Annotated in this window: 176 protein-coding genes (2 of these 176 only partly in view); 75 read left to right on the plus strand and 101 right to left on the minus strand. The window is 37.2% G+C overall.

Annotated features, from left to right (window positions below; genetic code table 11):
* The 11 genes from KFE94_06550 to KFE94_06600 all read left to right on the plus strand — a co-directional run.
* Positions 1-6868 carry the 3' portion of a BspA family leucine-rich repeat surface protein gene (locus tag KFE94_06550; GenBank protein ID UTW67766.1) on the plus strand. Its footprint begins 2912 nt before the window's first position, so 6868 of the gene's 9780 nt are visible here — the last part of the coding sequence; its start codon lies off the left edge, out of view; it ends in the stop codon at positions 6866-6868.
* An 8-nt stretch (positions 6869-6876) separates the two neighbouring features.
* Positions 6877-7848, plus strand: a complete 972-nt coding sequence (locus tag KFE94_06555) for a PorP/SprF family type IX secretion system membrane protein (GenBank protein ID UTW67767.1) — start codon at positions 6877-6879, stop codon at positions 7846-7848.
* 7 nt (positions 7849-7855) lie between these two features.
* Positions 7856-9217, plus strand: a complete 1362-nt coding sequence (locus tag KFE94_06560; protein ID UTW67768.1) for an OmpA family protein — start codon at positions 7856-7858, stop codon at positions 9215-9217.
* Between the two features lie 271 nt (positions 9218-9488).
* Positions 9489-10064, plus strand: coding sequence for a phage tail protein (locus KFE94_06565; GenBank protein UTW67769.1), 576 nt, complete (start codon positions 9489-9491; stop codon positions 10062-10064).
* 77 nt (positions 10065-10141) lie between these two features.
* Positions 10142-10720, plus strand: a complete 579-nt coding sequence (locus KFE94_06570) for a phage tail protein (protein UTW68227.1) — start codon at positions 10142-10144, stop codon at positions 10718-10720.
* A 270-nt stretch (positions 10721-10990) separates the two neighbouring features.
* Positions 10991-18475 carry an HYR domain-containing protein gene (locus tag KFE94_06575; protein UTW67770.1) on the plus strand — a complete coding sequence of 2495 codons (7485 nt, stop codon included), beginning with the start codon at positions 10991-10993 and terminating at the stop codon, positions 18473-18475.
* Positions 18476-18688: 213 nt separating this feature from the next.
* The gene (locus KFE94_06580) at positions 18689-20626 is read left to right on the plus strand and encodes a sensor histidine kinase (GenBank protein UTW67771.1); all 1938 of its coding nucleotides are present in this window, start codon (positions 18689-18691) and stop codon (positions 20624-20626) included.
* A gap of 12 nt (positions 20627-20638) precedes the next feature.
* Positions 20639-21364: a response regulator gene (locus tag KFE94_06585; GenBank protein ID UTW67772.1), complete on the plus strand. Its 726-nt coding sequence runs from the start codon at positions 20639-20641 to the stop codon at positions 21362-21364.
* Between the two features lie 134 nt (positions 21365-21498).
* On the plus strand, positions 21499-26427 hold the full coding sequence (locus KFE94_06590; protein ID UTW67773.1) for a T9SS type A sorting domain-containing protein: 4929 nt from the start codon (positions 21499-21501) through the stop codon (positions 26425-26427).
* Positions 26428-26527: 100 nt separating this feature from the next.
* The gene (locus KFE94_06595; protein UTW67774.1) at positions 26528-29842 is read left to right on the plus strand and encodes a VCBS repeat-containing protein; all 3315 of its coding nucleotides are present in this window, start codon (positions 26528-26530) and stop codon (positions 29840-29842) included.
* A gap of 160 nt (positions 29843-30002) precedes the next feature.
* Positions 30003-34412, plus strand: a complete 4410-nt coding sequence (locus tag KFE94_06600) for a T9SS type A sorting domain-containing protein (GenBank protein UTW67775.1) — start codon at positions 30003-30005, stop codon at positions 34410-34412.
* A gap of 54 nt (positions 34413-34466) precedes the next feature.
* Here the strand turns inward: KFE94_06600 and KFE94_06605 are convergent, their stop codons facing one another.
* The 4 genes from KFE94_06605 to KFE94_06620 all read right to left on the minus strand — a co-directional run bounded on the left by KFE94_06605 (position 34467) and on the right by KFE94_06620 (position 39516).
* A complete protein-coding gene (locus KFE94_06605) occupies positions 34467-36422 on the minus strand; it encodes a tetratricopeptide repeat protein (protein ID UTW67776.1) in 1956 nt (651 codons plus the stop codon).
* A 3-nt stretch (positions 36423-36425) separates the two neighbouring features.
* The gene (locus KFE94_06610; GenBank protein ID UTW67777.1) at positions 36426-38270 is read right to left on the minus strand and encodes a tetratricopeptide repeat protein; all 1845 of its coding nucleotides are present in this window, start codon (positions 38268-38270) and stop codon (positions 36426-36428) included.
* A gap of 150 nt (positions 38271-38420) precedes the next feature.
* Positions 38421-39074, minus strand: coding sequence for a hypothetical protein (locus tag KFE94_06615; protein UTW67778.1), 654 nt, complete (start codon positions 39072-39074; stop codon positions 38421-38423).
* Between the two features lie 10 nt (positions 39075-39084).
* Positions 39085-39516 (minus strand): DUF2147 domain-containing protein, encoded by a 432-nt coding sequence (locus KFE94_06620; GenBank protein UTW67779.1) that lies wholly within the window; start codon positions 39514-39516, stop codon positions 39085-39087.
* 149 nt (positions 39517-39665) lie between these two features.
* On the opposite strand from KFE94_06620, the gene KFE94_06625 reads away from it, so the two are divergent.
* The 3 genes from KFE94_06625 to KFE94_06635 all read left to right on the plus strand — a co-directional run bounded on the left by KFE94_06625 (position 39666) and on the right by KFE94_06635 (position 42431).
* A complete protein-coding gene (locus KFE94_06625; GenBank protein UTW67780.1) occupies positions 39666-40028 on the plus strand; it encodes a hypothetical protein in 363 nt (120 codons plus the stop codon).
* A gap of 109 nt (positions 40029-40137) precedes the next feature.
* A complete protein-coding gene (locus KFE94_06630) occupies positions 40138-40752 on the plus strand; it encodes a gluconate 2-dehydrogenase subunit 3 family protein (GenBank protein UTW67781.1) in 615 nt (204 codons plus the stop codon).
* The gene (locus KFE94_06635) at positions 40752-42431 is read left to right on the plus strand and encodes a GMC family oxidoreductase (GenBank protein UTW67782.1); all 1680 of its coding nucleotides are present in this window, start codon (positions 40752-40754) and stop codon (positions 42429-42431) included. The genes KFE94_06630 and KFE94_06635 overlap by 1 nt, the downstream gene beginning before the upstream one ends.
* Before the next feature lie 11 nt (positions 42432-42442).
* Here the strand turns inward: KFE94_06635 and KFE94_06640 are convergent, their stop codons facing one another.
* The 4 genes from KFE94_06640 to KFE94_06655 form a co-directional block, all read right to left on the minus strand.
* Complete coding sequence (locus KFE94_06640) at positions 42443-43723, minus strand: APC family permease (GenBank protein ID UTW67783.1); 1281 nt, start codon at positions 43721-43723, stop codon at positions 42443-42445.
* Positions 43724-43806: 83 nt separating this feature from the next.
* Positions 43807-44961, minus strand: coding sequence for a cystathionine gamma-synthase (locus tag KFE94_06645; GenBank protein ID UTW67784.1), 1155 nt, complete (start codon positions 44959-44961; stop codon positions 43807-43809).
* 103 nt (positions 44962-45064) lie between these two features.
* Positions 45065-46405, minus strand: a complete 1341-nt coding sequence (locus tag KFE94_06650; protein ID UTW67785.1) for an SUMF1/EgtB/PvdO family nonheme iron enzyme — start codon at positions 46403-46405, stop codon at positions 45065-45067.
* A complete protein-coding gene (locus KFE94_06655; protein ID UTW67786.1) occupies positions 46392-46925 on the minus strand; it encodes an RNA polymerase sigma factor in 534 nt (177 codons plus the stop codon). Before KFE94_06655 ends, KFE94_06650 begins: the two co-directional genes overlap by 14 nt.
* A 173-nt stretch (positions 46926-47098) precedes the next feature.
* On the opposite strand from KFE94_06655, the gene KFE94_06660 reads away from it, so the two are divergent.
* The 3 genes from KFE94_06660 to KFE94_06670 all read left to right on the plus strand — a co-directional run bounded on the left by KFE94_06660 (position 47099) and on the right by KFE94_06670 (position 51828).
* On the plus strand, positions 47099-48784 hold the full coding sequence (locus KFE94_06660) for a hypothetical protein (protein ID UTW67787.1): 1686 nt from the start codon (positions 47099-47101) through the stop codon (positions 48782-48784).
* Positions 48785-48908: 124 nt separating this feature from the next.
* Entirely contained in the window at positions 48909-51242 is a 2334-nt protein-coding gene (locus KFE94_06665) for an Omp28-related outer membrane protein (protein UTW67788.1), read from the plus strand.
* 163 nt (positions 51243-51405) lie between these two features.
* Positions 51406-51828, plus strand: a complete 423-nt coding sequence (locus KFE94_06670; GenBank protein ID UTW67789.1) for a DoxX family protein — start codon at positions 51406-51408, stop codon at positions 51826-51828.
* 7 nt (positions 51829-51835) lie between these two features.
* Here KFE94_06670 and KFE94_06675 read toward each other — a convergent pair whose 3' ends face one another.
* The 15 genes from KFE94_06675 to KFE94_06745 all read right to left on the minus strand — a co-directional run bounded on the left by KFE94_06675 (position 51836) and on the right by KFE94_06745 (position 66947).
* Positions 51836-52264, minus strand: a complete 429-nt coding sequence (locus KFE94_06675; GenBank protein ID UTW67790.1) for a c-type cytochrome — start codon at positions 52262-52264, stop codon at positions 51836-51838.
* Between the two features lie 4 nt (positions 52265-52268).
* Complete coding sequence (locus KFE94_06680) at positions 52269-52505, minus strand: hypothetical protein (protein UTW67791.1); 237 nt, start codon at positions 52503-52505, stop codon at positions 52269-52271.
* Positions 52502-53089: a cytochrome c oxidase subunit 3 gene (locus KFE94_06685; protein ID UTW67792.1), complete on the minus strand. Its 588-nt coding sequence runs from the start codon at positions 53087-53089 to the stop codon at positions 52502-52504. The genes KFE94_06680 and KFE94_06685 overlap by 4 nt, the downstream gene beginning before the upstream one ends.
* A 6-nt stretch (positions 53090-53095) precedes the next feature.
* Positions 53096-54067: an HmuY family protein gene (locus KFE94_06690; GenBank protein ID UTW67793.1), complete on the minus strand. Its 972-nt coding sequence runs from the start codon at positions 54065-54067 to the stop codon at positions 53096-53098.
* Position 54068: 1 nt separating this feature from the next.
* Complete coding sequence (locus tag KFE94_06695) at positions 54069-56303, minus strand: TonB-dependent receptor (GenBank protein UTW67794.1); 2235 nt, start codon at positions 56301-56303, stop codon at positions 54069-54071.
* 37 nt (positions 56304-56340) lie between these two features.
* Complete coding sequence (locus KFE94_06700) at positions 56341-57603, minus strand: T9SS type A sorting domain-containing protein (GenBank protein UTW67795.1); 1263 nt, start codon at positions 57601-57603, stop codon at positions 56341-56343.
* 234 nt (positions 57604-57837) lie between these two features.
* A complete protein-coding gene (locus KFE94_06705) occupies positions 57838-59496 on the minus strand; it encodes a c-type cytochrome (GenBank protein UTW67796.1) in 1659 nt (552 codons plus the stop codon).
* A gap of 294 nt (positions 59497-59790) precedes the next feature.
* The gene (locus tag KFE94_06710) at positions 59791-59958 is read right to left on the minus strand and encodes a hypothetical protein (protein ID UTW67797.1); all 168 of its coding nucleotides are present in this window, start codon (positions 59956-59958) and stop codon (positions 59791-59793) included.
* Between the two features lie 16 nt (positions 59959-59974).
* Positions 59975-61738 (minus strand): VWA domain-containing protein, encoded by a 1764-nt coding sequence (locus KFE94_06715; protein ID UTW67798.1) that lies wholly within the window; start codon positions 61736-61738, stop codon positions 59975-59977.
* A gap of 3 nt (positions 61739-61741) precedes the next feature.
* Complete coding sequence (locus KFE94_06720; protein ID UTW67799.1) at positions 61742-62518, minus strand: CbbQ/NirQ/NorQ/GpvN family protein; 777 nt, start codon at positions 62516-62518, stop codon at positions 61742-61744.
* Positions 62519-62622: 104 nt separating this feature from the next.
* Positions 62623-63957: a cbb3-type cytochrome c oxidase subunit I gene (locus KFE94_06725; GenBank protein UTW67800.1), complete on the minus strand. Its 1335-nt coding sequence runs from the start codon at positions 63955-63957 to the stop codon at positions 62623-62625.
* A gap of 12 nt (positions 63958-63969) precedes the next feature.
* Positions 63970-64410, minus strand: a complete 441-nt coding sequence (locus tag KFE94_06730; GenBank protein UTW67801.1) for a cytochrome c — start codon at positions 64408-64410, stop codon at positions 63970-63972.
* 147 nt (positions 64411-64557) lie between these two features.
* Entirely contained in the window at positions 64558-65007 is a 450-nt protein-coding gene (locus KFE94_06735) for an Rrf2 family transcriptional regulator (GenBank protein UTW67802.1), read from the minus strand.
* A 65-nt stretch (positions 65008-65072) separates the two neighbouring features.
* Positions 65073-65792 (minus strand): iron-sulfur cluster repair di-iron protein, encoded by a 720-nt coding sequence (gene ric, locus KFE94_06740; protein UTW67803.1) that lies wholly within the window; start codon positions 65790-65792, stop codon positions 65073-65075.
* Between the two features lie 60 nt (positions 65793-65852).
* The gene (locus KFE94_06745) at positions 65853-66947 is read right to left on the minus strand and encodes a flippase-like domain-containing protein (protein UTW67804.1); all 1095 of its coding nucleotides are present in this window, start codon (positions 66945-66947) and stop codon (positions 65853-65855) included.
* Between the two features lie 15 nt (positions 66948-66962).
* Here KFE94_06745 and KFE94_06750 point away from each other — a divergent pair, with 15 nt between their 5' ends.
* Complete coding sequence (locus tag KFE94_06750; GenBank protein ID UTW67805.1) at positions 66963-67316, plus strand: hypothetical protein; 354 nt, start codon at positions 66963-66965, stop codon at positions 67314-67316.
* A 10-nt stretch (positions 67317-67326) separates the two neighbouring features.
* Here the strand turns inward: KFE94_06750 and KFE94_06755 are convergent, their stop codons facing one another.
* Positions 67327-67752: a hypothetical protein gene (locus KFE94_06755; protein UTW67806.1), complete on the minus strand. Its 426-nt coding sequence runs from the start codon at positions 67750-67752 to the stop codon at positions 67327-67329.
* Between the two features lie 346 nt (positions 67753-68098).
* Here KFE94_06755 and lysS point away from each other — a divergent pair, with 346 nt between their 5' ends.
* Positions 68099-69814, plus strand: coding sequence for a lysine--tRNA ligase (lysS, locus tag KFE94_06760; GenBank protein ID UTW67807.1), 1716 nt, complete (start codon positions 68099-68101; stop codon positions 69812-69814).
* Between the two features lie 55 nt (positions 69815-69869).
* On the opposite strand, the gene KFE94_06765 is transcribed toward lysS, so the two are convergent.
* The 3 genes from KFE94_06765 to bcp all read right to left on the minus strand — a co-directional run bounded on the left by KFE94_06765 (position 69870) and on the right by bcp (position 72582).
* A complete protein-coding gene (locus tag KFE94_06765) occupies positions 69870-70883 on the minus strand; it encodes a tetratricopeptide repeat protein (GenBank protein UTW67808.1) in 1014 nt (337 codons plus the stop codon).
* A 130-nt stretch (positions 70884-71013) separates the two neighbouring features.
* Complete coding sequence (gene recA, locus KFE94_06770) at positions 71014-72015, minus strand: recombinase RecA (protein ID UTW67809.1); 1002 nt, start codon at positions 72013-72015, stop codon at positions 71014-71016.
* Between the two features lie 102 nt (positions 72016-72117).
* Positions 72118-72582, minus strand: a complete 465-nt coding sequence (gene bcp / locus KFE94_06775; GenBank protein UTW67810.1) for a thioredoxin-dependent thiol peroxidase — start codon at positions 72580-72582, stop codon at positions 72118-72120.
* Positions 72583-72771: 189 nt separating this feature from the next.
* On the opposite strand from bcp, the gene KFE94_06780 reads away from it, so the two are divergent.
* Positions 72772-73158 carry a DUF302 domain-containing protein gene (locus KFE94_06780; protein ID UTW67811.1) on the plus strand — a complete coding sequence of 129 codons (387 nt, stop codon included), beginning with the start codon at positions 72772-72774 and terminating at the stop codon, positions 73156-73158.
* Positions 73159-73189: 31 nt separating this feature from the next.
* On the opposite strand, the gene KFE94_06785 is transcribed toward KFE94_06780, so the two are convergent.
* Entirely contained in the window at positions 73190-73612 is a 423-nt protein-coding gene (locus KFE94_06785) for a YiaA/YiaB family protein (GenBank protein UTW67812.1), read from the minus strand.
* Between the two features lie 214 nt (positions 73613-73826).
* Here KFE94_06785 and KFE94_06790 point away from each other — a divergent pair, with 214 nt between their 5' ends.
* From KFE94_06790 to KFE94_06820, 7 genes are all read left to right on the plus strand, one after another.
* Positions 73827-74621 (plus strand): hypothetical protein, encoded by a 795-nt coding sequence (locus KFE94_06790; protein UTW67813.1) that lies wholly within the window; start codon positions 73827-73829, stop codon positions 74619-74621.
* Positions 74622-74777: 156 nt separating this feature from the next.
* On the plus strand, positions 74778-75341 hold the full coding sequence (locus KFE94_06795; GenBank protein ID UTW67814.1) for an SRPBCC family protein: 564 nt from the start codon (positions 74778-74780) through the stop codon (positions 75339-75341).
* Positions 75342-75397: 56 nt separating this feature from the next.
* Positions 75398-76258, plus strand: a complete 861-nt coding sequence (locus KFE94_06800) for a helix-turn-helix transcriptional regulator (GenBank protein UTW67815.1) — start codon at positions 75398-75400, stop codon at positions 76256-76258.
* A gap of 98 nt (positions 76259-76356) precedes the next feature.
* Complete coding sequence (locus tag KFE94_06805; GenBank protein ID UTW67816.1) at positions 76357-77322, plus strand: SDR family NAD(P)-dependent oxidoreductase; 966 nt, start codon at positions 76357-76359, stop codon at positions 77320-77322.
* Positions 77323-77399: 77 nt separating this feature from the next.
* Positions 77400-77927, plus strand: a complete 528-nt coding sequence (locus tag KFE94_06810; protein UTW67817.1) for a hypothetical protein — start codon at positions 77400-77402, stop codon at positions 77925-77927.
* 11 nt (positions 77928-77938) lie between these two features.
* Positions 77939-78442: a hypothetical protein gene (locus tag KFE94_06815; GenBank protein ID UTW67818.1), complete on the plus strand. Its 504-nt coding sequence runs from the start codon at positions 77939-77941 to the stop codon at positions 78440-78442.
* Between the two features lie 195 nt (positions 78443-78637).
* The gene (locus KFE94_06820) at positions 78638-79207 is read left to right on the plus strand and encodes a hypothetical protein (GenBank protein ID UTW67819.1); all 570 of its coding nucleotides are present in this window, start codon (positions 78638-78640) and stop codon (positions 79205-79207) included.
* A 30-nt stretch (positions 79208-79237) separates the two neighbouring features.
* Here KFE94_06820 and KFE94_06825 read toward each other — a convergent pair whose 3' ends face one another.
* The 3 genes from KFE94_06825 to KFE94_06835 all read right to left on the minus strand — a co-directional run bounded on the left by KFE94_06825 (position 79238) and on the right by KFE94_06835 (position 86025).
* A complete protein-coding gene (locus KFE94_06825) occupies positions 79238-82474 on the minus strand; it encodes a PD40 domain-containing protein (GenBank protein ID UTW67820.1) in 3237 nt (1078 codons plus the stop codon).
* 120 nt (positions 82475-82594) lie between these two features.
* Complete coding sequence (locus tag KFE94_06830; GenBank protein ID UTW67821.1) at positions 82595-84790, minus strand: hypothetical protein; 2196 nt, start codon at positions 84788-84790, stop codon at positions 82595-82597.
* Positions 84791-84846: 56 nt separating this feature from the next.
* On the minus strand, positions 84847-86025 hold the full coding sequence (locus KFE94_06835) for a BamA/TamA family outer membrane protein (GenBank protein ID UTW67822.1): 1179 nt from the start codon (positions 86023-86025) through the stop codon (positions 84847-84849).
* 383 nt (positions 86026-86408) lie between these two features.
* On the opposite strand from KFE94_06835, the gene KFE94_06840 reads away from it, so the two are divergent.
* Both KFE94_06840 and KFE94_06845 read left to right on the plus strand, forming a co-directional pair.
* Complete coding sequence (locus KFE94_06840) at positions 86409-88241, plus strand: DUF839 domain-containing protein (GenBank protein ID UTW67823.1); 1833 nt, start codon at positions 86409-86411, stop codon at positions 88239-88241.
* Between the two features lie 64 nt (positions 88242-88305).
* Positions 88306-90204, plus strand: a complete 1899-nt coding sequence (locus KFE94_06845; GenBank protein UTW67824.1) for a hypothetical protein — start codon at positions 88306-88308, stop codon at positions 90202-90204.
* Positions 90205-90283: 79 nt separating this feature from the next.
* Here KFE94_06845 and KFE94_06850 read toward each other — a convergent pair whose 3' ends face one another.
* The 18 genes from KFE94_06850 to KFE94_06935 all read right to left on the minus strand — a co-directional run bounded on the left by KFE94_06850 (position 90284) and on the right by KFE94_06935 (position 111860).
* Positions 90284-92716, minus strand: a complete 2433-nt coding sequence (locus tag KFE94_06850; GenBank protein UTW67825.1) for an arylsulfatase — start codon at positions 92714-92716, stop codon at positions 90284-90286.
* A 69-nt stretch (positions 92717-92785) separates the two neighbouring features.
* Positions 92786-93367 (minus strand): Crp/Fnr family transcriptional regulator, encoded by a 582-nt coding sequence (locus KFE94_06855; protein ID UTW67826.1) that lies wholly within the window; start codon positions 93365-93367, stop codon positions 92786-92788.
* 6 nt (positions 93368-93373) lie between these two features.
* Positions 93374-95464 carry a hypothetical protein gene (locus KFE94_06860; protein UTW67827.1) on the minus strand — a complete coding sequence of 697 codons (2091 nt, stop codon included), beginning with the start codon at positions 95462-95464 and terminating at the stop codon, positions 93374-93376.
* 62 nt (positions 95465-95526) lie between these two features.
* Positions 95527-95949, minus strand: coding sequence for a (4Fe-4S)-binding protein (locus KFE94_06865; GenBank protein UTW67828.1), 423 nt, complete (start codon positions 95947-95949; stop codon positions 95527-95529).
* A gap of 29 nt (positions 95950-95978) precedes the next feature.
* The gene (locus KFE94_06870; GenBank protein UTW67829.1) at positions 95979-96419 is read right to left on the minus strand and encodes a PaaI family thioesterase; all 441 of its coding nucleotides are present in this window, start codon (positions 96417-96419) and stop codon (positions 95979-95981) included.
* A gap of 65 nt (positions 96420-96484) precedes the next feature.
* A complete protein-coding gene (locus KFE94_06875) occupies positions 96485-97777 on the minus strand; it encodes a BatD family protein (protein ID UTW67830.1) in 1293 nt (430 codons plus the stop codon).
* Entirely contained in the window at positions 97771-99495 is a 1725-nt protein-coding gene (locus KFE94_06880) for a VWA domain-containing protein (GenBank protein UTW67831.1), read from the minus strand. Before KFE94_06880 ends, KFE94_06875 begins: the two co-directional genes overlap by 7 nt.
* Positions 99495-100493 carry a VWA domain-containing protein gene (locus KFE94_06885; GenBank protein ID UTW67832.1) on the minus strand — a complete coding sequence of 333 codons (999 nt, stop codon included), beginning with the start codon at positions 100491-100493 and terminating at the stop codon, positions 99495-99497. The genes KFE94_06880 and KFE94_06885 overlap by 1 nt, the downstream gene beginning before the upstream one ends.
* On the minus strand, positions 100486-100968 hold the full coding sequence (locus KFE94_06890) for a DUF4381 domain-containing protein (GenBank protein ID UTW67833.1): 483 nt from the start codon (positions 100966-100968) through the stop codon (positions 100486-100488). Before KFE94_06890 ends, KFE94_06885 begins: the two co-directional genes overlap by 8 nt.
* A complete protein-coding gene (locus KFE94_06895; GenBank protein UTW67834.1) occupies positions 100961-101887 on the minus strand; it encodes a DUF58 domain-containing protein in 927 nt (308 codons plus the stop codon). The genes KFE94_06890 and KFE94_06895 overlap by 8 nt, the downstream gene beginning before the upstream one ends.
* Before the next feature lie 3 nt (positions 101888-101890).
* Positions 101891-102856, minus strand: coding sequence for a MoxR family ATPase (locus KFE94_06900; protein UTW67835.1), 966 nt, complete (start codon positions 102854-102856; stop codon positions 101891-101893).
* Between the two features lie 6 nt (positions 102857-102862).
* The gene (locus tag KFE94_06905) at positions 102863-103870 is read right to left on the minus strand and encodes a haloacid dehalogenase-like hydrolase (protein UTW67836.1); all 1008 of its coding nucleotides are present in this window, start codon (positions 103868-103870) and stop codon (positions 102863-102865) included.
* A gap of 63 nt (positions 103871-103933) precedes the next feature.
* A complete protein-coding gene (locus tag KFE94_06910; GenBank protein UTW67837.1) occupies positions 103934-105445 on the minus strand; it encodes an arylsulfatase in 1512 nt (503 codons plus the stop codon).
* Positions 105446-105551: 106 nt separating this feature from the next.
* Positions 105552-106532 carry a helix-turn-helix transcriptional regulator gene (locus tag KFE94_06915; GenBank protein UTW67838.1) on the minus strand — a complete coding sequence of 327 codons (981 nt, stop codon included), beginning with the start codon at positions 106530-106532 and terminating at the stop codon, positions 105552-105554.
* An 83-nt stretch (positions 106533-106615) separates the two neighbouring features.
* Complete coding sequence (locus KFE94_06920; protein ID UTW67839.1) at positions 106616-108187, minus strand: arylsulfatase; 1572 nt, start codon at positions 108185-108187, stop codon at positions 106616-106618.
* 69 nt (positions 108188-108256) lie between these two features.
* Complete coding sequence (locus KFE94_06925) at positions 108257-108772, minus strand: hypothetical protein (protein ID UTW67840.1); 516 nt, start codon at positions 108770-108772, stop codon at positions 108257-108259.
* A 66-nt stretch (positions 108773-108838) separates the two neighbouring features.
* Positions 108839-109369 (minus strand): methylated-DNA--[protein]-cysteine S-methyltransferase, encoded by a 531-nt coding sequence (locus KFE94_06930; GenBank protein ID UTW68228.1) that lies wholly within the window; start codon positions 109367-109369, stop codon positions 108839-108841.
* Between the two features lies 1 nt (position 109370).
* The gene (locus tag KFE94_06935; GenBank protein UTW67841.1) at positions 109371-111860 is read right to left on the minus strand and encodes a mechanosensitive ion channel; all 2490 of its coding nucleotides are present in this window, start codon (positions 111858-111860) and stop codon (positions 109371-109373) included.
* A 178-nt stretch (positions 111861-112038) separates the two neighbouring features.
* Here KFE94_06935 and KFE94_06940 point away from each other — a divergent pair, with 178 nt between their 5' ends.
* The 3 genes from KFE94_06940 (at position 112039) to KFE94_06950 (ending at position 118487) form a co-directional block, all read left to right on the plus strand.
* A complete protein-coding gene (locus tag KFE94_06940) occupies positions 112039-112746 on the plus strand; it encodes a response regulator transcription factor (protein UTW67842.1) in 708 nt (235 codons plus the stop codon).
* Between the two features lie 210 nt (positions 112747-112956).
* A complete protein-coding gene (locus tag KFE94_06945; GenBank protein ID UTW67843.1) occupies positions 112957-116493 on the plus strand; it encodes a T9SS type A sorting domain-containing protein in 3537 nt (1178 codons plus the stop codon).
* Positions 116494-116678: 185 nt separating this feature from the next.
* Entirely contained in the window at positions 116679-118487 is a 1809-nt protein-coding gene (locus KFE94_06950) for a lysophospholipid acyltransferase family protein (protein ID UTW67844.1), read from the plus strand.
* A gap of 55 nt (positions 118488-118542) precedes the next feature.
* Here KFE94_06950 and acs read toward each other — a convergent pair whose 3' ends face one another.
* From acs to KFE94_06985, 7 genes are all read right to left on the minus strand, one after another.
* Complete coding sequence (gene acs / locus KFE94_06955; protein ID UTW67845.1) at positions 118543-120450, minus strand: acetate--CoA ligase; 1908 nt, start codon at positions 120448-120450, stop codon at positions 118543-118545.
* Between the two features lie 93 nt (positions 120451-120543).
* Positions 120544-121557 (minus strand): pirin family protein, encoded by a 1014-nt coding sequence (locus KFE94_06960; GenBank protein UTW67846.1) that lies wholly within the window; start codon positions 121555-121557, stop codon positions 120544-120546.
* A gap of 4 nt (positions 121558-121561) precedes the next feature.
* On the minus strand, positions 121562-121750 hold the full coding sequence (locus KFE94_06965) for a hypothetical protein (GenBank protein ID UTW67847.1): 189 nt from the start codon (positions 121748-121750) through the stop codon (positions 121562-121564).
* 90 nt (positions 121751-121840) lie between these two features.
* On the minus strand, positions 121841-122674 hold the full coding sequence (locus KFE94_06970) for a hypothetical protein (GenBank protein ID UTW67848.1): 834 nt from the start codon (positions 122672-122674) through the stop codon (positions 121841-121843).
* A 78-nt stretch (positions 122675-122752) separates the two neighbouring features.
* Positions 122753-123385 carry a flavin reductase gene (locus KFE94_06975; protein ID UTW67849.1) on the minus strand — a complete coding sequence of 211 codons (633 nt, stop codon included), beginning with the start codon at positions 123383-123385 and terminating at the stop codon, positions 122753-122755.
* A 2-nt stretch (positions 123386-123387) separates the two neighbouring features.
* Entirely contained in the window at positions 123388-123861 is a 474-nt protein-coding gene (locus KFE94_06980) for an SRPBCC family protein (protein ID UTW68229.1), read from the minus strand.
* Positions 123862-123941: 80 nt separating this feature from the next.
* On the minus strand, positions 123942-124451 hold the full coding sequence (locus tag KFE94_06985; protein UTW67850.1) for a cupin domain-containing protein: 510 nt from the start codon (positions 124449-124451) through the stop codon (positions 123942-123944).
* 178 nt (positions 124452-124629) lie between these two features.
* Here KFE94_06985 and KFE94_06990 point away from each other — a divergent pair, with 178 nt between their 5' ends.
* Positions 124630-125040 carry a BrxA/BrxB family bacilliredoxin gene (locus KFE94_06990; GenBank protein ID UTW67851.1) on the plus strand — a complete coding sequence of 137 codons (411 nt, stop codon included), beginning with the start codon at positions 124630-124632 and terminating at the stop codon, positions 125038-125040.
* Between the two features lie 59 nt (positions 125041-125099).
* Here KFE94_06990 and KFE94_06995 read toward each other — a convergent pair whose 3' ends face one another.
* The 7 genes from KFE94_06995 to KFE94_07025 form a co-directional block, all read right to left on the minus strand.
* Positions 125100-125672 (minus strand): T9SS type A sorting domain-containing protein, encoded by a 573-nt coding sequence (locus KFE94_06995; protein UTW67852.1) that lies wholly within the window; start codon positions 125670-125672, stop codon positions 125100-125102.
* Between the two features lie 10 nt (positions 125673-125682).
* A complete protein-coding gene (locus KFE94_07000; GenBank protein ID UTW67853.1) occupies positions 125683-126054 on the minus strand; it encodes a hypothetical protein in 372 nt (123 codons plus the stop codon).
* Between the two features lie 43 nt (positions 126055-126097).
* Complete coding sequence (locus tag KFE94_07005; protein UTW67854.1) at positions 126098-126610, minus strand: T9SS type A sorting domain-containing protein; 513 nt, start codon at positions 126608-126610, stop codon at positions 126098-126100.
* A gap of 95 nt (positions 126611-126705) precedes the next feature.
* Complete coding sequence (locus KFE94_07010) at positions 126706-127119, minus strand: hypothetical protein (GenBank protein UTW67855.1); 414 nt, start codon at positions 127117-127119, stop codon at positions 126706-126708.
* Complete coding sequence (locus tag KFE94_07015; protein ID UTW67856.1) at positions 127120-129582, minus strand: T9SS type A sorting domain-containing protein; 2463 nt, start codon at positions 129580-129582, stop codon at positions 127120-127122.
* A gap of 240 nt (positions 129583-129822) precedes the next feature.
* Positions 129823-130401 (minus strand): CvpA family protein, encoded by a 579-nt coding sequence (locus tag KFE94_07020; protein ID UTW67857.1) that lies wholly within the window; start codon positions 130399-130401, stop codon positions 129823-129825.
* A gap of 10 nt (positions 130402-130411) precedes the next feature.
* Positions 130412-130933 (minus strand): ferritin, encoded by a 522-nt coding sequence (locus tag KFE94_07025; GenBank protein ID UTW67858.1) that lies wholly within the window; start codon positions 130931-130933, stop codon positions 130412-130414.
* A gap of 177 nt (positions 130934-131110) precedes the next feature.
* Here KFE94_07025 and rnr point away from each other — a divergent pair, with 177 nt between their 5' ends.
* Positions 131111-133252 carry a ribonuclease R gene (rnr, locus tag KFE94_07030; protein ID UTW67859.1) on the plus strand — a complete coding sequence of 714 codons (2142 nt, stop codon included), beginning with the start codon at positions 131111-131113 and terminating at the stop codon, positions 133250-133252.
* A 34-nt stretch (positions 133253-133286) separates the two neighbouring features.
* Here the strand turns inward: rnr and KFE94_07035 are convergent, their stop codons facing one another.
* The 4 genes from KFE94_07035 to KFE94_07050 all read right to left on the minus strand — a co-directional run bounded on the left by KFE94_07035 (position 133287) and on the right by KFE94_07050 (position 136482).
* Positions 133287-133775, minus strand: coding sequence for a hypothetical protein (locus KFE94_07035; GenBank protein ID UTW67860.1), 489 nt, complete (start codon positions 133773-133775; stop codon positions 133287-133289).
* A gap of 3 nt (positions 133776-133778) precedes the next feature.
* Entirely contained in the window at positions 133779-134318 is a 540-nt protein-coding gene (locus KFE94_07040) for a peroxiredoxin (protein ID UTW67861.1), read from the minus strand.
* 65 nt (positions 134319-134383) lie between these two features.
* Positions 134384-135061 (minus strand): response regulator transcription factor, encoded by a 678-nt coding sequence (locus KFE94_07045; GenBank protein ID UTW67862.1) that lies wholly within the window; start codon positions 135059-135061, stop codon positions 134384-134386.
* Positions 135058-136482, minus strand: a complete 1425-nt coding sequence (locus tag KFE94_07050) for a HAMP domain-containing histidine kinase (GenBank protein UTW67863.1) — start codon at positions 136480-136482, stop codon at positions 135058-135060. The genes KFE94_07045 and KFE94_07050 overlap by 4 nt, the downstream gene beginning before the upstream one ends.
* A 114-nt stretch (positions 136483-136596) precedes the next feature.
* Here KFE94_07050 and KFE94_07055 point away from each other — a divergent pair, with 114 nt between their 5' ends.
* Entirely contained in the window at positions 136597-137427 is an 831-nt protein-coding gene (locus tag KFE94_07055; protein UTW67864.1) for a GLPGLI family protein, read from the plus strand.
* A 13-nt stretch (positions 137428-137440) separates the two neighbouring features.
* Complete coding sequence (locus tag KFE94_07060; GenBank protein ID UTW67865.1) at positions 137441-140113, plus strand: TonB-dependent receptor; 2673 nt, start codon at positions 137441-137443, stop codon at positions 140111-140113.
* A gap of 5 nt (positions 140114-140118) precedes the next feature.
* Here KFE94_07060 and hflX read toward each other — a convergent pair whose 3' ends face one another.
* The 3 genes from hflX to KFE94_07075 all read right to left on the minus strand — a co-directional run bounded on the left by hflX (position 140119) and on the right by KFE94_07075 (position 143027).
* Positions 140119-141306 carry a GTPase HflX gene (gene hflX / locus KFE94_07065; protein UTW67866.1) on the minus strand — a complete coding sequence of 396 codons (1188 nt, stop codon included), beginning with the start codon at positions 141304-141306 and terminating at the stop codon, positions 140119-140121.
* A gap of 1 nt (position 141307) precedes the next feature.
* Entirely contained in the window at positions 141308-141751 is a 444-nt protein-coding gene (locus KFE94_07070) for a hypothetical protein (protein ID UTW67867.1), read from the minus strand.
* Between the two features lie 97 nt (positions 141752-141848).
* Positions 141849-143027 carry a ribonuclease D gene (locus tag KFE94_07075; protein ID UTW67868.1) on the minus strand — a complete coding sequence of 393 codons (1179 nt, stop codon included), beginning with the start codon at positions 143025-143027 and terminating at the stop codon, positions 141849-141851.
* Between the two features lie 166 nt (positions 143028-143193).
* On the opposite strand from KFE94_07075, the gene KFE94_07080 reads away from it, so the two are divergent.
* Entirely contained in the window at positions 143194-144531 is a 1338-nt protein-coding gene (locus KFE94_07080) for a PhoH family protein (protein UTW67869.1), read from the plus strand.
* Between the two features lie 49 nt (positions 144532-144580).
* On the opposite strand, the gene KFE94_07085 is transcribed toward KFE94_07080, so the two are convergent.
* Complete coding sequence (locus KFE94_07085) at positions 144581-145630, minus strand: hypothetical protein (GenBank protein ID UTW67870.1); 1050 nt, start codon at positions 145628-145630, stop codon at positions 144581-144583.
* A gap of 88 nt (positions 145631-145718) precedes the next feature.
* On the opposite strand from KFE94_07085, the gene KFE94_07090 reads away from it, so the two are divergent.
* The gene (locus tag KFE94_07090; protein ID UTW67871.1) at positions 145719-145955 is read left to right on the plus strand and encodes a DUF2132 domain-containing protein; all 237 of its coding nucleotides are present in this window, start codon (positions 145719-145721) and stop codon (positions 145953-145955) included.
* Between the two features lie 8 nt (positions 145956-145963).
* Here the strand turns inward: KFE94_07090 and KFE94_07095 are convergent, their stop codons facing one another.
* Positions 145964-147685 (minus strand): T9SS type A sorting domain-containing protein, encoded by a 1722-nt coding sequence (locus KFE94_07095; GenBank protein UTW67872.1) that lies wholly within the window; start codon positions 147683-147685, stop codon positions 145964-145966.
* 224 nt (positions 147686-147909) lie between these two features.
* Here KFE94_07095 and KFE94_07100 point away from each other — a divergent pair, with 224 nt between their 5' ends.
* The 4 genes from KFE94_07100 to KFE94_07115 all read left to right on the plus strand — a co-directional run bounded on the left by KFE94_07100 (position 147910) and on the right by KFE94_07115 (position 152701).
* A complete protein-coding gene (locus KFE94_07100; protein UTW67873.1) occupies positions 147910-151308 on the plus strand; it encodes an isoleucine--tRNA ligase in 3399 nt (1132 codons plus the stop codon).
* A 21-nt stretch (positions 151309-151329) separates the two neighbouring features.
* Positions 151330-151704, plus strand: coding sequence for a TraR/DksA family transcriptional regulator (locus tag KFE94_07105; GenBank protein UTW67874.1), 375 nt, complete (start codon positions 151330-151332; stop codon positions 151702-151704).
* A 41-nt stretch (positions 151705-151745) separates the two neighbouring features.
* A complete protein-coding gene (locus KFE94_07110; GenBank protein ID UTW68230.1) occupies positions 151746-152369 on the plus strand; it encodes a lipoprotein signal peptidase in 624 nt (207 codons plus the stop codon).
* 143 nt (positions 152370-152512) lie between these two features.
* On the plus strand, positions 152513-152701 hold the full coding sequence (locus tag KFE94_07115) for a hypothetical protein (GenBank protein ID UTW67875.1): 189 nt from the start codon (positions 152513-152515) through the stop codon (positions 152699-152701).
* Positions 152702-152720: 19 nt separating this feature from the next.
* Here the strand turns inward: KFE94_07115 and queG are convergent, their stop codons facing one another.
* The 9 genes from queG to KFE94_07160 form a co-directional block, all read right to left on the minus strand.
* Positions 152721-153653, minus strand: a complete 933-nt coding sequence (gene queG, locus KFE94_07120) for a tRNA epoxyqueuosine(34) reductase QueG (protein ID UTW67876.1) — start codon at positions 153651-153653, stop codon at positions 152721-152723.
* Complete coding sequence (ruvB, locus tag KFE94_07125) at positions 153650-154672, minus strand: Holliday junction branch migration DNA helicase RuvB (GenBank protein UTW67877.1); 1023 nt, start codon at positions 154670-154672, stop codon at positions 153650-153652. Before ruvB ends, queG begins: the two co-directional genes overlap by 4 nt.
* A gap of 85 nt (positions 154673-154757) precedes the next feature.
* A complete protein-coding gene (locus tag KFE94_07130) occupies positions 154758-155408 on the minus strand; it encodes a methyltransferase (GenBank protein ID UTW67878.1) in 651 nt (216 codons plus the stop codon).
* The gene (locus KFE94_07135; protein UTW67879.1) at positions 155408-156931 is read right to left on the minus strand and encodes a B12-binding domain-containing radical SAM protein; all 1524 of its coding nucleotides are present in this window, start codon (positions 156929-156931) and stop codon (positions 155408-155410) included. The genes KFE94_07130 and KFE94_07135 overlap by 1 nt, the downstream gene beginning before the upstream one ends.
* 85 nt (positions 156932-157016) lie before the next feature.
* Entirely contained in the window at positions 157017-158135 is a 1119-nt protein-coding gene (locus tag KFE94_07140; protein ID UTW67880.1) for a hypothetical protein, read from the minus strand.
* A complete protein-coding gene (locus tag KFE94_07145) occupies positions 158132-159514 on the minus strand; it encodes a B12-binding domain-containing radical SAM protein (protein ID UTW67881.1) in 1383 nt (460 codons plus the stop codon). Before KFE94_07145 ends, KFE94_07140 begins: the two co-directional genes overlap by 4 nt.
* A complete protein-coding gene (locus tag KFE94_07150) occupies positions 159515-160300 on the minus strand; it encodes a class I SAM-dependent methyltransferase (GenBank protein ID UTW67882.1) in 786 nt (261 codons plus the stop codon).
* Positions 160300-161745: a B12-binding domain-containing radical SAM protein gene (locus KFE94_07155; GenBank protein ID UTW67883.1), complete on the minus strand. Its 1446-nt coding sequence runs from the start codon at positions 161743-161745 to the stop codon at positions 160300-160302. The genes KFE94_07150 and KFE94_07155 overlap by 1 nt, the downstream gene beginning before the upstream one ends.
* 4 nt (positions 161746-161749) lie before the next feature.
* Positions 161750-162652, minus strand: a complete 903-nt coding sequence (locus KFE94_07160; GenBank protein UTW67884.1) for a nucleotidyltransferase domain-containing protein — start codon at positions 162650-162652, stop codon at positions 161750-161752.
* 262 nt (positions 162653-162914) lie between these two features.
* Between KFE94_07160 and KFE94_07165 the strand changes: the two genes are divergently transcribed.
* Genes KFE94_07165 through KFE94_07175 form a run of 3 tightly spaced genes read left to right on the plus strand, consistent with a single transcriptional unit; the run spans position 162915 to position 165981 of the window.
* Positions 162915-164414 carry an aminotransferase class V-fold PLP-dependent enzyme gene (locus tag KFE94_07165; protein UTW67885.1) on the plus strand — a complete coding sequence of 500 codons (1500 nt, stop codon included), beginning with the start codon at positions 162915-162917 and terminating at the stop codon, positions 164412-164414.
* Positions 164414-164809 carry a hypothetical protein gene (locus KFE94_07170; protein ID UTW67886.1) on the plus strand — a complete coding sequence of 132 codons (396 nt, stop codon included), beginning with the start codon at positions 164414-164416 and terminating at the stop codon, positions 164807-164809. Before KFE94_07165 ends, KFE94_07170 begins: the two co-directional genes overlap by 1 nt.
* Before the next feature lie 8 nt (positions 164810-164817).
* On the plus strand, positions 164818-165981 hold the full coding sequence (locus KFE94_07175; GenBank protein UTW67887.1) for a DUF2029 domain-containing protein: 1164 nt from the start codon (positions 164818-164820) through the stop codon (positions 165979-165981).
* Between the two features lie 147 nt (positions 165982-166128).
* Here the strand turns inward: KFE94_07175 and KFE94_07180 are convergent, their stop codons facing one another.
* The 5 genes from KFE94_07180 to KFE94_07200 form a co-directional block, all read right to left on the minus strand.
* Positions 166129-166362, minus strand: a complete 234-nt coding sequence (locus KFE94_07180; protein UTW67888.1) for a hypothetical protein — start codon at positions 166360-166362, stop codon at positions 166129-166131.
* 108 nt (positions 166363-166470) lie between these two features.
* A complete protein-coding gene (locus KFE94_07185; protein ID UTW67889.1) occupies positions 166471-166893 on the minus strand; it encodes a hypothetical protein in 423 nt (140 codons plus the stop codon).
* A complete protein-coding gene (locus KFE94_07190; GenBank protein UTW67890.1) occupies positions 166883-167137 on the minus strand; it encodes a hypothetical protein in 255 nt (84 codons plus the stop codon). The genes KFE94_07185 and KFE94_07190 overlap by 11 nt, the downstream gene beginning before the upstream one ends.
* Before the next feature lie 292 nt (positions 167138-167429).
* A complete protein-coding gene (locus KFE94_07195) occupies positions 167430-167876 on the minus strand; it encodes a hypothetical protein (protein UTW67891.1) in 447 nt (148 codons plus the stop codon).
* 54 nt (positions 167877-167930) lie between these two features.
* Complete coding sequence (locus KFE94_07200; protein ID UTW67892.1) at positions 167931-168851, minus strand: hypothetical protein; 921 nt, start codon at positions 168849-168851, stop codon at positions 167931-167933.
* 236 nt (positions 168852-169087) lie between these two features.
* Between KFE94_07200 and KFE94_07205 the strand changes: the two genes are divergently transcribed.
* Complete coding sequence (locus KFE94_07205) at positions 169088-169591, plus strand: T9SS type A sorting domain-containing protein (protein ID UTW67893.1); 504 nt, start codon at positions 169088-169090, stop codon at positions 169589-169591.
* Between the two features lie 173 nt (positions 169592-169764).
* Here the strand turns inward: KFE94_07205 and KFE94_07210 are convergent, their stop codons facing one another.
* The 12 genes from KFE94_07210 to KFE94_07265 all read right to left on the minus strand — a co-directional run bounded on the left by KFE94_07210 (position 169765) and on the right by KFE94_07265 (position 192382).
* Entirely contained in the window at positions 169765-170097 is a 333-nt protein-coding gene (locus KFE94_07210; GenBank protein ID UTW67894.1) for a hypothetical protein, read from the minus strand.
* A gap of 11 nt (positions 170098-170108) precedes the next feature.
* A complete protein-coding gene (locus KFE94_07215; GenBank protein UTW67895.1) occupies positions 170109-171035 on the minus strand; it encodes an RHS repeat-associated core domain-containing protein in 927 nt (308 codons plus the stop codon).
* A 236-nt stretch (positions 171036-171271) separates the two neighbouring features.
* On the minus strand, positions 171272-171889 hold the full coding sequence (locus tag KFE94_07220) for a hypothetical protein (GenBank protein UTW67896.1): 618 nt from the start codon (positions 171887-171889) through the stop codon (positions 171272-171274).
* A 425-nt stretch (positions 171890-172314) separates the two neighbouring features.
* Positions 172315-172620 (minus strand): hypothetical protein, encoded by a 306-nt coding sequence (locus KFE94_07225; GenBank protein UTW67897.1) that lies wholly within the window; start codon positions 172618-172620, stop codon positions 172315-172317.
* A gap of 134 nt (positions 172621-172754) precedes the next feature.
* Complete coding sequence (locus KFE94_07230; protein UTW67898.1) at positions 172755-173252, minus strand: hypothetical protein; 498 nt, start codon at positions 173250-173252, stop codon at positions 172755-172757.
* 487 nt (positions 173253-173739) lie between these two features.
* Positions 173740-174111, minus strand: coding sequence for a hypothetical protein (locus KFE94_07235; GenBank protein UTW67899.1), 372 nt, complete (start codon positions 174109-174111; stop codon positions 173740-173742).
* Entirely contained in the window at positions 174111-183626 is a 9516-nt protein-coding gene (locus KFE94_07240) for a hypothetical protein (GenBank protein ID UTW67900.1), read from the minus strand. The genes KFE94_07235 and KFE94_07240 overlap by 1 nt, the downstream gene beginning before the upstream one ends.
* Positions 183627-183628: 2 nt before the next feature.
* On the minus strand, positions 183629-184333 hold the full coding sequence (locus KFE94_07245; protein UTW67901.1) for a hypothetical protein: 705 nt from the start codon (positions 184331-184333) through the stop codon (positions 183629-183631).
* Positions 184334-184336: 3 nt separating this feature from the next.
* Positions 184337-185962, minus strand: coding sequence for a hypothetical protein (locus KFE94_07250; protein ID UTW67902.1), 1626 nt, complete (start codon positions 185960-185962; stop codon positions 184337-184339).
* A 10-nt stretch (positions 185963-185972) separates the two neighbouring features.
* Positions 185973-191288, minus strand: a complete 5316-nt coding sequence (locus KFE94_07255) for a hypothetical protein (protein UTW67903.1) — start codon at positions 191286-191288, stop codon at positions 185973-185975.
* A 1-nt stretch (position 191289) separates the two neighbouring features.
* On the minus strand, positions 191290-191802 hold the full coding sequence (locus tag KFE94_07260; GenBank protein ID UTW67904.1) for a hypothetical protein: 513 nt from the start codon (positions 191800-191802) through the stop codon (positions 191290-191292).
* Positions 191803-191845: 43 nt separating this feature from the next.
* The gene (locus KFE94_07265; protein ID UTW67905.1) at positions 191846-192382 is read right to left on the minus strand and encodes an OmpH family outer membrane protein; all 537 of its coding nucleotides are present in this window, start codon (positions 192380-192382) and stop codon (positions 191846-191848) included.
* A 404-nt stretch (positions 192383-192786) separates the two neighbouring features.
* On the opposite strand from KFE94_07265, the gene KFE94_07270 reads away from it, so the two are divergent.
* The 13 genes from KFE94_07270 to KFE94_07330 all read left to right on the plus strand — a co-directional run bounded on the left by KFE94_07270 (position 192787) and on the right by KFE94_07330 (position 204149).
* On the plus strand, positions 192787-193392 hold the full coding sequence (locus KFE94_07270; GenBank protein UTW67906.1) for a response regulator transcription factor: 606 nt from the start codon (positions 192787-192789) through the stop codon (positions 193390-193392).
* Positions 193373-193795: a type II secretion system protein gene (locus KFE94_07275; protein ID UTW67907.1), complete on the plus strand. Its 423-nt coding sequence runs from the start codon at positions 193373-193375 to the stop codon at positions 193793-193795. The genes KFE94_07270 and KFE94_07275 overlap by 20 nt, the downstream gene beginning before the upstream one ends.
* A 469-nt stretch (positions 193796-194264) precedes the next feature.
* Complete coding sequence (locus KFE94_07280) at positions 194265-195650, plus strand: type II/IV secretion system protein (protein UTW67908.1); 1386 nt, start codon at positions 194265-194267, stop codon at positions 195648-195650.
* Positions 195651-197570, plus strand: coding sequence for a hypothetical protein (locus KFE94_07285; GenBank protein ID UTW67909.1), 1920 nt, complete (start codon positions 195651-195653; stop codon positions 197568-197570).
* Positions 197571-198578: a PilN domain-containing protein gene (locus KFE94_07290; protein UTW67910.1), complete on the plus strand. Its 1008-nt coding sequence runs from the start codon at positions 197571-197573 to the stop codon at positions 198576-198578. It abuts the gene before it with no gap.
* A complete protein-coding gene (locus tag KFE94_07295; GenBank protein ID UTW67911.1) occupies positions 198575-199081 on the plus strand; it encodes a hypothetical protein in 507 nt (168 codons plus the stop codon). The genes KFE94_07290 and KFE94_07295 overlap by 4 nt, the downstream gene beginning before the upstream one ends.
* A 2-nt stretch (positions 199082-199083) precedes the next feature.
* The gene (locus KFE94_07300; protein UTW67912.1) at positions 199084-200019 is read left to right on the plus strand and encodes a hypothetical protein; all 936 of its coding nucleotides are present in this window, start codon (positions 199084-199086) and stop codon (positions 200017-200019) included.
* 4 nt (positions 200020-200023) lie between these two features.
* Complete coding sequence (locus KFE94_07305; protein UTW67913.1) at positions 200024-200515, plus strand: hypothetical protein; 492 nt, start codon at positions 200024-200026, stop codon at positions 200513-200515.
* Entirely contained in the window at positions 200499-201173 is a 675-nt protein-coding gene (locus tag KFE94_07310; protein UTW67914.1) for a hypothetical protein, read from the plus strand. Before KFE94_07305 ends, KFE94_07310 begins: the two co-directional genes overlap by 17 nt.
* Complete coding sequence (locus tag KFE94_07315) at positions 201163-202344, plus strand: hypothetical protein (GenBank protein ID UTW67915.1); 1182 nt, start codon at positions 201163-201165, stop codon at positions 202342-202344. Before KFE94_07310 ends, KFE94_07315 begins: the two co-directional genes overlap by 11 nt.
* A complete protein-coding gene (locus KFE94_07320; GenBank protein ID UTW67916.1) occupies positions 202332-202664 on the plus strand; it encodes a type II secretion system protein in 333 nt (110 codons plus the stop codon). The genes KFE94_07315 and KFE94_07320 overlap by 13 nt, the downstream gene beginning before the upstream one ends.
* Positions 202654-203109, plus strand: a complete 456-nt coding sequence (locus KFE94_07325; protein UTW67917.1) for a hypothetical protein — start codon at positions 202654-202656, stop codon at positions 203107-203109. Before KFE94_07320 ends, KFE94_07325 begins: the two co-directional genes overlap by 11 nt.
* Positions 203110-203117: 8 nt before the next feature.
* On the plus strand, positions 203118-204149 hold the full coding sequence (locus KFE94_07330) for a type II secretion system F family protein (protein ID UTW67918.1): 1032 nt from the start codon (positions 203118-203120) through the stop codon (positions 204147-204149).
* Between the two features lie 384 nt (positions 204150-204533).
* On the opposite strand, the gene KFE94_07335 is transcribed toward KFE94_07330, so the two are convergent.
* Together KFE94_07335 and KFE94_07340 are read right to left on the minus strand one after the other, a co-directional pair.
* Positions 204534-205217, minus strand: coding sequence for a helix-turn-helix transcriptional regulator (locus KFE94_07335; protein UTW67919.1), 684 nt, complete (start codon positions 205215-205217; stop codon positions 204534-204536).
* 92 nt (positions 205218-205309) lie between these two features.
* The gene (locus KFE94_07340; GenBank protein UTW67920.1) at positions 205310-205951 is read right to left on the minus strand and encodes a hypothetical protein; all 642 of its coding nucleotides are present in this window, start codon (positions 205949-205951) and stop codon (positions 205310-205312) included.
* 172 nt (positions 205952-206123) lie between these two features.
* Here KFE94_07340 and KFE94_07345 point away from each other — a divergent pair, with 172 nt between their 5' ends.
* The 4 genes from KFE94_07345 to KFE94_07360 are packed head-to-tail and all read left to right on the plus strand — an operon-like array spanning position 206124 to position 210391.
* Positions 206124-206801: an ABC transporter ATP-binding protein gene (locus KFE94_07345; protein ID UTW67921.1), complete on the plus strand. Its 678-nt coding sequence runs from the start codon at positions 206124-206126 to the stop codon at positions 206799-206801.
* The gene (locus KFE94_07350; GenBank protein ID UTW67922.1) at positions 206794-208023 is read left to right on the plus strand and encodes an ABC transporter permease; all 1230 of its coding nucleotides are present in this window, start codon (positions 206794-206796) and stop codon (positions 208021-208023) included. The genes KFE94_07345 and KFE94_07350 overlap by 8 nt, the downstream gene beginning before the upstream one ends.
* Positions 208024-209265, plus strand: a complete 1242-nt coding sequence (locus KFE94_07355; GenBank protein ID UTW67923.1) for an ABC transporter permease — start codon at positions 208024-208026, stop codon at positions 209263-209265. It abuts the gene before it with no gap.
* A 10-nt stretch (positions 209266-209275) separates the two neighbouring features.
* A complete protein-coding gene (locus tag KFE94_07360) occupies positions 209276-210391 on the plus strand; it encodes an efflux RND transporter periplasmic adaptor subunit (protein UTW67924.1) in 1116 nt (371 codons plus the stop codon).
* A gap of 1 nt (position 210392) precedes the next feature.
* Here the strand turns inward: KFE94_07360 and KFE94_07365 are convergent, their stop codons facing one another.
* Positions 210393-211406 (minus strand): NAD-dependent epimerase/dehydratase family protein, encoded by a 1014-nt coding sequence (locus tag KFE94_07365; protein UTW67925.1) that lies wholly within the window; start codon positions 211404-211406, stop codon positions 210393-210395.
* Between the two features lie 164 nt (positions 211407-211570).
* Here KFE94_07365 and KFE94_07370 point away from each other — a divergent pair, with 164 nt between their 5' ends.
* The 12 genes from KFE94_07370 to KFE94_07425 form a co-directional block, all read left to right on the plus strand.
* Positions 211571-212272 (plus strand): TrkA family potassium uptake protein, encoded by a 702-nt coding sequence (locus tag KFE94_07370; GenBank protein ID UTW67926.1) that lies wholly within the window; start codon positions 211571-211573, stop codon positions 212270-212272.
* 66 nt (positions 212273-212338) lie between these two features.
* Complete coding sequence (locus KFE94_07375) at positions 212339-212935, plus strand: RNA polymerase sigma-70 factor (protein UTW67927.1); 597 nt, start codon at positions 212339-212341, stop codon at positions 212933-212935.
* Positions 212932-213930, plus strand: a complete 999-nt coding sequence (locus tag KFE94_07380; GenBank protein UTW67928.1) for a FecR domain-containing protein — start codon at positions 212932-212934, stop codon at positions 213928-213930. The genes KFE94_07375 and KFE94_07380 overlap by 4 nt, the downstream gene beginning before the upstream one ends.
* Positions 213917-215797 (plus strand): hypothetical protein, encoded by a 1881-nt coding sequence (locus KFE94_07385; GenBank protein UTW67929.1) that lies wholly within the window; start codon positions 213917-213919, stop codon positions 215795-215797. Before KFE94_07380 ends, KFE94_07385 begins: the two co-directional genes overlap by 14 nt.
* A gap of 70 nt (positions 215798-215867) precedes the next feature.
* Positions 215868-216986 (plus strand): hypothetical protein, encoded by a 1119-nt coding sequence (locus KFE94_07390; GenBank protein UTW67930.1) that lies wholly within the window; start codon positions 215868-215870, stop codon positions 216984-216986.
* Positions 216987-217015: 29 nt separating this feature from the next.
* Complete coding sequence (locus KFE94_07395; protein ID UTW67931.1) at positions 217016-219358, plus strand: TonB-dependent receptor; 2343 nt, start codon at positions 217016-217018, stop codon at positions 219356-219358.
* A 63-nt stretch (positions 219359-219421) separates the two neighbouring features.
* The gene (locus KFE94_07400) at positions 219422-220138 is read left to right on the plus strand and encodes an SDR family NAD(P)-dependent oxidoreductase (GenBank protein UTW67932.1); all 717 of its coding nucleotides are present in this window, start codon (positions 219422-219424) and stop codon (positions 220136-220138) included.
* 76 nt (positions 220139-220214) lie between these two features.
* Positions 220215-221570 (plus strand): sigma-54-dependent Fis family transcriptional regulator, encoded by a 1356-nt coding sequence (locus tag KFE94_07405; protein UTW67933.1) that lies wholly within the window; start codon positions 220215-220217, stop codon positions 221568-221570.
* Between the two features lie 251 nt (positions 221571-221821).
* Entirely contained in the window at positions 221822-228298 is a 6477-nt protein-coding gene (locus tag KFE94_07410) for a VCBS repeat-containing protein (protein ID UTW67934.1), read from the plus strand.
* Between the two features lie 358 nt (positions 228299-228656).
* The gene (locus tag KFE94_07415) at positions 228657-229082 is read left to right on the plus strand and encodes a response regulator (GenBank protein ID UTW67935.1); all 426 of its coding nucleotides are present in this window, start codon (positions 228657-228659) and stop codon (positions 229080-229082) included.
* 2 nt (positions 229083-229084) lie between these two features.
* A complete protein-coding gene (locus KFE94_07420; protein UTW67936.1) occupies positions 229085-229828 on the plus strand; it encodes a polysaccharide export protein in 744 nt (247 codons plus the stop codon).
* Positions 229829-229838: 10 nt separating this feature from the next.
* Positions 229839-230686, plus strand: the start of a protein-coding gene (locus KFE94_07425; GenBank protein ID UTW67937.1) for a hypothetical protein. 1333 nt of this gene lie beyond the right edge of the window; the window shows 848 of its 2181 coding nt (coding positions 1-848); it begins with the start codon at positions 229839-229841; its stop codon lies beyond the right edge, outside the window.

Here is a 230686-nt window from a genome sequence, read left to right on the forward strand (position 1 = left end):
CGCACCTTTATATAGTAAATCATGGATTAGAAATGGCTCACAAATCTCCACATCTGATTCTCTATTCTTGACTAATGCTATCCAGGGCGGCACATATGGTTTAAACCTTTCACTGGATTACTTTAACGTGTCAGATTCTTGGGTCACTACAGTGAATCCGGCTTGTCAGGGACTTTTTGCATCGGTAGTTGTAGATGCTCATGTAAGCTGTAATGGTTTGTCTGATGGAGGAGCAACCATTACAGGAATCAATGGAACAGCGCCTTATACATTTGCCTGGAGCAATGGCGCAACCTCAGCAAGCATCACTAGTCTTTCAGCTGGAACATATACAGTAACCGTTACAGATGGATTAGGAGACACGAGTTCTACTTCGATTTCAATTACAGAACCTACTGTTCTGAATGCAAATCCAATCATCACTTCAAACATTAGTACTTCGGGAGCATCAGATGGCGTGGCATCAGCAACACCTCAAGGGGGAACAGCACCTTTTACTTATTTATGGAGCAATGGTGCTACAACAGCAAGCATCTCCAGTCTTTCGGCTGGCACTTATACTGTGACCGTAACAGACGCTAATGGCTGTGTAAACAGTGGATCTGTCAACTTTATTGCTCCGGTTGCTCCTGCACCAGGGGTTATTGTTATTACAGAGATTAACTACAATCCACCTGAGTCAGGTAGCGATTCAACGGAATATATAGAAATACACAATACCAGTTCGGCACCAGTGAATCTTCTAGGATGTAAATTTACGAGTGGCGTAGTTTATACCTTCCCTAATATTTCGATCAATGCCGGAGGATATCTGGTTATTGCTACAGATTCGGTAGCATTAAACAATAGATTTGGAATACATGCCTACCAATGGAGTTCCGGAGGTTTAAGCAATGGGGGAGAACCTATTGCCATCAAAGATCCTTCTAATAACTTAATTGACTCCTTAAGATATGATGATGTTGCTCCATGGCCTACGAGTCCAGATGGAAACGGAACAACATTAGTGCTATGTAACCCAAGCGCTGATAATACAGATGGAACAAATTGGAGTGCATCGACAACTATTCTTTCTGGAGTCATTGTTAATAGTAAACAAGTATATGGATCTCCTGGTATAGCTGATGATGTTTGCTCAGGAATTATTGCTTCCGCAACAGCAAATTCCAACGTTAGTTGTAACGGTTTATCTAATGGTGCTGCTATGGCTTCCGCAACCGGAGGAACAACACCTTACACGTATTCCTGGAATACCGGAGCAACCACAGCTTCAATTACTGGAATTTCTGCAGGAACATATTCTGTTACTGTTACCGATAATATGGGCTCTACTGACTCCACTTCTATAACTATTACCGAACCATCTGCACTTATATCTTCGGCAACTATTACAAGTGCTATTGATTGTAATGGTGCTACAAATGGACAAACTACCGCATCAGCCACAGGGGGAACAGCACCTTATACTTATACATGGAATACTGGCACTTCGACAAGCTCAGTGACCAGTTTGGGAGCAGGTACTTATTCTGTTACTGTTTCAGATCAAAATGGATGTACCGACTCTTCATCCATATCTTTAACGCAACCATCAGGATTATCAATTTCAGCGACTAGTGGAACCGATAGTATTGATATTTCAATAGCTGGAGGAACTACCCCATACAACTTTATCTGGAGTAATGGAGCTACAATAGAAGATTTAAACAATATACCAAGCGGTACCTATACTGTAACCATAACTGATGGAAATGGATGTACAGATACGCATACTGAAAATGTTGTAAATCCAGCAGAGTATTTTGTTACCACATGGAAAACAGATAATCCAGGTGTGTCTGATAGCACTTCCATCAATATATACACCCAAAGTGGCTTTTCTTACAACTACGATGTGGACTGGAATGGTGATGGAGTATTTGACGAATTCGGTATAACGGGAGATGTGACTCACGATTATGGAGTAGCCGGGACTTATACCGTAAAGATCAAAGGAGATTTTCCCTCGATCTACTTCTTTAATACTTCACGAGATAATGAAAAACTAATGTCCGTTGAACAGTGGGGAAACATTACATGGGCTAGCATGAATCGGGCACTACGTGGTTGTGTAAATGTAGTAATCAATGCCACTGATGCACCGGATTTATCTAACGTACAAGACATGAGTTACATGTTCCTGGAAGCATCAAGCGTATCCTCCGATATGGACCATTGGGATGTAAGTAATGTAACCAACATGACTGGAATGTTCCAAAAGGCCACAGCTTTTAACGGAAACATCACCACTTGGGCAGTAGACTCTGTGACTAACATGAATTCGATGTTCAAGAATGCTTCCGCTTTCAATGGCAACATCAGCACCTGGACAGTAGATTCTGTAACAGATATGCGTAGTATGTTCCGTGAGGCAACTGCGTTTAACCAAAACATTGGTGGATGGAATGTGGGTTCCGTTGTTAACATGGAATTCATGTTTTACAATGCTGATGCCTTCACACAGGACATCAGCAGCTGGGATGTTTCTGCTGTGACCAATATGCGATTCATGTTCGCTTTGACAAATAATTTCAACCAGAACATTAACAGTTGGAATGTGGGTGCAGTTAGTAATTTGAGCGCTATGTTTCGAGATGCCACTGCCTTTAATCAGCCACTTAACTCATGGGATGTTAGTTCGGCTACTAATATGCAGTCGATGTTTCAGGGCAGTGCTTTTAATCAGAATATCTCGAACTGGGATGTAGACTCCGTTGAAAACATGTCGTTCATGTTTTACAATAACACCGCGTTTAACCAACCGCTAGATACGTGGAATACAAGTTCAGTGACGAACATGAAAAGCATGTTCCATAATTCGGAATCCTTCAACCAAGATCTAAACTCGTGGGATGTTAGTTCGGTCACCAACATGGAGCAAATGTTTGATCGCTGTGATGTTTTTAATGGGAACATAAGTAATTGGGATGTTAGTTCGGTCACCAATATGAGCTCCATGTTCCGATCATGTTATGTTTTCAATAGCAACATCAGCGGATGGGACGTAGGTTCAGTGACCAATATGATTGCGATGTTTAATCAAGCTAATAACTTTGATCAAAACCTAGGAAGCTGGGATGTTGATTCGCTAGCTACTCCTAATCTGATGTTCCTTGGCGCAGAATTATCTATAGACAACTACGACAGTTTATTGATAGGATGGGTTTCACAGAACGTGCAATTTGGCAAACATTTCCACGGAGGTTATTCCAAATACTGCGCAGGTGATTCTGCACGACAGGAACTGATTAACACATTTGGATGGACTATCACTGACGGTGGTAAATCCTGTCCACCATCTGTATCCATTTCTGCAACCAACACATCATGTAATAATGTTTCTGACGGTACCGCCTCTGCCTCTGCCTCAGGAGGAACCGCGCCATATAATTACTTGTGGAATACCGGAGCAACCAACGCAACCATTAATGGATTAGCTGCCGGAATCTATTCTGTAACAATCACAGATAATAGTGGGATCACCGATTCAGCTTCTGTTACGATCACACAGCCTACCGCTCTGGTATCAATTGTAGTGGTGGATTCTAATACTACTTGTAACGGATTATCTGATGGTGGTGCTACAGCTGCTGCCACCGGAGGAACTGGACCATACACTTATACATGGAGTAATGGAGCCACTAATGCTTCTATCACTGGTGTAACTGCTGACACTTATTCTGTGACTCTTACAGATGCAAACGGATGTACAGATTCAACTTCTGTTACCATATCTGAACCTGCTTTATTAGTAACTACAGCCGTAGTTGATTCCAACATTACTTGCAATGGATTATCAAATGGCGGAGCTACTGCTGCTGCAAATGGTGGAAGCAATCCATATGCATATACATGGTCTAACGGAGCTACAAATGCTTCCATTACCGGTGTCATTGCAGGAACATATTCTATTACTATTACAGACAATAAAGGCTGTACGGATTCAACCTCTATTTCTATTACCGAACCAGCCTTATTAGTGGCTACAACTGCAGTGGATTCGAATATCTCATGTCATGGACTAACCGATGGTGGCACCACAGTTTCTGCAACCGGAGGAACTGGCCCATATACATATACCTGGTCAAATGGTGCGACAAATGCATCAATTAACGGAGTACCAATGGGTACATATTCAGTAACCGTTACAGATCACAATGGCTGTACGGATTCTTCCTCTGTAAATATCACAGAACCTGCTCTTTTGGTTTCAACCTCAGTGGTTGACTCTAATATTTCTTGTAATGGATCATCAGATGGTGGTGCTACAGCTACTGCTAATGGGGGATCTTCTTCTTACACGTATTCCTGGTCAAATGCAACTCACAACACATCAATAACCGGAGTACCAACAGGCACCTATTCTGTTACAGTTACTGATCTCAACGGTTGTATGGATTCAAGTTCTGTAATCATTACCGAACCTACACCATTGGTCACTACAACTGTTGTTGATAGTAATACCACGTGTAGTAGCAATATGGACGGTGGAGCCACGGCTTCCGCTACTGGAGGAACCAGTGCGTATTCATATAGCTGGAATAATTCTGCAATTACCGCTTCCATTACAGGAGTAGCTGCAAGTACCTATACCGTAACCATTACAGATGCGAATGGATGTTCCGATGTAAATACTATTCACATTATTGTTGAAGACACCATTCGCCCTGTCGTGCTAACGCAAAACATTGATGCTTATTTAGATATGAATGGAAATTCAACCATTTCGACAGCTGATATTGACAACGGATCGAGTGATGCATGTGGTATCCAATCTATGCAACTAGATATTACTTCATTTGATTGTAGCAATCTAGGCTCAAACACCGTTGAATTATTGGTGACAGATGTCAATGGAAATAGTGATTCTACAACGGCAATTGTCACAGTAATTGATTCTTTGGCTCCAACAATAAACGGACAAAATATCAACGCATACCTCAACTCAAGCGGACAAGTATCAATTACCGCCTCAGACATCGACAACGGGTCCGTAGATAACTGTGGAATCGCTTCAACAACCATTTCAACATCTAACTTCACATGTGCAGAAATCGGCTCTAATAATGTGGACCTCATTGTTGAGGATGTAAATGGAAACATAGATACTGCGACTTACGTAGTCACTGTTTTAGACACTGTAAGTCCAGTAGTCAACACTTCGAATACAACAGTTTATTTAGATGCCTTGGGACAAGCTTCTATTACCGTTGCTGATATTAACAACAACTCCACCGATAACTGCGGTATTCAAACAATGACCTTAGACAGCGTCAACTTTGATTGTTCAGAAGTTGGTATTAATACAGTTGTTTTGACGGTATCTGATGTGAATGGGAATTCATCCACTCAATCTGCAACCGTGACTGTGGCAGATACCAATAGTCCAACTGCAATTGCACAAGACTACACCGCGTATTTGGATGCCAATGGATCTATTACCATTAGCGTAAATGATATCGATAACGGCTCTTCTGACAACTGTGGTATTCTGTCTATGACACTAGATCAATACACATTTACATGTGCAGACACAGGTACAAACACAGTTATTCTGGAAGTAAATGATGTCAATGGAAATAGTTACACCGCTTCTGCTGTGGTTACCGTAATCGATACTTTAAAACCAACCGTAACTTCACAAGATATCAATGTCTATCTGGATGCGAATGGTCAGGTATCCATATCCACCTCTGATATTGATAATGGATCAACGGATAATTGCACGATTCAAAACATGACACTTGACAATTCATCATTCGATTGTAGCGCTGTTGGTGTGAATACTGTTATTTTATCTGTAACAGATGTAAATGGAAATACGGATACAGCATCTGCAACTGTAACCGTGATTGATTCTATTTCCCCGGCTGTTTCGACACAAGACATTACTGTTTATCTCGATGCCACCGGAATTTCTAATATTTCTACTTCAGATATTGATAACGGATCAACGGATAATTGCGCGATTCAATCTCAATCGTTAGACATCAGCACATTTAATTGTAGTGATCTGGGTACAAATACCGTGACTTTATCTGTTACAGACGTAAACGGAAATACTAATACACAAACTGCAGTGGTAACCGTAATGGATTCTATCACTCCTAAAATCACATGTCCGACAGACTTTTCTAATTGTGGTCCTGAAATCACCGTAGATGATCCTGTTGTTAGTGACAATTGTAATATCACTTTACAACTTGTTTCAGGTATTCCTTCTGGTGAAACATTCCCAGTAGGAAAAACAACAAACACTTATGAAGTAATAGATGTTTCTGGAAACAAAGCAACGTGTAGTGTAGATATAACTCGATTCCCACAACCTGTGGTAACTGTAAGAGCAGATTCTACTGTATACTACGAGCAGAGTCTAACACTTTATTCTCAATCTGAGTTTGTAGTGGAATACCAATGGAGCCCGAGTATTTATCTGAACAGTTCAACAAGTCAGCAACCAATTTGTACTCCTCAAGAAACGACCGAGTATACACTGATCGGAAAAAGTGCGGATGGCTGCTATAGTGAACCAAAATCAGTATATATCACAGTATATCCGGGAGGAGAACTTCTCATTCCAAATACCTTCTCACCAAATGGTGATGGTTACAACGATTATTTTGAAATCCCTGGAATCGCATTCTTACCGGAAATGAGAATGACCATTTTCAACAGAAATGGAGAAATTCTGTATCAGAAAAAAGGTTATCAAAATGACTGGGATGGAACATCAAACGGGAAAGTACTTCCAGTAGCTACATACTACTATGTCATCGACTTAGGTAACAATCAAGAACCTATTAAGGGGGACATCACCATTATTAAATAGTGTAGAACATGAAAACATTAAACGATATGAAAATCCAGGTTTTATTTTTAAGTCTTGTTCTGGCAACGCTAACAGGCTTTGGACAACAAAGATCTAATTCCAACTTATACTTGGAAAATCGGGTTCTGATCAACCAAGCATATAGTGGTGTTGATCCGGATAAAGAGCTTTCTCTAAGCTACCGAAATCAATGGACAGGAATCAGCAATGCTCCTGTAACTACCCAGCTCAATTTTAGAGGTTCAATAAACCGACCAAATTTTGAAGCTGGCAGAAATATTCCGACCACATCAAAAACCATTTCTCAACCTATTGTGACACCTAAGAGTTTTTGGGCTTACAACGGAATGATGGTTTATGATAATGCCGGGTTATTAAATAGGTTGCAATTTTCTGCTGCAGGAGCATATCACCTTCCTGTAACCAGAAAATTGATGGTGGCATTTGCGCCTACATTAACTTACACCAATTTAAAGGTTGATGTAGATCAAATGAAACTGATTCGACCAAATGACCCGGCATATAATCAATATTTAGCTACTGGAGGTTCGAGTAACTTTCTGGGTATTGATGCCGCTTTTGTTCTTTACTCCAGAAGATTTTCTCTTGGTGTGACGGCAGAACAATTGGCATGGCTCACACTTTCCAATAATGATTTAGAGGAAGATATTGTCAATCATTTTTTTGCGACAGCTGATTACAACTTTAGAGTTTCAGACGACTGGGAAGTGCGTCCAACAATCAACGCAAAAATTGGCAAAGGTTTCCCAACCACATACGACTTTTATGCACGTGCAGATTATCGAGATACATTTTGGTTTGGAGCAGGTTATCGCACTTCTAAAATGTGGATTGCTATGCTAGGTGTTCACTTAAAAGACTCCATTCGATTTGGGTATTCTTATGACACCGGAGTCATTGATGTAAACAACATCACTAAAGGAAGCCATGAAATCTATTTATCATACACTTTTAAATAAGCCAGGCATGATCAAGTATATTACATTATTTTCAGCCGTATTATCCAGTCAGGTAGGATTCTCAAGCGGAGACAGCACATTAACTCCATTCGATACGATCTCAGAACAAAACGTGGTACAACTCCTTCAATCTAAAACTGATTCGGGAGACTATATCATGCCAGTTTCCGTAAGCCCCAAAACAGCTTACTTTACTAAAATTCAAACTTCAAAAAGTGACCGGGATGCCGATGTTACAATGGAACCATACTCCATGGAAATTTCCGAATCACTTTCTCAAGCCATCAATGAGAATAAACCACCTTATTGGAGTTCAAAAAACACCAAAACAATTATTGGAGCTTCACAAAACAATGACACCATTTATGTAATGGGCTCCAATGATGAACGCCTAAACTTCCAACAAGGACTTCTAAGAATTCATAAAGAATCAGTAGGATGGTCAAAACCTGAAAAGTTAAAAATCAAATGGTTCAAACCCACCTCATGGAATTATGGGATGTCTATGCATTCATCGGGTGATATTCTGTTGATATATCAAAAATCAGTGATCTCAGATGACTTTGAAATTTTTGTTTCGTTTAGAGAAGCTCCTAAAGTATATGGGAAACCAATTAAGTTAGAATGCATCTGTACCACAAATGATGAAATTACGCCCTATCTAAGTGAAGACAAAAAAAGATTGTATTTCGCTTCGAATGGACATGCTGCAGATTCAACTTCGAATAACTATGACCTTTTCGTTTCTCAGGTTTTAAATGATGACTTTTCATTACTTTCTAAACCGGAAAGATTACCGGAACATATCAATCTAGAAAAGTCTTTTGAAGCATACATTTCTGAAATCGATTCAAATCATATCATCTTTTCATCCGATCGTGATGGCAAAGGAATGCGCTTGTACACCACAAGAATCACACGCGGATATGTAAAACCGGCTCCAATAATTGAAGAAGTCATTCCTGAGCCGGAACCAGTTGTTGTGGAAGAAATCATTCCAGAACCCATTCCGGAAGAACCTAAAAAAATCGTTTTAAGTAGTGAAGAACTCAATTTTGGTTCTAATCAAGCCAATGTTTCGCAAGAGGCTATAAAACAATTAAACGCTAATTTCCCTTTTACTCCTGAAACAGATGCCAGCACAGAATCCATTACGATTACCGGATATACAGATTCTATGGGTTCAGAAAATTACAACCTTTCCTTATCCAAAAAAAGAGCTGAAGCCATGAAAAAAGCTCTGGTAGAACTGGGTTGGAGTCCGGATAAAATCATCACTATCGGAAAAGGGGAAGCTGATCCAATTGCCGATAATGGTACGCCAGAAGGACGCGCCCAAAACAGACGAGTCGAGTTTTTAGTAAAATAAATTCATTCAACATACCCACACATAAATTGGAGATTCCACATCTCAAAAGCACCATAAATTTATGGTGCTTTTTTTATGCTTAACCCAATACGTAAAATTACCCAATTCATGATTCAGGTAATTTCACTCTAAGATTCATAGTATCAATCTTCCATATTTGTAAGGATGATTATCTCACTTTCGTCAAATTGCCACACACAGGAATATCCTACTACGAGCCTGAATATCATCACAACATGTAATTAATTATAAACCTTATAAATTTTATTCTATGGAAGGAACCATTGGAGAAATCAGAGCGTTTGGTGGCAACTTTGCTCCAAGAAATTGGGCCTTTTGCGAAGGCCAACTTCTATCCATTGCACAAAACACTGCCTTGTTTTCAATTGTAGGAACTACCTACGGAGGTGATGGAAGAACCACATTTGCTTTACCCGATTTACGGGGAAGGACCGCTATTGGACCTGGTAGAGGGCCAGGCTTATCAACCCGAAAGCTAGGGCAACGTTCGGGTCTGGAAGAATCAAGTATGAACATCTTACAGATGCCATCGCACAGTCACTTCACTAGCCCCAACTTGTCTGGGGTTGTTAAACCTAATGCTAATTCTGACACAGGAAATGATGGTATTCCTGGGCCTACATCTTATTGGGCTGAACCCAACCCGGCTACCAATATCTACAATAATGGAACGCCAGATACAACTTTAGGACCATCATCGGTAACCATTGGAGGGTCGGTCACTCTAGCAAATACTGGATCAGGGCAATCCTGGAATAATATGGAACCGTTTTTAGGTCTTTATTTTATCATCTGCATGCAGGGGGTTTTCCCATCACGTAGCTAAATCACAGTCTATTTTATTTACATTGAGGAGTTTATCCTCACAATTTCAATTAACATTAACAATTTTAAATTATATCAATCATGGAAGGAACTATTGGAGAAGTAAGAATGTTCGGAGGGAACTTTGCCCCAAGAGCATGGGCGTTTTGCGAAGGCCAACTATTATCTATTGCTCAAAATCAAGCTTTGTTTTCAATTTTGGGAACCACGTATGGTGGAGACGGACGAACCACATTTGCTTTACCGGACTTAAGAGGTAGATCACCGATTGGTCCAGGTACTGGACCAGGTCTAACCACCAGAAAACTCGGACAAAGATCTGGAACGGAAACCAATCAGTTGACACAAAACCAACTGCCTGCTCATTCACATGGAACTACTGTGAATCTTACTGGTGTTGTGGCACCGTTAGCTAATTCTGATACAGGAAATGATGGTATTCCAGGGCCTACATCTTATCCAGCTGAACCCAACCCAGGTACCAATATCTACAATACCGGAACGCCAGATACAACTTTAGGACAGTCACCTGTATCAATAACAGGAACTGTAGTAGTAGGAAATACGGGTGCGAATCAACCGATAAATAATATGCAACCGTTTCTGGGATTATATTACATTATTTGTTTACAAGGAGTTTTCCCGTCACGCAGCTAATTATATACATCATAAAAACAATTCATACCACCTGAAGCCATCATAGTATGGCTTCGGGTTCTTTATTTTATAACATATTGATAGTTCATCAGCTTTACAAAAGACCTGAAAAGAGCAAAAAAAGGGTTTAACAATAGGTAAAATCTACTGATTCAAATTGTTACACAATAGCGTCACATTGATTTTATTAGGCACATTTTTTATACTTTGCGCACGAAACCACATTCTAAAACTCAATGATGAATCATATCCTAAAACTCAATAATAGTTATGCAAACTACTAGTCAGAACAGTACAAAACAGCTAATCAATTATTTTATTGTTAGCTTGATTATCTTATTCAGCTCATTGGTCAGTTATGGGCAGACCACTTTTAACTTTGAAGGAGCCGGAGAAACGAAAACTTCGTATTCCGTGGGAACCGTTAATATAAGCGGAATCTCCTGGGAGCTGGAACATGCATTGATCGGGACCACTTCAGGCTTTGATCGATTTAATGGCGCCAGATCATTACGGATCAGACACAGAACCACACCTCCAGCAGGTAGAGCCGAAATGCAATCTGATATTGCCGGTGGTATTGGAACCATTTCTTTGGTTTATGCACAATATACTGCGGATCCAAATCCTCCGGTTATTCAAGTGCAATACAGTACTAATGGAGGTACTTCCTGGACGCAAGCAGGAACAAACATCGTAACAAGTGGAGTAAATACACTTACTGCATGGAGTGCAGCGATTAATACAACCACAGCAACACGTGTTCGGTTCATAACAATTTCAGGAGATAACAGTCGAAGAGCTAATATTGATGACATCACATTTTCGGTTCCAGTTGTTGCTACACCTCCATCCGTTTCCATCACAGCAAATAACAGCGTAAGTTGTCCGGGAGGATCAGACGGATCATTAACTGCGACAATAACAGGTGGAACTGCTAATTTTGATTATGTATGGAGTAACGCTAGTTCGACCACTAACACTTCATCTACAACAAATACAATCTCAAGCCTTGCTGCTACTACTTACACGGTCACAATAACAGATAACAACGGTTCAACTGCTACAGCAAGCGCCACAGTTTCAACGGCTGCGGATAATACGGCACCAACTATTACGGTATGTGCGTCTACTCCGGCTAATATTTCAGCAAACGGGTCTTGTCAAGGTACTGCTCCGAATTTAACAGGTTCGGTAACTGCTACTGATAATTGTACAGCTTCGCCTACTATTACACAGTCGCCTGCTTCTGGGGCTACGCTTGGTTTAGGTACTACTACAATTACTTTAACAGCTACAGATGGATCAGGTAATACGGCAACCTGTACCGTAAACCAAACCGTTGTTGACAATACAGCACCTACGATTACTGTTTGTGCTTCTACTCCTTCTAATATTTCAGCTAACGGATCTTGTCAAGGTACTGCACCAAACTTAACCGGTTCGGTAACTGCGACTGATAATTGTACAGCTTCGCCTACCATTACGCAATCTCCAGCTTCTGGGGCTACGCTTGGTTTAGGTACTACTACAATTACTTTAACAGCTACAGATGGATCAGGTAATACTGCAACCTGTACTGTAAACCAAACTGTAGTTGACAATACGGCACCTACAATCACTGTTTGTGCGTCTACTCCTTCAAATATTTCAGCTAACGGATCTTGTCAAGGTACTGCACCAAACTTAACCGGGTCTGTAACTGCGACCGATAATTGTACAGCTTCACCTACCATTACGCAATCTCCTGCTTCTGGGGCTACGCTTGGTTTAGGTACGACTACAATTACTTTAACAGCTACAGACGGGTCAGGTAATACTGCAACCTGTACTGTAAACCAAACTGTAGTTGACAATACAGCTCCTACCATTACGGTTTGTGCTTCTACTCCTTCGAACATTTCGGCTAACGGATCTTGTCAGGGTACTGCTCCGGATTTAACTGGCTCAGTAACTGCTACTGATAATTGTTCTGCTTCACCTACCATTACACAATCTCCAGCCTCTGGAGCAACACTTGGTTTAGGTACGACTACAATTACTCTGACTGCTACAGATGGATCAGGTAATACAGCAACCTGTACAGTGAACCAAACCGTTGTTGACAATACAGCTCCTACAATCACTGTTTGTGCTTCTACACCTTCTAACATTTCGGCTAACGGATCTTGTCAGGGTACTGCTCCGGATTTAACTGGCTCAGTGACTGCGACCGATAATTGTACAGCTTCGCCTACCATTACACAATCTCCAGCCTCTGGAGCAACACTTGGTTTAGGTACGACTACAATTACTCTGACAGCTACGGATGGGTCAGGTAACACTGCAACCTGTACAGTAAACCAAACCGTAGTTGACAATACAGCTCCTACGATTACTGTATGTGCATCTACACCTTCTAACATTTCGGCTAACGGGTCTTGTCAGGGTACTGCTCCGGATTTAACTGGCTCAGTAACTGCTACTGATAATTGTACAGCTTCGCCTACCATTACACAATCTCCAGCCTCTGGAGCAACACTTGGTTTAGGTACTACTACAATTACTCTGACAGCTACGGATGGGTCAGGTAACACTGCAACCTGTACAGTAAACCAAACCGTAGTTGACAATACAGCTCCTACAATCACTGTTTGTGCATCTACACCTTCTAACATTTCGGCTAACGGGTCTTGTCAGGGTACTGCTCCAGATTTAACTGGCTCAGTGACTGCGACCGATAATTGTACAGCTTCGCCTACCATTACACAATCTCCAGCTTCTGGGGCAACACTTGGTTTAGGTACGACTACAATTACTCTGACTGCTACAGATGGATCAGGTAACACTGCAACCTGTACAGTAAACCAAACCGTAGTTGACAATACAGCTCCTACGATTACGGTGTGTGCTTCTACTCCTTCAAACATTTCGGCTAACGGATCTTGTCAGGGTTCTGCTCCGGATTTAACTGGCTCAGTGACTGCGACCGATAATTGTACAGCTTCACCTACCATTACGCAATCTCCAGCTTCTGGGGCAACACTTGGTTTAGGTACGACTACAATTACTCTGACTGCTACAGATGGATCAGGTAATACAGCAACTTGTACAGTAAACCAAACCGTTGTTGACAATACAGCACCTACCATTACGGTTTGTGCTTCTACTCCTTCTAACATTTCAGCTAACGGATCTTGTCAGGGTACTGCACCGGATTTAACTGGCTCAGTGACTGCGACCGATAATTGTACCGGGTCACCTACCATTACACAATCTCCAACTTCTGGAGCAACTCTTGGTTTAGGTACTACTACGATTACTTTAACGGCTACAGATGGATCGGGTAATACGGCAACTTGTACGGTTAACCAAACCGTTGTTGACAATACGGCACCTACGATTACTATTTGTGCTTCTACACCAAGTAACCTAATTGGAAATAGTTCAGATCAAGCACCTGCTCCGGATTTAACCGGTTCAGTAACCGCTACTGATAATTGTACTGGTTCACCTACCATTACACAATCTCCAACTTCTGGAGCTACGCTTGGCTTAGGTACAACGACAATTACTTTAACAGCTACAGATGGATCGGGTAATACAGCAACCTGTACCGTAAACCAAACTGTAGTGAGTGGATATAGTGCAACAATTTCTGCACAAACAAACGTTTCTTGTAATGGTTTAGCTGATGGTTCTGCAACGGCTGCTCCGTCTGGAGGAACAACGCCATATACATATGCATGGAGTAATGGTGCCAATACAGCCACTACAACGGGACTTGCAGCTGGAACTTATACCGTAACAATTACTGAAGGAGGTACCAATACTGCAACGACCACTGTGACCATAACACAGCCTAATGCTTTAGTTGCAACAATAAGCATCGATTCAAATGTATCTTGTAATGGATTTAGCAATGGTGGAGCTACAGCTTCTGCTACGGGTGGAACTCCAACATATTCTTATGCATGGAACAACGCTGCAACTAATGCTTCTATTACCGGAGTGGTTGCAGATGCATATACCGTAACAATTACGGATGCGAACGGATGTACTGCTACAAATAGCAATACTATTACCGAACCTGCAGTTTTAGTGGCTTCAGTAGTCATCGACTCAAATGCTTCTTGTAACGGATATTCTGATGGTGGGGCTACGGCTTCTGCTACGGGTGGTACCTCTGCATATAGCTATGCCTGGTCTAATGCCGCTACTAATGCTTCAATTACCGGAGTAGTTGCTGGCACTTATACCGTAACTATTACGGATGCAAATGGATGTACCGCAACGAATAGTAATGCTGTTACTGAACCTGCAGCTTTAGTAGCTGCTACGGTTGTAGATTCCAACGCTTCTTGTAATGGATATTCAAATGGTGGAGCTACAGCTTCCGCAACAGGTGGTACCACAGCCTATAACTATTTATGGTCTAATGCTGCAACAAATGCTTCAATTACTGGAGTAGTTGCTGGTACTTATACTGTTACCATTACGGATGCAAACGGTTGTACATCAACAAGCTCATCAACCGTTACTGAACCTGCTGCTCTTGTGGCTGCCGTAGTTATTGATTCAAATGTAACCTGTAATGGTTTCTCTAATGGAGGCGCAACGTCTTCTGCTACTGGTGGTACAATGCCTTACAGCTACTTCTGGAACAACACATCTACAAATGCTTCAATCACTGGAGTTACCGCAGCGACATATACGATCACAATCACTGATGCCAAAGGGTGTACGGCTTCCAGTAATGGTACCATTACTGAACCAACTATCCTTATTGCTGCTACAGTTGTAGATTCTAATATTTCATGTAACGGCTATTCTGATGGAGGGGCGACTGCATCCGCTACGGGTGGCACAGGAGCTTACTCTTATGCATGGAACAATGGAGCGACCAACGCTTCTATTACTGGTGTGGTTGCGGGTACTTATACAGTAACTATCACCGATGCAAACGGTTGTACATCAACAAGCGCTGTTAGTATTACTGAACCTGCTGCTCTTGTGGCTGCAACAATTGTGGATTCTAACATTTCTTGTAATGGTCTTGCAGACGGTGGGGCTTCAGCATCTGCAACTGGTGGAACAATGCCTTATTCTTATGCATGGTCAAATGGTGCTAATGTGGCTTCAATTTCATCTCTTGCTGCTGGTACGTATACTATAACTGTAACCGATGCGAATGGATGTACTGCTACAAGTGCATCTACAGTTACCGAGCCTGCTGCTCTGGTAGCAGCATCAGTTGTTGATTCTAATGTATCATGTAACGGATTCGCTGATGGTGGAGCTACGGCTTCAGCTGCTGGCGGAACAATGCCTTATTCTTATGCGTGGTCAAATGGTGCTACCACAGCTTCAATTACTGGAGTTGTAGCTGGTACTTATACGGTAACTATTACGGATGCAAATGGATGTATGGACATCACTTTATCCACTGTAACTGAGCCAACTTTGTTGGTTGCCGGAACAGTAGTTGATTCTAATGTGACTTGTCACTCCGGAACAAATGGTGGTGTAACTGCCTCTGCTACGGGTGGAACCGGTGCATATTCTTACGCTTGGAGCAATGGCGCAACTACCGCTTCAATTACTGGTGTTGCTGCCGGAAACTATACCGTAACTGTAACGGATGCGAATGGATGTACTTCTTCTGCATCTACTCCGGTGACTCAACCTACAGCACTTATCGCTGCAACTGTAGTGGATTCAAATATTACTTGTAACGGTCTTTCAGACGGTGGCGCAACAGCTTCTGCTACAGGAGGTACTGGTGCATATTCTTATATGTGGAATAACGCTGCTACTACAGCATCCATTACTGGTGTGATCGCAGGAACTTATTCTGTAACTGTTACAGATGCAAATGGGTGTACCGATTCTACTTCTGTCATCATCACTGAACCTGCTGCTCTTGTCGCTAGTACAGTTGTCGATAATAATGTTTCTTGTAATGGTCTTGCAGACGGTGCGGCTACAGCTTCTGCTACTGGTGGTACTGGGGCTTATACATATACCTGGTCAACCGGTGCTACTACAGCAACTGTAACTGGTCTCGCTGCTGGTACTTATTCTGTCACTATCGTTGATGCTAACGGTTGTTCTGCAAATACTTCAATTACCATTACAGAGCCTGCAGCTCTTGTCGTTACTACAACCGTAGTTTCTAATGTATCTTGTAATGGCGTTTGTGATGGAGAAATCTCTGCCAATATCACCGGTGGATCTGCTCCATATTCATATATCTGGTCAAATGGTTCTACGGTTAATCCAATCACTAATTTATGTGCAGGTACTTATACCGTAACTGTAACAGATGCCAACGGTTGTACTGCAACAAGCACTGCTATCGTTACGGAGCCACCTGTATTAACAGTTACTACTACTTTAGATGCAAACGTTTCTTGTAATGGTCTTGCAGACGGTGCAGCTACGGCTATCGCTACCGGTGGTACTCCTTCTCATACTTTCTTATGGAATACCGGAGCGGCTACTGCTTCTGTGACTGGCCTTGCTGCTGGTACTTATACCGTAACTGTAACTGACAATAATGGTTGTACGGCTACTGCTGCACTTGTCATCACTGAACCTGCGCTTTTAGTCGCTTCTACCGTGGTAGATTCTAATGTTACTTGTTTCGGTGGAGCTGATGGTGGTTTAACTGCTTCTGCTACGGGTGGTACTACTGCTTATGTTTACGCATGGAACACTGGTGCTGCTTCTGCATCTATTACCGGACTCATGGCTGGGACGTATACCGTGACTATAACTGATGCAAATGGGTGTACAGATACCAGCTCTGCTATGGTCACTGAACCACCTCTTCTATCTGTTGATTTAGGTAACGATACTTCTGTTTGTTTTGGTGGATCATTAACTCTTGATCCTGGAGCTGGGTTTGCTTCTTACTTATGGCAAGACAACTCTACGAATCAAACTTATAATGTGGATACCTCTACTCCTGGTGTGGCAGATTACTCTGTTACTGTTACAAATAATAACGGTTGTATTGGATTCGATACCATTAATGTAACCGTATTCCAGGCTACTGGGGTCGCTATATCTGGTGCAAATGATCTTTGTGCTTATGAAATCGATACTCTAATCGCTTCTTCCGGATTTGTATCTTACATCTGGAATACCAGTGCAACGACTTCGCAAATCATCGTAGATGCGAATAGTTTGTCTCCTGGTTCACAGAATTATTCTGTAACTGCTACGGATAGCAATGGTTGTGTATCTGATGATGCTGTTTCATTCAATGTTCATAATCCTGTGGTAGTGGACTTAGGTCCGGATACTTCTATCGTTTGGGTTGATGGTGGAAATAACACTTATACATTAGATGCTGGTGCGGGTTTCAACTCTTACTTATGGAGTGATTTAACCACAAACCAAACGCTTGATGTGACATTAGCTAACATGGGAACTATTTCTGTTGTAGTCACTGATGGAAACGGATGTTACGGAGCGGATACTGTTTTTGTAGATTTCATCTTAGATGTTCCTACACTTGACAAAGCCTCTGTAAACATTTATCCGAATCCAGCTGCTGATTATTTAAACATTGACATGAAAGGTTTCAATGGTCAGGAAGTTCAGGTAATCATCACCGATATGGGTGGAAAACATGTGATCAACAACATCTTAAAAGTAAATGGAAATCAAACTTCTACTTTAGATGTTTCAAATCTTCCTACGGGTACTTATTTCATCCAAATCCAGGCTGAAAACCAAAAAGTGGTAAAACACATCGTAATCAGATAGATTTAAATTTTAAATATCTTCATAAAAAGGCGGCCTTTGGGTCGCCTTTTTTATTTCCCAACAACAACTTGCAAAACACTAATAACAAACTATTTAAAAATCAAAATGATTTTATTTATGTACTTCTCCACATTAAATAGTAATAAATCGTTTTAATTTGTAGTCGCTATACAACATACGTAATTACGAAATCTCCACACAATCACGTAGTTTATGAATACTAGAAATCTTATTGTATTTGTTTTTACCTTTTTCTTTATTACAAATACATATTCCCAGGAAACCACATTCAGCTTATCAGACATAGAAGATTCCATCCTACTGGAAAAATTTGATGTCGCTCAAAAAATGATTCAGGGTAATGACACCTCTGAATACATGCAGGTGCTAAATAGAATCAGTAAACAAAACGCATCTAATTTAGACTACGTTAAGTATATCGCCAAGATGCAAAACAAGGTCAACAGCAACTTTGACGGAATTGTCGCTTTTATTGATCGTAATGTTACGGTTCCACAAAATGATTCTGTGGACTATAATTATGTGAAGTTAATTTGGGTAAAGCTCACTACGTTGACAAACACCAACAAGTTAGAACAAGCAAATACAGAACACCAAAAACTAGAACAATACATTGCACAATTTGATCCGAATCAAAGAAATACAAAACGTGCGCAAATTCTAGCAAGTACTTACCCGATTACTCTGTATATCATTCAAGAAAACATCGAAGAGGGCAAAAAACTGTGCCTGGAAAATCAAAAAACAGCAACCGAGATTAAGGATACCAACCTAATCATCAACTCCCTGTATTATCTGAGCGAATTTTTGATCTTCGAAAGAAATCTGGATGAATATATCCGAGTAAGCGAATATGCCTACGAACTAGATCAATTGCAATATGAAAAAAGTGCTTTTTATATTGGTAACATGATGCATTTGGCGGATGCCTATATCTTTAAAGGAGTTTCGGGGTCTAAAATATTACCACTACTAAATGAACTTTATCAGATACCAAATAGCCGTTTAGGAACTTATTCCTATTTCATTAAATATCTGGGAACAATAGAAATTCCTTCACCAGAAAGTGATTCTATCTTTAATGCTTTCCAAAGTGAAAACCTCATTCAATTTTGTGAGCATGCGGCTCAACAATCAGAAGGTAAACTGGACAATGTAGAGTTTTATCATTTATTGAATGAAATCTCTAACACACTCGCTAGATTTGGCCATTATCAAGCTGCATTGGATTTCAAAGACCAGTGTATTTACATCACCAAACAGAATTACTCTCAGGATTTATCGAAGTCATTGGCACAATATGAGACCAATCTCTTAAAACAAAAACAGGAACTGGAATTAGAAAACGAAAAACAAAAAACAGAAATGTATTTTGTGATCACACTTCTGGTTGGAGTTTTATTTGCTATCGCCATCATTGCTATTGTTATGATGCGCAAAAAGGAACGTCTGCTCAAAACTAAAAACGAAGAAATCACCAGACAAAGAGACGATATTCAAAAGAAAGAAGAAGAAAAAGCCACTCTTCTTAAAGAAATTCACCATCGGGTTAAAAATAACTTCCAGGTCATTTCTAGTCTATTGGAACTTCAATCCTCAGGAATCGAGGACAAAAAAGCCTTAGAATTGGCACAGGAAGGAAAAAACAGAATTAACTCTATGGCGTTGATTCACAAAAAACTATATGAAAACGATGATCTCATCATGTTCTTTGATGAGTATCTGGTGAAACTCGTGAATGATCTAACTGAGATGTATGGCAAAAAAGATCAACTCAAAATTCAAACCGATATCCCGCATATTGCTTTCGACATTGATACCGCTATCCCTCTTGGACTTATTGTAAATGAGCTGGTCACTAATGCATTAAAATACGGAACCGGAAATAACACACCCGAATTATCCGTATCCATTGAAAAAGATCAAAACGAAACATATACTTTACATGTTCAGGATAATGGTGCTGGAATTCCGGATCATTTAAACATCAAACAATTAAGAAGTTTAGGTTTGCAATTGGTTCAGGGTCTATCCAAACAACTTCAGGGAAGTTTTGAGTTTATCAATCAAAATGGCGCACACTTTATTGTAACGTTTAAAGATACATATACCAGATCTCTAACCGATTAAAAGCTTATAGTTATGGGGAAAATAAAAGTTTTGATTGTTGAAGATGAAATGATTATTTCAAACAATATTAAATTTTCTTTAATGGATAATGGTTACGAAATCTCAGAACAGGCCATTAACTATACCGAAGCCATCGCGGCTATTGAAAATGAAGTTCCGGATATCGCACTTTTAGACATCCAACTATCTGGAAAAAAGAGTGGCATCGAACTCGGAGCTGAAATCAATAAACGCTTTAAATTCCCTTTTATCTTTTTGACATCAAATGCAGATAGCCAAACAGTAAATAAAGCCAAAAGCGTAGAGCCTGCCGCTTATCTGATCAAGCCTTTTAGTAGTGTAGAATTGTCTACCTCTATTGAAATTGCGTTATACAATTTCTCTAAGCGGAATGAAAAAGCACTGAATCAGGAAAATCTGGTCATTAAAGATTCTCTGTTTATCAAAAAGAACAAAAACTTTATTCGAATTGACTTTAAAGATATCCTCTTTATCAAAAGTGATCATATTTATATCGAGATTGAAATGGTTGATGGAACGCAACACGTCATTCGTGGAAGCCTGAACGAATATATCAACAAACTATCCGGGAACTTCTTTAGATGTCATCGAAGTTATATTGTAAACCTGGATTACATGCAAACTGTAACTCATAATGAACTCATTATTTTAGAAAAAACGATTCCATTAGGAAAACGTCATAGAGAAGAACTCTTAACGGTAATTAATAAATCCTAACTGTTTCTTTCGATTTTCTCACATCACTTTTTTACAGCCCTACAACACGAATCCGCAACCTGAGAACATTTATTTTGCCCACTTTGGAGGTGTCATTTCTTTGCATTTAAAACCATACTAATACTGTATAAGAAATGAAACTTTTTAGATTTCGAACCGCATTTTTAATAGGGGCCTTGATTGCGTTATCTGGCAATCTGGCGTTTTCACAAATAACCGTAACATCCCAATACTGGACTGCCGGTTGGGGGCCTGCTGGAATTGGAGGACCTGAACCAGCTGGTTTAGACACCGCTAAACTGCCTTTAGTTCCAGAACGTTTCGGTAGTGTCGCCATCGGAGATTTGGATGGAGATGGTGATATGGACTTTGTATCCGGGAGTAACAGAGGTCGGTTCTTCTATTTTCAAAATCAGGGTACTGTTAGTAACCCTGTATTTATAAGAACATCCGGTGCTATTCCTTCGTTAGATACCATAAAAATTGGGGTAGTTCAAAACACCAATGAAGTTAGACCCCATTTGGTTGATATTGATTCCGATGGAGATTTAGATCTTATGGTAGGATCCAGATGGAATCAAGCAGGTTTACTCAAATTAGATGATATCCATTTCTATAGAAATACCGGAACAGCTACCAGTCCTTTCTTTGCAAAAGACACGATCCCAGGACTTCAAGGACAACAAATTGGTGAATTTTCATCATTTGGATTTGGTGATTTAGACAATGATGGAGATTTAGATTTTACGGCTGGAGGTTCAGACTCTTGCACCTATTTTGAAAATGTCGGAACACCAACATCACCAAGTTTTGTAAGAGAGTTTGGTAGTTCTTCTCTTTTCCCTCCAACCCTATGGGTAGAAACAAGTTTCTTAGCTCCTACTCCTGACATGGAAGATTTTGACGGTGATGGTGATCTGGATATGTACTTTATGAACGAAGCCGGTTTTATCCGTTACATTCCTAATAATGGTACTGCTACTTCTCCAGACTTCGCTCCATACATTAGTTATCCTGCGCATTCATTTGATACTGTTGATTTTGGCGCATTTGGCGCCATGTGTTTTGAAGATATAACCGGTGATGGAATCAAGGATGTCATTGCCACGCATTGGAACCCTACCCGTTGGTATTGGTACAAGGGTGTTTCAAATGGTCCCAATCCAACGGTCACCATTGATTCTGCTATTTCTTGTAACGGACTTACAGATGCCGGGGTAACCATCACAAGCACGACCGGAGGAACTCCTCCATATACTTATTTATGGTCAACAGGCTCAACAGACACCACACTTACCGGATTAGCTCCTGGAACTTATACCGTAACAGTGACCGATAGTCTCTCAGCCACTGCTACAAAATCTATTGTCATCACTGAGCCTGCCTCATTAATTGCAGCAACGGTTATAGACTCCAATGTGACTTGTAACGGTTTCTCAAATGGTGGTGCAACAGCATCAGCCGTTGGGGGAACTACTCCTTACAACTTTGCCTGGTCAAATTCGGCAACTACAGTTTCTATTACTGGGGTTCTAGCAGGAACTTATTCGGTGACCATAACCGATGCAAATGGATGTACTGCTACAAATAGCAATACTATTACCGAACCTGCTGTTTTAATTGCATCAACCACGGTAGATTCAAATTCTACCGGAGGTTTAGCCAACGGTGGAACAACAGCTTCTGTAACCGGAGGAACCACACCTTACAATTATGCCTGGTCAAATGCAGCAACAACCGCAAGTATTACAGGTTTAGCCATGGGAACTTATACGGTAACCGTGACAGACAACAATAGTTGTACGGCTACAAGTTCTGCAACCATTAGTAGTATGTCTGCAAATACCGTTGTGGACTCCAATGTGACTTGTAACGGTTTTTCTGATGGAGGCGCCACAGCTTCTCCGTCCGGAGGAACAGCACCTTATAACTACGCCTGGTCTAACGGAGCAACAACCGCAAGCATTACAGGTGTTACAGCAAATACATATATGGTAACCATTACCGATAACAACGGCATAACTGCAACGAGCTCTGTAAACATTACAGAACCCTCTGGACTGTTGGTACAAGCAATTGTTGATTCAAATGTGACTTGTAACGGTTTCTCAAATGGTGGTGCATCTGCGGGTGCTTTATTAGGTACATTTCCTCACACTTATACATGGTCAAATGGCGCAACAACTCCTTCTATTACAGGAGTAACTGCAAATACGTATACGGTAACAGCAACAGACAACAATGGATGTACTGCAACAAATTCAGTCACCATTACGGAACCTGCTGGATTGATCTTACAGGCAATTGTTGATTCAAATGTAACATGTAATGGTTTTTCAGATGGTGGTGCATCTGCGGGGGCTTTATTAGGTACATTTCCTCACACCTACGCATGGTCAAATGGTGCGACAACCCCTTCTATTACAGGAGTAACTGCAAATACATATTCAGTAACCACAACAGACAATAACGGATGTACTGCTACAAATTCAGTCACCATTACGGAACCTGCAGGATTGATCTTACAGGCAATTGTTGATTCAAATGTAACGTGTAATGGTTTTTCAGATGGTGGTGCATCTGCAGGGGCTTTATTAGGTACATTTCCTCACACCTACACATGGTCAAATGGTGCGACAACCCCTTCTATTACAGGAGTAACCGCAAATACATATTCAGTAACCACAACAGACAACAATGGATGTACCGCTACAAATTCAGTCACCATTACAGAACCCACAGCTTTAATGGCTGCCACAGTTGTGGATAGCAATACAAGCTGTAATGGATTCTCTGATGGCGGAGCCTCTGCATCTGCTTCTGGTGGAACCACAACTTATAACTACCTATGGTCGAATGCGGCAACTAATGCGAGTATTACAGGTGTGATTGCTGGAACTTATACCATAACCGTTACTGATGCCAATGGTTGTACTTCAACCAGCTCTGCAACTATTACTGAACCTGCTGTACTTGTAGCCACTTCTATTGTAGACTCCAATGCTACATGTAATGGATTCGCAAATGGTGGTGCTACAGCTTCTGCTACTGGGGGAACTGCGCCATATAGCTATGAATGGAATAATACGGCAACTACAGCAAGTATTACAGGTATTTCTGCAGGCACCTATACCGTAACCATTACAGATGCGAATGGATGCACTTCTACAAGTTCAGCGACCGTTACCGAGCCATTAGATTTAGCATTCAACCTGACTATTAATTCACCGATCAGTTGTAATGGGGCAAATGATGCGATTGTTTCTTATGTAATTACCGGAGGAACTGCGCCATATTACAATATTTTCTCAGGAACAGATACCATGGCTACCATGGATACTGATACTGTTGGTCCTATAAATTTACCACAATATGTGATTTATGATGCCAATGGATGTTATGATACCACATCTGTACTTATTACAGAACCTACAGCTTTAGTCGCTGCAACTGTAGTTGATTCAAATGTAACTTGTAATGGATTCGCAAATGGCGGAATTACCGCTTCTGCTACTGGTGGAACCGGAGCATATACTTATGCCTGGTCGAATGCTGCGACTACTGTTTCTATCACTGGTGTGATCGCCAACACATATACCGTAACAGTCTCTGATGCAAATGGCTGCACCGATACCAGTTCTGCAACTATTACAGAACCTACAGTTTTAATGGCGACTTCTATAGTGGATTCTAACATAACTTGTAACGGATTATCTAACGGTGGTGCAAGTGCCTCAGCTACGGGTGGAACAACACCATATTCTTATGCATGGTCAAATACGGCCACCACTCCATCAATTACCGGAGTAAGTGCAGGTACTTACACAGTAACGGTAACCGATGCAAATGGGTGTACCGATTCTACTTCTGTCATCATCACTGAACCTGCGCTATTAGTCGCTTCTACCGTGGCAGATTCTAATGTCACTTGTTTCGGTGGCGCTGATGGTGGTGTAACTGCTTCTGCTTCTGGAGGTACTACAACTTATTCTTACTTGTGGAACACCGGTGCTGCTGCTGCATCTATTACCGGACTCATGGCAGGGACGTATACCGTGACTGTAACTGATGCAAATGGGTGTACAGATACCAGTTCTGCTATGGTCACTGAACCACCTCTTCTATCTGTTGATTTAGGTAACGATACTTCTGTTTGTTTTGGTGGATCATTAACTCTTGATCCTGGAGCTGGATTTGCTTCTTACTTATGGCAAGACAACTCTACTAATCAAACTTATAATGTGGATACCTCTACTCCTGGTGTGGCAGATTACTCTGTTACTGTTACAAATAATAACGGTTGTATTGGTATCGATACCATTAATGTAACCGTATTCCAGGCTACTGGGGTCGCTATATCTGGTGCAAATGATCTTTGTGCTTATGAAATCGATACTCTAATCGCTTCTTCCGGATTTGTATCTTACATCTGGAATACCAGTGCAACGACTTCGCAAATCATTGTGGATGCAAATAGTTTGTCTCCTGGTTCACAGAATTATTCTGTAACTGCTACGGATAGCAATGGTTGTGTATCTGATGATGCTGTTTCGTTCAATGTTCATAATCCTGTGGTGGTGGACTTAGGTCCGGATACTTCTATCGTTTGGGTTGATGGTGGAAATAACACTTATACTCTGGATGCTGGTGCGGGTTTCAACTCTTACTTATGGAGTGATTTAACCACAAACCAAACGCTTGATGTGACATTGACTAACATGGGAACTATTTCTGTTGTAGTCACTGATGGAAACGGATGTTACGGAGCGGATACTGTTTTTGTAGATTTCATCTTAGATGTTCCTACACTTGACAAAGCCTCTGTAAACATTTATCCGAATCCAGCTGCTGATTATTTAAACATTGACATGAAAGGTTTCAATGGTCAGGAAGTTCAGGTAATCATCACCGATATGGGTGGAAAACATGTGATCAACAACATCTTAAAAGTAAATGGAAATCAAACTTCTACTTTAGATGTTTCAAATCTCCCTACGGGTACTTATTTCATCCAAATCCAGGCTGAAAACCAAAAAGTAGTGAAACATATCGTGATTAGATAGGCATCGCATTATTTATAATCAAACAAGAAAAAGGTATCTATATAGATACCTTTTTCTGTTTCTAGATAATTTGAATCATTCACTTACATTTGAAATTCCTATGCACACATTCATTACATATTTCTCCGCAGTTATTTTGCTATTCTCTTTCGTAGGATGCAATGAAAGCACTCAAAAAAAACAAATTCAAGCACCTTCTACGCCTCAGATAAAACCGAAATTTCAGGCTTTATCTTCTGAAAAAACAAACATCCATTTCACCAATACCATTGTGAAAGAAACGGAGGAAATGAATTGCTTCAACTTCTTCAATATGTATAATGGCGGAGGGGTTGCAATTGGGGATATCAATAATGATGGGATGGCTGATATCTATTTTACCGGGAATCAGGTCGACAATAAACTTTATCTGAATATGGGTAATCTGACGTTCAAAGACATCACCTCAAAAGCACAGGTATCAGGTAAAAAAGAATGGACCACAGGAGTTACTATGGCCGATGTCAATGGTGATGGATGGTTGGATATTTATGTATGTCAATCCGGAGGGCAAAACTCTTCGGATATGAAAAACTTACTTTTCATCAATAATCAGGATCTTACATTTACGGAATCTGCTGAAAAATATGGTTTAGCAGATGCGGCAAGATCCAACCATGCCGCTTTTTTTGATTATGACCATGATGGAGATCTGGATATCTACATTTTAAATCACCCTATAGGGTTTGGAGATTACATTTCTACACGACTTCAAAAAGCAAAAAATCCATCTGATCTGGAAACCGATAAATTATTCAGAAATGACGGTAACCATTTTACAGAAGTGACCAATCAGGCAGGAATTCGAAACTACGGATTTGGCTTAAGTATTAGCCCTGCGGATTACAATAATGATGGGTGGATAGATTTGTTTATTGCCAACGATTATTCCGAACCTGATCATCTGTATATCAATAATGGAAACGGAACTTTTACGGATAGCATTCACCAGCAAATGAAACATATTTCCCAGTTTTCTATGGGAAGCAGTGCCAATGACATCAACAATGATGGCTTAACCGATCTTCTGGTTCTGGACATGATGGCCGAAGACAATAAACGGAAAAAGACCAATATGCAGGGGATGGATATTCAGGCCTTTTATACCAACTATGCTTTGGGCAGACACCTCCAATACATGCAAAATGTTTTACAACTCAACAGAGGAAATGGTCAATTTAGTGATATCGGGGAACTTGCTGGAGTTTCAAATACGGATTGGTCCTGGTCTCCATTAATTTGCGATTTGGATAATGACGGTTGGAAAGACATTTACATTACCAACGGAATCAAACGCGATTTAAGAAACAATGATTTCCAAAAATCAATCTCAAAGTATTCTTCCAAAGATATCATCCAACAATTTAAAGAACTTCAATCCCAAATGCCATCCGTACCTATTGACAACTATGTATATCAAAATAATCAGGACCTAACTTTTACGAAAAAAGAATCAAATTGGGGACTGAACTATAAAGGGTTTTCGAACGGTGCTGCCTACGCAGACTTCGATAACGATGGCGATTTGGATTTAGTAGTTAACAACATGGATACCGAAGCTTTGATTTTCGAAAACACTACAAAATCAACCAATTTCTTAAGAGTAAAACTTGAGGGGGCAGATTTAAATAAATGGGGTATCGGAGCAAAAATCACATTGATCACCGGTGACCACATGCAACATAATATATTGACCACCAATCACGGTTTTCTATCTTCTTCTGAACCTATTGCACACTTCGGACTGGGAAAAATTTCCAAAGTGGATTCTTTAATCATTGATTGGCCCAATTCAAAACAAAGCGTTTATGTAAATCCTAAAATCAATGGACTGCTCACCATTAAATATGAAGACATTCAAAATCCCAAAACACATTCGAATTCTGAGTTAAATTTTAGTTTCCAGGACATCATCTCAAAAAGTCAAATTGATTTTGTACATCAAGAAGAGTTTTACGAAGATTATGATCGTGAAATTCTTTTACCACATAGGTATTCTCAAAATGGTCCATTCATAACCGTGGGTGATGTGAACGGTGATGGACTAGAAGATTTCTTTGTGGGAGGAGCTTCCAAACAATCAGGTAAGCTCTTTATTCAAAAAGTCAATGGCTCATTTGTACAGGCTTCAAGTCAACCTTGGCAGCAACACAAAGATCAGGAAGATATGGGCGTCTCATTTATAGACATTGACAACGATCAGGATTTAGACCTATATGTAGCGAGCGGCAGTAATGAATGGCCTGAAAATAGTCCGATGTATCAAGATCGGATTTATGTGAATGACGGTCAGGGGAATTACCAACACGATCCAACCCTCCTTCCGGAAAACTTCACAAGTACTTCAGCCATTGCGGTCGCTGACTTTGATCAGGATGGAGATCAGGATATTTTTATAGGAGGTCGAATCACTCCCGGAAAGTATCCGTATACACCTAAAAGTTATTTACTCATTAATCAGAATGGAAAATTTACGGACCAAACGCAATCACTAGCACCCGAATTAAGTAATCTGGGAATGGTCACCGAAGCCATTTGGGCCGATTACGATCAGGATCAGGACTTAGACCTTGTGTTATCTGGTGAATGGATGCCGATTACTATCATGAAAAATGAATCCGGTAAACTTTCTAACATAACTCCAACAACTTCATTAAACAACTATACAGGTTGGTGGTACTCTATTGCAGTAGGTGATTTTGATAACGATGGCGACATGGACTTTATTGGAGGTAATTTAGGATTAAATTCCAAATATCAAACTCAGGATGGGCCGCTAGAAGTTTACGCTGGTGATTTGGACCACAACAACTCTCATGACATCATTTTAGGATATTACTCGGAAAATCAATGTTATCCTTTAAGAGGACGAACTTGTTCGTCACAACAAATGCCATCTATCTCCAAACGAATCCCTACATATGATGCATTTGGGAACTCCAGTTTATCAGATGTTTATGGAAAAGAATTAGATAATGCTTTCCATAAAAAAGTCAATTGGCTCGCGACTTCATATTTTGAAAATATGGGAAATGATTCGTTTGCAATTCATCAATTACCATCATTAGTGCAACTATCTGTCACTAACAAAATCATTCCATATGATTTAAATCGCGATGGAAATTTAGATCTCATCATAGGTGGAAATATGTATAGTGCAGAGATTGAAACTGCCAGACATGATGCTTCATATGGTTTGGTTCTTATAGGATCTGGTAATGGACAATTTATTCCAATTGAAAACTATGATTCTCATTTGAACTTAGATGGTGATATCAAAGACATTGATTTTATCCACGATCAAAACCAAAATATTCAAATAATCGCCACCAGAAATAACGCACCACTGCTACTGCAAAAAATATTGACAGAATAAAAGTTTAAAACACTCACATCTATTTAAAAGGGTTTTACAACAGTATTTCGATCAGTGAGAACATTTTTTTTGCTTCCAACAGGGTTCTGTTTAATCTTGTTTTAAAGTGTCAAAAAATCTCCTATCGGAATCATTTATATTTGATTTTAAATCTATGCTAATGAAAACAAATCTACTCCGATTATTTCTATTCATTTCTTTTATTGTTTTTGGAGCGCAACTGCACGCACAATGTCCTGTTCCCAACAATAACTTTCAAAAATTTGGTGAATTTGATTTAACGCCTTCTGGTGTTGGAGATACAATGACCAGTACTACTACATGGGGAGGAGACTTCCATCGTGTTCAGGTTGATTCAGGAAAAACATATTGGATTTCTATGTGCGAAACACAATATTTTGCTGATAGTGCATACTATATTGGTGCTCCTGGGATTTACTATGATCCGATCATCACTCTTTACCATGATACGCAATCAGTTGCCGGAGCGTTCAATCAACTTTCTGGTCCTATTGTAGGATTTAATGATGATTATTGTGGCGTGCTACCACAAATCATTTATACTGCAACGTTTACGGGAAATTTAGCCGTTGCTGTTGATCCTGCAGTTGACTGTGACAGTTTTGCTATAGATAGCGCCATTGTTCAGGTAACTGAGATTTTAATTGGGATTTCAGGAAACATATCTGTAAATAATCATGTTTCTTGTAATGGACTTTCTGATGGCTCAGCTACCGTGGGTGTGACCGGAAATATTGGCCCGATATCCTATTTATGGTCTACTGGAGGCACAACAAATTCTATTACCGGACTTACTGCTGGAACATATTCTGTTATCGTTTCTGATTCGGCCGGAAATGCGGATACCGTTTATACTGCTATAACAGAGCCCCCCACACTGGTCTCATCAGGCGTAGTTGACAATAATGTCTCCTGTAGCGGACTTTCGGATGGTGGTGCCACAGCATCCGCAACGGGCGGTACAGCAGCCTATACATACTTATGGTCAAATGGTGCAACCACGGCCTCTACGACCGGGGCGGTCGCTGGAACTTACAGCGTAACCGTAACTGATGCTAATGGATGTACAGACTCTTCATCTGTCATTGTTACCGAACCCGCTAATTTAGTCTCCTCCGCTACGGTTAGCTCCAACGCAAGTTGTAATTCATGTTCAGATGGAGGAGCTACCGCTTCCGCGACTGGTGGAACTACGACATATAATTATCAGTGGAATACGGGTGGAACTACAGCTTCAATCACAAATCTCCCTGTTGGAACGTATAGTGTTACGATCACCGATGCCAATGGATGTACCGATTCTGCATCAACAGTGATCAATTCGGGTCCACAGTTATCAACTGTGGTAAACAACAATGTTTCATGTAATGGATTAACCGATGGTGAAGCTATGGCTTCAGCTACAGGAGGCACCTCTCCATACACCTATGCATGGAGCAACGGAGCCACAAGTGCAACCATGTCAAGTGTTGCTGCTGGAAATTATTCTGTTACTGTTACGGATAATGGAGGTTTAACTTCAACTTCATCTGTGACAATTACAGAACCTGCTGTATTAGTCGCTGCTACTGTAGTCGATTCTAATATTTCTTGTAATGGATTTAGTGACGGAGGAGCTACTGCTGCCGCAACAGGTGGTACAAGTGCTTATACTTATGCCTGGAATAATGGCGCGACTAATGCTTCGATTACTGGTGTAGTTGCTACAACTTATTCTGTGACCATCACAGATGCCAATGGATGTACAGATTCTGCTTCTGTCACAATTACAGAGCCTGCAACCATGGTTCCTGTAACACTTGTGAACAATCATGTTTCTTGTAATGGACTTTCGGATGGTGATGTGACCGCTTCCGGAACTTATGGAACCTCACCATATACATATGCCTGGTCAAATGGTACAACTGCAAACATTGCACATGATGTTCCTGCGGGAACCTACACCGTGACCATTACAGATGCCAATGGATGTTCGGACACAGCCTCGGCCGTGGTTACTGAACCAGCTGTTTTCATCTCTACTGCTGTTGTAGACTCGAATATTTCTTGTAATGGACTTACAGACGGTGGGGCGACAGCTTCTGCAACTGGTGGTACAACAGCTTACACTTATACATGGTCTAATGGAGCAACTATAGCTTCAATCACCGGTATCGCGGTTGGGACCTATTCTGTAACAGTAACCGATGCCAACGGGTGTACCGACTCCAGTTCTATAAATATTACTCAACCTACAACTTTAACTGCAGCATCCGTTGTAGATTCCAACGTAACTTGTAACGGGTTCTCCAATGGTGGGTCTACAGTTTCAGCTACCGGAGGTACCACTCCTTATTCTTACAATTGGTCTAATACAGCTTCCACAGCTTCAATTACAGGAGTAGTGGCTAATACATATTCTGTAACAGTTACTGATGCCAATGGATGTACTTCGACAAGCTCAGCGACAATTACAGAACCTGCAGCTTTAGTAGCAGCTAGCGTGGCAGATTCAAATGCAACATGTAATGGCCTTTCTAATGGTGGCGCTACGGCTTCTGCTACAGGAGGTACTGGTGCATATTCTTATATGTGGAATAACGCTGCTACTACAGCATCCATTACTGGTGTGATCGCAGGAACTTATTCTGTAACTGTTACAGATGCAAATGGGTGTACCGATTCTACTTCTGTTATCATCACTGAACCTGCTGCTCTTGTCGCTAGTACAGTTGTCGATAATAATGTTTCTTGTAATGGTCTTGCAGACGGTGCGGCTACAGCTTCTGCAACTGGTGGTACTGGGACTTATACGTATACCTGGTCAACCGGTGCTACTACAGCAACTGTAACTGGTCTCGCTGCTGGTACTTATTCTGTCACTATCGTTGATGCTAACGGTTGTTCTGCAAATACTTCAATTACCATTACAGAGCCTGCAGCTCTTGTCGTTACTACAACCGTAGTTTCTAATGTATCTTGTAATGGCGTTTGTGATGGAGAAATCTCTGCCAATATCACCGGTGGATCTGCTCCATATTCGTATATCTGGTCAAATGGTTCTGCGGTTAATCCAATCACTAATTTATGTGCAGGTACTTATACCGTAACTGTAACAGATGCTAATGGTTGTACTGCAACAAGCACTGCTATCGTTACCGAACCAACTGTTTTAGTTGTGTCAACAACTTTAGATGCTAACGTTTCTTGTAACGGTCTTGCAGACGGTGCGGCTACAGCTATCGCTACCGGTGGGACTCCTTCTCATACTTTCTTATGGAATACCGGAGCGGCTACTGCTTCTGTGACTGGCCTTGCTGCTGGTACTTATACCGTAACTGTAACTGACAATAATGGTTGTACGGCTACTGCTGCACTTGTCATCACTGAACCTGCGCTTTTAGTCGCTTCTACCGTGGTAGATTCTAACGTTACTTGTTTCGGTGGAGCTGATGGTGGTGTAACTGCTTCTGCTACGGGTGGTACTACTGCTTATGTTTACGCATGGAACACTGGTGCGGCTACAGCTTCTATTACAGGACTCATGGCAGGGACGTATACCGTGACTATAACTGATGCAAATGGGTGTACAGATACCAGTTCTGCTATGGTCACTGAACCGCCTCTTCTATCTGTTGATTTAGGTAACGATACTTCTGTTTGTTTTGGTGGATCATTAACTCTTGATCCTGGAGCTGGATTTGCTTCTTACTTGTGGCAAGACAACTCTACGAATCAAACTTATAATGTGGATACCTCTACTCCTGGTGTGGCAGATTACTCTGTTACTGTTACAAATAGTAACGGTTGTATTGGATTCGATACCATTAATGTAACCGTATTCCAGGCTACTGGGGTCGCTATATCTGGTGCAAATGATCTTTGCGCTTATGAAATCGATACTCTAATCGCTTCTTCCGGATTTGTATCTTACATCTGGAATACCAATGCAACGACTTCGCAAATCATTGTCGATGCAAATAGTTTGTCTCCTGGTTCACAGAATTATTCTGTAACTGCTACGGATAGCAATGGTTGTGTATCTGATGATGCTGTTTCATTCAATGTATTCAATCCTGTGGTGGTGGACTTAGGTCCGGATACTTCTATCGTTTGGGTTGATGGTGGAAATAACACTTATACATTGGATGCTGGTGCGGGTTTCAACTCTTACTTATGGAGTGATTTAACCACAAACCAAACGCTTGATGTGACATTGACTAACATGGGAACTATTTCTGTTGTAGTCACTGATGGAAACGGATGTTACGGAGCGGATACTGTTTTTGTAGATTTCATATTAGATATTCCTACACTTGACAAAGCTTCAGTAAATATCTATCCGAATCCAGCTGCTGATTATTTAAACATTGACATGAAAGGTTTCAATGGTCAGGAAGTTCAGGTAATCATCACTGATATGGGTGGAAAACATGTGATCAACAACATCTTAAAAGTAAATGGAAATCAAACTTCTACTCTAGATGTTTCAAATCTTCCTACGGGTACTTACTTCATCCAAATCCAGGCTGAAAACCAAAAAGTAGTAAAACATATTGTAATTAGATAGTATATTGAGATACCACACAAATTAGAAAAGCCGTCCTAACAGACGGCTTTTTTATTATCTAATATTAGATCGCAACTGATTTAGATAAGAGTCCGCCACCTGAGCTCCTTCTTTTTGCGCACTTAAAGCACTTTCTAAAGCGCCCCTATAATCTCCCAAACTATTTTTTACCACCGACAAATTCAACCACACACTTCCAGCATGTTCATTGATTTGTAAAGCCTGGGTAAAGGCCCATGATGCTCGTTCTAAATCATTCTTTTGATAATACAGGCTCCCTAAATTGTTGTAGGCATCAAAGTAACCTGGATTAATCGTCACTGCTTGTTCTAAATCTCTTTGAGCACTCTTCAAATCTGAATTTAGTAATGCAGTCCCTCTATTGTACCACGCATTGGCGTAATCAGGATTTATTTCGATCGATTTATTAAAATCTGCTACAGCCTCAGCTATATTTCCTACCATCAAATACAAATTCCCACGATTATTATAAGCCAAATAAGAATTTGGATTCAGCGCAATCGCCTGATTAAAATCTGCCAATGCGCTGGCCCCATCTTGCAATGCAATATAAAACTGTCCCCTATTGATATATGCCTGTTCGTAATCAGGTCGCTGTTCAATAGCTAAGGAATAGGTTGCAACTGCCTTTTTCACCTGAAGCATTTTGTATTGTAAGTCTCCCAAATTAAAATAATTATCAATCTGATCCGGAGCCACCTGTATCGCTTTTTCAAAATCAGCTAATGCTTTGGCTTCTTTACCTATTTCCTGATAATAATTCCCTCTTCCAATATATCCGTACCAATCCTGTGGGTTTTCTTGAATCGCTTTGCTCCAAAGCGTTTCACTATTCTCCCAAACTCTGACTTGTTTGATCGATATAAAGAAAAAAAGTCCTCCTACAATTATTCCCAATACATAAAATGAAGATTTATTCTCTTTGATTTTAGTGATCGAACTCAACAAAACTCCAAAAACCAAAAACAATCCCAGATACGATAAATAAGTATAGCGCTCTGCGACTATAGCTCTACCAATACTCACCAACTGTAACATCAACACAAGATTGAGGAGATAAAACAAAATGCCAAAACGCAGTTTTCGATCTTTTTTAAATCCCCAAGCAGCTAATAGTAACATAATTATTCCACCTAACATAGGAGCAATAAAACTTATGCTGGTCATTTCATCACCGGCCGGATATGGATGCATTGCAACAAGACCAGATGGCCATATACTCTGAATGGTATAATAGTATATCCCATATAAAGCGAAACCCATTCGCTCTACTACGGAATATGTTTCTAAATCGTTGATTGCATCATTACTCTGCAACTGTATTGTCAATAGCCCAATAATGATACTTCCCAAAAACAAAGGAGCTAATTCCAGAAGTTTCTTTGCCTGAATCGTTCCGGATTCCCAATAGTACAGTAATGCCAAAGCCACGGGAAGAGTGATTGCAGCCGGTTTAGACAATAACGATAATACACCTAAAACCAGAGTATAAACTAAAAACTGCTTTTGTTGCTTCATCAAGTATTGATTATAAACAATCAGCGCACTGAGATAAAAAAAAGTATACACTAAATCTTTACGACTGGAAATCCAGGCGACCGACTCAATATGCATGGGATGAATGGCAAATAATAACGCTACAAAAAATGGAACTCCTCTATGATTTGAAAGAATTCTCTGAACCAGAAAGAAAACCAATACCGTATTCAATAAATGCCAAAGTACATTGCTGACATGATACATTTGCGCACTTCCATTGCCCAAAGTATGATCCAACCACAAACTAATCATGGTTAACGGATGAAAATTGCCCGTGCCGGAACCATCCAATAAAGAATTCATCGTTGGCGATTGCACAAACGCATTCTCCAGGACATAGACCTGATCATCATAATTGACGAAATCAAATTGTGTAGATGGCCAATACAAAATCAGGGTGATCAGAACGATTCCCAACAATTCATATATGGATCTTCGATCTAAATTCATTTGTTAATTGATTGGCTGGTAATAACCAGGATCTACTTGTACTCCCAAAGTTGTCGCGTAGTCAAAGTCCGCATTTGCTGAAGTTTGATCTCCAAGTAATCGATAAGAAATTCCTCTATTGAAATAATAGATTCCTTCATTTGGTTCCAGTTGAATTGCAGTATTTAACACCGCAACCGAAGAATCAAAAGCACCTAAATACTGGTATTCTACGGCAATCGCATTCCAAATCCCATGATTATCCGGCTCCAATTCCACGCATTTTCGATAGTCGTTTTTAGCTTGTTCTCGTTGATTCAGCACACTATAAATGATCCCTCGATTCATATACGCATTTACAAAATCCGGATCTAAATCAATTGCTCTGGATAAATCCATAACCGCTTCATCATACTGCCCTCTTCGACCGAAAATGGCTCCTCTATTGGCAAAAGCATTTTCATCGGTTGAATCCAATCGAATACAATTGTTATAATCAAACAAAGCATTGTCATCTTGCCCTAAATCAAAGAATATATTCCCACGGTTACTATAAAACATAGCTTCATTCGGATTAAGAGCCACCGCCTGATTTAAATCTTTGAGTGCCTTGGTATATTTTTTCTCCATACGGTAATACACGCCTCTTCCGCCCCATGAGCCCGCAACTTCAGGGAATTTTTCAATCGCATCAGTCCAAAGTGTCTCGCCACTCTTCCAAACTTTCACTCTATTAAAAGACACTAAAGAAAATCCGATCAATACAACCATAAAAGCAATGCTTAAATTCTTTTCAGCTTTTAGTTTATTAAAGGCCACATCCTCCAGAATAAAGTAAATAGCCAAACTCAATCCTACATACGCCAAATAGGTATAACGTTCGGAAATAATTGTGCTTCCCACCGTGACTAACTGTACCAACAAAGCCAATGAAGACAGGAAAAATAAAACACCAAAGACCACATTTCTATTTTGACGCCATTTCCATAATACACCTCCCAAACCTGCCGCAAATATTATTGGGGCAATACTTACCAGCATTTCAAATGGTCTTGATGGATAAGGATAGAAAGAAGATAAATGCATTGGCGCAATAAATTTTGCGATATACATATTTAACGCATAACTCGCCAGTTGCAATCTTTCAATAACTGAATACGCATCTACATTCACCGCTCCGGCATCTGTTTGTACCAACACTGTCGCCAATCCGATCATCACGGAAACCAGGAAAAACGGCACTTTTTCTACGATTAGTTTTATGGATAATTCACGTGATTGTAAGTAATCTATTAAGAGTAAGTGTATCGGAAATATAACTGCCGTAGGTTTTGATAATGCGGAAAAAATGAAAAACAATAATGTTCCTATTAAATACTTCCGGGCACCCGATTTATGAAACTCCTGATAACTTAAAAGTCCTAAAAAATAGAAACAAAAGAACAAGACATCCTTTCTTGAAGAAATCCAGGCTACAGATTCCACATGCATAGGATGCAAGGCAAAAACTCCAGCAATGAACAAAGGCAAGTACTCCCGAGTCGGCCAAATTCTTTGGACCCAGACATAAAGCAAAACGGTATTAAAAACATGAAAAATCAAATTGAACAAATGATATCCAAAGGCATTCTCTCCTCCCAAAGCATAATTAAACGCTAAACTCAACATCGTTATAGGATGATAATTGGCTGTATTACCTTGAGTAAAAAATGAAAGCAGGTTCTCCATGGTCGGATTAGTGACTTCCAAATTGTTAATGACATAATAATCATCATCCCAATTCACAAAGTCAAAAGAAAGTGATTGTAAATACACGAATAGTGTCCCAATCAAAATACCGGCTAATAGCTTTTTATGTTTTTGGTTCAAGTTGTTTTTTTAAGTGTATACAAATCTATTATTCTCACATATTTACTTCGTGAAAAACCTGTTTTAATTTCAACAATCATTTTTGAAACTTGCATAAACAAAAAGCGCCTGTAGAAATCTACAGGCGCTAAGAATCCATCTTGTTTTTGTCTATTTGATTTTCACAAACTTCTGACCACTCTCATAAAAATCCGTATTTAGCAGTTCATCAAACTCTTTTCTGGAGGGTTGAATTTGGTAGGCAATGACTTTTCCTTCCTCATCGGTTTTTTCAGAAACTTCAGTGGTGTTACGAATTTCCTCCAGATCACTTACTCCCAGACTCAGGTCATTTAATGTTAAATACCCCTGATCATCAAATTTCAGAATCCGAACTTCCCAGGTTCCATCACTATTCTCATAATTCAAATAGCAAATTCGATCTTCATATTTCAAGATTCGATTATTACCTAGCCTAAAAACTTCCTTGGTAAAGTCTACAATATAGGAAGACGAATCATCATTTGGAGTAATTACCAAATCAGCCTCATCTGCATCCACGTTGATATTTCGTACCGCAGTTTCAATGTTCTCATTAGAATCCACTGTAACTTCAAAATTCCAATTTCGTAGAATCTCACGTTTTGAAACAATTAGGATAGAGCTATCTTCAATACATAAATACTTACCGGTGAATTTACGTTTGAATTTCTCTGCATTTTCCACATCGGTAGGTTGCGGTTCTGTAAACCCAACTTCAGGCTCACAAGAAACAATCGATAATCCTAATAAGGCTAAAAAAAATAATCTCTTCCCAATTTTCATTTTATAATAACTATTTAACCCGGGTCCACACAGTAGTACGCCCCATTAAACTGAATCCAATATAACCTCTTACGTTAATGGTATTCATATCTTCATATGTAATCTCACAACTATAGGTCTTGCCGCTCTCCGGATCATAAATCGTGCCTTCTTCATATTCTCCATCATCCCATTCAAATCCTTCCAATAAGTTTAAACCTAAAATTGGTCTTGTACGTAAATCTTCATCTGAATTATGCTTATCAACTTTTGGTTTTCCCTGTTCATTATTGGGATCTCTTAACCACACAATTGAACCATAATATTTACCATCTTTTTTCGTGATTTCAATCTTGGATTTTCCTCCTTCGGTTAACCAAACTCCGATTAAGTCATCCGCTTTTTGGGCATACATCACTGAAGACAAAGCGAACAATACACATAAACTCAATAATTTTTTCATACTTGTTGTTATTTATTTTATCCCTCAAATTTAAGCATTGATTTCTTCCATCATGCGTTAAAAAAAATGAAATTGTAAATCCTGCGACAATTAATCTTGATCCTGACTTATACATTCGTAGCATAAAAAAACCATTAAATCATTTAGTTATGAAAGAATCAAAGAACATTTTTAAGGCAGGTGCAGTTATATTAGGCGCTATTGTATTAAGCGCATTTGCTGTATTCACCACCACTGAAATCCAGGCCGATGAGATTTCCGCACAAGCAAACCAATCAACTGAACTTCTAGCATTAAATACCGTTGATTTTGATGGTAAATGTGGCGAGGGAAAATGTGGAGAAGGTAAAAAATCTGAGAAAAAAGAAGAGAAAGCTAAAAAGTCTGAAAAGAAAGAAGGCAAATGTGGCGAGGGAAAATGCGGAGAAGGTAAGTGTGGCGAAGGAAAATCTGAGAAAAAAGAAGAAAAGAAAGAGCATAAATGTGGCGAAGGAAAATGTGGCGGCCAATAGTATAGTTTATAATCACACAGATAAAATGTACCCGAGCGAATGCTTGGGTATTTTTTTGTCCGCATTTTCGAATAGATTAGAATACTTTTGATACTCTGAAGCAATCCATATGGGAAACAAAAATGTAGCATCCGATTCGATCAAGATGTTTTCGGAAAAACCGCATCGTACCAAATTAAACAGACGTCACTTCCTTTTGGGAATGGCTGCTATTTCTGCTACCGCTATGATTCCCTCTGTAATTGCCTGCTCAGCTACTCCCATTCACGACATTCACAATCAACTTTCGGATAAGGATTTTAATACGCTGATTGCGGTACAAAATCATTTATTTCCAACCAGTAAAGACAGTCCGGGAGCACAAGAAATTCATGCTGCACAATATTATACCTGGGTCCTGACCGATCCATATCGCGATCCCGATAGCATTAAACAAATGCGCAACGGAATTAGATGGACACAGGAAACCGCTACCGAAACCTATAATGAAAATTTCGTTTCGTTAAACTTTGAGGAAAAAGAAAATGTACTTCAAATTATGGCTCAGGAAGGTTGGGGAGAAAACTGGTTAAGTGTAGTTCTGACACTCATTTTTGAAGCTTTATTGAGTGATCCCATTTATGGTTCAAATAATAATGAAGCCGGATGGAAGTGGTTAGAACATACCCCAGGAGTTCCCAGAGCAACCGTAGAAAACATGTATCACAAATTGATTATATCGTAATGACAGTAGAAACAGAAGTTTGTATTGTAGGAAGTGGTGCCGGTGCTGGACCAATCGCATATACTTTATCTCGTGCGGGAAAAAAAGTGTTGGTATTAGAAAAAGGACCATGGTTTACTGAAAAAGATTTTAGTAAAGATGAAATTTCAGTGTGTAGAAGGAGTGTCTATACACCTAATTTGAAGGATGAACGTCATGTTTTAGAAACCAAACATAAAGATCATTGGGATGCAAAATCCACGTATGACAGCGGTAGAGATTTTTGGAATGGTAGTCTGGTGGGAGGCTCCAGTAATTTAATGAGCGGATATTTTCATCGCTTAAAACCGAATGATTTCAACTTATTATCTACTTACGGCCCCATTGAAGGGGCTAATGTTGCAGACTGGCCTATTGAATATGAAGATTTAGAGCCGTTTTATGCAATGACCGAAGAAGTCGTTGGGGTATCCGGGAAAGTGGTTCCTCATCAATTTCAAGAACCAAGATCTACTCCTGATTTCCCTTATCCTAAACTGACCGAAAATTATATTGCGGAACTGATTGATCAGGCGTGTGATGAAATGGGGTATACATCTATTCCTACACCAAGAGCAATTGTCTCTAAACCAAAGGATGAGCGTAATCCTTGTTATTACAGCAATTATTGTGGAAGCTATCCATGTTCTTCAGGAGCTAAAGGTAGTGCGCGTGCAGCATTACTAGATCCTGCATTGAAAACTGGAAATTTGACGGTTACTCCATATGCTAAGGTTTTTAAACTCACCACCGATGAAAATGGCAAAGTGGTTTCTGCGCATTATTACGATGAGAACAAAAAAGAGGTGATTGTTAAGGCCGAAACTTTTGTAGTCGCGTGTCAGGCTATTGAAACCTCTAGATTGTTATTGATGTCTCCCGGAGAGAAGCACCCAAATGGAATTGGTAACAACAACGGTCAACTGGGAAAAAACATCATTTTTTCTGCCGGTGGAGTCGGACACGGAGAGTTCCCCTATGATAAATTCTCTGATGAAGAAGTAACTAAATTGAAGTCTCGCGGCACCTTTGTCAATAGGTCGCTACAAGAATGGTATGAAATTGACGATGACGAATTTGGCGGTAAGGTCAAAGGTGGAACAGTAGATTTCCTATGGAAACATGCCAATCCAATTGCGCGTTCCATTCGATTAAAATGGGGCAGAGATGGTTTGATTTGGGGAGAAGCTCTAAAACAAAGAATGCATCACTACTTCACGCAAGAACGTCATTTGACATTTGAGATTTTTAACGACTGGTTACCTACGGATGATTGCTTTGTGACATTAGATGATGAAGTCGTAGATAAATGGGGGGATCCCGTGGCTAAAGTCAGATTGGGATATCACGAGCACGACTTAAAAATTGGGGAATATATTGCTGAAAAAACAGAAAAAGTTTTAGAACAAATGGGCGCAGAACGTATTCGTTCCAGCGTAAGTGGTTCCGCTCCAGCCAATCTCGTGGCTGGAGGTTGTCGTTTTGGAGACGACCCTCAGACATCGGTACTGGATAAAAACTGCAAAGTTCACGATTGCGAAAATCTATATGTCACAGATGCGAGTTTTATGCCTACAGGAGGAAGTGTTCCATATACCTTTACGATATATGCCAACTCATTTCGGGTAGCAGAGCATTTAAAACAAAAGTTGTCAAACTAGATTTTGACTCCTTACACTCTATGCTTCTTTTTATACAAATACTCCACCACAAAACAGAAAACGATAATTCCAACCGCTATAAAAATCCCCTTCGTATTAGACGCATATTGCTGAATAACTAAAACTACTAAAGCAATGGTGCATAACAAACTTCCTATCATAGGAATAACCTTATTTCCGTTAACTTCTTTGTAGCGTTTATATCCCACATAATTCACCATCGCGAAAATCATCAGAAACCCTATGCTACCCGCAATAGAGATACTTTCCAGGTTTAAAGTATTGGTCATTATCAGAGTCACTACTGCGGTGATTAATAATCCTTCCGGTTGTCCCCAAAGCTTTCCGGTTAATTGGTGTGGAAGTTCTTCATCTTCGGCAATTTCATAACTCACCTGACTTCCGCCATACAAAGAAGCATTGATAGCTGAGAAGGTAGAAATCAAAGCGGCTACAGTAATTATCGTAAAACCTACCTGACCGAGCATCGGTTTTGCAGCTTCAGCCAATACATAATCCTGAGCAGTAGCAATATCACTAAATGGTAACGAACCCACAGTAATAAAAGCAATCACGATATATAACACAATTACAAAAATGACAGAGTAATAATATGCTTTAGGGATATTTTTCATTGGGTTTTCAATATCCGGAGCGGCATTCGCAATCAACTCAAAACCTTCATAGGCTACAAAAATGACCATCCCTCCGGTCAATAATTGAATCGGTGTTTCCCAATTCTCAATAGACAGTTGCGCCAAACTTGGATTCCCAATTAATCCATATGCCCCAATCCCTACAAATGAAATCAGTATAAGGAGTTTAATCACCACCGCCCATTTTTCGATTTTGCCTACTACCGCGATGCTATAATAGTTGATCAAAGTTGCCAAGATGATGATCGCACTGGAATATAAGTGTACATCCATACTTTTATCTCCAGTAATTTCGAACAAATTAGGAGCGTAGGAACCAAAAGCGGATGCATATAACGACAACATGATGATATAACTTACCCACAACAGGTTATTAATGGCACCACTAAACACGCCATTTCCAAATCCCTGATTGATGAAATTTACGGTTCCTCCTCGATCCGGATAGGTAATAGAGAGTTTCACGTAGCTATATGATGTAATCAATGCAATCAAACCCGCGATTAAAAATGAAACAGGTGTTCCTCCTTGTGCCAGTGAAACTGCCAATCCTAATACAGCAAAGATTCCACCGCCAACCATACCACCTATTCCAATAGAAATCGCTTCTTTTAATCCTATTTTGCTTGAACTCATCCCGAATTTATGATTTGGTTAAAATGAAAAAAGGAATAAAAATAGCTTTTTATTCCTTTTCTATACTTCGAGTAATTCGTTAACTAAGCCAACGCCTGTTCTAAATCTGCTATTAAATCATCCGCATCTTCTACACCCACACTTAAACGGATTAAAGAATCCACCACTCCGGATTTTTCTCTTTCTTCTTTTGGAATTGAAGCATGCGTCATCGTAGCCGGATGGCCAATTAAAGACTCTACTCCTCCTAAGGACTCTGCTAACGAAAATAACTTCACATTTTTAACGATCTCATGCGCATCTTCCATTTTATTCCCTTTAAGGGTAAATGAAATCATACCACCAAAATCATCCATTTGACGCTTGGCCACATCGTGATTTGGATGAGATTCGAACCCCGGCCAGTATACCTGATCCACCTTTGGTTGTTCTTTTAACCAGTGCGCGATCTTTGATCCGTTTTCACAATGTCTTTGTACACGTAAGTGTAGGGTTTTAATCCCTCTCAACACCAAGAATGAATCCATTGGTCCGGTTACTCCGCCACTACTATTTTGGATTCTATAAATTTCATTGGCCAAATCCTCATCTTTCACCACCAAAGCACCCATCACCACATCAGAGTGTCCGCCTAAATATTTTGTTGCAGAATGCATCACGATATCCGCTCCTAAATCCAAAGGGCGTTGCAAATATGGAGTTGCGAACGTATTATCCACAGCCAATAGAATATGATGTTTTTTCGAGATTACTGCCAATGCTTCAATATCGATAATATTCATCATTGGGTTTGTTGGTGTTTCCGCCCAAATCAATTTCGTATTCTCATTCACCAACGCTTCCACATCCTCAGGATTTCCCATTGGGGTAAAATGAAATACGATTCCATACTTCTCAAAAATGGTTTTAAAAATTCGATATGAACCACCGTATAAATCATTCGTTGAGATCACCTCATCACCAGGATTCAACATCTTAATCACCGCGTCAATAGCAGCTAAACCACTACCAAAACAAGCTCCAAAATTTCCATTTTCGATGGCTGCCAGGTTCTTTTCCAAAGCATCACGCGTTGGATTTAGTGTTCTTGAATATTCATATCCTTTATGATTTCCTACTCCGTCCTGGATGTAAGTTGATGTCTGATAGATTGGAGTCATAATCGCTCCAGTGGCTGGATCCGGTTCTAAACCTCCGTGAATTGCCTTGGTCGCAAATTTACTTTTTGATGTATCCATATTGATGATCTTTTAAAGCAACGAAATTATTCAATATCGTCAGATACAATCGTATGAATGAAGAATAAAATCAGATTCAAAAACAAATTTTACGTTAATTAAATCAAGGCAAACTGATCACATATCTAAAGCCAATGTTCACATTCGCACTTTCCTCCCCGATAAACCGATCTTTACCATCAATTTGAATCTCATCCAGTCCGCTGGTCCAGCTTCCACCTCTGGCTCCGGGCTTACTTTTATCTGTTCCATAATACACCATTTCCGCTACATTTCCACTCATACAAAACAAACCATATCTATTTGGAGCATATGACCACACCGGAGCTGTAATCTCTATCCCATCCACATCCATAGTTTCTCCATCAGGCCTAAAATTAGCCAAATAACATCCTCTATCATTTTTTGCATACGGTCCTCCCCACGGATAAGCTGAACTTTCAATCCCCCCTTTAGCCGCATACACCCATTCCGCATTGGTTGGAATTCTCACATCATTAATCGGGTTTTTACCCTTCTTTTTCAATACACTGTTTACTTCTTCCGTTAGCCATTTACAATACAGTTCTGCACCTTCCCTACTAATATTGTTTACAGGATATCCACCATATGCTGGATGCGAAAAGTAATACTCCGCCATGGCAGCATATAGATGATCATTTACCTCTCTCCATTGGGATTGGTCTGGTTTCGCAATCAGAAAATCATCTTTTCTATTTAAAATCAAAAGGTCAAATAGAAAAGTGATGTAATCTAAATTGCTCACTTCGGTTTTTAGCATTGCAAATGAATTTACTGAAACCGAAGACCCATTGATTTTCATGGTTCCCTCAGGAATCTCTGAAAACCGTTTTTTATCCATTTTGATCACTTGTTTAATCAGTTTGGCTTTCCTTTTTTGATTCTCTTTAACTTCCTCCTCAGTCAGTGTTGGAAATCTATACGGTTCAACTGTAATTACTTCTTCCTTTTGCGGAATCTCATCTATTTGAACAAAACGTTGCATCATTTCTTCTTCTTTTAACTCCACCTCAAAAGGCATTTCAAAGTTTTCCTCAGTAACTTCTTCAGGAATTAAAACCAGTTGATTTTCAGATCGAAGCTCTAACCTTTGTTCTTCTCTATTTGTAGAATCTCCAGATAGTATCCATTCTGAAGTATTTTCTTTTACCTCTACATTTTTATGAATTGGTTTTTCGATGACAGAGGGATTAAAGAAATTCGAATAAATGAGAACTCCTATACCTATAGCACTAAATATTGTTGTCATGATAACGATAACTTTTGTCGAAAAAAGAGATGATTTGTTTCCCGAATGAAAATCAGGGGCATTTACAGCATCCATAAATGCGGATCGCGTTTCTTCAAAGTGCACCAGGGGCGCATCATTTTTAGCTTGATGAAATAAGCGTCTTAATTCATATTCTTCCTTATGACATTTCATATTTCACCCCCTTTATTTTATTCGAGTTAGAATCGGACAAGACTTCCTTCAACCTTGTGCGTCCGCGTTTTAAACGTTGTTTCACAGCAGATTCAGAGACTTGTTGTATTTGCACAATCTCCTTTATCGAAAACCCTGAAATTTCAAACAAAATGAGACACTCTCGCTGTTCATCAGGAAGTCTACTCAAAGCTTGATACAATATGGCTACTTCTGTTTTCCTCGAAGTATCTGCATCTTGATCCTCCACATCAAAATGCGGATGTTGCGGCCATGACTCCTCTCTTTTTTTCTTATGATTATTAGATAAAATGCGAATACTTACCCCAATTAAATATGACAAAAAAGAATCTTTGGATTTAAGCGATTTCAATTTCTGAAACGCTACCAATAACGTCTCATTCATCAAATCCTGATGATCCATATTTCCATAAACTCTCGCCCTGCAGAAGCGTTCGAACCTATCATGAATCGGTTCATATAGTTTCAAGAAATATTCTTGTTTCTTTTTGTGCGTCATCTATTATTTAAGTACTCGTATGATATAAGTGTCGTTACTCTCTTAAAAGTTACATCGAAAGGATATTTTTTACGAAACTACTCTTTAACCCCTTTATTTTAGAGCGCTTCATAGAATAAAAACAAATCATTAAATTCACCGATTCTATCACACCGTGTCGTAAATCAAATCATTTGAATTCTATCTATACATATATCAGCATCATACTTCTTTTATTGATCAACTTCACAGGGCTGGGTCAGTTTCAGGAACGTTTGAAATCTGATGTTAGACTATCACAAATTGATCTTCAGCTAAAATCCAATATTGATTCCGCATATTATTTAGCTGAAGATTTATTGCTGCAACAAGATATTGATGAGGAAGAAACAAAATGGGCATATTCTGTTTTAGCCCTGGTGGAACAACTTAAAGGAAATGGATATGATGCAGTTATTCATCTGGAAGAATCAAAGAACTACGAGGTGGATGATCCATATCTCAATGCGTATTCCTTATATGTAGATGCGCTAATCAGTATCGAAATCGCCAATGAATCACAGGCTTTAGAGACTATTCTGGAAGCTATTGACATTTTCGAAAACCTGAATTCCGATGAAAATTTAGCTGGATGTTATACCATTTTGAGTAAAATCTACTCCAATTTGGACAAACCCACTCTAGCGAGTGAAAACCTCCAAAAAGCGCTCTCGATACATACTAAAAACAATAACTTTAATAGAATTGCCGGAGATTATCACAATCTGGCCATCTTAGCCTTAGGTACACATCCTGATTCAAGTTTGACGCTACTGAATAAGGCCATTCAAATCAACTTACAAAATGATAATATCAGATGGTTAGCAAATAACTATTACATGAAATCCAATGTATTTGTAGCACTCCAAAAGATGGATAGTGCATTTCATTACATCCGTAAAGCTGAAAGCCTATACATTGAACTTAAAGATAAATCCTCTGAACTGGGAACCAAATCTACTTTAGGTCATTTATATTTTAAAGCGAACTCATTAGACTCTGCTAAATCTGCATATAAAACGGTTATTTGGGAATCAAAGAATCAACCCAATCAAATTGACATCTCTGATGTTTACAAAAACATGGCGGACATTTATTTTCTGGAAGCTCAATTTGACTCTTCCAGAAGCTACACCCAACTCTTTATGAATGCTAAAGACAGCATCAACAAAAAGAAGAATCAACATATTCTTTCCATCGTTACACTTCGCAATGAATTCGAACTTCAAAAAGAGGAACTCTTACTTGAAAACGACCGAATTAAACTTTCTGTTCAAAGAAAAAATACACTTATCACTGCTTTGATCATTCTTATTGTGATGATTTCTTTCTTTATCTATAACATCTACAGATGGAAAAAACTGGATAAGAAAAAGAATGAAGTGGATGCGCAATTGATGCAAAAAGAAATTGAGTTAAAAAACAAAGAACTCACCTTAGCCGTTATGGGGCAATTGAAACAAACCAAATCTCTGGATAAGTTGGAAGAACAATTGGCTGTAATAGAAGATAAGGCTCCAAAAAAGTTAAAGCCTGAACTTCAAAAATTGATTTCTGAAGTATCCCGAGACAATGGTCCTTTACTTTGGAAAGAATTTGAATTGCGATTTAGTAACGTCCATAATGAGTTTTATGAACGTTTAAAAGAACGTGCTCCGGATTTAACTCCTGCCGAAATTAAAGTGTGTTCTTTTTTAAAACTAGGACTCAATTCGAAGGAGATCTCAGCACTACTTTTTAAAACTCCGGCATCTATTGAAGTAGATCGTGCAAGAATTCGCAAGAAATTAGGCCTCACCAACTCAAAAACAAATTTAAGTCAGTATATATTTGATATTTAAATATTTAACTTTTAAAAACATCCCTTTGCTAAGGTCTTTCTAAGGTTAAAAATTGGATTGAAATTTATTTTCTACAGCTTCACCCCATAGTTTTACAATCGAAATTTTAAAATTCCGTAAGAATATGAAAAAACTTTATGCTTTAGTTTTCACGTTAGCTGTTCTTTCCTTTTCAGTTAATAGTCAGACCAAATATGTGGTGGTCGAAGAACACACCGGAAGTTGGTGTCAATGGTGCCCGGGAGGAACCTATTATATGGATTCTTTGTTACACACATATTCCAATGTTATTGGAATTGCTGCACATAGTAGTGATCCAATGGAATACCCGGCTTATTTATCTAATCTAGGTTTATCCAGTGCACCATCTGCACATACTGATCGTGGTGGTCAGGCGTCTAATATTGGAAGCTGGTTTAGTGATGTTAATACCGCAATGAGTCAAACTCCAGTGGCGGATGTTGAAGTATTTCAAACATTCAACTCTACTTCCAGAGTCTTAACAGTTCGTGTAAAAGCTACATTTTATAGCGCTATTTCAGGGACGTATAAGTTAGGAGGAATGATTACAGAAGATGCGGTTCACGGAACAGGTCCTGATTATGCACAATCTAATGCTTATGGAGGAAATGGAAATGGTCCAATGGGAGGCTTCCAAACACTTCCTAAAAGTATTCCCGGAAGTATGTTATGTTACAATCACGTTGCACGCCACATGCTAGGTGGATTTGATGGACAAGCCAATTCTGTTCCAGCAAACATCCAACCTGGTGATACAGCAAGTTATACTTTCACGCATACATTACCTGCAGACTGGGATGAAAACTACATTCGTTCAGTAGGTTTCTTATTCGATGGTAGTAATGCAATCGATAACGCTGGTAAATCAGATTATTTAGATGGAACCGACAATGCTGCTCCGGTATTCCTTTCAAATCCGGTAACAAATGGATTTGTGAATTCATTCTATTCTTTGAACGTATTTGCAAGTGATCCTGATGATAAAAACATTACGATTACAGCTACTACTGCACCTGCATGGCTAAGTATTACCAGCATATCAACTCTGGGATATATACATACCAAAGCCGTACTTGAAGGCACTCCAACAGCAACGGGAACTTTCCCTGTTGAATTAGAGGTTTCAGATGGATCTAAGTCCACCACAATGAATTTTGATATTGTTGTGGCTCCGGAATTACCAGGGAGCTGGACTTTGGTAGGAAATCAGGGGTTTGTAAACTCTAGCTTTATCATAGACATGGCTGCCAATAAAAACGGAACATTATTCGCGCTTATTGACAATGGATCTTCTACCCAGGTGTATGAAAAAAATGGGAATTCAGCGTGGGCTCAAATGGGCAATTTATCTTCATCAGACATTCATGGTAAAATCAGAGTTGGCTCAGATGGATTAACTCCATACGTAGCTATCGGGGGAACCAGTGGGATCGCTGTGAAGAAGTTTGAATCAGGAGGCTGGACACAAATGGGAGGCTTACTTCCGGGAGGTGTCCAGGTAGGATTTGACCTAGATGCCAGTGACAATCCTTTCGTAGCTTTCCAGGATGGAAGTTCAGGCTATGCAGGAAGTTGTTACAGTCTCGATAACAATGCCTGGATCAAAGTAGGTAATACTACATACTCCAATGGAAATCCTGCTGTATGGAACGATCTTAAAGTAGATCAATCGTCAGGTGAGGTATATGTTCTTTGGGTAAACTTTAATAACGGTCGAGTTCCTGTTGTATCTAAATGGGATGGCTCCGCATGGAGCAACCTTGGAGGAACACAAGTTGTCAATGCGCAGGTCGCTTTCGAGCAATGTATTGATATTAATCCGGTAACCGGTGAAATCAATGTGGTATTTGCAGAAGGGAGCGGCTCAGAAGGGAGCTTAAGTGCATACCAATACAATGGTACCAGCTGGAGTCAAATTGGTTCTGATGTGGCTAATGGAATGATCTCCGATTTAGATATGACCATTAACGAAAAAGGAGTTATGCTGCTTTCTTTCCAGGATAAGGCATTTTCTGATGCGGTAAGTGCAATGAGCTACTCTTACGGAAACTGGACATTTATTGGTCCTCGTGCATTCTCAGGAGGTACGGCTTCTCAAACAGCTATTGCGGCTTATGATAACATGCCATATGTCTTATATAAAGACAATGCTGCATCGGATAAAGCAACCGTAAAATATTATGATTCCCCAGTAGTTTCAGTATCTGAAATTAGCGAAGTTTCTCAACATAATGTTTATCCAAATCCAGCGAACAACTTTATCCAAATTGATGGATTGGAAAAAAGCACAGAAGGAAGAATTTATAATATTCAAGGTGCGTTAATCTGGTCAGGATATATTCAGCCAAATGGAAATATCTCTACTCAAAGTTTAGATAACGGAATTTATATTTTACACATCGATCAGTCACAATATAAAGTGGTTGTTCAACACTAAGCAAGGTTTAATATTTAGAACTCTCATGCGTTAAAATTTGGGCTGTCGGAAATCAACACTGTTTTCGTCAGCCCAATTTTATTTTATACTCACCTCATCCTAAACCCCTTAATGGCATTTTAGAAATAAATTTCGTAACTTTAAAAGTCTAAAATTCAATGCCATGTCAAGATTAATTACCAAACTCAACAAGTATGGAAACTCGTTTAGAGTTTTCGAGCCTAACATCGCCAGAGTTCTTCTAGGCGTTTTTGTTCTCTACAAGGGACTCACATTCTTACAACATACCAACATTTTAATGGAGATTTTAAATCCGTCCGATGCGGGCCTTACTGAGATTTTTATTGTGCATTATGTTCAAATGGGACATATTGTTGGAGGACTTTTCTTAATTTTTGGATTACTGACCAGACTTGCAGCAATCACACAAATTCCGATCTTAATCGGAGCTGTTGTGGTAAATGCTCAAATCGGAGATTTAAACCAACTGGTTATTTCTTCAGTAGTCCTGTTATTTTTGGTTTTCTTCACCATTATTGGTTCAGGGAAAGTCTCTATGGATTACAGCCTAAAAATGGAAATGTAATTCAGATTTACAACGCATTAAACTCGTGCAACCAAATTTGATACTGACGTAAATATTCTAAAATTGCAAATGCCTCTTTCTTAGAATCGATCCGAGCGCCACAATCTATTTCATATTTCTTTCGAGTTATTATGGTTAAGGAATCTCTTTGTAACATTTCATCTGTATTCAATAAAAAGTTGGCCACCCATTCTTCATGACGGTAAGCCAAAATATCACTAATATCCGGCCCGGTGTTTTTATATTCCATGGTATGACATGTACTACACTTATTTTCGAATAACTGCTTCCCAGAATTCATTAATGAATCATTAATCGGTGGTAAATCCAAATTCTTTATCGGCCCCACTCCTTTTAAATCTCTGGATAATTCAGGCCTGGATTCGCATGACACCAGACCCCAAATCAAAACGCAAAAAACGAATCCTATTCTCATGATTTCAATACAATATAATTATCCCAACAATAAAAATAAGCGCCAAAATGCTACTCGTAACTTTCCAGAAAACATGGGCATTTTTAGTTTCTACAAACTGCATTAAAACTCCTAAAAACTTAATGGTTGAGATCAACACGATGAGATAAACTCCACCTGACATTCCATTCAACAAAACACCTATCAGTGTAAGTCCAATTAGAAGTATCCAAACCCATCTGTTATTTTTAAGCTCTTTCATATCAGATATAAAATTGGAAAAATCAGTATCCAGATCAAATCACACATATGCCAATAGGTTCCACTCGCTTCAACATCAGCAAAATCTTTTGCTGAATACTTTCTCTTTTTAACTGCTACACGCATATAGGCAAGTAAGCCTACACCAAACAGAACATGAATAAAGTGAAATCCGGTCATTAGCCAATACAACGTAAAAAAAGTATCATGCCCCATACCAAAACCTTCTTCCAGTTTTAAATAATATTCTCCAGCCTTAATCATCAAAAAAAGAATCCCCAGGAATAAAGCCCATCCCATATAACCTACTGCTCCATCCGTATCAGCCAGCTTTAATTTCACAATAGCATTGGCCATAAAGTATCCACTGGTAATGAGCACAATCGTGTTTACCGTTCCCCAAACCGGATGTATCTGGCTTCTATAAAACGCAAAAGCATCGACTTCCACATTTCTGTAGTACATGAAAATAAAAACTCCGCCTAAAAATGTAATGATTTCAACCATCATGATCAACCATATCAATATTCCTCCCGGAGGATAAAAAACCGACTTATTTTCGTTTATGGATTTCTGTTCTAGCATTTACCGCTACAATTTTTGAACTTCAAAAGTGGGATACCCTTTATTACCCGATTTATCATAGAAGTCTGTAAACCTCAACTTATAGAATATTCCTTCAGTTGTTTTTAAAACAAAACTTTTTGATGGGTCAATCACGAATGAATTATCCTGACTATTTCTAATCTTCCAATCGTATCCAATAACATCCCAATCATTACTGTACACATATGATCCCGTATCGCTTAAAACAATTTCTGAGAAACGATTCATATGGTCTTCTCCCACTACTACATTCTGATCCTGATTGATCAGAACCTGAGTCAAAACAAAAGGCAATGGCAAATTACTAAACTTGTGATAATGATTGGTAAACAGCAAATCCCAGGAGTGTTTTTCCGGTTCTAGTTGTAATGTTTGGCCACCGCCTTGAAAAGTAAAATGGACATAATTTAAATCCGGGTCTTTAAGAATGGTATATGTCTGCCCATGAGCACCATCTACATCTGAAAACTTCAATATATATCTGGTTGCATCCACGGATACAAATTGAATTTTTTTGAATCCCAAATGTTTTCCTTGTGCATCATATTGCAAATCCAGAATATAGACATCGGTTTTATTTCTCCAATCTCCAATTGCTGTAGAATCTAAATTCCCGGAAGGTGCGTCCCATAACCATTTAGCATCCTGAACATCATGGATAGCGTCAAACGATACATTTCCCATATTGGCTATAAATTCTCCTTTAGCAGTATTTAATCTTACTCTATACCCATCAGAGGCGCATTCAAAAGCAAGATCCCATGCATACTTCGTATGGGTACGCACAATTTTGTTTGTACCACAATCGTAATATATCTGATTTAAATATGGATAACCAATTTCAATTTGAACTGTTTCAATACTTCCCGGGGTAATAGGAGCCATAGGAGAATCTTCGCGGAAACAAGATGATAATCCCATTAATAAAATCAAGCCATATGTTAATAAGCCTCTCATACTAAAGATTAAAATTCATGGATATAAAAAACGTCCGCCCCCACAATACGCTCAATGAGGATGCATTTTTCGAACTTGAAACACCAAACACATTACCTACTAGCGCAACATCATTCACGTCAAACAGATTCTTGACCCCTGCCACACATTTCAACTTTCTTTTCCAAAGATGTTTTGAAGCAGTCACATCCAGTGTATGAAACCCTCCAATATAACTGGGTTGAATCACATCATTATCATCCATATAACTGTTTCGAAGTGCTCCGGTATATTTATAAAAACATCCGAGCTCTACACCTAGAGTATCCAGACAATACGAGAATTCTGACGCAACATCCGTTGAATAAAAAAATGAGTTTTGGTGATCCGCACGATCAAACATAGAGTTGTAATTTCCATAATGACTTCCGGTAATTGACCATTTTATGGATTTCCATTGATAATACAGCGCCAAAGACATACCTTGAGTAATCAAAAAGTCTACATTGGCATATTTCCAATCCACCTCCGAAATCTGAACCAAATCGATAAGTTGATTGATCCTGGAATAATAGGCTTTTGGAACTACCCTGATCCGATGTCCACCAATATCTTTATGATAATCCAACGAAAGGTTTAAATGATCTGAAGTTTCGGCACTTAACCGTTCATTACCCCATAGATTGATTGTCGCATTGTAGTGGAACTCCAAATACAATTCCTTTAACGAGGGAGCTCTAAACCCTTTGGCATACGAACCTCGAATGGTCATTTGAGAATTGGGTTTTACCAAAATATTTAATGATGGCACTAAAGGTGCATTATACTTGGTATTATACGCATACCTCATGGCAGGTTGAATGGTTATTTTTTTAGAAGGTTGATACATCAAATGTCCAAACGCAGCATAATCTCCTATATACTGCTGATTTCCAGTGACACGACTGGCATCAATTTGGTCATATTTCATTTCAATTCCGGCCAAATAATTCCACTTCACTTCATCATTTTTCTGACTAAAAACCACGCGCGACATATACGAGTTAAAACGTGTGGTATCCTGATCTGTCTCAGAGTCTGTCAATGTTTCCTCCAGGCTTACCAGATCCTTGAAATAAATATTTCTTGTTCTTTCGTAATACGACTGCGATAATGTAACATCCAAAAAGTGCGTTTGAGTTACTCTACCGGAAAGCAAAGCTTTATTTGAAAATCTTTTGGTTTTGAAATACGCATCAAAAGCACTCGTATAATATGGGTATCTGGGCGCTCCTTTACTGATCATTTTTTCAGAGAACCCATCTAGGATGTACGAGAATTTCAGATGCCCAAAACTCCGACTATAAGTAAACGTTCCAAAATATTGTTCACGTGGTTTCCAATCTTGATATCGAATGGTATCACTAACGGCATAACCTCCAAAAAAATTACGTCCTCCAGATATTTTAAAAGTGCTTTTTTTATGCTTAAACCCCAATCGACCACTCACGTTATACTGGCCTACTGTTTCATAAAATAGTTTTATGCCAACGTCCAACTTTTTATACTGTTGTTTTTTTGTGATGATGTTAATGACCCCGCCCAGCGCATTTGTCCCGTATACAACCGATGTTGGCCCTTCAATGATTTCTATTCGTTCAATTTGATCTAAATTTATTTGAGATAAATCCAGATTCCCATTTATACGTCCTTCCACAGGAACTCCATCGATCATAATTTTCACATGATTCCCAGACAATCCGTTTAATATTACCGCAGTTTCATTAGCATGCCCATTATTTGATTTAAAGTTAATCTCAGCATTCAAAGCTTCGCGCAAATTGTTCGCACCTTTCTGTTCTACTTTTTTATCACTTATCGTCTTAACTTCATAGATCGCGTCCTGCTTCTCTATTGGGATAAACTGTGCGGTAACTACGACATCTTTCAATCCAAAAACACTTGGTTTTAATAGAATTTTCTTTGAAATTCCCGGGCCAATTGTCAGCACATATGCATCAAAACCGATATAGGAAATCTCCACTCGAACAGAATCTAAAAAAGGAACACGTACCTCTCCGTTTACATCGGTTACTTCCCATTTCACCTGATCCTTTTGATCCCCTGAAACACAAGTAAACTTAACATGTGCCAGATATACTGGAATTTGATCTTCCAGATTCATAACTCGCAGAACTCCTTGAGATCCATCCTGAGAAAAAGTAAATAGATGCAGGTAAATAAAAATCCATATTGTTATGCTTCTTTTTGCCCACATCCTTTACCCGATTATCCTTTTATGCTGTTCAATCTATTTACTCTACAATCAACTTTTGCATTGTTCTTAAATTGGAATTACTGAGTACCACGAAGTACACTCCGCTATTCAGATGACTAATATTTACCTGTTTTTGAGTCACTCCTGAATTCAATCCAAATGAATTGTTCCAGACAATTTTTCCAGTAATATCCATTATTTGCATATTCACGGTACCTTGAAGTGAATTATCCATAAGAATAGTTACATTTTCAGCTGCCGGATTTGGATATAAACTCCAAGTCATTTTTTGTTCTGGTTCTTCTATGGAAACTGTAAATAACTGCTCTGTTTCAAACATAGCTTTCCCGGTTCCCATTCCTTCAAAGCCAGTAAATACCATTCGATACAAATCGGTACTATCATTAACATACAGGAAATACGCTATGGAGTCATAAGTCATCCAACCTGAAGACGAACTGTATTTTTTCCATTCTCTACCAATATTATCCATTTTATCCGTATATGCCGTTTGTGGAATTGTTGCCACTGAAGCCGCTGCATAATCTGCTTCATGAGACTTTGCAGTATAAACACCACGGTTACTAAAAACACTGGTCATGGATTGATACATCCCCGGAGGGTTCAAATAATCAACATGTTTCGTGAATGTAATATCCCAGGTATCGTTATCTGGTTCTCGATCCACAATCTGATCATTTAGTACGGAATGATATACAAAGTTTCTTTTCGGATATACAGATTTATCAATGGTAAAAACCTGCTCATTCGACCCATCAATATTTGCATATTTATATTCCCAAACACCTGTTTTCAAACTTACTACCCACAGTTTTCTAAACGAACCGTCATTTAAACGAAGTAAATAAAGTGAATCGCCAAACGTCCAGTAGTTATTACTCGGGTTCAATATTCCCCATCCCATATCAAACAATCCTGCTGCTCCTCGATATCTATTAAAAGCTCCATTCGTCCAGGTAGTATCTGAATTCAATAACCTTTCCCAGTTTTCATGACCAGTAGTATCAAACCCACTCCAGTTTGATGTATCTCCCGGATATTTCCATAAAACCGTATTGAATTCATTGATCCAAATTGCACTCCCGGCAGCGCCATTACCATGAGTCGTAAAAGCCAAATCCCAATCGGTATTATCCACATTAGCAACCTCACCATTTTCTAAACTATAGAAAACCTGACTCACATAAAATTGTCCCATTGAAATGGTATCAGAAACGGGTTGCGCAACAGCACAAAGGCTTCCAAATAAAACACTAAATATTGTCACTAAATTTTTCATAAGCATCATTTATTTCTATCAAAAAAAACACATTTTAAACTCAGAAAACATGACGTAAAATTGCTGATTCACTGAGCTTTATCACTTTTCATCCATCCAGTTAAAAATCAAAATAATTTGGTCATTTATTTGTCATAAAAAAGGGTCTTCAACCCCTTAAAAATCCACTGTGAAATAAGAAGGAGGGAAAATTCCCTCCTTCAAACTCACAATTCATATTTAAATCTAATCCAATTAATAAATATCATGAGTTGTGTTGTAAATATTGAATTTACCCGTTGGATTCTCTACCCAGTCATCTTGAATGATCTCTTTCAATTCAAGAGTCTCATCATCGTATATTAAAATTGCACTTTTTTGTCCCATAAAGGCAGATACCCAAACTTCATCACCGGCTTTATTGTATTCCATATGAACCATTCTACCGTCCACACCCTCTGGCATGGTTATATTTTTCTTCAACTCTAAGGTTTCAATATCAAACACATCCACAGTGGAATTCAATTCCGGAGTTGGATTTAACGTTCTATCCACCCACAAGTGTTTTGATTTTGGGTGTGATTTCACAAATAGTGCTCCACCACCAGAACCTGTAGCTTTCACTTCTTTTACCACGGTCCATTGACCTTCTCCAGGATCTGTTTTGATAAATGATAATTTATTTTCTCCCAGGTGAGAAGTTACCCAAAGACTTCCCAAATCGTTTTTAATATTTGTACCACGTCCAGGGTGTGGTTTGTTACCCGTTTCAATGATGCTTACTAATTTTTTATTTGGTACATCCACCACAACAATTTTGTTACTGGCATTTGCCGCTACTAAGAAGTAATGTCCGGTTGCATCCCAACCGCCATCATGTAAGAATCTCGCTGAAGGAATTTGGGTAGATACCGGATTTCTTGGATCCGTATAATCTACAATCCATACCATACCTGTTTCTTTTACATTACAAATCCAAACCGGATCAGTATGTGATGCTACAATGGAAGCCACACGCGCTTCTTCAATAAATTCTTTGTCTCCGTCACATGCGTTACCACTTGTAGAGGTCACACTTAAAGGTTCTAATGTTTGCGCATCAAAAATCACAAAGTGACTTGGACTATAACCCCCTGCAACCAAATACTTGTCTTCATATCCTTTGTACTTGGATACCTCAACAGAACGCGCATCAAACGATTCTCTAACTTCAGCTACAATTTCTGGTTTCTCCGGATAAGTATCGATCATTGTAATACGTCCATCTCTACCAATAGAATAGATATAACGACCAGATGCAGATGTTCTTAAAATATGAACCGCAAATCCTGTTTTTAATACTGCTAATTGTTCTTTAGTATCACCATCAATAATGGCTACTTTACCTGCATCACGCATAATCACACCGAAATAATTATCAATGTTTCGATTATGCTGAGGCTTTGTAGGGCGATCCGCAACCGGAACAATTAACTTCCAGGTTTCTTTAATTTCTTTCATCCCGAATGGTGGCACAACCGGAGGCTCAACTTGCAAGAAACGCGTCATTACTTCAATTTCCTCTTCGGTCATCACACCCTTCCATTCTGGCATACCACCACCGGTTCCATTTTCAATAAATGCTCTCAAACCAGCAGTACCCAACATTTTTGTTGCCGGATATTTCCCATCTCCGTCTGGTAATAATGAAGGTCCTGTAGCACCTTTCCTTGAAGATCCATGACAACCTGCACAACGATCAAAATACACTGCGGCAGCGCTTTCCATTTCAGCTTCGGTAATACTAATTTCTTCGCTCTCCGCCTCTTCCACGGGAGCCTTGGTTTCTGCAGGGGCTTTTTGGGGTTCACCTCCGCAGCTATATAAGACCACCGAACTGAACATTGTTAAATAAACTAAGTGTAATTTTTTCATCGTTGTGTTTTTAGTTTTGATTAATGTTATACAGATATTCTTTTGTTTTGACGATATAAAGATGTTTATATCTTTTATTTGAAAAAAGAACTTATCTCATACGAATCATCTCAAAATCCTTGATTTTCAACTGACTAAAATCAGCTTTTGCAAACAAAAACTTACAACAACTTGAATTTCAATAAACTAAAGTCAAGGCTAAACATTTTGGGATTTTAATCGAAAAAGAATGTTTGTCATACAAGATTCATGTATTCACAAACGTTAAGAGCTAACTTCTTCTATTTAGAGGAATTATGCTTTAATCGCATCGTATAACATAAAGACAATCGCCAATCCGAAAGCAACTCCGGCCGCAATTAAAACTTCCTTTATAAATGGCCAGCCTACAAAGTCACCTATTGAACCAATGACTGCCAATTGTAAACCTACCGCTAATGCTATTTTCACTTTTTTACTCATTATTCAATATTTGAAGTTACGACTGATATTTAATCTTGTCATATATTCTCGCCAATGACTGTAATAACTCTACCGGAGTGGTCATAATATCATAGTGATTCGCTCCGAACATTTGAGGCAGGTAATACTTGGCTTCAGATTCTATAGCCAGCGCATAAGTGTTGATGTTTCTCTGATTCAGTTCACGTAAGGCTTGTTTTACATCATAGATACCATAACGACCTTCATATTTATCAAAATCATTTGGTTTTCCATCCGAAATCAAAATGATCCATTTGTTTTTGCTTTCTCTCTGATCTAATAATGCTCCTGAATGTCTTAAAGCCGGACCAATTCGGGTATACCCGGCAGGATCGGCCATTCCAATTTTATTTCGACCTGTAGTCCATTTCTCATCAAAATCTTTTAGTGTTAAGTAGGTCGTGTAATTTCTTGTTTTTGAATGGAAACAATTGATAGAAAAATCTACATTGAACTCCTCCAGAATTTCCCCAAATAAAATCGAAACTTGTTTTTCTACATCAATCACGCGATTACCTGCTGCATATGAATCGCTGGATAGACTCGAATCGAGTAAAAACAAAATGGACAAATCTTTTTCTTTTTTACGCTTGGATAAGTAGATATTCTCTGATGGCGTATATCCGGAATGTACATCTACAAAACGTTCTGTTAAGGCTTCCAAATCAAATTCTTCTCCCTGATTTTGTCTTCTTTGCGTTTGATACTTGTTATTTACCGAGGTTAACATTTTTCTCAACCCCATAAGTGTTGAAGCATTCTCTGCAATAGTTTGCTTATAATATTTAGCACTCTGTTTCACTTGTATTTGCGGATATACTTTACAATAATTGGTCTTATAGGCAGATTTCGAATAATCCCATTCATCATATTTTAAATGATGTCCTTTTTCATCTAGCTCTAAACTTTCTGAAATATTGGTGTTCTCCACAAAATCGGCTTGATACACTGAATGCACCTCGTCATCCACACGCACTGTATATTTCATTTGTAATTCATCCAGTGCATTTTCATGGTCTTCCAATTCATCTTCCCCATCAAAATCTCGCCAGGTCCCGCCTCCGAATTCCTCTGCACTTTCTACTTGTTCAAAGTAGTTACTCACCACATGGTCTTCCTGTTGCTTTTTATCCACTGTGAGATTTTCCATTTCCTCAACCGGATTAGCCTTTAAAGTAGTTTCTACTTTTTCAATACGTGCACGTTTTACTTTATCACTTACATTCTTCAGCGGGTCTTCTTGCTCCTGTGGGTTATTAAACATCCATTTCCCATACAACCAGGAAACATCGGTTTCTTCTGATTCGTTGGATTTCAGAAATTCTAAAAACTCATCATGTTTTTCATTAGCCCAACTGAATTCACTTTTTAATACTTCTAAAACTTGAGGCGCGCTATTCTCAGCATATTGTCGTGCTGCTTCAACTTCTACCGTCTGATCTCCTTCTGTAAAATTTAAATCCAGATTTTTCTGAATAGACAGAAACAAGATCCGATACAGAAGAAAGTCCTGGTTTTGTTGTTGTGAAGGAAACAATGCCATTTGTTGTGGAATAAAGAAATTGTCATTCTTATATCCACCTTCTCGTTCTGAAGGAAACAATTCAATTGGCCTACCGGTAATTGCACGTGAAATCACGGTTAATTTCGGGCGTAAATCTTCTAAATAGGCAGATTTCTCGAGAATATCTTTTCGATTTAATTTTCGGTTTTTCAAATAGTTTGCAACCGCTCCAAATAGATATTCTTGCAAATCCATACCCTAAATCATTAAGTCACTTAAATCTTTTATTGCAGATGTTATTTCCACATCATCACTTAAAGGCTCCACTATGGCTACATGAACCGATAACCTTTTAGGTAAGCCGGTAGAAATCAATTTGGCCGCATCAATCAATAATCTGGTAGATACGGTTTCGGTAAGTCCCAATTCAGTTAGATTTCGAATCTTATTTGCAATCTTCACCAGTTTCACTGCGGTATCTTTGTCTATCTCCGTCTCATTAATCAGGATGTCAGCCTCTACTTTTTCGTTCGGATAATCAAAAGCAATCGCAACGAATCTTTGTTTGGTAGAAGGTTTAATTTCTTTGAATCCTTTCTGGTATCCTGGATTAAATGAAACTACCATCATAAAATCCTCATGAGCCTTATAGGTTTCACCTAGTTTATCCACATATAATTCTCTACGATGATCTGTTAACGAGTGAATAGCCACAATCACATCCGGACGTGCCTCTGCAATTTCATCTAAATAAATAATAGCTCCTTCTTTCACAGCTTTGGTCAATGGGCCATCCATCCAAATCGTTTCCGCTCCTTTAATGATATATCTACCAATTAAATCCGTTGCAGATGTTTCTTCATGACAACTTACAGTGATCACTTTTTGCTGATACTGATGGGCCATATACTCTACAAATCTTGTCTTTCCTGTTCCGGTAGGTCCTTTCAAAAGTAACGGCAACTTGCTTTTATAGGCATGTTCAAATACCTCTACTTCCTTTCCTACTTTTTCATAATATGGTGAATCACTCATTTTAAAACTTTTAAAAATCTAACTTCATCAGATGAAAAAACCGAGATTAACAACTATATATTCTTAGCTCTAATCCCGGTTCATAATCAGAAAATAATAAAAAATCAACCCTGCTCTAAAGCTTCATCGCTTGGCAGTCCATATTTGATAAAATCAATTATGAATAATAATAAACCTGTTGTCAATACTGTCGCACCCAGAACCAATACGAAGAAATGCACTTGTAATTCATTTTGAACCTGCATAAACTCTTCCTTGTATACTCTTTCCAAATATACCTGAGCCACTCCGGCAACGGCAAACGCACCTGTCATAGAGAACATTCCTACATTAGACAACCAAAAGGCAGCCTGACCTGTAGGCTTTTTGTAAATTTTTCTACCGGTAATGTTTGGCATCGCATAAGAGATTAATGCCAACACAATCATTGCATACGCACCCCAAAATGCCAGGTGACCATGAGAAGCTGTTGCTAATGTTCCGTGTGTATAAAGATTTGTTTGCGGTAATGTATGTGCCAATCCAAGCACTCCTGCTCCTAAGAATGAAACTACAGCTGAACCTACGGTCCAGAACATCGCTAATTTATTTGGATGTTTTTTCTCTCCTTTTTGGAACATTACCATCGCCCAGATTGCCATAGCTAAGAATGCTAATGGCTCTAGTGCTGAGAAAATACCACCTACAATTAACCAGATTTTATTGACTCCGATATAATAATAGTGGTGACCCGTTCCGAGTACTCCTGATAGAAATGTTAGACCAATAACTACATATAACCATTTCTCTACAACCTCTCTATCTACTCCAGTAAGTTTGATCAGCAAGAACGCCAGAATACCTCCCATAATCAATTCCCAAACGCCTTCTACCCAAAGGTGAACAACCCACCAACGGAAGAATGAGTCCAGTACCTGACTATCGAATGTGATCATTCCAGGTAAGTATAATAATGCTGCGGCAACTAAACCACCATACAGCACTAATGCGGTGGTCGTTTTCTTTTTACCTTTTATAAGCGTCATCAACAGAATAACCAAAAACAAGACCACATTAACGGCTACGGGCCAATCCAGAAATCTTGGAATTTCCAAAAACTTACGACCTTCCCAGGTATTAAAGTGAAAACCTAAAACTGCTACAACACCAACCACAGCTAATGAAATTAACTGCACATATGCCAATTTTACTGACCATAACTCAGTTTCTGCTTCTTCAGGAATAATAAAATAGGCAGCGCCCATAAATCCTGACAACAACCAAACAACCAATAAATTCAAGTGCACCGTATGCGCGGTGTTAAATGGAATAATATCATGTAATCCGTCAAAACCCATTCGAGCAAAACCCATGATAAAACCATATGTCAATTGCAAAACCAATAAAAGCATGGACAATGCAAAGAACCAATATGCTACTTTTTGTGATTTAAATTTCATATCATGTATTGTTTAATTGTTTTTATTCTCTTTCGCTAATGGAGAAACCACACGGTCAAATCCATTTAAATCAATCTCACCTACCCATTTAAAAAATGCAATCACATCATTAGCTTCCTGCTCAGAAAACCCATAAGCGACCATCTTTCTTCCATTAGGTTCCCATGGAACCGGAGACATTAATATTGCTTTAATCATCCCTTCTCCTCTTCTGTCATATACCTTTGTAAGTTCAGGACCGTAATACGCTCCTTCTCCCATAAGTGTATGACAGCCCATGCAATTGTTTTTTTCCCAAATCTCTTTTCCCCTAACCACTTCTTCGGTCATAAGGTCATGATTGGCCTGATCCTGAGCACTAGAAAGAGAGAATATGGTCAGCCCGATAAAAATTAAAAACGTGACTGCAGTCCCCCCTAAAAAAAATGCCCGTGCTTGTTTTTTTGATAGCATACTCTTAAAGTTTGAATTGAATAATATATTTAAAGACCTTTTTATCTTTTAATAATTCAAATGTAAGGTTCCCTATTTTACAATATCATGACATTTGTCAGTGTATCAGGAAATTTAAGTCGCTATGAAACTGAACGAAAACTCGTTTTAAGCCTCTTTTACGGGCAAATTTTTAATGAAAGACTCCCCATCCTGGACAGAAATCACTAAATCAGAGATTTTTTTGGAATTGAATAAATCCCAAAGTCCATCACGATATACTTTAAAGTCATCATGCAAAGGACAAGGATGTTCATTGGAACATTCTTTTAATCCTAAACCGCAACTGGTAAAGAATGAAAGTCCATCAATCACTTCTATTATTTTAATCAACGCCACCTTTTGATTCTCCTCATTCAAATAAAAACCGCCATTTGGTCCTTTTACAGATTGAATGATTTTATGTTTCGTAAGCTGTTGTAAAATCTTTCCTAAATATGGTGTAGGTAGATCTAACTCCTCGGCAATCGCTTTGATTCCTAATTTGGAATCGGGGGTTGCACGACAGGCAATAAAAACAATAGATCTAAGTGCGTATACACAGGATTTAGAAAGCATACAAATTGATTAATTTAGAAATAATTGAAGCCGCCAAAATTACAAATAATAACTCAGGTGATAAACTATAAAAGGCTATTCTCTAGCTCAATTGCCTTTGGAAACAAAACATTATTTTCCAAATGAATGTGTTGGAATAAATCATTTTGGAATTCTTCCAATTTTGCATACATCGCTTTATATGTATTACACGCGTCTGCCGGTGGTGTAAAGTTGTTGCTCAATTCCGCAATCTCTTTAATGATATCGCCTGCCCCATCGTGTTCGTTGTGCATCACATGAATTGGATTTTGTACAGTTCCAAACCCAGGTGGTGGAACAGGTGTATTATTTCTCTTGGCATTCAACAACTGCTTCACATAAGGAAATAATATGTTCTCCTCTTTCAACAAATGCGGACCCAATTCTTCAACCAACGCATAAGCCAATTGATTAATTCTTACCACCTCCGGATGATTGACTCCATGAACCGTTGCGACACGCTGTGTATATTGTAACATGAGTTCTGCGTTACCTCTTACGTAAGCGTGATGCGTATTCATGATGTAATCAATCAAAAAGTCCAATTCCCAGGAATTGTAATCATGTACAGCACCTTTTTCAGCCAGCGAATCATTCAACTCACTCACAATTTGATCTACATCCAGACCCTTTCTTTCGCACGCTTTGGCCACGTTAACGTTACCTCCACAGCAAAAGTCAATTCCGTTTTTTTTAAATACGTCTGCGGTTTTGATGTTCTCTGTAACAATTTCTGCTACTGTTTTATCTGCTAAATTTTGCATAACCCTAAATTTTAGAATACAAAATTAGATAAAACTCTTAATAAAAGATGTTAATGTCTTTTATTTTTTAAACTGGATTAATTTTCGCTTTAAATACACACGTTGAATCCATTGCGGTAAAATAATGGCACCGATAAACAAATACGGATAATACGTAAATAGTCTCCATAGTACAGCCAAAACGATGGACAATCCTATTGGCGTAAAATCACTTAGAAAACTTCCAAATGCCAATTCCGCCACTCCCGCACTTCCAGGAGTTGGACTAATGAGCATGATCACCCACATAATTAATTGTCGGGCTAAAACCACCAGATTATCTAAAAAAGACAACTCGGTAAAAGCCATTAAGAGAAAATTCGCTACTAGAAATCTGGATGTCCAGGACAATGCAGTCGCACCAAACGTCTTTAACCAGAACATAAATGACTTCCCCTTCAATTCAGTACTAGTCGTGATCACCTCATCTCCGGTCTCTTTTGCAGATCGTCTCCATTTTTTAAGAAAAGGCAATCTGAAGACCAGCAATAACAATCGCTTAAATCCTTGTGGACTCAAGAAAATACCATAAAAAATAATCGAAATTAAAAAGATGATGAATCCGTATCCCACCCAAAATACTTGCTTAATTCCAAGCTCCATACCTAACACATTCATTTCCGGCACGGTATCCGGGAACAAAAACGCACTTCCTGCAAACACAAATAATAGAGGCACCATCACCACATAAAACAATTCATCCAAAAAGGCTGTAATCATCACAATAGCTGTACTCCTCCCTACTTTGATTCCCTCCTTACTTAAAATAAAAATGGCAACACCAGACCCTCCTACCACGGATGGAGTTATAGCAGAAGAAAATTCCCACAACATAATATCGTCAAATACATTCCGCCAGGAAATTTGTTTTTCACTCAGAATTCGCAATCGGAACATATATCCAATATCCCGAAATGCCGCAGCGCATAATGCTACGATTAGCATCAAAACTACTCGTGAGTTAAACTCAATTGCACCCAAAGCTTTTAAGTCCAAATCTCTAAAAAGTAGAAAACCAGCAATGGCCACACCAATTACGATTGGAATGGCCATTTTTTGTGGACTCAATAATTGTCTTATGGGACTAGATTGTTTGGTCTTCTTTACCTTTGCCATTTTAATCATAAATCAATGCAAAACACTGTATTTTATCTTCAAACTTGTGACACCTGCAAAAGAATCATTAAAGATCTAGCATTGGATACCGGGTTTGAAATGCGAGAAATCAAAAGTAATCAAATAACTCCTGAAGAATTAGATGAAATGAAGGATCTTGCAGGAAGTTACGAAGCTTTATTTAGTAGACGTTCCAGACAATATGCTGCGAGAGATCTTAAAAACAAAACTTTGACTGAAGATGATTACAGAACTTTAATTCTTGAAGAATACACTTTTTTGAAAAGACCGGTCACAATATTAAATGGCGAAATATTCATTGGTAATTCCAAAAAGGAATTGGAAAAGTTGAGAGAAGCAAAGAGCTAAACTTTAGCTGTTACTTATCCTCCTCAATTTTCAAAATTCTTATTTGCTGGATTTCCACGGGATGTTGTTTGTCAAAATTGGATGGTTTCTTAAAACCATTGGTACAATTATAACTAATACCAGTATACTCCATATCCACAATGAAATCCATTTCTTCCAGGTTTTCGTTGTTTAGTAGTTCTTCTGGTAAGCCTTCTGAAATTTCCAGTAAATATTCGAAGTGCTGAGTGGTACATTTCACAAATATCCCGGTACATGTTCCCGGATTAGTATGATCAACTTCGTAGATCTGGGCTTTCATTTCCATATGCTTTTTCCCTTTCAACGAATAGTAATAATCGGTTTTTGAAGCTTGTACTTCTGGAGTTTCTTTTTCACAAGCCATAAAAAAAACCGCTAATGAACTGAATAGTGTAACGTAAATTAGATTTTTCATAACTGTTAGGTTTTTGATTCTGATATCAAATTTACCGCGTTTTTACCCCACTCCCAAAAAATCAAAAGTATTAAGTGTTGATTATCATGTATTTACATATGTGAGTTGCAAAATCAAAAACCACTCATACTCAAAAAAAACCTTAGAACATCTTAAATCCCCATAAATTAATTCTTTATGTAAATGGAACAATTCGCATGTTTTACACCCAACTTTTCTAAACTGATAACAAGCACTTTACATGATTTTAATGTTTTTAAAACATTTATATATACATCATATATATCGTTGCGTAATTTCTAGAAGTATACACTACTTTTGCAGCCGTTAATTTAAGTAAATCAAAATGTCGCAATTATCAGAACAAGAAGTAGTTCGTAGAGAAGCTATGAACAAACTTCGGGAAATGGGAATCAACCCATATCCAGCGGAGGAATATGTGTCTACACATTATTCAGAAGATGTAAAATCAATTTTTGAACAGACAGAAGAGTTAAAGGATATCTCATTATCTGGTCGTATTATGGCCAAACGGGTAATGGGTAAGGCGTCATTTGCAGAATTAAAGGATAAAAAGGGTCGTATTCAGTTATACTTTAACCGTGATGAAATTTGTCCAACCGATGATAAATCTATGTACAATGTCGTTTTTAAGAAACTAATGGACATAGGTGATTTTATCGGAATCAAAGGTTATGCTTTCCGTACTCAGGTTGGTGAGATTTCTATTCATGTTACCGGGTTTACTGTATTAAGTAAATCACTTAGACCGTTACCTATCGTTAAAACAGATGCTGAGGGTAATGTTCATGATGCATTTACTGATCCGGAACAACGTTATCGTCAACGTTATGTGGATTTGATCGTAAACGAAGGGGTTAAGGATACTTTCGTTAAACGTACGAAGATCATGAACGCCATGCGTGAATTCTTCAATTCTAAAGATTACTTAGAAGTAGAAACACCAATCTTACAGCCGATTCCTGGTGGTGCAGCTGCACGTCCATTCGAAACACATCACAATGCGTTAAATATTCCTCTTTATTTAAGAATTGCAAATGAGCTTTATCTTAAAAGGTTAATCGTTGGTGGTTTTGATGGAGTGTATGAATTTGCCAAAGACTTCCGTAATGAAGGAATGGATAGAACGCATAATCCGGAGTTTACCGTAATGGAAATCTATGTGGCCTACAAAGACTACCATTGGATGATGGATTTCACTGAAAAAATGCTAGAGCATGTCGTAAAGTCAACTAACAATGGTGGCACTCGCGTGAAGCTAGGTGATATGGATATCGACTTTGCCGGTCCTTATCCAAGAATTCCAATCCTGGATGCCATTAAAGCACATACAGGATATGACTTAAACGGAAAGACCGAGGCTGAAATCTATGATGTAGCTAAAAACTTAGGTATTGAGGTTGATAAAACCATGGGTAAAGGAAAACTGATTGATGAAATCTTCGGGGAGAAATGTGAAGGAAACTTCATTCAACCAACATTCATCACAGATTATCCGGTGGAGATGTCTCCATTATGTAAAAAGCATAGAGACAATCCAGAATTGACTGAACGTTTTGAGTTAATGATCAATGGAAAAGAAATTGCAAATGCATATTCTGAGCTAAACGATCCAATTGACCAAAGAGAGCGTTTTGAATCCCAATTGGCGTTAAGTGAAAAAGGTGATGACGAAGCCATGTTCATTGATCATGATTTCTTGCGTGCATTAGAATATGGAATGCCTCCGACTTCAGGGATGGGAATCGGTATTGATCGTTTAACAATGTTGTTAACGAATCAAACTTCTATTCAGGAAGTATTGTTATTCCCTCAAATGAAACCAGAGAAGAAAATTGTTCTTCCTACTGCTGATGATTTTATCGGCATAGGGGTTTCTGAAGCTTGGGCAGAACATGTACAAAGCTTAGGATTCAAATCTATTGATGAATTTAAAGAAACCAAGTCTACGCAACTTCACCAGAAATTGAATGGACTTCGTAAAAAGAATAAATTAGATATTCCGGCATTAAAGCTTGAGGATGTTGAAGCATGGATGTAATTCAAACAAAAAAGGGAGCTAAATAGCTCCCTTTTTTGTTTCCTTTTCTTGTATCTTATTTGATCACCCGACTCTTTCCTTTCGCTGCCGGTGTATAGTCCGGTTTTAATTCCAGTGCCTTATCGTAATCACTTAATGCTTGGGGGAACATTTCATTTCTTTCAAATGCCAATCCACGGTTATAATATCCCTTAAAATTATAAGGATTTAATGCCAACAATTTATCGTAATACATGATTGCACTATCATTTTCCTGTAGCATTTCCAAATAGATAAACCCGATGTTATAATATGCGTCTTGATATCCGTCATTAACTCTAAGAATATGCTCATATTGGTTTATTGCATCTCTGGCAATTCCCCAATCTTGTAAGTGCATCCCAAATGCATATAAAGCATCAATATTGTTTGAATCAATACGCAATGCATTTTCATAAAATGCACCCGCTAAAGTATCTTCCGCTACATCATACATATATCCAAGCTGTAACCAGGCTTCTATATAATCATTATCCTGCTCCGTTGCAGTTCTAAAATTAGATACAGCCAATTTAAAGTTGCCCAACTCTTTATATGCCAATCCTTTTAAATAATATGGTTCAGGAATATACTGGTTTTGCTTCAACACATTATTCGCATAGGTAAAGCACGATTCATGTTGTCCTGCAATCAAGCTGATCCATGCCATTTTTTGATTGGCATGTTCATTTTCTTCGTCTTTTTCTAACACTTTCAAATACACTTCTTTCGCATTGAGCATATCCTGAGCATCATAGTATGCATCAGCCTTGAAGTTGTAATATGCAATATTATTTGAATCCAATCCTATGGCCTTATCCGCTTCAATAACTGCATTCTCCACACTTCCTTTTTCAAGCATATATCTGGCTTTTGCAATATATAAACCCGGATCATTTGGATTCTCCAGTATTTGTGTGTTGATCCACCCCAAAGAATCTTCTTTTACATTTTCCTTAGGCTGATCTTGCTGATCAACAGTTTTTTTAGGCTCAGTATCACAAGACCAAACCAATACGGATAGAAATAGTACTAAAAATAGATTTTTCATATTCAACGCTTAAACCCCAACTTTACATACGTAAAATTGGGGTCCGAAAGTAGGGTTAAATTAACATTCTTCAAAAAGAACACTAATTTAAAGGGTTAAACCTGCGAATTAAGACGTTATAATTCTATTATTAATTTTCTTCCTTAGCTGCGCGAACTTTTCCTTCGATTTCCTCAGCCAATTCAGGATTATCTTCAATCAATTGTTTTACGGCATCTCTACCTTGTCCTAATTTAGTATCTCCGTAGCTAAACCAGGAACCGCTCTTCTTCACTACACCCATTTCAACACCCAGATCCAATAACTCTCCAGATCTTGAAATTCCTTTACCATACATAATATCAAATTCAGCTTTTGTAAACGGAGGCGCAACTTTGTTCTTCACCACTTTTACACGTGTATGGTTTCCAACTACAGTATCTCCATTTTTGATCTGTCCTACTCTACGGATATCCATTCTCACAGAAGCGTAGAATTTCAATGCATTACCACCAGTAGTTGTTTCCGGATTTCCAAACATAACTCCAATCTTTTCACGTAATTGGTTAATGAAAATCACCGTACAGTTTGTTTTGCTAATTGTTCCGGTCAACTTACGTAATGCCTGAGACATTAAACGTGCATGGAGTCCCATTTTACTATCTCCCATTTCGCCCTCAATCTCTGCTTTAGGAGTTAAAGCTGCAACAGAATCCACTACAACGATATCCACCGCACCCGAACGGATCAAATTATCTGCAATTTCTAGAGCTTGCTCTCCATTATCCGGCTGAGCAATTAATAAGTTTTCGATATCTACGCCAAGGTTCTCAGCATAAAAACGGTCAAAAGCATGCTCTGCATCAATAATCGCAGCAATTCCTCCTTGCTTCTGTGCTTCAGCCATCGCATGAATTGCCAGAGTTGTTTTACCAGAAGATTCAGGACCGAAAATCTCAATGATTCTTCCTTTTGGCAATCCCTGTACTCCCAAGGCCATATCTAACATGATCGAACCTGTTGGAATTACATCTACTTTTTCAATAGCAGCATCACCTAATTTCATGATTGCTCCCTTTCCGTAATTCTTTTCCAATTTATCCATTGTCAGCTTTAACGCTTTCAATTTTTCTGATGCTGCTTCTTTTGCCATTTTGTTTATGTTTTAACTAATTACTCTGCAAACGTAAGGTCGGTAACCGTAATCTATTTGCGGTCTAATTTTTTTCTTCTTTTTTTATTTATTTACTCCAAATTATTGTCCCAATACTTCCAGAATTTGCTCCGTATGGGCCTTGGTTTTTACCTTAAGAATAATTTTCTCAATCACACCATTCTCATCAATAATAAAAGTCTCACGATAAATTCCTTCATATTCCCTTCCGTACAACTTCTTCATTCCCCAAACACCATAAGAATTGATGATTTCTTTAGACTCATCTGCCAGTAAAATAAATGGAAGTTCATATTTCTCCGTAAACTTTTGATGACGCTTCACACTATCTGCAGAAACTCCAATCACTACAAACCCTTTTTCTGTTAAAGCCCCATAATTCTCTCCTAAATTACATGCCTGAGCGGTACAACCCGGAGTCATATCTTTAGGGTAGAAATACAAAATCACTTTTTTTCCTTTAAAATCTGATAGCTTTACTTGTTGTTCATTTTGATCAATTCCAGTAAAATCCGGTGCCTGATCTCCTTCTTTTAAATGCGTCATTTGTCTAATTTGAATGCTTCAAAAGTAAGGGTTTCGATCCCAAAAAAAGCAGAAAAATCAAGAAAGCAACACAATTTGTCAAAATATTTAACATGAGTTGTAAAACGTAATTTTTACCATGGGTAATTGTAATTTATATCACAAGATTTCCCATCTTCTACTTCTTACATTTGTAAAAACTTTAAAAAGATGAGCTATTATATAGGTAAAGTCGTAGACATGGAATTCAACCAGGCGGTTGATGCCATTACAGCTACACTCAAAGATCAAGGTTTTGGAATCATTACCGATATTGACATGAGTGCCACATTGAAAAATAAAATTGACAAGGACATTCCTTCATATAGAATCCTGGGTGCTTGTAATCCCGGATACGCATATGAAGCGGTCACCAATGAACCTCAAATCGGTGTAATGCTTCCCTGTAGTGCAGCCGTAAGACAACTTGAAAACAATCAGGTTGAAATTGCAGTGATTGATCCCATTGCTTCCATGATGGCTGTAGAAAACGATAAACTTCATGGATTTGCAACAGAAGTTAAAGAAAAATTATCTGCTGCTGTAGACAACTTATAATCTAATCGCACTGTCCACAATCGAAACAACACTATGATTGATCCATAGGTTGTTTCGATTGGTGCGATTCATAAATAGCCAAATCACGTGTATTTTTTTGTACCGCAATGGCTCCAAATAACGCCAGTAAATACGAAAAAGCATAAAACCCTTTTTCACTTGGTAACAAATCGGCATTCCATAAACCCACTACCAGAAGAACCAGAGTAAGTATAGTCGAGAACCAACTTAGACCATAATAAATGTCCGTAACCGGAATTCCTTCCAGTTTATCTCTCACGCTTTTTTGAACTGATACTACTGCAAACAGTCCAAACATAATTCCTATAAAATAATAGCCTTTTTCACTTAACATCATCTCTGAACGCCACAATCCAATTAGATATCCGGAAACTCCTATAATCAACGCAATCCAGGATGCTGCAATAAATGCATTTGATGGTTTTAAATTCATAATCTGTGATTTTTAAGTTAATACCGGGTATGTTGGTTAGCCCCATACCATGAATAGCTCTATATTGAGCAGATTCAAAATCTACGACCAGTTTGTTTCAGAAGATTCACCAATTAACATTTATTTAAGAATTCGCGGGTTATGGTAAAATTTGTAAAATAAAACGCGTAATCCAATCGATTCATTTTTATTTGACCTCATTCAAAATACAACAATGAAAACTTTACTTCTGCACTCCTCTATAATTGTTGCCATCATTTTAGTTGGCTGTTCTTCATTAATCACAGTAAACAGTGTCGATGAAAAAGATTCGAGCACTGCTATTTATAAAAACTATGATGCAGATAGTCAAATAAAGTATCTGGTCTCTAATGATGACAAAAACTTACATCTAAGTTTAAAAACCAATCATCAACCTACTATTGCCAAAATTTTAAGAGCTGGATTAACCATTTACTTTGATCAGGAGGGAAAAAAGAAAAAGAATGTATTTGTAAAATATCCTATGGAATCATCTCAGGATTTCAAGCAATTCAAAGGAAAAGATGGACAAAGAAAAGGGTCTAATCTCAAATCACTGATCAATGCTACATCAGTAGGCGCAGAATATAGCTTCTTTGGCAAAAAACAATCATTTGTCGTTACCAATCCCAACTCCAAGATTCAACTTTCTTTAAATACCAATAGTGAAAAAGAACTGGTTTATGATCTTATTATCCCTTTTGAAAAACTTGCTGTAAATGGTAGATCTGATTTATTAAATCTTTCTATCGGTATTGTTACCGGGAGTTTTGATGTTCCATCCTCTCGCCCACAAATGGGTCAAGGCGGTGGTGGTGGAAAAGGTCAGGGCGCAGGAGGAATCCCTCAACAAGGCTATGTTTCCGGAAATGCCAATTACGCTGGAGGAGGTCAGCGTGGTGGTAGATCAGGTCGACCGCCACATGAAGGCTTTACAGAATTGAGCCAGGATTCAAAAATTTGGTTTTTAGTGGCTTTGTATCGCTAAAACCAGCGTACGCTTGCATCTCATTCATTATTACACATACCCTGTCAACTTTCATGCTTGAACGGATTGTCCAATTAGTTGGACGGATATTCCCATTCATTCGATTGATGTTATCTGACTTTTGTATTCACAGTTTAATCATTAAAAATCAAAGTCATGAAAACAAAAATCAATCTCATTATCATTCTTGTATTTTCAGTAATTATCACAAATGCGCAGTCTTTTACAGTTGAACGAATCATTAATGCTCCGGCTGAAAAAGTCTGGAAAGTTGTAGGTGAACAATACGGAGAAATCGCAAATTCCCATCCCACTGTAGTCGCATCAGATTATATTAGTGATGATTCCCAGGGAGGTGAAGGATGTGAACGTGTGTGCTATTTAAACGAAGAAAAAACTAAATACACCCACGAGAAACAACTTGAATTCGATTCCATTAATTTTCGATTCAAAGTTCAAATATCTCATGTGGAGGGTATTCCTTTAAATCCTGATTTTTCTTATGGAATTTATAAAGTGATTCCAATTGACGAAAACTCTTGTAAACTAGTCATCGAAATGAACCTTAAAACCTCACCTGCGTTTATGGGTATTTTGGCTAAAGGTAAATTCAAGAAAAACATTGAAGATTATCAAATTGCGATTCAACATAATGTTCTTACCGGAGAACATGTGACAAAAGACAACTTCAAAGAAATCAAAAAGAAGTATCAAAGCTAGATTAAATCTCAGGGGATCTAAGTATCCCCTTTTTCTTCTCCAAAATTTCTTTAGTTATGATTTTATCACGTCAGCACTTCAAAGTTCAAGGCAAGATTATCCTGGAAAAAGTGCAATTTCAACCTCCGTTAAATGCCGATTCCGCCATGCATAATGAAGCATGTTTCTTACATGTGGTTCGCGGAAAGTCTCGATTATACAGTCCAACTCAAAATCTTTCGGTTCAATCCCAAGACAACCTGTTGATGAAATGCGGACACTATCTAAATAAGTGGTTTCAAAATGAAAATGCACAACCTAACGAAGCTGTTCTTATCCATTTTTATCCGGATATCTTAAAATGGGTGTATCAAGATCGATTACCCGATTTCTTCTCATTCTTACCTTCGAAGTCTTCGCAGACTGTTGCAAAGATTGAAACGGATCAAATCATCCAAAACTACATGGAGCAACTGTTACATTGTTTTGAACACCCTCAACTCGTGAATGATGAATTCATTAAAATAAAAATTCAGGAACTGATTTTTATACTCACGCAATCGCAAAACAACAGTCAAATTATCACCATTTTAAACCAGCTCTTTCATCCCACAGAATATGCTTTTAAGGATGTGATTCACAAAAATATTTTTGAAGATCTCAGTTTAAATGATCTGGCTACCATTTGTGGGATGAGTTTATCTTCTTTTAAAAGGAAGTTTAGAACTGTCTTCAATACCAGCCCAAAGAATTATATCATCGAACAAAGACTTCTAAAAGCAGCAGAATATTTAAAGAATTCTTCATTACGAATCTCTGAGATCGCATTGGAATGTGGATTTAACGATATGGGCTATTTCTCCAAATCTTTCTCGTCAAAATTTGAATATTCTCCAACAGATTATCGAAAACTTCACTTGAACCAATTGTCCCATTAGTTGGACGAATATTCCCATTCCTTTAACCACACACACAGCACCTTTGTATCATCAAAAAACTTAAAGTCAATTATTTATTATCAAAAAATATTATCGCTATGAACCAAACAGAACAACTTTCAGTATTTATTACGGGCGCTAATGGAGGAATGGGACTGGATACATCAAAAATTTTAGTTAGCTCCGGGATTCATAGACTGGTTATGGCTACCAGAACTATGGATAAGGCCGTTACAGCCAAAAGTAAAATTGATACAGCCTATCCAGGTCATCAAACTCAAATTGAAGTCGCATCGGGATTTGATATGACCGATCCAAAGGCTATAGAAAAAGCTGTACACAAACTTCCCAAAGACCAACCTTTTAATATCATATTTCTACAAGCCGGAGGAGTTATTTTCAGCAACGACTATTCATATTTGACATGGAATAATACTGCGATTGAAAAAACCATTTTTCAAAATGTCATAGGTCCATATATCACATTACTTCAACTCAAAAAACATGGACTGATTGCTCCAAATGCAAGAGTTGTATTCGCAGGAGGTGAAGGTGCACGTGGAATTCCCGGAATGATTGAAAAACCAGTATTTGACACCATCAATGATTTTAAAAACTATATCTACGGAAAAGGAAATTTACCGAAATACAATCCTATGAACGCTATTGGTGTTTCTAAACTAATGGGTGCCGTACTGAGTCAAAAGCTTTCCTCACTGGAAAAAAATATGGATGTGATTTGGTTTACGCCTGGCTTAACCTATGGAACAAATGGTTTAGCTGCTAAACCCGCGATCCAAAGATGGTTTATGGAAAAGATCATGTTCGGAATCGCAGGATTTCTCGGATTCGCACAAAGTCCCATGCAAGGGGCTCAAAAATATGTAGATTGCTTATTAGGTGTCTATGGTAAAAATGGTGATGTTCTGGGCGCACCTGAAGGCAAAGTTTTGGGTGATCTTGTAGATCAAAAACCTATGAACCAAATGTTCACCAATACAGCGTTACAAGATGAGTTTTGGCATATTCTAAATACCATTTACATGCCTTACCACGTGATATAAATATAAGTGGGTTAGATCCCTTTTCTAGCCCATTAATAATTCACTTAAATTTGATGTTCAACTTTAACAAACTACATATGTCATACGATTTCATTGGAGATCATCCACAAAACTATTCTTCGGGCAATATTATTTCTCGTTTTATAGACGGTTTAGGTTTTCGTTATTACTGGGTCACTGAAGGGTTAACAGAAAATGACTTAAAATTCAAGCCTTCTGAAACTGGTCAAAGTACCATGGAAACCATACGCCATATTTATTGGTTGGCATTTATGGTAAACAATACACTTTATAACCGACCATCCAATAGATCGTTTAATGCAGAAATAGAGTCGTTAGATTTTAATGAAATCAGAAATGGAACACTGGATTTGATCAAAGACTCCAGTAGTCTATCTCGCAGTTTATCTGAAGAACAATTATCCCAATTAGAAGTGCAAATTCAAAGCGGAGATAAAATCTATTCGTATCCCCTTTGGAACATGATGAATGGCCCATTATCCGATGCTTTATATCATACCGGACAAATTGTATCGTTTAGAAGGTCATCGGGAAATCCAATTCGTAAAGGGGTTAATGTATTTTTGGGAAAGTTGGTCAACTAACATCTAGATTTATGAAATTAATTCTATCCATAATCGTTTTGTTTTCTTTTGGTGTTGCCTCTCCTCCAATTATTCCAGAGCTATCGCAAGACAGCATTAACAAGATGTACTGGAAATCGGATCATGGAAACTTTGATCTTCTGAGTCCTTTAGAATTATTACAACTTTCTGCTTCAGTCAAGCATGGAGGGATTTACTATCAGCCCGAAAAAAGTAACAGCAAGGTATTTCATTATGAAAAAAATATTCAATGGTTAGGTCAAGCAAAGTCCGATTGGGTTACTGAATCGGATATTCAGAAATTACTCCCATATATTCGATCATCTCAACCATGTCTGCCTTCAGTCACGCTACATACCTCAAGTCGTTGTCAAGATATTAGTACTGTTGGAAAAGAAGCCTGTCAAATTATTCTTCATTCAGCAGAAAGCCCATATCCAAATAGATGTAGCAGTATCTCTGATGAAAAATGGGAAAAATTGATCTCTATGATTCAAAAAAGGTATCAAAAATAAAGAGCCACCAAAATGGCAGCTCTTTTACTTTTTGTTATTTGTTATTTCTTATTTAGGGGTTCCGATTCCAGTTTTATTTGGAAATTCTAATGTTTAGAAGATTCTCTGTAAATCATATTCTAAGATGAATTGATGTGTTTTTTTGGAAATGTAAAACTTAATATTTTCGCAATTCAATTTTTTACACTTTAATCCATGAAGCAAGTTTCCAAAATAGCCCCATTTATTCCTTTCATAATCGCGTGTTTAATCATGTCTATTAGTATCATTCAGGTTATCATGATACCACAAACAATTGACGAAAAGGGTAGATTAGTAACATACTTATTAGAAAACTCTGTGTTTTATGGGGCTATTGGTTTATTTATTACATTAAATCTTATTCTTATAAAAAGGGATATTTGGAAATATGCTTTCTTAATTCTCGTCTTAGCTTCATTTTCTCCATTTATTGACTTGATTGGTTTTTTCAGGCTCTATTTTATTGGAATCAATATTATTTCTTTGACGATACTCATATTACATCTGTATTTCAATACTGAAATTATATATAACACCATCAATTTTTTTAAACCAACCGAAAAAGAAATTCAAAAAATAGAACAATCCAAACTAAAAGACTTTGAGCAACGCATTTTGAAATTTGAAAAGAAGTTCGCAAATAAAAGTGAAGCGGAACTCTCGAATATCATAAAAGAAAATCGACTTATTCCAGAAGCAATAGAAGCTTCAAAACGACTATTAGATAACAAAAAAGGAGCCTAATAAAGCTCCTTTTTTGTTTCTGGTTATCTCTTATTTCGGATTACCGATTCCAGTTTTATTTGGGAATTCCGGAACAACCACTTTAGCTGGTGGATTTGCTTTTAAAGAAGCGTTGATTAACTCAATAGCTTTATCCAATTGGGCATCAATACCGTTATACATATCTTCAGCTTGTGCATCCACTTCATAATCCGGGGAAACACCAACACCTTCAACATCCCACTCACCATCTAAATTAAAGAAAGCAAAATTCGGTGCAGTTAAGAATCCGCCATCTACCAATGGTGGAATTCCACTAATTCCTACCAATCCTCCCCAGGTACGTTTACCTACTACAGGACCTACTTTCTCTTGTTTAAAGATGTATGGGAACATGTCTCCACCTGATCCGGCCCATTGGTTAGCCAACATCACTTTAGGCCCGTCCATTCCGTTAAATGGAATCGGCCATGGTTTCTTGTCTCTTCGAGAGAAATGACTACGAATTGGGCGGTTTAATAATTCCACAAATCTGTCTGGGATTTGGCCTCCACTATTCCATCTTTCATCAATAATCATAGCGCTTAAATGGAATTGTCCCTGATACATTCTGAACAACTGATTTTGTCCATCTACCCCCGTATTTGGGACATAGATATAACCACATTTTCCATTTGTTGCTTTCAGCACTTTCTGACGATTGTTTTCAATCCACGCCAGATTTCTTAAACGAGCTTCATTACGCATTAGCTTCACCTCAACATCTCTGGCATCTTTACCATTGGCATCTGAAGCAATGCTTAAAACCACCACTTTTTGATCCAAATTTTGGAATGCCGCATATGGACTCTGTGTTCCATCCACCGGTTGGTGATTTACAGCCACAATATACGCTCCTTCTTTCACCTCAATTCCAGCTTCATTTAATGGTGATCTGGTGATATCCCATGGTGCTCCGGCATATATTTTATCAATACGAATGGCATTTTTACCTTCTGTAGATAAATCCGCACCTAACATTCCCACACCTACTCTTTCTGCTCTAGGCATATCGCCTCCACCGACATAAGCATGACCTACATTCAATTCACCAATCATTTCTCCAATGATATAGTTCAAATCACTTCTGCTAGAACAAAATGCCATTAACTTACTGTAACGCTCTCTCACTTCTTTCCAATCAACACGATGCATATTTGGATCATAGAAAAAATCTCTCTCCAATCTCCACGCTTCATTAAAAATTTGATTCCACTCTTCCACAGGATTAATCTCCGCACGCACATCTTTCATAGACAACGCACCATCTCCTGCTTTTTGACCCGGACGCACACCTGTAATGGCATAACCTCCTCTAAATCCATAAATGATCTTTTTACCATCGGCAGATAATTCATATCCGTATGCGCCTGAAACAATTGAACTCTCTTCTTTTCCATTAATATCCCAGTATCTAATTTCAGAACCGCCTCTACCGTAAGCTTGATACAAGATTTTGCCATCAGCAGCGGTTAAATAGCCATAATTCCCCGGCTCTACAGGCAATGCTACTGCACGCCATTCAATTCCTTCGAAATCTATTTTGATTCCATCATCTTCAGTCTCTTCTTCTTTGTCTGATTTTTCCTCTTTTTTATCTCCATCCTCTTTAACTTCTTCCATATCATTTTCAGGAGCCAAAATAGAAGGTTCATCTTTAGACAAAGTTGTCGCCATCAACACCGTAGATTTATCATATACCCAGGTACCATCAAAGTTGCTATAGGTTGGCATAAACGCTCTGTTAGAAGTATAGAAAAGGTACTTTCCATCTAACGAAAACACCGGATCCTGACAGTTATAGAACTCGCTGGTCAATTGGTATGTTTTCCCCTCTTTAAGGCTATAGGCAATAATGACAGAGTTCTGGCTAATTATAGATTTAGAATAGGTTAACCATTTACTGTCATGCGACCATCTGTAATCACGAATGTCATCCATTTCACTGAAATCTACTTTCGTAATCTTCTTGCTATCTACGTGGATATAATAGAGTGTTCCGTCATATTTTGTAAAAGCAATTTTCTTACTGTCCGGAGACCATAAAGTTCCACTGTAATATCCTTCCAAATCTTTGGTTAATGCTTGTGGTTCTCCCGAACCATCTGCAGGGCGAATCATTAATTGATATTCTCCGGTTTCATCAGAAAAATATGCGATATACTTTCCATCCGGTGACCAGTTTGGTGATTGCTCAGAAGATCCTGAGGTATGTGTAATATTCTGTGTAATTCCTTTCTCCGCAGGAACGGTAAAAATCTCCCCACGCGCATCAAACAAACCTCTTTTTCCGGTTGGGGAAATAAAATAAGTACGCACATCTTTACTCAGGTCTTTCCACTCCGCACGTGCCATAATATGTTCTGAAGGCACTTTTATTTCTACCGGATTTGTTTTTCCTGTAACCAGATCAAACAAATGAAGTTTACCTCCATTTTCCAGTACAATATGTCCTTTACCCATACTAGGGAATTTCACATCGTAAGTATCAAAATTTGTTTCTTGCTTGAACTCTTTACTATTCACATCATAAGACCAGATATTAGCTTTATGATTCTCTCCACGATCACTTAAGAAATAGATCTTATCTCCATTCCACATCGGTAATGCATCAGTCCCCTTATAAGAAGTAATCTGAGTCGATTTTTTGGTCTTTTCATCATAAATCAGGATATCACTTGCTGTTCCTCCCTGATACCGTTTCCAGTTTCTAGAAACTCTGTTTAGGTATTGATAGGCCAATTGCGTTCCATCGGCATTGTAACTTCCTAACTCCGCAAAAAACAATGGCAACTGCTCAAGAGTTCCACCTTTAGTTGACACCGTAAAAAACTGATTAAATCGGTTAGATGGGGATTTCCTTCTGGATGCAAATAAAATTCCCGATCCGTCCGGTTTCCAATCTACTGTGCGATCGTTCCCCGGATGGTAAGTTAATCTCTTTACATTATATCCGTGATGGTGAATTGTATAGACATCATAGTTCCCATCATAATTCCCACTAAATGCAATCGTATTTCCATCTGGTGAAAACTTAGGATAATACTCCATACCAGGAGTTGAAGTAATTCTTTTGGCCATACCTCCGGTTATAGGTACAACCCATACATCTTCTGCATATACAAAAGTGATTTCATTCTCCGATACATCGGGAAAACGCAACATTAGTGCGTCAGGTGAATCTGTAGTCTGCGCGAATGAAAATAACGCTGTAGACAACACAGATAGGAGGGTGTAAATTCTTTTCATTTCATTCGTATTTTCACGCAAGTTAAAATGTTTTCCAGCCCAAATCTTATTTTTTTGGTAAAGGGTTGAATTCCTAGATAAATGGAATCCTGCTGTAACTCACATGAAATAAAAGGTAGTTTACCTCCTACGACCACCTCTGGCACCTCCACCTGCTGGTCTTCCTTGTGGGCGACTTTGCATTCTGGATTGCGCTTGTCTTTGTTGCTGTGCTCTTTGGTAGTTTTGATTCCCCTGATTTCTACTTTGCGCAGATCGATTTAATTGCTGTTTCTTTTGCTGAGCTTGCTGTCTCGCTTGTTGATTACCTGTATTTGATCCTACGGCTGGTTTTTGAGGTTTCTTACCTTGAAACTCCTCCTTTGTAGGTCTTTTTCCCGCTGCGTTATTTGTTCTATTTTGGAAATTGCCTTTTTGATCTCTTTGGTAAACATTCCCCTTTTTATCGGTATACATATTATTCGGTTTACCTGAAGGTCTGGCTCTATTATTTATCGCGCGATTTGCATTTCCACGATTGATATTTCCGGTTTGTTTTACGCCATTACTACGGTTCTTATACACGTTTTGATTGCTATTCCTTTTTCCAGCAGCATATCCTGCTCTATATCCATTATGATAACCTCTTCTATACCCGTTATGGTATCCGTGATGATAGCCATGACGATATCCATAGTGATATCCTCTTGGTCCCCAATAGCCATAACGATATGGATGATAGCCCCAGCTTACCCATCCATAACTAATTCCTATCGTAAAGCCCCATCCGGTATACGGGTTATAGTGTACTCCATATCCATAAGTCACTGGTCTTGGATAATAATACGCACCATACCATGGGTGATAATAATATCCCGTTCCATAAACCACTACACCACCATATACATAACTGTAAGTGTATCCCGGTGTATATCCTACATATACCACATCCGGTGTAGAGTCATAGATATAAACATACTTTACATTGTACACCGGTGATTCCGGTGGAATTTGATCTACATCGTCCGGTCTATCTGTAGATACTTCCCATGGTCCAGTTGGTTGATCAGAAACGAACCATACGGCATTTTCTACCGCATAATATTTACCCTTAATAAGCAACACACTTTTATCTGTATTCACTGCATATTGCATTTCTGTTCCGGTAATCGGTTCAAATTTAGGTTCCCCATCATAAGTCACTTCAATCTTCGCTTCTTTTCGATCTATCGTAGCTGTTTGTGGAATAGATTGTTCCAGAATTGCAGATTGTGCTTGTGGTGTTCCTGGCACACTTGGCAACACATTACCCATACTTGATGAATCCGGAATATTTTTAAATTCTTCCGGTAAACTCTCCGGCTCCACGAATTTCCAGTCACCATCTTCTAAAGATTTAGATGCATACCACCTTCCGGCAAGTAACACAAAGTGCTTTTGACTGGTAATATCCATGATCACATCACTTTCTGTATTGCTCACATACAGTAAAGATGTTCCCTCAATTGGTTTGTAGTCCATCTCACCATCTACAATAATCAACTCCGATGCTTTGGTTTCTACCAAAATTTCGGGTGCTTTATCATAAGTGTCCGCAATAGAATCAACTTCAGTGTCTTTTTGATTTTCTTCTGCAAACTTTTTTACTCCGGATGGTACTTTCTCAGTTTCTTCATAACCTTTCAAAGCTTCTTTTGAAGTATACCAGAATTCTCCTCCATTGATATAGTAATCCGACTTTTTATCCTTAACAATAAAGAATGGGGTATTGATCACATACTCCAGGCCTGATCCTTCATCTTTCTTAAATCTTGGTTCTCCATCAATCATCACCAATACCGCAGGAGATTTTCGCAAAAATATTTGCGGAGGATCATTATTAATTTGTTCGGACAGAGCATTTAAACCTTCCACTTCTTCCAAACTTGCGGATAAACGATCTAATGACATCACAATGTCCCAGGATTCCACTTCACTGGTCAATAAATCCTTAAATTTCTGAGACTTCTCATCATCTACCATATCCGGAAAGTGGGTATTGGTAATATCCACCGATTGGAGTCTTACAATTCTATTTTCCAAATCGGTTTCCATCGTAGCTTCAAACCATACCGCTCCAAAAACCATTTCGCCATCTTTTGGTTTTACCGTCAAAGCCATTCTACCACTCAGTATATTTCCTTTAAAACTTTCAAGTTGCGGTTGATATAAGGTTGTAACATATCCTTTATCACCTTCCAGTTCCATGGGCCAGGAAAATTCAGTTATGACGTCTTGGGAAATACTTGTAAATGGGAATAAAAATATATTGGCTAAAATGATAAGAAATAACCTCATGAGATCAGAATTAATTTAAGCTTCGAATTTACATAAATTGGGCTTTGAATATCGATTTAATTCCGATTATTCCATGCAGAACCAAAAGTGATGTAATACCCAAAATCATTATTGGACCAGGCGACATCCACACCCATTCGTAATCCGAATTTACGCGCTAACAGGTATCTAAATCCAGTACCATAATTATACACCAAAAGGGCATCTTTAAAATCCACTTCCTGAGTCGGTGCCTTAGCCATTCCCCCAAAAGCCAGTATACTCCATCGTTTGGTAAAGTCATATCGTTGTTCGGTTTCCAACATATAGGTACGATCACCCTGATATCTATTAATGGGTACTCCTCTTAAACTAATCCCCGGCATCGCATAGAATGGTGCATCACCAAATTGAGATTTATTATCCAATCGGAATCCACTAACCCATCTGGAAGTAGGTTGAAAATAATAAAGCACTCCAAAAGTTAAAGTTCCATATTCATAATCACTTCCGGTCCATTCTGCATTTTGTCTATAATTAGAAGTAATCAAAATTCCTTTGTTGGGTGTAAAAACATTATCCCGCTTATCGTATTCCAGATCTACTCCTACACTACTTAAATTATGAGACTTTCTTAAACGCTCATCAAAATCCGGAAAATCTTCCAGCTCAAAATTTGCTCCTACGTCTGCATTGATAAACAAATACTCTAACCCCACATACACATGCGTTCGTCCAATTTCTTTTAATACAGATGCAAATACGGGAGTCATTCTAAAATTAAATGAAAACTTACGCTCCCCAATAAAAGGCAAGTCACGATAAAAATCCATATTGACATTGGCATATGCCAAACCTGCTCGATATTTCATTCGATACTTTGGCAATGAAGCAATGCGCATGGCACCCAATAACCATGTTTGGTTTCCAGTATATCCTGCAACTGCAGCGGTGATATTGGGCGGCACATACTCATCTTTTAATTGCACCTTATTCGGTTTAATAAATACTGCCGCTAACATCACCCCTATATCACCTAACGCGGGCTCTGTAATTAACTGTGGGACTGGAATAAAACCATCGGCCTGAATCAGGAAATCACTCGCATCTAATTTATGATCCAACGAATCGTGCAAAAGATCTTTCATTTTGGGTTTTTCCTTGGATGTCCGGGTTGGAGATTCCTGAGCCCAGATTGGAAGTATAACCCAACAGAAGGCACAAAGGATGATTCCCTTTTTTAAATATTTGTGCATAAGGTATGATCGTATAGTGTTTCAAATATACGAGGATTCTTTATGCAACTCTGAAATATCAAATCCATTTTAGTAACATAGCAAAAGGCCTTAGCCAAAGTATTAAATCGTCTTTATGCTTTTATAAAACTATTATGAACCGGATTTAATAATTTGTAAATACGAATTCGTGATCTTGACAATACGCTAACTCTGACAAAATTTTAATTTAACATTCCATTTTTTCGTACCTCCACAATCTCCTTCAAGTCACTTATTTCCAATCACATTTTAAAAACCACTCATTTAACCTGGATTTAAATTATCATAAAGATTTAATAAATCAATTCACTTCTCACCTCCCGTAACAGCCCTGTTTCTTTGCAGCAGCTAAATCAACAACTATGAACAAAATTTTTACATTTTTAATGGCAACTGCGATTGGAGGCTCTGCACTTGCTCAAAATCCGTTTCCTCCTCTTCAAAAAAACTTTTACGATTCTACAACTTACGGTTCTGATTTAACGGAGGTGATGGTTCCAGCATCTCCAATGAAATATGATGTGCTTTTTGTAGGAGGAACTGATATGGTTCATAACAGCTCAGGCCAATCTGCTCCGGCAAAAGAATGGCAAGATTTTACGGGTTATGTACCTATTGATGGTAGAAGTGATTCCGGATACGTTATCGTAAACCACGAAAGAGTTCAATCTGATCCGGTAAACGGTGACGGTGGAGGTATGACCGTTTTCATTGCACATAAAGATGCTACCGGACATTGGAATGTAGTAGATCAAGGTGCCGGTGTGAAATTCAAAAACGTTGATTTCTCAAATGTGGGTGGCACCGGTGCAAACTGCGGTGGTATACAAAGTTCATGGGGAGCTGTTTTCACTGCTGAAGAGTGGGGTTCTGCTTTCAACGGATACTGGTTAAAAGATCAAAACGGTATAGATAGCTTTTATGTGACAGGTAATGCTCGTATCGCAAGTCAGGGTTTCTCTGATACCACTGACTGGAACGTGGCAAGCTTTAACGGAGCTGCTTTGAACCAAAACATTAAAAGAAACCAAAACTTCCAATATATTGTTGAGGTAGATCCTGCAACTGCGCAAGCGGTTCGTAAAAACTACAACATGGGAAGATACGATCACGAAGGTGGATGGATTGCCGGTGACAACAAAACAGTTTACTTATCAGATGATGCTTCTTCTGGTTCTGTACTTTTCAAATTCGTTGCAGATCAGCCTAAAGATTTCTCTAAAGGAAATTTATACGCTTACAAACAATCTACTGATGGTACTTCTGGCTCCTGGTTGACCATGCCAATGAGCTTGGATTCAATGGTTGTGGCTCGTGATGTAGCTTTACATATGGGTGCAACAATCTTTATGAGATTAGAATGGGTAGAAGGTCAAGGTGATATGGTATACATCACTGAAACCGGAAGAGGTAAAACTTTCAACGTTTCCGGTGCGATCAGCAAAGGTGGTGTATTGGCTAAGCATTTAAGGGATTTAGATACGGATAACGATGGTAAAGCTGAAGATATTTTCGGTCGTGTTTTAAGATTAGATGCACAATCTAACAAAATCGAAATTATGCTAGAAGGTGGTGGTACTTTAGATGGAAATAACCTTCCAACCGGAAACCACTTAACTTCCCCTGATGGATTGGCATTAGGAAACATCAACGGAAAGACTTATTTGGTAATCAACGAAGATTTGAACCCAAATTCTTCTCCGGCTTCTCCGGCTCAATTCTCTAAAAAATTAAACGAGATTTATTTCTTAGATGTTACTGGTGACGTTGCAGGTAAAACTTACCAGGTTTCTGAATTAATTCGTTTCGTTGCAGGTCCTAAAGGATGTGAAACTACTGGTGGTAGATTTACTCCGGATGGATTGACTTACTTCTTTAATGTTCAACACCCAGATCCAGCAAACACATACCCTTTTAACCATTCCGTTACAGTTGCAGTGACTGGATTTGAAGACTACTTAACCTCTGTTCAAAATACAGATTCTAAGGGATTAGGATTAAATATCTGGCCAAACCCGGTGGCTAGAGAGTTACACCTTAACAAGGTAACTGATGTACGTTTAATTGAAATTGCAACCGGGAAAGTTGTTCGTGTTCAAAGAAATACGAATAGAATGGATGTATCCGGATTACCTACAGGTAACTACGTGATCCAAACTATCGAAGGAGAAATTCAGAAAGTAATCATCCAATAACAATCTATTTATCCTTTCTCAATAGGCGGCCCATGGCCGCCTATTGTTATTTAAAACATTTTCTATGAAACGTCTTATTTTCTTATTTACACTCATTGGAGCCATTTACTTTTTGAATTCTTTTCAAATTGAGACTCAAAACATGGCCACACAATCCATCCAAACAGAGTGGGTGAAGCAAATTCAGTTATTTCAAGATCAACTGGAAGTATTTTCCCAAAAGGTAAAATCCAACAATGTTACACCTGAAGATTTCGTAGAACTAAAACTACAATACAAACGTATTGAACCACTTACAGCATATTTCTTTCCTACATTGGATAAATCATTTAATGGAGCGCCATTAAACACGGTGTATACCGATGTTATTGTATCTGATGTAGAAAAACCAACAGGTTTACAGGTTTTGGAAGAAGCTCTATTTGCCGAAGATGAAGCACATATCACTGATGCTTTAGCTCAAACGCATTTTTTGATTAAAAAAAGTGCTTACTTAAAAGAGCGTACGCAAAAACTTCATCTGGAAGATCGTCAGATCTTTGAATCTGCACGTCAGGAAATTTTACGCATCGAAACCATGGGGATTACCGGTTTTGATTCTCCGGTGTTTGGCAATTCACTACCTGGTGTTTCACCGGCATTAAAAGCAATAAAGTATAATATTTCTCAGTATTATGACTTTGCCTCTCGACAAAACTCTAAAGCACCAGAAGAGTTAAAAACTCTTTTCAAACAAGCACAACTTTACCTCGAAGAAAAACAGGATTTCGACACTTTCAATCGTGCGTATTTTATTCGCAACTTTATGGACCCTATTTATGGCTCGCTTCTAGATCTACATCAGGATTGTCAGATCGAAACTATAGATTTGGTATCTTCTATCCCTCAAAAACTAAATTACTTCGCTACACAGCTTTTTGCAGAAGATTTCCTAAATCCATATGCATACTCTAAAATCGGAAAGGAAACCGAAAACAAAGCATTAGCTCAAATTGGAGAAAAACTATTCTTTGATCCTATTCTATCTGCCAATAATGAACGTGCCTGTGCTTCTTGTCATTTACCTGAAAAGGCTTTTACTGATGGTTATACGACCAGTAAAAACTTTAAACAAGATGGTTTTGTTGCACGTAATTCTCCAACTGTTTTGAATGCTGCCACACAAGATGCTTTTTTCTGGGATGGCCGATCTGGGAACTTAAATGATCAAATTGATCATGTGGCATTAAATCCTGACGAGTTCAATTCTTCCGTGGCTGAGGTTGTTATGAAAATTCGTACTAGTTCTGAATATCTAAGTTTATACACTCAAGCCTATAATAGAGAAATCGTTCCTGAGGAATTTGGAATTGCGGACATTAAATCCGCATTAAGTCAATATATCCGTACCCTGAATTCTTACAACTCTCCTTTCGATAGGTATATGAGAAAAGAAACCAATTCAATTGATCCACGGGTGGAGAATGGGTTTAATGTTTTTATGGGTAAAGCGACTTGTGCTACCTGCCATTTCCCTCCCACTTTCTATGGATTGGTACCTCCCCTATTTCAAGATTCAGAATTTGAAGTGATTGGTGTTCCGGCTACCGCAGATAATACATCATGGGATACCGATATGGGACGATATAAAGTATTTCCACTCCAGTTTTACAAAGGATCTTTTAAAACGCCTACGATTAGAAATGTAGAATACACGGCCCCTTATATGCACAATGGCGTTTACACTGAGCTCAAGCAGGTAGTCGATTTTTACAATAATGGTGGTGGCACCGGACATGGATTTAATATCCCGCATCAAACGCTACCGAGCGATTCCTTACATCTCACAGATCAGGAAATCGAAGATTTGGTTTTATTTATGGAATCATTAAGTGATACCACTTCTCTGAATCATCGTCCACAAAACTTACCTCATTTTGAAAACACCAGCTTGAATACCCGTCCGATTGGCGGTTCCTATTAAAAACCAGACACTAGTTAGCTAAAACAAAAAGGGGTAAGAATTCAGTTCTTACCCCTTTTTTCCTGTACGGAATCTCCAACTATTGACTCATCATAACTCTTTTCGCTTCCGCTTCTAAATCGATGTATGGGGTACCTTCTACAGTTACCGCTACAAAATCAATGATACCTCCTGAAAACTTACTTGGATTAGGATATAATTCACTAACCCCATCACCACTATCATATCCAACACATAATCCATCACCTGAAAGTGTAAACTTAGCTGGTTGAGTTCTCATCGGGCCTTCAGCTACTAACTTCTCATCAATATACAATTTCGTAGTTCCAATAGACTCTCCTTTATCACCAGTACTTTCACGAACAAACTCCATTCCGATAGTATATTTCCCCGGAGTTAATTTCACTGATGATTCAAAAACCTGCTCTGGTTTAATTCCTAAGAAATTATACACGTAATACAATTTATTATTCTTGATAAATAATGAGTGGCCACCGAAACGAGATCCATGTGCAAATACCACACCTGAAGAATTTTCAGTAATCTCTACGTTTGCCAAAATCTTATATGAGCGGCCTCTAATATTTACCGCATTACCTTCCGGTACCGGAGCTGTATTTGGATAGTATACATATCTATCTCTAGCTGGTTCTTGAGAAGGTCTTTCAATAGTTAATATCTCTGCCGCACTTCTATCATCCAATGGAAGCACATTATTTTTCTCTGCTTCAACAAACCAGGCATCAATTAATTCTTGTAGTTTTTCCGGATTTTCTTTCGCTAAATCTTTAGACTCTGACCTATCCTCCGCCACATGATACAATTCCCAATCATCTTTATCGAAGTTTCCTTTTCCTGAAAGCGGTGCGTGAACAGCAGCTGCTTTCCATCCGTCTTTCCAAATTCCTCTTGATCCTAACATCGCATAATACTGTACATCTTTTTCAGTAGGGTCATTAGGCTTCGCATCGAATGTATAGGCCATTGACACACCAGATAAAGGCACTTGTTTTACTCCATTATACGTTTCCGGCATTTCTAAACCAATTACCTCTAACAATGTTGGAACGATATCCACAGAATGGTGATACTGATGTCTGATTTCGCCTTTGGACTGAATTCCTTTTGGCCATGAAATCACCAACGGATCATTGGTTCCTCCAGCATATTGAGAATAACGCTTAAACATTTTAAATGGTGCAGAAAACGCAGATGCCCACCCAGTTGGATAATGCTCATATGTTTCAGGGCCGCCTAAAACATCCAAATACTTCATATTTTCAGAAAGCTCATCCGGGAAGTTATTAAAGAACTTGTTTTCATTTACTGATCCATTTGGAGACCCTTCTCCAGAAGCACCATTATCCGCAGCATATAAAACGATGGTATTTTCCAGTTGACCACTTTTTTCCAAATAATCAATCACTCTTCCAACCTGTACATCCGTATACTCTGAAAATCCAGCATATACCTCAGCCATACGTGCGAATAATTTCTTTTCATCATCCGTTAAAGTGTTCCACGGACGGACGTTATCAATAGCAGCAGCCATATCCTCACGCATTGGATTCATCGGGGTATTCACCGTACCTTCCGGTAAAATTCCTTTTTCAATCATCCTATTGGTTACCCATTCTCTATACACATCATACCCATCATCAAATTTTCCTTTGTATTTGTCGATGTACTCTTGTGGTGCGTGGTGTGGTGCATGATTTGCTCCAGGATTATACCACATATACCAGGGTTTTGACGGATTTGTCGCTTGTTGGTCTTGCAACATTCCCAAAGCATGGTCTGCTAAATCTTTTGATAAGTGATATCCATCTTCAGGTCCATATTCTTGTTCAACGAAATGGTTATCCTCAATCAAATCCGGGTACCAGTTATTGGTTTCTCCACCAATAAATCCGTAAAAACGATCCCAACCCATTTGTAAAGGCCATTGTTTTTTACTACCACCCGAGGCTACATCTTGCTCTGGCACATTATGGTTTTTACCAATCCAGAAAGTACTGTATCCGTTGTCTTGCAAAATCTTAGAAAGTGGAGTCACCTCTGGTCCCATTCTACCATTAGAACCTGGGAACCCATCTGCAGTTTCAGTAATTGCAGCCATTCCATTTAAATGGTGATTTCTTCCCGTTTGAATTGTAGATCTGGTTGGCGAACATAAAGCGGTTGTATGCCATTGTGTATAAGTCAAACCATTCGCAGCTAGTTTGTCCATTGTCGGCATATTGATTCTTCCACCGTATGGTGACCATGCACCTAGTCCGGTATCATCGTAAAGAATAAATAAAATATTGGGAGCCCCTTTTGGTGCTGCTTTGGGTGTATATGGAGTCCAATCTGATTTAGAATCTCTAACATCTAAAGCAATTTCTCCATTAAATTTAGAAGCAGAAGGTTCTTTTTTTGTGGTTTCTTTTGGGGTCGAATTACAGCCTGATAGGAGACTAATAGCCAATGCCATAGCCACAGGTGCAATGCCCAATTTTATCTTGTTCATAATGGTTTATATTTAGATTCTACGAAAATAGCACCCGCAAAATCACAAAAAACCATCATTTGAAAGGTTTTACTCTACCTCCTTTTTGATTCTATATAGGGTAATCGGTTTGATTCCAATAAAGCTCGCCACATCTTTATCAAATGCCGAATGCAAATACTTGGGATTCCATCTCAACAAATCTTCGTAGCGTTCTTTAGGGTTCATAGTTACAAATGTGCCCACCCGATGTGATAAGGTTAAAATAATTTCCTTTAGAAAGTCCAGGTAAAAACTCAACAATTCTTTGCTTTCGTAGCTCAATTCTTCCAGTTTCCCGATATTGAATTTTAAGTAATGTACCTCACCTATTGATTCAACTTCCAGTATCTGAACCTCATCCCCAAACACTTTGGCATCCGCAATTAAATAACCTTCGTAACGCATAAAGTTATTGAGCTCTTTTCCTTCTTTATCTAGTGAAAAAGCTCTGGCTGAACCTGACAATAGCAGAATCACATTTTTACGGGTACTCCCACCTTTTAGAATAATCTCTTTATTTCCTGCTTTTTTATACTTACATATGGATAAAAACTCATCCAAAGCTGCATCACTTAAGTTCGGAAAAAAATGTAAAACCCGGTTTTTTAGTTCTTCACTGGAATAGAGCATAGTCGTTTAGTTTTGGGAGAAATACGTATTTAACTCCAATAATCTTTGATTGTTAGGTTGCAATTTCAGGGCTTTCTGTAATTCTTGTTTGGCTTTATTTTTTTGATCCGTCTGATACAATGTTAGAATATAATTATACGCATATCTAGCATTAGATGGTTGCAATTCGTATGCTCTTTGCAAATATTCTTTCTGTAGATCAGATTGTTCTAACATGCCTTCATTTAAACCCATATAATAGTTGAGCGCAGCCTGGTCCGGAAAATGTATTAACCCAGCACTCAAAATATCTCTTACCGCCATCAAATCATTTTTACCACTATAAATAATTGCCAGATTGGTATACGGACTCAAAATCAAAGAGTCCATTTTTAAAGCGCGTTTAAATGCTACGATAGACTTCTGATCATTTTTTACCTGCTGATAATATTCTCCTAGCATAACTTGTCCTGAAGGGAAATCTGCATTGGCTTTTAAATAAGTCATGTATTCTGCTTGCACATCATTCCAAAGTCCATAACTCTTAGAGGTAAGTTTTGTCAAATCAATTCCGATTAAACACCTAAACGCCATGAGACGCACCGCTTTGATCGGGTCACTCAATCCCTTCATGGCATACGTATCTTTAACCTCCTGGGGAAAATGAACCAACACAGCATAGGCATTCTGGCGCACCAAAGGATCTGGATGAACCAACGCTCCAACGATAAGTTCTCCGGCTTCTCTTTCCGGTACATATTGTAAATAATCTACAGCAGTAGCTTTTACAATGCCGGAAACAGAATCATTTTCCAAGAGGTTCTTTAAATGCATCAAAGCCTTATCTCCCAGCTCCGAACCCGGAATTAAATCATCCGAAAAATGATATGCTCTTTCCGGACCAAACCATTTAGTTACATGATTTGCAGCCCATTTTGCCGATTGATCTTTATGACATGAATTACATGCATTTGATGTTCCATATTTTACAGATTGGTCCGGTCTTGGAATTCTAAAACTATGATCTCTTCGATAATCATTTCCCATGTACATCTTACCATCCATATGACAACTGATGCATTCTGCCCCGGCCTGACCAACTTCGTGATGATGGTGCGATTTACTATCGTATGAATTCTCATGACACTGTAAGCACAGCGCATTTCCCTGTTGTTTTAAATGGCCCGAATGCGAATTATGACAATCCGAACATTTTACATGATTGCGATACATTCTACTGGACAAAAAGGACGCATAAACAAAGTCTTCTTCCTGAATTTGCCCATCTGCTTCATAAAAAGCATTATTTAAAGTTTGTGGGAAATATCTGTTCAGGAATTCCGAATGAGGATCACCCAAATCTTCCAACATCGTCCTCCTGGCATGACATGTTCCACAGGTATTTACCTGATTTTTTTGATCTAACAAATTGACCACCGCATATGGATCTGACACCTCAGTTTGTTGATGCGAACGAATGTGTTCACTTCCCGGTCCATGACATGACTCACAAGCTACATTCACCTCTTCATAGGTTGTATTAAATACATCGGTATTTTCATTGTAATTCTTTCGCACATGCGTAGAATGACATGAGGAACACATGGTATTCCAGTTTTGTCCGCCTTTAGACCAACTCAGCCAATCATGTGGTTCTATGACATCACCTGCACTTTGGTGAAACCATTTCTCTTGTTCCACATCCCAACTCGCTCTTAAGGTTTGAAACCTCCCGTTTTCAGCTCGCAACAAATATTGCTGTAGAGGATATGTACCGAATGTATAAGCGACCTCAAATTTCTGAGACTTACCTGCCTCAGAAATTTCAACAAAATATTTTTGATTCTGAATGGTAAACTGATACGAAATCTGATCTGCTTTAAAATTCTGTTCAAAATTGGCCTTTACAAATTCTGAAGTCGCAGGCTGCATTGAAAAATAATGATCAGATTTTTTCCAATCCTTATAGGCATCAGCATGACACTCTTTACAGGATTCAGCACCTACATATTCGTTATGATATGTTATCGGCTCCGCTTTAAAAGGTTTTTTCTCTCCATTTTCAGCACATCCTACCAACAACAGGGTTAGGCAAACGAATCCTACAAGTCTTAGCATTAACAAACGATTTTGGCAAATGTAATTTTTCTCCAATCGGACTAAAAAGCAATTCTTAATTTTTATCCTTCAAATCCAATCTTGGCATGTGCACCATCACAATACGGTTTGTTACCCGATCCTCCACAGCGACAAATCGCAGTCATTCCGGATTTTATTTCAATAGCTCCATCTACGCCTTTAATTTTAAGATCACCCTTGATCAACATCGGACCATTTTTCATTACGGATGCTTCCACCGGACTGGAATCTGCTGATTTCGATTCAGTTCCATCAGTATAGGACAAAGCTCCGGATGGACACGCATCAATTTGTTTTTTAAGTTCAGCCACGCTAGCATTTTCTTGCTTAATCCATGGTTTCTCATTGGGATTATATACTTCCGGTAACATTTTGACACATACCGCAGCATGTATGCACTTTGCAGGTTGCCATATAATCGTCAGATCATCTTTGATGTACTTTTTAGTAATTTCTCTCTTCATATCTCGATCCAATTTTAGTTTATATTGATTTATTCATATCCGATCTCTGGGGTTAATTGTACTTTGCTTTTTACAAAATTTCCGGTTCCTGTAGCCACTTCTTTACCGCGTTCATTATAGAGTACAGATTCAGCCACAAATAATTCTTTAGACACAAACCGTACCTTGCCTTCCGCTTTTATGATTCCTTTATTCACCGGTCGTAATAACTGAATGTTAAATGATGTGGTCAACACAAAAGCATCTCTCACCACCGAATTCACCGCAAAAAACGCAGCATCATCTAATAGCTTAAAATACACGGAACCATGAATGGCTCCTAAAGCATGAAAATACTTCTCAGAAATACACAGTCCAATTTCAGATTTTCCTTCAGAAATATGACATGTAGTGGTATCAAAAATCATGGTATTGACATTCGCCTGTAAATACATGCGCTCTAATTTTCGATAGTGTTCTTCCTGGCTCATACAATTGTTTTGTGGTGATTTACATCCTGACCGAAAGATATAATTTTTGAGCCAATTTTACGGTACTATCCTGTGGGGTTCATCCAATTGGAATGGGTACTTTTTTGATTTCTACGGAGATACCTTTTTCTTAACCTCAGCCAATCCTGAATTCCATAGGTTTCAATTGATTTATCAGGATTACCGTAGGTTTCAATTAAATACTTCACCGATGGCTCTATTACTTCTAACTCATCAATCCAACGATACAACGCAGTTTTCCAATGATCAGAATTTCCACTCCATTTTCGGACCAGAAACTGATTAAAATAATAACGTTCGGAAACTCGATATTTGAGATATTTACCTCTTGCCCACATGATCAAAGGCCAAATCCATTTTTTCAATACATATCCACCTACAATAAGTGCCAGAATTAAAACACTCCATTCTTTTATAGTTAATCCCCAAAAACTAAATTCTTTATCCGCAATTTCATCTTCCCGAGCTTGAGCCTGAGCAATGTTTAAGGAGTCTTTTATACTTTCCAACATCCCTAAATCCGGATTTGGATTCACATAAACAACCACTTCTTTTAATGTTCGCTTATATATTTTTTTATACCTCGGATTCCACCACATCACTTCCATTTCAGGAAATACTACTTCGCCTTCTTTTTCAAACAAATAACGCATCCTATCCGTTCGTTCCGCACTAATGGCCGTTTTAGATTTATGATTCTGCGCACTCATTCTATCAGGATATAAACTCACCCCGTCCAGACTATCCCAAACAATTGGTGGAATCAGCTCCGATACTGTTCCGGCAGCCTCACGATAAATAGAGCGTTCAATGACATCTCCAACCTTGACATTTTTTAGATCACCGCTCCAATAATCTCGGACCGTCATTTGGTGTGTTACCAACCAATCTTCAGATTGAATTCCAGGAGGAATTGGTTTAATCCTGATTTTTCTGGGTGTAGTCCTGACTTTTCGTTTTACACCTTTGTAATCTCCTGCATCCGGGGTTTCTACCTCAATTTCCAGAGCTGGAAAAACAATATCCTCATCTGAATATGGGAATACATTGTAAAAAAACTGAACTCCAGCATACGTTTTTCCTTTAATAACTTTGGAGGTACTCAATGATCTAAAATACACCGTAAATGCATCATTTACCTGGATATTCTGTACATGAACTCCCTGAGTAAACCACGTACTTGTAAATACTGAAACGGTAACTTCTACTGGCTGTCCTATGTATACATACGAAGGTTTTACCTGAACTTCAGTCCAGAGATGTCTTTGTGACCATCCCGAAAATGATACCACAATCATCGCAACAAACATTCCATATGTCTTCAGCCATCTTACCATTTCTTAGCTCCCTCTTTTGGTTTCAGACCTCTCTTTTGGGCTTGATATTTAAATTTACGCTTTAAGAATAACGCAGGATCATCATCCACTTTTCGCATCAAAACTTTCTGTGGATCCATCCGTTGAGAATTCCCAAAATCAATATCATCCGGCACCTCATCTAATTCCTTTCCTTTACGGATATCGGTAGATACTGTTTCTTCTTTCCTTTCGCGTTGCATGTCTTCCTTAGTCGCCTCTTGTCCGCCTCCGCTCAGGTCTTCCATGTCTTTGTTCTCTATGTTTTTGGAATTATCCAAAGGCTGAGATTCTGTCGCATCTTCCGGATTTACTTCATCTTGTCCACGTATCACATCATCCAACATCTTTTGATTCACTCGAGCGGCTTCCATATTGGGGTCCAATTCTACCGCCATTCCAAAAGCCATTTGTGCTTCTTCAATATTTCCATTTTGGTAATAGGCCAATCCTAAATTGTACATTCCATTGGAAGTAGTGTCTTTACTGAAGGCCTGAATAGCCGCTTCAAAATTCCCGGCTTTATAATACGCTACTCCTTTTCGCATAGGGTCTTCGAAAACCACTGCTGCAGAATCATAATCCCCTGCATCGAACAATCTCTGTCCCTGATAATCTTTAGTATACCAAAAATCGCTAAACGCGGTATCAGAATCACAAGATTGCAAGGCCATCACAAACAGTATGGAGTATATTACAAATCCTTTTCTGAACCAGACTAAAGTCAATAACAGCAATGGAATGATCAGTACCCACCCCTGATCTTCCCAATCATCTTCTTTCAGGCCATCTTTTTCCTGAAAGTTTAAGTTGGTACTGATCTCTTGTGCCAGTTTTTCCATATCGCTTTTATCCAACGTTAACTGGCTTATCTCAACTTGCGACAGCGCTCCCAACTTTAAAACTATATCCTGATCCAATGCAGATCGAACCACCTCACCATCCTTATCTCTTATTGATACAGTACTACCCAGTCGTGGGATTTCCGCTCCTAGTGTGGTATTCATCGGAACGATCACCACATTTCGACCTTCTGTCTGGATATAATTTTGAACCGATTGAAACAATGCCTCCGAAATCTCATCAGTAAATAAAATCAATCTGGATGGCGCATCTGTAATGGCCACTATGGTGTCTACCACATCGAACAGCATTTCAAAATTTGTCCCCTGATACGGCATTATATGTGGGCCCAAACCATCCAAATGACTGTTTATAATTCGATAATCACGACTCAACGGAATAATAGTATGTGCAGTGCCTGCAAAGCCCACCAATGCCATTCGAGATTTGGGATCCGCAGCTAACAAATCTTTAATCTTAAACTTCGCACGGTCCAAACGATTGGGTTGAATATCGGATGCCATCATACTTTGAGAAAGATCCAAAGCTATAACCACCGGGGTTTCCAGAATTTTTCCCGGAACTTTAATCTCACTCCACGTTGGACCTGAGAGACCTAAAACCGTAACGCTTAGAAAAAACATCAGGAAGATATGAATCCACAGTCTCATTTGGTTACTTCCTTTTTGAATCACATATGGTCTTAAGTGACTTGCAATATGTTGTTTCCATCGCTCTTCATCTCTAAAACTTAAAATCCCAAGAATCAATATCAAACCAATGGGCAAGAAAAGCCATAGATATTCCGGTCTCAGAAAATGAAACTTATCCCAATCGATATGTGTCCATTGCGCCATCATTTAACCGGATGCATTAATTTTCGTATCACTCCCCAAACCGTGGTAACAAACAACATCACTAAACTCAGTACTACCGCAACCGCAAGCGGATAGTGATATAAAAGTGTCACAGGTTTATAGGTTTCTTCTTCGTATTCTATGGGCTCCAATCGGTCTAATTCCTCATATATTTCTTCCAGTGCTTCAGTATCTTTCCCTCTGAAATATCTGGCTTTAGTCATATTCGAGATTTCCCGAAGTGTTTTTTCATCCAAATCGGAACCTTGCGTTCCTGGTTCTCCAATACCAATCGTATAAATCAAAATAGAATCTTTTTGCGCCATATCTGCCGCATCTAAAGGCAATATTTCCGATCCGGCATCTACTCCATCTGTGATCACCAACATCACCTTGTTTTCGATGGTATCGTTATCGAATAACTCCATTCCCTTCATAATGGCTTTACCGATATGTGTCATCTGTCCGGCAAATCCCACATCTGCTTCTTCCAACATTTGGTCTACAACTTCTAAATCTGGTGTGAAAGGAGCCTGAATATAGGCGGCTGAACCAAAGAAGATCAACCCCATTCGATCTCCTTCTCGCTTTTGGATAAATTCATGCATCACCGATTTAACCGCATCCCATCTTCGCACTCGTTTTCCATCAATTTCCCAGTCTTTTTTTGCCATGCTGAATGAAATATCAGCCACCACTAAGAAATTTCTGGAGGTCTTCACTTTCATTTCCGGCTTACCCACCAATTGTGGAGAAGAGGCTGCAACTAATAAGGATACCCAAATCCCAACCAGGACAATCCATCTGAAAATATTACGTCTTCGGATCATGGATGCGCTACGCGGTTTTTGATCAGTATAACCCTGCGCATTTTCAAAATTCGGGTAAATCAACGAAGCACTTTTCATGCGCATAGCCGGAATCAACAAATACACCAACAGCGGTAATGGTGTTAACCAAAATACCCACAGATGCGCTATTTCAAAATTCTCAGGCATGCGTTTTTATCCACTTTTTTGCTAAACCAAATACACTTAAAGCATCTTCATTTGAAGGGGCTTCATTTTTATATAATGCTTGATTCCATATGGATTCGAACTTAGAAAATGGTGTTTCTTTTCCTTTTTCTTCTAAAAATTGTAACCATTCCACCCCACTTAAATCGGCCACATGTGTTCTCCCGTAAGTGGTCATTGCAACTTGTTTTAGAACGACCATCAAATCTGTAAAGCAATGCACATCTTGTTTTGAGTTATATCTAACTGTAATCACCTGAATCAACGCAATCGCTTTTCTACGATACGCATTACGGATATAACTTCTTGTGATAAAAAACAAGCCCACTAATATCAATACTCCAGCTACTATAAAGAGGATTTGCCACCCTACCGTTTCAAACGAAAAAGCTACCGCTTCCGGCTCATAAAGCGCTTTCATCTTTAAATCTGTCGATATGTTTAAAGAATCATTCATGGGAATTAAAAGCTCTTTTGATTTGCTCATCGACCGGATCAATGGTATTCATCCGAATCAATGGAATTCTGAACTTCTTCATTTTGGTTTCAAAATCTGTTAGATCCTGATCAAACCCGGCTGTGAATTTTTCCGATACTTTCTTGCGCTGCCCATCCACCATAATTTGATGATTTCCATCTCCTACAATCATTTTTTCACGAGGGATTTTTCTTTCAATCGGATCGAATACTTTGGCCAGTAACACATCATTATGCTGCGCCAATCGCGAAAGGTTTTTCACCACCTCATCCGAATAGTATACAAAATCGCTTATCACTACAATTAAGAAATCATGGGTTACAATATTTCTCAACTTCGAAATGGCTTCTCGAAGCGCTACGGAACGATCTCCCGAAGCATTTTGTTTCAGGTTGTGATTGTGATGGACAATACGCTCCAGTAACTTCAGCGTATTCTTTTTATTTCTTTTAGGTAGTACTGCATCGGCACCTTGATCCGTAAAAATCAATCCTCCCACACGGTCTCCTTCTTTTTGAATTTTAAATGCAATCATCGCAGCTAACTCTGCTGCTACTACGGATTTTGTTTTTTTAACTGAACCAAAAAACATGGATTTGGATTGATCCACCACAATCAAAACCGGTTTCTCTTTTTCCTCAGTAAATACTTTTGAATGTGTTTTTTGGGTTCTTGCGGTTACTTTCCAATCGATGTTTCGAATATCATCACCTGGGACGTATTGACGCACTTCTTCAAAGTCCATTCCCCGGCCTCTTAATTTAGAAGCGTATTTACCCGCCAAAATGCTTCGCACTTTTTGCTTTCGCGCTCTAAATGAAAAACCTTTGGCATAGCGACTCATTTGGAGTAATTCCTCCAACGATACAAATACGTCTTTTGGATATTCTTCACTCATCGTTTAGCCCACCACTGCAACTTCTTTTAATATATTTCGAATCACCTCATCAGCTGAAATGCTATTCGCTTCAGCTTCATAACTCAGTATTAATCGATGTCTTAAGCAATCATACACCACCGCGCGAATATCATCAGGGGTTACATGATCTCTTCCTTCCATCCAGGCATGCACTCTTGCGCAACGATCTACCGCAATACTCCCTCTTGGACTAGCGCCAAACTCTATCCAGCTATCCAATTCTTCTCCGTATTTATCCGGATTTCGTGTGGCTGAGATAATATCTACGATGTAACGTTCCATGTTTTCAGAAATCGTTACTTGTGCAATTTCCTCTCGTGCTTTAAACACAATTTCAGATGCTAATTTTTCCGATTCGGTTTCTTTTTGGGGACTTTGCTCCTGACGATTTAACCGAATGATTTGTAATTCAGCGGCATCATCCGGATAATCAATCATTACATGCATAATAAATCGATCCATTTGTGCCTCCGGTAACGGATAAGTTCCTTCTTGTTCTACCGGGTTTTGTGTGGCCAGAACCATAAACAAAGGATCCATAGGATAGGTTTTTCCTCCAACAGACACTTGTCTTTCTTCCATAGCCTCCAACAAAGCTGATTGCACTTTGGCAGGTGATCTATTGATTTCATCCGCCAGAATCAGATTACTAAAAATCGGCCCTTTTTGAAAAATGAATTTCTCTTCTGTTTCCGGTTGATAGATTTCAGTTCCGGTAATATCTGATGGCAACAAATCCGGGGTAAACTGGATTCGACTCAAATCACAATTCAAACCTTTAGAAAGAGCTTTAATCGCTCTGGTTTTTGCCAAACCCGGCAGTCCTTCAAGTAATAAATTCCCATTGGCCAATAAAACCAAAATCAATCTGTTGACCAATTTATCCTGACCAATAATCGATTTCGACATATGGTCTCTTAATTGCTGTATGGATTCTAATGTTGTCATATGCGTTTATTTTAATTCAAACGGATAAATTACCTTCCAATCGTTTTTCATATCAATGATGGTCCACTTTTCTGCCTCCGCCTGATCCAGACCTTTATCTAACTTTCCAATATGAGAATCACGGTCGTAAGCCCACTCTCTTTCTCCATCTGTATGATGAACATATACATTCAAAAATGTCTCTTGTCCTGAGGCCCATTGTAACATGGCTAAATCACCATCAGAGTTCCCCACGGAGATCACTGGTCTACGTCCGATAATTCTCTGAATATTCTCTGGTTTTCCAGCCTTATCATCCACAAAATGAACTTCCGGTAATTTCATGATTTGCGGATGTCCATTATTATAGGAATAAGCTGTTTTTAATGTAGTTCCAATAATTTGCTCTGGTGGAATATTGTAAATGTCCGACACAATTGGACGCATAAAATCTACACCTCCTCCTGAAACGATGTAAGTTTTAAATTCATTGTCCTGCAGGTATTGTAACAATTCCAACATGGGTTGATATACCAAATCAGAATATTTACGGTGTAATTGTGGATGTTCTGCTGAAGCTGCCCATTGCTTTACAATTTCTTCAAATTCTTTTGTAGTCACATTGGAATGACTGGTCAAGATCAATTGGATTAAGCCTTTTTCCCCATAGCTCAAAAGCTTAGGCATATCATTTTGTAAAACGGCACTATATGGCATCAAAGTATCCCATTCCGGATGTTCATTTGCCATCGCTTTGATTCGATCAATAGCAAAGAATAATTGAAAGTATACGGGTTGTTCAGCCCAGAGGGTTCCATCATTATCGAATGTAGCAATACGTTGAGCCGGGGCCATGTAATCCACACTATTTACATCGGTAACACGGGTTACAAAATCAATAATCTCTTGTTTTGATTTCACATCATTCCAGGATGGTAAAATCTCAATTTGTTGTTCAACATTCTGGGGATGCTCTGTACAGGAACTTATCCCCAAAATCAAAATTAAGTTCCATAAGATTATTTGTGATTTCATATTGTATAGATAACACAAAGCCGAATACATGTATTCGGCTTTGTGAGTTTAACTTATTTAAATTTAATTTTTTGGATTGGTTTGCAACGACTGCATCACCTTATCCATACTTAAAGAAGACCCCAATACTGGTGGATATTCTTTAAATGATTCCAGGAACTCTCCCACATATACTTGTGCCGGAACAAATGTCCACATATTGTCCGCAAACCAACGGATATACATACTTGATTTGTAAGACACTTCATATGGATCCGCTCTTAAGTTGATTAAAACCGGCCAGGATGGTGTTTTTCTGTATGCTTCGTTAATTGCACCCTCCATAATGGTAAAATGTAATTTCCAGTTTTGGTAACGTAATGCATTTAAATTACCACCGGCATCAAAATAGAAAATCTCTTTTCTTGGCGCCTCTTCTACATCTCCTTTCCAGAATGGTAATGCATTGTAACCATCCAGGTGACACTTGAAGTTTTTACCAGATGCCTGGTAACCTTTTAACAATTTCTCTTTTACATCCGGAACACCTGCTGCTGCCAATAAAGTCGGCATCATATCCTCATGTGAGTAGATATTGTTATCAATCGTTCCCGGCTTGATTACACCCGGCCAACGAATAGCGCATGGTACACGGAAACCACCTTCCCAGGTTGTTCCTTTTTCACCAGCAAATGGAGTTGTACCTCCATCAGGCCAGGTAAATTTCTCAGCACCATTATCTGTAGAATACATGATAATTGTATTGTCTATAATTTTCAATACTTCCAATTTAGCCAATACTCTACCGATTTGTTTATCATGCTCTACCATTCCGTCCGGATACAATCCAATGCCCGTTACGCCAACACTTTCGTCTTTTAAATGTGTCCAAACGTGCATTCTTGTTGCACTTAACCATACAAAAAATGGTTGTCCATTCGCATGCGCTTTTTCAATGAACGCAATGGCCGCATCGGTAAATTCATCATCTGCTGTTTCCATTCTTTTACGGGTTAAAGGTCCCGTATCTTCGATTTTTCCATCAGAATAACTATGGATCACACCTCTAGGTCCGTATTTTTTATGAAACTCCGGATCTTTTGGATAGTAATATGTTTCTGGTTCTTCCTCCGCATTCAGGTGATACAGATTTCCAAAAAACTCATCAAATCCGTGGTTTGTTGGTAAATGTTCGTCTTGATCTCCCAAATGGTTTTTGCCAAACTGTCCGCAGGTATATCCCTGTGGTTTCAACAATTCGGCAATGGTAGGTTGATCATCTTTAATCCCTTGTTTACTTCCCGGCATTCCAATCGTCAATAATCCGGTTCTGAAAGGATGTTGTCCCAAAATGAAAGCTGCTCTACCTGCCGTACAGGATTGCTGCGCATACCAATCGGTAAACATAGCACCTTCATTTGCAATTCGGTCGATATTTGGAGTTTGGTACCCCATCATCCCGTGGTTGTATTTACTGATATTGGCCCATCCAATATCATCGCCCCAAATCACCAGGATATTGGGCTTTTTGTTTTTCTGTGCCATCACCATGGATGACACTGCTACTAAAGCTAATAAAATTAGGCTTTTTCTCATCTGTTACGGTTTAATTTATACTTGTGCTATCGCCATAATTTGGCGATGAATTAAAAAATAAAACTATATATATTTTCTATTTTTAAAACAATCATTTTGCGACATTTCACTCTAATCCGGACCTGTATTCATTTGGTGTTAAACCATTCATTGCCTTAAACTTTCGAATAAAATTTTGACTATTGGCGTAATCCAGTCTTTGCGAAATTTCCTTTATGGAAAGTCTCGGATCATTCAACAACTCATAACTCTTTCGCTTTAAAAATCTCGATTTTATTTCCATAAAATGCGTTCCTTCTTGTTGCAATCTTCGCTCTATCGTTTTTCTGGAAACATTCAATAAATCGGATAATTCATCCAAACTTGGAATATGTCCTACTTTAAAACTTTCCAACATCCGTTCAATTTTGAAAGCATTGGTTGAATCATCGTATAGTGTATTAATTCCGTTAGAATCCACTGTCACTTCAGGAACTGGTTTCGCAAGTAGCGAGGTTTTAAATAAAACCCAACTTTCATTTTGATTGAGTTTTACCGGATAATCTCCCTTAGGAAAAATTGATTCCAAAATATTACTGGTTTCAGCTGTTATTCCTAGTTCTATGGGCTGAAAATCCTTTCCACCTACCAGCATAAACGCATCTAAAATTCGTGCAATATCAATCTCCTCAGAAATCAATTTACCATGCCCCTGAACCTCATTAATCTTAACAGAAAATCGTGATAAATTCCCATTAATATCCAACGCCATGGAATAATTGGAACGCAACATCTTATGACATTTTATAGCGTTTTCCAAAAAACATAGGAAATTGGGGCTTTGATATAAATGACTGCTCACAAACCCCATGTTGGTAGACCTGAAATGTTCTTTAAAGTCTACCACCAAACTATCCACACCTAATTGATTCTTGATATTCAACAACAAATCTCCTAACAGTTCATTCGGAATATATTTATCCGGATCAGTTAGGTCTAGTTTTCTCAAATAGGAAGATTGAATAAACCGATCTGGGTTTATTCCATTTTCTTGTAATCCTGAAAACAATGATGGTAAATATGAATTAAGTGCAATATCGGTCTTCACTATTGATGTTAAATGAGTTTAGTTTATAAAATTAAAACCAGGTCGATTAAGCTATCGACCTGGCAGGTTTTGAAAAGTTTCGATTAATTATTGGTAGGTGTAGATAATTTCTCCATCACTTTATCCAAACTGAAACTAGCCGCTTTCATTCGCGGTGGATATTCCTTAAATGTCATTAAGAACTCCCCTACTATTTCTTGTGACGGCACCAATAAAAAAGCATGATCCAATACCCAATCGTAATATGTATTTGATGTAATATTCGCTTCTTCGTATGGATCACGTCTCAAGTTAAAAATCAACGGCACTCTTAAAGGGGTAAATGGATTGGCCCAAACTCCTAATGTTCCTTCCATGCGTTGCTCCATGAATATTAATTTCCAATCATCATATCTCAATGCGGTTAAATCACCATCATCTGAGAAATAAAACAATTCATGTCTACGACCTGTTTTTTCTTCACCCATTAGATATGGCAACATATTATACCCATCTAAATGTACTTTATAAGTTTTTCCATTAATGGTATAGCCTTTTAACAGTTTGTCTTTTACCTCAGCGTCACCAGCTGCTGCCAATAAAGTTGGCATCCAGTCCATCCCAGAGAAAATCTCATTCGACACACTATTTTCTTTAATCTTATTTGGCCATCTCACCATTGCAGGAACTCTCCATCCTCCTTCCCAATTGGTATTCTTTTCACCTCTAAAAGGACTAGCAGCTGCATCCGGCCAGGAATTTTTATGAGGGCCATTATCTGTTGAATACACTACAATAGTATTATCGGCTATTCCCAATTCATCTAAGAGTTTTAAGAACCTTCCAATATGCATGTCATGCTCTACCATTCCGTCTCCATATTCATTCTGACCTGAAACTCCACGTAATTCTTCTTTTACATGTGTTCTAAAGTGCATTCTGGTTCCATTCCACCACACAAAAAACGGCACGCCATCTTTCACAGATTTTTTGATGAATTCTATCGCTGCATCTGTAGTCTCATCATCAATCGACTCCATTCTTTTCTTAGTCAATGGTCCGGTATCTTTTATACTTCCATCTGCTGTAGAATGAATCACTCCACGTGGTCCATATTTTTTTCTAAAGTTCGGATATTTCTCAGGGTCCGGATAATCCGGTAATTCCGGTTCTTCCTCAGCATTCAGGTGATATAAATTACCATAAAACTCATCAAAACCATGATTTGTTGGCAAATGTTCATCTCGGTCTCCTAAATGGTTTTTTCCAAATTGCCCGGTAGCATATCCCAATGGTTTTAACAACTCGGCAATGGTAGGGTCTAATTCCGAAATCCCTTCTTTGGCCCCCGGCATTCCTACTTTACTTAGCCCGGTTCTAAAAACGCTTTGTCCTAAAATAAATGATGACCTTCCAGCGGTACAACTTTGTTCTGCGTAGTAATCAGTAAAAATCATTCCTTCATTAGCAATACGGTCAATATTCGGGGTACGATATCCCATCATGCCCATGGTATATGCGCTAATATTGGATTGTCCAATGTCGTCTCCCCATAGTACCAAAATGTTGGGTTTCTTATTTTTTTGAGCTTTTAAATCGGTGGATTGGATTCCTAGTACAAAGGCCAATCCCAGGAACAACAGGTTCCTTTTCGGTGTTAATAGTAATTTAGTCATAGTAGTATCTATTTGATTGACATAAAATTAACCTTTTTATTTAGATCGTGTATTATATCAATTTGATGATTAGAATTCTCTCCCAAATGCTACGGCAATAGACCAGGTATTATAGCCTTCTTTCACATCATAAAAAGCCCCGGGAGCCAATATCCAATCATTTGAAAACACAAAGGCATACTCAGCACCAAATCTCATAACTCCGAGGTTTTTATGCTTTTCAATTTCTATTCCTCCTCCGGCAAAAACATTTACATTACTAAATGGGTTATATGAAGCAATAGCCGTCATCACCAATGCTTTAGAACGATTTAAATCTTTCTTAATGATTAAGTAATCCGATAGCTCCAAATCAATCATGGTTCCGATCTCCCACCTCGGACTAATCTTTCTAAAATAGTCAATCCCAATAGAAGGCACATATACTCCGGTGACCTCGGTTCCTTCAGGCTCAGCTCCTTCTGACACATAACTGTAACCAAATGATAAGGACAACAGGTTTTGTAATTCTTCAGTTTCTTCCTGCGCCTGAATGGTATAGCTAATCGCACAGGCTGTTATGATGGTCAATAAAATTTTTCTCATTATTTGTGCGTCTTTTGAAAGTTCAAAAATCAATAATTTGCAGGAACAAAAAACTTTCAAATGATATTAAAACAGCTCCATTTGAGAAAATATATCTGCACCTTCCAATTTGAGTAATCTCTTTTTAGCGGATAACCCTCCTGCGTAACCTACTAAATCACCATTACTTCCAATAATTCTATGACATGGGACCAAAATGGAAATGGCATTTGCACCATTAGCTGTTGCTACTGCACGAATGGCTTTTTCATCTCCCAAAATCTTTGATAATCCCAAATAGGTTTCGGTTTTTCCGTAGGGAATTCGCACTAACGCATCCCACACCTTCTTTTGAAAATCAGTCCCGACCCAATGCATAGGCACATCAAACTGAGATCTGTTCCCCGCAAAATATTCTTCTAATTGATCAATGGTCTTTTGGATCGTTTCATCACTACCTTCAATATATTCTGCAGCTAACCCCGATTGAATACGTTTATCAATTTGCTGACGCATTTTACGATATTTCCAATCCGCCAGACATAATTTCCCCGCATATGATCCCAACAGTATTTCTCCAACCGGAGATTTATATGTCTTTACAATCACATGTTTCATTTTATCTCTCTTCAATAATTCTTCTGGTTGGGATTGGCGCTTGAATTCCAGCATCTTTTAATGCTTTAAAAATGGATAATGAAATTTCACTATCTGTTTTTAAAGTATCCGAAAAAGTGGTCCAGTACATCAAAGCAAAATCTAAATTCCCATCAATCCCATAACCATAAAAATATGTTTTTGGTGCCGGATCAGAATAGGTCAATTCATGATCTTTGGCTATGTTAGTTAACAGATCGATCACCATTTCCGGATCCGCACTGGATGAGGTTTTCATCAAAATACGACTTCTTCGGTCACGATTCGCCAACGTCCAGTTTACCACTTTTTTTGAAATCAAATCTCCATTAGGTATGATCGCTTCCGAACCAGAATAGGTACGAATATTACTGGATCTTACACCAATATTAGTCACCACACCTTTTTCCTGATCAATTTCAATGGTGTCTCCCAGGTTAATGGGTCTTTCGAATGCTAAAATCAATCCGGCAATAAAGTTTAAAACCACATTTTGCAATCCAAATCCAATACCTACACCCAGAGCTCCAAACATAAACTCTAACTTACTAACATCTACCCCAGCTGAACGCATGGCTAAATAAAAACCAATACTGATAATGATAATTCTTAACAGTAACGACATCGCAGGAGCTACCCCTCTAGGTAACGCTTGAATCATCCATTCATCATGGAATATTACAGCGGCCAGCTTTGCCATCAATAAGGCTCCAACAAAAAATCCAACAAAGGCTAAAACACCTCCTAATGAAAAACGCATATCTCCAATCGTCCAACCTATATGTAAGGAATCGTTGAACCATTCAATCACGTTTTCATATACATCAAACCCGATCAAGGTAAAGATGACCCAAAGCACCAAACCGATAAATATCAGTACAGGTTGAAATCTTTGGTTTGTTGCATCTACCATAGCGGTTAATGCTTTGGCATTTTGACTTTTTCTCAGTTTGAAAAATACGACCAATATACTGGTCACAATACGCACAGACAACAATACCACCATCCCCAACGCAACAGAAGTAAATACACCGTGTAGTACTACTGATGAAAGGTTAACCATTCCAATCACATTCGTCAAAATCGAAACTCCTGCGACTACGGTATAAAATGGCAACAACCATCGATGCATCCATTTTACCTTTTGGAATCGATCAGGATGGTTTTTCATTGCACGTTTTCCAACGATTAATGCTCCAATTAGAACAACACTATTTAGTATCATGATCCATCTGGAAAACACATCTTCTTCATCAAAATACACTGAAAATATTTCGATCAAATACGATAGTATAATAAGATGCAGGAATAATCTTAATTCTTTGGTGGTGATTTTAGGCAGCAATACGGATGTTCCAATTAGCACCACCATAATCTCGAATTCTCCAAATATTGGGATAACTCCTTCAAAGAACATAGATGAAATCAACACCCCCACTACCAATGCAGAAACTATTGGATTATTCAGGATTTTATATGCTTGTTCATCCACTTTGTTTTGCACTTCAAACTCAAAGAAGTCCCATCCTCTTTTCATTCGAACAATCATCCAAATAATTAAAAATATCAACATGATTTGCAACAAGATGGTCCCCACATTATCCACCACAAAATCGACAAACTGCTTACCATCATATGCAACCTTATCCCACAAATCTTTTTTATTGGAAGCAGTATTAACATCAGCCTTATTCTCATCCACAACTGTAGAATCCATTAAAATGGTATCCACTTTCCCCAGAGCCCAAATTGGTGGGGCATCCAGAGTGAAATAATCCTGCTTCATCTGGTCTCCCACACGTTTCATTTCAGACATGGTCTCATCTACAACCAGAATTAATTCGGTGAGTCGGGTTTGAATGGTAAACACACTATCCAATCGGGATTGTGCCATAGTAATTAAATCATCTAATGTGACAATTACCGTATCCAAACTTCCAAAAACCTCAGGAGATTCCGAACTGTTGGTCAATCGATCTTTGGTCGCCTTCCACTTCTCCAACTCTTCAACCAATTCATCATTGACATCGGTAATATCAGAAGTTCGATCATTTAATACCCCCTGTAATTTTTTAAGTTGCTTACGATAGTTTTGCCACTCCACTTCCCGGTTTCGCAGATCCCTTCTGGAAATCACTTCTAACTCCTCCAGTAAGGTATCCCGTTTGGAATTTATAGCAACATACGCAGTATCTAAAACGGAATCTACTTTAACCGTTTGCATACTTGGCTTCAAGACCTCTTTCAGACTATTCAAACGCTGACGTAGTGTTTCGGTCTCTCCTGAAATTTGCTCAATAGACATCCCCTCATCAGTCTGGGTAATACTATCTTGTTTTTCAATTTCCTGCTCTTGTGCGACTAAAAAAATCGGCACACACAAAACCATCAATAAAACAACACGTCTGATATAGTAGATCATAATCAAATAATTTCCATTGAACTTTTCCGGATTATGCCAAAATAAAAACATTATGATAATAAATCATCTTTTCTACATTAAATCCATCTGTTTTGAAATGGATCATAAATTAAAACTTTATTCTATCAATTATTATAAATTTATGGGTTGATCTTCCGAACCAGAAATAATTCATCAATATGACACAAATCGCCTTTAATAAAATATCCTCTCCTACTAAATTAAGATCATGCAACTATCCGCTATTATTATCCACAACACGAACACCACCTTTGAACTCAAAAACATCCTAAATCAATATTTCACAGAAATTAAAATTCTTGGTTCGGCCAGTACCTTAGACTCCGGAGTGAGTTTGCTCCATAAAACACAACCTCACATCGTTTTTCTGGATGTACATTTATCCAACACCGAAACAAGTTTTGACCTCTTAAATCTATTCCCTGACCGAAAATTTCATGTAATCTTTATCACCTCTCATTCTCAATACGGTCTACAAGCCATTAAATACAACGTGTTCGACTATATCATCACCCCAATAGATTACAAAGAAGTCATTCAATCTATCCACAGGTTAAAAAAGATTTATTATAGTCCGAATGAAGATACTCCCAGAACTGATATCGTCATGATTCCTACATCAAAGGGCACCCATATTGTTCCACTATCCGATATCTTATATTGTAAAGCCGATGGCAGCTATTCCATCTTTAAACTTGTCAATAACAAACGACTCGTTCTTTCACGATCACTTAAGCATGCTGAGACCATATTATCTGATCATCGATTTAAAAGAGTCCATCGCTCATTTATTATCAACACCCATAAAGTCTCCAAATTTTATATTCAGGATGGTGGTTTTGTAAAAATCCTAAAAGAAAAAATACCCATTTCAAAATTTTTCGTTCAAAGAGCTTCTCAATTATTTAGCATTTAACGCTCCTTATAAAATCATCACCCTAATTCATGAAACGAATCCCGTCACTCATGAAACCACCCTATTAATTCACACATAATCAATGTATTTTGAAAGCCACTAATTTATTTGCTGGTACATTTCGGGCTTACCTCCCATTCTATTAACTATTACGGAGCTTTCGGAAAATCCTTACAAAAGAGTACGCTATACTAATCAAAATCATTTATTATGAATTTTAATAACACCACGGATCATTTCTATGAATGGTCTTCTAACTTTTTACAATCCTTATTGATCTTCACCCTCCTCATAGGAGCAAATTATTTACAAGCACAGGAATATGACGAATGGGCATTTGGATCAGGTGCAGGAATAAACATAAATACCAATGCTTTATTAAGTCCGGTTCCTACTGGTTCAAGTTCAGGAAGAGAAGTCTCATATTGTGATGCTGCAGGAGATTTATGGTTTTATACTAAAGGAAATACGATTTACAACTATCAAACTGGTGCAGTTTGTACCAGTTGTATTCCTGGAAACAATCGTAGAAAAGTAATTGTCCCTAAGGTTGGTGGAGCAAGCAATGAATTCTACATATTCACCGTTCCAACCGCAACTTCGACCAATACGGGACTGTCGTATCATGTATATAATGCAACGACCAATTCTATTTCAAGCACTGTTACATTGGGATTTTCTCCAGGTACATTTGGAGCACATTGTCAGGAAAGATTGGCTGCTGTGCCCCATTCAAACGGAACAGATTATTGGGTGGTTATAAAACCTAAAGTGGGTACAATTCCTGGTGCAACAGTATTACCAACATTACCTGCTGGAACGACCAATTCAGATCTATATGCTTATCGCGTATCTTCTTCCGGTGTTGCAAACTCACCGGTGATCAGTGATGCTGGATATACCGCTGATATCAATCCTCAAACAAACTATCTGGGCCAGGCCAAATTCTCTCCAGACAAACAATATTTTGCCAGTGTGGAAAGAAAAACATTTTCAACGGGCTTTACACATCTTTATAGATTCAATAGTGGCTCAGGTAAATTCCACCACATGTTTGCTTTACCTACACCAAGTAGCCAGTCAGCATATGGGTTATCATTTAGTCCAAATTCAAAAGTTCTTTATACATTGACCAATGGGACTACCGGCACCTGGAGTGAAAAAATCATACAATATGATCTTGAAGATTTAGATTGTGACCCAACTGCGACCCCTCCTTCCTGTGTTTTAACGATTTCTAGTGGGTCATCTACTCAAAAGGTTTCTGAATTTCAGTTGACCACAGATGGTAGGCTTTTAAAATCTAATGTTGGTTCAAATGCCATTGATGTTATCAGTAATCCAAATGAAATTGGTTGTGCCAATATACAGTACCTACCAAATAGTTTAACCGTTGGTACAGGAGCAAATGTTTCTGGAGTAAGCTTACCAAACAACATTGATGGAGAGAAAAACAACAGCAGTGTATCTATTTTTACTTGTTCAAAAACATGTAGCACAGCTACATTTTCATTTACTGGTGGTGCGGATATCATTACATGGAATTTTGGAGATGGGACAAGTATTTCAGGAAATCCTGACCTTGGTGGAACACCTCCACAATCGCATACTTCAGGGACTTATTTTAGACCCGTACATCAATTCCCAAATGGAGGAGGAACATATACCGTTACAGCGTCCACAAGTACTTATTCTGTAAGTACAACTGTGACTATTCTAGGCATCACTCCAATTCAAGTGAGTTCTTCAAGTTTTCCGGTGTGTGCAGGAAATAATACTGCAGCAAACATTGCTGTAACTAACTCTTCCGCTTTTTCTTCTATTTCATGGGTGGATTGCACTCCTCCAGGATTATCACCTCTCCCAAGTGCTACAGGAAATTCAGTAACCTTCTCCACAGGGTCTATGTTAGCTGGAACTTATACTTATTGTCTGACAGGAATTTTAACAAATGGATGTACTGTAACAGAACAATATTCATTTGACATCACTCAGGGAGACTGGCCAAAAATCACCAATAATACTGCTTCATGGGATAAAGGCACATGTACCGCAACCGATAATCATGGTGACATTTATATGGGGGGTGAATTCGATGAAGAAACAGACTTTGATGGAATTACCGTATCTGGAAATCCAAATGCCAAAGTAAACGCCTATTTAGCTAAATACGAGTTATGTAACACAGTAGAATGGGTTGCTGTAGCCAGTTCTACCGATATGGTTACACGCACTTCTATGGATATCAATGAAAGTCTGGAACTTATATATGTTAGCGGAAGATGTCAGGATCAAACCATATTTGAGTCGGGTATAGATATGAACGGTTCTCCTGTTTGTCCAACGTCTATTACCATTAATGGAAATGGAGTCTATGTGGCTATTTACGATTATGATGGTTGTCTGCAAGACGTACATATGGTGAACGACAACTCCAGCTTTATTCAAAACTCTGCACATGTTGCCGTATCCAGACCATCGATAAGTGGAGGTATTCAAGATCGCGTGTATCTGTCCATAAACGTTACCCCATTAAATGGATCAATTGAAAGATTACATGTGGTCGGGTATAGACAAGTTGGTACAAGCCTACTTACACAATGGCAACAAAACCTAGAGTCTAAATTTGGAATTTATGCCGCTGATATTAGTGCTATAGGCAACACTATAGGTGTGACCGGAAAATTCTGGGGAGCAATGTATTACTACAATCCAAATCAAACGCTTTTGGGTGCTAATGCAAGTGCTGCAAAATCTGAGGCATTTGTTATTGGTTTAAGAGATCAGGGAGGTGCTAGTGTATACAATCCAGAATTTACTGCGAGAATAAACAGATACTCACTCCCAAATGTGTATTCAGAAGGTACCGGTATCTATCTGGAAGATGAGTCTCAAATGTATTTATCCGGAAATTTTGATAACGATATTAAAGCGCCATTTAATATGGGAGGAACCAATATCCAGGTATATACTACCCCAGGAAATACTGCTGGCTACATTTTCAGACTTAATGATAATAATTTCGTAACCAATCCGGATTGGTTTAGAACCATTTGGGCAGATAAAAAAATGACTGCAATGGATGTGATTACCAGATATAATCACACTTATTTCGTAGGTAACTGGGAAGGACCCGAATTCTTTATTGACAATACAACTATTGATAATAATCTGGATAAAAACAAAATGTACATCTATTGTATCGTAAATGATGGAACAATAACTTCTCCGTTGACTTATCTGAATTATTCACAAAACCTCTCCGGAGGCAACGATTTTATGACCCCAACAAGAATATCATATGCCACCGAAAATATGTATGTGAGTGGATTCTTTCAGGGAGAATATGAGATGATCAATGACGTAGCGCAAAACTCAAGTATTCAGTCGACTACAGGTACACATAATAGTATGATGTGGAGATACTATTCTACTTCAAATAATGGGCAAGCATTTAAAAAGGAACAGCCAACATCTACAGTAAGCTTTAGAAAACAAGCTGAACAAATCATGGTATTCCCAAATCCGGCACATGAAGTATTTACAATTGATCTTCAAGAGTTTTCAAATGCCGAATCATTTAATGTATCTATTTATGACATGACAGGTAAAATGGTTCATCAATCCAATTTCACATCTAACACAATGCGCATTGACGCCAATGAGTGGAAATCCGGATTGTATATGATCATGATTCAAAATGAAAATGAATCATACTCTAAGAAAATCATCATTGGAAGTCATTAACCCAATCATCATATCATAATGCAAGAGCTCATATAAAATTATATGAGCTCTTTTATTTTTACTTAATAATGCAATCATATAACCATAATGATTCAATGATTTAATCCCAACATTAGATTCATACAACACCTTTAAATTTGACCATCAACGTTATACGTGTTTTCTGTTTATCGATTCTCTTGAACATGATCAATGAAAAGACCACATTAGATTCCAAACAATCTCCGATGGATATCATTAAGATTGACAAATTCAAATCGCTCACCGGGGTTAAAAATAATTTTCTAGCACAATCCGCTATGAAAGTTTTGGGATTAAATAAAATGAACTCGATTTATAATCAATCTTATCATAAAGACGCTTCAATATTTCTGGAACAAATCAAAAATAATCTGGAGCTTGAAATTGAATTTGATCCTACTGACCTCAAAAACATCCCCAAAGAAGGCCCTTTTATTACCATTTCAAATCATCCTTTTGGAGGTATTGATGGTATACTGCTCCTGGAACTCTTACTAAAAGTTAGACCTGACTTTAAAGTACTTGGAAATTACTTACTCTCTAATATTGAACCCATTCAAGACCAAATCATTCAGGTTGACCCTTTTCACCCAAAAGATCAAATTAACCTCAGTGGGATCAAACAAGCTTTGACTCATATTTCAACCGATCACCCCATAGGAATTTTCCCGGCAGGGGAAGTTTCTTCGTGGTCGGGTTTGAGAAAAGGAATCATCGATAAACCCTGGAAAAAATCCATCATTAAGTTCATTAAGCGCTGTGAAGTTCCTATTATCCCTATTTATTTTCATGGATCCAACAGTGTAGTTTTTAATGGACTTGGAGTTATTCACCCATTTTTGAGAACCCTCCAACTTCCACGTGAAGCCATCAAGCAAGGGCGTGGTCCTATTCAAATTAAAATTGGAAAACCGATTAGTGTAAAGCGTCAAAATAAGTTTACATCCAATGCACAATTTGGAGCCTTTCTTCGCTCTAAAACCTACATTCTGGGTACAGGGTTAAAATCCAATCTCTTTTTCAAAAAGAAGTTTTTCTTAAAAAAGCCCAAGCCCATAATTCACCAGACACCTCACCAACTTATTATTTATGATCTGGTTCAGATTCCTAAAGAAGACAAACTGTTCTCGGTTGGTCCTTTTGATTGTTTTTGCACCACCATAGAAAACATCCCGAATATCATTAGAGAAATTGGTCGTTTACGAGAAATTACTTTTCGGGATGTTGGGGAGGGAACCAATAAAGAATTAGATATTGACCAGTATGATATCTATTACAAACACCTATTCGTTTGGGAACGTGAAAAGCAAAAAATTGTTGGCGCCTATCGTGTAGGAAACGGCAAACAAATCATGGCTGAATACGGTAAAGCTGGCTTCTACATTTGCTCATTATTTAAAACCAGCCCGGAACTTAATCCGTTGTTAGCCTCTTCTATGGAACTGGGTCGTTCTTTTATTGTGCAGGAGTTCCAAAGGTCGGCAAGTGCTTTATTTATGCTTTGGAAAGGTATTTTATATTACACCATCAACAATAAAGAATGTGATTACCTCATTGGCCCGGTAAGTATAAGCGGACGTTACAATAAGAACTCAAAAATGCTGATCGCTAATTATATTATTGAACATCATTTTGATGAGCAACTAGCTGAATTTGTTAAACCCAGAAAACGTGTCAGATTCACGCGCTTGAACAACAAAACCAACTTCAATGCACTAAATAGTGAAACTTTAGAAGAATTAGATCGCGTGATCGAAGCCATTGAACCCGGTAAAGTCAAACTTCCGATTCTGCTAAAGAAATACTTAAAACAAAAAGCAAAAATTATTGGGTTCAATCGAGACCCACAGTTTAACAATGCTTTGGATGGATTTCTGGTTTTAAAACTTTCTGATCTGAACATTGAATTTGTAAAAGGCCTCTCTCAGGACTTTGATGACGTTGAATTGTTAAGTCGGTTTAGTCAGAATTAAGAAAACCACTCCCCTGACTTCAGGAAGTGGTTCTATATTTCATTCTATATACTATTTAAAGCGCATTATCCATGATATCCTGAACAACTTCCGGATTTAATAGTGTAGAAGTATCTCCTAAATTGGAAGTATCCTTACCCGCAATTTTTCTCAAAATTCTACGCATAATTTTTCCAGATCGTGTTTTAGGAAGTCCGCTGGTAAATTGAATTTTATCCAGTTTGGCAATCGGACCAATATGTTCTGTAATAATTTGATTGATCTCTTTTCTCAAATTATCATGTAATCTTCCTTCACCTGTTTCTTTCAAGGTAACATATCCATACAATGCATTTCCTTTCACATCATGAGGGAAACCCACAATGGCCGATTCTGCAACGGCCGGATGTTCGTTGATCACATCTTCTATTGGTGCTGTACCTAAATTATGGCCCGAAACAATAATGACATCATCTACACGTCCCGTGATTCTATAATATCCCACAGCATCTCTTAATGCCCCGTCACCGGTAAAATACTTATCCTCAAAGGCACTAAAATATGTATCTTTATATCGTTGATGATTTCCCCAAATAGTTCTGGCCATTGAGGGCCATGGATATTTAATACATAATCTTCCATCCACCTGCTTACCTTCAATTTCATTTCCATTTTCATCCATTAATACCGGTTGAATTCCTGGTAATGGTAATGTGGCATATGTTGGAATGGTTGGTGTCACATATGGAATTGGGGACAACATAATGCCTCCGGTTTCTGTCTGCCACCAGGTATCTACAATTGGACTTTGTTTCTTGCCCACATTGTCGTTATACCAGTGCCACGCCTCTTCATTGATCGGTTCTCCAACAGATCCTAAAACTTTTAATGAACTTAAGTCATAACGATCTACGTGTTCTAAATTCTCTTTAGCCAATGCACGAATCGCAGTTGGTGCGGTATAAAACTGTGTGATCTTATGCTTCTCTACAATTTCCCAAAACCGTCCACAATCCGGATAACTCGGAACACCTTCAAACATTACTGTTGTGGCCCCATTGGCTAATGGCCCATATACAATGTAACTATGTCCGGTAATCCAGCCAATATCCGCTGTACACCAGTAAATATCTTCATTTCTGTAGTTAAACACATTCTTAAATGTATAGGCCGTATATACCATATACCCTCCTGTCGTATGTACCATTCCTTTTGGCATTCCTGTCGAACCAGATGTATACAAAATAAACAATGGGTCTTCTGCGTCCATAATTTCCGGTGCACATTCTTTTGACGCACCATCCAGCAATGGTTGCAACCAATGGTCACATCCATCTTTCATAGTGATCTCTGACTGAATTCGTTTAGCTACCAAAACACTTTCCACACTTGGACAGTCTTCCAAAGCTTCATCAACTATACCTTTTAAATCAATAGTCTTTGCTCCACGATATGAACCATCAGAAGTAATCACCATTTTACAATCCGCATCATTAATTCGGGTAGACAATGCAGTAGATGAAAATCCAGCGAATACAACCGAGTGAATAGCTCCAATCCGGGCACAGGCCAAAACTGAAATAGCTAATTCAGGAATCATAGGTAAATAGATACATACCCGATCTCCTTTTCCAACTCCCTGATCTTTCAATACATTGGCAAACTGATTTACACGTTCATGTAATTGATTATATGTGATGTGTTCCGCAGCTTCATTTGGATCATTAGGTTCAAATAAAATAGCCGTTTTATCTCCTTTGGTAAATAGGTGTCGATCTATACAGTTTTCTGTAATATTAAGCTTTGCTCCTTCAAACCATTTTACTTCCGGAGTCTTAAAATCCCAACTCAACACATTATTCCATCGCTTTCTCCATACAAAATGTTCTTCGGCTATTTCCTCCCAAAAATTCTCGGGTTCTCGTACTGATTTTCGGTATACTCTATAATACTCTTCTAAATGTTTGATATGATAATTACTCATGTCTGTTCAAGTAGTTTTTATATTTCAATGTTCACGTTAAAGTGCGGAACAATTTACAAAGAATTTTGAGAGATCGAATCTTAAAAACTCATTTTACAACCCTTCCTCTCGATCTCCATTTGCAAACACAGCAAAGTGCTTTTTTTCACTTCCATGAACAGGGTCATGACCAGACCAGGGCCAACCACCAAATTGTGTTTTTTGATAATCCATAAATGCCTGTCGAATCTCATCTTCTGAGTTCATTACAAAGGGACCGTATAGGACTACCGGTTCATGTATAGGTTGACCTTGTAAAAACAGCAGATATGCATCTTCACTCCCGTTTTTCAATTGAATATCATTGGCACCTTTCAATTCGACACCTGAATGTGATCCAACCTCAACTTCAGCAATCTCCATGTGATCACCCCCATAAAAAAACAACGTCCTATTGACATCACTTGTAGCTTTTGGCAGAGTCCATTTTGCTCCTGCTTCCATTCGAAGCATCCAAACCCGTACTTCATGACTAGATTCATTGGCCCAGGAATTTGGTGCACATGGGGGACTCCTAAACTCTTTATAGTCTCCTGATATTATGGTTAATTGTATAGATTTTCCAGATGCATCCTGTTCTGAAATCTTTGGTACATCTTGCTTCCAAATCATGGCATAATGAGGTTCCACCATTTTGTCTTTTCGAGGGAGGTTGAGCCAAATTTGAAAAATCTCTAACGGGTTACCTTGATCTTGATTCAGCAAAGGAAACATTTCAGAATGCTGTACACCTTTTCCTGCAGTCATCCATTGTACATCACCATCACCAAACCTGCCATAAGCGCCTAAAGAATCTGCATGATCTACCGTTCCTTCGGTCGTAATCGTAATAGTTTCAAACCCTCGATGCGGATGATATGGAAATCCGGGAACGGTTTGCCCATGATACATTCTCCATCCATCTTTCAATACAAAATCTTCTCCCAGTCTACGTCCTTCCAAAGACGCATCCGGACCTAAATTTGAATTTCCTTTTGGATATGCATCTGCATGATGCGCACAAAATAAAAACGGGTCCTGCGTTTCCCATGGGAATCCTAATTTAAATACCCGTATTACATCTCTCATCCGTCTATAACCCTTCTTCTCGATTTTTGTATGCTGCCCAAATCAATCCCATTGAGATAAATCCGATGCCCATTCCAATCGCTCCACCTACTGCTACATTCCCCATCAACATTCCTAATCCACCACCAACGAACATACATCCTACGAAAATAACTCCACCGATTTGTGATCCACTTTTTGTATTTTCTGCCATAGCTTATATTGATTTTTTGTAAAGATAAAAAAATGCCTTTACTCTAATTTAAAGTAAAGGCATTTCTACAAAAAATTATGGATCAATGAATTATGGAGCCAATTGCTTTAATACATTTTTCAATATGGATTTATTGTAATAATCCATATCCCGATTCATCACATAAACCATACACTCTCCGGAATCTGCATTTACCAACGTTTTGATAGATTGGCCAAAAAGGTATGGGGTATTAAAGTAAATCAATACTTTTTTTCCGGATAAAACCGCCTCATCTATTTCTTCTTGTGTAACCACTTTCATATTGGAATTCCCAATCTTATCCATATCCTTTTTCTCTAAGGCCACATCCGATTTCAAAATATAAATAGGATATGTACCCACTTCAGATTTTTTTGATTTCAAATAGCTGTAACTAGTTGTTGGAATATTTAATTTTTCTCCATTGTAAGTTTTTGTGAATTTCACATTCTGACTTTTAATCAGTCGAGTTAGGATGGCTTCCAGGTTTTCACTTTCAAAGGCTTCTGCTGGAATAAAATCTTCAACGACAACAGGTTTGGCCGTAATCTTATTTTTCTTTTGCGTGATATGTTTATGTTGATTGTAACATACCAAAATATCAGCTGTTCCGCTACCTGCTTCAGTTTCAATATTGATTTCAAATACCCCCATCACATAATCTTCTTCATCTCCGGTATATGCCTGATATTCTTCAAATGTGATGAATGTATAATCAGAAAATGTCCAATACTCTGATACGATATCTTTGATCAGGATATTATAAGGCGATGCCTCGTTGGCCTGTAAAACGAATTTTACCCCGTTTTTTTTGGCGTCATCCACAACAGATTTAGCCTGTAGTGAATTTGTAAACAGCCCTAAAAAGGCCATAACTAAAAAAGTAAGAAATGTATTTTTCATAGATCAGTTTTTAATGTGACGGAAATTTACATCAAAGGGTTTTATCTATAAAAAAATTAGCCCGGACTTAGGTAAACCCTATTCCCATTTAGGCAACTGGTGTGGTCTGGCATAAGGTAAGTCCATCATTCGATTCAAAGCATAATATCTATTGAGTCCGGATACACCAACATTTTGGGTCATCTCTAAATCCACATAACCATTGGCTGCCACAGCTTCATTTGGAATCATCAAATGCGCTACCTCACCAACAATCAAAGTGGTTTGATTACTTTTTATGTCAATTTCTTCTTTAAAAGACAACCCTATTTTTATCCGAGACTCTAAAACAAACGGTGCTTTAAAACCTTCTAGATATTCCTCGTTCAGATTACACATTTCAAATTCAGAAACATCGGCTTCAAACTTTGCTGAGGTATAATGAGATTGCTTGATAATACCCTGATGTACATGATTTATCGTAAACATTCCGGTCTCCTTAATATTCTCATAGGTATCTCTAATAACTTCATGTTTGGGACGTAAAATAAACCCCATTAAAGCAGGGCTTGAACCCAAATGTACCACCGAACTAAAAACCGCCAGATTTGGAACTCCATCCTGAGATACAGTTCCAATCATATTGACTGATTTTATCCCAGAAATCGAGTTCATGATATTTAAGCGTCTCACGTGATCCAGGTATTCAATATCTGATTTTGTAAAATGCATACTTAGTTCGATTTATACACTCCAAACCTTTTTTCAATGGCTTGTGTGCGGTAATTAAATATTTCATTCAATTTGGGACGAATCATCATTCGATTTGCCATAGCCCCAATAATACCGAAGGGTGGCTGATATGAAACAATATCTTTCATTAACACTCCATTTTCAATCGGTTCAATATGATGCTGATGATGCCACATTTTATATGGCCCTACACGTTGTTCATCTACAAAAAACTTATGATCTTCCACATGAGTTATTTCAGTGACCCATTGTGTTTCAATTCCCAAAACCGGCCTAACCAAATAACTAATAATCATTCCGGCATACATCTTTTCCGGTAACGATTTACTTGTAATATCGAAACCCATATAATCGGGAGTGATTTCTTTTAGATTTTTTGGCGAAGAAATAAAGTCCCATACTTCTTCCATGGAAGCGTTGACTTTCTGTGTATTCGTAAACTGATCAAATGCCATCTTCATTTTGTCTAACTTATTTGCAAAAATATTAAACAAAATGGATTTTAGGGTAACTTATTCCTAAAGAGGTATCTTGCTTAACGCGTTAATCTCGATATGATTTTCGCATGATTCGGATATTCCAAAGTCAATTGATCTGTGACAGCCAACTCAAAATCTCTAAAATCAAAACCTGGAGCAACCGTACAACCAGCTAATGAGAACGCTCCATCAGATGCCACTTCAGATGCAAACCAATCACCAGCGCTTACTACATATTGTGGCACTTCTCCATTGGAAAAATCGCGGCCTATCTTAATTTTTTTATAGACACCTTCTTTGGAAATAATATGTAAATCAATAGGTGCCCCATCATAAAAGTGCCAAATCTCATCTTGTTGGATTCTATGAAACGCAGAAAAATTACCTGCAGTCAAAAGGAAATAAATACAAGTTGAAAAATTTCTCTCACCTTCTATTCTTAACCCCGACTCTTGCGGGTTTAACTTTCCCTGACTTCGATAAGTTTCTTTAAAATAACCTCCTTCAGGATGTGGTTCTAAATCCAGGGTCTTTATAATCTGTTTGATTTTTTCTGACTGCTCCATAGAACCGCAAAATAAGAAAATCCTCACCCTATAGCTCCTAATAAGTTCAAGAAACATAAAATTCACCAATCGCTGAATAACATTTTTTTAGAACAGCCCAATTCTATTTTCTCTACATTTGCATAGATTGAATTTAAACACGAACGACTCTCAACGGGAGTCCTAAAAATAAGAGATTATGTATCCTCCTGAATTAACAAAACCAATGGCTGAGGAATTAACCGAAGCAGGGTTCACACAATTATCGACTGCGGATGCAGTAAACGAAGAGCTTAAAAAAGACGGAACTGCTTTTGTGGTGATCAATTCTGTATGTGGTTGTGCAGCGGGTAGCGCAAGACCGGCTGCCAGAATTGCAATTACGAACGATAAAACTCCGGATAGATTATTGACCGTATTTGCAGGTGTGGATGCTGAAGCTACTGCTCAGGCGCGTAAGTTTATGTTACCTTACCCTCCATCATCTCCATCTATGGCGGTATTTAAAGATGGTAGATTGGTTCACTTTTTAGAGCGCCATCACATTGAAGGAAATAGTGCGGAAACAATTGCTGAAAATTTAGCAGCTGCATTTGATGCTTTTTGTTAAAATTAAAAACGAAAGATTTCAAAAGCGTCTGAGGATTCTCAGACGCTTTTTTTATGATACTATTTTTCAATTTGAAGTAGAGTCCTCTCTGTAGATTTCCCTACTAATTCTACCAGATACAATCCATTTTCTAAACCAGATATATCAACAATGGAAGTTGGTTGCGATATAAACAAAACTTGCTTTCCAGACGTATCAAATACCCTAAGTGCTTTTTGTCCATCTGGAACATGAATAATATGACGGGCTGGATTTGGGTATATAAATGTTTTAGGTTGAATAAGCTCAGCAACCGCAACTGGTGTTTTTTTTATCACTTTAACCACCATACTTTCTCCAGTATTGGATTCTAGCCTTAATAAATACAGACCTGTTTTTAAAAAAGAAATATCGTAATTAAATTCATGTTTTCCCGGCCAAATAATAGAGTCGTTTATTGGGGAAAATAAATTTCTACCAACTATATCATATAAATCCAAATTATATCTCCCAAATGACACTTTGATATGGACATTTAATTGGTCTGCTGTAGGATTCGGATAGACGTACATAGTATCAATGTTCTGTGTTCTCACATTGCTTAAGGAAAGTAATAACCCAATAATTAATACTATAGTTTTTAATCTATTCATCATCTTATTTTTAATGAGATTTAAACCATCCACTCACCCCAATAGTCTGATATACCCCATTTTCATCAAAGTCGAAATGAATATACATACAGTATTCCGAGTTTTCAGTAAAACATGTTCCAATGGTGTAATACATAAATTTATTCAACCTTACCTGATGGGATTCTCCAAAAAAATGTTTTATTTCTTCTTTGTTTTTACCCTCTAAACATTTATTCTCTGGTAACATATCTGAACAGAATTTTTCTGTCTCTTCTTGGATCAATATCACCAAGCCATTCGTATCAAACTGCCAATAATTTTCAACAAAAGCTTCCAATTTCTTATCACAATCTCCTACAGAATTCTGAGCTGCTAAATCAATATGGGATAAAGCTGCCATATGTACAACCATATAAAAAATAAAACTGCGCATAATAAAATAGCTAATGGGTAATCTTCTCTATTATTTGATATTGATATGCTTCATTTTCAGTTTTTATCTTTAAAAGATACATTCCATTTGATAAATTCGAACAATCAATAGTCAATCCAACTCCTTTAAAACACTCTAATATGCGACCATTCAAATCATACACTTCTATTTCTTCGACACTCTGATTTCGAGAAAATATTATTCCTGATGTAGGATTAGGATATAAAACTTCCTCATCATTTAAGTCTAAAGTTTTTACTGATAAAGGAAATTGAGATTTGGTCATTGTTATACCTTCTGTAATAACCCCATTAATGTATAACCATATGAGATATTTTGCGGGAGGTAATGTATCAAGATTTACCTTAACATCATGAACACCCGCTGATAATAATGAATCTTCAAATAGAACCACTTGCGAAGAACCATTTATTTTAAATGCCTTGAGCGAAACCGTATCCGTAGAATATAGTTCAAAACTTATATTAATCGTATCATAAAATGGATTAGGATAACCTCCCATAATATTTGTATTCTGACCAATAACACCTATACACGATATAGCAAATAGTAGTGTGAGTCTTATTTCTTTAATATAAATTTTCATATTCACGATTCTTAATTTGACTTACTCCATCCACGAATTCCATTTGTCTTATAGATTCCATTTTCATCAAAGTCAAAATAGAAATAAACACAATTTATTGAATCAACAGAATGGCATGTCGGATTGATATAATACCAAAATTTATTATCACTAACTTTATTAGGAGTTCCGAAAAGCTTTTTTACTTCTTTCTTATTTTTCCCTGATAAACAATCTTTTTCAAACATATTTCCCATAAAAAAACTCATATTAAAACTATCTGCTTTAACAACCTTATATTCCTCATTATATTCCCAATGTTCTTCAACCAATATTCTTAAAACATCATCACATTTATTTTTAGTAATACTATTTTTTTGAATGGCGCAAGAAACAAACAATATCCAAACTAATAGTCCTACATTTTTTATCCTATTAAATACCATCTACTGTTTAATTAACTTAAAGGAATGTCTTTCTCCATATATTGTTAAAACACCCATAAAAATACCACTATGTTTAATTTGATTCAATAATATTTCATTTTTCCCGGTGGTTAATCTGATATTGTTTTGATTTTCTATGAGCTTTCCGGTAGCATCAAATATTTGCAAATTCGCTTCAGTCTCATTCGGAACTAAAACTTCCAATATTGGCTGTGTAATAAAAGGATTGGGAATCACTCGTAAATTTACTGAAGAAACACCTACGCTAAAACGTTGATCCGACATTGGAACACTACAAAATGACTTGGGCAAAGGAAACATAGGATAATCATTATCACTGCAATAACTATAATCTACCTGCTGACTCTGAGCTATGATATCCGATCCCGCAGATATATTAATCGGTTCAAAAAATATTTTACGCCTCCACCATACAATAGGGTTTTGAAAATCCTGTAATGATCCATACCACATTATATCGTCCTGTTGATTGACATGATTTAATAAATGTGCATGACCGAGTTCATGTAAAGCTACTGCATAAAAATCATATTTTCCGGCTGGTTGATCTATTGTTCCAGTACTATCATAAAACCAACTATTGATGTTTTTAAATGTTATATCAATATCATCAATAAAACTCAACTCTTCACCTCCTGGCCCTGAGCAGATCTCCCACCAGGCAGATGTCTCTGCCAAAACTGTGGATTGTTGGATTTGTCCCATTCGCATCATAGAAACTCTATCTTCAACATCGGGCCAAACCCCAGTTTGTGCATCTATTTGCCATCGTACCTCTGTGGCACAAGTCCAGTCATGAAGCGCTTTCTCAATACATCTTTTAGCATTCACACTTATATTGGGATTTAGTATAAAAGAATATCCCAGATTTTGATGTATCCCATCTTCATCATATACACTATCTACACCTGCCAAATGCACTTTACCCTTTTTATAATTATAAATAAAGTAATTCCTCCAAGAATATTCAATTTGAATCTCATCGAGCGTTTCAAAAATGTCTAACCCTAAATCCTGTTGCACTATAATTTTCCCACTCCCAGGAATTTGCAATTGACTGACAGAAGTTGCGGTAATTGGTACGGTAGAAGGTACTCGCACTTCAATTACCGAATCATTCCAGGTTACAATATCATAATCATCTACTGTAATCAATGTTTGTCCTCCTGTATTTGCATTCCTAAAGGCGACCACACCCTTAGTACTTCCAAAAAAATGCCCGTTAATGGTAATTACATCTCCGACTCCTCCTGCCACAGTTTTAGGATTAAAATCATCAATATTCATTAAACATAAATCAGAATCTTCAGTATCCGTTGCATTTATATAAGAAATTTGTTTAAACGGACCGATTGCAGGTGTATTAGGATTTGATGTATAAAATGTGAAATTTTTCATCGATGAAACATCTGTAAATTCTATATCTGGAAGTTTATTACAATTCTGAACTTCCATTTTTACGTGAACTAATCTTTTAGGGTTAAAATCAATTAAAGCTCGATTTTGAGGGTTATTTGTTATTGACATTCCAATTGCCAACACACTAAATCCGGCATCATAAATACTTGGATCATTATAATCTGTTATTGAAGCTAACACTTCTCCTCTTTGTACTGTTATCTTATTTCTTGACACAATAGAATCTCCAAAAGCTAAAAAGTTATAATATAACTTAATATGTGCATTATCGAGATAGACTGGATTATTTGCCGAAGCGGAAATAAATATGTCAAATTCAAACGTGGCCGTTCCATTTTTATGTGTTGTTCGCGCATTTTCGAATGTATACACAATAGTTCCATTATCGGCAATTACATTGGCTGCTTTTTGATTGGAAATTTGCAAAAAATCATTGTAACGCTGTTCCTGAAGAACTCCATTTGGGAAAACACCTAAACAATCAGCTACATAATTAGGGTCTATAATCTCATATAGAGATTCAATACACTCAAAATTTATGTCTCCAATAGAAGTCGATATATAATGTTTAGAATAATCGTAATCAAAATACAGTCCATCTTCTAATTGAAATTGAAAAGCAGATGACACCGATGAATTGGGATCGGTTTCATAGACAACAGGTTTACATAAAAACATTCCCTTCTGTCCTTTAACAAACTCTGCATTATGTGATATTGACAAAGTTCTTGTTCCTACTGTTCCTCCACGAGTTACAACTTCTACATATTCGCCCTTATTTAACGTGACAATTTCTCCACTTTTCCAAACTTGAAAAACCTGAACTATATTCGAAGTATAAATATAGTTATGCGCTTCATTATAATAAGACTTGGAATAGACGACTTCACCTTCGAATATATAGGAAGCATTTTGAATTCCGTTTAGAATCTGTTGATACACAAATGCACTATCGGTGATGACGGAACTCGCATGCGCAAACATACCGTATAGTAAACCAACAAAGAGGATTATTTTTTTCATGGACTAAATATTTTAAAAGCAAGAATTAAACAAATTAAGTCGAAATATTTCAATTATGAAATATTTATTTCTTTTTAGGTTTTGAAACTTGATTTAGGTTAAACAAATTAATCACGTGAATATCATTTGTAAACACATATCAAAAAAGGTTAATTATACCTATTTCAGTAAAACAGGTATTTTGCTCACTCATAATCTCATAAAATAATATGATGTATTCCTACGTTAGCACTTAAAGAACTAATCGTTCAATAACTCTTCAGTCACTTTTTCTTCAACGGTATCCCTTACATCATCCAGCACCTCATCTATCTTGGAAGGATTGTACCAATCGGATTTTGTGATTAACGGAATGACAGCCTCAGTTATAGACATAATATTGGAATACGCGATAGACTCATTCAAGGTTTTACGTTTTACCAATGTTAAATTGGAATTCACAAAGTCAAACAGATAAAATACAACACTCAAAATCACCACAGTTTTTAGCATAGAAAACACTCCTCCCATGATTTTATTAAGTGGAGCCAGCGCTACCATTTTAACTGCCTGATTCACAATTTTAGCCACCAGATGTACTCCAAAAATAATTCCCATAAAAGTGATGGTAAAAGCAGTAATTGAAATGTACTGCTCATCTATTTCCGTTTTCGTTTTCAACAATTCTGCAACGATATCAGAGAAATAGATCGCACCTACTACACCCAAAATAAGCGCAACGAATGACGCCAGTACAATTACAAAACCTTTAGAAAAGCCTTTATAAAAGGAATAGGCCAGGGCTATTAAAACAAATGCATCTATATAGTTAAAATCCACTTCGAATGTTTTATCCCGCTGGATCCGCACTTGCTGAAGTCACCACTAATTGGGCGATATCTCTATCAAACATGTAGATTCCACTTCCTGATTCGGTACCAATAATTTTTAACTTATCTAAAATTGTACGTGCCAATGCTTCTTCTTCCAGCTGTTCTGCTACATACCATTGTAAGAAATTATGTGTAGTGTAGTCTTTTTCTTGCAAAGTCAAATAAACCAATCCATTAATTTCATTGGTCACTTTCATTTCATGACTTAAAAGCTCTTCAAAAACTGCTCTTAGGTTCTCAAAATTATGCGGTGGTTTTTCAATCATTGGAATCTCAATAGTCGCTCCTCTTTCGTTCATAAACTTCACCAATTTCAACATATGCTGACGTTCTTCATCGGCATGTTTGTACATAAAATTCGCAACTCCCTCAAAACCTTGTTGTTCAGCCCACACAGCCATTGACAAATAAACATTTGACGAAAAACCTTCTAATCTCACCTGCTCATTTAAGGCCGCTTCTACTTTCTTTGAAAACATAATTCTAATTTTTCCCAAAGGTAAAATAACCTTTTATTAATGCTATTCTAATCATCATTAAAAACGCTATTCAACAATATAAGTTTACATTTGCAGTACAAAATCAAGTCTGCGAGATTTCAATCTGAAGATGAACTACTCATCCATCGCAGTTATTTAACCACCCAAAACAATTTCATGGGAAGAAAAAAGAAAGGAAAGATTCATTCCAAAAAAGGGAAGAATCTAAAGAAGATAAAGAATCAAATTTTAGATGTTTTTATTGAAAACCCCAATAAAATACTCAACCACAAACAAATTTCAGCGCGATTAGGTTTTACCAGTTCCAGCGATAGAAATATCGTGATTAAAGCTCTTGGTGGCCTAAAAGCTGCACGTAAATTACAGGAGACTTCTCCTGGAAAATTTGCTATGATTTCGGTTCCTAAGTTTATAGAAGGAAATATTGAATTGAAACGAAATGGAGTTGCATATGTCATCTCAGACCAAATGGAAGATGATGTATTTATTGCACCAAAATTCGTTCATCACGCCCTTGATGGAGATCGTGTAAAAGTAGCGCTATTGTCTAAAAGGCGTGGAAAAAGTCATTCGGGACAGGTCGTTGAAATAATAGAACGTGCACAAACCAACTTTGTCGGTGTAATCGAGATTTCGAAGAATTTCGCATTTTTAATTCCGGATAAAGTGAACATGCCAGTAGATATTTTCATTCCATTGAGCAAACTCAAAGGAGCGAAAAACGGTGAAAAGGTTATTGCAGCCATCACCGAATGGCCTAAAGACGCCTCCAGCCCATTCGGAGAAATTATTGATGTGCTGGGTAAAGTGGGTGAAGCAGATACAGAAGCTTATTCCATTTTAGCACAATATGACTTACCGCATAGATTCCCGGATCATGTGGAACAGGAAGCTTCTAAAATAGCATTGACTATCAATGATGCCGAGCTTAAAAAAAGAAAGGATTATCGTAAAGTAACCACCTTTACCATTGACCCGGTAGATGCAAAAGACTTTGATGATGCACTATCATTCAAAAAGCTCGACAATGGAAATTATGAAGTTGGGGTACATATTGCGGATGTCACACATTATGTAAAAGAAGGGGATATCATTGATCAGGAAGCCATTCAACGCGCAACTTCCGTCTATCTGGTAGATCGTGTAGTTCCGATGTTACCTGAAGTGCTTTCGAATGGTGTCTGTTCCCTGAGACCTAATGAAGACAAACTCACTTTTGCAGCCATATTTGAGATTACTCCTGATGCCAAAATCATAAAAACCTGGTTAGGACGTACCATCATTCATTCTGACCGAAGATTTACTTATGAGGCAGTTCAGGAGATTTTAGAAAGTGGAGATGGTGAATTTGTAGAAGAATTAACAATCTTGAACGATTTAGCTAAAACCACAAGAAAAGCGCGTTTAGATCATGGCTCTATAGCATTCGATAAAGTGGAAGTTCGATTTAGATTGGATGAGAACAAAAATCCGGCTGGTGTATTCTTTAAAGTTCAAAAAGATGCACACAAACTGATTGAAGAATTTATGTTGCTTGCGAATAAAGCGGTGGCAGAAAGAATTGCAATTCCTAAAAAAGGAGAATCGGCTAAAACATTTGTGTATAGAATTCATGATAAACCTAATCCAGAAAAGCTTGTCGCATTTTCAGAGTTCATTCGCACATTTGGTTATAAGTTCAATGCAAATACCGAAAATATTGCACATTCTATGAATAAACTCTTAATGGAAATTCAAGGTGAGCGTGAAGAAAATATGATTGAGCAACTCGCTATTCGTACGATGGCCAAAGCCGTATATAGCACACAAAATATTGGGCACTATGGTTTAGGATTTAAAAACTATACACACTTTACTTCACCTATTCGTAGATATCCGGATATGATGGTTCACAGACTCCTTCAAAGGTATTTGGATCATAAACCATCCGCGGATGAAAACACATATGAAAATTGGTGTAAGCATAGTTCGAATCAGGAACGAAAAGCAGCTGAAGCAGAAAGGGAATCCATTAAATACTTCCAGGTATTGTTCATGGAAAATGAGGTTGGTAAATCCTTTAGAGGCGTGATCTCCGGAGTCACAGAATGGGGCATTTATGTAGAGATCATTGAAAACAAATGCGAGGGTATGGTTCGTTTAAGAGAAATCAGTGGAGACTATTTCACATTTGATGATACGCAACATAGAATTGTAGGACATAATACAGGTAAAATCTACCAACTTGGTGATGAAGTAGACATCACCGTAAAAGAGGCCGATTTAGCTAATAGAAGACTGGACTTTGTCTTGAATTAAATATGTGATGTAAGTCGGAAATAAAATTTTCGACTTACTGATTCTTTAAATGTTGGAGTAATCGGGTAATCTCATTGAACCACTTATCATCGGTCATGTATGCCCCTTTTTGGATCCACTCAAACATCTCCTGTTCACGAATATTCTGGTACTTTTTAGATGCGGTAAATACCTCTACCTCATCTCGCGTTAAACCTTCCTGAACTGATTCCTGGAATTTATTTGTATTTAGATTGATCTCAGAATTCGGTTTCACGCGAATTCCCTGTACCCAGGCTTCGTCATCTCTAAATTCTATGGTTTTAAATTCTTTAGCACTTACATGTTCCAGATATTTACACTTTGATAAAGCCTGGTCATAAACCAAATCACTATAAATATCAATGATTTCTTCGGCTTTATCCAGCTCATCCGCTTTCATCTTTTGCCACAAATCCGCATCAATTCCCTGAGAAGCTAAAAAACGAATAAAATCATCTTTCAAATTCTCTAATTCCGTATTACTTAATCTTTGATATTTCACCTATTACTGATTTAGTTTCTCTAATATTTTTCGAGCTTCATCTACATGTTGTTCCGCATTACTCATAGAGTTAAATGTATATTGAACAACTCCTTCCTGATCTATCACAAATGTTACTCTACCCGGGATCAATCCCATAAATTCACCACCAACTCCAAATAACTCCTGAACTTTACTTTCTTCATCAGACAACAATGTAAATGGGAGATTATATTTTTCTTTAAATTCCTGATGTGACTCTGGCGAATCCCCACTAATTCCTATGACCAAAGCATTCAAATCTGTAAAAACCTCAAAGTCATCTCTAAATTTACAGGCTTCTTTAGTACAGCCAGGAGTGTCATCCTTTGGGTAGAAATAAACAACCAGATTCTTTTCGCCAACCACATCTTCCATTCGGTACAATTCACCATTCTGATCCATCAACTCAAACAATGGCATTTTATCACCAGGCTTTAGCGTCTCTGGTTCACTCGAAGAGCTACAACCCACACCGACAAAAACTAAAACAAGCAATAAAACGATTGGCAAATACCCTCTCATATACCGAAAAATTTCAGCAAAAGTAGCGCAAAACCTAAAGATAGCTGTCACACTTTTTTAAATGCTCAGCAGATGAGTTTATAGCCGCATCCCCGGATGTTGATGATTTGAATATCGGGATCCATTTTGAGTTTTTTGCGAAGTTTTGTAATAAACACATCCATACTTCGGGCATTAAAAAAATCATCTGTTCCCCAAAGTTTGAGCAACGTTTCACTCCGGTCTAATACCTGATTTCGTTTTTCACTTAAATGAAACAACAACATGGTTTCTTTATGGGTTAATGTTTGCTTTTGGTCCTTAAAACTTAATACCTGTGTTGTTTTATTAAATGAATACTTACCTATCTGAATCTGCTCTTCTTCTTTGTGAATTTGAACTCTGGACAATAGTGATTGCATTCGTACAATGAGTTCTTCCATACTAAAAGGCTTCTTGATGTAATCATTTCCCCCATGTGAAAAACCTTCCAGCACATCTTTCGTTTGGGATTTAGAAGTTAAAAAAATGATTGGAGTTCGATGATCTGTTACTCTGATCTTCTTTGCCAAAGTATACCCATCCATGATAGGCATCATTACATCCAATACCAGAATATCCGGATCATTCTCCAAATAAACATCATACGCTTCTCTTCCATTAGGAGCATACAATACCTTAAAATCTCTGGTTTCCAGATTTTCTTTAATCAAAAAACCTAAAGATTCCTCGTCCTCTACTAACAATACTGTTGGCTTACTCATGGCAATATAATGGTGAAAATTGTTTGCTCAGATGAAGAGTTCAATTGCAATTCACCCAGATGTTTTTCAATAATTTTTTTGCAGTAATACAAACCAATCCCAAATCCTTTAACATCATGGATATTTCCCTTCTGAACCCGGTAAAATTTATCAAATACTAACTTCTGATCTTCTGGTGATATGCCAGAACCATTATCCTTCACCTGAATAATCACTTTTTCGTTTTCGCAATTCACCTCTATCGCAATACGATCTCCTCCATATTTGATCGCATTATCAATGAGATTATTCATCACATTTTCAAAGTGAAACGGATCTACACGCACTTCATTTTTTGTGTCTTTTATATGAAATGTAATACTTTTCTCACTGGTGGTAAACTGATGCTTAGAGACCAAAGGTTCGAGTAAATCTTTTAAAACAATCTTTTCTATTTTGATGGTTAATTGATCCGTATCCAGCGTAGCGGTTTCCAACAACTTCTCTACCATAGTATACAATTTACTCAACTGTAGTTTAGAAATCTCAATGTACCTTTTATTCTTAACGGGGTCATTTGTTTCATTAAACGATTCCATACCCTGAAGCGCTGTGGAAATAGTGGTAATAGGTGTTTTAAACTCATGAGTAATATTACTAATCAAATCATTTTTGATCTCTGCCAGATGCTTTTGTTGACTAATAATTCGCAACAAAATAAATAATGACCCGATGATCGCAATAGATAAGAACAATGACAATAAAATGCCTAATCCACTTTTTTGAAGTAATATCTTACTGGAATTCGTAAATCGAATTTCTATTTCTTCATCATTCGGCAATAATGGTGATGATGCTTTAACCGATAAATAATCTGCAGACATCTGATCTAGTCCATATGTAGACAACACCCTACTATTTGAAGGAACGGTTGATTTCAATACAATCCCAAAAGGGAAATCCCAGTTTTGTGCAGTAAAATCTTCATGGATCAACTTATGTAAAACGCCCAGATCAATGGAATCTTCCTGGATTGAAATCATAATTTTTGATGCCAATTGACGAATATGTCTTTCTTGAAATGAATCAGATTTTAAGATTAAAACCTCTTTCTTGTACATGGTATCATGATTCATCAACTGTAATTCTTCACTCAAAATCCGAGAAGTCACCGTGTCCAATTCCGAAGCCTCAACAATCTGTCTGATTTGTGTTCTCCCGGAATGAAAGGAAGTATCGGTGATGTCAAAATCAAAATTTCGGGGATTTACCTGTTGCGCATAGTAGCTTTCTATAGCTTTATCTAACCGATTATGTACCTGATCTAAAAGTTCAATTTTATTGGCATTATAATGCACAACATTCCAATATGCCTGAATACTAATCGTGATCAGAATGGTCACCGAAAGCAACCCTATTATAGTTCTATTGGACAGTTTCACAATTCAAATGTGGTCTTTATTTCACAATGGAACAAGGCATTAACAGTCGTTAACACTACTTAACCAAAAGCCGAAAACGACATCAACACTTTTGTAAAAACAAAATGGACGACTATGAAATTACAAAAACTAAACATTGGAATTCTAACCACTTTTCTAGCCTTAAACTTTCTTTCATCGGCTCAGGAAATTAAAGGCAAGGCCTTTTACAAATCTCAACAGAACATGGACATCTCATTGGATAGTACAATGGCTCCGGAAGAAGTGGCAATGATTCAAAAGATGATGCAGGAACAAATGAGAAACGATTACGTACTCACCTTCGACCACACTCAGTCTTTTTTCAAACAGAAAGAAAAACTGGACAATTCCAATCCCAACGCTTCTATTCAAATTATGGTAGTAACACCAGGAGGAAACGAACTGTATAAAAACATCAAAGAAAACAACTTCACCAGCGAACGCGAATTATTTGGCAAACTATTCCTGGTTCAGGATACCTTACCTCAAATTGACTGGAAACTTACGGGAGAGACCAAGCAAATTGGACAGTATACGTGTTATAAAGCAACTTATACCAGAATGTCGAGAGGTGGGTTCAAGATGGATTCAGAAAATGGAGAGTCTTTGATTCAACCAAAAGAGATTGTAACCACAGCATGGTATACTCCACAAATTCCTATTTCTGACGGGCCGGAAATGTATTATGGATTACCTGGACTAATTTTAGAAGTAATAGATGGAGATCGGGTCTTAATCTGTACCAAAATCATATTAAACCCTGAAGAAGAATTGAGTATCCCTCAACCTAAAAAAGGGAAAAAAGTTACCTCTGCGGAATACGAAAAACTGATGGAGGAGAAACTACTGGAAATGCGAGAAATGAATAGAGGCGGTCAGAAAAAAGGACAGGGAGAATATCGCGAAATCACCATAGAAAGATAGTCGTTACAACACCATGAAAAAAGCCGTTACCATATTCGCATTTTTACTATTCTGTACTTCCGGGTTTTCACAATCTGTAACTATTTTCGGTACAGTAACCGATACTCTGGGTAAAGCCATGGAGCAAGCGAGTGTAATGGCTTTTAATCAAACGGATAGTACTGTAGCTGCATTTGGGTTTACAAATCGAAATGGTAGGTTCGCACTAAAAGTCGACAACACAAAATCCTATTTCATCAGATGTAGCTATCTGGGTTTTGAAACTTATGAAAGCGCAATACAGCTCCAAAACGATTCCACACTTCTCTCTATTACTCTTCACGAATCACCTCAAAGTTTAAAAGGGTTTGAGGTGGTGGAAGAATTTCCGGTAACCATTTCCGGAGATACAATTATTTACAATACCGATGCTTTTACCAATGGTCAGGAACGTAAACTGGGAGATGTTCTAAACAAACTTCCCGGGTTTGAAGTGAACAAAAATGGTTCGGTGACGGTACAGGGCAAAAAAGTAGACAAGATACTGGTAGATGGAAAAGAGTTCTTTGATGGGGATAGTAAAATGGCGGTTCAAAACATCCCGGCTGATGTGATTGACAAAATAGACCTGTTAACCAACTACAGTGAAATAGAGCAAATGAAAGGTCTAGGTTCTGATGAAAACCTCGCGTTAAATATTGAACTTAAGGATGGAAAAAAGAATCTATGGTTTGGTGATATAGAAGTGGGTGGTGGAGCGCCCAATAAATATCTGATACACCCCAATATCTTTCATTATACTCCCAAGTCTAATATCAACTTTATTGGTGACGTCAACAATATTGGAGAACAACCTTTTACCATGGAAGACTATTTTAAATTCAGCGGAGGTTTCTCCGGACTCTCTGATAATGGCTCGTCCGTCCAACTAAACTCTGACGCATTGGGGTTAGCTTCTTTGCAAAACAATATGGCTCAAAATTCTATTTCTAATCTGGGTGCTTTAAATCTAAATTATCACCCCAATAAAAAATGGAAGTTTTCGGTATTTGGCATCCTAAACGGATTAAATAACACTATACAAACCAACAATTTGCGCACCTATATCCGTTCTTCTTCAGAACAAAACGAAATAAACGAATCCGTTATTAACCAAAAATTAAAATCAACCCTTTTACGAGGAAAAGTAGATTATAAACCGAATCCAACATTACAGATGCGGTACAATGTCTTTTTAAAAGATGGAAACATTACTGATAATGATGACCGTAGCTATACATTTGGAACAGTACCTAACACCATTAATGAGATCAATACCAGAAAGCCCTTTACAATCGATCAGAAATTTGATCTCTACAAAAATTTTGGAACCAGGAATATTATCTCAGCCAAGACCAACTGGGTCTTTAAAAAACAAAAATCCGATTACTTTCTTCAATCTGATTCCAAACCATTTGACGGAATTCTCCCTCTTACCCATCAAATGAACCACAACATCTTTCAAGAGAAAGAAATCATTACCAATGAACTCAAAGGAAATCTGGATTATTACTACATCATCAACCCCAGAAATCATTTAAACATCAGCTTAAACATTCATAAACTGAATCAGAGTTTCACTTCAGATATTCAAGAATTAGATAATGGAGATTTCATCTCTATCAATGAAGCGTTTGAAAATAACGCTACTTACGAATTTAAAGATCAAACTATAGCGCTGCATTATCGATCCAAAATTGGCAAACTCTCGGTAAGGCCAGGAGTCAATCTGCATATTTACCAAACGAACATCAATCAACACAAAAACGAAGTAAATCAAAATCAAACCCTGTTCCTCCCGGACCTTTATATGAAATACGCATTTCGTAAGACAAAAAGCATCTCCTTTAACTATGGCATGAAAACCGAATTTAGTGATATTTCTAACCTATCAACTGGTATTATCATTAGAAATTACAATAGTCTATTTAGAGGAAATAGTTTATTACAAAATCTATGGTATCAAGACTTCAGTTTGAACTATTCTAATTTCAATATGTTCAATCATATCAATACCTATGTCATATTCAACTATCAAAAAAGATATCGTGATATTAATGAGTCGGTCGCGTATCAGGATATCAATAGAATTTCTATTCCAACTAACGGACTCTTAGCCAATGAACGATTGATACTCATAGGTTCGTTAGAAAAGAAATTCCCTAAATGGAACTATCGACTAAAAGCTGATCTTAACTATTTTGAATTTCAAAATACCGTAGAACAAATAGAAAATCAAAACACCAACTTCATCCAATCTTATCAGGCATTGGTAAAATCAAATTTTATAAAATCTCCTAATTTTTCCATTGGGGCAAAAAGTATTTGGGCCAATTATTGGAGTTCAGAATCACACCAACTATTTATTACTACCGAACCTTTTATCAATATGGAAATCGTTTTACCAAAAGGCCTTATCCTACTGGCAGAATACACTTATACGGATTATCGGGGTTCAAACAATAAAACGAATAGTCAATATGACTTTTTAGATGCGACTCTATATTACCGAAAACCCGGAAGTCCCTGGGAATTTAAATTGACCAGCAAAAACATACTGAATACCCAATATATCAGGAGGGATCAATTTAGCGATAACATCATCAGTACATACCAATATTACGTGCAACCCAGATACGTTCTTCTAAGTGCTAAATATGATTTATAACAGACCTAATACAAAAAATCGTGATACGGAAATCTAGACGCATGAATACTCTTGGCCATTTGATAAAGATCTTCCCTCAACTCCTGAATATTCTCTTTTTTAGCCGCAGAAATAAACACACAATGATCTTCTAACTTGCTCATCCAACTCTTTTGCAAATCCACCAGAGATACATGGTGTTCAGCATCACCGGTATAATCGAACTCTCCTTCTCCCACAAAACTGTATGCATCAATTTTATTGAACACTACAATGGTCGGTTTATCTTTACTCTCAATCTCAGCCAAAATATTGTTGACCGTATTGTAATGATCTTCAAAATTTGGATGAGAAATATCCACCACATGTAACAAGATATCCGCTTCACGCACCTCATCCAACGTAGACTTAAAGGACTCTACTAATTGTGTTGGCAGTTTACGAATAAACCCTACCGTATCGGTTAATAACGTTGGTAAATTATGAATCACTACTTTCCTAACCGTAGTATCTAATGTGGCGAAAAGTTTATTCTCAGCAAACACCTCAGATTTGCTCAGGATATTCATCAAAGTAGATTTTCCCACATTAGTATATCCTACCAAAGCAATTCGCACCAGTTTACCTCTATTTTGTCTTTGGGTAAACATCTGCTTATCGATGGTTTTCAGCTTATTTTCCAGTACGGATATTTTCTTACGGATAGCCCTTCTATCGGTCTCAATTTCTTTTTCACCTGCTCCACCACGAGTAGAAGTGCCTCCTCTCTGACGTTCCAGGTGAGTCCACAAACGTGTCAGTCTTGGCAATAAATATTTAGAACGTGCCAGCTCCACTTGCGTTTTCGCCTGAGCAGTCTGCGCTCTAAACTGGAATATATCCAGAATAAGTAAGCTTCGGTCGTAAATTTTAATCTTTAATTCACGCTCTACATTACGCATCTGCGATGGTGTCAGATCATCATCAAAGATGACCACATCAATATCATTTTCCTTGATATAAGTTTGGATCTCTTCTAGCTTCCCTTTCCCTACAAAAGTTTTAAGATCTGCTTTAGATAGGGCTTGTGTGAATTTTTTAACCGTATCAATACGCATGGTATTGGCTAAAAAATCCAATTCATCCAAATATTCAGCTACTTTCTCAGCATTCTGAGCAGGTGTAACTAACCCAATTAAAATTGCTCTTTCGCGTACTGGCGCGGTGTCAAACATTTTACCCATTCAAATGACTCCAAGGAATTCTAATTAAGAATAGAACAAGAGCTATAGAGAAGAAAATAATCGCTGTTTTAAACTTATCTGCAGATTCAGTTTTTTTCTTCAACTTGATACGTCCAATGGTGATTAGGGTTACTCCAATAATCATGGTTAAAGGATGCTCCACCACCATCATTCTTAAATAAGAATCTTTCATTACGGCTCCCATATTTGCAAAATTGCCACTCATAGGACCCACTGTTAATAATATAATTCCGATCAACAATTGAACGTGTGCTAAAATCATCACAATCAATGTTGTTTTATCTTCCATTACTCCAAATGCATCTCCATTTGACTTTTTAAATGAAAATTTCCCAATAGTAAATACTAGAAATATCAGTATCCCAACCATTACAAAATAATGAGTCGAACGAAGTATTGCGAAAAAAGTATCCATAGCTTTTGATTTAGTTGCAGGCAAATGTAGAAAACCTGATTAGTTAGCGCAGAAAATTTAAGATTAGATTTATTTACGTTTACATAATTAAATCATATCACATTTTAAGTCCGAAAAATTCGCTTTTAGTATCTACCTTTAGTTTCGTACGGTTTTTAATGCTGTTCAATACGTTCTGACCCAAAAGCTTCTTACGCCAACCTTCATCTAACGAAGTGTCAAAATATTCCAAATCCCACTTCATACGTTTAAACTTACTTCGGTCGATCACCAACTCGGGAGCTATCTTGTTCTGACTACAGATAATTTTAATTCCCAGATACAGAATATCCATCACAGCATCTATTCGTGGTTTTACCGGAACATTCCTGGCAATTAAACTCAAAACGCTTTTTTCTTCTTCGGTTTGCTCCTGCGCATATAGCTTTACAAAAGTGTCTCCATCTTTATCAATCACATGAGGAGGAATCAAACGATTATGATACAAATTCTTCTTTCCACCTTTTACGCCTTTCACAATATGATTGATCAGCTTTTTCTGGAGGATTCTTTCCTTTGGCTTATTCTTAGATTCTGCATTTTCAATACGCCATTGATACAAACGCATTAAAAACAACTTTTCCTTGATATTGATTTTAGACAATAAATTATTCGCCAAAAACTCTTTATGCGGTGCAGTAGTATAACTTTCTTCAGCCTGTAATTTGTCAAACTCTTCACATACCCAATCTGACCTTTTCTTAGATTCTAATTTCTTAGTAATCTCTCGCCAAAGCCCTTCCAAATAAATCACATCATTCAGCGCATATTGCAACTGTTTTTTTGATATTGGTCTGGATTCCCAATCCGAAACAGCGGGTCCTTTATCTAATCTTACACGCAGCTCACCCTGCAACAAATTGGCAAATGAAATAGGATAACTGTATCCAATAAAACCTGCTGCAATCTGTGTATCAAAAACATTTCGTGGCAACACTTTATACTTCTGGAATAACAATCTGTAATCGTTTTCACCCGCATGAGTGATTTTTACGATTTCAGGATTTTTAATCATCTCCAGAAAAAGATCAATATCCTCCAATGCAATAGAGTCAATCAGATAATGTCCATGCTCCGTGGCGACCTGAATCAAACATAAAATGGGATAATATGTTTTCTCTCCTATAAACTCTGTGTCAAACCCCATCCATGAAATGCCTTTATTCACTTCATAGAACTCTTTCAAACTTTCAGGTGTATCAATATAAGTGTGTGGTGATGTTTGTGAATAATTCATGCCGCAAGGTACATTTTTTGAAAATTAAAATTTCAACGTAAACCAGATGCTTTAAAACTTGTTGAAATCTCGTTTATTTTAATGAAAAACATAACTTATGTTAACATAATATTTCGCGAGAATTTCCGACCTTTATAAGCAATTAACAACCATTTTAAACTGATATATGGCTAAGAAAAAAAAGCAAAACAAAATCTTTGTACTTGACACCTCGGTAATCCTTTTCGACCATAACTCTATCCATAATTTCGAAGACAATGATGTTGCCATTCCCATCACGGTTTTAGAAGAACTTGACAATTTTAAAAAAGGTAGTGATACCAAAAACTTTGAGGCACGTGAGTTTATTCGAACCTTAGATCGTTTGTCTGAAAGTCATTTATTGCAGGAATGGAACCAATTGAATGGGCCTGAGAAAGGCAGGTTCAAAGTGATCATGGAAGGTCAACAAGGACAAACCGAAGCAGATATCATTTTTGGAGGAAATAAAAACGACCATAAAATTCTAAATGCTGCGGTAAATCTGGCTGAAGAAAATCCTGAGAGTCTGGTCACTATGGTTTCTAAAGACATTAACCTAAGACTAAAAGCGAAAGCGGTGGGCATAAATGCTGCAGATTATGAGACCGGAAAAATTAGCGACTTACAGCATCTGAGCACCGGTAAAAATCATATTCAGGATGTTCCCCAGGATATCATTGATAAACTTTTTAAGGATGGAAAGATTCCTGAAGATCAAATTGACTTTATGGAACTCACCAACAACGAATATTATATTCTTCAAAGTTCTACCAATTCAGTTTTGGCGTATTTCAATCCAATCGAGAAAGTGCTGGAGCGAATTGACAAACATAGTTGTTATGGGGTCACTCCAAGAAATGCGGAACAAACTTTTGCCGTACATGCCATTTTAAATCCGGACGTAAAACTGGTAACGTTACAAGGTGTTGCAGGAACGGGTAAAACTTTACTTTCTCTGGCATCCGCTATTGAAAGCAGAAGACAATTCAAGCAGATTTATCTGGCTAGACCAATCGTGCCTTTGAGTAATAAAGACATCGGATATTTACCGGGTGATATTAAGTCTAAAATCAATCCTTATATGGAGCCGCTTTGGGATAACTTGAAGTTTATCAAAAACCAGTTTAGAGAAACGGATCCAAACTATCATCGAATTGAGGATATGGTTAACAAAGAAAAGATTGTAGTGACTCCACTGGCATACATCCGTGGTAGAAGTTTAAGCAACGTCATCTTTATCGTTGACGAAGCGCAAAACCTCACACCACATGAGATCAAAACGATTATTACACGTGCTGGTGAAAACACGAAGATGATTTTCTCAGGTGATATCTACCAAATCGACACACCGTATTTGGACGAACATTCCAATGGACTTTCTTACCTGGTGGATCGTTTAAAAGGAAACGAAATCTTCGCCCACGTGACGCTTGAAAAAGGAGAACGAAGCGAATTGGCTAATCTGGCTGGTGAATTATTATAAGCATTAAAAAAGGCGCTCTTTGGAGCGCCTTTTTTGATTGATCAATATCTTACATCTGTATGTGATTCACTTCCTCAAACGGTTGTGGAATCTTTTCGTCATCTTCATCTATTATTTGAAGAATATCTCTGGTAATTCCTCTAGAAATGGCTGAGATCGGCACATCATTTGGTGACCCTTCAAATGGATTCTCTCCGGCTAATCCAATACGCAACATCGTATTAAACACCCAAATTACAATCACCGTAAAAGGAATGTTCAACCAAACAAAATACGAACTAATAAATGGATTGGTTTCTGCTAAACCCGCCCCCATTTTTGAGAATGTCGGAATAATCGCAAATGGTAAAACCCACATAAAAATATGCACAAAATGATATCCGATACTTCCATATTGCTTTGGATACGGGAAATTCTTAATTCGTTCAGATTTACCTTGCAAAGCGGTTAACTCTTGCAACATTTCCTGGAGACGCAATAAAGAGAAATCCCAGAATTTCTTTTCATCCGTTAATCTTCTAAAATGTTGAGATTGTAAATTAATAATCGCATTTGGTTTGTTGTCCTTAGACATCACATACTGAAACTCTTCTTTAGACAAATAACATGGCAATTCTTCTTCTATGGGCGTCATGTATTCTGGAGTCACCCAATATTGATTATCATCCGAATCCTCACTCTTATAAGTGGTCTCCCACTTCTTTTTAGTACGCATCGCGTACCTCAGTGCGGTTAACCAGGCAATATGTCTATTCGTAATGATTTTCAACTCTTCTAACTCCGGTTTCTTTGCATCCGTATTATGTACATAAAAACTGTCCTTAACGGTAATAATTAATGACCGGGATGTATTTACAATACCGCCCCAAATCTTACGCGCTTCCCAAATACGGTCGTATGCTGCATTATTCTGAAAACCGATCATAAATGCTACAGCCGTACCTACCAAACCTATCGGAGTAAATGGCACCTGTAACCATTTGATATTAAAATACTCAAACAAAACCGTAGCTACTGCCGCAAATACAGTGAAAAAAATCAACTCTCGTTTGGTCCAATTTATAACTCCTTTAAACGGATATCTTCTTTGTGTATACATTGATTGTCTTTTTTTGCTAAAAGTACAAGAATAATGAAAAAACTAAGATTGAATTCATATCAAATTAGATTGGTCTACTTTTGTTGCAATGAAAAAAAATGAACATAAAACACCGCAAAGTCAACCCAAAAATCCATTACACGGGGTAAAATTGGCTGACATTTTAGAATTCCTTGTGGACGAATATGGATGGGACGAATTGGGTGATTTAATTGATATTAATTGCTTCCAAAACAACCCATCGATAAAATCATCCCTTAAGTTTTTGCGAAAATTTCCATGGGCCAGAGCCAAAGTAGAAAAACTGTATCTAGAAAGTATTTAAAAAACTTATTAAAGCTTTACCAATTTTTGAATCCCTCGGTTTCTTCCACTCTGTACAGCTATAAAATACGCTCCAGACGGTATATGTGATATATCTAATCTGGTGGAATTCTGATTTACGCTCGTTTTAAAGATTAGATTTCCAGATAAATCGAACAACATCACTTCCACATCTTCAAACACATCTACTTCTATAACCAGTGAACCGGATGTTGGATTTGGAAAAACATCAAATTCCACTTTACCCATCACGTCTTCTGTTCCAAGACTTAACGCCTGATCAAATTTGAGATAAAAAACATCTGATAGTCCCTGTGCGGAAAGCAGCGTCTTTGTTGAATCCGGATTAAAATCTATATCCCATCCACTGGAAAACCCTCCTGTGACCAAAAAACTTGTTGAGTTTAGCAAATTAACCTTTTCAGGATAAATATACCCATGAGAACCTCCACGCTTTGCCCAAACAAAATTCCCATTAGAATCTAATTTCTGAATATAATACTTGCCATCGGTCAAGATTAACGAATCCGATCCCGGATCAAAATCCACTGATCCATTGACAGCAGAAGTAGAATATAGATTCCCATCATTATCTATCGCACTAACTGGCCCAGCAGATCCCTTCTGATCACCTTTAGCCCATAAAAAATCGCCAGAAGAATTTAACTTCAAAACAAATTGACTATACATACCAGAACTTGTCATCATAAAAGTTGATGTCGTATCAGGATCAAAATCAATTGTTCCTGTATAACCCCCACTAACATACACATTATTTGAATTATTAATAGCTACATTGGTAATAACCAAGCTCTCCCCAAAAACAAGTCCCATCGCAAATGCCCATTCCAAGTTGCCATTGGCATCCAGCTTAACGGTATAGTATAGTCCATCATCGGCAGGGCTTAAAACAAAACTATTAGGGCCAGGGTCAAAATCAGAAGGTTGAGTTAATTTGCCAACCATTATTATATCATTATTATGATCAATTGCTAAATCATATATCGAAATTGACCCAGAGCCAGTGAATTGTTTTACCCAAATAAAATCTCCATCCTCATCCAGTTTAAGAGTGAACTGATCATGATTATTTTGACTGGATAACAAGTTTAAAGTTGTGGAATCATAGTCAAAATCAACAGTCCCAGCAAAAATACCGGAAAGAATAATATCATCTAGATTATCCAACTGCAGTTTCATCACTCCAGAATATAAACTTCCTGTTGCATATTGTTGTCCCCAAATGAAATTTCCATTTGCATCCATTTTAACTAAAAACGTACTTGGACCTGATATTGTAGAGGTCAAATTAAATACACCTAAATTTGGATCTAAATCAATAGAACCTTTAAAAGAACCAGCAACATACACATTCCCATTCTGATCAAAATCTATTGTACTACAAAGCGAACTACTTTGAGAAGGAGAAGAAAATATTTTCGCCCATACGAAACTACCCGTGGAATCTAACTTTTGAACATATGATGTTTTCACCGATATGGGTGAAGTATAAAAAAAACTATTTGGACCAGGATCAAAGTCAATATTTCCATAGAAGTAACCTACGGAATAGATATTACCATCCATATCAACTTTTGAATCTTCAAGCCTTATTTCCTGTCCCGAATTTCCCGTAGTGATCGCCCAATCCAATTTAGGTTGGATACTTTGACTAAAAGAAGCAGTAATACTACAAATTACTAAAGCGCTAATTAGAATTAAATTTCTCATAATAGGTTCTGGTTAAAGTCATTATAATGATTAACGTTTCTCAAAGTTAAATGGTTAGTCCATTTTTTGAGAAAATCTGTTTAAGCTCAAAAAACCACCTCAAATCCCATAAAATATCCGACCAAAACAATCCCGAATTTACCCCTTACATTTCTACGTCAAAATACCTACTTTCGCAATCTTTGAAACCAAGGGTATTATGCCTTTAATTTTCAGTCAACAACATGTCTAAATACAAAGAATACAAACAGTTAAATTTAACTGAAGTCGCGAACGAAGAGAACGAGTTTTGGAAAGCAAATGATATTTTCCAAAAAAGTATGGATGAACGCGAAGGTTCACCGGAATATGTGTTTTATGATGGGCCTCCATCTGCAAACGGAAAACCTGGTATTCACCACGTAATTTCACGTACGTTAAAAGATTTGTTTTGTCGTTACCAAACGCAAAAAGGGAAGCAGGTTATCCGTAAAGCGGGTTGGGATACCCATGGACTACCTGTTGAACTTAAAGTGGAAAAAGAACTTGGGATCACCAAAGAAGATATCGGCACAAAAATTTCTGTAGCTGAATACAATGAAGCTTGTCGCCAAACGGTAATGCAATATACCGAGGTTTGGGATGATCTTACCGATAAAATGGGATATTGGGTAGATATGGAAGAACCATATGTGACCTATAAAACCAAATATATTGAATCCGTTTGGTGGTTGTTGAAACAACTTCACGATAAGGACATGTTGTACAAAGGGTACACGATCCAACCTTATTCTCCTAAAGCTGGTACCGGATTAAGTTCTCATGAACTGAACTTACCTGGAACCTATGTGGATGTGAAAGACACCACCGTTGTGGCGCAGTTCAATCTGATCAAAGACGATAAATTCAAATCATTGTTTAATGATTTGGAAGAAGTTTTTGCTTTAGCATGGACAACAACACCATGGACGCTTCCTTCGAATACCGCTTTAGCCGTTGGACCAAAAATCGAATATGTACTGGTAAAATCATTTAACCAATACACATTTGAACCAATGCATGTATTGGTGGCAAAAGCCCTGGTTTCAAAAGCTTTTAGCGGGAAATACTTTGAGGGAACTGACGAAGAAATCTCTAATTACGCTGCTGAAGATAAAAAGATTCCATATCAAATCGTTTCATCGTTCACCGGAACCGATTTGGTAGATTTAAAATTCGAGCAACTACTTCCTTACGTACAACCAATGGAATCTCCGGAAGAAGCTTTCCGTATTATTCCTGGTGATTTCGTAACCACTGAAGATGGTACAGGTATCGTTCATATCGCACCGACTTTTGGTGCGGATGATGCGCAGGTAGCCAAAGCAGCTGGAGTACCGCCTATGTTGATCGAAGATGAAAACGGAAACCCTGTTCCATTGGTAGACCTACAAGGTAGATTTGTTTCTGCAATGGGAGAGTTTGCCGGGAAATACGTTAAAAACGAATATTACAATGATGGTGAAGCACCTCAACAAAGTGTAGATGTGGAGATTGCCATCAAATTAAAAACGGAAAACCGTGCATTTAAAGTTGAAAAATACGAGCACAGTTATCCGCATTGTTGGAGAACAGATAAGCCAATTTTATATTACCCGTTAGATTCATGGTTTGTACGAGCGACTGCTAAAAAGGAGCGTATGAGCGAATTGAACGACACGATTAACTGGAAGCCTAAAGCTACAGGTACAGGTCGTTTTGGAAACTGGTTGAAAAACTTAAATGACTGGAACTTATCGAGATCTCGTTACTGGGGAATTCCACTTCCCATCTGGCAAACAGAAGAAGGAGATGAATCTATCTGCATTGGATCTGTAGAACAACTCAAAAATGAAATTGACAAGTCTGTCGCAGCGGGAATCATGGATAAAAATCCATATGCTTCATTTGAAATCGGAAACATGTCCGATGAGAATTATGATGCTATAGATTTACACCGTCCATATGCTGATGATATCGTTTTGGTATCTTCAAATGGAGAACCTATGAAACGTGAATCAGACTTAATTGACGTATGGTTTGATTCAGGTTCTATGCCATATGCACAGTGGCACTATCCTTTTGAAAACAAAGAAAAAATTGATGGTAATAAAGCATTCCCGGCTGATTTTATCGCTGAGGGTGTAGATCAAACACGTGGTTGGTTCTATACATTACATGCCATTGGGACCATGGTATTTGATTCTGTAGCATATAAAAATGTTATTTCAAATGGATTGGTTTTAGACAAAAACGGAGTGAAGATGTCTAAACGTTTAGGCAATACCATTGATCCGTTTGATACATTGAAAAACTATGGCCCGGATGCAACCAGATGGTATATGATTACCAATGCGCAACCATGGGACAACCTGAAATTTGACCTGGATGGCATTACTGAAATCCAACGTAAGTTTTTCAGAGCATTACAAAACACCTATTCATTCTTCACGCTTTATGCGAATGTGGATGGATTTACATACGCTGAAGGTGATGTTCAGGACAGACCGGAAATTGATCAATGGATTTTAAGTAAATTAAACTCATTAGTGAAAAATGTAGACGCTGCATATTCGGATTATGAACCAACCAAAGCAGGCCGTTTAATTCAGGAATTTGTTGTGGATCATTTATCCAACTGGCACGTACGTCTTTCACGTAAACGTTTCTGGAGAGGTGATTATGGTCAGGATAAAATCTCTGCGTATCAAACATTGTATATGTGTTTAGAAACTATCGCAAAGATTTCTGCACCTATCGCGCCATTCTATAGCGATCGTTTGTTTAAAGACTTAAACGCAGTTACCGGAAAAGATACTTCTTTATCAGTGCATTTGGCATTATTCCCAGAAGTAAATGAAGAAGCGATTGATTTAGAGTTGGAAGAAAGAATGGAATTGGCACAGAAGATTTCATCTATGATTCTTTCTTTACGTAAGCGTGAAAACTTAAGAGTACGTCAGCCACTTCAAAAAGTGATGATTCCGGTTTTAGATGCCCATCAGCAATCACAAATTGAGGCTGTAGCTGATTTGATTAAGACCGAAACCAACATTAAAGAAGTTGCATTCATGGATGACGCTTCCGATATTTTAGTAAAAAATATCAAACCGAATTTCAAGACATTGGGACCTAAATTTGGTAAGCATATGAAGGCTATCGCGCAAGCAGTTGGTCAATTTACTAAAGAAGACATCCAGACGCTTGAAAGTCAAAAAGAAATGTCGTTGGATTTAGGTGCTGAAACGATCACCATTTCACTCGAAGATGTGGAAATCAGCACACAAGATATCGAAGGTTGGTTAGTGATGAATGATGACAAAATTACTGTGGCTTTAGACATCACAATTAGCACGGAATTACATCAGGAAGGTATCGCCAGAGAATTAGTCAATCGTATCCAAAACATACGTAAAGACAACGGTTTTGAGGTGACGGATAAAATTAATATTGCGATTTTAAAACAAGATTTATTAAAATCTAGTGTGGATGCTAATTTGAATTATATTTGTTCGGAAACGTTGACAAACAACCTTACCTTTACAGATACACTTTCAAATGAAAACGCAATCGCGATAGAACTGGAAGAGGGATTGACAACTCAAATTGCGGTATCAAAAATTTAAAGGAATTAAATTATTAAAATTATGTCAGAAAAAAATAGATACTCAGAAGCTGACCTAGCGGAATTTAGAGAATTAATAGAAGGCAAATTAGAAGAAGCACAAAGAGATTTGGACATGCTAAACGCTGCCATCTCACACGATAATAATGGTACTGACGATACATCTCCTTCATTCAAAATGATGGAAGATGGATCTGATACTTTAAGTAGAGAAGAGACGGCTCAGTTGGCAGCACGTCAAAAGAAATTTATCATTAGCTTAAAGAATGCTTTAATCCGTATTGAAAACAAAACTTACGGAATTTGTAGAGAAACTGGTAAACTGATCTCAAAAGAGCGTTTACGTGTAGTTCCTCATGCAACATTAAGTATTGAGGCTAAAAATAAAATGAGCTAATCTCGAGACAAAAATTCTTTCAGATTAAAAATCAAAATTACATCTCGAACTTAATCGTTCCGGCAATAGTTGCAGTTACGGTTTTGATTATCGATCAGTGGAGTAAAATTTGGGTAAAGACCAACATGTACATTGGTCAGGAGTACCAGATTACCGATTGGTTCTATATTCATTTCACGGAAAATCCGGGAATGGCATTTGGTATGGAACTCGGTGGAGATTATGGCAAGATTATTTTGAGTGTATTCAGAATTGTTGCTGTAATTGGGATTGGATGGTATATCGTTCGATCCAGCAAAGAAGGCGCGCATAAAGGCTTTTTGATTGCCATGGCATTTATTTTTGCAGGCGCCTTAGGAAATATTCTGGATTCCGTTTTTTACGGACAAATTTTTACTGCTTCAAATGCACATATCGCTCAAACTGTTCCTTTCGGGGAAGGTTATGCCGATGTCCTCTATGGGAAGGTTGTAGATATGCTTTATTTCCCATTGTTCGATGGGTGGTTCCCAAGTTGGGTCCCAGTTTGGGGAGATGAATATTTTATGTTCTTCCGACCGGTATTTAACATCGCTGATTCCGCAATTACCATTGGCGTTATTTTGATTTTCATATTCCAAAAGTCCTTTTTTGCCGAACCGCAAGAAAAGGTCAAAGAAGAATAACTAATTAGTTTTCAACATCCAAACCCCTCACCCAGTCTTTAATACCCAGCCATTTTAACATTTATTAAATAATATTAGAATTTGGCTAACACAATAAAATAGCTCAAATTTCGTAATTTGGTTCACACTTAATTGGGAGCTTTATGTTGAACTTAACAAAGTATGTTTTAGAGAAGGTGAGCTTTGATAAAAAGCTTTTCAAGAAGGAGTTAATCAAAGCAACAAAAGCCTTAAAGAAAGAAGAATTAATGTTATTATATACCTGGGGTGTGGTTCAGTTTGCTTCTGAACACCAACAAATGGTAAAAGAGATTGTTTCTCCATTTATCTAACATTAATCAGAACCAATGTTTAATCGTGGCTTGAAATGAATTTAATATTTCGTTTCAAGCCCTTATTTTTTGTACGCATTACAGGTGTTCCCGCAAAGACTTTTAAGAAAACCTCATCTGTAATTTCTTCCCAATCCTTTTTAGAAAAATCTTTCCAGCCAACATGACGATTAAATGCGGGTTCCAGAGTTGGATTCGTATTTCTGGTCCAGGGACAAACATCCTGACAGATATCACAACCAAAAATCCAATTTTCCATTTGCCCTTTAAACTCGGTGGGAATTTCATTTCTCAATTCAATAGTCAAATATGAAATACACTTTTTAGCGTCCAATTGATATGGGGTATTTAAAGCATCGGTAGGACACGCCTCCACACAAAGGTTACAAGTTCTGCATAAATCCTTTACAGGGCTGGTAGTTTCCATTTCAACATCCAAAATCAATTCAGCCAAAAAAAACTGTGATCCCTTCTTACGATTTAAGACTAAAGTGTTTTTACCGATCCATCCTAATCCACTACGTTTTGCCCAGGCTTTTTCCATCACCGGAGCAGAATCTACAAACGCACGACCATTCACTGCACCCACTTTTTCCTCAATGAAATGAAGTAATTCAATCAGTTTTTTCTTTAATACCTTATGATAATCCTTTCCATATGCATACTTGGAAATTTTATAGGTATCATCTTGTGGGGCAGGCAATGCAGGCAAATATTCAAAACCTAAAGACACTACCGTTTGCGCACCTTCTACTAATTTAGTAGGATTCGTTCTCTTATCAAAATGGTTTTCCATCCAGGCCATCTCCCCATGAGATTGATCTTGTAACCACTTTTCCAAAAAACGCGCTTCCTCATCCAAAAACTCAGCTTTGGAAACACCGAATAAAGAAAAGCCTAACTGATAGGCTTTTTGCTCAATTTGTAACTGCTGTGAAGATGTTAACCTCAAAACAAGGTAGATTGATCATATGGACGATTTCGTCCCAAATGCTTATACGCCATTTCAGTGACTTCACGCCCTCTGGATGTACGTTGTAAAAAACCTTCCTGAATTAAAAATGGTTCGTATACTTCTTCAATAGTTCCCGCATCTTCTCCTACTGCCGTAGAAACCGTGGTTAACCCTACCGGACCACCTTTAAACTTATCGATAATGGTAGCCAAAATCTTGTTATCCATTTCATCCAGCCCGTGTTTATCCACATTCAAGGCATCCAACGAATAATGTGTAATTTTTAAATCGACCCTTCCATTTCCCTTGATTTGCGCAAAATCACGTACTCTTCGCAGTAATGCATTAGTAATCCTTGGAGTTCCTCTACTTCTGGATGCAATTTCATGTGCGGCATCATAGTCAATCGCCACATTTAATATTTCAGCTGAACGCGTTACAATGGAAGCCAAAAGATCAGAATTGTAATACGCCAATCTGGAATTGATCCCGAAACGCGCACGTAATGGTGCGGTTAAGGAACCTGACCGCGTGGTAGCTCCCACCAGAGTGAAAGGCTCCAATTCAATCTGCACTGATCTGGCATTGGGCCCGGAATCGATCATAATGTCAATTTTATAATCTTCCATCGCGGAGTATAAAAACTCCTCTACCACAGGTTTTAATCTGTGAATCTCATCAATAAACAAAACATCATTGGTTCCCAGATTTGTTAATAACCCTGCTAAATCACCAGGTTTATCCAATACAGGCCCAGAGGTGATCTTAATATCCACACCCAATTCATTGGCTATGATATTGGCTAAAGTTGTTTTCCCCAATCCCGGAGGTCCATGTAGTAATACATGATCCAATGCTTCATCACGCAACTTAGCCGCTTCAACAAATACTTTTAAGTTTTCTACCACATGATCCTGGCCAGTAAAATCACCAAATGATTTCGGTCTTAATACTTTCTCTAGATCTCTATCAGACCCTGATAGATTTCCCGGATCAGCGTTTAAATATTCGTTCATATAACAAATGTAATAAAGACACCTTAGTCCATTTACCCTTTATGGGGTTATGTAAATAATTTGATCAAATATTCTACAAATAGCATCAAGCAACTTTAAAAATATAATTCACTTCTGAAGCCAATTGAACCTGAAGAATTTCTTCAAATTCCAGAGTATTCTTTTGTGCAATGCTTTTAATTTTTGCCAAATCGCACCCATCCGATAAAATCATGTGTACCTCCGCACCTTTGATTTGAGGCAACTGCTGAAACAGCTTTTCAAAATATTCATATTCTACCCCACAAAACCAGGCTTTTTCGGCTACGTTTTCCGGTTCTTTTGGATAGTATGGCGGGTTTATAAATACGTAATCAAAATCTTCTTTAGGCACCTGGTCTAACAGGTCAGAATACAAAGCCCGAATGTCCAGATTCAATTGGGCACTTAGTTCCTTTAATGACCTCACAGCTACTTTATTAATATCTGAAGCCCAAACCTGCGCGCCCTTACTGGCTGCTAAAACAGAAATAATTCCACTGCCACATCCCAATTCTAAAACCCTTTTATTTTGAAGATTTAAAGTAGATATGAAATCCAAAAACACTTTGGTGCTCATGGTATTTTTAGGAGAAAAAACACCCGGTTGAACCATCGTATAAATATCCTTGTACACGAACTTTCTGGGCTTCCGATGATACCAGAAATGATACTTCGCGTATAACGGTTGAATGAGTTTTAGAATTCTCCTTTTCATTATTCTGAATAAAAACCCTGTATTTCCGGTTGACGATATTTCCAGATCTTATGTAACGCTTTAATCTCATATGGATACTTATAAAAACCCGTTTGGTATCTCCAATGTGAAGCCCAATTTAACAGTCTCTTTTTAAAACCTTGAATTCTAAAATCTGAAACTGTTGGATACTTTCCATTTAAAACAGTTTCGAAATTTTTAATCGTATCAATCATATATGGTTTTAACCAGGGCGTTAAAGGATTTTTTCTTAAATCAAAGTGCTCCCAGCTCGGAGAAATCCAATCTTCCAATTTCTCTGGAAAATGGAACCCCGCATCAATAATCTGTTGATAGAGTTCCGAACCTTCAGTTGGCACCGGACTATAGAGATAAATTATAATTTCAGTATCAGGATTAATCTCTTTGATTTCTTTAATAAAATTGATATCCCATAAAATCTGTTCGTATACTTTTTCTTCTGTTTCAGCAGGCATTCCTAATACAAATGACATCTCAGGGATTATATCTACTCGTTTCATTCGAGCAGCAAACTCTTTGATCATTTGACCGGTTTGTGTCCCGCCTTTATTCATTTGCTTCAAGACCTCATCATTTCCCGTCTCCGCCCCTAGAAAAATCATTCTACATCCTGCTTTACGCATGAGCATCAGATCTTCATCTGAGTATCTATTAATCGTATCGATCCTACCTTCTCCCCAATATTGAATACCATCATTCATGATCAGTTTAGAAAACTCCACTACACGCTTTTTGGAGGTAAAAAAATTATTGTCATGGAATTCGACTGCATCAATTCCATACTTTGACTTAAAGTATTGGAGATCCTTATAAATGGCATCTGCAGACTTCCCTTTCCAACTCGCATTAAAAATGGGAACGATTGCACAAAATGAACAAGTAAACGGACATCCCATACTGGAATGATAGGACAATGTATTTTGTCCCATGAAAGTTTTAGCCAGATAATTACGTAATGGATAATCTGTATTTAAACTTTGATAAGGTAAATCCGGTAATGCATCCTGATCTAATAATCCCTCCTTAGCAGTTTTTATTATTTCTCCTTTCTGCGTTTTAAAAATTAAGTTTTTGATTTGTGATAAACGCTCATTTTCACCTGCCTCCAATGTTTCTATTAAAGATGGAAACGCAACATCGCCCGGACCTTTGATGATATAATTCACATACCCGGAGTCCAGGCAAACCTTATATTGATTGGAAGCAAAATATCCTCCCCAAATAGTCACGACATCAGAATATTCACTTTTTATCTCTTTCGTAAATGGAATGGCCTGACGGAGTTGCGGTCCCGGCATAACCGTACAGCAGAAATATTGGTATTCTCCTGTATTTAAGAGCGATTTGATTTTGGCTAAGGGTTCATCTTCCAGGTTTCCATCCACCAACGTATATCCATATTTATCATGAATAGATGCTGCTACCTGCAATATAGAATTCGGAATTCTATGCTTCGCACTGGCACTCCTGGGATTGAATATGATTAGCTTATTATTTTCCATCCCTTCTATTTTTCACAATCTATATCGCCCAATTCCATTCTATTGATTTGATAAAAGTAACCATCCATTATATAACACCTAAACTTTAATTGATGTGATTCACCTCTTCTACCGAATATTCTCTAACCGAAGTCGATACGGAAAGCACTTCATATGGTGAGAAACTATTTACTTCTGATCTTCTATATACATCTCCTAAAAAAGGAAACTCCGCATAAGTCGTGGTAGATAACCCACTCAATTTACTTTCCACTACACTTAAAGGCATTCTCCATTCTTCACTTAATCTGGCTGCAGACGGATACATGAAAGAAATATATAACAGTTCCATTTGCGTATGATCTTGCTTCTTACCAAAATCAACTCCACCGTTAATTTGTAATTGTTTCTGAGTCAAATTAGAAGAAAACCATTCTAATGTATCTTTCAATTGAAGATAGCTTAAAAAACCTGCTTTATCCTTTTGAGAGCTAAACAATGGTGAGATTCTACCTTCATGACACCACATACATTTAGCTGGTTTTCCAGCTTCCGAAAAACCAGGGTCAGATGCATTTATGCGGATACTATCCGCTCCATATACCCCAAATCGCAAATGTCCGTTCTCCATTATCTCAACTGTTTCAAATTCCAAAACCTGTTCATTAATAGAGTCAATTTCTGCTGAGAGAAACAACTGACGCAGCCCTACTTGTTTTGAAAATGATATAATTCTATGCTTATTAGAAACCACTGAATTATTGACATATCCTTTTCTCATCTCCAATTGATAGTTGGCCATAACATCGGACAACCTCTTAGGTACGCCAGTTATAGCATAATAATGTTCAGAGGCACCTAATATCAATGTTACATATCGCCCCAAATCAATGCCCCCGGTTTGTTGATACTCTTCAGATTGTTTTAGACTTTCATGCAATTTTTTGATTTGATTCTTTGCATTCACAGAGAAACCCAGATCATCTAAATCCAATTGAAATCTTCTATTCTGATCTAAGGAAACAGCCAATTTAGATGCGGCTCCAATACTCCCCAAGGCCCAATTTAAACCCAGCATCACGTTTTCTTTGGTTTCCGAAGCGTAAGCCTGATTCCATTTCAAGGTAATGATGGTATTTGACTCAGGTTCAAAAACAGAATCATGCGTACACCCTGAAATTAATGTAATACCACATAGCACTATGAAGTAACTCCATTTCTTCATTTTGACCATTTCATTAAAGTAGAGGCTGCTGTAGATTTTAATTTAAGTTTCCACTGATTCCAGCCTGCATGACCTTCTAATTGTGCTTTATGTGACGATACCTCATTTACGATATATCTTACCGCATAATCATAATACTTCCTTGAATATGTCCGCTCAAAATCGATATCGCGATCTGTAGATGATTCCCAGGCTAAACTGGTTGTGATTTGATTCTGAACCTGATTATACAGTCCTGTTCCTTTAATGGGATAAGCTACTGTAATTGTAAATTGATCCGGATTAGCCTGCTTTAAATATTCCACAGTTTGAAAAATATCTTCCTCGGTTTCTTTAGGATATCCCACCATAATAAATGTTCCGGTTTGGATCCCATAGTCTTTCGTCTTTATAATCATATCACGAACCAAATGTATATCTACCCTACGATCCATTTCATTAATGATTCGTTGCGAACCGCTTTCCGCACCAATCCAAATCTTGCTACATCCCATCTCCTGAAGTTGCTGTAAAACCTCATCATTCAATCTTTCCGCTCGTGTAATACATTCAAAAGGGATCTTGATTCCACGTTTTTTAAACTCCTGATATAATTCTCCTAACCATTTGTGGTTCACTGTAAACACATCATCCACAAACCACAACGAATCGGGATTATATTTTTCAATCAATAGTTCTATTTCATCCGCAACCAGGTTTGGAGATCTTCTACGATAACTTTTACCATATACCGCAGTACTACACCATTTACAAGTGTATGGGCACCCACGTTGCGTAGAAATATTTAGCGTATTTGTACCATGAAATTCTTTCCATACGTTAAGGTACTTTTCCAGGTCAATCGCATCTCGATCAGGCAATGGAAGCTGATCCATTTTCCTGATTTTTTCTCTGGGTTCCGTCCGAATAAAAGCTCCTTCTGAATTTTGATATGCAATCCCGGGGATATTAGAATAATCTTCCTGATTACAAATAGACTGACATAATTCTTGCATAGTTTGCTCTCCTTCTCCAATTACTAAATAATCCGCGCCAAATCGCAGATAATTTTCGTAATTATAGGTTACGTCCGGGCCACCCATCACAATTTGCATATGGTTTAATTCAGACTGGGATTTAATCCATTGCATCAATCGAATGTTATTCACTTTAGTCATTAGATTGGCATAAATCGCAATGACACTGGGTTTATGTCTCAAAATATATTCCTGTTGTTCCTCGTAACTTGAAAATGTAGTATCAAAAACAGACACCTCGAAATCATGTTTCTTCAAGTAAGCTGAGATATACAACAGACCCAAGGGGGGATATGGGCGCATGATACTTTGCTCCACTTCATCCGTATGGATGAAATATCCATGTGTCAGTAAAACGTCCATTTATTTTTTTATCAAATGAATTAAAAAATGATCACTAAAAGCCGCCTTGCCAATACTATACTGACTTTTCTTATCCGCTGCCCTCATTCGGTCCAAAAGTTTTGGTCTGTTTTGAAACATTGGATTTAAATAGGAGGGTGGTACATAAAATCCTATCGGACTAATTTGAATCGTTTCAAATCCTTTTGCCATTTGACTCAACTCTTGAGGTGCGTAATAATACGTCTTAACTTGCTGGCCCTCTACATGGGCCCAAACACCTTCTTTCTGACTTCTACGGAAAGCAGCACTCCATTTTAACTTGCCTAAAAAATATAGGGACTCCCATAAACACTTATTGGTCATGACAACCAAAACAAGATGGCCTCCAGATTTTAGTTTATTGTGAATTGACTTGAAAAAGCTTTGTAATTCTTTTGGGGATAAACAATTTAGCCCTCCAAAATTGGAAAAAACCAAATCGTACAAATCATCTTGTAATTGATTCTGAATATCATTGATATCCAAAACTTCACATTTCACATTTGCATATGATTCTGTTTTTGATCTGGCTACTTCAACCATAGACCTGGATATATCCGTAGCCAATACATTACCCCCTTTTTCCGCCAAATACTTCGCATCCTCTCCGGTTCCACAGTTTAATTCCAGAACATTCCATCCCTGAATTTTTGAAAACTCTTTTTCTAAAGCATCATATACTAAATCGCGCTGTGCTACTCCGATAGCCGTTTTTGTAAAATCCGAATCATAACGACCGGCAATATGATCGAAATCCGGCCGCATTACGCTTTGTTACTCGATTTTTGAAGTTCTTGTTTGTATTTCGCAATGATGGGTTGATAATACATCTTTTTCATCCAGGCTTTTGCTCCTGAGATGGATATTCCATGTTTTCTCATATTCTCATCAGCCTGGGCACTTCGAAATACTTTATGTACATATCGATGGAGTACTTTATAATAATCCTGGTTAAACGTATTCTGAAACATTAATGCCAAATCATCCGAATCTTCCCAATTGGCCTTTTGACTCAACTGAGACTTCACTTTATCATAAAATTTTGTTCCTGGTAATGGATATGAAACACTCACCCCTATATCGTCCGGCATAAAATCCAACAGCATATCAATGGTAGATTCAATGTCTTTTTTGGTTTCTCCTAAATAACCGAATTGCAAGAAATACGCGACTCTAACACCTTTAGACTGCAACAACTGTGTGCTTTGCTTAATTTGCTCAATAGAAGTCCCTTTATCCATCGCATCCAGAATCTCTTGCGAGCCACTTTCCGCACCAATCCATACTTCATACAGACCTGATTCAACCAAAGCGTCAATGTTATCTTCTTTGAGCAACAAATCTGCACGACTTTGAATCTTATACTTAATAGCGATCTTAGCTTTCTGAAGCTCATCTCTAAAACGTTGTACCCATCCTGGTTTTAGTCCAAAAATATCATCACACATCCAAAATTTACGCACTCCAAATTGTGCCTTCAAATATTGAACCTCCTCCACAACTCTTTGTGGTGATCTGACATTATAACGCTGACCATATATTGGTTTGGCACACCAATTACACTTATATGGGCATCCTCTGGTAGTCGCAATATTTAAAGCAAAATCATGTCCATTGGATTTCCAAATTTGCTTATAGGCATTTACATCCACCAAATCCCAGGCCGGTTGTGGCAATATATCCAAATCCTTTAAGACAGGCCTTTTACCTGTCTGTATTAATTCTCCGCTTCGATAAAAACAAATACCTTGAATCTCATCCAAACTGGTTTTATTCTCAAATGCATCAATCGTTTCTTTTAACGATAACTCCCCTTCCCCTAAAAGCACGACATCTGCTCCCTGATCCAAATATTTTTGGAAATGATCCGTAGAGTCCGAACTGGATACAATAACCTTACATCCTCTATCTCTGGCAAATCGAATCATTTTAAATGCTGCTTCACGCATATTCGTCAAGCACATTTTTGTCAAATAATTAAACCCATCATCGTATAACACCAAATACTCCGGATTTTGCACGTCAATTATCTGAACAATCTCCTCCGGTCCATCCTTTAAACACACATCAAACAAATCAACTTCATAGCCATTCTCCCGCAACCATGAAGCGGCATAGATCGTTCCTAACGGAGGATATGGCGTACCCATCTTCCACTGTTTTGGATCCAGACGATAATAATAACTATGACTAAACAGAACTTTGGACATATGGCTATGCTACTGATTGAATTTCATTCATTTTTAACTCCAGAGCAGATATTCTTTGTTCATAACCCTCCAGCACCTTTTTCTGAAAATGACTCGGATGGTGCTTGGAAACTCTTTTGGTCGTTTTCAATGCCACTTCAAAATCTTCCTTTTCAAAATAGGGGAACTTTTTCCTCCATCTCTTTAAAGTCAATTTCATAAAAAAATCATCCAATATATCTCCCCACTTTAAATTCAAAATGGCTTCTAATGTCTTCTGTAAAAACCCCGGAGTAATCTCCATAGACCCTCGGTCAGGATAGTCAATATAGTCCGGATAAAACGAACCGACCCATGCATTTTCTTGCATTAGGTTCTGATATAACTTTCTATTCACAATGGGCCATAAAGTCACTAGCTCCGTTGCAGTAAAACGATTTTTATGTTGGATTTCTAATGTCTCATCATCAATTAAATAATTGATACAGAAATATTTCCTTGAGTTTAGTAAAAACACTTTTTTGTATGCAATCAATAATGTTCTGGCAATCCATAACCGATTTGGCGCAGTGACAATAAAATAATCTATATCTCCATCTTCTGTCATCGTTCCTTTAGACAATGAACCCGAAATAAAAACGCCTCTAACGTAAGGGAACTTCGCGATTAATCTGGATTTCTTAAAAGCCTGGTCAATATAAGCTTTTGCTCGCTGATCTCCTGATACACGATTATGGACCAGCGTCATATCATTTTTTAACGCATAAAAATCTTCTAACTGAAATATTAATTTCTCTCTTGTTAGCCAGAGTAATTCTTCATCTAAATTTAATCGAATAGCAGGATCAACAAATTGTTCCAATTCCTGTCTATTCAAAGGGAAACTGAACACATCAAAATACGCCAATGCCTTTAATACATTACTCATATTTGACTGTATAGTATGATTCATTTAAATAAAAATAACTGGATGTCTTACAAACCTATCGAAAACTCGGTTTAATTTTTAATATTCTCAATTATTAAAACTAATTCCGATATTTTTTAACTCCGATAAAGCTAATCTCATTTACCGTATCCCACAATTAAAATTCCTCCTTTCTTCCAAAATATTTATACCATATTTGCCCGCAATACAAAACAGGGTTTATTTAAACATTTAGAACTGTTATCTTTGCGAACAAGACATCATGCGTATGAATTTAGAAAAGTACTTCGAGCCATTTCGTAAAAACATTATTGGCAATGATCAATATTTTGAATCTCCATTCGGAAAACAAAAAATTGTATATGCAGATTGGACTGCGAGTGGTCGTTTATATGCACCTATTGAAGAGGCTTTGACTGATAAATTCGGTCCTTTTGTAGGGAATACCCATACCGAAACCTCCATTACCGGATGCACTATGACTGTGGCATATCACAAATCTTTAGATATGATCAAATCACATGTGAATGCATCAGAAGATGATTACATTATTGCTTGTGAAAGTGGTATGACCGGAGTCATCAATAAATTCCAACGTATTTTAGGGTTTAAAATCCACGAAAACTTTAAGGGGCAAATTACAATTCCTGAGGAAGAGCGCCCTGTGGTTTTTATTACACACATGGAACATCATTCTAATCATACCTCATGGCTAGAAACCATTGTGACGTTAGAGATTATTCACGAGTGTGAAAATGGGTTACCTGATCTAAAAAGTCTTGAAGTATTACTTGAAAAGTATAAAAACAGAAAAACAAAGATCGCTAGTGTTTCTGCCTGTTCTAATGTGACGGGTGTGGTGACTCCGTATCATGAAATCGCTAAAATGATGCACGAAAACGGGGGACATTGCTTTGTTGACTTTGCCTGTTCTGCTCCATATGTAGACATTAACATGCATCCGGAGAATGATTTGGAGACGTTAGACGCTGTATTCTTTTCTCCGCACAAATTCCTGGGAGGCCCTGGAACTCCGGGCGTTATGATCTTTAATAAGAAATTCTATAACAACGAAATTCCGGATATTCCAGGTGGCGGTACAGTTACATGGACAAATCCATGGGGTGGGCGCCACTATTTTGATGAAGTAGAAGTGCGTGAAGCTGGAGGAACTCCTCCATTTATGCAAACCATCCGCGCGGCCATGTCCGTTCAGTTAAAAGAGGAAATGGGCGTAGAAAACATCATCAAAAGAGAAGAAGAAATTCTGGAACTTATTTTTGATCGCATCTGTGGAATTGATAATTTACATATTCTAGCCGGAGACTTAAAACATCGAATGGGTGTGGTTTCTTTCTACATTGATGATTTACATTTCAATTTGGGTGTTAAACTACTAAACGACCGCTACGGGATTCAAATGCGAGGAGGTTGTTCTTGTGCAGGTACCTATGGGCATATTTTATTAGATATTCCACAAAACTTATCTAATGAGATTACACAAAAAATTGATAGTGGAGATTACAGAATGAAACCGGGATGGATCCGATTTAGTATTCATCCAACCATGACCAATGACGAGATTGATTACATCACTCAGGCATTAATTGATTTAGCTAAAAATCATAAAGTATGGGCCGAGGATTATGTCTATCATCCGGATAACAACGAATTCACACACAAAAATGGTGAAGCCAGTATTATGGATCATGTAGATTCCATATTTGCCAGTATTTCTACACTTCCGGTAAAACAAATCTAATGGCAGGGAAAGTAGAAAATTTGGGTGGCGTATTTATTTACGCTCAGGATTCTAAAAAATTGGCTGACTGGTATTCAGCACATTTTGGGATGACGCACGAAACCTGGGGTGATAGTGGCGTATATTATATCTCTTTCCCTTACAAAGAAGATAATGGAGACTCCAGATATTTTGCGTGGTCTATCATGCCATCAAAAGATTCTTTACCTCCTAAAACTCCAAAAGTTTTTACGATTAATCTACGCGTAAGTGACCTGGAAGATTTGATTGTTCAACTGGAAAGTAAGGGAGTTCAGGTAAAACCTATGGAGATTCATGATGAGGGCAAATTCGCATGGTGTCAGGATTTAGAGGGAAACCACATTGAATTGTGGGAAGATGTTACGCCTAATTAGATTCGAAATTGAATTTCATTACGCAGATTAAAAAGCCGCATTGGATTGCGACCATTCTCACTTTTATTCTGGTGGGAATTTTTACTATTCAAAATTATGTGCTGGATACGTATGAAGTTAATGGGGTTACTGTCTCGTTCTACAATAATTATCTTATTTTCAAACAATCATTCTTTAGTTTGATTGAGAATCTAAATCTGTATACGAATCACCGACCGATTCATGTAGATTACTTTAAATACAGCCCGACATTCGCCCTGTTTTTTGGACTTTTTGCTCCAATTCCTATACTATTGGGTTTATTCATTTGGAATATGCTCAATGCTTTGGTTTTTTATGTCATATGGCAAATGGATCTCTCTAATCAAAAAAACAAGTTTTGGATTTGGGCCTTTTTGATCGTAGAATTTTTGACCAATGTACAAAGCTCGCAAAGTAATGGAATCATGGCCGGGTTAATCATCTTAGCATACTTATTCCTGGAAAAAAAGAATGTAGTTCTGGCCACTTTAATGGTCGTGCTATCCGTGTATATAAAGCTTTTTGGATTAGTTGCATTTGCGCTATTCTTATTTTATCCCGATAAAATCAAAGCTATTTTATATGCAGCACTTTGGGGGATACTACTATTCTTACTTCCATTAATTGTGGTAAGCCCTACTGAACTCATTCAACAATATGAAAACTGGCTCAACTTATTAATTATTGATGAGGCACGAGATTATAGTCCTTCTGTAATGGGCTGGTTAAACTCCTGGTTTCACATTTATCCATCTGGAAAGCTTTTGACCGGATTGGGTATTATTATGTTCCTTATTCCATTTACTCAGATCAAGAAATACTCAAATCCGGTATTTAAACAACTGATTTTAGCATCTATTCTGATCTGGGTTGTCATTTTTAACCATAAGGCCGAGTCTCCTACTTTTATCATCGCAGTTTCGGGAGTAGCAATTTGGTTTTTTTGTCAAAAACCAAACCCAATACATTGGGTATTGCTTATGCTTACTGTAGTATTTACGCAATTATCTCCTACCGATTTATTCCCTCCCCACATTCGAAACGAGATCTTTATTCCATACGTGATTAAGGTTGTTCCGGTAATTCTAGTTTGGTTTAAGGTCATATACGATGCTACTTTTTTGAGATTGGAAGACACCAAAAAAGCATAAATCTAAGGCATCTATTCACTATAGTTAGATCAACTATTCTTATCTTAAAGAGCGCTACCGCTTATTCTAACTAAAAGTAAACTTCAATAAAAAAACCACTAACTCAGCAGCTAGTGGTTTTCTCTTTAATCTCCATTTCTTCTTTCATTAACCAGTTGCCATTATCGTTTTCTCTATAAATGACAACTTCATTAAAACAACTAGAACAATTGCCATTACCAGCATTCCCAACAAAGATGTATTTACTCTCTTAGCTAATTGATTATGCTTTTCATCATCCTTATTAATATATCTCCTAATTGGAAATAGCCAAAACATCATATTCAATAAAGTAAATAAAACAATATTATCAGATTGCTTTATTATCCCTTGCTCTTGCATTCTCCTACGAACACTATGTATTCTGAACTTATTATAAACTACAGTATAAAAGAAATAGCCCATAACAATCCAACAGATCAACATTAATATCATAGATAAACTATACATTTATTTTGATTCCTTTTTCGGTGGTGGATCTTTATGTAAGGTTTTAGCATAAACCCAACCTCTTGTGTAACTACCTCCAAACCTGACTCCTCTATCATAATAACTTACAACATCTGCCAATAATCCATCTTTAGAATACCCCATCACATACACTGGGTTATATAACGGCACCGATTTTAAAGGAAACTTTATCTCCGAGCTGATTCTCTTTTCTGTATTAAAATAATACTCTAAATAATAATCCTTGTATTCCAGACTTTCAATAATCAATACACCATTATATGCCTCAAAAAAAGACTCATAACAATACATTTGGGGTTGTTTCTTAATATTCTCATGATAAGCCTTATCATATAAATATGAACCAACAATAAACGACAGAATTAAAATAATTAATAAACTAATACTTTTTTTAATCTTCATCTTTTTTATTTGCTTCTGCTTCATATGCCTGTTCCGCTTGTGTCTCACCCGCAACTGTATCTCCCTTTATATCACTATATCCAATAGAGTTATTCGCAAAAGTTGCATATTGGTTTATTGAAGAATTAGGCTTAGGATCTAAATTCCATCTTCTTCCTAAACGCGTATCATACTCCCAATACATTGCTGTAGTATGAGCTCCCAGAATTCCAGAAATCTCATCGTCCTTTTCTTGCCCATTCATACTGTAATCATATTCTGTTGGACTAAAAGACCTCTATGGTTTAATAGAGAGTCAAATGGAAGTAGTCGCTAGTTGATATTACGTCTGCAATATACTAAACACAACATCTACACACTAATAATCAATGTTCTATGTTTAGATTCTGATTGCAGTTTCTATATTCAGAAAAACTATTAACAAAAAACCACTAACTCTTCAGCTAGTGGTTTTCTTTATTCTTTAAGCGGTTGCCATTATCACCTCGCTATAAATGTTAACTTGACTATTCTTTTACACTCAACCTATCCAAGTATTATTCAGATGGTAAGCTACTTGGTGAATATGTAAATGCAATAATGTATAGAATGACAGAAATCAACCACAAAGCTATTCCGGACATTACACTCAATAAAGAACCATACAACAATAAACCATTCATTAGTCCTGCATAAAAGAAAATTCCGATTACTAGCACGCCAAAAAACAAACCAAACCAAATCTTGTACATTTCCAACTTAATTACTCTTTTCAGCAAAAAAGCCATTATTGATATCTGAAAAACAACAAATGGATAATAAATCACACCTGTAGAACTAGATAAAAAACCAAGTCTTGCAAGAAGGTCTTTACGTCCTATTTCTTGAAACTCAATATTAAAATAGTAATAATATCCATTTATTAAAGTAAATAAGTAAGCAAAACATAAAAGCAATGAACTAAACATAAGCAACACTACAACATCCTTTTCCCTTTTTATCATCTTTTTATTATAAAATAACACTTCATTAAATAAATACCTTAATTAATTGGACCCTTAAGACCCTTTAGCATTATTATATCCATCAGAAATTGCTTGTTGATCCTCTTTAGAATCTGAATCATAATCTCCAGTTGCATTTGAATTTGCTTTTTCCAAAATGTATTCTAAATCATCATCACCATTGAATCCCAATTTAAACATTGCCCCTCCCCATAAATAATTACCAAAGTCATGAAAGTTATACGCCTTGTCTCCATTATCATCAGTATTAATAAAGAAGTTTACATCATGAGGATAAACTCCACCATTTACCTGATTAGGGTGATGGTACGACATTTTTCCTCTAACAAAATCTTGCATTAAAGGATTAATACCATCCATAGCTCCTCCTCTACTTTCAATCTGAGCATAAGCATGACGTACGCCCCATGCTTTTTCTCCTCCTGACATTTTCTCTTCTGTCTTTTCTACATAATTATCCGATACAAAATGAACAATTGGCTCCGTACCATTATCTCCATACAATTGTTCTTGTTGATATATATTTTCTTCTACAAATCTTTTATCATGTACCTGATCATTAAAAGCATACCTTTTCATTACACCATCATCAGTTTGAACCTGAAATCCATGAACTTGATCATCAACAATTATTTCTCCTTGATAAACTCCCTCTGAATTAACAACATACCAATCCTCTCCATTTGGATCCATAACCAATATTGGACTATTTGCAGAAAAATGATATGGACTCCAAGATTCATACTTAGCTGCTTTTGGGTCAACACTCAGCCATCTCCCCACTCTAGGATCATAAATCCTAGCCCCAAAATCCAATGAGTTTCCGGTTCCCTTAACTTCATCATCCTTTTCCATACCGTTAAATCCATACCTGTAATCATCGCTACTCGCATTACGCATTGGCATCAATGATCCAAATGCATAATAATCTGCTGCGGAGATCACTTCGGCCATATAACCTTCAACGCCTGATGTCGATACCCAGCTTGGGTAGTTGATATCACGTTCGCAATATACAAATCACAACGGACACCCACCTAATAATCAATGTTCTATATTTAGATTCTGATTGCGGTTTCTATATTCAGAATTACACGAAATAAAAAAAACACTAACTCTTCAGCTAGTGGTTTTCTTTTAATCTCTATTTCTTCTTTCATAACTCAGTTGCCATTAGCGCCAAGCTATAAATGTCAACTTCACTTTTATTCAGATGGCAAGCTACTTGGGGTGTTGCTGTAGGTTCGCAACCTGCATTATACAGAAACAGTGCAGGAGCTTCATTCCCGTATACCATCGCAAACATGGCTTCGATTACCGGTTCTACAGCTAGTTCAGGATACTATTATTTCTTCTATAACTGGCAGGTTAAAGAATTGACCTGTCTCAGTCCAAGAATTAAGGTGGATGCTTTAGTAGACATTTGTGCAAGTGTCAATGAAAATGATTTGACCAACAATGTTTCAATCTACCCAAATCCTACACAAAACGAGTTTAACATTGCTATTCCATCAATTTTAGCTAATAAAGGATTAAAAGCAACGATTATCAATAGTGTGGGACAAGTGGTAGCCATTACTCCACTTCAAACTGAGAAAACATTAATCAATACCTCAAACTGGGCTAAAGGAATTTATTTAATTCAAATTCCATTAGATGGTCAGGTTAATACCTATCGACTCATTGTAGATTAGATCATGATATAAAAATTAAAAAGCCTCTGATTGATCAGGGGCTTTTTCGTTTAAATTCTATTTTTCTTTCATTAACCAGTTACCATTATCGCTTTCGCTATAAATGACAACTTTTATTCTTTATTTCTCATTTGACGAGCTGCTAGGGCAATTTGGCTTTTATTCTTTATTTATCATTTGGCAACCTGCTGGGGTAAATTTTCACAATTTATTGTATCAACCCAATTCAATATCTTAATCGAATCTCTTGTAAACTCTTTTTGTCCATAAATAAAAACAAGTTGAGGGTCTGGATACAACTCTATCCCCGTCATCAATTCTAAACTCAATAATTTATTTAATATTAAATCTTTCTCAACTTTTGAATAGTATGGTACCTTTCCATTTCTGTTCTTTTTAATATATTCAGAGGTTTCTATTAGTTCATCAACGATCTTTTTCTTTTCGTTAACACAATAAGTACAACTTGTAAATAACCACAATATAATTATATAAATTAATTTCATTATTCTACTTTTTAATAACTAGGATAATCGTAAAAATGAAAATCCTTTACTTTATTTACCCCTAACTCTGGAGATTCGTCAAATTCTTGCATAGTTGTATCCCCATTTTTTTCCAAATAAAAGAATATGTTAATTCGTATATTACCGTTTACCCTATTCTCAGCGGGAATAGCAAAATTATCATGAGCTTCATTATATTCTGGAGGATATGACGTACTCCAGAATTCCTGTGGAATATTGGACATTTCTCCAGGATCTAAACCATATTCTGCTTTCTTATATTGTTCTATAGTCTCATGAATTATTACACCTGCACTCATAAGTCCACCTTCCCCAGCATCGTCAAAAGCTTCCACATCAGCCATATCTAACTTACCTGTAATCCAACTTCCTCCATTCGTTTCAGCGTCTCCCCATACAACTTCCATTCGTGCTATATATTGACCTACAACTGCACTATTAAAATCATCATAAAAAGCTTTTCCTTTTTCACTAAGATTACTAACGCTACCTCCACCAATCGCGACTAACTCAACTTCAAAATTATACCCTAACCTATCATCTGTAACCAAATTAAACTTAACTTCAAACTGCCCCTCCAATGATGCATTAACCTTTTTCACATATGAATCATATGCCTGTTTTGACTCAAATGAAAGTCTAATATACTTTCCTCCCTCATCAATAAAAATTACTGGATTATCAGCAACATAACAATAATCACTAATTTCAGGATACTCGCTAGCCAAAGGATCTAAACTCAACCATCTCCCTATCCTAGGATCATAAATTCTCGCTCCAAAATCTAAAGAGTTACTTGTTCCCTTGATTTCATTGTCATTCTCCATACCGTTAAACCCATAACGATGCGCATCAGAAGTATAAGATCTTCCGGATTGTACGGAGCCAAAAGGATAATAGTCGGTAGTTGATATCACGTCTGAAATATACAAATCACAGCAACTATGCACCTAATAATTAATGTTCTATGTTTAGGTTCTGATTGCTGGTTCTATATTCAGAAAACATGAAACAAAAAACCACTAACTTTAGCTAGTGGTTTTCTCTTTAATCTCTATTTCTTATTTCATTAACCAGTTGCCATTATCGCTACGCTATAAATATCAACTTCGCTTTTATTCTTGCTACGTTAGCTATTTTCATTTAGCAAACTTTATAAAGGTACACCCACTTTATCTATAGCTGTTATATAGAATACTTTCGATTTATAAAACCTTATTAATGATTTATCCTTTATATCAAAATTTGGAACTATAATTTGCTTGACACCTCCATATACGAAGCTAAAACTCAAATTATATATTTCATAATCAATTTCACAAAACGTAATGTCAGAAGATTTATGCACTTTATTATACTTTGAGACTTTTTCACAAAATTCATCAGAGTTTATTTTGAAATGTTTACCCTCAATGTCTTCAAACATCTTATCCATTTCCAACGTATTCATGCATTCAAGTCCTTTACTTAGAATCTCTTTTCTTGTTTCATCAGATGGAAACAGGAATATTGTATCGTACGAAGCAATAAAGCTTTGTCGATTTAAACGCACAAAGTAGGGAAAAATTCTGTACGGTTGTTCATGCCCATCACTGCATAAATTAAAAACACCAGACTTACATTTTTCACGGTATAAAATCAAATTTTCATCAAAAACCTTATCAATGACAACCTTTTCTTTATGAAACTGATTTTCAACAGAGTCAGAAGATTTTATAGTGCATCCTATAAATATGGGAAAAAATACCAATATGATCCTTAAAATGTACATTATTTTATTGTTTGACGATTTTGCTTATCATTAATAATATTCATTGTATTCTGTTTAGTTGGAAAAACCATTCCAGACTTACCGCTTTGAAGTCCAATTTGATTATATTCATATTTAGTAGTGTTGTACGGAGCCAAAAGGATTATAGTCGGTAGTTGATATCACTTCCGCAAGATATATAACGGAATAAAACAACGCTAATAATCAGTGTTCTAAGTTTAGATTCCGATTCACGTTTCGTTATTCAGAATTACACGAAACAAAAAACCACTAACTCAGTAGCTAGTGGTTTTCTCTTTAATCACTATTTCTTCTTTCAATAACCTGTTTGCCATTAGCATATTTATCAGAAAAAACAAATTATCAAAATGAATATAATTTTGATTTATCTTTCTATTATATCCAATTCTAGTATTAATATGTTTTTATTTATTCGGGCAAATTCCCCAATATGTTCCAGGGTTATTGTGACGCATATTACCTAAATCATTCAAATCTATATACATGGTATCACACTTACATCTTCTCGATTCTTTTCTTATTTGTTTTTTTAATTCTACTTCAAAATCCACTATTTCTGTAAAAACGGAATCCGTATAAAATATAGTTTCACAAACCCCCTTCATTCCTTTATGTTCTTTTTCTAAAACTAATAATACAGGTTGTTTGCACGAAAAAAGTGCTAAACAAATGATATAAAAAACAAACCATCTATAAAATATCTTAAACATATCAATCTCCTTTAACTTGAATATTTATGCCATAGGCTGCTGGAGGTTAGCCCTCCCTAATGACAAATCAGTAATTTACAATGAGTTTGAAAACCAAAAACGTATTATTAAAATAAATTGTTTTAAAAAGGTTTTCATAAACTATATAAGACTCGCTCATATAAACCTCCCTTATAAACAATACTTAATAATACTTTGTTATCTAGGTAAACAAAGAAATCGGTATACCCCTGCAAAGCATAAGTTTTCTTTTTTACTTTTCTTAAAGTCTCAAATGATAGAATTAATTCTACTTTCCCATCATTCTCTTTTGAAGTAATCCCATGCAAGGTCACATAACAACAGTTATGCTTTCTATTAACCGTACTATCTACGATACTTAATTTATTACTAACCTTTTTATGAGAACTAAAAAAAACAGTATCACTTATAAGGTAATATCTACGACAGCTTCCTAACTTTATTTCACTTAGTTCATTATAAAAATTAGTCACTATAGAATCTACTATAATAACTCCATTACTATCTATCTGTTGAGAATTCAAATCATTTACGAACAACATAAAAAAAAGTAAAACTGACATTCCTCTATTTGCTAGTATTTCTACTGCTATTTTGTTGACTCTTTTCATTTTTTAATCGTTTTTATACGTTGCAACAATTATGATAGCTTCATTTTGCTCAATTTACCTTCAGTCATTCTAAACTGTAATATAAGGTTCTGCTGTATCAGTTCTAGCGTGATTGATATCACATCAGAAATATATGTAACAAAATAAAACAACACTAATAATCAATGTTCTCTGTTTGGATTCTGATTATCGTTTCTTTATTCTGAAAACAAGCAACAAAAAACCACTAACTCAGCAGCTAGTGGTTTTCTCTTTAATCTCTATTTTTTTCTTTCATTAACCAGTTGCCATTAAGTTTTTCTAACCAGCACAGCTGATTGAAAAACTAAAATGTTCAACTTCGCTTTTATTCTTTATTCTGATGGCAAGCTAATTGGGGCTAACACATCCCCAAAAAACCATTGTTTTACACATTATTACGAATATTCGTAACCGCTATTTGGTTTTTAAATGAGAATCAGCACTGCATTTGGCGAGCTGTTGAAGGTCAATCTTCTTCTCTACATTTAATCAAAAAAACTGGTACATTTTTAGAAAACACCAACTTGCTATTAATGAAAAAATTTGATTCATAAACTCGAATTTTTAATATATCATCTAACCCTTCCCAAGAAACTTCTGTTAAATTATTTTCAGCACAAGTTCTATTTTTCCTTTTAAGTATAATAATCGTATCTGACGTTCTTTTTAGAACTCCTTTAAACCATAAGTAATCTTGAAAAATTAGACTATCGACTTCTATTACATTAACATCTTCTAATGTAACATCTTGATTTTGATTAGCATATCTAGTCCCCCTACAAGCATACAAACTTAGTGAACTAGCTAATAAAATAATCAGCATTAATTGTTTAATCATTACTTTGGAATTTCAAGAACATTATACCATTGAGTCGTACCTTTTATCCTAGCTTGTAAGATAATAACATCTTGATTTGTTGTTACTCTGTTAAACTCTAACTCAACCTGAACTCTATCTAATGAATATGCTGCTTTATGAGAACTCTTATACGAGCTAGTATAATTTCCTCCAGGATCATTAGTTGCTCCTATATAGGCTTCATTTATTTCATGTATCAAAGTTTCCCCAGGTTTTTCCCCTATTATATTAGCTATAGCATTTATAGCTTCCATATTAATCCACTGAACAGCAACAGTAAAACCAGTATTTGGTATAACTGTACTTCCTTCGTATCCTGCAGGAACCAAAGGATAAGGACCTGTACCTTCTTTAGAATAATATGTCTTCTCTTTTGTAGTAGATAAATCTACTACCTTTTTATCATCATTAATTGCCTCCAAGAGCTTTTTATCCTTTTCAGTAACAGCATCTCCTGTTGCATGCAACTCTCCATTTTCTCCGCGAGTAATATTCAAAGACGTTGAAGCATCTATCTTCTCTGTTGCTTCATCAGCATCTTCTCCTGTGACAAACACTTTTTCTCCTTTACCCTTATAGTCTATAACCGAAACCGGACTATTTTTAAAATAGGCATAGGGTGATTGCCAAGAATATTTATGAGCCCAAGGATCAACACTCAAAAACTTCCCAATTCTCGGATCATAAATCCTAGCCCCAAAATCCAATGAGTTACTTGTTCCCTTGATTTCATCATCCTTTTCATGTCCGTTAAACCCATACCTGTAATCATCCGTACTCGCATTACGCATTGGCATCAATGATCCAAATGCATAATAATCCGCTGCAGAGATCACTTCGGCTAAGTATTCTACTCCTTCTACTTTCGGAGTTGGATCAGAGCTTTGCACACTTGAATTAGTCCCCAGGATACCATCTCTACCATGGCTACTGTAATCCTTCACAACTTGGTTCACAATATTATCCATTGGATAATAACACTCTAGATTACTTTCACTGCCTGAAAGCCTCTTATTCATATAACTTTGTATTTGCTCTTGAGTTCTTGGAGTACTCCAAATTCTCACTTCATCCATTCCTCCTAAAGTTGGAGCTCCTGTCCAAGACTGTCCAATATTAAAAGACGTTCGTGTATGAGGAATCGCATTGTAAGTCAAATTATCAGTACCTCGCTCTACGCCATTTATATACCAGGTTACTGTTCCTGCTGTAACATTTTTCACCACTGCAATATGACTCCATTCATTTTCTACTAATGGTACATTTGCTGTTAAATGATCATAATTTGTTCCATCACCGTAATAAAATTTTAAATATCCATTTTGAAAAACACCAATATGGCCAGCATTTTTCCACCAAAGTGAAATTAAATCATGACGATTAGCAAAGTCTTTTGGTTTCACCCACATCTCAATGGTCAGATCATTTGTGAAAGAACTTATCGTAGCATTTACACGAACGTAGTCATTTAAACCATCATTCACTTCTCCAAACTCTAAATATTTACGAGAGTAATCAGCTTTCTTTCTATCCGTCACCACACTTCTAACATTTCCTAAATGATCCTTTAACTCATAACTCTTCGCTCCCACTGTTCGTGTCGAAGATGTCACCGTTGTATATGGATTCGGAGCAGTCACATTAAAATCCGTTTGGGTTTGTGACTTGGTAAACTGATAATTATTCACCGATACATTCGTTTGAGTCGCGATCTCCTGGTTCATATTCTTATTCCCCAATCGATCCGACCCATATAATGGCACTTCTGATAGTTTTAATATCACATTATTCCCCACCGGTTTCTTGTCATAAATAGCCATTACATTCCCGCTCGCATCGCGCAAGTAATACTGTTTCTTTATTAAGCCTCCTGAGTTAGTCAAAACTTCTTTGGTTATTCGGTTTCCCATCCCATCGTATTCAAATATAATGGTTTCTGATGAACCTATCACTCGTTTTACCTTACCAATTACATTCCACTCTATTTCCGTGTCATTATAATTATCATTCACCAAATTCCCCATATCATCATATTCATAGTTCTCATCTCCTTGTGTCCCCATATGAAAATCTGATGTTCCAGAAGGAATCACAGAAGATGCATCTTCAATATGATCCAGCCTGTTATTCACTCCAGGACTTACATATTGGTAATCCATATCATCCACTTTTCCTTGTGATGAAGTTCCATATCTATCCACTGTTTTGATATTTCCATTCGCATCATAAGTAAATGACTCATCGTATCGTTTACCATCATCTAAATATTTCGCGCCATCCCACCATTTAAAATCGGAGTTTAATATTCGGTTTAATGCATCATATCGATAGACATTCATCTTCACATCGTACTCATCCATCGTTAATCCTCCGGTAAACGTATTGGTCAACCACGTACTAATATTTCCATTGTATAACGAAGTATTACTATTCACATCTGACCCTGCTGCCGTAAACGGATTGTATTGACTATGCTTACCAATACGCGTTTCTTTTCTTTGATAATCTCCGTCAAAATACCCCAATTCCATCGCAAATGCATCTCTTGCTGTACTGTTAATCGCAAAGTCTTTTTTGGTAATCGTCACACCTGCTGCGGTTAGTCCTAAACCAGTAGGTAATGATCCTTCTCCAGTAGCATAGATTTTCACTTTATGATCTCCTACTACTTCTGCTTTGAGTCTATTCAATAGTCCTGAACTCGCTTTTTCATAGGACGCATTAATCTCTGAACTTAATGCCAAAGCAAATAATTCAGGTGTACTTACTGACGTAAAACTATACGTTGTACTTGATCCATTTAAACTCAACGTTGCACTACTTACAGAACCCGATACATTTGTAATATCAATATATCCTACATGTGCACCATCCGCACCTTTATCATTGCGTCCTTTGGTATCTAAGTCTACTGTATTTACACTCTTTAAGAAACCTTGCAATGTATACACATAATCTACACCCTGAATTTCATCCTGGCCCAATTCTATTCGACTTAATGGGCCATGTAAATAATATTCATATGCTGCATCTCTGTCCCATAAAATGCCATCTTTGGATGTATAAACTTCTGTGATTCTATTGTCTTCATCATAGTTATATCTATGATAGAACTGGTCTTCACTATCTACATCATAATGACTATTGTATTTCACTTGATTCACATTCCCACTCACCAGGTCATATTCATAATCCAGAATTTTCACTCCGATCTCATCCATATCGTGAATCAACTTTTTCACATTACCATGCATATCATAACTATAATATGTTGTCACATGATCATTCCAGGTCTTTTCTACACGATTTCGCACATTTTCCAGTGCTATACTTGTTACTCCACCTGTTTGATTGGTTATATCAGCTGTACTGTTTCTACTCTTTCCATATTGAGTATATACCTCTTCTGATGTGGTATAACCTGATAAACTTGGATCTAAAATTATATTCGTCAACATCTGATCAAAACTTACTGCTGACGAACTGGTTACCTGACCCACTTCAACAACTCTGCCCAATTTATCATACTTAGTATAACTAAACTTATTGTTATTATCATCTTGATTCGAATTTTGACTCAGTACCAATTGACCCAGATTATTATATCCAAACTGACTCTGTCCTCCATCAGGAGTATCCTGCCATACCAATTGCTTTAATGAATTGTATCTATACTTTGTACGCATTGTATGTGATGGATACACTGGCGTATTTCCTGCTGGATTATCTCTATACGTTTTCACAGATGATACCTGAGATGCATTCAACAAATTCACTCCAAGTGGAGGAACTGTCTCAATCAAATTCCCAGCTCTATCATAGTAATACAAAGTATATTGACCAGCCACCAAATCATATCTCATACTTAGATTATCCGTATAATCCTCCGCACACTTTTTATAATTCTCTTTTAATTCATTCGTCTTATCCTCCAAACATGCACTTAATAATCCTCTAATCGCATTATTCTGATTTTGTTGTTGAATCTCTTCGCACGATAATGGAACTTCTATATCCTTTGGCGTATTATCTACCTCAAACGTATATCTCACACATACATCACAAGATTTAGAATAATAATTAGCACAATTAGTTTGTTTTCGAAATTCATCTATCTCACTCGCATCGTAATCGGTTGATGATTTTGCTGTAGTATTATAAGTGTTGCCCGATACATGCCCATATGTAAATGGCACATAACATCCTAAATATTCAACATTACTTGATATACCCTGGTACACATTAACTACTCCTGATCCATTTACAGAACCCACAGGAGGATTCCCTGTATAATACAACATATTGGGGTTCAAATCTATTTGGAAAAACTCTCCTGATCCATTATACACAATATCATTAAATACTTTTCTATTTACATTATTGTATAAATAAGGTGTATAAGAGGCACCTGAATAATCGTAATATGATCCTGTTTCTATTGTCAATCCCCTCATCCATGAATCATGGCTATTCGCATTTTGTGGTTCAATCTGAAATCCTGCTATTATATTGGGTTGTTGTGGACCACTCTCACAATCGTTCTCTAATGTCAACTTCACCATAGTAATAATACTCTCTCTACTTTTAGTCACCACACCTGTCTCACTTGTCTCTTCAATCTCCGAAATCTGTGCCTCTACATATGTCTTTGCTCTTAATAATCCCGCAGTAGATGTTATCCATTCCTTCTCATCTTCGTAGACTTCCACATATATAGTTTCATTCGCTACAGGGGTTGGTAAACTAGTTGTATAAGTTGCTGATACCCCAGTAGCTTGACGTGAATCTATCAGCGTCTTAAATGAAGTTTTCCAAAAATCTGCAATATCATCTCCCAATACTTGCATTTCTTGATCAACCGATACATCTATACCTGATAAACTACTAACTGAATTTCCGATAACTTCTGCATATCCATATGGACAATTTGTAGATGTTGCACTTGCAGTAGAACAAGTATTCAAAGCATCTAAACTTTTGTTACTACTCACTTCTGATGGATAATCAAAATTCACAAAGTCACCGGAAAGAGTTCCTTCTAATTTTATTAATGATGGTTCAATTAAAGCCTCTTCATCATATAAATATACCTTCAAAATATTCCCGGAACTACTCGCTCTCATTATAGGATTAGATGAAGTTTTATTGATTTCATCTGCGATTAATGTTGCACTTTCTGAATATGTACTACCTGCTAAAACTTTCTTGTTCATTACATATTCTACATTCGTTCCATCATCATACTTCAATAAAAACTCCGTTGATCCTCCCCATGGAAAATCACTAATATCTATACTCGCTATTGCTGTATAATCTACCGGAGTCACTTTATTATAATGATACCACTCAGAATTAGACTTCCAACACATATTCTCTGATGGCACTGCATGGAAATTATCAAACTGATCAAAATAAAACTCTGCAATATGATAACGCACATCATAACCTGAAGGACTCACCCCTTTGAATATTCCACAGTGATCCAGATCACTAAGATTTTCAGGAGCCACCGCCCATGAAAATATCTCCGCCCCTGTTGAACATAATAATCTTACGTTCAACTCTAATATCTCATCATCTGAAAAATCATTCGGCATTATCTCTCTAAATATTACATTCACCTGAGCTGTTACTGATCTAAGCGTTCCTGTTCCATCCGATAGAGAAAAACCTTTTTCATAAGTATTCATTCTATCTCCCTGACTTCCTAATGGAGTTAGAACATGTTGTGGATTAGGACTCACCCAATTACTTCTTTCAGACATTCCCCTTTCTAAATTATCATAGAAAAACTTAACTATCTCTTCTTTAACCTCTTTTTGATAATCTGATACCGAATATCCATTTTGTATATATGGTGCATAATGTGCGGTCCCTAAAACTACATCTTCAATGTCCTGACGCTCTTTTGCTAACCTTTGCTGAACTTCTGTATCATCATATACATCGCTCATCTTAAAAGTCCCTGGAATTGAAATCTGATCTACTCCTACTCCATTTATAGAAAATGAATTCTCATTGTTTGTCTCTGAATCAAACTTCGCCCGACCCTCTAAATAAGTATGTAGTTCCTTATGACACTTTGTTTTACAATGTGCTACCATTAATTCAATCTCACAATCTTTTTTCGTGCTTACTATACCAGCTATATCATCTTCCCAATCATCTGAATAGATATCTGTATGACCATTGGCCAAATTTGCGGCTAAAACCGCATTATTATATGCCACCTCGTACATCAACTTATTATCATCACATTGCTCCTCACATGATAACTCTAATTCCACAGATGCAGTCGAATTAGAAATCTCATCTTTCATCTCTGGCATCGGGTCTGGAATCTTCTCTAAACAATCACACCCCATCTCTGCCAATGCCGCACGGTCTGACTCCTCTGCCCCTGTATTCACTGTCGAATTTGGATATTGCAAATACCTTAAACAATTATCATGTGCCAGGGCCTGTGTTTTATCTATATGTGTATTATGATTCTGATAAAAACTAGCTGATGAATAAAAACCCGAATGAACTACCTCTACTAATTTTACCTGATTCGATGGTATCCCTCCTATATTAGGCGGACCTCCCGGATGTTCAATATTATTATAGGTCACTATTATTCCTTTATTCTTCATATTCGCCAAATTCACTGCATCTATGAATTCCTGTGAAGATCCGTTTTGACCATATGCTACAATATCTATCCAATAACTACAACCAGGGCCTTCACTCGATACAGATAAACAATTAAATACACCTAATAAAAAATCATAATTCTCTTTAAAAGCACCTGCGGCAGAACCAGGGTTCTGGATTCCTCCATTCGCCATGCTCTCTGCTATCGTGATATTATTATCTAATAACTCACCATATAATGTAATACATGATAATATAGTATTTGACGCTATACCTTCATTACACATCCAATCTGTAATTAGGCCCTTAAAGTCTGCTATCGATGTTTGACTAATATTATTACTTAACAGATCTCCTGCTGGTTTTGTCAAAATATTTTTATAATACGTATTGTTGCCATCGTTTAATTGATAGGTCTTTTCTTTTTGAACATAGTTATACAATGTAGTCGCCAATGCGGTAGCCTTTGAGTTAAAATTAGGATCTGCACAAGTAAACCCTTCTATTGTATCACAACTCCATTGTGGAGCTGGTAAACTATATGGCCCACAACAGTTCTCTGTCAATGTCCAATTCTCATACTGTGACTCTAATTCTGAAATATAATAATCTAAATAAGTCTGCCCAGAATTAGGCCCCTCTAAATCATTAATCACTACCTCTTTCTCTATCGTATACACCCCAGGCTTTAAATGGATTGTTCCTGAAGTAATTCCTGATAAAAATGCACTACTCACTGTATTTCCAGCTGTTGATGTATTCGTATAATCTACTGCTGATACTGTAATATTGCCTGGAGCACTTCCATTCAAAAGATTACTATATACCGCATTTGTTTGTCCACACTCCAATAAATAACTTGGCGGGATATTTATCTCTAAACGTACATTACGATCCGGATCACTTGGATATTTCGGACTTGTAATCGTTATATAAACCTTGTAATCACACTCCGAACAAATATCATCACAATCGCCACATCCATTATCACAATCTAAATTAAAATCTGATGGAGAAAACGAATACGTTAAATCAATTTGATCTGCTTTTACCGAATTAAAAGTTCCTGCTCCCATCACCATTAATGTCTTCGAAGACGAACTACTATATCCATCTGAAGACAACATCCCTTCTGATAATGCATCCTCTACTGTTATAGTTTGCATCCCTCCTACTGGCGTTTGTCTATTTGAATAATCTGTTACTCTAGCTCCATCCAACATCGTGGCCAATACTTCCCCCTTTTTGGTCATATAATTAATAGAGGTTACTCCATTTGGATCTCTTGTACTCGTTTTATATACATTCTCAGCCAATGGTGCTTCATTTCCAAATATGTAATCTAACTCTTGCTGTGCAACACTCCCATATTCCACCACCGTATTATGCGCTCCTGATACATTCGTTGGATCTCCCAACTTCAGCACGTCACCGACTCCTCCTTGAACCCATACTCTTCCTGTTGCATCCGGAGTATATACATTTCTGGTATATGTCTGACCTTCCCCATCAGCCACATATAATCCATCCATCGATCCATTATTCTGATCACTATAATACTGAGACAATGAAGAAGTAGACTTTACACTATTAGGCGCAAACATTTTTCCATCCGTATCAAAATCTGCTGCTGAATAGACCCCTCCTGTTGATGAGGAAATCATAAAATGATTATCATACTCAAAATAAGACTTTTGAGTAGGTGCCATCATCGTATTTAATGCTCCTCTACCCGAATAATCATATACAGTCGCATTGGCTACAACTTCTTCTCTACTATTTAATTTCGTTTGAGTTTGTCTTACCTGATTTAATCCATTCGCATAAGTTACCACTTCTTTTCTCTTGCCTCCTTCTGCAAACTGTTGCATATAACTCCAGTTCTTCCCCTGCTCAAAACTTTGATCTATGAAAAACTCATTATTTGCCGAACTTCCCCCTGGCTTATAATTTCCAGATGGTGATGTAACTTTAAATTTTTGTCCCCCATCTGTACTTGCCGGAGTATAAAAATGTCCTAACGAAGCATCTATTGATAAACTGGACCATTCTCCTATATTCTTAACATTTGTTGCACCACCTGAATATTGTGATCCAATCGGTCTTACTCTCCATACATAATAGCCTTCTCCTGAACTTGGCATAAATGCATACGAACGCACTCCTCCATCTACTCTTACTTTTAAAGCTTTACTCCAATCTTTATATAACGTATATGATCCTCCTGAACCTTTTTTAGGATCTACTTTTAGTATCTCTAAATCATATGACTCAAAATAATCTCTATTTGTACCATTTGAACTATGACTACTCCAACTTAACATTACCTTGCTCTCTTGAGCTGAAATAACATCTACCGACTGATAATTGATATTACTTGAGGAATGTAAGTGATACTTATACTTCGCCTGATAATCCACCTTTAAACGTAAATTATTAGGTATCGTTCCTGTTACACTCGTCACTGTTAATCTTACAGCACTTGAAGAATGAAAATTAGATCTGATATACTGCTTGGCATCTCTTAAATCGTTCGAATTCACCGTCAACACACCCGATAAAACCACTGAGCTCCCTGAAGAATTTGAGTATTCTAAATCATATCCAACACTTATAGTCCCTTGCGTTATATTAGGGTTTGTTACATCTCCATAATCCAATGAAACCAACATAATCAACTCGTCTGTACTCACTGTTTGTGATCCGTTTGTTGACAATGAAGAATAACTCCCTGTAAGCGAATTATTCACTAAAATATTAGACCCTTCAAAAACAATTTGAGAGATCACACTACCGCTCATCGCAACTATTGCAACGAACAATAAAAACACTTTATGTAATTGATTCTTTAGTTTCATAATTAGAGTTTTGATATAGAGTAATTTTTATAACGTGCTAAAAGCTCTTCCTTTTCATTAAAAAAATAGCGTTTCACATCATGATGTGGGTATGCCGAAAATCGTGCCTTTGACACCAATTCAACATACGTGATTTCTTCGTAGAGTTGCTCCGAATAATAGCCTTTTACTATACTATCCGGTAAAATCTCCCCTTTAGAATAGTATATGTTCTGATACATCAGATTATCAAACTTGTAATAATTCTTAGGGGCTATTTTACATTCATACGAAATATTCTTCCCCTCATTATAGGTTACCGATGATGTATAAGACATAATTGAATCAAAAGCATTTACCAGACTATTCATATAACCGGTTGCCATTTCTTCTTCCGATTCTATCTCTTTGATATATATCTTTTTCGCTTCTTCATTTAAAATGATCATCAGACTATCATCTATATAATAGCTCATCTCATCACTGCTTATAATGACCATCTTTCCATTCTTATAAAAATCGGTCGTTCTTACATCTGATGTATAACTTGATTTACGCGAATAGGTCTGCATCTGAAAATGTAAATACTTCTCCGTATTCACCATATTTGCATAATCCGAAGTATGTTGCTTTAATTTTTCTATCGCATCTAAAGGAAACTGGTATTGAGATATAACAATACCTCTCATCCCCAATAGCAATACCATCATTATCAATCCTGTTCTCATATCTTATTGTCTAGGCTTACCTTCTGAGTTATACTGTGTTTCTGAAAGCGTTACTATTCCTTCGCTTGTCTCTTTTAATTTGCGGATTAACTTCCCTTCCTCGTTGTATTGATAAATCAATGCAAAATGCTGACTATCAAAATTTGCAACTAAGCGCTGATGATTATCATACACATACGTCACCATCTCTGATTTTACCGGTTGAACTCGAACATCATCTATATAAATCGTAGGGCCTGATGATGTCCATGATGTACATGACATCTCAAATCGTATTCTTGAAGGTTCAATACCCGGAGGAGATACTCCTGCTAAATCAGAACCATCTAACTCTACTTCATATAAACTCCATTCTCCACATGATTGAGCGAGTTCCATATCTTCATTTCTAACCGTACCATTCCCATCTGTAAGCTTGACATTAAAAGTTGGAGTCCCTGTGGTTTTTACCCATGCCTGAACTAAAAAACCATCTCCATCTAAAACATCCGTATTACTCCATAAACCGCCATTTAAACTCGGTGCTATATTAAAATATCCCGCATCCTTAACTTCAACACACTGATTACCCGTATGACCAAATGTCGTCTCCACATCCAAACTACTCGTCTGCTCTATTCCATTATCAAAATATTTAAGTACAGGGGAAGAAGAAGGGTCCGGAATGTACGTATTCTCAAATGATTCAAAGGATACTTCAAAAAATCTCCCATGTTGTACAACTCCTATTACTTGCGTGTTGTTATACCCATATAAAGCCCCGCTCGTCACTCCCAATGCGTTAATCTCATAAATAGGATCTCCATTAGCAGAATACTCCATCATATTGGAGGTCTTAATCCATTTATCATAGTCATTAGAAGACACATCCCTCCATAAAAATTGAGAATAACCAAAAGTCCCTCGATCATAATTCTTATAATCATCTGTAGCTGCAGTATTAATTATAGATCCATCTAATTCCGACTTATAGGTATAAGATTCTTTTACTCTCCATTTATTTAAAAAGCCTTGCTCTACCTGATTTGGAAATACCCCCGTCATATCCTTCGCATATCGAGTTAAATCCGTTGACCAATTCGATGAAAATGTTTGTGCATTCGCACTGATCACATGCTCTAAATACAACCCGTTATTAAATGAAATACAATCAAATTCTTCTACACTTCCGCATAGCCCACTTTGAAATACAACATTTCCAGTAGCTTGATCCAATACAAATTGCCCGTTCTCTCCTACCGTTTGATGTGCCATCTTCATCGTCACAGAACAACAACCATACTCCCCATTAGCAGATGTCACCACCACACTCATGGTCTGGGTTTCTATTACTACATCATTAATAGAATATTTAACCTCTATGTTAAATGTTCCTGCATAATAAAAATACACATCTGAATAATACGGTCCCCCATTGGGATCTAACAATGGTTGATGCACCCCATAACTGTTATTGACCCGGATACTATAACCCAAATTATCACTCGAATTATAACTCCCCGCTATCTTTTCTATCTTAAACCTCAAAACATAATCTAATGTCGAATGAGGTACATAAGTCGCATTAAAATTAGCTGCAAGACCAATTAATGGAGACATAAACAATAAAATATAAATTAACTTTTTCATCGGTTTAATTTTAGTTTGATGGATAACCTAAGCCGCCTTCACCACAGTGATACAATGTATAAGACTTTCCGTCACATGAATACTCATAGGATACTATTGAAAAACTTGTCTTAATTGGAGAAGAGGTTTGATCTATTATCACGTCCACCTTCACATTCCTAATACTCATCCCCTCACAGTTTATCACTGAAAAACTTGACAAATCAACCTCCGTATACGGCCCATATAAAACTATGGGTTGACTAGGTGTACTACTCAAGTTTGTTGTTGCCTGATTTAAATCATTTATAAACTGATTCGTTCCATAACTAATACCACTCGGTGTTGAATAATAATTAGGCACTCCTTCTGGAGAGAAAAATACCGTTTGCCCCATCATTGTATTCATCTGATTCGTATATCCACTTCGTAATATCTCAATACGACTAATATTCGATGGTAAGGTACTCGTACTATGCATTGACCTTTGAACAACCAGTTTATTATTCAAGGCATCCACATCTGTGACATGATATAAGCATGCTTTATCATTAATTTCTAAGAAGTCACCAACCTGGAAAGATTCCTCTAATCCACAGAAATTAGAGGACGAAGTGGCGTTAAACGTAATTGTACTCAAACCTGCGGATGTATTTCCTGTAATTGATGATAATCCCCATAATGACGGCTCTATCACTAAACCCTCATTTTGATACTTAGATCGCATCCCTTTATAGTTCCACATCGCCTTAAATTTCTGATCCAAATACACTCCTTCTTTAAAATCATCTTTATAGGTCGTCACTACAGCATCACCCGTGTAATCATCATATACTCTATTTACCGTATGCGTACGTATTCCATCATTCACCGTAATCACCTCTGTTGGAATCGAAGTATGTTCCACTACTTTTGATACACTTGCTGTATTGTATTTCGTACGCGTATATGAAGCTTTCACTGGCGAACTTAAATCTGCCAACTTTGCCAAAATTCCAGGTATAGGTATTGGTATCCCCGGATAAGCTATTCCTCCTGGACCATCTGTATCTAAAGTAGCTCGAACACTTACATTTTCATCCACAATAGACTTACTATATCCATGTACACTCACCTTTCTTCCTAAATCTCCCAATCGTGCTGTTTTTATAGCCATATTATCACCCATCAACTGTACCGTCTTAGACTGATCATCTCCGCGCTTTTCATAATGCATATACTTATACTCTGTTGATGAAACCAAACTCTTTCCATCATTCGATAACACACGTGTCATCTTTGGTTTACCATGCATATCATTTAAATGAACCACGATCCCTTGAGTCGCTGAAAACTCTTCATTCGTTACACTAAATCCTGGAACACCTAAACTTGCAGTTAACTGTGGTGTACGTCCATAATTTGGTGGCGGGGCATCTACACTTGGATTCTCCATAAAACAGGGATAATCCTTTGCTGTATAAAACTCTTTTACCGTCTTTCCTGTTCCTGTCTTCCCAGGGTGAATTGAACGACTCGTTACCTTTGAATATCCTATTGATGGACCAGGCATAAACCCAAATCCTATTGGCCCCATATGCTTGTATAAATAACTTGAGCCTAATATCGATTCGCCTAAAGATATATCCGACTTATCTATAGGATGTACCCATGGATTTTCCATCTTAATACTTCCACTCTCATTGGTCGCTACTCCTGAAGATATGCCCTGACCATTATCATCCAGCGTATATAAATATTCCGTTCCATATACTGTTGCCGGGTCAGATAACATTCCTCCATCTTCGTACATTAATAATCGTTTTACACGAGCGCCTCCTGCTTTCTTCCCTGGCTTTCTATAGTCACCAGTACCCAATGGTAGATTTAAACGCACATAAGACATTTCAGGATCCATATACTTACATTTTTCAACAACCCCTGATGCCGCACTTTCTAATATTCCTAAAAAGGATTTTGCCATTCCTTTCTCACTTCCCCCATCTACAGCTGATGTTAGACCAACTACATTTTGACCTCCATCTACTAATAACCTCCTTTGTGATTTATAAAAGTCCTTACAGACCTTCCTTGGAATCTCTCGCTTACTCGTTTTTCCTGGGTTATTAACCGGATTATCAAACTCTGGGCTAGATGTATTCGGATTTCTTTCATCAAAACTGAAGAAAAAATACCCATCTTTAAAACCATAACTCGATATCACCGAAAACCCTTCAATATAATCCGTATGATTACGCTTTGAATCCGGAGTATCCCCTATTAACGCATATAAAAATTTAAAATACATCCGATCCCCTTCTATCATCGGCTCAAATAGCTTTTTAGCTAAAGCTTCTCGCTCACTCTTCGTATTCGGAGTAGACAACCCTATCTTCTCTATATCAATATAATATAGCTTGTTATTTGTCTCTTCAACATCCGTATCCGAATGAAGCGGAACCATCACCATCGCATTGCGGTTTTGTACATAAGCATATTCATGTTGTTCATATTGAACATGGATTTCCCCACCACTTGGTAATTTTATTTGCTTTAATAAATAGGCCGCTGGATCGAACTTACTATAATCCGGATCCTGATTATTAAATGGGAAAAAGCGCTTTAAATTTTTACTCGCATAATTTAAATCTGATTTGTCCTCATCATAATTACAATACTGCCCCCAACCATCTGTGTTCACAGACATATAATTAGGATGTTGAATTCCTACTGGAATATCCCCATGATCAAAATCGTTAATATTTCGTCCTACTTGATCTGATGAAGGATACTGAGCACTAATAGGATAACTCGTAATATTAGGATACTCATATACAAACTCATATGGCTGTATTCTATTCTTAGAAATCCCTCCGTGTTCTACCCATACTTTCTTTAAGGTTAACTTCCCACTAGAAGATGAATTATTAGGTAAGCCATTTGCCAAAGTATAATCATACTTGAAATGAACACTCGATAATTCTTCGGATAAGGAACCATCATCACTTTGTTTTGCATATAGCTCAATCTCATCTAATTTCTTCAGACTCTTTCTCGTTCCGGTACTTCCATCCCATTCTGCAATCGCTTCCGCACTTGAACCATTCGGTAATCCCACCGATTGTCCGTCTGATCGACTACTCTTTTTAAACTTCGCTACGTGAGTCTTTGAATGCACCTCATGTAATAAATACACCTCTTTCTCTCCATATCCAAAACTTCCCATATCATCTCGATTCGTTGATAAGGAACCTGAAGATAAACTCACCCCAATATATGGAGATCTATGACCATACCATGCGTCTGAGCCATCTCCACCATGTACTCGCTCATATTTAAACTGTGTATAACTTCCAAAATCATCCTCTGATGGACCATCTCCTGTACGGTCTATATAATCTGGTGTGAGTATCTGTGTAAGTAAATACGTTGTCGCATACATATTCCCATCCTTCTGACCTACTTTACGTTTTGCACCACTATCAGAAAATTGACTCTTATCTAACATCGCTATCAAGCCATCTTCTGAAAAGATTACATTCGGTGAACCTGAATAGTCACTCGATTCCAAACCATACTGGATATTCTGCTCATTTCTTTCATATACCGGTAATCCATATACATAGATTAATCCATCCTTATTCGTTGTTACAATCTCTGCAATACCTCCTGCAGGGTAATCTCCATAGTCATAATCCTCATAACTACTTCCATTATAATATTCTAACCCCTTCTCATAAGTCCTATATGGGCTACTTCGCTTTCCTAGCTTTGAAAAATCCTCATTCGTATGAGTCACAATATGTGTACTTCGTTGCTTATGTTTCCCATCACTTCTGAAGTTAACCATACGAAACCCTCCATATGAATTATCATTTGCTGATACATTCCCCGTTAATGTCGGAGAATATGGTGCATCATTAAATACATCATGTCTTTCCGTTAAATCAAAATATCCAGCTAAGTCCCCAGCAAACAAGTAAAATACTTTCTCTTGAGATTCCTCAAATGAAGACTCTGACTTAAAAGATTGATCTACACCCATAAATTCTTCCCACTCTCCTATATCTGTCTGATGATAATTTGATGCTATCGATCCTCCATACCCGAACTCTAAATTTGCAAGACCCGGAATGAAATTTAATGGCACTGAAAAACCAGCTCCAAAATCCACTCCTATATCTTCACTACGTATTTCATTCGGTCTGAAATATCCAAAATCTCCTCGCACCGCTTCAAAACTCCCTCCAAAAGCTTCTCCACTTAAGCTATAATTATCTGCATTCGCTAGTGGATACCCCAAAACTTCATCGTTCTTCTCTAAATGAGACTCCATCTCCATCGTATAATCCATCAATCCTTTTGGATCATCTTGGGCTTTCTCTGTATTTAAATAGCCATATACCGTCTCCTCCTTTACTTCATACTTGTTCTTCTGCATCGAAAATGTTCCCGTAGCAGACCACTGACCCTTTATTGGTACAGGTGCAAAAGCTGCTCCAACATCCAATTTAATACTTGTCATAACTCCCATAGACTCTGACACAGAAACCGGAATAGGGCGAAATGATGGACCAAATGAGGGATTAAAAAAAGATAACGCTGATTCCTTTCCCTTATTCATAGTTTCAGTATCTTTTTCCTTTTGTTTTTCGGTTAGAAGTAATTTATCTATTTCACTTTTACCCTTAGCATCTTCCTCACTTAAAGGCCTATCTTTAGCCGAAAATGCATTTAATGCATTCATTGGATTAATGCTATATGTCGCCCCATTATACTTCCCATTCGAAAAACTCGCATTGATATTGGCCACTCCTGCAAAATCTGATGCGCCAAAACTTAATGAAGTTCCTAATCCATTATAATTATTAAAGGATATTGTTTGACTTATATTCGCTCCTATCAATCCTGATGACTCTCCCTTTGATGTCTCTTTAGCAAATATGTCTATATTTACTCCCAACTTCGCTCCTATTGTCCAGTTTGCTGGCATACGATTATAATAGGTCACCTTCGCTCCATCATACTCATCTGGGAAACCCTTCTTATTCCTATTAATCACTCCTGGATTAATATTCCATCCCAATCCAACCCAACTCGATAATGCCTCATTATTCACTGAATTACTATGATAGGATAAGTTTACCGGATACCCATTCGGTACATTCAATAACGGTAAATTATAAGTAAAACTCCCATCAAATTCATTGACCATATTCGTGGTCGATACCGGCTCAAATGAACTATACTCCGGCATACTCGAATGCCCTGTAATCGCATAACTATACATCGGGAACATGATCTGATTTACAAACAGGATCAACATCCCATAACTCGCTGTCTTTAATAATGGTCTTATTCTCTTCATTTTACAAAGTATTGTAATACGTTTCTTCGTTTATTGGTAGATCTCTTAATACAGACAAGTCAAACCGAAACTTCAACTTCCCCATACCAAATATCTGGTCATCATATACCAGGGTTACTTGCTCTTCTTTTAATTGGGTCTCATCAAACACAATATTATACACACATCCCCTCCCCAATTCATATCGCTCTTCAAATTGTGCAATATCAGGTGGTATCTTACGCCCTTCTTCCTCTATATAAATAAAGTCCTTCCAACTATTCATCAAATACCACTTGTATTGCCGGTACTCTTCATAATTACGTGAATATCTCTTTAAAAAATCTTGCTCCTTTCCCGTTATTGAAAAAACAAAACTTAAACCTCCATCTAAATCTCTATCCTTTCTTAACTCACCGGGAATACAGCGAACATCCACATCTAACTCCTTAAAATTTCGGTGTTTCGAAAAATCTTCGCGATGAGCCTCTATATACCCCAACAGATCTTCCTTACTCTCTATTTCCTCTCTCACACATCCAGAAATAAAAAAGACCATTATATATATCCATATATAACTACATCCCCTCATAACTGCCATTCAATCCAATCAGTAATTCCTCCGTTATGTTCTTGTCCTTATCACTATACAAAACATTCCCCTGATCCGTGATTCCTACAATAAGTTCATAGCCCTGCTCCTGAGCATACCTTTCTACATACACCTCAATCTGATTTGATACTTCCTCCATCAAACGATCATTCTCCCTTTGGATATTCTCCGTGTATCGCTCCTTCGCTTCTAATAGATTATTCTTCTTGTAATTTAATATCTCCTCTTCCTTCTTCCGTCTCTCTATCGATAAACTCTCTCGCTCACTTTGATACTTTATAAAAGACGCTTTTAAATCCTTCTCTAATTCCTCCAGATTCTTCGCCCACTCTGCTTCCTTCTTCTCATAATCCGACTGTGCTTCCTTATACCCATTATAATCCAATAACAAACGAGTGTTATCCACATACCCAACCTTTCGGGTATCTCCTATATATAGACTTAGAAAAATTACGATTAGCACCAACGATAGTGCGCTGATTATTATAGAGTATCTCTGCATGGTTAATTTATTTTTATCCCTACAAAAATCCTAAATCATCAAACCCTCTAAAAGAGCAAATACACCCCAATACATACCTTTTTTTACTCCATACTTCAGTGAGTTTCTCACTTTATTTGCAAAACAACTCACTTTTTCACCCAGAGGAAATACGAAGAAAACGAAGTGCAAAACACTCAAAAACAATGTGTTGCACACGAAATCAGAATGCACTGGGTTTACAACGAGTCTTTTACATGAAAATAAAAAGTTCCATAATTTAGAAATAGAATCTAAATTTGTACGTTCCAAAAGGAACCTTGTATTAATCTTAACTAAAACAATATGACATGAGTTAACCAACCTTGACCTGAAGAAAATTCACCTATTTATTTAAATTATCAATCCTAACTTTTCCTGATTAAATGAATATTAACTTATTTTCAAATCAACCTCTAATATCCAATTCTTTAGCGGATATTATTAAAAAGGGGGCCCCAAATGGGTCTCATTGCATTTTTTATGCATTTGAGACTTTAAATAACAATGTCGATTCAAACGATATCATCGTCATTTTAGAAAGTAAAATAAACCCTCTTTCATATGATAACTTAAGGACACTTCATAAAGTAACAACAAAAATCCTTTTTATCAAAAACCCCTTTTCATCCTTAAACACGCAATCTTTATATAAAATTGGGATACAGAATATTATTACAACAGAAGATAGCGAAGTTATATTCCAAAATTGCTTAAACGCAGTTAAACAAAATACCCCTTTCCTATCTCCATCTATTCTCAAAGAAATCAATCTCATCAACCTATCCCAAAAGCACAATCTAAGTGATACAGAAATCAAAATCATAAAAATGTCATGGGCGGAAAAAAGGAATCAAGAAATTGCCGACTTCCTATGCCTAAGCATCAGAACAATAGAAAACAAACGAGTTAAAATAAAAGAAAAATACGCTGTAAACTCATTTACAGGCGTATTTAAAAAAGCAATAAAAGATGGACTTATTCAAATTTAGATCAAAGAAAAAGAAACTTAAAGGCTGGACATTAACAGAAATACTAATTGTATTAGCAATCATTGGAATCCTGGTCATGCTTGTATTACCAAATCAAACCGCTGTAATTGGAAAAGCAAAAGCAAAAGAAGCTCAATTACAATTAGATATGGTATATAAGTTACAACTTTCAAATTTTTATGAACGATCAAAGTATTCTGATGATTTAAAAAGCATTGGATTCATCCAGGAAAAACTGGTATCACAAGGAGGGCAAGCCAACTATAAAATAGAGTTAATAGAAGCCTCAAACAATCATTTCAAAGCAACTGCGACCTCAGTAACTGACTTTGATGGAGACGGATCATTTAACGTCTGGCAAATTGATCATGAAAAAAACCTAATTGAAGTAATACCCGATTAATGGTTCTAATTTCTCTATTCAGTCTCATAATAAGTTCGGCAGCAATAATGTACGAAGATTGGAAATATTTAGAAATACACATAGGATGGTTTCTTCTGCTTTTTACCGGTATTAGTATATACATATACTGGTATTTTGCTCCAATTGGATTTCATTTTTATTGGCCAATATTACTAATGAATTCTATCATATCTCTACTACTTTTTATATCCACAATAGTATTCATATGTATTAGAAAGCATAGTGTTATTAATGTTATTGACAACTATATTGGACTTGGAGATATTGTTTCGATTTTCTTAATTGGAGCATGGATACATACCTCTTTCTTTTTACTCACCATCATTTTGTCTTCAATAACCGGCCTTTTTATTCAAAAAATAAAACCAACTAAGCGCATACCGCTGGCTACATACTTAATAGGCTGGGCACTATTTTTTTATTCTATCTCATTAATGCAGATTATATAATGATTATTCCTACAGAAATAATTCAAACCATAGACTCTAAAACAGCCTGGAAATATAGTGTGGTTCCAATAGGAATTACGCAAAACTCCATAACTCTTATTTCTAATACACAACCTTCTAGTTCACTAAAATTTGAGCTCGAACTTATTACGGGAAAATCTATCGAGCTTAAAAAACATGATCATGATGGTTTTGACGAAATTCTAAAACGTCACTACCCAAAACATAGGAATACAAAATCAATCGACATTAAAAACAAAGAGCTTTTAATGGTCAACTTAATTGAAGAAGCAAAAAGCCTTGGCAGCTCAGATATCCATATTGAGCCTTATGAACAAAAAGCACGTATCAGATATAGAATTAATGGGAAATTGATTGAAAAATTTCAAATAGACAAGAAGGACTACCCATCATTAGTTAATAAACTAAAAATTTATGCGCGTTTGGATATCGCTCAAAAAAGATTACCACAAGATGGAAGAATCCTATTTAAATCAGAAAGTATACAACAAGAGCTTCGTGTTTCTACCCTACCGACACTATATGGAGAAAAAATTGTTCTAAGGTTACTCGGAAACTCCAGTGAGCATCTTGACTTAGATAAAATTGGAATGAGCCCATCTCAACTTTCATTGTATAAAAAATCGATTCATAAATCAACTGGAATTATTCTTATTTCCGGACCTACAGGATCTGGAAAAACGACAACATTATATACTACTCTGAAAGAATTAAACAAAGTCGATAATAACATTATGACCGTTGAAGACCCGATTGAATACACTCTGGAAGGGGTGAATCAAGTTCAATTACGAGAAAATATTAACCTCACATTCGCAGTTGCCCTAAAAAGCTTTTTAAGACAAGATCCCGATATTATCATGCTAGGTGAAATTAGGGATAAAGAAACTGCTCAAATGGCTATTCGCGCTGCATTAACAGGTCATTTAGTATTAAGTACAATTCATACCAATAGTGCCTGGGGAACAATAAATCGACTAAATGATATGGGAGTCCCGAGTTTCCTAATTGCCAACACCTTAAACTTATCTGTTGCGCAAAGGTTGGTGCGTATTCTATGTTCAAAATGTAAAATTGCACATAACAATAGTGAGCAAAAAAAACACTCCAAATTCGGAAATTACCCTTCAACGTATTATGATTTTTCAGGCTGCGAAGATTGTAATTATACAGGATTTTCAGGTCGTCAAGCGATTTATGAATTGATAGAAAACAATGACAATTCAAAAAATTCAATCATAACGAATACAGACGAATCCAACCTATCATTTGTCTCACCAAAAGACACCCTCGATTACAAAGCCTGGCAGTTATTTTATAATGGCTTAACCACAATCTCAGAAATAAACTCATTAATTAACTAGATGAAAAAGTATTTACATATAATTTGTTTGATTTTCATTTTATTAGCCTCAAATCTTTCATTTGGCCAAAATGATCCTATTTATCGAGTTGATACTTTAGACACCTATTTTAATATTCTTTCTGAAGACATTGAAGCATTAAATGAAGAAGTAGAATTTGGTGTTAGCGGTGTATCCGTAAGAGAATTCTTAAGAGCACTTGCCTCAAGTCATGATCTAAACATTGTTATTGATGAAAAAGTTACTGGGACCATTCACAATAATTTTTCCAATGTTAAAGTAAAAGAAGTTCTAATATTTATTGCAAATGAATACGACTTATCTGTCAATTCTATTGGCACTATAATCACCTTTAAACCAATATCAAAGAATAAAATAAAACAAAACGTATACACACCTACATATAATATTTCTTATAGTAAAAGAAACACATGGTTAACACTAGAGGCTAAAGACGATACACTTTCTGTTATCACTAAATCTATCACCGAAAAATCGGGAGTTAATATTATCCTGTTTCCTGAAATTAAGAATAAACTGGTCAGTTGTTTTATTAAAGACCGACCACTAAATGAAGTTTTAGAAATGTTTGCCCTGGCAAACGACCTTCATTTGGAAAAACAAAACGACAAATACTACACATTCAGTCCCAAAAAAGAACAAATATTACCCAATAGAAATAACAAAAATGAGAATACGATTGAACCCGAAAAATTAGATACGGAAATAAAAGTCTCATTCTCAGACTCACTACTACTTAACATTATTGCAATTAATAAACCTATTAAAGAAATTCTTGCATCTGTATCTAAATATGCTGGCTATAACTACATATTCTACAAAGAACCTACAGGTATGGCTACAATTTACGTTAACAATGTAAATTACGAAGAATTTCTAACCTACTTATTATCAGGATCTGAGCTCACTTTTAAAAAGTCGGAGGGAATCTTCTTCATAGGAGGAAGGAAAGATGAGTCCTTTAGAACCACAGAAATCATTAAACTTGATTATAGAACAGTTGAAAAAATAACCGATTTCATACCCACAGAATTAACAAAGAGTATTGACATAAAAACCTTCCCTGAACTCAATTCAATTATTGTAAGTGGGTCTAAGCCCAATATCAATGAATTAAGGAAATTTATTGCGCAGATTGATCAAATAGTACCAGTGGTTAAGATCGAAGTCATGATTATTGATTTTCGAAAATCTCATGATACAAAGATTGGAGTAGACATGTATTTAGGAGTAGGTGAAACACCCCAAAAAACATCTGGTTCTTTAACAGGTAATACTGGTGGAAGTGCGACACTAAATAGCACCACCATAAATAGCTTAATAAACTCATTCAATGGTTTTGGATGGTTTAATTTGGGTTCAGTTACTCCCGATTTTTACATGTCTATTCAGGCTATGGAAGCAAACGGGAATCTTAAAGTTCGAAGCACACCAATGATCGCCACCTTAAATGGTCATGAAGCCAATCTGACCATTGGGAATACTGAATATTATCAAGAAACTACGAATAGCCTGGTTGGGAACCAAAATCCCATTTCACAAACATCGCAAGTCTACAAATCAATAAATGCGGACCTTCAGCTTAATATCGTCCCGTTCGTATCAAGTGATGGACATGTAACATTAACCATAGAAGTATCACAATCTGATTTTACAGGCAGAATTGCTGAGACAGCTCCTCCAGGCCAAATTAGTCGAAATTTCAGTTCCTTAATTAGGGTAAAAGATGGGGAAATGATCATTTTAGGAGGATTAGAAGAAAACAAAAAAAATGCCACTAGTCAGGGGTTACCCTGGATTTCTAGATTACCAGTTCTTAAATGGATTTTTGGCAAAAGATCTAAAACAGTCAGTGATTCAAAACTGCACATTTTTATAAAACCAACCATTATCTACTAAGTGAACATTTTTTATAAAATAGCGCAGTTTATAGATCAATATTCTAACCATACCAAATCGTTAGAATATCAAATTTATGATACACATTCTAAATGGATTGGACTTCATCCGAATCAAGTAAAACAAGAACGGATGAATAAGAATAGCATTTTTGATAAAATACAAAAGTTTGAATTTGTTAACCTAACAATTTCAGGAGATCATTTTCTGGAAAAAACCTATAACAATGATTTTGCGGATTATGAGCAGAATTTCGTTCAACAATTTTCCACTTTCAGTACTCAAAACGCACTTGTCAATTGTTACGAAATTAACTCTGATACATCTATTGCTATTTTTCTACCAAAATTTAAACTAGAACCGGTAATAAAAGAATTGGATGAAAACTTCATTAAAATTTCATCTATAAAAATATCCTCCTCAACTACTGACAACAAAAATTGCATTTTTCAACTGATCCCGAATGACATCACACGTAACAATGAAGATAGAATATACTTTTCCAGTTTCCGAAAAATTCTATTTCTAGGGATTATTTTTTCAGTAATATTAACCTCAGTCCTATTTCTTGGTGTAAATCTTTCCGAGAAAATCAAAAATCAACATTTATCTCAAAATATTGATTCAAATAGATCAAAAAACCAATTGGACAGCTTACAAAATGTACTTAAATACCAAGAACAACTCATCGTCCAAAATTCAACATATCAAAAGAGGTATAAATATCAAATTTTAAACGAAATCGCATTATCTACTCCTGAACAAATCACCTTAACGAAATTAAGTCTAAATCCGCTTACTGCTAAAATAAGAACTGACAAGCCGATTCTATTCTCTAATAATACCATCCACATTAAAGGCTTTTCAGATGAAATAAAATCAATCTATAGTTGGATTTCGAAAGTTAACTCATCTGAATGGGTTACAGATATATATATAGATGAGATTAACGAAAATAGAGAAAACACCAATCTAACTTTTTCAATTATTATCACAATATCAAAATGAATACACCTCAAAACATATTTGGAATTTCTGTTCTGATCGTTTTTGGTCTGATCGTATCGATAATGATGAAATTTGGATTTAAAATTTGGAACAACTTGGAGCCTTCCGATAGTAGAGTTGAATTAAGTATCGAACCAAATCAAATAAATGATCTACAGTCAAAGATTTCTGAAAATAAACGAGTTATTGACGATTATGACCAAACAAGTGTTTTTCAACAAACCTTAATGAAAAATATATCGAATTTTAAAAATTCGCATGATATTTCAATTTATTCCATACCCAAAGTTCATATAAACACTAATCAAAACACCAAGAGTACCACTATTCAAATTCAAATCACAGGCAATTTTGAAAATCAACTTCTATTACTTGAACATTTTGAAAAAGAATTGAGCCATATACCGATGAAATCTTGCGCATATAAAGTTGAAAAAAAGAAAAAGAAGAAAAAACTTATTGGAACGTACATATTTCAATACAAATCATCTAACTCGATCTAAAAATGAAAAAATTAATTTTTTATATAACTCTTTTACTCTCTTTTAGTAATTGTACTGATCTGATAGAGCAAAATTTGGAAAATGAAAGCATCCATGTACTTTCACCAAGAGACAGCCTGATTTCCAGCAATATTAGTCAAAAATTCTATTGGGAAAGTTCATCTCCTAATACTTCAGCACGAATTCAAATAGTTACCCCCAATTTTAACCAAATAAACTTCTTTATTGTAGACACTTTAGTCTCTGGTAATCAATTCGAAATCAACCTATCTCCAAACGAATACGAATGGCGAATCCGATTAGAAAACAGTGTCTATTCAAGTGAGTATCAGTATTACAAGATATTTATTGATAGTTCGGATAATTTAAATACTCAAAAACTTTTAATTTCTTTTCCGTCAAACAACCAAATTTTCACAAAAACAGATTCCATATTTTTTGCTTGGAACCCTATTATTGGTGCGCTTCAATATGAGTATAAAGTTGAAGATTTTAACAGTCAAAATGTTCAAAATGGTATCTTAGCAGACACCTCTCTACTTCTTGATTCCAATATAGCTCAAGGAACGTATCAAATTAACATTCGAGGACAAAATACATTTACTAATACGGCTTTTACAGAACTTCAATTTGTTGTTGATACTGCTGCTCCTCAAACTCCAATTATTACATTCCCAATAAATAATCAAATACTGAATTCTGGATTAACTCGACTGGAATGGAATACTTTCAGTAGCCCGGTTACTCCAGAATTTGACTCCATATACTTTTTTGTAAATCAAAACAGTAATACCATTCTTTCAAAACACTATGTAGGTCAGGATACTTTTTTTGACACAATTATTTCTTCAGGTATGTATTACTGGTCAATTAAAAGATTCGATCAGGCTGGTTTTTCTAGCAATTTCTCAGAAAGAAACAGGTTTTTCGTACAATAACTCTATGAAAAAGATAATAAATATCATCCTAATAATTATTGTTGTTATAATATATTCAAGGCTTGTCTTGAGCCATATGGACACCGAAAAAATCCCAAATCAGAACAATATTGTTAGTCCGAAAATCCAAAGATCTCCCATTCCAACTTCAAACTACACTCTTAATTTAAACTTTACAGATCCTTTTTTAAAACACAGTGCAGGAGCTAAGATCGTTTCAAACAATAAAACTCCAAAACCCCAAAAAAACAATCACAAAACAGCTATAACAACTGATGAAAGTCTAATGTTTACTTCATCGATAGACCTGTTATACTTGGGAAGAATCGTAAACATTAGCAAACATGAGTCAAAAGCACTAATTAAATATAAAAATAAAGAGGTTATTGTGAGCCCAGGTGATTCCTTAGATAGTTTCAAAATAACAGAAATACTTAAAACACACTTAATCATACAGTTAAACAACAAAAATTTTAAATATGAAATCAAAAAGTAAATATGCCCTATTTATATTATTTGTTCTTTTCTGTTTAAGTGCAAATAGTCAATCAAAAAATATTCATTCCCTTGATTTACACACTAATTACGCTACCAAAGTAAAAACCTTTTATTCTACCAAGAATAGAAAAAAGAATAATTTAAAAGCCAAATACTATTGGACTACCAACCGAGAAATTCATCAATCCAATGGTAGTTATTCCGGATATTTAATCCATGGTACTTACAACGAATTCTATCTTACCAATCAACTATTCGCTCAGGGTACTTTTGAGTATGGTTTAAAGTCCGGTAGGTGGATCTACTGGCATTCGAATGGTCAAATTAAAATTATTGAACATTACAAAAATGGATTACTACATGGAGAGTATTTGGAATATGATCAAAACGCTAAACTCATTTATAGTGGAAAATTCAAAAATGGATTCAAAAATGGCGTTTTTATCAAAACAATAAACGACACTCTTGAGTATAAGGAACATTATAAAAAAGGATTTCTAAAAAAAGAAAAAAAGAAAATCCAAGATTTGAAGATTAAAAGAAAGTCAAACAAAAAAGAAAAAAAGAAAGAGAACGAAAACAAAGATGAGAAACCACCTTTTTTAGATAAAATAAAGAGTGTTTTAAACAAAAAAACTCGATCGGATGAGAATTAAAGGATGGATTTTATCCTATACTATTATTCTAATGTTAATCTCTTCTTTGATTTTAACTACTATGATTGTTGTGGCCGGATTTCAAAAAAAATTATTCTCTAATGCGTTTAACAGCTACAAATTAGAATTAAATAATATATCAGGGTTAAACTATTTTCTATCTAACTCCATTGACAATTTTAATTCGCAAAAAAAATTCGAAAGTGATTTTAAAATCACGCAAAAAAAATGGGGGCATTTAAAGTTAATTCGAATAACTAGCTATGCCGGAGTAGACTCACTCATTAAACCGGTACTAATCGGCTCCGTACCTTCATATAATGACCCTATCATAAGTCTGGATGAATCCTCTCATGGATTGAAATTGTCAGGAAAATGTGAATTGATAGGAACAATAGAAATACCAAAACATGGCATAGAAATACTAAACAAACTGTATTCTCCTTCTGACATTAATATAACGAGGGCAGAAATATCTCATCGTAATACCTCGACCAATTCAAAAAACCTTCCATCAAAAAGTTATTATTCTGCACCCTACGAAAATTTATCCTTTATAAATAATATTGATTCCATAAATCAGTATTTTTCTTTTAACCGCAATAGCAGTTACTTTTACTCAGAACAAGAAATAGAGCTCTTAAATAATATTCAAGGGAATATAATTATAGAATCTAATGATAAGATTTTCATAGATACACATAGTCAACTTGAAGATTTAATCCTAATCGCTCCTCAAATTGAAATTGCAAATAATTGGTCTGGAGCAATACAGTTATTTACAGATCATTTAATTCTAGGAGAAAATATAACCTTTCTTTATCCCTCATCTATCTCTGTTAATACTTCAAACGAAAAATACTCTCTTAACTTTAAATCGTCCTGCACATTAAATGGATATTTAAACATCCATGGTCAAAAAGAGTGTAAAATCACACCTAAAATAAGTGGGAAAATTAATGGGTACATCCATTCGGATATTCCCTTAGACTTTAACGCTAAACTATCCGGTCAAATATCATGTCCTTATTTTAAGCATTCAACCTCGTCATCATCATACATAAATCTAATTTATAACTCTACGGTAAACAGCGATTTCCAACAAAAGGGTATTCCCATCCCGGTATCATCCACAAACTCATCAAAAGCATTTATCAAATGGCTAGATTAAAGGGATTTACAATAATCGAAACTCTTATTGCGATGTCACTATTTGGCACTGCTGTTTTTGTCTCAAACATTCTGATTCAAAACATCTATAAGCAACCTAATCGTTCTGATTTAATTCAAATCAATCAATGCATTCAAAAAATATCTAAACTCAACAATTTCAAAGAGTTTGAGTCAGAAATTAACAACATCGAATTTGACAATTTACAAGTTACGTATGACATCGAACATTTAAAAAATACAGATCAATGCAATTTCTATATCTCAAAAAACGATGAGATAATTTTTTCTCATTTTATCATCCTGCGACATGAAAGTTAGAGGATTCACCATAACAGAAATATCAGTTAATATGTTAATCAGCGGTCTGATTATCATATTTATCATCTCTTTTATTTCTTTCCAGAATAGAGTTCTCCTTAATCAAATTAAGAACTTTGATCGAACATCTGATCTTCGTTTACTCCAATCTGTACTTTCTCAGAACTTTTCAAAAAACAGTTTAATAATGGGCAATGGAAATTCCATCTGTTTTAGAGATTATAAATCCTCATGTAATCAAAAAATATCATTCTTCCCTGACTCTATTATTATTCATCAACCAAGTCCGAATACATTTCAGTTTAAAAATCAAACTGACCTACTCTTCCTACGCGATTCGATAATATCTCAAATTGATATTCTGATATATGATGAAGATCAACAATACCAACTTACGTATAGAAAAACCTATACCGAAGGGGAGTTATTAAATATTCAACTTTAATTCGAGCAATGAAACTATCTGATAAGCAAAAAGCAGAATTTTACTATGAGCTTTCCATATTTTTTAATTCTGGCCTCGATCTCAAAAACGCAATGCAATTAATGATTGTTGAAAATGAGAAGTCTAAACAAAAAGTCATTTACGAAGGAATTTATAACTCATTGTTAGAAGGTAAGTCTCTAGCATTCATATTGAGAAATAATTCGATATTCTCTGATTATGAATCATTCAATATTAAAATTGGGGAAGAAACTGGAAATTTAAATCACGTATGTAACGGTCTGGCAACATACTTTCAACGTAAAATAAAAGTTCGAAGTCAATTAATTGGAGCAATAAGCTATCCCTTGTTTATTCTAGCATTAACAATTGGAGTTCTTATATTTATGATGAACTTCGTAGTTCCAATGTTTTCCGACATCTTCCTTAGGTTTGACTCAGAGTTACCTAAAATCACAGTCTTTGTAATTAACTTATCAAATTGGTTTAGATCATCTTTCGTTTATGTTCTTGTTTTAACCATTGTAATAGTTATCCTAATTTATTTTTCATCAAAAAGTGCGTATTTTAAAAAAATAACATCATATGTACAACTTCATATTCCCATCTATGGGTCAATAATTAAAGATATTCAAATCAATAAATATTATCAGGCCATGAGCCTTCTCCTCTCATCAAATATCACATTAATTGAATCAGTCGAACTTTCAAAAAACATCATTTCATTTTATCCACTAAAAAAAATTCTTAATCACATAGAAGGAGATTTGCTTAAGGGGGTCGCTTTTAATGAGTCATTAAAGAAAACTGATTTCATTCCATCAAAAGATATCCTACTATTCAAAATAGCGGAAGAACTAAATCAACTCGATAGTATTTTTGAAAAACTCACAATACAATATCAAGAAAAAATTGACAATAAAACACTGATAGCAGGCAAATTAATAGAACCCGTACTTATCGTTTTCATAGGCGGAATTGTTGGATTTATTTTAGTATCCATGTATTTGCCTTTATTTGAATTAAGCACCAGTTTATAAGATATAATCACATAACAAAGGCTACAAGTCCGAGTGAGTGATGTCGGAATTGCAGCCTGATTATGAGCTAAGTATACTCTTTAGTATAGTAGTATCTTAAATACTATTAGCGACTTGTCAATTCATTGATTCCAAACCTTACTAATAAGATTAAGCAGGAAGTTGAAGAAAACTTCTGTTTAATACTATTATTAAACTTCTTTCATCAAAAGGATAATTAAATATAACTAGAGATAACCTCAAAAAACTCCAGACCACACTCAATACCCATATTATGAACAATATTACATCGAATACGGGTTCATTCAACCCATAAATTTTATGGGTTTTTTAACATTTCTATAAAAGATTATTGATTTATTCTAAAACGAAACAAAAAACAAATTAACCATGTAAAAATGGACTCTTACTAGCTGTAAAAGATCGGTCAATTTTTATCCAAGAATTGGCCATACTTATCACGATCACCTCAGACAGTGATTCCGCGTGTAGCTTCTCTTTCAGGTTCAAAATATGCGAACGGATAGCCGCCTCACTAATTTCATGCAGTTCAGCAATTTGACGCACACTATAATTGTGACACAACAACTTCAGCACCTCATTCTCACCCTTAGTCAACTTGGGCTTTGGTCGGGGAAAAACATGAGGAGGTTTATTGATCCAATATTCTTCCGGAATATGATAGTTTGCAGAATATCCCTTTTTATCAATATCACTGATAATTTGGTCCATGGTTATAGTATTTAACTCACTTGGTTTAATAAACCCAACAGCGTTGTACTCCTGCAAAAAACCTATGAGTTCTTTGGGTAAACTATTCCCCAAAATCATCACATTTACCTCACCCAGTTTTTTCAAATTCTCAGGGCTACTCACCGTCATAAAATTTAATGAGGGCTTTACAAAAAGTAAATGCTTATGATCGACCTTATCTTGAATGAATTCCCTAAGCTCTATATTTTTCCCTCCAACATATCCTAAAAAAAAGGACGTGTCTCTAAAAAGATTATCAAAATGGTCAAGAATCTCTTTTTCAGCTGATAAAATGGATAAATAAGTTCTAGGCATTTGGTCACAATAATTCTGATTACAAAGTAGTAAAAAAAAATTTATCCCAATCTAATAAATTGTGATATTCCTAATAAATCTAGAGCTATTTTCTATTTCAAAAAACGATATGCTACTGAAAAACTAACTTGATTCATATTCAACAGATACCATTCAGTTTCAAAATTAGTTGAAGTCAAATTTTCAATAGGTTCTCCCAAACTATTATTAGTTTCCAGAGTATTCTTACTCCTCTGAATAGATGGAGCAAACTCAAACGAACACATAATCCTATCTTCTGCAAATTGATAGTTAAACATTATTGGGATGGCTAACCCCATCACAAAAGTTTTATTTTTAAAAGCACTTATTTTCTTTCCTTTATTATCTTCCCCAACAATATCTTTATACTGTTGATATTTCAAAAACACGTCCATACCTATTCCCCATGATAAGTGTTCATTGGAATAAAATCTTTTCTCTAACCCTGTTGACAGTCCCATCCCCCAATTCTTATATAATGTTGCCGTATCTTGAGTTGATGTACTATCTCTACCACCGAATAACTCTAAAGCCTTTGCCCTGTAGTACCAGTTCTTTTTACCTCCAGCTTTAAAACTAATATTAAAACTCTTAAAGTTTGAAGTTCCCATTCCCCATTCAACAGCTCTTCCCTTTAGTGTTGAATTTTCTTGTGATTTAATCTGAAAATAATTCAGAAATAATAGAGTCGCTAAAATGATCACTTTTCTCATGGAAAATAATTTAAGTTGTTTTTTAAGGTTCAAATAGGTATTACAAAAATAACATCTTCGAATATTTAACATTGCGTAACAATATTTCTAATCAGAGAACCGCATATCACCCTAAAATTACCGCTAATTAATTTTTATCCATTTACATCTTCTAAAACATTAAAATTGTACTGTGATACAGTTAACTGGAATAAACAAATCTTACAAAGTAGGTAAGCACGACCTTCAAGTTCTCAAAAATGTGAATTTACACATCAAAGAAGGAGAAATGGTTTCCATCATGGGCTCCTCGGGATCTGGTAAATCCACATTGCTAAATATCCTGGGAATATTGGATACCTACGATAGTGGTGAATACAAATTAGATCAAACGCTCATTCGTGAAATGAGTGAAACCAAAGCCGCTCATTATCGTAATAAAATGATCGGATTCATATTCCAGTCTTTTAATCTAATCACATTCAAAAACGCAATGGAAAATGTGGCACTTCCACTCTATTATCAGGGAGTGAGTCGCAAAAAAAGAAATGCGTTGGCACTGGAATACTTAGACCGTGTAGGGTTAAAGGATTGGGCTGAGCATATGCCAAACGAAATGAGTGGAGGGCAAAAACAACGTGTTGCGATTGCCAGAGCACTAATTTCAAAACCCAAAATCATCCTTGCGGATGAACCTACCGGGGCCTTGGATAGTAAAACATCCATTGACGTTATGAAATTACTACGAGAAATAAACTTAGAAGGAATTACCATCATCATCGTTACCCACGAACAAGATATTGCGGATGCAACTGATCGAAATATTGTTCTTAAAGATGGAGAGGTAATGACCGTGAAAACAAATGTTTGATTTAGAAAAATGGCAGGAAATATTTGACGTAGTCAAGGCCAATAAGCTACGTACATTCTTGACGGCATTTTCGGTGTCGTGGGGGATTTTCATGCTCATAATTCTACTAGGTGCCGGTCAGGGTTTACGGAATGGTTTTGAATATCAATTCAGAGATGATGCGATCAATAGTGTTTGGTTAAGAGCCGGAAACACAGGAGTCGCATATAAAGGAATGAAGCCGAACCGTAAAATTCAATTGACCAATGCGGAATATGATTTAATCAAAAACTCATTTGAAGATATTGATCATATCACTGGAAGGTTTGCCAGCTGGGGGAGTCAAATGGACTATAAAGAACGGACTGCGAATCTACCCTATCGCGGGGTTCACCCAGACCATCAGGTCCTGGAAAATACGATCATGAGTACAGGTCGTTTTCTAAACCAAACAGATTTAAAGGATAAAGCCAAAGTCGCTGTTCTGGGACAAGAAGCCATTACCGAATTATTCGGAGATGAAGACCCCATGGGTAAATACTTTTCCATTTGGAATGTTCCTTTTAAGGTAATTGGTACCTTCAACGATTACGGAGGTAGATGGGAAAAGAAAATGGTTTACATTCCAATCACAACTTCTCAACAAGTTTTTGGAGGTACAGAAAACCTTAATCGTATCATGTTCACCACTGGAAACGCACCGGAAAGCAGAGTAAATCAGATTGTTGATGCAACAGTTCAAATGCTATCCGACAAACTCATTTTTGACCCTAAAGATTCCAGAGCACTTTATGCGCGCAACAATGCCGAAGAATACAAAATGTTTACTGGTATTTTCACCGGAATAAATGCATTTATCTGGATTATTGGCATCATGACCATTATTGCCGGTGTTGTGGGGATTAGCAATATCATGATGATTACCGTTAAAGAACGTACCAAAGAAATTGGCATTCGCAAAGCTCTGGGTGCCACACCTGCTTCTGTGGTTACCATGATCTTGCTAGAAGCTGTAGTTATCACAACTGTGGCCGGATATACAGGATTGGTTTTAGGTGTTTTCTCGTTAGAATATCTTTCCAGCCTCACCTCTGACCCGGGTACATTCATGAATCCAGGTGTTGATTTTAGTATTGCGGTAGCATCCACCATTGTATTGATTGTTGCAGGAAGTATAGCCGGGTTGATTCCCGCCCTACAAGCAGCAAAAGTTAAACCTATTGTAGCATTAAGAGACGAATAGATGTTTGATATAGACAGATGGGCCGAGATTTATCAAACACTTAGCAAAAACAAATTGCGAAGTGCACTTACTGCTTTTGGCGTGGTTTGGGGAATCATCATGCTGATTGTCATGTTAGGCGCAGGGAATGGATTGCAAAATGGAGTTTCGAAAGACTTTGCCGGAAGAGTTGCCAATAGCGTCTTTATGTGGTCCAATACTACCTCCATGCCTTACAAAGGTTTTAAAAAAAATAGATGGTTTGGTTTAAATAATGATGATACAGAGGCATTACGGGAAATTCCAGAACTAGACCTCATCTCTCCTGGATTGCAATTAGGAGGATGGCGTGGTGCCAATAATGTTACGTATAATTCGCGTACGGGCGCTTTCGAAATCAACGGATTTGCTCCTGAAGTGCAATACATCAAACTTCTTAAAATGCAAACAGGTCGTTTTTTAAATGACCGCGACATGAAGGAAGAACGAAAAATTTGTGTGATAGGTAAAATCACGACTGAAACGCTTTTTCCGGATGAAGATCCATTGGGGAAATATATCAAAATCAACGGGGTGTATTTTCAGGTAGTAGGTACTTTTCATTCAGGTCTAAAGGGAGATGATGCCGAGAATGAAGATCGCTCCATTTATATACCATTTACCACTTTCCAAAAAGCGTTTAATCAAGGTAATATGGTACATTGGTTTGTGATGACCAGTAAAAAAGGAATTAAAGTAACCGTGGTGGAAGATGAAGCCGAACGTATTCTTAAACAGAGACATGATATTCACCCGGATGATCCCAGGGCTATTGGTTCCTGGAACATGGAAAAAGAAGTCGATAAATTCAATATGATATTTAACGGCATTAAAGCGTTATCCTGGTTTGTAGGGGTACTTACCTTACTTGCCGGAGTAATCGGTATTTCGAATATCATGCTAATTATCATTCGCGAAAGAACACAAGAAATTGGAATTCGTAGAGCCATTGGTGCCACCCCGGTAAGCATCGTCACACAAATTGTATTAGAATCTATGATCCTAACTACTCTCAGTGGGATAATCGGAATTATTTTTGGAGTTTGGTTACTCGAGCTTCTCGGACCTTACATTCAACATGATTATTTTTCTAATCCTGAAGTCCAGTTTGCCATCATTATCAAAGCATTTAGTATTCTGGTATTTTCTGGAATATTAGCAGGTATCATCCCATCGATACGTGCTATTAAGATTAAACCAATTGACGCATTAAGAACAGAATAAAAAACAACATATGAAAATTGTCATTAGAGTCGGTATTTTGATTGCTATTTTAGGTGTTTTTGGATATACCATGTATTATCTATACATGAAAAATGAAGCCCCTGAAGCTACATACAAAATCGAAAAACCATTTATCAGTGAAGTACTAAAAAAGACTGTCGCTACTGGATCGGTTGTTCCTCGTAAAGAGATTTTGATTAAACCTGTGGTGTCTGGAATTATAGACAAAATATATGTTGAAGCCGGATCTATGATCAAAAAGGGAGACATCATCGCACGTGTTAAAATCATCCCGGATATGGTGAATTTGAATAACGCTGAAAACAGATTAGAAAGAGCTGAGATTGATATTGAAAACTCTCAATTGGATTATAATCGAAACAAAGAACTCTTTGATCAGGGTGTGATTTCTAAAGCGGAGTTTCAACCATTTGAATTAAGGTTAAAAAATGCCAAACTAGAAGTTGAGGCCGCTGAAGATAATCTTCAAATTATCCGGGAAGGTGTGAGTAAGAGTAGTAAATCTGCTACCAATACTTTAATTAAAAGTACCATTTCTGGAATGGTATTGGATGTTCCGGTTAAAGAAGGAAATCAAGTGATTGAAGCCAATACATTTAATGAGGGAACAACTATCGCATCTGTGGCAGATATGACAGATATGATCTTTCAGGGGAAATTAGATGAATCTGAAGTGGGTAAAGTAAACGAGGGTATGGATTTGATCCTCACCATTGGTGCGTTACAAGACTTAACTCTAGGTGCTTCGTTAGAATACATCGCTCCAAAAGGTGTCGAAGAAAACGGAGCGATCCAGTTTGAAATTAAAGCTAAAATTGATCCAAATGATCTATCTGCGAATTTCATTAGAAGTGGTTATAGCGCAAATGCCTCAATCGTTTTAGAAAAAGCTGATTCTACCTTAGTGGTTAAAGAAAGCTTAATTGAATATGTTGGAGACTCAGCTTTTGTTTATGTTCAAACACAACCTCAGGTATTTGAGAAAAAGCAGATTGATGTGGGATTATCAGATGGAATTATTGTGGTCATTCAAGACGGCATTACCATGGATTCTGAATTGAGAGGGAGACAAAATGTAGAAGGTGAAACTTCAAAAGAGTACTAGTCTATTGGAGTTGTCTGTAGTACGCTCCTGCGTTTGAAACCGCATCATCTATATTCCGAAATGTATATGACATTTCAGATATAATTTTCTCCGCACTATAAGAAACCGTATTTACTGCGGACTGTGCAGATTCTGAAGTCACAACAGGGGACTTTCTGGTAATAAACGAACGGATTTTTTCCAGACGCCAAAAAATATCAATCCAAAATCCCTGTACCAAAACCGATGGAGGTTTTACGTCCATAATTCCTGCTATTTTGTCGAATAATTGCTTATAGCTCAAATTCTCCCCAATCAATAAAAAACGATCGGATTCAATATCGCTATGCATTAATTTCTCCATCACATCAGCTACATCGCGAACATCCACAAATGCATTCGCACCTCCGGTATAGAACTTTAAACCTTTTCCTATGGTTTTAAATAAAGTTCCACTAGAACGTTCCCAATCTCCGGGGCCAATAATCACACAAGGATTTACAATCACCGCTGGCAGACCTTCAGCCACACCACGCCATACCTCGTTCTCCGCATAGTGCTTACTGATAGCATAATTGGAAGTTACTTCTTCTTCATCCCACTTATTGGATTCAATAACGACCTCATTCTTTTTAGATTTACCAACAGCAGCTGTGGAACTTACATAGCATAACTTCTTTACACCTCGTTCCAGGCATGCATTCACTACATTGGCAGTACCTTCAATATTGAATTTATATAGTTTCTGTTTATCTCTAGGATCAAAAGATACCAGAGCGGCAGTATGATAAACATATTGCGCATCTCCAATACCATCTTCCAATGAAATGATATCAGTAATGTCCCCATTCACCCAGTGGATTTTATCAAATAAATCCTCCGAACCATAAAAGCTAAAAACTCTTTTGACAATCTCAAGGTTTGAAGATTCTCTTTTTAATGCACGTACCGAATTCCCAGATTTTAACAGGTTCAACAATAAATGCGAACCCACAAGTCCTGTTCCTCCCGTTACGAAAACTATATTTTCAGCCATTTGGTAAATACGTTTCGACAAAAGTAAGCCCAAAACAACATTCCTATTTAAACTCCTTTCATTTTCTTTTAATCCACGACTTATTGCTCATAACAATTGAAAATTTACATCCTAACGATACGTCTTAAACTCTTTATTTGACATCTTAAATTTAAAATTACCCAATGGGACTAAATAAATACGCTGTAATTGGACTGGGGCAATTTGGAAATGCCATCGCTAAAACCCTAACTGAAAGGGGCTCGGAGGTTATTGCAATAGACTCAGATATCAGAAAAATTGAAAATATTCAGGGCACGGTAAGACATGCTATTCAATTAGATTCTACCAATAAAAGGTCACTTGAGGCTCAAAACATTGAAGAACTAGAAGCTGTAGTTGTTGCTATTGGAAGAGATTTTGAGGCTTTGCTTTTAACTGCAGTTCATCTCAAAGAAATCGGTGCCAATAGAATCATCGTTAGAGCCAACGGTCCTCAACAACGCATGATTTTAGAACAAATTGGTTTTAAGGAAATACTTTCACCTGAAAATGAGGTCGGAATTGCAGTAGCAGAAAGACTTCTCAATCCAAGCATTCTATCCTCATTACAACTTCGTGATGATTATGAAATTGTAGAAATAAGAGCTCCGCACCGCATTTTTGGTAGGACCTTAGAAGAACTCGCCCTTCGTGAACATTATAAACTTACGATAGTCACCATCAAACGAGAATACTATCTGGGAGAAAAAGAAACCGGAGGTAAAAAGGTGGAAAAACATGTTTTAGGCGTTCCATCCCCTTCAACGATTATTCAAAGCGGAGACACTTTAATTATATTCGGTCAAGCTTCGGATATTGAAGAATTTAGCAAATCAAATGGATGATTTCATTACCTTCGCCACACATGTGATTTATCATAAAAATCTTTTGTAAGTTCCAGACTCCGGATTGTGTCTATTTCTCCTTCCAATATACTTGATAACGAAACTGCTTTTGAAGCGTTCTTTAAGGAGAATTACAATTCTTTTTGCCGATTCGCATATACGTTTATCAATGATGCAGATGATGCTGAAGAGATAGTCCAAAATTGCTTTGTTAAACTATGGGACGGACGTAAAACACTCATTTTAGGAAATAATCCCAAATCCTATTTATTTACCATGATTCGAAATGCTTGTTTGAATCAAATCAAGCATATTTCTATTCGGGAGGATTATAAGATTTACAATGAACGACTACGCTCAGAAGCTCAAACGGAAGAAGAGTCAGAAGATTCTGATCTACAACAAAAAGTAATCCATGTGATTCAAAATATGCCGGCTCAACGAAAAAAAATATTTGAGATGAGTCGTTTTGAAGGATTGAAATACAAAGAAATTGCAGAACATCTCAATATTTCAGTAAAAACCGTTGAAAACCACATGGGCAGTGCTATAAAGCAACTTCGCGAAGAGCTAAAAGACTATATGCATATTGGGCTTATCATTTATTTTGTAAACAAACTAGGGGATCAGGTAAATACGATTGTCTTATTTCTAGGATCATGATGCAGGAAAATCAAAATATAGATCATTTACTCACAGGTTACCTGAATGGAGAACTGAATGATTCTGATACACATATCGTTTCGGAATGGATTGCATCGTCAGAGAAAAACCAAAAATGTTTTGAGGATTTTGCACGCATTTGGAATCTTTCACAAAACACAAACATCCCAGAATTCAGTTCTGAAAAAGCCTGGAAAAAAATAGCGCCTCAAATTCATAAAACACCATTTTACAAGCAGTCCTGGTTACAAATTGCGGCATCGATATTGATACTTATCGGTTCTATGACCATTATCTTTCAGCTTACATCAGACGGTGGACAGACTTCTGTTTACACTTCAACAGAAATTTTAAATGATACCCTACAAGATGGTTCGGTCATCACGCTAAATAAAAATACGCAAATCAGTTATGCCGAAAACTTCAACTCCGATACCAGAGAAGTAAAATTAGAAGGTGAAGCATTTTTTGATATTGAACGAGACACGACCAGACCATTTATCATTCACCTCGAACAAAGTGAAGTTCATGTATTGGGGACATCATTTAATATTAAATCTTCCTCAAAAGACGAACTCATTAGTGTTTACGTTAAATCCGGTGTGGTGATGTTTAAATATCTATCTCAAGATTCCGATAGCACATATCTATCCATTAAACTACATGCGGGAGATAAAGTTATCTATAATAAAACCACCCAGAAACTGGAACCGATACAAGATGCATCTGAAAAAGCTACTGAAATGTACTGGTTAAATCAAGAACTCATCTTTGATGGTATCGAACTGGGAAAAGTATCCAAAATATTAGAAAGCGTTTATGATGTAGAAATCTCTTTCAACGATGAGCATACCCCAAAATGTTTGTTAACGGTTAATTTCCAGAACTCAAATATCGATCATATCATGGCAGTAATTGCGACCACTTTTGAGCTTGAACTGGAACAACGTGATAATCACTATACACTTAAAGGAACCAGCTGTGCGCCAAATTAGTTGTTTGCTTTTTCTATTGATTTCGTTAGGTGTTTTTGCACAAAAGAAATCCAACTTAGAGGTGAATGTCTCTCTCAAGAAACAACCTGTTCGTATTTTATTTACGCAAATTGAACAACAAACCGGTCTTCACTTTTCTTACAACTCCAACATTTTAAATGCAGATAGTTTAATTACATATTCTGCACATAAAACAGTAAAAAAGATAATTTCTGAAGTCTTTGACAGACAGATTCAATCCAAAATAATTGGATCACACATTATTCTGGTTCATAGCAAAAAGATAGAAAAGCAATACGATAAAGACCATCCCGATTTTACGGAGTTTTCTGGGACTATTCTAAATGCAGTTACACGTAAACCCATTTATCAGGCAAGTATTTATAACATCTCATCCAGAACAACCGTATTAACTAATTCTAAAGGACATTTTTCTATCACCATTGAAAAAGGAAGCATCAAGAATTTCAATGTAGCCAAATCTGGTTTTCAAGATATCATTATATCGGTGAATGTACGTGAACAAAACAATATGGAGATCCTGCTCAAACCCCTCCATCCAAAACTTACCGTTACCTCGAAACCTACCCAAAATGCTACCATTCAGGAAAATCCCAATTTCGTTTTAAAAATGGTTCCTCCGGAGGGGTTAATTACTGTAGAAAACCTAAACGAAATTGAAGAAAAAAGAGTCGGGCAAGTCTCATTTATTCCCACTATTGGAACAAACATGAATGCCAGCGGAATTATTGATAATAATTTCTCTTTGAATATTCTTGGAGGCTATAATGGTGGCGTAGATGGTATTGAGGTTGGAGGTTTATTTAATATCCTCAATCGCAATATGGAGGGATTACAAATTGCAGGATTGGTAAATGTGGTTCAGGGGCACACTTCAGGTATGCAAGTCGCTGGGATCGTTAATAAAAACAAAAAGAATGTTACCGGATTACAAGTTGGTGGTATCAGCAATTTTCTTTCTGATAGTTTACATGGGATGCAAGTGGCTGGTGTAAGCAATATCGTAAACGGTCGGGTAAATGGATTTCAGGTGGCAGGAATCCATAATCATGTAACCAAGGATGTGAATGGCGTACAGGTAGGTGGAATTCTCAACTGGGTACAAGACAGCATTGTAGGCTTTCAAGTGGCAGGAATATCAAATATTGCCAATGGCAAAATGAATGGTTTACAAGTCTCAGGAATTCATAATTTATCTACAAAAGATATTGTTGGCGGGCAAATTTCTGCAATCACCAATCAAGCTCTTTCAGAAATGCATGGAGTTCAGCTATCACTCTTCAACTATGCAAAAATGAATAGCGGGCTACAATTAGGGCTGATCAATATTGCCGATACTTCTAATGGAATTGCGCTGGGGTTATTCAATTACATTAAAGATGGATACCATCCAATTGAAATTTACGGAAATGAAGTTTTGTATACGAATCTTGCCTTTAAATCAGGGATGGATTATTTCTACATGACATACACCGCTGGTTTCCGTCCAAATGAACCACATATTTTAGGTTTGGGTTTAGGAATTGGATCTAAGATTAACACCTGGAAATGGCTCTCTTTTAGTTTAGATTTAACTTCCACATTTATCAATGAACAGGAGTTTAACGCGGAATACGATTGGCAATTGAACCTACTGAATCGTTTTGACCTTACCGTTGATCTAAACATTAAAAAATTCTCTATCATATTCGGACCTTCCATCAATGGTCATATTTCTGAAATGCAAAATTCATCTGGTGTCTTCACCACAAGCATCGCCAGAGAACCCTTCTATACTGAGGTTATTGATGGTGTTCAATTCCAGGCCTGGTGGGGCGCAAAAGCGGGGGTCAGATATTCTTTTTAAAAAAAATCAAATAGGACTAGGGGTAATTTAAAACCGAATTGTCTTCATCATAGTTAAACTTAAAAACGACATGAAGACATTTCAAAACGCAATTATCATTCTACTGTTTTTCGTAGGCTCACCGCTTTGGGCTCAAAACGATACAACGAAGAAATCTACCCCGGTTCAACTGACATTCCTTTACCCGATAGGTAGCAACGGAATGAACTCCCCCCAGTATACCAACAACGTATCCTTAAACATGATCTACGGAATCAATGGGTCTGTACATGGATTAGAACTTGCTGGAATTGGAAATGTATTAAAGTCAAACATGACCGGAGTTCAAATGGCCGGAATTACCAACATTACCGCAGGATATGTGAATGGAATTCAATGTGCTGGTATTTACAACCATACCAATGCCAGAGTTACAGGTGCTCAGATGGGAGGTATTGCCAATATTGCCATGAAAGGTGTTGACGGACTACAAATAGGAGGAATTACTAATATATCTCGTCACAATACTACAGGTTTACAAATAAGCGGCATCTACAATTGGAGCCACGGTAACACTTCCGGTGCTCAGGTTTCAGGTATCTATAATAGAGCGGACAAAAAGTTTTATGGCTTACAACTCGCCATGATCAATAGCGCCAAAAACATCACCGGGTTACAGATCGGACTCATTAATGTAGCCGATTCTGCGGACGGTGTTTCATTTGGTTTGATTAACGTTATTAAAAATGGATACCATTCCTTAGAAGTATCAGGTAATGAAGTTTTACCATTGGGCATCGCTTTAAAATCCGGTACAAATACCCTTTACAACATTTATTACGCAGGGGTTCAGGTCAACAATCCACAGGTTTTCGGATTTGGATTAGGTTTTGGATCCAATATCCAATTGGGCTCTAATTTATCCATGAGCATGGATGTCACTTCAAACTACATCAATGAATTGAAAAAGTTTGAATGGAAATTGAACCTCCTCAACCGACTGGATATGACCATGAATTATGATATCAATAAACACTTCACCATCCTGGCCGGACCATCATTTAATGTACACGTATCGGAACTGGGATACGAATCCACAGGAGGGTTTACTACCGCTATCGCCAAAAACCCATTTTACACCGAAACATTTTACCAAACTCAAGTTCAAATGTGGATCGGAGCAAAATTCGGTGCACGATTTAATTTCTAGAAACACTAAACTTATTAATTTTAAATCCCATGAATCAATATAAACTCATCTGGTTTTCACTCCTCACTGTGATTTCATTAAGCTCGTTTACTCAAAATTTAACGCAAACCGTAAGAGGAACTGTTATCGATAAAGACACGCAACAGCCCATTATTGGGGCCAATGTGATCATTGTTGGAAGTGATCCCTTTCAAGGAGCCAGTACAGACATTAACGGTCAATTTATAATCAAAAACGTAGCCGTAGGGCGTGTTAGTTTAGAAGTAACCGCCTTAGGCTACGAACCACAAATGTTATCCAATATTGTAGTTGAATCAGCCAAAGAAACCGTTTTACATATCGAAACCATAGAAGCCTATGAAATGTTGAATCAGGTGACTATTACAGCACAGGAAGAACGGGGTGAATCCATTAATAAAATGGCTACCGTGAGTGCCAAAACCGTTACTGTTGAGGAAACCGGAAGGTATGCGGGTTCTTTGAATGATCCTGCCCGTATGGTTTCAGCCTTTGCTGGAGTTGTTGGAGATGCTGAGGGAAATAATGATATTGTTGTACGTGGAAACTCTCCCAGAGGAATTTTATGGCGCTTAGAAGGTATCGAAATTCCAAACCCAAATCACTTTGCAGATGAAGGCAGTACTGGTGGTCCTGTAAACACATTAAATGCAACGATGTTAGCCAATTCTGATTTCTTTTCTGGAGCTTTTGCCCCGGAATACGGAAATGCACTTTCAGGGGTATTTGATACTAAATTCCGAACAGGAAACAATCAAAAAAGCGAACGTTCTTTCTCAATTGGGGTATTGGGAACAGATATCACTCTGGAAGGACCTTTTAGTTCTAACTACAATGGCTCATATCTGGTGAACTACCGTTATTCAACTTTGGATTTACTAGACGCTGCCGGGATTCTACAATTTGGTGGAATTCCTAAATATCAGGATGCTTCATTCAAAATCAATCTTCCATCCAAAAAATGGGGAAACTTCTCCATTTTTGGATTAGGCGGACTAAGTGCTATTAATCAGAAATATGAGGATGAAGATACACAGGAAGTGGTGAGTAAAACAGAGGTCAAAGACGCTGTAGGTGTGATCGGAATTAATCACAATTATATCGTGGGTAAAAGCAGTTACTTTCATTCTTACGTTTCCGCTTCCGGAACCAGCAACAAAATATTCGATCAGACCAAAGATGAGGTCAGAAATGAATTTTATGATAGCTACGTTCAGGATTTTAAAAAGAGTACTTATCGATTCTCAACTTCGTTCCATCATAAATTCAACAGAAAAAACACGCTAAAAACAGGTGTGATCTATTCCATTCTGAACTACAATATGGGTTCTACAGTAAATGATGACAACACTGTTCCCGTGGATTATATCAGAGCCTCTGGTAAAACATCTATGATTCAAGGATATTCTACCTGGAAACACCGTTTAACCAATGACATTACCATGGTAAGTGGGCTTCACTTTACTCAACTTTATCTCAATAACAATTATGCTTTAGAACCGCGCCTTGGTTTAAAGTGGAATATGAATCAAAAAGAATATGTTTCGTTTGGTTTCGGAATGCATAGCAAAGTAGAAAGCATTTCCGTTTATATGGCGAATGTTGAAGGGCAAGAAGGTACATATGCCAATCAGGATTTAGAACTCACCAAGTCCATTCATCTGGTAGCGGGTTTTGGACACAACTTCAATCCATATCTCACTTTAAAATCTGAGGTTTATTACCAACATTTGTACGATGTTCCTGTGAAAAATGATCCGAATAGCGCCTATTCCATGATCAATCAATCTACGAGCTATATTAACATTCCATTGGTTAGCGAAGGTACAGGAACCAACTATGGTATTGAATTGACGTTGGAGCGTTATTTCCACAATCAGTTCTACTATATGTTGACTTCATCTTTATACCAGTCAAAATACACCGCGTTGGACAAAATAGAGAGAGACTCCAGATACAATGCCAATTATGCCTCCAATGTGGTGGTGGGAAAAGAATTTAATTTGAAATCTACCAAGAAAAACAAAACATTGGCAGTTAATATCAAAGCTTCTTTGCTTGGGGGAAACAGATACACTCCAATTGATCTGGAACAATCGATCATTGAAAACGAAACCGTTTATGATGAATCCAGAATCTATGGAGCAAAAGGTGATGATATTTTCTTCTTAAATTTAGGAATGACCTACAGAATCAATAGAAAAAAGGTAACCCATGAAGTCAAATTAGATATCCAGAATATCACCAACAACAAAGCCGCAGTAGGTTACTATTATGACGACACCAATCAGAAAATCGGAGAGTATTATCAATTGTCTTTGATTCCCAACCTGATGTACATTATTAAATTCTAAAAGATCAAATCAGGTTCATTTTTGATTAACTTCGTGCGGCTAAAAGCATTTCAAGGTCAATAAATGAACTACTATTTCATCACGGGAACAAGCAGCGGCATCGGAAAAGCGTTAACCGAAGCCCTTTTAAAAAATAACCATACTAAGGTTTATGGAATGTCGAGACGTCAAGATGCAGTGAGTGGCAGTTACGTACCGATTTCCATAGACCTTTCTAAATCTGATGAAATTGAAGCTTTCCAATTTCCTGAACTAGCTGATGCAGAACGCATCGTTTTAATCAATAATGCAGGTCAAATCGGAGATATAAAACCAGTGGGAAATGTAGTGAACCAGGCTATTGCAGATTTGTTTACCGTAAATGTTACCGCTCCGGGTATTTTAATGAATAAGTTTATTCAAGCATATGGCGAACTTCCGGTTCAAAAAACTGTTTTGAATGTAAGTTCAGGTGCAGGCAAAAACGCGATAGAAGGTTGGGCGGCTTATTGTGGTTCTAAAGCAGCTATAGATTTATTCAGTTTAACGGTGTTTGAGGAGCAAAAAAGGGCAACCCACCCTACACAGATTTACTCTATCGCTCCAGGAGTTGTAGACACACAAATGCAAGCGGAAATCAGAAATTCTAACGAAACAGATTTTTCAAGACATACGCATTTTGTGAATCTCAAAAAGAACAATGAACTGACATCTCCGGATGAGGTCGCTGAAAAATATATCTATATTTTAAATCACACTGAAAAGTTCCCGGATTGTATCTTCTCACTCAGAGATTTATAAGTGATTCTTTTTGAGTTCTATTGATTATTTGTACTTTAGATGGTACGTAACTAGCTAACCATTTAGAGTTGAAATCATGAACGAGTTCAAAATTTTTATCGTAGAAGATAGCCCTTGGTATGCAGAAATGCTCAAATACCATCTTACGTTAAATCCAGATTATGAAGTACATATTTTTGAAACCGGCAAAGATTGTCTGGCCAATATGCACTTACGTCCGGATGTAATTTGTTTAGATTACTTTCTACCAGATAGTAGTGGCGAAAAACTATTTGAAAAAATACAGTCACAAAATAAAGACTTACCTGTTATCATTATTAGTGGCCAGGAAGAATTGAGTGTCGCAGTGAAACTACTCAAAAATGGAGTCTATGATTATATCATTAAAGATGACCACACTAAAGATGTTTTGTGGAACAGCTTAATTCATCTGAGAGAAAATAGCAATCTAAGAAAGGAAGTCACCGAGCTCAAATCTCAACTCAAATCTAAATACGATTTTCAGAAAATCATTATTGGTCAAAGTCCGCAAATCAAAAAAACTTTTGCGCTCATTGAAAATGCATCCCGCACCAACATTAATATCGCAATTACTGGTGAAACAGGTACTGGGAAAGAAGTTGTAGCCAAAGCCATTCACTATGCCAGCGATCGAAGTAAAAAACCTTTTGTGGCAATCAATATGGCTGCCATACCTAAAGAACTGATAGAGAGCGAACTCTTTGGACATGAAAAGGGAGCTTTTACCGGAGCATTAGCCCGCAAGAGAGGAAAATTCGAGGAAGCCAATGGCGGTACTATTTTTCTGGATGAAATAGCTGAAATGGACCTCAATATGCAAGTGAAACTTTTACGTGTTTTACAAGAACGTGAAGTCATACGTGTGGGCGGAAATAACAAGATCAAATTTGATGCGCATTTGATTACTGCTACGCATAAGAACTTGAAAGAGGAAGTTAAAAACGGAACTTTCCGAAAAGATTTATTTTATCGAATCATGGGACTTTCTATTGAACTACCTCCGTTGCGCCAAAGGGGAAACGATATCCTAATCCTGGCAAAACACTTTATAGACCTCTTTTCAAAAGAGAATAAATTAAAAGCACCTTCATTGACTCCTGAATCTAAAGAAAAGCTTTTGAAGTATCATTTTCCGGGAAATGTAAGAGAGCTTAAATCTGTAATGGAACTCGCATGTGTAATGGCTATTGACGGAGAAATTCATCCTGATAACATTACTTTTCATGCCGATATGCATGATGATGATACGTATCTAAATGTTGAAAAGACACTTAAAGAGTACAATGCCGATATCATCACATACTTTCTGAAAAAGTACAATAACAACGTGATTGAAGTCGCTAACATTCTGGATATCGGGAAGTCTACGATCTATAATTTGATTAAAGCAGGTGCCGTAAAAAACAAATAGACCACTCCATCTAAATCAGATCTTCATCTTAACACCCTAAAACTGTCCATTTTTTCCATATTCTGGAATTCCCATCTCTCTTTTTGGAATTTTTCGCAAACACCAAAACACACAACACGCTAACAAACAAAAACTTACCATTATTGGCTTACATCTTGCCAAAACTCATCCGCAAAACAGTAGTAAGTGTCATAAGCGAGATGATCCCCAATTATCTCGCTTTACTTACCTAACTACCTAAATCAAGAGTTATGAATAGATTTTACAATTACGTACTTGCTATCTTCAGTATACTTCTCGCTATACTGCTTTTTTCAATTCAAAGCTACTCTCAATCCGTTCAGATTTCTATTCAAAATCCAAATGGTTTGAACGTTTGCGATGTAGCTAAATCTGTGCAGGTTAATGTCTATAATGGCACTGCTAATACGCTTCAGTCAGTAAGTTTAAACGTAAACTTACCATCAGGTATTTATTATGCATCTGGCACTATAAGTAACTTAAATGGATATAATGTTCAGGAGTCCAATGTTTCTAATCTCTCTTCAATCACACTATCTTCCAATAATATTCCAGCAGATAGCACCTTGCGATTCACTATTGATGTGCAAGCCAATATGGATGCCATCACCTATCAAAATAATGGTAACGTATTCAGAAATCAGGTTACTGTAAATTATTCTGGAGGTTCCGCCAATAAACTTTCCGGAGGATACAATTTATATTATCCTGTTTTAAGCATATTAAGTGTTAGCCCAACATCTCAATCTGTTCACTCCGGAAATTCTGTAACACGTCAAATCAAAATATTAAACGCGGGAAATGGTCGTGTATCCAGCTTTACCGTTGAAGATTCACATGGCACAGGAGTTCAATTAACCGGAGTTTCTGTAGGTAGCTTAAACAATTCGGGAAATCTAATTACATTGTCAGGTAGTGATTTCACAAGTGTTGGAAATGGTGATCAATTTTTAGATCAAAATGAGTCTATTATCATTACAGAGACTTTAAATGCTACAGGCTGTCAATCTAGCACTGTGACTTCAACTATTACAAACTTCTGGGGCTGCAACAACTCCTTCATCACAAGTTCTAACTCATATGCTCATGTGAGTATATCGTTAAAGACTCCTAATATTTCAGTATCTAAATCGAGCGAATTGACTTCTTGTTTCGGTACTGGAAATGCAAGTGATCAGTCTATTACACTATCAAATAACGGACAAGGAAAAGCCGTAGATGTTTCATTGGATCTTTTTAAATCTTTAGGTTCCAATTACGATCAAAACATATTTTCAAGAATAGATGCCAATAACATCACATATAGTTTGAATGGTGGAACTGCTGTTTCAATTACTCCGACTTCAACTGTAGCTACTTCAAATAGTGGTGGATACTCTTGTTTGGGAAGTAACCCAATAGGTAGGGTTGTCTTGACACTCCCTGATTTAAATCCCGGAGATCAAATCCAAGTTTACTTTAAAACATATCACTGTAACATCAATGTTTGCAACGGAGAATATGTAAAAGGCTGGGCGTATCAATTGCAATATGAAAATGTTTGCCAAACCAGTTCGTATGCAAAAAACGGAACAGGGCAAAATGAAAACAATACTCAAATGTCCATCTTCCCTGAAACACCAACAGATATAAACTCCGGTGAAACAAAAGAATTCAATTTTACTGTGTCCTCTTTTAACAATGACCTTCCTGTAGGAAGTGGAGCGAAATACAAAGTTGTTTTTGACATCCCTTTAGGATTGAACTATTCTAGTTTGGAATTCTATCATAATGTGATTTGGGCTCCTTCATCTGTACAGTTTAATTCAAACTCCAGACAATTGACTGCCTATTATGATTTACCAGTTCCATCTGGATTTAATATGAAAAAAGCTTCATTTAATTTGGATCTTACTGGAGATTGTTCTGGTGGAGTTACCTCCGGAACTAAAAGTATAGACCTCTCCATAAACTACATCCCCAATAACAGTTGTGTATTTGAAGTCCCTTTTGTTTGCAACAAATCGGTAGATGTAGATCTTCACTGTCCATATGGGGCAGGTTGCCAGGGTATGGCATTTGAAAGTTTCACATTTGAGCGTACAAGTTTTGGTGCTCCGGATAATAATCTGGATGGAATACCTGACGCCTCAGGAAATCTCAACTTCTCTCGTATAAAAACCAATCGTGTGATGTATGGAGATACAATTAGAGGAACTTTTACAGGGACCGTTCGAGGAAGTCAAACTTTCAATTACGGTAAGGCTATTCAAAGCATAGAAAAAGGATTTTATTTATCTGCAATTTCCGCTTCCATCAAAGTGTATGATGCAAGTTCTGGCAGCTACCTAACAGCTTCAGGATTATCTCTAGCGTCAAGCTCAAATTCTAATAGTAAAGAATTTACCTATGATATTAGTGTAGGGAGTTTAGTTTCATTATCATCCGCGTTCTCAGGATATTCTTATGCTCAAGGAGACTCGGTTTGGGTATACACAGACTATAAGGTAACTACGAATATTGGAGGAAACATTCAACAATTAAAATCAACAAATGAATACTATTTAAGCAACGTTTCGAATCCCAATTCAAATCAAAAAATGAGTTGTGGATATTACAACGACCATTTTACGCTTATTGGCTATTTCTTTAAAAATGCCAGTCGTAATTATTTCAATATCACTAGTTGTACTAAAACGGTAAGTCAAAACTTCTTTTTGAGCATTGGAGACTGTTGCTCGAATTACAATGGTGGAGATTTATTTCCTTCGGAATATCGTAACTGGGCACATATCAAAACGGTAACTGTAGAAATTCCAGCGAATTATTCGATAAGTAATGTAAGACTTAAACATCAAAGAACTCGAAAAATAAATAGTTCTGTGACTGAACATGCCTATAACATTTCACCTTCGAGTGTCAACGGTAATCTATACACTTTTGACATTGAGTCTTTATTCTCAGGCTATGGCGGTTCCATAAAATTATCAGATGATGGGTTTAAAGCAGTTATTTATATGGATGTATCTCCAAATTGTGATGTACCATTAAATACTTATCAGGATTTGGACTGGAAAGTAGATTTCCAAAAATCAGATAACCTTGGAGGAGGAACTTCAGGTTTCGTTACTGCAAGTAATCCGGATCAGGTAAAATTCAATCCACCAACATTGAGCTTGCTTTCTAATAATCCAATTATGGATGGTATAAACAAAACAGTTCATTGGGATTTAAAAGTTAAAACCAATTCATCTAGTGTAGATGCCAATTATGCCTGGGTTCACATTAAGAATCCATCAAATGAGGTGGATATTTTACATGTGATAGACGATGCTTCCGGAGATACACTTGCTCAATCTAACGACTTATACCTACTCGGTATGGTTGATGGCTCTCAACAAAGAGATTTAACTATCGTTGGACAATATCATGCTTGTGCCCCGGATTATATTACGGTATACGCAGGTTATGAATGTACGGCTTATCCAGCTTCATTTGCTGATTTCACTTGTAATTTTACCACTTTAGGGTTATTTGTAGAACCTAAACCTGCTCAAATGCAAGTGGTGCTACTCGGACAAAATGTGGGAGACGAATGTTCCAATACGGTAGAAATAGAGTTAGATATTACCAGTGTGAAATTCGGTGCTATTGATAGTATTGATATAGATTTTTCTAGTACCAATAATAGCATGCGTTTTGAAAATGGTAGTGGTCAACTCCGTTATCCTCAAAGCGGGTCTTACCAATCCGTAGCGAATCCAACTGGTTCAATTAGCAATTATTCATATGCTTTAGCACATCTAAATTCAAGTTTGGGTGCCAATGGATTACCAGGAATATTAGACCTTTCAAACAACATGGTTAAATTAAAATTCAATATGGTCCTGGAAGAAACATTTAAACCGGGAGATTACGCCCAGTTTACCATCACAGGAAAAACCATGTGTGGTCAAAATGTTCCAACAATTAACTTGAGTTTCGATCCAAGCGTAGGTTTCCAAATGGTGACCAATGCAGGAATTACAAGTGATCATATCAACTCCTGGTCTTCAAGTTGGGGCGATTACAACAATGATGGATATCCAGATTTATTCGTTACTTCTTATGATGAGAATCAACCAAACATTTTATACAAAAACAACGGTGACAAAACTTTCACCAAAGTGAGTTCCGGGGCTATCGTTACCGATTTAGCTAAGTCCGTTTCTTCTACATGGGGCGATTACAACAATGATGGGTTCTTAGACTTATTTGTAGCAAATAATGTAGGATCTCCAAACTTCCTGTACAAAAACAATGGAAATGGAACTTTTTCCAAAATCACTTCCGGAGATATTGTAAACTATGGAACTTACTGTCATAGTGCTTCCTGGGCAGATTACGATAATGATGGATATTTAGATCTATTCGTAGCCGAATATTTCCCAACAAAGAGTAATCTATTATTCCACAATAATGGAGATGGCACATTCTCTAAAGTAACAGATAGTCCGGTGGTGACTGATGCTGGGCACTCAATTGGTGCAGCATGGGGAGATTATAACAATGATGGCTTGATGGATCTTTTTGTACCAAATACTAACAATGAGCCCAACTGGTTATACAAAAACATCGGAAACGGTCAGTTTGTTAAGGTGAACGAAAATGTAGTGAGTGCAGCATCAAATTCTGTGGGCTGTAGTTGGGGAGACTATAACAATGATGGACACATCGACCTATTCATTGCAAATTCAGGAAACTCGAATAACTTCTTGTACCGAAATAATGGGAATGGGACTTTCTCCAATATCAACTCCGGACCAGTTGTTAACAATGGAGGCCACTCTCATGGAAGTGTTTGGTTTGACATTGAAAATGATGGAGATTTAGATCTTTTCGTAACAAATGATCAGGGATACGATAACTTCCTGTATACAAATGATGGTCAGGGAAACTTCACACGTGTTGAAAATGATTTGACTGCTCAGGGAGGAAATTCATTTGGAACTTCCGTAGCAGATTACGATCGAGATGGAGACCTGGATTTATTTGTTGCCAATCATGGAAATACAACTAATTTCTTCTTTGAAAACACTAAAGGCCAATGTGCTTCCTACCTATGTTTAAACCTCATCGGATCAAATTCGAATTATAGCGCGATTGGAACTAAAGTTCAGGTTCTGGCTTCTATTGACGGGCAACAGGTATGGCAAACACAATATGTATCAGGTCAAACCGGAGGTGGTGCCGGTGGACAAAATGCGGCTAACCTGATCTTTGGTCTGGGCGAAGCTGAAAATGTAGATAGTTTAATTATTGAGTGGCCATCAGGCTTCAAAAAAGTCTACACAAACATTTCTCCAACGCAATCCAATTGTAACACATATACAGAAGATAATGGCGCATTGGTTTCAGGAACTGCATATGTTGATGCCAACAGCAATTGTCAATTTGATGCTGGAGAAACAGTCATGAAAAACGTTGAAATCACCATCTCTCCAGACGGTAAAAAAACATATACAGATGAAAACGGATACTACGAATTCTATATGAATTCAGGGCAGTACACAATATTGGCTGAAACACCAACGTATTACGTAAAAAGCTGTTCATCTAATGTTTCTCATAGTGTCACGGTAACTGGAATCGGAAACACTTATCCAAATAATGACTTTGGATTTATTCCATCCGGTTCTCAATCAGATCTTACAGTTTGTTTGAGTACTACCGTACTAAGAATCAATTTCACAAATGATTATGTTGTTACTTACCAAAACCTGGGAAATACAGTGTCTATCAACAACACGATTACACTGAATTTTGCGCCTGGTATTGAAATCATTGCAAGTACACTCCCATGGACTTCAAATAATGGACAAACTGCAGTTTGGCAAATTGACTCCATACAACCACAAGAATCCGTAGTATTCTATGTAACTGATTCTGTAACAACCAGTGTAACTTTTGGAAGTTTTGTAACCAATTCGGCAACGATCTCTTCAAGTTCTTCTGATGCAGATTTGTCTAACAATATGTGTAGTGACATCATTGAGATTGTTGGCGCCATTGATCCAAATGATAAGTTAGTTTATCCTGAAGATGTGGTCGAAAAAGGTGCACCTCTGACTTATAAAATTCGATTCCAAAACGTAGGAAACTACCCTGCCGAATCGGTTATCATTTATGATACATTGAGTGCTGATTTGGATGTTTCAACTCTATCTCAAATAGAGACTTCGCATCCTTCCAGTTTCACGATCATTGATGGGCATATTTTAAAATGGGACTTTGGAATCATTAATTTACCGGATAGTGTACATAATGAACCGGAAAGTCATGGGTTTGTTCAATTCAAGATCTATCCATTTGAAAATCTTCCTGAAGGTTCAGTTATTGAAAATTCAGCATTGATTCTCTTTGATTACTATCAAAAAACTCCGACCAATAACACTTATGTGGCCATTGAGTCTGACCAGGTGATCGATAATAATCTACAATCGTTACATATCTATCCACAACCAGCTTCGGATAGACTGATTATAAAATATATATCTGCTTTTGATGAAGATGTAAATATTGAATTCCATTCCATCATTGGTAAAGAAATAACACAAGTCACTAAAAATGTCGAATCTGGTGAAAACCATTTACAATTTGACATCAGCAATTTCCATGAAGGTGTGTACACCGTAATACTACATGCATCTCATGGAACGGTAACACAAAAAGTACTTGTAGTAAGATAGTTTTTCATTGTTTAGACTAGAGTAGTGAGTAAAGAGTCATGAGATATGAAGAGGAATATAGTGAGTGAATAGTTTTAAGAATTGTGGATTACATTAATACGTTTTATTAAACACACCATTATATCCTCCATTCCACCACTCAATCCTCATTACTCAATCCTGTTCGCTCATTACTCTATCCTCAAACAACCCGCTCAAATTCAGATTCCACACCTAAATTCTCATGTCCATTTTTTGGAATCCGCCTTCCAATATTGGAATTCCCTATTTGACACACAAACACAATCACTTATAAAACAGCAGGTTATATTTTGCGGTTTAGTTTTTGGCATAAGCGAAACAACTAAATCACAATATCATGAATTCACTAAACATATTTGTAGTAGATGACGACCGATTCATGCTTCACATCATAGAGAAGCATTTATCTAACCTGGGCATCACTTCCATCAAAACCTTCCATTCCGGAATTGATTGTTTACAACATCTCAATGAAAAACCGGATATTATATTTTTAGATCACAACATGGACCTGTTAACCGGATATGAGGTGCTCAAAAAAATAAAAAGAGTCAGTGCAGACCCATTTGTAGTTATGGTTTCCGGACAGAAAAAAGTAAAACCTGCTGTGGACAGTTTAAAACACGGTGCTTTTGACTACATCCAAAAAGACGATCATTTGGGGGAAAACCTCAAAAAAGTGGTTCAAAAAATACTAGATTACAAAGACTTAATACAAAGAAGCAAACCAAGCTTACTTAAAAACCTATTCTATTTTTTATAGTCATGAGACCGCTAATCATCATATTATCCATAATCACATTTACATCTTGTAAAACACTGAACGTGTACATGGAGCCTAAATCCAGTCAAAAGGCAGATACTGCACAATTGGATAGTTCCTTCTTCTATAATCCGGAATACCAATACAAAATTCGGAAAGATGATAAAATCAGCATCAGCGTTTGGGGGCAGGATGAACTCAGCGTGGGATCCTCTTATGGGATCTACAATTCCAACGAAGTGTATGGAAAATGGCTAATGGTTGATGATTCCGGAACCATAGAAATTCCAAAACTTGGAACATTCTGTGTAGAAGACCTTACAGTCCAACAATTGAAGTATGTCCTAAAAATGGAATTTGGAAAATGGATTCTAAACCCGGTGGTTGACGTTAAAATATTAAATAAAGAAATTACTGTAATGGGAGAAGTAAGATCTCCAAAAGTGATCCAGGTAGATAAAGACCAAAACTCGCTATTTGAGATCATCGCCAAATGTGAAGGTTTCGATACTTACGCCAATTTAAAGTACGTCAAAATACTTCGTCAAAATGGAGATGATGTCATCGTAGCCAATGTAGACATTACAGAGTCCGGAGGATATTTATATAAAAACATCCAACTCTATCCGGGAGATGTCGTGGTAGTACCCTCCAGAACCTACAAAGAATTTGATCGAAGAGTCTCGATCATCATCCCATTCACTACAGCCATCACAGCTGCCGCTATATTAATTACCGCTTTTTAATCAATGCATCATGGAAGATAATTTTAGAATTCTTAAGCCATACTTCAGAGGCTTACCGCTGATTATCCTGGCGATGGTCATTGGTTATCTGGTAGCTCGTAAATACCTCAATTACGCGACTCCAATGTTTGAAAGTACTGCTAAACTTAAACTCGCAGATATTGGAGATGGTGTGCCAAGCAGCAATCTTTTCAAAGATCTGGATGTATTCGTTTCATTGCACCGAATCAATGCGGAGATAGAAGTATTAAAATCTGAAATACTCCTGCAAAAGGTCGTAGACAAACTTCAACTGAAAACCAGAATCTACAGAAAAGGACAAATCAAAACCGTTGAGCTATTTGATCAATCTCCGTTTGTAATCACACATGGTAAAATCACATCTAAATCCTATGATCATCGTTATGATCTGGTATTTAAAGATCGTTTGCATTACACATTTTCTGATCCTCATTCAGGAGTATCATTTGACGGTATTGTCGGTGATACCTTAAAAATGGATCAAATGGAGGTATTGGTACAATTCAATGATTCATTTCTGGTATCCAATCCACACATCGAAACCATAGATCATTTTCAATTTGAATTTATAAGCAAAGCGGCACAAATAGAGCATTTACGTTCTCATTTGGATATTACATCTGTAGATAAAGATGTGGCGGTCATCCGTATTTCATACAAATCTGCTATTCCTCAAAAAGCCGCTGCAATATCTAATGCTTTGGCTGAAGCCTATATCCAGGATTACATTGAAAATAAATTTCAGGCTGCAAATATCACAGTTTCCTTTTTGGAAAGACAAATTGAAAGTGTTTTTCTAAAACTAACTTCTGCTGAAGACAATATTCAAAACTTCAG

The organism is bacterium SCSIO 12643 (assembly GCA_024398135.1).
Classification (GTDB): Bacteria; Bacteroidota; Bacteroidia; order Flavobacteriales_G; family Salibacteraceae; genus CAJXZP01.

Coding starts and splice junctions, on each gene's coding strand:
- KFE94_06555 (UTW67767.1), top strand. CDS start 6,877: ATGAAAACATTAAACGATATGAAAATCCAGGTTTTATTTTTAAGTCTT.
- KFE94_06560 (UTW67768.1), top strand. CDS start 7,856: ATGATCAAGTATATTACATTATTTTCAGCCGTATTATCCAGTCAGGTA.
- KFE94_06565 (UTW67769.1), top strand. CDS start 9,489: ATGGAAGGAACCATTGGAGAAATCAGAGCGTTTGGTGGCAACTTTGCT.
- KFE94_06575 (UTW67770.1), top strand. CDS start 10,991: ATGCAAACTACTAGTCAGAACAGTACAAAACAGCTAATCAATTATTTT.
- KFE94_06580 (UTW67771.1), top strand. CDS start 18,689: ATGAATACTAGAAATCTTATTGTATTTGTTTTTACCTTTTTCTTTATT.
- KFE94_06585 (UTW67772.1), top strand. CDS start 20,639: ATGGGGAAAATAAAAGTTTTGATTGTTGAAGATGAAATGATTATTTCA.
- KFE94_06590 (UTW67773.1), top strand. CDS start 21,499: ATGAAACTTTTTAGATTTCGAACCGCATTTTTAATAGGGGCCTTGATT.
- KFE94_06595 (UTW67774.1), top strand. CDS start 26,528: ATGCACACATTCATTACATATTTCTCCGCAGTTATTTTGCTATTCTCT.
- KFE94_06600 (UTW67775.1), top strand. CDS start 30,003: ATGAAAACAAATCTACTCCGATTATTTCTATTCATTTCTTTTATTGTT.
- KFE94_06605 (UTW67776.1), bottom strand. CDS start 36,422: ATGAATTTAGATCGAAGATCCATATATGAATTGTTGGGAATCGTTCTG.
- KFE94_06615 (UTW67778.1), bottom strand. CDS start 39,074: ATGAAAATTGGGAAGAGATTATTTTTTTTAGCCTTATTAGGATTATCG.
- KFE94_06620 (UTW67779.1), bottom strand. CDS start 39,516: ATGAAAAAATTATTGAGTTTATGTGTATTGTTCGCTTTGTCTTCAGTG.
- KFE94_06625 (UTW67780.1), top strand. CDS start 39,666: ATGAAAGAATCAAAGAACATTTTTAAGGCAGGTGCAGTTATATTAGGC.
- KFE94_06630 (UTW67781.1), top strand. CDS start 40,138: ATGGGAAACAAAAATGTAGCATCCGATTCGATCAAGATGTTTTCGGAA.
- KFE94_06635 (UTW67782.1), top strand. CDS start 40,752: ATGACAGTAGAAACAGAAGTTTGTATTGTAGGAAGTGGTGCCGGTGCT.
- KFE94_06640 (UTW67783.1), bottom strand. CDS start 43,723: ATGAGTTCAAGCAAAATAGGATTAAAAGAAGCGATTTCTATTGGAATA.
- KFE94_06645 (UTW67784.1), bottom strand. CDS start 44,961: ATGGATACATCAAAAAGTAAATTTGCGACCAAGGCAATTCACGGAGGT.
- KFE94_06650 (UTW67785.1), bottom strand. CDS start 46,405: ATGAAATGTCATAAGGAAGAATATGAATTAAGACGCTTATTTCATCAA.
- KFE94_06655 (UTW67786.1), bottom strand. CDS start 46,925: ATGACGCACAAAAAGAAACAAGAATATTTCTTGAAACTATATGAACCG.
- KFE94_06665 (UTW67788.1), top strand. CDS start 48,909: ATGAAAAAACTTTATGCTTTAGTTTTCACGTTAGCTGTTCTTTCCTTT.
- KFE94_06670 (UTW67789.1), top strand. CDS start 51,406: ATGTCAAGATTAATTACCAAACTCAACAAGTATGGAAACTCGTTTAGA.
- KFE94_06675 (UTW67790.1), bottom strand. CDS start 52,264: ATGAGAATAGGATTCGTTTTTTGCGTTTTGATTTGGGGTCTGGTGTCA.
- KFE94_06680 (UTW67791.1), bottom strand. CDS start 52,505: ATGAAAGAGCTTAAAAATAACAGATGGGTTTGGATACTTCTAATTGGA.
- KFE94_06685 (UTW67792.1), bottom strand. CDS start 53,089: ATGCTAGAACAGAAATCCATAAACGAAAATAAGTCGGTTTTTTATCCT.
- KFE94_06690 (UTW67793.1), bottom strand. CDS start 54,067: ATGAGAGGCTTATTAACATATGGCTTGATTTTATTAATGGGATTATCA.
- KFE94_06695 (UTW67794.1), bottom strand. CDS start 56,303: ATGTGGGCAAAAAGAAGCATAACAATATGGATTTTTATTTACCTGCAT.
- KFE94_06700 (UTW67795.1), bottom strand. CDS start 57,603: ATGAAAAATTTAGTGACAATATTTAGTGTTTTATTTGGAAGCCTTTGT.
- KFE94_06705 (UTW67796.1), bottom strand. CDS start 59,496: ATGAAAAAATTACACTTAGTTTATTTAACAATGTTCAGTTCGGTGGTC.
- KFE94_06710 (UTW67797.1), bottom strand. CDS start 59,958: ATGAGTAAAAAAGTGAAAATAGCATTAGCGGTAGGTTTACAATTGGCA.
- KFE94_06715 (UTW67798.1), bottom strand. CDS start 61,738: ATGGATTTGCAAGAATATCTATTTGGAGCGGTTGCAAACTATTTGAAA.
- KFE94_06720 (UTW67799.1), bottom strand. CDS start 62,518: ATGAGTGATTCACCATATTATGAAAAAGTAGGAAAGGAAGTAGAGGTA.
- KFE94_06725 (UTW67800.1), bottom strand. CDS start 63,957: ATGAAATTTAAATCACAAAAAGTAGCATATTGGTTCTTTGCATTGTCC.
- KFE94_06730 (UTW67801.1), bottom strand. CDS start 64,410: ATGCTATCAAAAAAACAAGCACGGGCATTTTTTTTAGGGGGGACTGCA.
- KFE94_06735 (UTW67802.1), bottom strand. CDS start 65,007: ATGCTTTCTAAATCCTGTGTATACGCACTTAGATCTATTGTTTTTATT.
- ric (UTW67803.1), bottom strand. CDS start 65,792: ATGCAAAATTTAGCAGATAAAACAGTAGCAGAAATTGTTACAGAGAAC.
- KFE94_06745 (UTW67804.1), bottom strand. CDS start 66,947: ATGGCAAAGGTAAAGAAGACCAAACAATCTAGTCCCATAAGACAATTA.
- KFE94_06750 (UTW67805.1), top strand. CDS start 66,963: ATGCAAAACACTGTATTTTATCTTCAAACTTGTGACACCTGCAAAAGA.
- KFE94_06755 (UTW67806.1), bottom strand. CDS start 67,752: ATGAAAAATCTAATTTACGTTACACTATTCAGTTCATTAGCGGTTTTT.
- lysS (UTW67807.1), top strand. CDS start 68,099: ATGTCGCAATTATCAGAACAAGAAGTAGTTCGTAGAGAAGCTATGAAC.
- KFE94_06765 (UTW67808.1), bottom strand. CDS start 70,883: ATGAAAAATCTATTTTTAGTACTATTTCTATCCGTATTGGTTTGGTCT.
- recA (UTW67809.1), bottom strand. CDS start 72,015: ATGGCAAAAGAAGCAGCATCAGAAAAATTGAAAGCGTTAAAGCTGACA.
- bcp (UTW67810.1), bottom strand. CDS start 72,582: ATGACGCATTTAAAAGAAGGAGATCAGGCACCGGATTTTACTGGAATT.
- KFE94_06780 (UTW67811.1), top strand. CDS start 72,772: ATGAGCTATTATATAGGTAAAGTCGTAGACATGGAATTCAACCAGGCG.
- KFE94_06785 (UTW67812.1), bottom strand. CDS start 73,612: ATGAATTTAAAACCATCAAATGCATTTATTGCAGCATCCTGGATTGCG.
- KFE94_06790 (UTW67813.1), top strand. CDS start 73,827: ATGAAAACTTTACTTCTGCACTCCTCTATAATTGTTGCCATCATTTTA.
- KFE94_06795 (UTW67814.1), top strand. CDS start 74,778: ATGAAAACAAAAATCAATCTCATTATCATTCTTGTATTTTCAGTAATT.
- KFE94_06800 (UTW67815.1), top strand. CDS start 75,398: ATGATTTTATCACGTCAGCACTTCAAAGTTCAAGGCAAGATTATCCTG.
- KFE94_06805 (UTW67816.1), top strand. CDS start 76,357: ATGAACCAAACAGAACAACTTTCAGTATTTATTACGGGCGCTAATGGA.
- KFE94_06810 (UTW67817.1), top strand. CDS start 77,400: ATGTCATACGATTTCATTGGAGATCATCCACAAAACTATTCTTCGGGC.
- KFE94_06815 (UTW67818.1), top strand. CDS start 77,939: ATGAAATTAATTCTATCCATAATCGTTTTGTTTTCTTTTGGTGTTGCC.
- KFE94_06820 (UTW67819.1), top strand. CDS start 78,638: ATGAAGCAAGTTTCCAAAATAGCCCCATTTATTCCTTTCATAATCGCG.
- KFE94_06825 (UTW67820.1), bottom strand. CDS start 82,474: ATGAAAAGAATTTACACCCTCCTATCTGTGTTGTCTACAGCGTTATTT.
- KFE94_06830 (UTW67821.1), bottom strand. CDS start 84,790: ATGAGGTTATTTCTTATCATTTTAGCCAATATATTTTTATTCCCATTT.
- KFE94_06835 (UTW67822.1), bottom strand. CDS start 86,025: ATGCACAAATATTTAAAAAAGGGAATCATCCTTTGTGCCTTCTGTTGG.
- KFE94_06840 (UTW67823.1), top strand. CDS start 86,409: ATGAACAAAATTTTTACATTTTTAATGGCAACTGCGATTGGAGGCTCT.
- KFE94_06845 (UTW67824.1), top strand. CDS start 88,306: ATGAAACGTCTTATTTTCTTATTTACACTCATTGGAGCCATTTACTTT.
- KFE94_06850 (UTW67825.1), bottom strand. CDS start 92,716: ATGAACAAGATAAAATTGGGCATTGCACCTGTGGCTATGGCATTGGCT.
- KFE94_06855 (UTW67826.1), bottom strand. CDS start 93,367: ATGCTCTATTCCAGTGAAGAACTAAAAAACCGGGTTTTACATTTTTTT.
- KFE94_06860 (UTW67827.1), bottom strand. CDS start 95,464: ATGCTAAGACTTGTAGGATTCGTTTGCCTAACCCTGTTGTTGGTAGGA.
- KFE94_06865 (UTW67828.1), bottom strand. CDS start 95,949: ATGAAGAGAGAAATTACTAAAAAGTACATCAAAGATGATCTGACGATT.
- KFE94_06870 (UTW67829.1), bottom strand. CDS start 96,419: ATGAGCCAGGAAGAACACTATCGAAAATTAGAGCGCATGTATTTACAG.
- KFE94_06875 (UTW67830.1), bottom strand. CDS start 97,777: ATGGTAAGATGGCTGAAGACATATGGAATGTTTGTTGCGATGATTGTG.
- KFE94_06880 (UTW67831.1), bottom strand. CDS start 99,495: ATGGCGCAATGGACACATATCGATTGGGATAAGTTTCATTTTCTGAGA.
- KFE94_06885 (UTW67832.1), bottom strand. CDS start 100,493: ATGCCTGAGAATTTTGAAATAGCGCATCTGTGGGTATTTTGGTTAACA.
- KFE94_06890 (UTW67833.1), bottom strand. CDS start 100,968: ATGAATGATTCTTTAAACATATCGACAGATTTAAAGATGAAAGCGCTT.
- KFE94_06895 (UTW67834.1), bottom strand. CDS start 101,887: ATGAGTGAAGAATATCCAAAAGACGTATTTGTATCGTTGGAGGAATTA.
- KFE94_06900 (UTW67835.1), bottom strand. CDS start 102,856: ATGACAACATTAGAATCCATACAGCAATTAAGAGACCATATGTCGAAA.
- KFE94_06905 (UTW67836.1), bottom strand. CDS start 103,870: ATGAAATCACAAATAATCTTATGGAACTTAATTTTGATTTTGGGGATA.
- KFE94_06910 (UTW67837.1), bottom strand. CDS start 105,445: ATGAGAAAAAGCCTAATTTTATTAGCTTTAGTAGCAGTGTCATCCATG.
- KFE94_06920 (UTW67839.1), bottom strand. CDS start 108,187: ATGACTAAATTACTATTAACACCGAAAAGGAACCTGTTGTTCCTGGGA.
- KFE94_06925 (UTW67840.1), bottom strand. CDS start 108,772: ATGAGAAAAATTTTATTGACCATCATAACAGCCTGTGCGATTAGCTAT.
- KFE94_06930 (UTW68228.1), bottom strand. CDS start 109,369: ATGAAACATGTGATTGTAAAGACATATAAATCTCCGGTTGGAGAAATA.
- KFE94_06935 (UTW67841.1), bottom strand. CDS start 111,860: ATGTTTTTATTTTGGCATAATCCGGAAAAGTTCAATGGAAATTATTTG.
- KFE94_06940 (UTW67842.1), top strand. CDS start 112,039: ATGCAACTATCCGCTATTATTATCCACAACACGAACACCACCTTTGAA.
- KFE94_06945 (UTW67843.1), top strand. CDS start 112,957: ATGAATTTTAATAACACCACGGATCATTTCTATGAATGGTCTTCTAAC.
- KFE94_06950 (UTW67844.1), top strand. CDS start 116,679: ATGATCAATGAAAAGACCACATTAGATTCCAAACAATCTCCGATGGAT.
- acs (UTW67845.1), bottom strand. CDS start 120,450: ATGAGTAATTATCATATCAAACATTTAGAAGAGTATTATAGAGTATAC.
- KFE94_06960 (UTW67846.1), bottom strand. CDS start 121,557: ATGAGAGATGTAATACGGGTATTTAAATTAGGATTCCCATGGGAAACG.
- KFE94_06965 (UTW67847.1), bottom strand. CDS start 121,750: ATGGCAGAAAATACAAAAAGTGGATCACAAATCGGTGGAGTTATTTTC.
- KFE94_06970 (UTW67848.1), bottom strand. CDS start 122,674: ATGAAAAATACATTTCTTACTTTTTTAGTTATGGCCTTTTTAGGGCTG.
- KFE94_06975 (UTW67849.1), bottom strand. CDS start 123,385: ATGCATTTTACAAAATCAGATATTGAATACCTGGATCACGTGAGACGC.
- KFE94_06980 (UTW68229.1), bottom strand. CDS start 123,861: ATGGCATTTGATCAGTTTACGAATACACAGAAAGTCAACGCTTCCATG.
- KFE94_06985 (UTW67850.1), bottom strand. CDS start 124,451: ATGGAGCAGTCAGAAAAAATCAAACAGATTATAAAGACCCTGGATTTA.
- KFE94_06990 (UTW67851.1), top strand. CDS start 124,630: ATGTATCCTCCTGAATTAACAAAACCAATGGCTGAGGAATTAACCGAA.
- KFE94_06995 (UTW67852.1), bottom strand. CDS start 125,672: ATGAATAGATTAAAAACTATAGTATTAATTATTGGGTTATTACTTTCC.
- KFE94_07000 (UTW67853.1), bottom strand. CDS start 126,054: ATGGCAGCTTTATCCCATATTGATTTAGCAGCTCAGAATTCTGTAGGA.
- KFE94_07005 (UTW67854.1), bottom strand. CDS start 126,610: ATGGGAGGTTATCCTAATCCATTTTATGATACGATTAATATAAGTTTT.
- KFE94_07010 (UTW67855.1), bottom strand. CDS start 127,119: ATGGTATTTAATAGGATAAAAAATGTAGGACTATTAGTTTGGATATTG.
- KFE94_07015 (UTW67856.1), bottom strand. CDS start 129,582: ATGAAAAAAATAATCCTCTTTGTTGGTTTACTATACGGTATGTTTGCG.
- KFE94_07025 (UTW67858.1), bottom strand. CDS start 130,933: ATGTTTTCAAAGAAAGTAGAAGCGGCCTTAAATGAGCAGGTGAGATTA.
- rnr (UTW67859.1), top strand. CDS start 131,111: ATGGGAAGAAAAAAGAAAGGAAAGATTCATTCCAAAAAAGGGAAGAAT.
- KFE94_07040 (UTW67861.1), bottom strand. CDS start 134,318: ATGAGAGGGTATTTGCCAATCGTTTTATTGCTTGTTTTAGTTTTTGTC.
- KFE94_07045 (UTW67862.1), bottom strand. CDS start 135,061: ATGAGTAAGCCAACAGTATTGTTAGTAGAGGACGAGGAATCTTTAGGT.
- KFE94_07055 (UTW67864.1), top strand. CDS start 136,597: ATGAAATTACAAAAACTAAACATTGGAATTCTAACCACTTTTCTAGCC.
- KFE94_07060 (UTW67865.1), top strand. CDS start 137,441: ATGAAAAAAGCCGTTACCATATTCGCATTTTTACTATTCTGTACTTCC.
- hflX (UTW67866.1), bottom strand. CDS start 141,306: ATGTTTGACACCGCGCCAGTACGCGAAAGAGCAATTTTAATTGGGTTA.
- KFE94_07070 (UTW67867.1), bottom strand. CDS start 141,751: ATGGATACTTTTTTCGCAATACTTCGTTCGACTCATTATTTTGTAATG.
- KFE94_07075 (UTW67868.1), bottom strand. CDS start 143,027: ATGAATTATTCACAAACATCACCACACACTTATATTGATACACCTGAA.
- KFE94_07080 (UTW67869.1), top strand. CDS start 143,194: ATGGCTAAGAAAAAAAAGCAAAACAAAATCTTTGTACTTGACACCTCG.
- KFE94_07085 (UTW67870.1), bottom strand. CDS start 145,630: ATGTATACACAAAGAAGATATCCGTTTAAAGGAGTTATAAATTGGACC.
- KFE94_07090 (UTW67871.1), top strand. CDS start 145,719: ATGAAAAAAAATGAACATAAAACACCGCAAAGTCAACCCAAAAATCCA.
- KFE94_07095 (UTW67872.1), bottom strand. CDS start 147,685: ATGAGAAATTTAATTCTAATTAGCGCTTTAGTAATTTGTAGTATTACT.
- KFE94_07100 (UTW67873.1), top strand. CDS start 147,910: ATGTCTAAATACAAAGAATACAAACAGTTAAATTTAACTGAAGTCGCG.
- KFE94_07105 (UTW67874.1), top strand. CDS start 151,330: ATGTCAGAAAAAAATAGATACTCAGAAGCTGACCTAGCGGAATTTAGA.
- KFE94_07115 (UTW67875.1), top strand. CDS start 152,513: ATGTTGAACTTAACAAAGTATGTTTTAGAGAAGGTGAGCTTTGATAAA.
- ruvB (UTW67877.1), bottom strand. CDS start 154,672: ATGAACGAATATTTAAACGCTGATCCGGGAAATCTATCAGGGTCTGAT.
- KFE94_07130 (UTW67878.1), bottom strand. CDS start 155,408: ATGAAAAGGAGAATTCTAAAACTCATTCAACCGTTATACGCGAAGTAT.
- KFE94_07135 (UTW67879.1), bottom strand. CDS start 156,931: ATGGAAAATAATAAGCTAATCATATTCAATCCCAGGAGTGCCAGTGCG.
- KFE94_07140 (UTW67880.1), bottom strand. CDS start 158,135: ATGAAGAAATGGAGTTACTTCATAGTGCTATGTGGTATTACATTAATT.
- KFE94_07145 (UTW67881.1), bottom strand. CDS start 159,514: ATGGACGTTTTACTGACACATGGATATTTCATCCATACGGATGAAGTG.
- KFE94_07150 (UTW67882.1), bottom strand. CDS start 160,300: ATGCGGCCGGATTTCGATCATATTGCCGGTCGTTATGATTCGGATTTT.
- KFE94_07155 (UTW67883.1), bottom strand. CDS start 161,745: ATGTCCAAAGTTCTGTTTAGTCATAGTTATTATTATCGTCTGGATCCA.
- KFE94_07160 (UTW67884.1), bottom strand. CDS start 162,652: ATGAGTAATGTATTAAAGGCATTGGCGTATTTTGATGTGTTCAGTTTC.
- KFE94_07165 (UTW67885.1), top strand. CDS start 162,915: ATGCGTATGAATTTAGAAAAGTACTTCGAGCCATTTCGTAAAAACATT.
- KFE94_07170 (UTW67886.1), top strand. CDS start 164,414: ATGGCAGGGAAAGTAGAAAATTTGGGTGGCGTATTTATTTACGCTCAG.
- KFE94_07180 (UTW67888.1), bottom strand. CDS start 166,362: ATGCAAGAGCAAGGGATAATAAAGCAATCTGATAATATTGTTTTATTT.
- KFE94_07185 (UTW67889.1), bottom strand. CDS start 166,893: ATGAAGATTAAAAAAAGTATTAGTTTATTAATTATTTTAATTCTGTCG.
- KFE94_07190 (UTW67890.1), bottom strand. CDS start 167,137: ATGAATGGGCAAGAAAAGGACGATGAGATTTCTGGAATTCTGGGAGCT.
- KFE94_07195 (UTW67891.1), bottom strand. CDS start 167,876: ATGATAAAAAGGGAAAAGGATGTTGTAGTGTTGCTTATGTTTAGTTCA.
- KFE94_07200 (UTW67892.1), bottom strand. CDS start 168,851: ATGGCCGAAGTGATCTCCGCAGCAGATTATTATGCATTTGGATCATTG.
- KFE94_07205 (UTW67893.1), top strand. CDS start 169,088: ATGTCAACTTCACTTTTATTCAGATGGCAAGCTACTTGGGGTGTTGCT.
- KFE94_07210 (UTW67894.1), bottom strand. CDS start 170,097: ATGAAATTAATTTATATAATTATATTGTGGTTATTTACAAGTTGTACT.
- KFE94_07220 (UTW67896.1), bottom strand. CDS start 171,889: ATGTACATTTTAAGGATCATATTGGTATTTTTTCCCATATTTATAGGA.
- KFE94_07225 (UTW67897.1), bottom strand. CDS start 172,620: ATGTTTAAGATATTTTATAGATGGTTTGTTTTTTATATCATTTGTTTA.
- KFE94_07230 (UTW67898.1), bottom strand. CDS start 173,252: ATGAAAAGAGTCAACAAAATAGCAGTAGAAATACTAGCAAATAGAGGA.
- KFE94_07235 (UTW67899.1), bottom strand. CDS start 174,111: ATGATTAAACAATTAATGCTGATTATTTTATTAGCTAGTTCACTAAGT.
- KFE94_07240 (UTW67900.1), bottom strand. CDS start 183,626: ATGAAACTAAAGAATCAATTACATAAAGTGTTTTTATTGTTCGTTGCA.
- KFE94_07245 (UTW67901.1), bottom strand. CDS start 184,333: ATGAGAACAGGATTGATAATGATGGTATTGCTATTGGGGATGAGAGGT.
- KFE94_07250 (UTW67902.1), bottom strand. CDS start 185,962: ATGAAAAAGTTAATTTATATTTTATTGTTTATGTCTCCATTAATTGGT.
- KFE94_07255 (UTW67903.1), bottom strand. CDS start 191,288: ATGAAGAGAATAAGACCATTATTAAAGACAGCGAGTTATGGGATGTTG.
- KFE94_07265 (UTW67905.1), bottom strand. CDS start 192,382: ATGCAGAGATACTCTATAATAATCAGCGCACTATCGTTGGTGCTAATC.
- KFE94_07270 (UTW67906.1), top strand. CDS start 192,787: ATGAATATTAACTTATTTTCAAATCAACCTCTAATATCCAATTCTTTA.
- KFE94_07275 (UTW67907.1), top strand. CDS start 193,373: ATGGACTTATTCAAATTTAGATCAAAGAAAAAGAAACTTAAAGGCTGG.
- KFE94_07280 (UTW67908.1), top strand. CDS start 194,265: ATGATTATTCCTACAGAAATAATTCAAACCATAGACTCTAAAACAGCC.
- KFE94_07285 (UTW67909.1), top strand. CDS start 195,651: ATGAAAAAGTATTTACATATAATTTGTTTGATTTTCATTTTATTAGCC.
- KFE94_07295 (UTW67911.1), top strand. CDS start 198,575: ATGAATACACCTCAAAACATATTTGGAATTTCTGTTCTGATCGTTTTT.
- KFE94_07300 (UTW67912.1), top strand. CDS start 199,084: ATGAAAAAATTAATTTTTTATATAACTCTTTTACTCTCTTTTAGTAAT.
- KFE94_07305 (UTW67913.1), top strand. CDS start 200,024: ATGAAAAAGATAATAAATATCATCCTAATAATTATTGTTGTTATAATA.
- KFE94_07310 (UTW67914.1), top strand. CDS start 200,499: ATGAAATCAAAAAGTAAATATGCCCTATTTATATTATTTGTTCTTTTC.
- KFE94_07315 (UTW67915.1), top strand. CDS start 201,163: ATGAGAATTAAAGGATGGATTTTATCCTATACTATTATTCTAATGTTA.
- KFE94_07320 (UTW67916.1), top strand. CDS start 202,332: ATGGCTAGATTAAAGGGATTTACAATAATCGAAACTCTTATTGCGATG.
- KFE94_07325 (UTW67917.1), top strand. CDS start 202,654: ATGAAAGTTAGAGGATTCACCATAACAGAAATATCAGTTAATATGTTA.
- KFE94_07330 (UTW67918.1), top strand. CDS start 203,118: ATGAAACTATCTGATAAGCAAAAAGCAGAATTTTACTATGAGCTTTCC.
- KFE94_07335 (UTW67919.1), bottom strand. CDS start 205,217: ATGCCTAGAACTTATTTATCCATTTTATCAGCTGAAAAAGAGATTCTT.
- KFE94_07340 (UTW67920.1), bottom strand. CDS start 205,951: ATGAGAAAAGTGATCATTTTAGCGACTCTATTATTTCTGAATTATTTT.
- KFE94_07350 (UTW67922.1), top strand. CDS start 206,794: ATGTTTGATTTAGAAAAATGGCAGGAAATATTTGACGTAGTCAAGGCC.
- KFE94_07355 (UTW67923.1), top strand. CDS start 208,024: ATGTTTGATATAGACAGATGGGCCGAGATTTATCAAACACTTAGCAAA.
- KFE94_07360 (UTW67924.1), top strand. CDS start 209,276: ATGAAAATTGTCATTAGAGTCGGTATTTTGATTGCTATTTTAGGTGTT.
- KFE94_07365 (UTW67925.1), bottom strand. CDS start 211,406: ATGGCTGAAAATATAGTTTTCGTAACGGGAGGAACAGGACTTGTGGGT.
- KFE94_07370 (UTW67926.1), top strand. CDS start 211,571: ATGGGACTAAATAAATACGCTGTAATTGGACTGGGGCAATTTGGAAAT.
- KFE94_07380 (UTW67928.1), top strand. CDS start 212,932: ATGATGCAGGAAAATCAAAATATAGATCATTTACTCACAGGTTACCTG.
- KFE94_07390 (UTW67930.1), top strand. CDS start 215,868: ATGAAGACATTTCAAAACGCAATTATCATTCTACTGTTTTTCGTAGGC.
- KFE94_07395 (UTW67931.1), top strand. CDS start 217,016: ATGAATCAATATAAACTCATCTGGTTTTCACTCCTCACTGTGATTTCA.
- KFE94_07400 (UTW67932.1), top strand. CDS start 219,422: ATGAACTACTATTTCATCACGGGAACAAGCAGCGGCATCGGAAAAGCG.
- KFE94_07405 (UTW67933.1), top strand. CDS start 220,215: ATGAACGAGTTCAAAATTTTTATCGTAGAAGATAGCCCTTGGTATGCA.
- KFE94_07410 (UTW67934.1), top strand. CDS start 221,822: ATGAATAGATTTTACAATTACGTACTTGCTATCTTCAGTATACTTCTC.
- KFE94_07415 (UTW67935.1), top strand. CDS start 228,657: ATGAATTCACTAAACATATTTGTAGTAGATGACGACCGATTCATGCTT.
- KFE94_07420 (UTW67936.1), top strand. CDS start 229,085: ATGAGACCGCTAATCATCATATTATCCATAATCACATTTACATCTTGT.